The organism is Pirellulaceae bacterium (assembly GCA_029243025.1).
Classification (GTDB): domain Bacteria; phylum Planctomycetota; class Planctomycetia; order Pirellulales; family Pirellulaceae.
The window spans coordinates 1-230,686 of the sequence record JAQWSU010000033.1 but is presented as its reverse complement, the minus strand read 5'-3'; the positions used below and the strand labels follow the sequence as shown (position 1 = coordinate 230,686).

At 52.4% G+C, this 230,686-nt stretch carries 158 protein-coding genes and 1 pseudogene; 70 read left to right on the top strand and 89 right to left on the bottom strand.

The features are described 5' to 3' along the window. Positions 1 to 284: 284 nt before the first annotated feature. From P8N76_16125 to P8N76_16100, 6 genes are all read right to left on the bottom strand, one after another. Positions 285 to 1,094 carry a DUF1571 domain-containing protein gene (locus P8N76_16125; GenBank protein ID MDG2383197.1) on the bottom strand — a complete coding sequence of 270 codons (810 nt, stop codon included), beginning with the start codon at positions 1,092 to 1,094 and terminating at the stop codon, positions 285 to 287. Positions 1,095 to 1,364: 270 nt separating this feature from the next. Then, positions 1,365 to 2,195 (bottom strand): sterol desaturase family protein, encoded by an 831-nt coding sequence (locus tag P8N76_16120; protein MDG2383196.1) that lies wholly within the window; start codon positions 2,193 to 2,195, stop codon positions 1,365 to 1,367. A 142-nt stretch (positions 2,196 to 2,337) separates the two neighbouring features. After that, positions 2,338 to 3,909 carry a glycerol-3-phosphate dehydrogenase/oxidase gene (locus P8N76_16115; protein ID MDG2383195.1) on the bottom strand — a complete coding sequence of 524 codons (1,572 nt, stop codon included), beginning with the start codon at positions 3,907 to 3,909 and terminating at the stop codon, positions 2,338 to 2,340. A gap of 290 nt (positions 3,910 to 4,199) precedes the next feature. After that, positions 4,200 to 4,397, bottom strand: a complete 198-nt coding sequence (locus tag P8N76_16110; protein MDG2383194.1) for a cold shock domain-containing protein — start codon at positions 4,395 to 4,397, stop codon at positions 4,200 to 4,202. A 515-nt stretch (positions 4,398 to 4,912) separates the two neighbouring features. Then, positions 4,913 to 6,991 (bottom strand): DEAD/DEAH box helicase, encoded by a 2,079-nt coding sequence (locus P8N76_16105; GenBank protein ID MDG2383193.1) that lies wholly within the window; start codon positions 6,989 to 6,991, stop codon positions 4,913 to 4,915. 515 nt (positions 6,992 to 7,506) lie between these two features. Then, complete coding sequence (locus tag P8N76_16100; protein MDG2383192.1) at positions 7,507 to 8,847, bottom strand: NAD(P)/FAD-dependent oxidoreductase; 1,341 nt, start codon at positions 8,845 to 8,847, stop codon at positions 7,507 to 7,509. Positions 8,848 to 9,506: 659 nt separating this feature from the next. On the opposite strand from P8N76_16100, the gene P8N76_16095 reads away from it, so the two are divergent. Next, positions 9,507 to 9,989: an AMP-binding protein gene (locus P8N76_16095; protein MDG2383191.1), complete on the top strand. Its 483-nt coding sequence runs from the start codon at positions 9,507 to 9,509 to the stop codon at positions 9,987 to 9,989. A gap of 357 nt (positions 9,990 to 10,346) precedes the next feature. Continuing rightward, a complete protein-coding gene (locus P8N76_16090; GenBank protein MDG2383190.1) occupies positions 10,347 to 10,676 on the top strand; it encodes a hypothetical protein in 330 nt (109 codons plus the stop codon). Between the two features lie 266 nt (positions 10,677 to 10,942). Here the strand turns inward: P8N76_16090 and P8N76_16085 are convergent, their stop codons facing one another. The 9 genes from P8N76_16085 to coxB form a co-directional block, all read right to left on the bottom strand. Beyond that, positions 10,943 to 12,649, bottom strand: a complete 1,707-nt coding sequence (locus P8N76_16085) for an NAD-dependent malic enzyme (protein MDG2383189.1) — start codon at positions 12,647 to 12,649, stop codon at positions 10,943 to 10,945. A gap of 64 nt (positions 12,650 to 12,713) precedes the next feature. After that, a complete protein-coding gene (locus tag P8N76_16080) occupies positions 12,714 to 13,961 on the bottom strand; it encodes a hypothetical protein (protein MDG2383188.1) in 1,248 nt (415 codons plus the stop codon). A 37-nt stretch (positions 13,962 to 13,998) separates the two neighbouring features. Then, positions 13,999 to 15,594 carry an FMN-binding glutamate synthase family protein gene (locus P8N76_16075; GenBank protein ID MDG2383187.1) on the bottom strand — a complete coding sequence of 532 codons (1,596 nt, stop codon included), beginning with the start codon at positions 15,592 to 15,594 and terminating at the stop codon, positions 13,999 to 14,001. 49 nt (positions 15,595 to 15,643) lie between these two features. Continuing rightward, positions 15,644 to 17,071, bottom strand: a complete 1,428-nt coding sequence (locus tag P8N76_16070; GenBank protein ID MDG2383186.1) for a cytochrome b N-terminal domain-containing protein — start codon at positions 17,069 to 17,071, stop codon at positions 15,644 to 15,646. Between the two features lie 9 nt (positions 17,072 to 17,080). Next, positions 17,081 to 17,617: a ubiquinol-cytochrome c reductase iron-sulfur subunit gene (locus P8N76_16065; protein MDG2383185.1), complete on the bottom strand. Its 537-nt coding sequence runs from the start codon at positions 17,615 to 17,617 to the stop codon at positions 17,081 to 17,083. Further along, positions 17,610 to 17,840, bottom strand: coding sequence for a hypothetical protein (locus P8N76_16060; protein MDG2383184.1), 231 nt, complete (start codon positions 17,838 to 17,840; stop codon positions 17,610 to 17,612). Before P8N76_16060 ends, P8N76_16065 begins: the two co-directional genes overlap by 8 nt. Next, the gene (locus P8N76_16055; protein ID MDG2383183.1) at positions 17,837 to 18,649 is read right to left on the bottom strand and encodes a cytochrome c oxidase assembly protein; all 813 of its coding nucleotides are present in this window, start codon (positions 18,647 to 18,649) and stop codon (positions 17,837 to 17,839) included. Before P8N76_16055 ends, P8N76_16060 begins: the two co-directional genes overlap by 4 nt. Continuing rightward, complete coding sequence (ctaD, locus tag P8N76_16050) at positions 18,646 to 20,868, bottom strand: cytochrome c oxidase subunit I (GenBank protein MDG2383182.1); 2,223 nt, start codon at positions 20,866 to 20,868, stop codon at positions 18,646 to 18,648. The genes P8N76_16055 and ctaD overlap by 4 nt, the downstream gene beginning before the upstream one ends. Then, complete coding sequence (coxB, locus tag P8N76_16045; GenBank protein ID MDG2383181.1) at positions 20,865 to 21,809, bottom strand: cytochrome c oxidase subunit II; 945 nt, start codon at positions 21,807 to 21,809, stop codon at positions 20,865 to 20,867. The genes ctaD and coxB overlap by 4 nt, the downstream gene beginning before the upstream one ends. Positions 21,810 to 22,229: 420 nt before the next feature. On the opposite strand from coxB, the gene P8N76_16040 reads away from it, so the two are divergent. The 3 genes from P8N76_16040 to P8N76_16030 are packed head-to-tail and all read left to right on the top strand — an operon-like array spanning position 22,230 to position 30,159. Next, positions 22,230 to 23,588, top strand: a complete 1,359-nt coding sequence (locus P8N76_16040) for an efflux RND transporter periplasmic adaptor subunit (GenBank protein MDG2383180.1) — start codon at positions 22,230 to 22,232, stop codon at positions 23,586 to 23,588. Further along, positions 23,585 to 26,944 (top strand): multidrug efflux RND transporter permease subunit, encoded by a 3,360-nt coding sequence (locus tag P8N76_16035; protein ID MDG2383179.1) that lies wholly within the window; start codon positions 23,585 to 23,587, stop codon positions 26,942 to 26,944. The genes P8N76_16040 and P8N76_16035 overlap by 4 nt, the downstream gene beginning before the upstream one ends. After that, positions 26,941 to 30,159, top strand: coding sequence for a multidrug efflux RND transporter permease subunit (locus P8N76_16030; GenBank protein MDG2383178.1), 3,219 nt, complete (start codon positions 26,941 to 26,943; stop codon positions 30,157 to 30,159). Before P8N76_16035 ends, P8N76_16030 begins: the two co-directional genes overlap by 4 nt. Positions 30,160 to 30,210: 51 nt before the next feature. On the opposite strand, the gene P8N76_16025 is transcribed toward P8N76_16030, so the two are convergent. Continuing rightward, positions 30,211 to 31,836: a TolC family protein gene (locus P8N76_16025; protein ID MDG2383177.1), complete on the bottom strand. Its 1,626-nt coding sequence runs from the start codon at positions 31,834 to 31,836 to the stop codon at positions 30,211 to 30,213. A gap of 152 nt (positions 31,837 to 31,988) precedes the next feature. Continuing rightward, entirely contained in the window at positions 31,989 to 33,782 is a 1,794-nt protein-coding gene (locus P8N76_16020; GenBank protein MDG2383176.1) for an L-lactate permease, read from the bottom strand. A gap of 166 nt (positions 33,783 to 33,948) precedes the next feature. On the opposite strand from P8N76_16020, the gene P8N76_16015 reads away from it, so the two are divergent. Further along, a complete protein-coding gene (locus P8N76_16015; protein ID MDG2383175.1) occupies positions 33,949 to 34,233 on the top strand; it encodes an antibiotic biosynthesis monooxygenase in 285 nt (94 codons plus the stop codon). Here the strand turns inward: P8N76_16015 and P8N76_16010 are convergent. Beyond that, a complete protein-coding gene (locus P8N76_16010; protein ID MDG2383174.1) occupies positions 34,230 to 36,131 on the bottom strand; it encodes a PQQ-dependent sugar dehydrogenase in 1,902 nt (633 codons plus the stop codon). The genes P8N76_16015 and P8N76_16010 overlap by 4 nt on opposite strands. 900 nt (positions 36,132 to 37,031) lie before the next feature. Here P8N76_16010 and P8N76_16005 point away from each other — a divergent pair. Next, positions 37,032 to 38,498 (top strand): sulfatase, encoded by a 1,467-nt coding sequence (locus P8N76_16005; GenBank protein MDG2383173.1) that lies wholly within the window; start codon positions 37,032 to 37,034, stop codon positions 38,496 to 38,498. Positions 38,499 to 38,585: 87 nt separating this feature from the next. On the opposite strand, the gene P8N76_16000 is transcribed toward P8N76_16005, so the two are convergent. The 4 genes from P8N76_16000 to P8N76_15985 all read right to left on the bottom strand — a co-directional run bounded on the left by P8N76_16000 (position 38,586) and on the right by P8N76_15985 (position 45,164). Further along, a complete protein-coding gene (locus P8N76_16000; protein MDG2383172.1) occupies positions 38,586 to 41,201 on the bottom strand; it encodes a hypothetical protein in 2,616 nt (871 codons plus the stop codon). After that, positions 41,182 to 42,243, bottom strand: a complete 1,062-nt coding sequence (locus tag P8N76_15995; GenBank protein MDG2383171.1) for a TIGR03032 family protein — start codon at positions 42,241 to 42,243, stop codon at positions 41,182 to 41,184. Before P8N76_15995 ends, P8N76_16000 begins: the two co-directional genes overlap by 20 nt. A gap of 171 nt (positions 42,244 to 42,414) precedes the next feature. Continuing rightward, positions 42,415 to 42,999, bottom strand: a complete 585-nt coding sequence (locus tag P8N76_15990) for a rhomboid family intramembrane serine protease (protein ID MDG2383170.1) — start codon at positions 42,997 to 42,999, stop codon at positions 42,415 to 42,417. 581 nt (positions 43,000 to 43,580) lie between these two features. Continuing rightward, positions 43,581 to 45,164: a PEP-CTERM sorting domain-containing protein gene (locus P8N76_15985; protein ID MDG2383169.1), complete on the bottom strand. Its 1,584-nt coding sequence runs from the start codon at positions 45,162 to 45,164 to the stop codon at positions 43,581 to 43,583. A 249-nt stretch (positions 45,165 to 45,413) separates the two neighbouring features. Between P8N76_15985 and P8N76_15980 the strand changes: the two genes are divergently transcribed. From P8N76_15980 to P8N76_15950, 7 genes are all read left to right on the top strand, one after another. Continuing rightward, entirely contained in the window at positions 45,414 to 47,087 is a 1,674-nt protein-coding gene (locus P8N76_15980; protein MDG2383168.1) for a VCBS repeat-containing protein, read from the top strand. Positions 47,088 to 47,108: 21 nt separating this feature from the next. Then, entirely contained in the window at positions 47,109 to 48,848 is a 1,740-nt protein-coding gene (locus P8N76_15975; protein MDG2383167.1) for an ASPIC/UnbV domain-containing protein, read from the top strand. A 269-nt stretch (positions 48,849 to 49,117) separates the two neighbouring features. Beyond that, a complete protein-coding gene (locus tag P8N76_15970) occupies positions 49,118 to 49,798 on the top strand; it encodes a hypothetical protein (GenBank protein MDG2383166.1) in 681 nt (226 codons plus the stop codon). A 162-nt stretch (positions 49,799 to 49,960) separates the two neighbouring features. Beyond that, on the top strand, positions 49,961 to 56,806 hold the full coding sequence (locus P8N76_15965; protein MDG2383165.1) for a lamin tail domain-containing protein: 6,846 nt from the start codon (positions 49,961 to 49,963) through the stop codon (positions 56,804 to 56,806). Positions 56,807 to 56,941: 135 nt separating this feature from the next. After that, positions 56,942 to 58,633 carry a CRTAC1 family protein gene (locus P8N76_15960; GenBank protein ID MDG2383164.1) on the top strand — a complete coding sequence of 564 codons (1,692 nt, stop codon included), beginning with the start codon at positions 56,942 to 56,944 and terminating at the stop codon, positions 58,631 to 58,633. Further along, positions 58,630 to 59,991, top strand: a complete 1,362-nt coding sequence (locus P8N76_15955; GenBank protein MDG2383163.1) for a tetratricopeptide repeat protein — start codon at positions 58,630 to 58,632, stop codon at positions 59,989 to 59,991. The genes P8N76_15960 and P8N76_15955 overlap by 4 nt, the downstream gene beginning before the upstream one ends. 26 nt (positions 59,992 to 60,017) lie before the next feature. Continuing rightward, a complete protein-coding gene (locus P8N76_15950) occupies positions 60,018 to 61,685 on the top strand; it encodes a CRTAC1 family protein (GenBank protein MDG2383162.1) in 1,668 nt (555 codons plus the stop codon). Between the two features lie 8 nt (positions 61,686 to 61,693). Here the strand turns inward: P8N76_15950 and P8N76_15945 are convergent, their stop codons facing one another. Together P8N76_15945 and P8N76_15940 are read right to left on the bottom strand one after the other, a co-directional pair. Next, positions 61,694 to 63,733, bottom strand: a complete 2,040-nt coding sequence (locus tag P8N76_15945; GenBank protein ID MDG2383161.1) for a tetratricopeptide repeat protein — start codon at positions 63,731 to 63,733, stop codon at positions 61,694 to 61,696. Between the two features lie 87 nt (positions 63,734 to 63,820). After that, positions 63,821 to 65,698 carry a VCBS repeat-containing protein gene (locus P8N76_15940; GenBank protein MDG2383160.1) on the bottom strand — a complete coding sequence of 626 codons (1,878 nt, stop codon included), beginning with the start codon at positions 65,696 to 65,698 and terminating at the stop codon, positions 63,821 to 63,823. Between the two features lie 423 nt (positions 65,699 to 66,121). On the opposite strand from P8N76_15940, the gene P8N76_15935 reads away from it, so the two are divergent. After that, positions 66,122 to 67,393 (top strand): sugar-binding protein, encoded by a 1,272-nt coding sequence (locus P8N76_15935; protein MDG2383159.1) that lies wholly within the window; start codon positions 66,122 to 66,124, stop codon positions 67,391 to 67,393. A gap of 38 nt (positions 67,394 to 67,431) precedes the next feature. Here the strand turns inward: P8N76_15935 and P8N76_15930 are convergent, their stop codons facing one another. From P8N76_15930 to P8N76_15910, 5 genes are all read right to left on the bottom strand, one after another. After that, entirely contained in the window at positions 67,432 to 68,682 is a 1,251-nt protein-coding gene (locus P8N76_15930; protein MDG2383158.1) for a glycosyltransferase, read from the bottom strand. Between the two features lie 476 nt (positions 68,683 to 69,158). After that, the gene (locus P8N76_15925; protein MDG2383157.1) at positions 69,159 to 74,144 is read right to left on the bottom strand and encodes a PA14 domain-containing protein; all 4,986 of its coding nucleotides are present in this window, start codon (positions 74,142 to 74,144) and stop codon (positions 69,159 to 69,161) included. A gap of 241 nt (positions 74,145 to 74,385) precedes the next feature. Beyond that, complete coding sequence (locus P8N76_15920) at positions 74,386 to 75,276, bottom strand: DUF1571 domain-containing protein (GenBank protein MDG2383156.1); 891 nt, start codon at positions 75,274 to 75,276, stop codon at positions 74,386 to 74,388. Positions 75,277 to 75,424: 148 nt separating this feature from the next. Continuing rightward, the gene (locus P8N76_15915) at positions 75,425 to 76,015 is read right to left on the bottom strand and encodes a DUF4126 domain-containing protein (GenBank protein ID MDG2383155.1); all 591 of its coding nucleotides are present in this window, start codon (positions 76,013 to 76,015) and stop codon (positions 75,425 to 75,427) included. 96 nt (positions 76,016 to 76,111) lie between these two features. Continuing rightward, on the bottom strand, positions 76,112 to 77,635 hold the full coding sequence (locus P8N76_15910) for a CoA-acylating methylmalonate-semialdehyde dehydrogenase (protein MDG2383154.1): 1,524 nt from the start codon (positions 77,633 to 77,635) through the stop codon (positions 76,112 to 76,114). A gap of 212 nt (positions 77,636 to 77,847) precedes the next feature. Between P8N76_15910 and P8N76_15905 the strand changes: the two genes are divergently transcribed. The 4 genes from P8N76_15905 (at position 77,848) to preA (ending at position 82,875) form a co-directional block, all read left to right on the top strand. Beyond that, positions 77,848 to 78,717, top strand: coding sequence for a nitrilase-related carbon-nitrogen hydrolase (locus P8N76_15905; GenBank protein ID MDG2383153.1), 870 nt, complete (start codon positions 77,848 to 77,850; stop codon positions 78,715 to 78,717). A gap of 49 nt (positions 78,718 to 78,766) precedes the next feature. Continuing rightward, positions 78,767 to 80,224: a solute carrier family 23 protein gene (locus P8N76_15900; GenBank protein ID MDG2383152.1), complete on the top strand. Its 1,458-nt coding sequence runs from the start codon at positions 78,767 to 78,769 to the stop codon at positions 80,222 to 80,224. 57 nt (positions 80,225 to 80,281) lie between these two features. After that, positions 80,282 to 81,649, top strand: a complete 1,368-nt coding sequence (locus P8N76_15895; GenBank protein ID MDG2383151.1) for an aspartate aminotransferase family protein — start codon at positions 80,282 to 80,284, stop codon at positions 81,647 to 81,649. 89 nt (positions 81,650 to 81,738) lie between these two features. Next, positions 81,739 to 82,875 (top strand): NAD-dependent dihydropyrimidine dehydrogenase subunit PreA, encoded by a 1,137-nt coding sequence (gene preA / locus P8N76_15890; protein MDG2383150.1) that lies wholly within the window; start codon positions 81,739 to 81,741, stop codon positions 82,873 to 82,875. Between the two features lie 21 nt (positions 82,876 to 82,896). Here preA and hydA read toward each other — a convergent pair whose 3' ends face one another. Continuing rightward, positions 82,897 to 84,279 (bottom strand): dihydropyrimidinase, encoded by a 1,383-nt coding sequence (hydA, locus tag P8N76_15885; protein ID MDG2383149.1) that lies wholly within the window; start codon positions 84,277 to 84,279, stop codon positions 82,897 to 82,899. A gap of 658 nt (positions 84,280 to 84,937) precedes the next feature. Between hydA and P8N76_15880 the strand changes: the two genes are divergently transcribed. The 4 genes from P8N76_15880 (at position 84,938) to P8N76_15865 (ending at position 91,037) form a co-directional block, all read left to right on the top strand. Continuing rightward, positions 84,938 to 86,008, top strand: a complete 1,071-nt coding sequence (locus tag P8N76_15880) for a DUF1080 domain-containing protein (GenBank protein MDG2383148.1) — start codon at positions 84,938 to 84,940, stop codon at positions 86,006 to 86,008. Positions 86,009 to 86,033: 25 nt separating this feature from the next. Beyond that, positions 86,034 to 86,828 carry a formylglycine-generating enzyme family protein gene (locus P8N76_15875; GenBank protein MDG2383147.1) on the top strand — a complete coding sequence of 265 codons (795 nt, stop codon included), beginning with the start codon at positions 86,034 to 86,036 and terminating at the stop codon, positions 86,826 to 86,828. A 175-nt stretch (positions 86,829 to 87,003) separates the two neighbouring features. Then, the gene (locus P8N76_15870) at positions 87,004 to 88,476 is read left to right on the top strand and encodes an SLC13 family permease (GenBank protein MDG2383146.1); all 1,473 of its coding nucleotides are present in this window, start codon (positions 87,004 to 87,006) and stop codon (positions 88,474 to 88,476) included. Between the two features lie 323 nt (positions 88,477 to 88,799). Next, positions 88,800 to 91,037 (top strand): DPP IV N-terminal domain-containing protein, encoded by a 2,238-nt coding sequence (locus tag P8N76_15865; protein ID MDG2383145.1) that lies wholly within the window; start codon positions 88,800 to 88,802, stop codon positions 91,035 to 91,037. Between the two features lie 34 nt (positions 91,038 to 91,071). Here the strand turns inward: P8N76_15865 and P8N76_15860 are convergent, their stop codons facing one another. From P8N76_15860 to P8N76_15835, 6 genes are all read right to left on the bottom strand, one after another. Next, positions 91,072 to 92,142 (bottom strand): Gfo/Idh/MocA family oxidoreductase, encoded by a 1,071-nt coding sequence (locus tag P8N76_15860; GenBank protein ID MDG2383144.1) that lies wholly within the window; start codon positions 92,140 to 92,142, stop codon positions 91,072 to 91,074. A gap of 19 nt (positions 92,143 to 92,161) precedes the next feature. Further along, positions 92,162 to 93,526: an enolase C-terminal domain-like protein gene (locus P8N76_15855; protein MDG2383143.1), complete on the bottom strand. Its 1,365-nt coding sequence runs from the start codon at positions 93,524 to 93,526 to the stop codon at positions 92,162 to 92,164. A gap of 52 nt (positions 93,527 to 93,578) precedes the next feature. Continuing rightward, positions 93,579 to 94,895, bottom strand: coding sequence for a PQQ-binding-like beta-propeller repeat protein (locus P8N76_15850; protein MDG2383142.1), 1,317 nt, complete (start codon positions 94,893 to 94,895; stop codon positions 93,579 to 93,581). A gap of 271 nt (positions 94,896 to 95,166) precedes the next feature. Next, the gene (locus tag P8N76_15845) at positions 95,167 to 96,321 is read right to left on the bottom strand and encodes a glycosyltransferase family 2 protein (protein ID MDG2383141.1); all 1,155 of its coding nucleotides are present in this window, start codon (positions 96,319 to 96,321) and stop codon (positions 95,167 to 95,169) included. Between the two features lie 21 nt (positions 96,322 to 96,342). Beyond that, on the bottom strand, positions 96,343 to 96,612 hold the full coding sequence (locus P8N76_15840) for an OsmC family protein (protein ID MDG2383140.1): 270 nt from the start codon (positions 96,610 to 96,612) through the stop codon (positions 96,343 to 96,345). Continuing rightward, positions 96,613 to 96,819: a hypothetical protein gene (locus tag P8N76_15835; GenBank protein MDG2383139.1), complete on the bottom strand. Its 207-nt coding sequence runs from the start codon at positions 96,817 to 96,819 to the stop codon at positions 96,613 to 96,615. Between the two features lie 589 nt (positions 96,820 to 97,408). Here P8N76_15835 and P8N76_15830 point away from each other — a divergent pair. From P8N76_15830 to P8N76_15800, 7 genes are all read left to right on the top strand, one after another. Continuing rightward, positions 97,409 to 98,515 carry a zinc-binding dehydrogenase gene (locus P8N76_15830; protein ID MDG2383138.1) on the top strand — a complete coding sequence of 369 codons (1,107 nt, stop codon included), beginning with the start codon at positions 97,409 to 97,411 and terminating at the stop codon, positions 98,513 to 98,515. A 32-nt stretch (positions 98,516 to 98,547) separates the two neighbouring features. Further along, positions 98,548 to 99,072 carry a hypothetical protein gene (locus P8N76_15825; protein ID MDG2383137.1) on the top strand — a complete coding sequence of 175 codons (525 nt, stop codon included), beginning with the start codon at positions 98,548 to 98,550 and terminating at the stop codon, positions 99,070 to 99,072. 156 nt (positions 99,073 to 99,228) lie between these two features. Continuing rightward, the gene (locus P8N76_15820) at positions 99,229 to 100,611 is read left to right on the top strand and encodes a glutamate decarboxylase (protein MDG2383136.1); all 1,383 of its coding nucleotides are present in this window, start codon (positions 99,229 to 99,231) and stop codon (positions 100,609 to 100,611) included. A gap of 65 nt (positions 100,612 to 100,676) precedes the next feature. Further along, a complete protein-coding gene (locus P8N76_15815; protein MDG2383135.1) occupies positions 100,677 to 101,834 on the top strand; it encodes a Gfo/Idh/MocA family oxidoreductase in 1,158 nt (385 codons plus the stop codon). Between the two features lie 3 nt (positions 101,835 to 101,837). Continuing rightward, positions 101,838 to 102,761: a sugar phosphate isomerase/epimerase gene (locus P8N76_15810; GenBank protein ID MDG2383134.1), complete on the top strand. Its 924-nt coding sequence runs from the start codon at positions 101,838 to 101,840 to the stop codon at positions 102,759 to 102,761. 70 nt (positions 102,762 to 102,831) lie between these two features. Next, a complete protein-coding gene (locus P8N76_15805; protein MDG2383133.1) occupies positions 102,832 to 103,629 on the top strand; it encodes an SDR family NAD(P)-dependent oxidoreductase in 798 nt (265 codons plus the stop codon). 339 nt (positions 103,630 to 103,968) lie between these two features. Beyond that, positions 103,969 to 104,679 carry an SHD1 domain-containing protein gene (locus tag P8N76_15800; GenBank protein MDG2383132.1) on the top strand — a complete coding sequence of 237 codons (711 nt, stop codon included), beginning with the start codon at positions 103,969 to 103,971 and terminating at the stop codon, positions 104,677 to 104,679. Between the two features lie 95 nt (positions 104,680 to 104,774). Here the strand turns inward: P8N76_15800 and P8N76_15795 are convergent, their stop codons facing one another. From P8N76_15795 to P8N76_15785, 3 genes are all read right to left on the bottom strand, one after another. Next, positions 104,775 to 105,575, bottom strand: coding sequence for an aldolase/citrate lyase family protein (locus tag P8N76_15795; GenBank protein ID MDG2383131.1), 801 nt, complete (start codon positions 105,573 to 105,575; stop codon positions 104,775 to 104,777). 159 nt (positions 105,576 to 105,734) lie between these two features. Then, positions 105,735 to 106,985, bottom strand: a complete 1,251-nt coding sequence (locus tag P8N76_15790; GenBank protein ID MDG2383130.1) for a threonine synthase — start codon at positions 106,983 to 106,985, stop codon at positions 105,735 to 105,737. 118 nt (positions 106,986 to 107,103) lie between these two features. After that, on the bottom strand, positions 107,104 to 108,336 hold the full coding sequence (locus P8N76_15785; GenBank protein MDG2383129.1) for a DNA-binding transcriptional regulator: 1,233 nt from the start codon (positions 108,334 to 108,336) through the stop codon (positions 107,104 to 107,106). A gap of 715 nt (positions 108,337 to 109,051) precedes the next feature. Between P8N76_15785 and P8N76_15780 the strand changes: the two genes are divergently transcribed. The 4 genes from P8N76_15780 (at position 109,052) to P8N76_15765 (ending at position 114,565) form a co-directional block, all read left to right on the top strand. Continuing rightward, positions 109,052 to 110,926: a hypothetical protein gene (locus P8N76_15780; GenBank protein MDG2383128.1), complete on the top strand. Its 1,875-nt coding sequence runs from the start codon at positions 109,052 to 109,054 to the stop codon at positions 110,924 to 110,926. A gap of 224 nt (positions 110,927 to 111,150) precedes the next feature. After that, positions 111,151 to 112,125 carry an L-histidine N(alpha)-methyltransferase gene (gene egtD / locus P8N76_15775; GenBank protein ID MDG2383127.1) on the top strand — a complete coding sequence of 325 codons (975 nt, stop codon included), beginning with the start codon at positions 111,151 to 111,153 and terminating at the stop codon, positions 112,123 to 112,125. A gap of 39 nt (positions 112,126 to 112,164) precedes the next feature. Continuing rightward, entirely contained in the window at positions 112,165 to 113,451 is a 1,287-nt protein-coding gene (gene egtB / locus P8N76_15770; protein MDG2383126.1) for an ergothioneine biosynthesis protein EgtB, read from the top strand. Positions 113,452 to 113,869: 418 nt separating this feature from the next. Continuing rightward, positions 113,870 to 114,565, top strand: a complete 696-nt coding sequence (locus P8N76_15765; protein ID MDG2383125.1) for a DUF1080 domain-containing protein — start codon at positions 113,870 to 113,872, stop codon at positions 114,563 to 114,565. Between the two features lie 75 nt (positions 114,566 to 114,640). Here the strand turns inward: P8N76_15765 and P8N76_15760 are convergent, their stop codons facing one another. From P8N76_15760 to P8N76_15740, 5 genes are all read right to left on the bottom strand, one after another. Then, entirely contained in the window at positions 114,641 to 115,165 is a 525-nt protein-coding gene (locus P8N76_15760; protein MDG2383124.1) for a PQQ-binding-like beta-propeller repeat protein, read from the bottom strand. After that, on the bottom strand, positions 115,144 to 115,614 hold the full coding sequence (locus tag P8N76_15755; GenBank protein ID MDG2383123.1) for a PQQ-binding-like beta-propeller repeat protein: 471 nt from the start codon (positions 115,612 to 115,614) through the stop codon (positions 115,144 to 115,146). The genes P8N76_15760 and P8N76_15755 overlap by 22 nt, the downstream gene beginning before the upstream one ends. A gap of 412 nt (positions 115,615 to 116,026) precedes the next feature. Then, positions 116,027 to 116,737, bottom strand: a complete 711-nt coding sequence (locus P8N76_15750; protein MDG2383122.1) for a hypothetical protein — start codon at positions 116,735 to 116,737, stop codon at positions 116,027 to 116,029. 728 nt (positions 116,738 to 117,465) lie between these two features. Continuing rightward, the gene (locus P8N76_15745; protein ID MDG2383121.1) at positions 117,466 to 118,569 is read right to left on the bottom strand and encodes an alcohol dehydrogenase catalytic domain-containing protein; all 1,104 of its coding nucleotides are present in this window, start codon (positions 118,567 to 118,569) and stop codon (positions 117,466 to 117,468) included. A gap of 159 nt (positions 118,570 to 118,728) precedes the next feature. Continuing rightward, positions 118,729 to 120,042, bottom strand: a complete 1,314-nt coding sequence (locus P8N76_15740; protein MDG2383120.1) for a DUF5690 family protein — start codon at positions 120,040 to 120,042, stop codon at positions 118,729 to 118,731. On the opposite strand from P8N76_15740, the gene P8N76_15735 reads away from it, so the two are divergent. Next, positions 120,041 to 120,250 carry a hypothetical protein gene (locus tag P8N76_15735; GenBank protein MDG2383119.1) on the top strand — a complete coding sequence of 70 codons (210 nt, stop codon included), beginning with the start codon at positions 120,041 to 120,043 and terminating at the stop codon, positions 120,248 to 120,250. The genes P8N76_15740 and P8N76_15735 overlap by 2 nt on opposite strands. A gap of 89 nt (positions 120,251 to 120,339) precedes the next feature. Then, positions 120,340 to 121,794 (top strand): sulfatase-like hydrolase/transferase, encoded by a 1,455-nt coding sequence (locus P8N76_15730; GenBank protein ID MDG2383118.1) that lies wholly within the window; start codon positions 120,340 to 120,342, stop codon positions 121,792 to 121,794. 144 nt (positions 121,795 to 121,938) lie between these two features. On the opposite strand, the gene P8N76_15725 is transcribed toward P8N76_15730, so the two are convergent. Next, a complete protein-coding gene (locus P8N76_15725; GenBank protein MDG2383117.1) occupies positions 121,939 to 126,273 on the bottom strand; it encodes a PQQ-binding-like beta-propeller repeat protein in 4,335 nt (1,444 codons plus the stop codon). 312 nt (positions 126,274 to 126,585) lie between these two features. On the opposite strand from P8N76_15725, the gene P8N76_15720 reads away from it, so the two are divergent. Continuing rightward, the gene (locus P8N76_15720) at positions 126,586 to 127,884 is read left to right on the top strand and encodes a PQQ-binding-like beta-propeller repeat protein (GenBank protein MDG2383116.1); all 1,299 of its coding nucleotides are present in this window, start codon (positions 126,586 to 126,588) and stop codon (positions 127,882 to 127,884) included. A 110-nt stretch (positions 127,885 to 127,994) separates the two neighbouring features. Here the strand turns inward: P8N76_15720 and P8N76_15715 are convergent, their stop codons facing one another. From P8N76_15715 to P8N76_15705, 3 genes are all read right to left on the bottom strand, one after another. Continuing rightward, on the bottom strand, positions 127,995 to 128,585 hold the full coding sequence (locus P8N76_15715; protein MDG2383115.1) for a hypothetical protein: 591 nt from the start codon (positions 128,583 to 128,585) through the stop codon (positions 127,995 to 127,997). 147 nt (positions 128,586 to 128,732) lie between these two features. After that, positions 128,733 to 129,398 carry a hypothetical protein gene (locus P8N76_15710; protein MDG2383114.1) on the bottom strand — a complete coding sequence of 222 codons (666 nt, stop codon included), beginning with the start codon at positions 129,396 to 129,398 and terminating at the stop codon, positions 128,733 to 128,735. Positions 129,399 to 129,467: 69 nt separating this feature from the next. Next, positions 129,468 to 130,442, bottom strand: coding sequence for a polysaccharide deacetylase family protein (locus tag P8N76_15705; protein ID MDG2383113.1), 975 nt, complete (start codon positions 130,440 to 130,442; stop codon positions 129,468 to 129,470). A 417-nt stretch (positions 130,443 to 130,859) separates the two neighbouring features. Between P8N76_15705 and P8N76_15700 the strand changes: the two genes are divergently transcribed. The 3 genes from P8N76_15700 to P8N76_15690 are packed head-to-tail and all read left to right on the top strand — an operon-like array spanning position 130,860 to position 134,565. Continuing rightward, complete coding sequence (locus P8N76_15700) at positions 130,860 to 131,687, top strand: phytanoyl-CoA dioxygenase family protein (GenBank protein MDG2383112.1); 828 nt, start codon at positions 130,860 to 130,862, stop codon at positions 131,685 to 131,687. Between the two features lie 36 nt (positions 131,688 to 131,723). Further along, the gene (locus P8N76_15695) at positions 131,724 to 133,010 is read left to right on the top strand and encodes a hypothetical protein (protein MDG2383111.1); all 1,287 of its coding nucleotides are present in this window, start codon (positions 131,724 to 131,726) and stop codon (positions 133,008 to 133,010) included. A 55-nt stretch (positions 133,011 to 133,065) separates the two neighbouring features. Beyond that, positions 133,066 to 134,565 (top strand): HTTM domain-containing protein, encoded by a 1,500-nt coding sequence (locus tag P8N76_15690; GenBank protein MDG2383110.1) that lies wholly within the window; start codon positions 133,066 to 133,068, stop codon positions 134,563 to 134,565. 538 nt (positions 134,566 to 135,103) lie between these two features. Here P8N76_15690 and P8N76_15685 read toward each other — a convergent pair. Then, positions 135,104 to 136,012, bottom strand: a complete 909-nt coding sequence (locus P8N76_15685) for a sugar phosphate isomerase/epimerase (GenBank protein ID MDG2383109.1) — start codon at positions 136,010 to 136,012, stop codon at positions 135,104 to 135,106. A gap of 218 nt (positions 136,013 to 136,230) precedes the next feature. Here P8N76_15685 and P8N76_15680 point away from each other — a divergent pair, with 218 nt between their 5' ends. Continuing rightward, entirely contained in the window at positions 136,231 to 137,859 is a 1,629-nt protein-coding gene (locus P8N76_15680) for an alkaline phosphatase D family protein (GenBank protein MDG2383108.1), read from the top strand. Here P8N76_15680 and P8N76_15675 read toward each other — a convergent pair. Both P8N76_15675 and P8N76_15670 read right to left on the bottom strand, forming a co-directional pair. Continuing rightward, positions 137,851 to 138,120, bottom strand: a complete 270-nt coding sequence (locus tag P8N76_15675) for a hypothetical protein (GenBank protein MDG2383107.1) — start codon at positions 138,118 to 138,120, stop codon at positions 137,851 to 137,853. The two genes, P8N76_15680 and P8N76_15675, sit on opposite strands and share 9 nt — an antisense overlap. 1,453 nt (positions 138,121 to 139,573) lie before the next feature. Then, a complete protein-coding gene (locus tag P8N76_15670; GenBank protein ID MDG2383106.1) occupies positions 139,574 to 139,909 on the bottom strand; it encodes a Tn3 family transposase in 336 nt (111 codons plus the stop codon). Positions 139,910 to 140,207: 298 nt separating this feature from the next. Here P8N76_15670 and P8N76_15665 point away from each other — a divergent pair, with 298 nt between their 5' ends. The 5 genes from P8N76_15665 (at position 140,208) to P8N76_15645 (ending at position 144,432) form a co-directional block, all read left to right on the top strand. Further along, entirely contained in the window at positions 140,208 to 141,443 is a 1,236-nt protein-coding gene (locus P8N76_15665) for a sugar-binding protein (protein ID MDG2383105.1), read from the top strand. 955 nt (positions 141,444 to 142,398) lie between these two features. Continuing rightward, positions 142,399 to 142,854 carry a Tn3 family transposase gene (locus tag P8N76_15660; protein MDG2383104.1) on the top strand — a complete coding sequence of 152 codons (456 nt, stop codon included), beginning with the start codon at positions 142,399 to 142,401 and terminating at the stop codon, positions 142,852 to 142,854. Positions 142,855 to 142,944: 90 nt separating this feature from the next. After that, a complete protein-coding gene (locus P8N76_15655) occupies positions 142,945 to 143,484 on the top strand; it encodes a Tn3 family transposase (protein ID MDG2383103.1) in 540 nt (179 codons plus the stop codon). A 115-nt stretch (positions 143,485 to 143,599) separates the two neighbouring features. Continuing rightward, complete coding sequence (locus P8N76_15650; protein MDG2383102.1) at positions 143,600 to 144,004, top strand: hypothetical protein; 405 nt, start codon at positions 143,600 to 143,602, stop codon at positions 144,002 to 144,004. Then, complete coding sequence (locus tag P8N76_15645) at positions 143,986 to 144,432, top strand: hypothetical protein (protein MDG2383101.1); 447 nt, start codon at positions 143,986 to 143,988, stop codon at positions 144,430 to 144,432. The genes P8N76_15650 and P8N76_15645 overlap by 19 nt, the downstream gene beginning before the upstream one ends. A 243-nt stretch (positions 144,433 to 144,675) precedes the next feature. Here P8N76_15645 and P8N76_15640 read toward each other — a convergent pair whose 3' ends face one another. The 4 genes from P8N76_15640 to P8N76_15625 form a co-directional block, all read right to left on the bottom strand. Then, entirely contained in the window at positions 144,676 to 145,575 is a 900-nt protein-coding gene (locus P8N76_15640) for a TIM barrel protein (protein MDG2383100.1), read from the bottom strand. A 565-nt stretch (positions 145,576 to 146,140) separates the two neighbouring features. Continuing rightward, positions 146,141 to 147,952 (bottom strand): tetratricopeptide repeat protein, encoded by a 1,812-nt coding sequence (locus tag P8N76_15635; GenBank protein ID MDG2383099.1) that lies wholly within the window; start codon positions 147,950 to 147,952, stop codon positions 146,141 to 146,143. A gap of 11 nt (positions 147,953 to 147,963) precedes the next feature. Then, a complete protein-coding gene (locus P8N76_15630) occupies positions 147,964 to 148,899 on the bottom strand; it encodes an SgcJ/EcaC family oxidoreductase (GenBank protein MDG2383098.1) in 936 nt (311 codons plus the stop codon). 322 nt (positions 148,900 to 149,221) lie between these two features. Beyond that, on the bottom strand, positions 149,222 to 150,340 hold the full coding sequence (locus tag P8N76_15625; protein ID MDG2383097.1) for a SelL-related redox protein: 1,119 nt from the start codon (positions 150,338 to 150,340) through the stop codon (positions 149,222 to 149,224). Between the two features lie 881 nt (positions 150,341 to 151,221). Between P8N76_15625 and P8N76_15620 the strand changes: the two genes are divergently transcribed. Further along, entirely contained in the window at positions 151,222 to 154,815 is a 3,594-nt protein-coding gene (locus P8N76_15620) for a mechanosensitive ion channel (GenBank protein ID MDG2383096.1), read from the top strand. 23 nt (positions 154,816 to 154,838) lie between these two features. Here the strand turns inward: P8N76_15620 and P8N76_15615 are convergent, their stop codons facing one another. From P8N76_15615 to P8N76_15605, 3 genes are all read right to left on the bottom strand, one after another. After that, on the bottom strand, positions 154,839 to 156,944 hold the full coding sequence (locus P8N76_15615) for a diguanylate cyclase (protein MDG2383095.1): 2,106 nt from the start codon (positions 156,942 to 156,944) through the stop codon (positions 154,839 to 154,841). A gap of 205 nt (positions 156,945 to 157,149) precedes the next feature. Further along, complete coding sequence (locus tag P8N76_15610) at positions 157,150 to 158,388, bottom strand: response regulator (protein MDG2383094.1); 1,239 nt, start codon at positions 158,386 to 158,388, stop codon at positions 157,150 to 157,152. Positions 158,389 to 158,605: 217 nt separating this feature from the next. Next, positions 158,606 to 159,700: an NAD(P)-binding domain-containing protein gene (locus P8N76_15605; GenBank protein ID MDG2383093.1), complete on the bottom strand. Its 1,095-nt coding sequence runs from the start codon at positions 159,698 to 159,700 to the stop codon at positions 158,606 to 158,608. 140 nt (positions 159,701 to 159,840) lie between these two features. Between P8N76_15605 and P8N76_15600 the strand changes: the two genes are divergently transcribed. The 3 genes from P8N76_15600 (at position 159,841) to P8N76_15590 (ending at position 161,873) form a co-directional block, all read left to right on the top strand. Next, positions 159,841 to 160,251, top strand: coding sequence for an Hsp20/alpha crystallin family protein (locus P8N76_15600; GenBank protein ID MDG2383092.1), 411 nt, complete (start codon positions 159,841 to 159,843; stop codon positions 160,249 to 160,251). Positions 160,252 to 160,300: 49 nt separating this feature from the next. Then, positions 160,301 to 161,368, top strand: coding sequence for a molecular chaperone DnaJ (gene dnaJ, locus P8N76_15595; protein ID MDG2383091.1), 1,068 nt, complete (start codon positions 160,301 to 160,303; stop codon positions 161,366 to 161,368). Positions 161,369 to 161,444: 76 nt separating this feature from the next. Next, on the top strand, positions 161,445 to 161,873 hold the full coding sequence (locus tag P8N76_15590) for a TM2 domain-containing protein (GenBank protein ID MDG2383090.1): 429 nt from the start codon (positions 161,445 to 161,447) through the stop codon (positions 161,871 to 161,873). Between the two features lie 199 nt (positions 161,874 to 162,072). Here the strand turns inward: P8N76_15590 and P8N76_15585 are convergent, their stop codons facing one another. Further along, entirely contained in the window at positions 162,073 to 163,005 is a 933-nt protein-coding gene (locus P8N76_15585; protein ID MDG2383089.1) for a CHAD domain-containing protein, read from the bottom strand. A 576-nt stretch (positions 163,006 to 163,581) separates the two neighbouring features. Between P8N76_15585 and P8N76_15580 the strand changes: the two genes are divergently transcribed. The 6 genes from P8N76_15580 (at position 163,582) to P8N76_15555 (ending at position 174,255) form a co-directional block, all read left to right on the top strand. Continuing rightward, a complete protein-coding gene (locus P8N76_15580) occupies positions 163,582 to 165,057 on the top strand; it encodes a deoxyribodipyrimidine photolyase (protein MDG2383088.1) in 1,476 nt (491 codons plus the stop codon). Between the two features lie 423 nt (positions 165,058 to 165,480). Continuing rightward, a complete protein-coding gene (locus P8N76_15575; GenBank protein MDG2383087.1) occupies positions 165,481 to 168,669 on the top strand; it encodes a PSD1 and planctomycete cytochrome C domain-containing protein in 3,189 nt (1,062 codons plus the stop codon). Positions 168,670 to 168,678: 9 nt separating this feature from the next. After that, positions 168,679 to 170,139 (top strand): DUF1501 domain-containing protein, encoded by a 1,461-nt coding sequence (locus P8N76_15570; protein ID MDG2383086.1) that lies wholly within the window; start codon positions 168,679 to 168,681, stop codon positions 170,137 to 170,139. A gap of 425 nt (positions 170,140 to 170,564) precedes the next feature. Further along, on the top strand, positions 170,565 to 171,887 hold the full coding sequence (locus tag P8N76_15565; protein MDG2383085.1) for an amidohydrolase family protein: 1,323 nt from the start codon (positions 170,565 to 170,567) through the stop codon (positions 171,885 to 171,887). Further along, the gene (locus P8N76_15560; GenBank protein ID MDG2383084.1) at positions 171,884 to 173,104 is read left to right on the top strand and encodes an amidohydrolase family protein; all 1,221 of its coding nucleotides are present in this window, start codon (positions 171,884 to 171,886) and stop codon (positions 173,102 to 173,104) included. Before P8N76_15565 ends, P8N76_15560 begins: the two co-directional genes overlap by 4 nt. Positions 173,105 to 173,172: 68 nt before the next feature. Then, the gene (locus P8N76_15555) at positions 173,173 to 174,255 is read left to right on the top strand and encodes a DUF1559 domain-containing protein (protein MDG2383083.1); all 1,083 of its coding nucleotides are present in this window, start codon (positions 173,173 to 173,175) and stop codon (positions 174,253 to 174,255) included. A gap of 91 nt (positions 174,256 to 174,346) precedes the next feature. On the opposite strand, the gene P8N76_15550 is transcribed toward P8N76_15555, so the two are convergent. The 5 genes from P8N76_15550 to P8N76_15530 form a co-directional block, all read right to left on the bottom strand. After that, the gene (locus tag P8N76_15550) at positions 174,347 to 174,640 is read right to left on the bottom strand and encodes a linear amide C-N hydrolase (GenBank protein MDG2383082.1); all 294 of its coding nucleotides are present in this window, start codon (positions 174,638 to 174,640) and stop codon (positions 174,347 to 174,349) included. Positions 174,641 to 174,692: 52 nt separating this feature from the next. Next, positions 174,693 to 175,037 carry a linear amide C-N hydrolase gene (locus P8N76_15545; protein ID MDG2383081.1) on the bottom strand — a complete coding sequence of 115 codons (345 nt, stop codon included), beginning with the start codon at positions 175,035 to 175,037 and terminating at the stop codon, positions 174,693 to 174,695. A 615-nt stretch (positions 175,038 to 175,652) separates the two neighbouring features. After that, positions 175,653 to 176,384: a class I SAM-dependent methyltransferase gene (locus P8N76_15540; GenBank protein MDG2383080.1), complete on the bottom strand. Its 732-nt coding sequence runs from the start codon at positions 176,382 to 176,384 to the stop codon at positions 175,653 to 175,655. A gap of 268 nt (positions 176,385 to 176,652) precedes the next feature. Continuing rightward, positions 176,653 to 177,894: a glycosyltransferase family 4 protein gene (locus P8N76_15535; GenBank protein ID MDG2383079.1), complete on the bottom strand. Its 1,242-nt coding sequence runs from the start codon at positions 177,892 to 177,894 to the stop codon at positions 176,653 to 176,655. A gap of 492 nt (positions 177,895 to 178,386) precedes the next feature. Then, positions 178,387 to 179,598, bottom strand: a complete 1,212-nt coding sequence (locus P8N76_15530) for a nucleoside monophosphate kinase (protein ID MDG2383078.1) — start codon at positions 179,596 to 179,598, stop codon at positions 178,387 to 178,389. Positions 179,599 to 179,938: 340 nt separating this feature from the next. On the opposite strand from P8N76_15530, the gene P8N76_15525 reads away from it, so the two are divergent. From P8N76_15525 to P8N76_15500, 6 genes are all read left to right on the top strand, one after another. Further along, complete coding sequence (locus tag P8N76_15525; protein ID MDG2383077.1) at positions 179,939 to 180,142, top strand: PEP-CTERM sorting domain-containing protein; 204 nt, start codon at positions 179,939 to 179,941, stop codon at positions 180,140 to 180,142. 274 nt (positions 180,143 to 180,416) lie between these two features. Next, entirely contained in the window at positions 180,417 to 184,079 is a 3,663-nt protein-coding gene (locus P8N76_15520) for an FG-GAP-like repeat-containing protein (GenBank protein MDG2383076.1), read from the top strand. A 194-nt stretch (positions 184,080 to 184,273) separates the two neighbouring features. After that, the gene (locus tag P8N76_15515) at positions 184,274 to 185,383 is read left to right on the top strand and encodes a PEP-CTERM sorting domain-containing protein (GenBank protein ID MDG2383075.1); all 1,110 of its coding nucleotides are present in this window, start codon (positions 184,274 to 184,276) and stop codon (positions 185,381 to 185,383) included. Positions 185,384 to 185,785: 402 nt separating this feature from the next. Then, entirely contained in the window at positions 185,786 to 188,899 is a 3,114-nt protein-coding gene (locus P8N76_15510) for a PSD1 and planctomycete cytochrome C domain-containing protein (protein MDG2383074.1), read from the top strand. Next, positions 188,892 to 190,361, top strand: a complete 1,470-nt coding sequence (locus tag P8N76_15505; GenBank protein MDG2383073.1) for a DUF1501 domain-containing protein — start codon at positions 188,892 to 188,894, stop codon at positions 190,359 to 190,361. The genes P8N76_15510 and P8N76_15505 overlap by 8 nt, the downstream gene beginning before the upstream one ends. 17 nt (positions 190,362 to 190,378) lie before the next feature. Beyond that, on the top strand, positions 190,379 to 191,260 hold the full coding sequence (locus P8N76_15500) for an alpha/beta hydrolase (GenBank protein ID MDG2383072.1): 882 nt from the start codon (positions 190,379 to 190,381) through the stop codon (positions 191,258 to 191,260). Positions 191,261 to 191,420: 160 nt separating this feature from the next. On the opposite strand, the gene P8N76_15495 is transcribed toward P8N76_15500, so the two are convergent. Then, a complete protein-coding gene (locus P8N76_15495) occupies positions 191,421 to 191,960 on the bottom strand; it encodes a hypothetical protein (GenBank protein MDG2383071.1) in 540 nt (179 codons plus the stop codon). A 396-nt stretch (positions 191,961 to 192,356) separates the two neighbouring features. Between P8N76_15495 and P8N76_15490 the strand changes: the two genes are divergently transcribed. Together P8N76_15490 and P8N76_15485 are read left to right on the top strand one after the other, a co-directional pair. Then, entirely contained in the window at positions 192,357 to 192,974 is a 618-nt protein-coding gene (locus tag P8N76_15490; protein MDG2383070.1) for a leucine-rich repeat domain-containing protein, read from the top strand. Positions 192,975 to 192,998: 24 nt separating this feature from the next. Next, positions 192,999 to 193,298: a hypothetical protein gene (locus P8N76_15485; protein ID MDG2383069.1), complete on the top strand. Its 300-nt coding sequence runs from the start codon at positions 192,999 to 193,001 to the stop codon at positions 193,296 to 193,298. Between the two features lie 75 nt (positions 193,299 to 193,373). Here P8N76_15485 and P8N76_15480 read toward each other — a convergent pair whose 3' ends face one another. Next, entirely contained in the window at positions 193,374 to 194,393 is a 1,020-nt protein-coding gene (locus P8N76_15480) for a sugar phosphate isomerase/epimerase (GenBank protein MDG2383068.1), read from the bottom strand. Positions 194,394 to 194,813: 420 nt separating this feature from the next. Here P8N76_15480 and P8N76_15475 point away from each other — a divergent pair, with 420 nt between their 5' ends. Next, positions 194,814 to 197,999, top strand: a complete 3,186-nt coding sequence (locus P8N76_15475) for a c-type cytochrome (GenBank protein MDG2383067.1) — start codon at positions 194,814 to 194,816, stop codon at positions 197,997 to 197,999. A gap of 105 nt (positions 198,000 to 198,104) precedes the next feature. Here P8N76_15475 and P8N76_15470 read toward each other — a convergent pair whose 3' ends face one another. The 6 genes from P8N76_15470 to P8N76_15445 all read right to left on the bottom strand — a co-directional run bounded on the left by P8N76_15470 (position 198,105) and on the right by P8N76_15445 (position 206,665). Then, on the bottom strand, positions 198,105 to 198,533 hold the full coding sequence (locus tag P8N76_15470) for a hypothetical protein (protein MDG2383066.1): 429 nt from the start codon (positions 198,531 to 198,533) through the stop codon (positions 198,105 to 198,107). Between the two features lie 415 nt (positions 198,534 to 198,948). Next, positions 198,949 to 199,233 carry a hypothetical protein gene (locus tag P8N76_15465; protein ID MDG2383065.1) on the bottom strand — a complete coding sequence of 95 codons (285 nt, stop codon included), beginning with the start codon at positions 199,231 to 199,233 and terminating at the stop codon, positions 198,949 to 198,951. A 737-nt stretch (positions 199,234 to 199,970) separates the two neighbouring features. Further along, entirely contained in the window at positions 199,971 to 200,804 is an 834-nt protein-coding gene (locus P8N76_15460; GenBank protein MDG2383064.1) for a glycoside hydrolase family 16 protein, read from the bottom strand. 49 nt (positions 200,805 to 200,853) lie between these two features. Continuing rightward, positions 200,854 to 202,305: a DUF1501 domain-containing protein gene (locus P8N76_15455; GenBank protein MDG2383063.1), complete on the bottom strand. Its 1,452-nt coding sequence runs from the start codon at positions 202,303 to 202,305 to the stop codon at positions 200,854 to 200,856. Then, positions 202,295 to 205,177, bottom strand: a complete 2,883-nt coding sequence (locus P8N76_15450) for a DUF1553 domain-containing protein (GenBank protein ID MDG2383062.1) — start codon at positions 205,175 to 205,177, stop codon at positions 202,295 to 202,297. Before P8N76_15450 ends, P8N76_15455 begins: the two co-directional genes overlap by 11 nt. Before the next feature lie 72 nt (positions 205,178 to 205,249). Beyond that, complete coding sequence (locus P8N76_15445; protein MDG2383061.1) at positions 205,250 to 206,665, bottom strand: sulfatase; 1,416 nt, start codon at positions 206,663 to 206,665, stop codon at positions 205,250 to 205,252. Between the two features lie 341 nt (positions 206,666 to 207,006). On the opposite strand from P8N76_15445, the gene P8N76_15440 reads away from it, so the two are divergent. After that, positions 207,007 to 207,507, top strand: a complete 501-nt coding sequence (locus tag P8N76_15440) for a fasciclin domain-containing protein (GenBank protein ID MDG2383060.1) — start codon at positions 207,007 to 207,009, stop codon at positions 207,505 to 207,507. Between the two features lie 91 nt (positions 207,508 to 207,598). Continuing rightward, a complete protein-coding gene (locus tag P8N76_15435; protein ID MDG2383059.1) occupies positions 207,599 to 208,357 on the top strand; it encodes a hypothetical protein in 759 nt (252 codons plus the stop codon). Between the two features lie 55 nt (positions 208,358 to 208,412). Here the strand turns inward: P8N76_15435 and P8N76_15430 are convergent, their stop codons facing one another. The 6 genes from P8N76_15430 to P8N76_15405 all read right to left on the bottom strand — a co-directional run bounded on the left by P8N76_15430 (position 208,413) and on the right by P8N76_15405 (position 217,166). Continuing rightward, positions 208,413 to 209,522, bottom strand: a complete 1,110-nt coding sequence (locus tag P8N76_15430; protein MDG2383058.1) for an aromatic ring-hydroxylating dioxygenase subunit alpha — start codon at positions 209,520 to 209,522, stop codon at positions 208,413 to 208,415. Positions 209,523 to 209,529: 7 nt separating this feature from the next. Then, positions 209,530 to 210,462 carry a cation transporter gene (locus tag P8N76_15425; protein MDG2383057.1) on the bottom strand — a complete coding sequence of 311 codons (933 nt, stop codon included), beginning with the start codon at positions 210,460 to 210,462 and terminating at the stop codon, positions 209,530 to 209,532. Between the two features lie 86 nt (positions 210,463 to 210,548). Next, positions 210,549 to 211,472, bottom strand: coding sequence for a dienelactone hydrolase family protein (locus P8N76_15420; GenBank protein ID MDG2383056.1), 924 nt, complete (start codon positions 211,470 to 211,472; stop codon positions 210,549 to 210,551). Positions 211,473 to 211,587: 115 nt separating this feature from the next. Next, on the bottom strand, positions 211,588 to 212,505 hold the full coding sequence (locus P8N76_15415; GenBank protein ID MDG2383055.1) for an alpha/beta hydrolase: 918 nt from the start codon (positions 212,503 to 212,505) through the stop codon (positions 211,588 to 211,590). Positions 212,506 to 212,599: 94 nt separating this feature from the next. Next, the gene (locus P8N76_15410) at positions 212,600 to 214,063 is read right to left on the bottom strand and encodes a DUF1501 domain-containing protein (GenBank protein MDG2383054.1); all 1,464 of its coding nucleotides are present in this window, start codon (positions 214,061 to 214,063) and stop codon (positions 212,600 to 212,602) included. Positions 214,064 to 214,151: 88 nt separating this feature from the next. Further along, positions 214,152 to 217,166 (bottom strand): DUF1549 domain-containing protein, encoded by a 3,015-nt coding sequence (locus P8N76_15405; GenBank protein MDG2383053.1) that lies wholly within the window; start codon positions 217,164 to 217,166, stop codon positions 214,152 to 214,154. A 128-nt stretch (positions 217,167 to 217,294) separates the two neighbouring features. Here P8N76_15405 and P8N76_15400 point away from each other — a divergent pair, with 128 nt between their 5' ends. Continuing rightward, complete coding sequence (locus tag P8N76_15400; GenBank protein ID MDG2383052.1) at positions 217,295 to 218,104, top strand: ThuA domain-containing protein; 810 nt, start codon at positions 217,295 to 217,297, stop codon at positions 218,102 to 218,104. A 70-nt stretch (positions 218,105 to 218,174) separates the two neighbouring features. Here P8N76_15400 and P8N76_15395 read toward each other — a convergent pair. The 8 genes and pseudogenes from P8N76_15395 to P8N76_15360 form a co-directional block, all read right to left on the bottom strand. Beyond that, a pseudogene (locus P8N76_15395) lies at positions 218,175 to 218,447 on the bottom strand (PhoU domain-containing protein). 220 nt (positions 218,448 to 218,667) lie between these two features. Continuing rightward, on the bottom strand, positions 218,668 to 218,853 hold the full coding sequence (locus tag P8N76_15390) for a hypothetical protein (GenBank protein ID MDG2383051.1): 186 nt from the start codon (positions 218,851 to 218,853) through the stop codon (positions 218,668 to 218,670). 82 nt (positions 218,854 to 218,935) lie between these two features. Beyond that, a complete protein-coding gene (locus P8N76_15385; protein ID MDG2383050.1) occupies positions 218,936 to 220,618 on the bottom strand; it encodes a Na/Pi cotransporter family protein in 1,683 nt (560 codons plus the stop codon). A 555-nt stretch (positions 220,619 to 221,173) separates the two neighbouring features. Continuing rightward, positions 221,174 to 222,316: an ABC transporter permease gene (locus P8N76_15380; GenBank protein MDG2383049.1), complete on the bottom strand. Its 1,143-nt coding sequence runs from the start codon at positions 222,314 to 222,316 to the stop codon at positions 221,174 to 221,176. A gap of 1 nt (position 222,317) precedes the next feature. Then, positions 222,318 to 223,025, bottom strand: coding sequence for an ABC transporter ATP-binding protein (locus P8N76_15375; GenBank protein MDG2383048.1), 708 nt, complete (start codon positions 223,023 to 223,025; stop codon positions 222,318 to 222,320). Positions 223,026 to 223,044: 19 nt separating this feature from the next. After that, positions 223,045 to 224,652, bottom strand: coding sequence for an efflux RND transporter periplasmic adaptor subunit (locus tag P8N76_15370; GenBank protein ID MDG2383047.1), 1,608 nt, complete (start codon positions 224,650 to 224,652; stop codon positions 223,045 to 223,047). 32 nt (positions 224,653 to 224,684) lie between these two features. Then, positions 224,685 to 225,854: an ABC transporter permease gene (locus tag P8N76_15365; protein ID MDG2383046.1), complete on the bottom strand. Its 1,170-nt coding sequence runs from the start codon at positions 225,852 to 225,854 to the stop codon at positions 224,685 to 224,687. Between the two features lie 23 nt (positions 225,855 to 225,877). Then, positions 225,878 to 226,516, bottom strand: coding sequence for a hypothetical protein (locus P8N76_15360; GenBank protein MDG2383045.1), 639 nt, complete (start codon positions 226,514 to 226,516; stop codon positions 225,878 to 225,880). Positions 226,517 to 226,915: 399 nt separating this feature from the next. Here P8N76_15360 and P8N76_15355 point away from each other — a divergent pair, with 399 nt between their 5' ends. After that, positions 226,916 to 227,158, top strand: a complete 243-nt coding sequence (locus P8N76_15355; GenBank protein ID MDG2383044.1) for a GlsB/YeaQ/YmgE family stress response membrane protein — start codon at positions 226,916 to 226,918, stop codon at positions 227,156 to 227,158. Positions 227,159 to 227,455: 297 nt separating this feature from the next. Next, the gene (locus P8N76_15350) at positions 227,456 to 228,277 is read left to right on the top strand and encodes a histidinol-phosphatase (GenBank protein ID MDG2383043.1); all 822 of its coding nucleotides are present in this window, start codon (positions 227,456 to 227,458) and stop codon (positions 228,275 to 228,277) included. A 61-nt stretch (positions 228,278 to 228,338) separates the two neighbouring features. Here P8N76_15350 and P8N76_15345 read toward each other — a convergent pair whose 3' ends face one another. The 3 genes from P8N76_15345 to P8N76_15335 form a co-directional block, all read right to left on the bottom strand. Continuing rightward, the gene (locus tag P8N76_15345; GenBank protein MDG2383042.1) at positions 228,339 to 228,536 is read right to left on the bottom strand and encodes a hypothetical protein; all 198 of its coding nucleotides are present in this window, start codon (positions 228,534 to 228,536) and stop codon (positions 228,339 to 228,341) included. A 477-nt stretch (positions 228,537 to 229,013) separates the two neighbouring features. Beyond that, positions 229,014 to 229,163: a hypothetical protein gene (locus P8N76_15340; protein ID MDG2383041.1), complete on the bottom strand. Its 150-nt coding sequence runs from the start codon at positions 229,161 to 229,163 to the stop codon at positions 229,014 to 229,016. A 58-nt stretch (positions 229,164 to 229,221) separates the two neighbouring features. After that, positions 229,222 to 230,556, bottom strand: a complete 1,335-nt coding sequence (locus P8N76_15335) for a Gfo/Idh/MocA family oxidoreductase (protein MDG2383040.1) — start codon at positions 230,554 to 230,556, stop codon at positions 229,222 to 229,224. Between the last annotated feature and the right edge of the window lie 130 nt (positions 230,557 to 230,686).

Below are 230,686 nucleotides of genomic sequence, written 5' to 3'. Positions count from 1 at the left end.
CGTAAAAAGCGGCCCGACTTTGCGAAAGGCTCTGCCATTCTCGGAAAGGTCGATTGGTGGAATGTGGGGCCATTGCCTCCGGTCGGCGGCCGACTCGCACCGTGGCACGTTTGTTGGTAGCTGCTCATTGGAAAAAATACAGCAAGGTAGAGTCAAAAAACGGATGGTTGTTTTTGAACGCGAAGGCTACAGCTTGAAGAGATGTTGTTCTTTCAGTGCGCTGTCGCAAGCTTGCTGCGGATACGACCTACCATGTACTTGGGTCGTATCTCAGCTCGCGGCTGCTATTTGCGCGAGGCGGTCTTCAAGACTTCAGGGTCGAACTCAGCGTCGCTGAGTCCGACATTGATTTTCACCTTCGTGTAGGTGAATTCGGCCATCAGTTTGGGTTTGGCTTCATCTGACTTGGGCCAATCGTAAGCGGCAACACGCACGGGCAAGTGGAATTCGTTGTCAATGAAGAATTGCGCCTTGTGGTAAAGCAGCCCTTTTTCTCGTTGGGGATGCACGATTTCGATCGCCGTACAGGGACGCTTGTTGATGGTGGCTTCCCGTTTAAGGTTGAGGATGGTGTTGTTGCCGGACGGGTCGGCGGCGATATCCTTGCGGATTTGTGAAACGAGTTCCCCGACCATACCATCGAAGCCAAGATGAGTGATCTGCATTAAAGTTTCGTTTCTGGCGATTTCACTGTCGGGATCGACTTTGACCGTGACATTGCTTAGCCGTCGTCCTCCTCGTTTGACGATCATTTTGCCGTCGTTTTCCCCCTCGACAAAAAGAACGGTGCGTCCCACTATTTGTTTGGGGGCTCGAAAGGTCAGTCGAACAGCAAGGGGAGATGTGTGGCCGTTTCGATCCGATTCAGGGCGGACCCTCGCTTCAATAAAACGAGTCTCTTGTAGTTTGCCATCGATGCGTTCGCGTTTGACAATCAAGCAGGTGTAATCTTGGACTGTTTTTCGAATTTCCTGCTCGCGCCGACTGGCAATTTGCAGCAGCTCTTCCATCGAGTGAATTTGAGTCTCATCCGCATTCGCGGTAAGGATCAAACAGGGGGTCAGCGCAAATACAGCTACTAAGAATAAACGCATATTGGGATCTCCTGAATCGTTTGGCTAATGCGATAGCAATGACATTCTTCGCAAAGATAACATCTGTTGGCTCGTAGGCAGATATCACTTTTCAGGAGCTCAGGTGGGATAGAAGCATCAGGCCGCTCTGATCGACGTCGGAGGCTGGTTCCTGGCGAGGAATAGGCGGTTTGTAAGGCACGGGCGACTTGTGAGAATCTCGCCAGTCTCGGCTGACATTCCGATGAGTGGTATTAAGATGCAGATCGGATCGAGCGTACGAGTTGAGCGTTAGAGGTCGGTGGGCTTTGGCTTGTTTCGTCGACGAAATGGCATGAGGAGCAAGCGTGACAACTTGTCGTGGTCGGCCGCGTCGGGGAGACTGTCGATTCCGTAATGAAGTGTTGCCGGATCGACCTCTGCAAACGTTCCGAACAGGCGATCCCAAATTGAAAACACGTTGCCATAGTTCATGTCGGTCAGTGGTTTTTCGTGATGATGATGCACTTTGTGCATATTGGGGGTCACAAACAAATAGGAGAGAAGATGGTCAAGTCTTCGATTGGATCGCAGGTTAGCGTGCGTCCATTGAGTGAAGAAGACGGATGCCATCTGGTAGAGGAATATGACGCCGATGGGAATTCCGCCCACCCAAACCGCGAACAGTTGAGATGATAGCCGGAAGATTGTCTCAGCCGGGTGATGGCGAAGGCCTGTCGTGACGTCGACATGTTTATCCGTGTGATGAATGATATGAAAACGCCATAAAAGAGAAAAATGATGTTCCAGCCGATGAATCGAATATCCACCGCAGAAATCCAGCAGCAAAATTCCCAGCAGAGCATGCAGCCAGAGTGGTAGATTGACAAGATAAAGTAATCCGAAGTGATGCTCGCTTGTATAACTGGCGGCTTGTAAAACGAAAATGCCAAAGGCGAAGGCAAGCACAAGCTGCATTAGCGTTAAGAAAATATTCAAAGCCGCATGATGAAGGCGAGGATAGCCGGCGTTGAACAGGGGCACCGCGCCTTCGACAACCCAAAACAGGACAAGGCCGATAACGAGTGCACCCGAACGATACACACTGGACATCGTCTCGAAAAAATGGATGAAGTCCTGCATGCGCCATTCTTGGTTCTGATGGAAATGAGGCCGGGAAAAGGGGGAAGCTTGTGGATGACCTACGCCGCCCCTCCAAATTATACCGAAAACACTCGTTTTGTGCTGGATTGAACTCGGGGAAGCTTGGTGATCTCCTGAGGGGTCAGTGGACGGCCGAGGGCAGGTAGCCTCGAGTTAGCTCGCGGTAATTCGTGACTTCCGAATCAATCCATTGTTGGTCGTATCCTAGTTCGGCTGCCATCAGAGCGGCCGACCTTTCAGCCGCTTCGGCCGAAGCCTGAGCATCTAGCAGCAGCGAACGAGTCCTTCTTGCTAACACATCTTCGAGCTGACAGGCCATTTCATGCCGAACAGCCCAAACGATCTCCGCACCCGAATAGGGCAACCGCGGGTGAATGGGCTCCTTCAACGCGGGGACGCTATTCGCCAGAGCCACCACTTCGGACGCTTCCCTGCCGTACACATGAAGATGGTCTTGGGATGGCAACTCCTCCCGCGAAAGATAGCCGTGAAGATGCAGGTCTTCTGTGACGCACGGTTGAGGAGTCAGTTGGCCGACCTTGATTGCATGGGTTAGCGTGTCCTCGGCCATTTTTCGATAGGTCGTCCATTTGCCGCCGGAAATGGTGACTAAACCGCTCTCGCTTACATAGACCTCATGGTTACGCGATACCGACTTGCTATTTCCGGATCTTCCACCCGGATGCACGAGCGGACGCTGGCCGGCAAAAACGCTCAGGATATCTTCGAGCCCAGGATCTCGTTCCATGTACCGAGCTGCATTGCGCAAGATAAACTCGAGCTCGTCTGGAAGCGCACGAGGTTCCAATTCCGCTTTTTTCATTGGGGTATCGGTTGTGCCCACAATTACTCGCTCGTGCCACGGAATCACAAACAGAACTCGTCCGTCGTCCGTGTGGGGGACCATGATTGCGTTGTCACCAGGTTGAAACGATCGATCAAGTACCAAATGGACGCCTTGAGCGGGCTCGATCATTTCATTGGCTTGCGGATCATCCAGTTGGCGAATCTGATCCGAGAAAATACCAGTCGCATTAATTATGACTTTACCGCGCAGATCGAATTCAGAGCTACCGAGTTCATCCTGGACATGAACGCCGGTCAAGCGTCCTTGTTCTTTTATGAAGCCGGTCACGCGGAGATAGTTGGCAATTGCGGCGCCGTGGTCGGCGGCTGTGCGGGCGAGGGTGATCGCCATGCGAGCGTCGTCAAATTGACCGTCGTGATACTTGATGCCGCCAATCAAATCTTCCTGTTGGACATTCGGGATGAGTTGAATGGTTTCTTCGCGATCAAGAAAACGACTGTTCTCGATATTCAACTTCCCGGCGAGGGTGTCATAGAGCTTCAAGCCGATCCCATAAAATGGCCCCTCCCACCAATGGTAACGAGGGACAATAAACGCAAGATTGCTGACCAAGTGGGGGGCGTTGCGATACATGATTCCGCGTTCTCGCAACGCTTCAACAACCAGTGAGAAATTCAGCTGCTCAAGGTAGCGGACGCCACCGTGAACCAACTTTGTACTGCGGCTGGACGTCGCCTTGGCAAAGTCATGGGCCTCCAGCAACGCCACGGTGTAACCGCGGCTGGCCGCGTCAACCGCGACGCCTAATCCGGTGGCTCCGCCACCAATCACGATGATGTCAAACGATTCGGAGCTCAATCGTTCAAGCATTTTCGCACGCTTCATCGAGTTGTCCTCGCGCGTCATGGAGCTGGGGGGCAGTTGCTCTAGGGTGTCTCAGAGGATAATGGATCCGAGCGATCAGAGCAGTACTGATTGTCTTGTCGGGCGACGGCAGAAAAGGCCGAAGATAGGCGCGAGAAGCCGGCGCTGGAATCCCACTCCAAGATGCTTTCGTACATCCCGGAGTCTTAATTGGATTCGTAGCGACTTAAGGTCAGAAGTGATTCCGACTGACTCCAATCGAAACCGATTCATCCGATCTTTATTGACCACATCACAAGGTCGCGACCGTTTTAGATCGCGGTGACGTTCTCAGCTCGAGGGCCCTTCGGTCCCATGCCTTCCTGATACTCAACCGCTTGGCCTTCGCGAAGAGATTCAAAGCCTTCACCTTCGACAGCCGAGTGGTGAAAGAAGTATTCACCGTTGTCGCCCGCGATGAATCCGAAACCTTTGTCCGATACGAGCTTTTTGATTACGCCTTGAGGCATTCCTAACTCCTTCAAACCCTTAAAAGTCGTTGCGTTTCGTCCCGCAAAGCTACGCTTATCCGCATGCGGAGCAAGGTGAGGGACGGTTCAGCGCCTGTTGATTACTGGATCAACAAAACACCGGTGAGCAAGCAGTCTAGCCTGTTTAGATGGGTGGGACTAGCCCACGTGCCACTCTGGAAGGCCGGTTTAGTTGATCATTTGAGGGGCAAGTTAAGCGAGGAAACGACCGCAATCGAGATGTCCGAAGATGGGTTCAGCTGCGGCAATCGAGTCGTCATAACAGTCTGGAACACCGGGAAATGATTTCTCGGATCGCCAATTCGGTAACGGGAAACATCGTAGAGTGTCAGATTAGCCGCTCAATACGTCAAGCGGTGATCTAACTCACCGCGGATCCGTTGCAGGAATGGCGCGGCGAGGTGTTGCCGTCTGATGAGGAAAAACAGTTGCTGCTGCAATCCAAATCCCCGACTTTGCCAACACGCTGCCTCCCGAATTAACCGGGCCATTGTCTAGTTGGAGGGCGACCGCTTGCGTTTTTTTGCCTTTGACTTGGCGTTTTTGAACTTGGGGCTTTTCGGCTTCGATCGATAGTGCGATTTTTCTCCACCGTGGAAACGAGTGGGAGGCGCTTCGCTGGAGTCAAAGCGAGCAATTCGTAGTTTACGGCCTGAAACCATGACGGATTGCAACATGCTGAGTGTTTTGCTGGACACGTCGCGGGGGAGATCAACGGTGCTGTACTGGTCGTAGATCTTAATCTTTCCAATCGATTCACTACCGATGCCGGCTTCGTTGGCGATAGCGCCGACAATGTTTCCTGGATTGACTTGATGGTTGCGACCCACGTCGATTCGATAGGTGTTCATCTCCTCAGCGTCACGTCGGGGACCCCGTCGGTCGTGGGAAGAGCCGTTTTTGGGAAATCGTTTTCCACCTTTGTCGCGGCGGGACTCGGCGGCAAGCAGTTCTGGTTTAAGGTCATTTTTAAGTAGGAGCGACGTTTCTCCATTGGCGAGAAAGGCTAGTGACGCTGCGATCAACTCAAGCGGCACATCGTTGTCACGTTGGTAGTGCTCAATAATGGCCTGAAACGTCTCGAGTTCCGCATTTCCAATCGCTTTGGTGATGCGCTCGTGAAAACGTGCGACTCGTTGTTTGTTCACGGCTCGATTGGATGGTAACTCCATCGGTTCGATCGGTTGGCGGGTTGTTTGTTCGAGCCGTTTGAGGAAACGACGTTCTCGCGGGTGAACGAACAAGATGGCTTCGCCGCTGCGTCCAGCTCGGCCTGTTCGTCCGATCCGATGAACGTAGGCTTCGCTATCATGGGGCAAATCATAGTTAATGACGTGGCTGATCCGTTGCACGTCCAATCCGCGGGCAGCAACATCCGTCGCCACAATAATATCCGTACGTCCGCCACGAAGTCCGTCGACAATTCGCTCACGCTGTTTTTGGGCGATGTCGCCATTTAATGCAGCTGTCCGGAAGCCCGCGGCTGCAAGATAGTCGGCGAGCGGCTCGGTGGTGCTGCGCGTCTTAACGAAGACGAGTACCCCGTCGGTTGCTTCTGCTTCGAGGATGCGCACCAATGCCGGTCGCTTCACGTGGGGGGAGGCGACAATGTACCGCTGGTTGATGGTGTCGGCGGTCGTGGTCCGTTGGGCAATCGTGATTTCCGCAGGCGATTTCAAATGATGTTGAGCGATTTGACGAATTTGTTTGGGCATGGTCGCTGAAAAGAGTGCCATTTGTCGATGGTCGGGCGTTTGAGTCAGCACCCATTCCACGTCATCGGCAAATCCCATGCGAAGCATTTCATCGGCTTCGTCGAGAATCAGGCATTGTAATTCGCTGAGATCAAGTGAACCGCGACGCATGTGGTCCATGACGCGACCAGGTGTGCCGACAATGACGTGGACTCCCCGCCGGAGTTGCCCAAATTGGATTTGATAGTCTTGCCCACCATAGATGGGGACTACCCGCAGTCCTTTCATCTGACCGGCGTATTTTTCGAAAGCTTCGGCAACCTGGATTGCGAGTTCTCGAGTGGGCGCTAGGACAAGCACCTGAGGTTTCCGTTTCGACACCGTGATTCGTTGTAGCATCGGTAAAGCGAACGCAGCCGTTTTTCCGGTGCCCGTCTGGGCTTGGCCAAGCACGTCGCGCCCCTTGAGCAGGTGCGGAATCGTCCGTGACTGAATGGGGGTTGGGGTGGTGTATCCTGACTTTTCCACCGCGGCAACCAAATCGTCACGAAGGCCCAGCTTGCGAAATCCGTTCTCCAGCGCTGAAGCGGGCTCTGCCGAAACCTCCTCGGTGGTCGCTTCGAGATTGGGAACGGATGCGGCAGCTTCTTTAGCCTGTGAAGCAGATTTTTCAGCGGCTGGCTGCTTCTCGTCCTGTTGGTCGCTGGAAGCTTCAAGCGACTCTTGAGCCGGAGTAGGCCCAACTGGCTCAGTCACCGGAGCCGAGTCTGTTTCTCCGAGAGGGGGGGATGTCGGATCAGAGGAAGGAAGCGACTCAAGCGGCGCAGAGGCTTTGTCACCTAATTCCTTGGACGTGCTATCAATTTGAGATTGCGTCATAAAGCCTATAAATCCGTAGCGTTTTGGAAAACGTCTCGAAACAACGCCTGCCGCAAGCCGGGCGCCGACAAACGAAAGAAGTCGGACATACCATCCGGCTTTTTCGGCTGCACAAGTGAGCGATTACCTGATTTGTAGATAGCGGACGAACAAAGGTGCAAGCTTCGGGCTATTGTCGGTGACAGGAGCGCTAGCTCTGCAGCGTGGTGCTGCGATAGCCGCTTGCATAGCATGATCGAACGCGTCAGGTGCTGTTCAGGGGTCGAAGGGCAGAGTGTTTGCCCAGCGAGGTGGGAATCTGAAACTGGCCGGAATGGATCCAATCACCCACACAGCTTAGCGGAAAACTAGCTTTTCCCCAAGGGCCTCTTTTTTGAAAGCCCTGAACTCCGGTCGGGAGAAGGTTGAGGGCCCGCATCGGGCGATTAGATCCACGCGCCCATGTTCAAAAGCTTTACGTCTAGAAGGGCAACGACGCGGGTTGGACCGATTAGTAAGACCTAATCCATCGTGCCCTACGGCTTCGCGTCACGCTTTTTGGGGGAATCAAATTTGATGGTTGGCCTTCGCAGTTTTTTGATTTCAACCGGCGGGTCCGCCGTAATCAGCCATGCGCGTCGCGTGCCTAAGACAAAGTTCCAAAACCATTCGGTCATCACGAGCAACTTGTTACCGAACCCGATCAGGAACATGACATGTACGAGCAGCCATGCGAGCCATCCGAAAAAACCGCTGAAATGATGTTTGCCGATCGCCGCAACGGCGTTACCACGGCCGATCATCGCCATGGAGCCTTTGTTGAAATAGCGAAAGGCGGGTCGTGTGGGGCTAGCTGAACTCGACACCTCGTTGCGAATGATCTTCGCAACAAAACGACCGCCTTGGATCGCGCCTTGTGCGAGACCTGGTACAGGATTTCCCGTTTTTGCATCGGGAGCCAACGACGCGTCCCCCACGACAAATACCTCGGGGTGATCGGGAATCGATAGGTCAGATCCAACTACAATGCGTCCGGCGCGATCGAGTTCTACACCAAGCGTCTTCGCGAAGGCTTGGCCCTGAACGCCTGCTGCCCAGAAGACGTTTTCTGCTTCAATTCGCTCATCGCCAAGAACGACCCCTTTCGAGTCAACGTTGGTGACTCGGCTTTCCAATCGAATCTCGATGCCCATTCGTTCCAGGACCTGTTGGGCTCGCTGGCCTAAGTCTTCGGGCATTGCCGCGACTAATCGCTTGCCACCATCCACGATGATCACACGCGCTGTTTTGGGCTTGATTTGGCGAAACTCCTTCCGCAGGGTTTCGGCAGCCACGTCCATGATCGCGCCAGCCAACTCGACCCCGGTGGGCCCACCACCGACAACAACGAAGGTCAGCTTCGCTTTTCTAGCCTGCTCATCGGCCTCCCATTCTGCCTCTTCGAACGCCAGTAGCACGCGCCGACGGATTTCGAGCGCGTCGTCAATCGATTTTAGCCCGGGAGCAGCCGTGCGATATTCATCATGTCCAAAGTAGGACTGTTGCATTCCAGTGGCGATCACTAAATAGTCGTATTTGCATTCACCACCATCGAAGAGTACTACTTTGTCTTCTAAGTTCACCCCGGTGATTTCGCCCAACGCCACATCCACATTCGACTGCTTCGATAGAATTTGGCGGATCGGTGCGGCAATACTGGCAGGTTCTAGTTCCGCTGTTGCCACCTGATAGAGTAGCGGCTGGAATAGATGGTAATTGCGGCGATCGATGAGCACGACCGACACCGGCGCGTGTTTCAATCGTTTCGCCACGTTGATACCGCCAAATCCGCCTCCGATGACCACAACACGGGGAGTTGGTTGGGAACTTACGGCCATATCTGGTTTTCTCCTAGGACCAAGTCTGCCCACATCATGTCCGCCTTCGTGGTCGCTGGCAACTCCCTTGACGGTGACGGATTCCCATCCCCTACGAATTGCTGCGAAAAAAAATGTCGGTTGGCGTCAGAAAACGGACTCTGGGTCGCGCCAAGAATGCGCCAATTGGACGCCTTTGCTATCATCACGTGGTGATCTGCGGCATGAAGCGGCCAAAGTTTTTGTCGGGTCAGTTTTCAGCTCGGGAAGGGCTGCAATCAGTGTGGATCCAATCATTTGGCAAGAAACCCAAGGTCTCGCCACCCGACCCGAAACTGATCGTTGTTGAGTTCAGGGGTAGGAATGAGTGGATTTGCTAAGTTGCAGGGCTTGCTGGACAACGGGGTGTCAGCAGATTCTTGTCAGATTGCGCTTCGCGTCAAAGAGTAGGAGCTGAGTTTCGGTGAACTTGACCGGAAGATGCGGCGGCTTGCTGCGGGGTTAAGAGAACAAGCTGTGAAGAAGGGCGATCGCGTCGTGTGGTTCATGCCAAACTGCTTGGAGGCAGTTTTAACCACTTTGGCTTGTTATCGTATCGAAGCCATCGCGGTTCTCCTCAACGATCGGTATTTCGTAAAAGCGGCTTGCCATGTGGTGCAAGACACACAGCGAGCCTCCTGGTGTATCACGTTGATCACGCCCCAATCGTCTCATACTTGATGACGATGGTTGGTCCGATACCTCTTGTTGCGGTGAGAGATCGTGCACCTGTCGATTCCACGGACAGGACGTTTGATCGTCTGCTCGCAAGCGAACCATCATTTGTTCCCGTCCCCGTGGGGCCGCATGATCCTGCTCTGATCCTTTACACCTTAAGCGGTACAGGGAAACCGAAAGGGGCGGTGCATTCGCATGCCTACCGCGGCATCCATATCTCAGGCCAAATCTTTGACCTTTCCCATGAGTCTCGTGTTCTTGTGGGGAAGCCGACCAGCCACGCGGGTGGGTTGGAAACACAGGTGGTGCCGACTTTGTTGGCTGGTGGAGAAGTCACATTGACGATGAAGCCAATCGTTGCAGATGCCGTGGCTTTGATTCGAAAGTATCAAGTTACGGAATACGCAATGGTGGCCGTGACTTATTGGATTTTGTCGAGTACTTAGAGAAGAATCCAACCAAGCTGCCGAGTTTGCGAACGAGTGTGGGGTCGGGCGACAGCATTCCTGCAGGTCTGGACCAACGTTTTCGAGATCTCTCAGGTTGGGAAGTATTAGAAGCCTGCGGGATGACAGAAATTGGCGGATACTATGCAGCCAATCCTGTGCATGGGTAACGGAAATGGGGTTCGATTGGTTTGCCCGTTCCAGCGACTCAATTGCGGGTGGTCGACGAACTTGAGGCGGATGTTGCCGTAGAAACGATCGGTGAAGTTGGCGTGCACTCACCTTTCGCGGCGAGCGGGTATTGGCGAAATCAGACGGTCACGGAAGCGGCATTTCAAGCCGGTTGGCTGCGCACGAGTGATCTCGCTCGTTGGCATTCTGATGGCTCCTGCGGAAATTGAGAACGTTCCCGGTCGCTTTCCGAAAGTTCATGCTTCCGTTGTTGTGGGCGGCGCTGATGGATTGGATGGCCAAGTACCGGTTGCTTGTGTGGTATCCATCGACGCGTCAAATCCACCCACGGAAGCGGAGTTGCGTGAGTTTGTCAGTCAGCATCTTGCTGTTGGAAAAACCCTGGTGCCTTACCTATTGATGTCTGAGTTACCTCGCAACAGCGCCGGGGAAATTCATCGTCATCGGTTCGAGCAGATGGCGGCGAAGTTGCTGCCAAGCATGCCCCATGAGTGAATGGTTAGCTGTTCACCGGCGTCCGATTGAAGGGGTTCATTCAGCGGGGAACAAATCCGATGAATTCTCAGCTGCACGTAGTGTCGGCAGCTATTCCAGTGACGATTGCATCAGCGAAGCCGCCTCGGGGGGAGCGTGGCAGAGCAGTTGCTGAACGCGTCGACCGGCGGCTTGTGCGATTGTATTACTCGGCCAAACGATGCCTAAATCTGAGGGCGAGTGCGCCGAAATCCTGGCTGTTTGATGATGCGTCGGTCGTGGTCGCCTCACGCATGAGGCGAGCTTGGATTGCCGACAGTTGATGCGGTGTATTCGGGGACCCACATCGTTTGGTCGATCTTTGCTTCGAGTTCCTCTGTCGTGACTTTGGGGGCGACTCCATCGTCGATCGCTTGTTGAGCGACGGTTCGGCCAATCTTTCGCATGACACTGCGAACGTCGCTCAGCGACGGCAGGAGTGACGCGGTGGGGTCCGTAAGTGCCGGTGATGTTTCTTTCAACGCAATCGCCGCCACCATGAACATTTTGTCGGTGACCCGGTTCGCTTGAGAAGCGATGATGCCCAGGCCCATCGCAGGGAAAATATAGCTGTTGTTACATTGCGCAATCGTATGGGTGACACCCTTGTAGACCACTGGGGCGAAGGGGCTGCCGGTCGCAATGACAGCTTGCCCATCGGTCCATTCTAAAAGTTGACTGGGCGTCGCTTCCGCTCGCGAGGTTGGGTTCGATAACGGGAAGATGATCGGATGCTTGGTGTGTTTCGCCATCTCTCGAATGACTGATTCGTTAAAGGCACCTTGTTGCCCCGTGGCCCCCACCAATACCGTGGGTTTGGCATTCTCCACAACCGCAGAAAAGGAGATTGAGCCGCTCGTATCGCAGTTCCAATCTTTGAGGTTGCTTTGCGGTTGAGCAAGTTGTTGATGCAGGTCATCCATGTCGGTGCGAGACTCGTGCAGTAAGCCGTTGCGGTCGAGTACAAAGAATAGCTTGCGAGCGTCAGCTTCACTCATACCCGAGTGCTGTAAGGTCCGGATTAGCTGGCTCGAAATACCGAAGCCGGCAGAGCCGGCGCCTAGCATCACGAAACGTTGATCGGTCAATTCTCCACCCGCGGCTGCTACGGCTGCCAGGATTGTTCCCGTGGTAACCGCCGCCGTTCCTTGGATGTCGTCATTGAAGGTGCAAAGTTGATCTCGATAGCGATCCAGAATGGGAGCCGCGTCGACGGAAGCAAAATCTTCCCATTGGAGTAACACATTGGGGAATCGTCGCCGGATGGCGCAGACAAATTGGTCAATGAACTCATCGTATTCCTTGCCCTTGATGCGCTCATGTCGCCAACCGACGTAGCGAGGGTCGTCGATTCTTTCCTGGTTGTTGGTCCCCAGGTCCAAGGTGATCGGGAGCGTTTGCGCTGGATGGATCCCACCGCACAGCGTGTATAAGGAAAGCTTTCCAATTGGAATTCCCATGCCACCAGCACCCTGGTCGCCCAGTCCAAGGATTCGCTCGCCATCGGTAACCACGATGACGCTGATGTCCCGTTGGATGTTCTGAAGAATTTCGTCGAGCGAATCACGATTCGGATAGGCGATGAACAAGCCTCGGGGCCGGCGGTAGATGTGGCTGAATCTCTGGCAGGCAAGGCCGACTGTCGGCGTGTAGACAATCGGCATCATTTCTTCGACGTGATCGAGCAGAAGCCGATAAAAAAGCGTTTCGTTTTCGTCCTGGAGATTTCGCAGGAAAACATGTTTTTCCAGCGCGTTTTCCTGGTCGCTGAATGCTTCGTAACTCCTGGCGACCTGCGCATCCAAGTTCTCGATATGAGGCGGCAAGAGTCCCATCAATCGGAATTGCCGGCGCTCCTGTTCACTGAAGGCGGTTCCCTTGTTGTGGAGTGGGTTGTCGATCAGCGCAGCACCCGTCAATTCAGTATTCGTGTCGTTTGGGTGATTGGGGCTCACAGTTGCCTCCGTGGGGAATCGGATTCAATTCGTTGGAACGTTGCGCAGGATGTTTCCGTGTGCTCTAATCGAAGACTTGGCCGTGTTCGTAACGTTCATCGTTTCCGGCCGCCGCGGTCAAGGCCGCGACGTTTGTTTTGGTGAAAAATCCATCATAGCCGTGGCATCGCTCAACGTATTCGGTGATGAGAATCGAATACTGGGAATGCTTCGAAAAAATCTGCTTGAGGTTGGGGTCGTCATGGCACTCGCCGACGACGTGAGCCAAGAACGGAATGGCTTTTGTCATCAGGGTATGGACCACGTAGTCAACATTTTTTTCACCAGCAGAATGGTCGCCATCGAGAACTTCATAAGCCATGTGATGCATTCGTCGACCGAAATTTCGTACAAAGTCTTCGGTTGGCATCGGCAGATTTTCAAACGAATTGACAAAAGATGGCGTGTTGTTGGCCGTGAATACTTTTGCTGGAGAGCGTTTATCGTCTTCGACGTTGCCATTGCGGTTCACATTGGTCGATGAATTCATCTCTGAAATGTTGTAGGCGCCCCAGAAGTAATAATTGGACATTGTGAGGAATTCGAGAATTGCGTCTTCACGTTCGCCGGAAAGAATGCGAGTGGCTAAATGGTCGACGCCAATCACCAATTCGTTGAGCTTCGTTTCTTGTGAAAAAGCTTCCGCGGCGGCTAGTTTCGAAAGTTCCTCCGAGGTTAGTTCAAAACGGTGGCCTAACTGCATTCCCTCAAAGTCGTCGATCTCGAGCTGGCAATAGCCGACGCGGTTGAAGGTGAAATCAGACGGGAAGGTGAAACTGATTTGAGCATCGGTGAGAAAGGGGTTTTTGGTTTCGTGGTGATAGTTGAAGCGGATGTTGTGGGATTCGAGAATCTGTTGCGACGCTTTTCGATCTTTGGTGTGGAAAATTTCCCCCACATAACGCGCATTTGGCTTCTTACTCGATAACGGATAGAGGCGATTGAACAGAGTGAGTTCATCGGTGTATTCGCTGGACAAAGGCTCAAGTACAAAAATCCGTGGATATTCGGGCTGCGATTGCATCACGTAAATGTTGTGAGTCGAGTTTGTTAAGCAAGCCTGCAACCGATACGGACCCATTAAATACAGCTCTTGGAGATAGGAGATTGCATCCGCTTTCTCCACCTGGATGACAATGCCAAGCATGTTGCCGAGTAACTCATCCAGTCCACTACTGTGTCGGCGTTCGAAAATCTTGAGGCGGTATTCTTCGAAGAAAGGAGAGTTTTGCTTGTCACCCCGAGGTGTGTAGTTCATGACATCAACGGTCATGTTTCCATCCTTTTCGCGTTATGAAGTGGCGATTGTTTTAATTGTGGATAGGCTGGAACGAATCCGCCGACGCGAGCTGCCAATGACGTTCAATTAAAGGGTGTTCGCTGGTGCCGTCGAGGAGGGCGCCCGGTTCGAGGAAGTGGAATGCTTCGTCGTACGAAAGGCTTTGCGTTTGACTGGTTCGCAAGCAGACATGATGAGGACGTAATTGATTGGCATGTTTGAGACCGGCAGCCGCAACTATTTCCGAGAGTGTTTCCATGGTTTGTTGATGGAAGTGGAAGGTGCGTTCGCTCTTGTCGGGCACATGCAAGGCTCGTTCGCGGCTGGGATCCTGAGTCGCGACGCCGACCGGACACATGTTCGTGTGGCAGGTTTGCGCTTGGATGCAGCCTACCGCCATCATGAAGCCGCGGGCTGCGTTACACCAATCGGCCCCTATGGCCAAGTTGCGGGCAATGCCGAACGCCGAGGTGACTTTGCCTGAGGCAGCAATCCTGATTTGATCACGAAGCCGAGTACCGACAAGAGCGTTGTGAACGAACATCAGTCCACCGCGTAGCGGTACGCCCATACTGTCCGAGAACTCGATCGGAGCCGCACCGGTTCCGCCTTCGCCGCCGTCAACTGTGATGAAGTCCGGTAAGATTCCCGTGTCGATCATCGCTTTGCAGACGCTAAGGAACTCTGCCGGATGTCCGAGGCAGAGCTTGAATCCGATCGGTTTGCCATGGGAAAGTTCACGCAGTTGGGCGACGTATTCGCAGAGGCCGCGGGGAGTTCGGAAAACGCTGTGACTCGGTGGCGAGATGCAATCCTGTCCCATCGGCACCTTGCGAGTTTTGGAAATCTCTGGCGTGATCTTCGCCGCGGGTAATACCCCGCCGTGTCCAGGCTTGGCTCCTTGCGATATCTTGATTTCAATCATCTTCACTGCTTCTTCCTGGGATTGGTCAGCGAAAAGATCTGGGTCGAAACGGCCCTGGTTGTCGCGGCAGCCGAAATAACCTGTACCAATTTGCCAAACGAGGTCACCTCCGTAACGCAGGTGATACGGACTCAATCCACCCTCGCCGGTGCAATGGTAGAAGTTGCCTTTTTTAGCCCCCTGGTTCAGCGCCATGATCGCATTCGGGCTAATCGCACCAAAGCTCATCGCCGACACATTGAGCAGCGAGCATGAATAGGGGTGTTTGCAGTCGGGCCCGCCAACATGAGTTCGAAAAAATTCCTCACTCTTTTGTTCTGGCGCCATCGAGTGATTGAGCCAATCGTATTCGTTGCTGTAGACATCTAACTCGGTGCCAAACGGTTTTATGCCAGCAATGTTTTTGGCTCTCTCGTAGACCAGTGAGCGTTGGTCCCGGTTGAAGGGACGACCATCAATGTCACTCTCAACAAAATATTGCCTGATCTCAGGCCGAATGCCTTCGAAGATGAAACGAAAGTGGGCTGCGATCGGGTAGTTCCGAGTGATGCTGTGTTTGACTTGAGTAACGTCCCATACGCCAATCAGTGTAAGCGGAACGAACAGCAATAAGCCGACAAAAAAAACGGGGTGGATTAAAACCCCCAGTGCGGCAGAGATCGCGGTGAAGAGGACAGCAATAGCAAAAGGAACAAATCGCATTTTCATCTCAGTTGCGGGTTGGGGGAGCTGTGATTGGGGCTAGGGCGGATCAATTCCCGTCCGCTGGGGCAGTGACCGGGTGTTCCGTACGTGTTAACAGAAAGTCTACAATCAGCGTCAACTCATCGGCGGTGACGGAAGCAGCAAAAGAGGGCATGTTGTACCCACCATTGTTGATGCGAATAATGAGATCAGGTCGCGACAAACGGTCGCCAATGTAAGTCAATTCCGGACCTCGGTGGCCGCCTTGTCCGCCAATGTCGTGGCAGTAAAGGCAGCCTTTCTTGTAAACGAGTTGCGCGCCCTGTTCGATTTTCGGATCGGTCGAGGCCACGATGGCCGGAGGCAGCGGCTTTACGCCAAAATCGGGACTCCACGGCTTTCGATAACCGTAGATCGTCAAGACCACCAACGCGGTTGCCCCGAAGATGACAATCCCAACTGCCCAGGGTCGTTTCGACGGAACTCGCTGACCCCGATTCGATACGAGCGGCACTCCCACCATCAGTAAGAAGCCCAACACGGGGAGGCCGAGAATGATCCAAGTTTCGAGTTCCGGAGGCAACATGGAGAGCACAGCAAAGTACCACCAGAAATACCAGTCCGGCATCGGGTTGGCTTGAATGTTGCTCGGATTGGGGGCCGTCGTTAAGGCGGGAGGGCCGATGATGATGGCACAGCCCAGCATGACAGTAACCAGGATCGCCGAAAAAACCATGTCACGCCAGGCCGCGTCGGGCCAGAACGGCACGCCGGTTTTCTTCAGGCGTTTTTCATAATCTTCACGATAGGTTTCTGGTTCGACGGGTTCGGTCGCTTTGGGCATTTCGGAAATGCCATGTCGTAAGACGAGAAAGAGGTGGAGTGCGACACCCGACATGATCACGCCTGGCAAAATGAAAACGTGGATAGCATAGAACCGAGTTAGCGTGGAGCCACCCACTGTTTCGCCGCCGAGAATGAAATGCGCAATCGTGGGGCCGATAAACGGAGCGCGGCCAGCCATTTCTGCCGCCACAGCAACCGACCAGACGCCATTTGCGTCCCAACGTAAAAGTTGCCCTGTGAATGCCATGACGAGGACAACAAATAGCACCACCACCCCGCTCATCCAATTCATCTCACGCGGGTATTTGTAGGCAGCATGCAAATAAACCTGCGTCATGTGGATGACCGCAAGCACTACCATGGCGGTAGCACCGTAATAGTGCATGCCTCGCAATATACTGCCAAAAAAAGCGTCGTGGGTGATGTACTGCAGGCTTTCGTAAGCGACATCCCCACCGGGAACATAAACCATGGCGAGGCAAATGCCAGTCAGCACTTGGACCATGAAAGCCGTCAGCGTCGCACTTCCAAAAACGTAATACCATCGTGCATCAACGGGCACGATATGTTTCATAATGGGGACGATATTGTCGGAAAATCCCGAGCGGTCGTCGATCCATCGCCAAAGATTAATCAGCTGATTCTTCATAGAGACCGGTTAGGTTAGGGACTTCTCAAAAGTCGTCAATGGAATGGGGCCTGTCAAAATCTGGAGTTCCTCGCCTTGGATTCGCCATTCGTAGCGGTCCAAGGGTTGAGGGGGAGGGCCGGCAGCCACCTCGCCATCTGGGTAATAAACACCCCCGTGGCAAGGGCACATGAAAAGGTTCGCGTCCTCCTCCCAACGCACGGGACAGCCCAAATGTCGACAGTTGATCGAAAAGGTGATGAACTGTTTTTCGCCGATGCGTCGCACCCATGATCCCGTTTTGGCAGTCACCCCTGCCCAAATCTCCGGCGAAGGATCTTCGTAGTTTACGAGCATCGTTTTGTTTAAGGGGAAATCGGCCACCTTGCCTACCGATCGCCATTTACGGGGCGGTTGGCGAAAAACGGGAGCTAAAACAAAGCCGATGCCCGGTAACGTGATGACCATACCGATAAAAGCCGATAACCCAACTGAGAGCCAGGTGAAAAAGGAACGCCGGTCATCATCGGAGCCGGAACACGGTGGGGGAACCGTTGAATCATTCATTTTCTCGAACCTCGCTGAGTTGATAAATCCAGGCGTAGAGTGACCAAATCATTACGCTCGCGCCCACTGCAGACATCAGCCAGTGCGTCAGGATGCCCCACATCAGCATGATGATGCCCATCGCCATCCCTGCCGGTGCATAGGAAGGCGCTGGAGCCGATTCAGTCGATTCAGTCGATTCAGCTGCAAGGGGCGCTTTCTTGGTAGGGCCGGACGGATTCATGGTCGGGAGGTCCTTGTCGACGGGCTGACTTCGGAAAGACTCGGTGCTTCGGCATACCAACGCCGAAGCAAGCTGAGTATCGCTGCGATGTATAAGCTGCACGGTGGGACCCACATCAATAGACCGGCTAATTGTTGGTCGACGGAGGGAGTAAACCCTTTGTCATAAAGCATGTTCAGAATGCCAATGCGGTCGATCGGGTTCGCGAAAGCAGGACAGACGCTCAATGGCGTAAAGGTGATATAAATGCCGAGTAAAGTGCAGCCTAAACAGGCGGTAAACAGGTAGACAATTCCCACCGGGGCTGGCAATCGTGTTCGGCGAACGGGTGAGTAGACGGGCCACCAGAACGCCATGCCGGCGGCTAAAAACATGGTGCTGCGGATTACGCCAATGAATGGGGATTCGGTCGCGGCGCTACAGAGCGATGGAACGTGCCAAAACCACATGACTCCCAAGCCGGAGATCCAACCCACCGTCGGTATCGCGAGGATGCGGAACAGTGGGGCAAAACGTTTTTGGTCGAGCCACGGCAGTTCACTCGTATCGGGAAGACTCAGGGTCCAGCATAAGGGGACTATCAGTAAAAGGAGCAAGTGCTGCAGCATGTGAGCACTGAACAGATAGCCGTCAGCCAAGACACCCAAGGGAGAAATAAAGGCAAACACCAAGGCGATGGTTCCGCAAGCAAACCAACAGGTTCTCCAGAAATCCCGCATCAGAAATAAAACGTAAAGCGCGCTCAAAACACCGGCTGTTAACCAGACAGGTGAAGACCAATTCCATAACGTTTCGTTGAGCAGAGTCATTGTTGGAGGAATCCGAGGTAGATGATGCTGAAGACGGCGATCCACACGACATCCACAAAATGCCAATAGACGCCAACGGCGGTAACGACCGAGGAATTCTTCGGTGTGAAGTATGCACGACTTGCCAAAATTAGCAGGATGGAAAGAGCCACGAGACCAGCCAAAACATGCAAACCATGGAAGCCTGTTACGGTGAAGAACGTTGATGCAAACAGGTTTCGATTGATAGTAATTCCATTCATGATCAGCCCGGTGTATTCCCAGGCCTGTCCAAGGATGAAGGTGGCGCCCAACAGGATCGTGATCAGCAGCCACTTGCGAAAGCCGGCCTGCCGATCGGCACGTAGGTTTCGTTCAGCCAACCAAAAGGTCACGCTGCTGGCTAACAAAAAACAGGTGAAGATGCCGGTTCGCATCACGTTCAAGGAGCTCGCAGCCGTCGGGCCGTCAGGCTCACGACTATTAAAGACCACATAGGATACTAGCAGCAGGATGAAAAATACCACTTCGGATGCCACGAACGATCCGGCGCAGAGAATGTAGGAATTCGGTCGCGAACCCTTGTCCTCGGTGGTGGGAGCCGATTTCCAATCAGCTAACTCGGGGTGGTCCCTATCCCAGACCGGGCGACGACTTTTGATCTCGGGTAGCGAGCTGAAATTCTCTGGCGGAGGAGGTGATGTCGTGCCCCACTCGAGCGTGTAACCGCCCCATGGATTGTCGCCGGCGACAGCACCGGAGCGAAGGCTGATGAAGATGTTCCACAGCAGAACGAGAGTGCCGAAAGCCATCAGTACGGCGCCCACCGTCGCTACCGCGTTTAGCAGGGCCCAACCCCAATTGTCTGCGTAGGTATAGACACGTCTTGGCATCCCCATGACGCCGAGAAAATGTTGCACCATGAAGGTGGCGTTGAAGCCGACAACCCAGAGCCAGAATTGAATTTTCCCCAGTCGTTCATTCAACATTCGGCCGGTCATCTTGGGAAACCAGTAGTAGCCTGCCGAAAAAAGACCAAAAACCGTGCCGCCGATCAGCACATAATGAAAGTGAGCAACGACGAAGTAGGTGTCGGTGAGCTGCCAATCGATTGGAACTGCAGCAAACATCACGCCTGTTAAACCGCCGATCACGAACTCGATCAAAAATGCGACGGCAAACATCATGGAGGTTGTCAACTGGATGGAGCCTCCCCACATGGTGGCGGTCCAATTGAAAATCTTAATGCCCGTTGGAAGGGCGATCAGAAGGGTCCCGACAGCGAAAAAGATGTCGGCTCCCATCCCGAGTCCTACCGCGAACATGTGATGCGCCCACACGGTATAGCTGAGGAGCACGATGACGGCTGCCGATCCGGCAACAAACACGTAACCATAAATCGGTTTGCGGGAAAAAACCGGAATGACCTCCGAAATCATCCCAAATGCCGGCAGGATTAAGATGTAGACCTCTGGGTGACCAAACACCCAGAAATAATGTTGCCAAAGAACGGCGGAACCGCCCCGTGCGGGCTCGAAAAACGCAGCCCCTAGCCAGCGATCGATCAAAAGCATGGCTAAAGCCGCATTCAAGGCCGGGATTGCGAGGATGGTCAAGATGGCTGTCATCATCGCCATCCAGACAAACAGCGGCACTCGCTGCACGCTCATGCCCGGTGCTCGACAATTAAGTACCGTGACCAAAATATTGATGGATGTGGCGATCGAGCCGACGCCAAGGCAGGCGAGCCCAATGATCCAGTAGTCCTGTGCCTGCATTAAGTTGTACGGTTTCGTCGACAAGGGTGCATAACTGAACCAGCCAGCATCCGGCGCCTGTCCCGTGAAAAAACTGTAGTACAAGAGTAATCCGCCACTTGGGAACAACCAGTAGCTCATGGCGTTGAGCCGCGGAAAGGCCACATCCCGAGCGCCAATCATTAAGGGCACAAAGTAATTTGCAAAGCCGACCAGCATCGGCATGCCCACGAGAAAGACCATCGTGGTGCCGTGCATCGTGAAGAGCTGGTTGAAAAACTCTGGCGATATGAAGTCATTCTTGGGCACGATTAATTGGAATCGCATCAACAAGGCTTCGAATCCACCCACGCCGAGGAATACCAAAGCCGTCGAAATGTACAAAATACCGATGCGCTTGTGATCAACCGTGCTAAACCATGACAGCATGCGGCCGCTGGAAGCAGGTGATGAAGCGTCGGAGTTCTGGTGGGACGAGCTCACTTACATGTCTCCAGATAGGCGACAAGTTGATCGAGATGTTCGTCCGTCAATTTGAAATTTGGCATTTTGCAACCTGGTTTGTGTGTTTGCGGATCTTTTAACCAGCTCCGCAAATTTTCTGGCGTATTTTTTAGCACACCGCCTCCCAATTCCTTCCGCGAGGCGAGATGGGTTAAATCAGGACCGATCATCGCCTTGGCAGGGGTGCCAGCGATCGTGTGGCACTTATTGCAAGTCAGCGTCAAAAACAAGGTCTTGCCGGCTACCGCTGGCGTTTCCGTTGGGGCGGGCGGGGTCACTTCATGACCCTGTTGCCACTTTTGATAACGTTCGGCCGTGTGCGCGTAGACTTTGAAATTCATCCAAGCATGTTGGTGGCCGCAGAATTCGGCACAACGTCCCTGATAAATGCCCTCTTCATCCGCCTCCAGCCAAATGTAGTTTTCACGTCCAGGAATCGCATCCATCTTCCGCGCAAGGCGCGGTACCCAGAAGCAATGAATCACGTCCGCGGATTGCAATTTGACTCGCAATTTTTTATTGATCGGAATGTGCACTTCATTGGCACCCACAATATTCGTGCCCGAATATTGCACCTCCCACCACCATTGATGTCCAGTCACGATCAGATCCGCTGCACCTTCCGCCGTTGGATGGGCTTTGGGTACGGCATTCAATGTCAAAATCAGTTTTGCGCTGATGGCAGCAATCCAAAGCACAATGATCACGGGGCCGACCAGCCAAGCGATTTCCTTGCGCTCACTACCAAAGTCCTGTTCAGGCAAAGACTTGTTCGTGCGGAAACGCCAAACCGCAATGCAGATTAAGCCCGCCACAATCATGAAGATTCCGGCGCTAATTAATAAAACCTGAACAAAAAGATCATTGATGGCTTGGGCCTGTGGCGAAGCAGGATCAAAGACGGGAACACGAGAGGTCATTGATAGTACCCAAGACATTAGGTTGAGTTAAACGAAATCGCGAATGCAGGATGCACTCAAGCAGTCCACTCAAACCGCGATCGCCAACAGCATACAATAGTTGTCGCAGTGCGAACAGAAGAATCCGGCGACCCATTGCGGCTGATTAGCGGCGTTAGACCTAACCGGATGAATTGCATATCGGCTCGATCGGTGATCCGGAGGGGCGCGTTAAACATTCCACGCGTTGAGCGAATGGGTGATTAATGGAAAGAATTTGCGGCTTTAATTCTCCTGTACTGCTTTACGTCATTAGCGTACCTTGCCAAGCGAATGGGTGACAGGTCCCACACGCCCGTTTCCTGGAGATGGGAATATTCTACAATAGGGTGAGTTTCCTTATCGGTACCTTCTAGCTTTATGTATGAAAAGAGCACGTTGATGAGTTTCCGGTTTCCAACCGCATTGTGTCTGATTCTTTTGATGGGCGTCACCACAGCTTGTCGGAAGAAAGCAGATCCTCCCAAAACGACGAGTCCTCGGACGGTGAATGTCAGTCAACCGGTGAAACGTGATGTGACCGCAGAAGCCGAATTCATTGGCCGAACCGAAGCTGTGGACTCCGTTGACGTCAAAGCACGCGTAACGGGCTATTTACTCAAAACAGCTTTCATCGAAGGGACCGATGTTAAAGCAGGGGATGTTCTGTTCAACATTGATCCTCGGACTTATCAGGCCCAGGTTGACGCGGCTCAGGGTGAAGTTGGTGTGAATGAAGCAAAATTACGGTTGGCAGAAACCGAAAACGAACGTTCCCAATCGCTTTACAAAGAAAATCCGCGAGCGATAAGTCTCAAATCGTTGGACCAACATCAAGCTGAAGTCGATGCGGCCGGTGCCGCTGTGGTGGCTGCCAAATCCAGTATGGAAGTCTACAAACTAAATCTCGGATTCACGAAAGTGACTTCCCCGATCGATGGTCGCGTGGGACGTGATCAGATCGGAATCGGTAATTTGGTTTCGGAAAATGTTACGACTTTGACAACGGTCGTCTCCCAGGATCCCATCTACGCCTACTTTAACATTGACGAACAACGGATGCTGGTCGCCATGCGAAAGCTTTACACGGGCCAACTACCGCCGATTAGATCCCGCAAGATCAAGGTCCGAATGGGACTGCAAGACGAAGACGGTTTTCCGCATGAGGGTGTGATTGAATATGCGAGTAATTCGGTGGATGCGTCCACGGGCACGTTGACGCTTCGTGCCACCTTTGCCAATCCAGCGAGTAAGGATGGTTTGCGATTGTTGATGCCGGGTATGTTTATCCGTGTCAAAATGCCCTTGGGATTACCCGAACCGGCCGTGTTGGTTTTGGAAGCTGCGGTCGGCACCGACCAGGGGCAAAAATATGTCTACCTTGTCGATGATCAGGATCTTGTGGTCAACCGACCGGTGAAGTTGGGGGCTTTGCAAGATGATGGCTTGCGGGTCGTTGTGGAGGGGTTAAAGGGGGGCGAACGAATCATCGTGAGTGGCTTACAGTTAGTGCGGCCCGGTACGAAAGTGGAGGTGCATGAAATCCCCATGCCCACCAGCTTGTCACCGATGCAGGAAGCGGCGAAAGCGTCGGATCAGCAGAAGCCCGCAGAGAAGCCCGCAGAGAAGCCCGCAGAGAGCAAAGAATCCACCGCTTCGAAAAGTAAGCAAGCATCGGCTGTCACGTCGAAGTCTCAGGCGGAGTCGAGTCCGTCACCGGCGAAGGCCGAATCTGACGGTGGGAAGAAGCTTCCGCAGTGATTTCAAATTTCTTCATCGATCGTCCGATTCTGGCTGCGGTGATTTCGATTTTGATCACCCTGGCCGGTCTCATTTCTGTGGCCGTACTGCCTGTTGCGCAGTATCCGGAAATCACTCCGCCGACGGTGCAGGTCTCCTGTTCTTATCCTGGTGCCAATGCGCAAGTCATCGCGGATACGGTTGCGGCACCGATCGAGCAGCAGGTGAACGGTGTAGAAGACATGTTGTACATGTCCTCTCAGTCTGCGAACGACGGTTCCTACGCCTTAACGGTGACCTTTGCACTCGGGACAGATCTGGATGCAGCTATGGTTGCGGTTCAAAATCGGGCCGCGTTGGCGACGCCGCAATTGCCTGCGGTGGTGCAGCGGTTGGGCGTGGATGTCAAAAAGAAATCGACCAACATGCTGCTGGCGATCAATCTCACCTCGCCGGATGGAAAATATGACGATATTTATATGAGCAACTATGCGACGATTCACATCAAGGATGAACTCGCAAGGTTGCCTGGCGTTGGGGATATCAATTTTCTGGGCCAGCGTGACTACAGTATGCGTATCTGGTTGGATCCTGATAAGTTGGCGACGCGCAACATGGCAGCTGAGGATGTTGTTAACGCGATCCAAGATCAGAACCTGCAGGTGTCAGCTGGGCAAATGGGACAGCCACCCAATCGAGAAAAGGTTGAGCTTCAATTGACCGTTTCGGCATTGGGTCGGCTGAAGACGGTTGAGCAATTTGAGCAAATCGTTATTAAATCCGAGTCGGCGGATCGGAGCGAGACCGCAGCGAGACTGGTCCGAGTCCGTGATGTGGCACGCGTGGAGTTAGCGGCAAAAAACTATTCGCAACTTTGCGCCCTTGATGGACTACCTTCGGTCGGCCTGGGTGTTTATCAGCGGCCGGGAGCAAATGCGATCGAGGCAGGCAAAACAATTCGAGCCAAAATGGAGGCGCTGTCTGTCGCCTTTCCACCTGGACTTAAGTACTCGATTGTCTTTGACACCACGCCTTTCGTCGCCGAATCGATCCGGCAAGTGTTCAGCGGGCTACGCGATGCGGTCATTCTTGTTGGCTTGGTCGTCATGCTTTTCCTGCAGAATTGGCGTGCCGCTTTAATCCCGTTGATTGCGGTCCCCGTCGCGATTGTCGGTACGTTCGCCGCGTTGTTCGTTGTTGGCTTTAGTATCAATACACTTTCCCTGTTCGGCTTGGTGCTGGCCATCGGGATTGTGGTGGACGATGCGATCGTTGTTGTTGAGAACGTGCAAAGACAGCTCGATGAGGGACACCTTCCTCGCGAGGCAGCCCGCCGGGCGATGGCGGAAGTGACCGGGCCGGTGATTGCCGTCGCCCTGGTGTTGTCCGCGGTCTTTGTGCCTTGCGCTTTCATTACTGGCATCACGGGCGAATTCTTTCGGCAATTTGCTGTCACCGTGGCCGTGTCCATGGTCATCTCGGCGATCAACTCACTGACACTCAGTCCCGCTTTAGCTGCGTTACTGTTGAAGCCGCAGCATGCCAAGCCAGACTGGTTAGCTCGCTTGTTTAATCTGTTGCTCGGGCGATTTTTTCGGCTGTTCAATCGAATGTTTGGCGCGAGTACCAATCTGTACGTTGGCACAATTGCGAGAATTCTTCGAGTGACGATTCTGGTGATGGTGGTCTACGCCGGATTGCTCTATTTCACCTACTGGAGTTTCTTGAAGGCGCCACAGGGTTTTATTCCGGTGCAAGACAAAGGGTGGCTGTTGGTAAACGTCGAACTGCCACCTTCTTCTTCACTGCAACGCACCAAAGAGGTCATGGATCAGGTGGCTGAAATTGCCGCCAACACAGCGGGAGTTGCGCATACGATCACCGTCTCCGGGCAATCATTTTTGATTGGTGCGAGCGCGTCCAATTACGGTTCGATGTTCATCATTCTGGAACCCTTCGAAGATCGTAAAAGCTTCGATCTGAATGGGCTAGTGATTTTCCTGCAGCTCCGTGAAAAATATCCCGAGTTAATCAGCCAGGCCGACGTGAGCGTTTTTCCACCACCTCCGGTCAATGGCCTGGGCGCGACCGGTGGTTTCGAATTAATGGTCGAAGACAGGTTGAATCTTGGTCCCGATTATTTGCAGAAACAGATCGATTATCTGGTCGATGTGGGTACGTCGAATAAGAAATTGGCAGGGGTGACTACCTTGTATCGTGCAGACACCCCACAGCTCTTCGTTGATATCGATCGGACAAAAGTTCGGACCTTGGGGGTTGCGATTGAGGATGTTTCCGAAGCATTGCAGATTTACCTCGGATCGGTCTATGTCAATAGCTTCAACGAATTTGGACGGACGTGGCAGGTTAACGTGCAGGCGAACCGGCGCTTTCGAAACCAAGATCGAGACATTGGGCGACTTCACGTGCGGAATGTGTTCGGCGATATGGTGCCGCTGAGCGCGGTTACGGACGTACGGAACGCGACCGGACCGGCGATTGTGACTCGTTACAACATGTATTTGGCTGCCCCGATCAATGGACGAACCGAAATGGGGGTCAGTTCCGGCGATGCGATAAAAATCATGGATGCGGCCGTACAGGCTGCGCCAGAGGGAGAATTGGACACTGAGTGGACGGCACTCAGTTACATGCAAATCAAGGCGGGTAATACGGCGGTCTACGTGTTTGGTCTGGCGGTTGTCTTTGTTTTTCTGGTGTTGGCCGCACTTTACGAAAGCTGGTCATTACCGATTGCCATTATTATGGTGGTTCCGTTGGGGCTGCTTTTTTCTGTGTTGGGCGTTTGGGCCGTTCCTTACATGAATGTGGGAATCTTCACCCAAATTGGCTTTGTAGTGTTGGTTGGGCTAGCCAGTAAAAACGCAATCTTGATTGTGGAATTTGCGGAGCAGCAAAGGCGACAAGGAATGAGCCTGCTAGATGCCACCTTGGATGCGTGCCGGTTGCGTTTGCGCCCAATTATCATGACATCGTGCGCGTTTATACTTGGTGTGGTGCCACTCATTATCGAAGGTGGCGCCGGCGCCGAAATGCGACGCTCCCTGGGAATTGCCGTATTTTGCGGGATGTTGGGCGTCACCTTCTTTGGCGTCTTTTTGACCCCCGCTTTCTATTACCTGATTTGTCGATTGGTAAGTTCTGACCGTCCTCGGCGTCGTTGGAATCGGTATCTGAGCACGGGGCTGATTGGGTTCTCGAGTGCTGCGGTTGGCTGGGCGATTGCTCGAGAGCGTAGTTGGGATCCGATCTGGACATCGCTGCTAGGGTTGGTAATTGGAATCTGCGTTGGAATAGTTGTTGTCAGTCTGCGACGTCGCGTGGCGGACCACCAGAACGATGGGAAGTTATCGTGATCTCGCGTTTTTGCATTGACCGACCAATCTTTGCCGCTGTCATGTCGATCGTCATCTCTTTGGCCGGCGCGATCGCGGTAGTGACCTTGCCAATCGCGCAGTATCCCGATGTGACGCCTCCGACCGTCATCGTCACCGCCAGCTATCCGGGGGCGAACGCAGAGATTGTTCGGGATACCGTCGCCGCACCGATTGAACAGCAGGTGAATGGCGTACAGGACATGATGTATATGTCCTCGGAAAGTGGTAACGATGGTTCCTACCAGCTCACGATCACTTTTAATTTGGGTACGGACCTCAAGATGGCACAAGTGCTGGTGCAAAATCGTGTGGCACTGGCTTTGCCGCTGGTGCCCGAGTTGGTGCAAAAGCAAGGTGTTTCCGTCAAGAAGACTTCTCCTAGTAAATTGATGATTGTGAACTTGGTTTCTGAGGTGGATCCGGCAACGGAGAAGCCACGTTACAGCGATTTGTATCTCAGTAATTACGCCACGATCCAAATCCGTGATGAATTGGCTCGGTTGTCCGATGTGGGTGACGTGACTTATATGGGCCAACGGGATTACAGCATGCGGGTGTGGTTGGATCCTGACAAGCTCAGTTCGATGGATGTCACGACGAACGATGTGGTGCGCGCGATTCAACAACAGAATATCCAAATTGCCGCGGGCCAAGTTGGCCAACAGCCCGCACCGGAAGGGCAACAGTTTCAATTGACGATCAACACGTTGGGCCGTTTGGTGACGGTGGAACAGTTCCAGCAAATGATCGTCAAGGTTCGCCAACAGGAGAATCGCCAAACGGCCAGTGTGGTTCGCTTGAGTGATGTGGCGCGTCTGGAACTCGGCGCGCAGCAATACGGCCAAACCTGTACGTTAGATGGACGCCCGTCCGTCGCGCTGTCCATCTTTCAGTTACCCGGGTCCAACGCCATCAAAACGGCCAAGAGCGTCGAGGACACGATGGAGCGACTCAAGGAACGTTTCCCGGAAGGACTCGACTACCGAATCGTTTACGATACGACGCCCTTCATCCAGGAATCGATCGGTGAAGTGTTCAAGGCATTCCGCGATGCGCTGATTTTAGTCGCCATCGTCATGCTTGTCTTTTTGCAGAATTGGCGCGCCGCATTGATTCCCTTGGTGGCTGTTCCCGTCGCCATTTTAGGCACCTTTGCGGTGATGGCGGGTGTCGGTTTTAGTTTGAATAATCTCTCCCTGTTTGGCCTCGTGCTGGCAATCGGAATTGTGGTTGATGACGCGATCGTCGTTGTAGAGAACGTCGAGCGGTGGTTGGAAAAGGGGCTCTCACCTAAGGAGGCTGCGAGGCGGGCGATGGACGAAGTCTCCGGTGCTATTGTGGCGGTGGCCCTTGTGTTGGCCGCAGTCTTTGTGCCTTGCGCATTTATCTCGGGCATCACGGGTGAGTTCTTTCGGCAGTTTGCCATCACCATCGCCGTATCTACCGTCATTTCGGCCTTCAATTCATTGACCCTCAGTCCGGCGTTGGCCGCCTTGTTGCTAAAACCGAAAGGGGCGAAACGCGATCCTTTAACCTGGTTGCTCGACCTGTTGTTGGGGTGGTTTTTCAAATTATTCAATCTGTCTTTTGGGTTCGCGACGAACGCATACACGGGGGTTGTACGAGGCTTTCTGCGTGTCAATCTTATCGTCCTGATTGTCTATGGCGGATTGTTGGTGATGACCTATTGGACGTTTGTTCGCGTCCCCACCGGATTCGTTCCGCAGCAAGACAAGGGGTATTTGTTGGTGAACGTTCAACTTCCGGATGCCGCATCGCTGCAACGAACCGAAGTTGTCATGGATCACGTTCAGCAAATTGCTAGAAAAATTCCTGGTGTGAAGCATACCGTTGGAATTTCCGGACAATCCGTGCTGTTGAATGCGAATGCGCCCAGCTACGGATCGATGTATGTGATGCTCGATGATTTTTCCGAGCGGTTGCAAGCGAGCCGATCGGCGGATGCCATTGGGGAAAAATTGAGAGATGACTGTCGGGTCCAAATCAGCGAGGCACTCGTTTCGGTGTTCGGTGCACCGCCTATCGATGGTCTTGGCGTGACGGCCGGTTATCGAATGATGATCGAAGACAAGGGGGATCTGGGGACGCGAGAGTTGCAAGAAGTTGCCGATACGATTGTCGACTCCGCAAATGAAGATCCCGGGTTGGCCGGAGTGTTTTGCGGCCTCAGCGCTGACGCGCCGTGGGTCTTCCTCGATATCGATCGGACCAAGTGCGAGGCATTGGGAATCTCGACCAACGCCGTCTTTTCAACGCTGCAGGTTAATCTCGGTTCTTACTATGTCAATAATTTCAATGAGTTCGGACGATCCTGGCAAGTGAATGTGATGGCGGATGCTCAGTTTCGTAATCGAGTGAGTGATATTGAGCAGCTTTACGTCCGCAACGTGAAAGCCGAGATGGTACCTTTGGCAACGTTGATGTCGGTTCGCGAGACCAGCGGCCCGGTGGTGATTCGACGGTATAACATGTATCCGTCGGCGGCGATCAATGGGCAAACGGCGTCAGGTACCAGTTCAGGGCAGGCGGTTAAGTTGATGGAAGCCATTGCGACAGAAACGTTGCCCGATTCTATGTCTTATGCCTGGACGGATCTGACTTATATGCAGTTGAAAGCAGGCAACACGGCCATTTTTGTCTTTGGACTCTCGGTGTTGTTCGTATTTCTTGTGCTTGCGGCGCTCTACGAAAGTTGGTTGTTACCGCTGGCAGTGATTTTGGTGGTGCCCATGTGCCTACTCTGCTCGGTGGTGGGCGTTGAGGCCGATTCATTAGACGTAAATATCTTCACGCAAATCGGCTTTGTCGTGTTGGTTGGACTTGCCAGTAAAAATGCGATTCTGATCGTGGAATTCGCTCGACAGCAACAAGCAGAAGGAGCCAGTCGGCGAGACGCGACACTGGAGGCATGTCGTTTACGACTACGGCCAATTTTGATGACCTCGTTTGCCTTTATCTTAGGCGTCGTGCCCCTGATGGTCGCGACGGGTGCAGGGGCGGAAATGCGTTACACGTTAGGAACATCCGTTTTTGCCGGGATGCTCGGGGTGACTATTTTCGGTATCTTCCTGACGCCGGTCTTCTATTACGTCATTATGAATTTCCAGCGAGAACCGTCGCAGCTGGATGTTCAGCCCGAAGATGACGATAAGAGTCAGCCGGCCACGGAATAGTGGGTTCGCCCTTCACGGATCGAAACCCTTTTACCTGCGGTTTAGCCGGAGTTAGTCGGCGGGATCTGCTTCCGGCGGAACGGGCGGCAAGAGATTGATCTCAGGGGCCTGAGGTTGCTCGGGTGGGGCCTCAATTAACTCGTTGGTGGCAAGGGCGATTTCCGAGAAATTACTCAGGCGTATCTGCCAACCCCCGCCCAACGCTTTGTAGATGGAGATGAGGCTTGTCGCCAAAGATTGACGGGCTCGAGCCAAAGCATCCTGCTCTTCAACCAGAAACGCTTGTAGCGTGAAGATTTGGTTGTAATTTCGGTTGCCCGCCCTGTATTGATCGATCGCAATCTTCAAGGCTTGCTGGTTGGCGGCCACAGCCTCGCTGAGTAATTTGACTCGTTCCTGGTCTTGCAAGAATGACACGATCGCTCGCTCAGCGTCTTCGCTGGCTTTTAGCACCGTTTGTTGATAGTTCAAGGCACGTTGTTGGAAGACCGCATCCTGAAGGAGCACCTGGTTGCGGAGCCTACCGTAGTTTAGCAAGTCCCAGGAAAAACCGGGGGTGATTCCGCCTGCTAAACTTTTGGACGCAAACAGTCTGCTCAGCGTTTCTGAGTTGTAGTTGAGCGATCCGCGGATGGCAAAATGGGGCAGCATCTCGGAAGCTGCTACACCAATTTTAGCACTTTGGGCTGCCACCTCACGCTCGGCTCGGCGGATGTCCGGACGCCGTCTCAATAAATCGGCCGGGATACCAACCGTGACCTGATTGGGTACCCCTGGGATCGGGCCTTCGCCCAGATCAGGCAGTAAATTCTGTGGTGGGATTCCCTGTAGAACGCAAAGGCGAATGATCGCTTTCCGTTCAAGCTTTTTGAATTCTGGGATCAATGATTGTGTGTTGCGTACATTGGTCTTCGCCTGGAAGACGTCGAGCTCATCGGAAGTTCCTGAGTTATACCGAGACTCGGCAATTCCGAGGGAACCCAGTTGAGCCTTGACGTTGGCTTCGGCGAGGCGAATGCGTTCCTGTGCGGCTCGCAATTCAACGTAGGTGGCGGCGGTCTCAGCAAGAAGTGTGACCAAAATATCGTCATATTCTTCAACGGATGCATCGAGACTAGCTTCGGCGGATTCGATCGATCGTCGAAATCGTCCCCAAACGTCGAGTTCCCAAGCAGCATCAAAGCCAGTGGACCAGCGACTGAAGGCGCGGGGAATCATCTTGAGGGGACGATTCGTCAAATCGCTGCGACTGATTTGAACACGACTGTAATCACCAACCGCTTCCTGCTGTTGTGGAAACAACGATCCGACGGTAATGCCGAGTTCAGTACGTGACTCCAAGACGCGGAGGCCTGCTTCCCGCAATGGAATGTTTTGCTGATACGACCGCTCAATCAGTACCGTTAGCCTCGGATCATCAAACACTGCCCACCAATCGTTATTTCGGGGCAATTCTTTGAGCAGTCGTTTGTCGTAACCGTCGATCCAGTCTTCTTCGACGGCGACCGCCGGTTTGCGATAATTGGGGCCAACCTTGAAGCCGTTGTGGACGTAGTCACTCACACTGCCCGTGTAGCGACAGCCGACCGAACAGAGAATGAGCAGTGCTAAGCAGCACAAGGTCGAAGACGTGCTGGTGCGAGGCTGAGACAGATGATGACTGCAACTGCTGTCCATGCTTGAATCTGCGTGGTTAATTTCGAGCCAAACCGACGTCACTTAGTGAATACAGTTCGGCTGGGCCGAGCGAGAAACTGTATCAAATATGACGAACTGTCGTGTTTGGTAAATTTTTCCCGCGAGAGCGCAAAATGCAGTCGCCCGAATTATTAGGTGGCCCGATCTTTTCGTAGTTGCATTGCTGCAAATGCCAGCAGGAGGGTCGCGCCAGCTAAGAATAGGAGGCTGCCCAGGTTGATGATTCCCTTCGTGCCACTCCAGACGATTGCATAGCCGAGGCAGCCCGGCATGATGGCGTAATAGAGAAAGGCTGGGAGGGTCTTTCGAATGACAGAGCCTTCGCGTCCGACTAAGCCAACCACGGCTGATGCGGCTACCACGTTATGAACGCAAATGATGTTTCCTGCTGCTCCGCCAACCGCCTGAAGGGCCACAATCCAGGTGGGATCAACGCCAATCCGTTGGCCAACCCCAAATTGGAACAAGGAAAACATCATATTGCTGATCGTGTTGCTGCCTGCAACAAAGGCGCCAAAGCCACCGATCAGCGGAGCGAAAAAGGGCCATGCCGATCCGGTCAGCGATGCGACGCCCTCGGCCAATACTAGTGGCATTTTATCGTAGCCAGCTCCACCGTTCGCTGAATTGATGAATACTTGAACCATCGGTACCGTGAAAATTAAAGCGACTGAGGCAGCGACGATGGTTCGTCCCGCACGATTCCAAGCCTGTGTATATTGGCGAAGTTGAATGCGGTGAAAGAAAAAAGTTGCCAGCGATACCACAATGAAAATTGTACCCGGTAGGTAGAGCGGACTCACCTCGATGTTGATATCAGTCTGAAGGAGGTGAGGGATCTGGATGAAGCCGAGAGTTTTCAGGATCCCCTTGATGCCCAACGCAGGCAGTCTCGTCAGGACCAACAAGATCGCCACCAGTAAATAAGGCAACCAAGCCAAAAAACCGCTCATTGCGACCTCCTTGTCATCCGACTCTGGTGCCAACGTGCCAATCCATTGTGGCTCCCATTGATCGCGGGGAGCAAAGTCCCAGGTTTGATTTTTCGCTGGCATTAACCAGCCGGCTTTTGCTGCTGAGACAACCACCGCTAGGCCGATGAGGCCACCTAAGATCGACGGAAATTCGGGCCCCAGGCTATAGGCCACAATCACGTAGGGAATGGTCATTGCCAGCGATGCGAAAATCGCAAATGGCCAAACTTGAAGGCCTTCCGCAAAAGACCGTTTTGGTCCGAAAAAACGTGTCATTAACGTCACGACAAACAACGGAATTAACAGACCCGTGATGGCATGCACGGTGGCCACCTTACTGGCGATCATCGCCAGGAAACTCGCTGGCAATTGTCCATCTTGAACCACGTATCCCAGGGACTGTGCGTAGCTGAGCACGTCGGGATCTCCTCCAAGCCCCTTGCCGACGCCTTGTAAAATGGGTGTTCCGAGTGCTCCGAAGGAAACGGGCGTGCTCTGAATAATCATGCCTGAGACTACCGCGGCCATCGGCGGAAAGCCAAGGCCCACTAACAGCGGAACGGCCACGGCTGCGGGAGTGCCGAAACCGGCTGAGCCTTCGATGAACGACCCGAAAAGCCAAGCGACGATGATCACTTGGATCCGGCGGTCGGCGGAAATGTTAAAAAAACCTTGTCGTATGACTTGGAGGCCGCCGCTCACACGAAGGGTTTCCAAGAGCAGGATCGCTCCGAAAATGATGTAAAGTAGTGTGAAAGCGATGACTAGCCCCTTGAGGGAAGCCGCCGTGACCTGAAGCAAGGGCACCTTCCAGATGAACAGTGCCAACAAGAGGGCCGTGGCATAGGACAAAGGCATCGCGCGACTTGCAGGCCAGCGTAGCACGACTAAAAATAATGCCACAACAATAATTGGTAAAAAGGCGAGTAAAGCCAGTATAATTGGGGGCATTTGTCGAGCATTTCAGTAGTGAAAGGTCTTAGCCAAAGCCGATAGTTGGCGAGTAGTATACCAAGGCTCGTTTCTGAATTCACGATCAGATGCCAAACGGATTTTTCGTCATCAAGCTTATCTCGCGCTTCCACGGCAGTACCGCGGGAAAGGAAAGAGAGAAAAGATGATTACGGTTGGAATGAATTACCAAGTGATCCCAGGGAAACAGCAAGATTTTGAAGATAAGTTTGCCGCAGTGATTGATGCTCTCCGAGCTGCAGACGGGCATGCTGAATCGACGCTTTGGAAAGATGTTGCCGGCGACGCATCCTACCTGATCACAAGTGAGTGGACGGACGAAGATGCTTTTAAGGCATTTATTCAGAGTGACGCTTTTCGCGAAGTAACGAATTGGGGGCAGGAGCAGATCTTAGCCGGTCGGCCACAGCACAAAGTGTATAAAAACTAAATCGCGAAATGGCCAAGCCTGTTGTTAGCGATCGGTTTCTTGCGATGCTGCTTTCCTCGGAAACCAAACGCAAGTAAGCTGAAAGCAAGAGTGCCTAACCCGTGAGAGGAAGGCTCAGGGACCGCGCGAACTCCCTGTGCGTAGCCGCCGTTCTGAAATGCTGCGACGATATCGGATGAGTTAAAGTCGCCGTCGCCATTCCAGTCCCCGGCCGACCAACTCGAGTTTTGAGGAATCGAATCTTGATATTGGCCGAATCGGAACGCGATAACGAAGTCCGTCGAGTTCCAGCGACCGTCAAGGTTGGAATCGCCCAGGATCGTTCCCTTGAGATCGCCCAGCCAGATTCGACGATCGGTTTCGTCGAGTTGGCCATCATTCGACAGGTCGAATCGCTTGGCTTGAGAGCCTTCCCGCACTGCTGCCGAAAGAAGATCGATGTCGGCGGCATCCAGGTTTCCATTGCCGTTGAAATCACCAGCAATTGTTGGGGTGGCGTGTAACCTGACGATCACGCCGTCAAAGTTGTCATCCTGTCGAGCGATGCCAAGCACGTAGGCGTTTCCGGACAAGTCTTGATTGACGCTGTGGATGTTGAAGGGAAGACTTGCTTCGGACTCATCGAGCAGCATTCGGTATGCTTGCCCTGAGCCGGGATCGCCGTGAAATAGACCTCCCGAAAAATCAGCAAAAATGATCTGCCCCTGCAAGATGGGGATGGCATCGCCCCGATAGGGTAGCGCGCCGACGATTGCCCGCCCCTCGTCACGGTCGTACTCGAGGACCGGATCAGTCAATCCATGTTGCTGAGCAAAATCGCCTCTCCCATCGCCGTCGAAGTCGTTGTCGACGGCGATGATCTTTGTTGTCCGATCGTAAAGATAACTCCCCTCTTTGGTATTCCAGCCAAAATTACCTCCCGAGACGATTCGTTCAACGCTTTCAATCTGCTCCTCGCCCGTTTCCGAAGCATACATCTGCCCTGTCCGTGTATCGAACTCGATGCGATAAGGATTGCGTAGTCCATAGGCATAAATCTCTGCAAGTGGATTGCCAGTGGCCTCGACAAAAGGGTTGTCTGCTGGGATTCCATATCGACCATTACCGCTGTTGTCTCCGAATGGGTTGATTCGCAAAATCTTTCCGAAGATGTTCGTTAGCAACGCCGAGTTATCAGACATCATCGGTGGTTTGCGACCGGCCACGTTTCCATCTGCGGATGCGATGTAAAGCAGACCTTCGGAATCAAACAGTAAGTCGGCCAAGTTGTGGTGCCAGCCTGGTTGCTGGACTCGCAGCAATTCGCGTTTGCTTGCCGCGCAGGCGGATGCGCAGTGGTCGGATTCGACCGATTCAAGCGTGTATTCATAGATCGCTTCTTGATGGTGATCGCCCGCGACGACCGACTGGACGAAATCTGGAACCCCGGATCCGCTTGTTTCAGGTTCGACCGTGTAAAACTTGCGGTAGCCCTGACTCGTCATGTCGCTGAACCCAGGGTGGAAGGCAATCGTCGTTAGCCCATGGGCACCGCCAAATTCAAAAGCCGGGTTGAAACTTGGACTCTCCGGCGAGTTTAAGTCGAGAAATGCTCTTGGAGCCACCACGCCGCTTTGATCGAGTCGGAACGCGACGCCACCATAATTGGTGACAATTAACGCACCGCTTCCATTTGGGATTTCCGCGAGATCCGTGGGGCCGACTCGCTGAGTGAAAACAGGCGTGATGAATTCCTCTTGAACAGGCATGCCTGTGGTAAAGGAACTCAGGTGAATCGAAACATCGCCTCGAGGTAACGATGCGATCGGGTCTTCTATTTGCGATTTCCCCTGGTGCGGAAAGCCAAGCAGCAGGCTCACGGATATCGTGAATAGAAATACAGGGTCGAGTTTTATCACGATGCGGAGAATCCTGCGTTGAGTGCCACGCGTTTAAAAAACGGTGCATGTCAAATCCCATTAAGATCTATCCAGGCTAACACGAAACGACACACTTCACCATTTTTTTGCGACAGTCCTGGCCGGTTGTCCCAGTTCTGGCAATTGTTGGCAAACGGCAGCACTTCATCGCGTGTCGCGGTGGATTTGGCTCCGACGATTGCGAGATGTAACCTGGTACTTTTTCCGAGTTACCGCCGAGAATGTAACGCGTAACATTTTTACTTGAGTCGTGACCCGTTTTCCGCCCCTTGACTTGCTAACTTCCACCGCGTTCAAAGTAAGAAACCCGATTGGTTTCGTTGGACAGCTTGTTTGACTGACTTAACACTTGCCTGACGAACCTGCTTCCGGGGCGCACTTTACAATGCCGATTTCGCCGTTAATTCAATCATGCCTGGCTTTCGGAAAGAAGCTTCTCGTTTTTTTCCCTGTTGCGTGGCGAAGATGATCATCCGCGGGGGCCTGCTTTCTTGGTACTCCCCTTTTTCGACGTTTCGAAAGCTGGGTGTTTTTGTATCGCTTTTGCCACAGCGACTCATTGGTGAGTTCAACGGCCACGTGTCACGACCCGAAATGAACTTCACTGAATGACGTGAATTCGTTCGCTGTACAGAGTTGTTTGGCAGCTGCAGAGAAGATCGCCATCGTTTCAAAATTTCGTAAAATTGGCTCGAAGCGAGTCACTTGGCAGGCCTGAATCATAAGGGATGTCCGGGAAAGTTACCGAGTCTATTTTCGATGCGAGGTAGCGGATTGGTTGCACGGTGACCGGTTGGCAGGCTACGATTGCGTTTCGCGGATGATTGGGTCGCTCTGGCTTGTTGGTGTTGATGGGATTTGTATGGGGGAGTCTTAAAGATGAAGATGGTCACCTTAGTCGAGCCGGAAAGCAAGCGTTTGACGGTCCACCGCGTCCTGGTGTTGGCATGTTTGCTGTGGATGCCATGGTCCAGCAGTTTGCTCGCCAACGAAGAGAATCCGTTCAATGTGGTGCTTATTCTGGTGGATGATTTGGGTTGGATGGATCTGGGGTGCCAGGGTAGCGACTATTTTCGGACGCCGCACATCGATCGGCTTGCCAGCAGTGGGATGCGATTTACTGATGCTTACGCAGCCTGTGCCGTTTGCAGCCCGACGCGAGCGGCTGTCATGACTGGGCGTTCTCCGGCGCGCCTCGGCGTGACCGATTGGATTCGCGCCAGGTTTCAACGGGGCGGTCGGGGGACACCCGACCGTAATCCGACAGCTTATGTAGGCGGGGAAAATCGGGAATTGCTTTGTCCTCCGAATCCCTTTTGGATGGAGCACGAGGAGATTACCCTTGCAGAATTATTGAAACCACGCGGCTATGCGAGCTGCCATATTGGAAAATGGCATTTAGGTGACCCGGACTGGTATCCCACCCGACAGGGATTCGACTTGAACATTGCTGGCTGTGACATCGGGCAACCGCCCTCCTATTTTGATCCGTATGAACACAAACGTTATAGCTTTGATGGACAGATGAAAGCGCGATCGAAGGGTGAGTACTTGACGCATCGCGAGGCAGATGAAGCGCAAGCGTTTATTCAACAACATCGGGATGTACCCTTTTTTCTCTACTATTGCCCCTACGCCGTGCACACGCCCATCCAAGCCAAGGAATCGGTTGCGGCAAGCTATCGACAGGATGGTAAGTCGGAGCAAAATGCCAAGTATGCGGCGATGGTTCAAAGTGTCGACGATGCTGTCGGTGTGATCCTGGCGGCCTTGGAAGCGACGGGCGTGGCGGATCGCACGTTGGTGATTTTCACATCGGACAATGGTGGGTTAGTCGGGCCGACTGATAATACGCCACTCCGATCTGGAAAGGGCTACGCCTACGAAGGTGGAATACGAGTGCCGCTGCTGGTTCGATGGCCCGGGGTGGTAACCCCCGCTTCTGTATGCCGGCAGCCAGTCACAAGCGTCGATTTATTTCCCACGATTGCCGAAGCAACTCGAGTTGCTTTGCCAGCGGACCGTGATTTCGATGGCATTTCCCTTGTACCCGTACTCGCTTCGGGCGGGAAGAAACACTTGGATCGTGAGTCGCTGTATTGGCACTTTCCGCATTATCGCCATGCACGTGGCCCCTATTCGATTGTTCGTAAGGGGGATTGGAAAATGATCAAATGGTACGAAGGGCCGATAGAACTGTATGACCTATCAAATGACCTCTCCGAGACGAACAACTTAGCAAGCGATCAAGCTGAAACGGTAACGCGTTTGGAAGCCGATCTACAGGCAGAATTGAATCGGGTAGACGCGAAGTTGCCCAGGCCAAATGCTCGTTTCATTCGGTGACCTGATATTTCTTGATCGAGTGTAAACGTGCAGAGTCGAAAAGGGGATCGTTGAAATAGACGACTGGAGAATACAGCCTAAGAGGGGTTAGAGAGGGAAGAGGAAATCGCGAGCGTGCTTGAAGCGGACTCGTTTTTTTTCCTCATCCAAATTATCATCCACTTGGTCCCTGAAGAGTGAATGGTCGATCGATTGTTCTCCCACTTCTATGAACAGCCGGTCAATCACCTGGCCAGTGAAAACTGTGGCCTGAGTTGTTTGAGCTGGTTCTACTGGGGTCGCTTGGTGAAAGTGGACCGGGCGCGGGGCCGATGTCTTTACGGCGTGAATCGGCGTGGCGTGACGCGTGTAATTTCCCTCTTGGAAGGCAAGTAAAAGGTCGGTGGAGTTGAAATCGCCGTCTCCATTCCAATCTCCGTCGGCGAAGGTGGAGTTGCCGGGAATGTCGTCCTCGTATTCGGCGATTTGCAGGACTTGAATCAAGTCGGATGAATTGAAAACACCGTCTCGAGTGGAATCACCGATGGGGGGAGTCAACAATGCCCGTGCATGACCCTGGAAATAGGTGACATAGTTTTCATCTGCGGCCGGTAGAATCGTCCAGCCCGTTCCCAGGTTGACGTTGTCATTAGGGCGCGCGTCAATAATCACTTGATTTGACTCGTCACTCAGTTGCAGCACCGTACGATGATTGAGAGTGAGGGTTGTGGCGACCGTTCCCAGTAAGTCGATTCTTTCAATTCCTGAGATGCGGCTGTTAGGTAATGTCGTCAAGTCGGCTGTGGCAAACGAGAAACGTAACGTGTCGATGCCATTGCCCCCCGATATGCGACGAAAGTTGAGGTCTCCGACGCTGATCGAGTCGTTTCCTTCTCCGGCGTAAATGGAATCTAAACCTCCTTGGCCATGAATCGAGTCGTCTGCTTGGCCAGCGACGATCAGGTCGCTCTGCGGTTCGCCGACGAGGTGATCTGAATTGTTGGTTCCCCGCATGGTGATAGTTTTGAGAAAGTCATCGCCCCAGACGAGATAACTTTCGCCCGCATCCCTTCGTGAATTATCCGGTCCGTCGGCAAAAAATGCGCCGATGATTACTTCGTTGAGTCCGTCGCCGTTGATGTCGCCTGCACCGCTGACATAGCGACCACTCGAATCGCCCGTGTCGACGCCTGACAATACAAGAGCAGAGGAGTCAATGTTTGCGAGGTCAATCGAGTCGGCGGTCCAGTCGGAACCCCCAAACAGAACAAATGTTTGGCCCGTCTTCGGTGGCGAATTCGCGTCACTCGTTGAGTTTTGCGAGCCGATAATGAGGTCGTCAAATCCGTCACCATTGACGTCTCCGCTACCTCGGAGCGATTTTCCGCTGCGGGTTTTTTCCTGGTCACCAAAAATGGTCGTGATCAGCGGCGTGGGGATTTGTAGATCGACGATGCCTGATTCTGGCCACGACGTGCGCCCAAGTAAAAGATAACTTTCACCGGCGATCTGGCGTGAGTTTTCGATCGAATCCGCGGAGTAGGCTCCGATCAACAAATCATCGAGGCCGTCTCCATTGATGTCACCTGCTCGACTGATGGCAGCGCCGTGGTCATCGTAAGTGTCACGTCCCAGGATCGTGATACCGTCTTGTCCAAGCTCTCCGAGACGGACGACTTGGGACTGAGACCAGTCGGTCTTGCCGAAGACAACGTACGCCATACCACGAATAGGCGAATCGGTCGGGGCGGCGTTTGGAGCGCCGATCGCCACATCATCGATACCGTCTCCGTTGATGTCGCCTGCGGCGCTGACAGCCCAGCCTGTCTTGTCAAGCATGGAAATTCCATCGAATAAGACAATCCCATCGGTGTCATCCAACGAAAGGGAGTCGGGCCATGATTTGCGACCAAAGATTAGATTGGCACTACCCGTATTGATCGTAGAATCATCCGCTGAGTCACCATAAGGAGCGCCAATTATGACATCGTCCAAACCGTCTCCGTTGACATCACCAGCCGATGCGACCGAAATCCAACCACTTTTATCAAAACGGGCCCCGCCGTAGATAATCACGCCACTGCTGCCGAGTGAATTGAGTTCGATGGATTGTTCGGAGGCCAAGTCAGCGCGACCAAAAATCAAATAGGTCTCCCCGGTACTCCGTTGCGTGTTGTCCTGGCCATCTGCCGAACCAGCCCCGATAAGCAGATCGTCGAGTCCATCGCCGTTGACGTCTCCCGCGCCGCTGACTACCTTGCCGCTATTGTCTTCCGCATCAATTCCATGAATGGCGACTCCATGCTCGCCAAGTGTGGCCAAGTCAATGGATGGCCTGTCGGCAAAGTCAGCCGATCCAAAAAGCAGGTAACTCGTTCCCGCCTCATTGCTGTTGTCGGTCGCGCCATCAGCGAGTTCTGCGCCAATAATTAGATCGTCGAAGCCGTCTCCGTTGACGTCTCCTACATCACTGACCGAACGTCCGCTGCGATCTTGGGTATTTGCGCCATAGATCGTGATTGCCTGACCGGCAGCATCCGCGAGGCGAATTTCCGCGGGAGCGGTGAGGGGATTGGTGGGATCCAGAGGAACCAGGGACGTGGTAGAGCCGGATAGCAGATGTCGCGCCTCAAGCGTTTCATGCCAGAGTCGATGAACAATGCGGTGGTGTTGTCTCTGTGTGTTCAAAACGACGTTCAAGAACCTATTGGGTTTTTGTTTCATCAATGGAGAGTGTTCGCTGGATTTCGCTGGATTCAAATCCCAGTGCCATCGGCCGGGTAATGCGGGGTAAAGCCACGACATCATGGAGTTCGTTGATCAGCCCTTCGAAACGGAGCCAATGAACGATTTCAAATGTTCGTAAATCAATGATCGAAAGCTGGCACTTGCCGCTTTGTGTCTCCACAGGCATATCGACGAGGGTTGACGAATCATTAGGCTGGGAGGTAGTCACAATGGCAAAGTCTTCGAAAAAACTCAGGCCCCTCAGAAGTCCGGGGCAGTGAGTGAGATTCTCGAAGGTTCCCGTCTCCAACGAAACTCGGCCAAAGTCTGCCGAGCCTGCGTTGAGTAACCATAGTGTGTTGCGATAAAGCCGTGGGGCACAGGGTAAGGATAAGCCGGAAGCCACGGTTTCGTCATTCTGACAGTTAATCACGATGCCGCCGTTGACTCGTTGATCATGCCATCCGCGGGCTGTGTCACTGGCGGCGGCGGCGGTGACAAAAATAGGCCGTCCCTCAGCCGTTGTCATGCCGCTGAGGTGACAACGATCTTCCGCCGCGTACTTGCTGATGAAAGAAGGTTTCCAAAGCGGCGTGAAATTGTGACTTTCGGTAGTAGTGGCCAGGCAGCTAAACAAACGGCTGACAAACAAGATCCGTCCGGCTACATCCGTATCCAGTGCCTGAACGTCTAAATTACCCGTGGTAAAACCCACCTGTGGAACAAATAAGGCGTCGAAGCCCGCATGGTCGCGGCCCTCCTTGAGCACATTTTCGAAACGCCAGATTTGATAAAGCGATGCCATCCAGAGCGTCAATCGAACGCCGTCGTGACGGACGCACAGCCCCGTCGCTCGATCAAAAGTTCGCTCGGTGATGCTCAAGCGGCCGTCAGGCTGGAGTCCGACGAAAAAGAGCTTCCCGAGTTGGCGCGTTGAGAATGCCAGGCTCACGTGATGGTCATGGAGCCAAGAGGTGAAACCCTGAGAGCAAGTATACTTAGCTGCCGGGGTTGTTCGTGATTTCGTGCCGAAAGTCATCGATGTGGTTGGCAGGGATCGGGCCGGGTCAGAACAATCTTTTCATGTTAACAGCTCTTGTGTAATCAGGGAGCAGAATATTGGGACGCGGCAACGCTCCCCCCTTTTTCTAAGGGATGAGCATGTCGTAATGTTCATTGTCCGCAACATTTAAATCCGTTGATACGGATTCTACCGGCCGTGTCGATAGGATTGACCGCCAAGAGTGGGCGAAGACTTGGCCGCCAGCCCCTGCGTAAAGGGTTTCGCGAGGATCGCCCCAAATGCGAAGCCGCCAATATGGGCGCCGTACGCGATACCTGTCTCCGACCCAAAGCTGCTGATGATCTGGAAAACAATCCAGATGCCCACCGCGACGAAGCCAGGAACTTGCGTCACGATACGAACCCTAAAAACGGTGACCCGACGATGAGGATGTAAGACCAGATACGCGCCCATCACGCCGGAAATTGCTCCGGATGCTCCGGATGCTCCGAGGCTTGGAATCATCGAATTCGGTCCCGAGCTGTTCAGGAAAACGTGGCTGAGAGATGCCAGTAATCCGGTGAGCAAATAAAACAGGAGATAACGAAAACGCCCCAGGTCATGCTCGATGTTGTCTCCGAAAATCCAAAGAAACCACATGTTGCCGAGCAGGTGCATCAGTCCACCGTGCATGAACATGGAAGTGAATAGGGTCAAGTAAACCGGGATAGGAGTGGTGCCGAGACCTGGCACCGTGACCGTCTGGAGACCGGTCGGGGTCTCCACTTCCATCTGCCGTGGTGCCGTGGTGCCGTGGTGACATCCTGGCCGGATAGGATCTCAGCCGGCACGGTGGAAAACTTATAGGTGAACTCGCTATTGCTACCGCCTCCCTGCAAAACAAAAAAGACGATCGCATTTGCCGCAATTAAAGCAATATTTACCACAGGAGGTGACGTGCGATCGGAGTTGTCATCGGCGATAGGGAATACCATTCCACAGTCTCCTCAAGGAGTAATGTCGCGGTTTGCCCATGGCGGGCGAATTGTTTGCCAACACAAATGGCGAGAATGTGGTCCGGAATCTGAGCGGAAATAACGTCATCGAAGTGTGTTTTTACCGCGTGGGTGATGTGCGTGAGGGAGTAGGTCGCGAGAGGACCTCGAATCTCCGCGCCTCGATTGGACTCGCTCGTGTTCGGCCTCGGTTGGGTGGAACGTCGCAGAGGGCAAATAGTCGTCCTCAGCGATCAGAGACACTGATGCGATCAGAGTCAAAGTGGAGGGGCAAGATTGCGATAAACCTGCCGCCGAAGGCGGCAGGCAATCGTGCGTTCTGGGGAATTCTTGTTCGTAGGACGAACTCGAATTGCTCTAACGCCGTGTGCGGAGAATGAACGACATGGCTACTGCGATTAGCATCAGTAAACTGCTGCTGGGTTCTGGTACGGCGGCAGGTGCACGTGGCCCGATTTCAAAGCCACCCCCCTGGAAAGCAGTCACGAAGTCACTACTGTTGAAATCACCGTCGCCATTCCAGTCACCATCGGCCCAGGTTGCGTTGAAAGGTGCATCGTCTTCGTACTTGCCGCGTTGGAAGACGTAGACAAAGTCGGTTGAATTGAATTCGCCATCCAGATTGGAATCGCCAAAATAGGTGTTTTTCAGTTGTTCCACCCAAATGACGCGGTCGTCGTCGTTGACAAGGTTATCAGCATTAAGGTCGAATTCGATCAGATTCGTGCCAACTCGACTCTCTTCGCTGAGTAAATCAATGTCAAAGGCGGTTAGCAATCCGTCACCGTCAAAGTCGCCTTCGACTGTTACGGTTGCCGAAGCAACACTGACGTTGTCAATGATCAATGTTGAGTCACCGCCAGATTCGGGAAATGTCGAGACTAAGATTTCCAGCGAGTCGCTTTCGGCGATAAAAGACATTTCGAAGTTGTACCAAGGATTGTCGTCACCGACCGGCTCAACAAAGCCATCTTCATTAAACTCGCTGACGATATCGCCGTCGATGAATAATTCTGCGACTGGGGTGTCTCCGCAGCAGTTTCTTGCGTTGTAATCGAGGCTCAGTGTGTACTCTTCGCCAATGGTCAATCCTTCAACGAATTGAGTCAGACTTGCTGATCCCTGGAGAAAAGCGACGGCCGTTTCGTTGTCGCCGTTGTCGCGAAAAGGTGCACTGTTGTCAGCACCACCAAGGTATCCGGGCCACACGACGAACTCCTCGGCATTCGATTCGAAATCGCCGTTGAGGATCAAGTCGGTCGCGTCACCGGCGGCGACTAATTTTACGTTGTCGAGCAAGAGAGTTGCGTCTCCGCCTCCGGCGGACTCACTTGTGAAGTCAAGCGTCAGATCGGAGGAATCCGCGGTGAAATTCAACTCCGCCGAGTACCAAGGCTCAATACCACCGACAGGAAAAATTTCGTCCGTAAAGTCGTCGACGTCGAATTCCGTGCCATTCAGCATCACGCCGCCGATCGGAAAGTCTCCACAGCAATCACGGGAGTTGTATTCCCAGGTTAAGGTGTATTCCGTTCCGATCTGTAAGCCAGAGATTTCCTGGCCAAGCCGAGCAAGTCCTTGCATGAGGGCGACAGGCGTATCATTCTCGCCGTTGTCTTGAAACGGCGCTTCGCCATTCTCGATCGGGTTGATGCCAAGGCCGCCATCGCCATTCCAGTCCGCAATCATTTCGGGGTTTTGCGGTGAGAAGATGGGGTTAATACCTCGTCCGCCGGTGCCTACCCACTCGGGGATCTCATCAGGATTGACGTCACCTTGATCGTTAGTTCCGCCAACATAACCAGGCCACACGATGAACTCTTCGACATCCGTCTCAAAGTCGCCATTGATCACGAATTCCTCTGCCTGATTGATGTTGGGTAGAGCGAGGAAAGCAAAGGCGAGAGAGCATATCAGTGTGTCAAGTCGTGAGAATTTCATCGATTCGATCCGTAATGAAAATGATGAGTTAGTTTGCCGTACTCAATTCCGATAATCGCAAGTTGCCTATTTCGTGCGGATATCTCAAGTTTCAGAGTTTAAGCTAGATGCCGTCGTTTGCCTATTGTAATCGGAAGAAAATGGCCGTTTCGCCGAAGCGATGAAGAAATATAATCGGGGAAGGAAACCAGCCTGTTCTGAGCCGAGATCGAGATGATGAGAATCCGTGCGAGGAAATATTGTTGCTTGATGAGTCTCATCGGTGTCATGTTTGGAAGTCTTGACAGCGGCTGGGCTGTTGAACAATGGCCATCAGAAAAGCTGAGTGAGAAGGCTCATGCTCAACTCGAACAATTGGCACAGGAGATTGTTAACACTGAGGAGAAAAATGAGCAGTCGCTTCTGAATCGCTCAGGGGGCAGCCTGTTTTTGCCTCAGCGAAGCAACGCTGATCGATTAAGGACGGTTGATCCGTTCATCATTAGGTGGTTTACAGACACGCCCAAGCAACCGTCGCCTCTGTCGGATCTTACCGTGCGCTTGGGGCGGCTTTGGCCCCAAGCGCAAGCAAGCGATTGTAAATTTAAGATCGTACGTGTCCGTCTCCAAGATGATCGACTTGAGACGGTTGCCCGCGTGGCGATCTCAGGGGCAGGGCCCCGGGGCCGGTTCGAATGCTTGTCCCGTTGGGCGATCGACTGGCGAGAGGCAGCAGATGAGCAGTTGTCGGTGGAACGCATTTCGATTTCGGAACTTGTGCTCGTTGAGCTGAAGATAGCCAGTGGGAAATCGTTGCTGAATGACCAGACCCAAAAGCTCTTCGCGAAAACGCCCGTGTTCCGACAACAGTTGGCACTCGGACAACCCTATTGGCTTCGTCGGATTGAGTCGATGCACGGCATTTTGAATGTGGGGCAAAACGGTCTGTCCGTCGCGGATGTGAACGGCGACGGACGAGATGATCTTTACGTATGTCAGCCTGGAGGCCTGCCAAATCGCCTCTTTTTGCAAAACTCCCAGGGAATCCTCGAGGATGCTTCTGCACGCTTCGGAGTTGATCTACTCGATAACACGCATAGCAGTTTGTGGCTTGATCTTGATAACGACGGAGATCAGGACCTCGTACTTTCCACCGTTGCGGCGTTGCTCATTTTTGAAAATGAAAACAACAGCACTTGCGTCCTGAAAAAATCGTGGGCTGAGGTTCCCGATGCCTACAGTCTCGCTGCAGCGGATTATGATCAAGATGGCCGGTTAGATTTATTTGCATGTGCCTATTTTCCATCGGGTGCCGATGTTCAATCTTTACCGGTGCCAATCCCCTATTTTGATGCCAAGAATGGTGGTCGCAATCGATTGCTGCGAAATCTGGGAGAGTGGCAGTTCGAGGATGTTACCCGCGCAGTGGGCCTGGAGAGCGACAACCATCGTTTTAGCTATGCAGCGATTTGGGTCGATACGGATAAAGATGGTCGAGAGGATCTTTATGTGGCTAATGATTTTGGGCCAGATAATCTCTATCTCAATGTTGGGGGGCGCTTTGAGGAGCGAAGCGACGCGGCCGGATTAGTACACGGTGCGTTTGGAATGTCTGCCTCGGTCGCAGACTTTGATCGGGATGGAAAGGACGACATCTACGTTGGAAATATGTATTCGTCCGCGGGGAACCGAGTCACGCGTCAAAGTCGCTTTCGGCCCGAGGCAAATTCGACGCAACGTATGCGATTTCAGCGGTTGGCAGCGGGCAACAGCCTGTTTCGAAATCAGGGGAATGGACGCTTTGAGGAAATTGCCACGGACGCTGGTGTCGCGATGGGACGTTGGAGCTGGAGTTCCAACTTCATGGACCTCAATAACGACGGCTGGGAAGATCTGTTAGTCACCAACGGTTACATCACAGGGGAGGATCCGGGAGATTTGTGAAGCCTGTTTTGGCGACAGGTCGTGTCGCAGTCTCCCACAGACGGCAGTCTCGGGCAGGAAACGGGTGGGGCAAATGCCGTCTATCGACGCGAGTTAAAAAAGCTGGATCAGTTGATCAATAGCGGGGGATCATTAAGCGGTAACGAACGAAATTGCGCCTTCTTGAATGTTCCTGGTCCCAACAACGGACGCCAATTTGCCACGGTCTCAAAGCTAACCGGATTTGATTTTTCAGATGATGGACGTGGTTTGGCGATGACAGATTGGGATGACGACGGTGACCTGGACGTTTTTGCGATGAATCGTACCGCACCTCGCATCCGCTATCTAAGTAACGATCAGGTTACGGGTAACCGTTCCTTATCTCTGACTCTGGTGGGGCAGGATTGTAACCGAGATGCGATCGGCGCACGTGTCGTTGTACAACTCCCCGCACAAAGCACACCCAATCAGATTGATAAGGTTCTTCGAGCGGGTGAGGGGTTCCTTTCCCAATCGTCAAAACGACTCGTGCTGGGCTTGGGAGCCGCCGAAAAGATTGAAAGCGTTGCTGTCCATTGGCCGGGAGGACGGGTTGAATACTTTCTTGGGTGCGAACCGAATGGGAAGTATCTCTGTCAACAAGGGACGGGTGTTGCGCGGCCTCTGGTAAGGAATCAGTTCAAGATGCAGGCGAATGAAGTGCACCCGCTGGACCTTCCTGAACCGACAGAAGTGGCCCAGATCTTGCTTGCCAGTCGTCTGCCCGTGCCACGTTTGTCCTACTTCTCGCTCGATGGTAAGCGTTTGAATCTTAAGCATAGCCAGACGCCGTTACTCGTCAATTTTTGGGCGACTTGGTGTGCACCCTGCGTAAACGAACTCGTCGAATTGACCGAGTTTAAGACTCGGACGCGGCTACCGCTCAACGTGCTTGCGCTGGCTGTGGAAGGTCCCGACATTTCGGTGGAGGAGTCCTCACGACGCGTGAAGAGTCTCAAGCAGGCAGTGGAACCATTAAGCGATTCTGTGATCTTGGGTGTCGCTGCGGAAACGATGGTAAACCGATTGCAGTTTTTGGATGAAACTCTGTTTGCACAAAAACGCCAACTTGTGATCCCGACTAGTTTTCTCATCGATGCGGAAGGCCGTTTGGCCGCGATCTATCGGGGAGCTATTGATTTTAATTTGCTCGAACGCCATCTGCGCCAATTAGGCTTGGACGGAAAAGATCGGTATGAGGCCGCGCTGCCGTTTCCCGGTCGATGGTTTCGTGCACGAACACTCAATGCACCGATTCGGCTTGCTGGACTGATGCTGAAGCAGGGGGAACTCGTCGATGCAGCCCACTATGTAACTGCGAATCAAGCTGTGTTGGCAACGCAGCCAGGCTTCGTCACTTTGACCAGTCAATTAGCGAGTCGGTTGTCTCAGGAAGGGAAACGCACCGAATTTGTGGTACCCCTTTACCGTGCCGCTTTGTCACGTGAGCCGGATAACCTTGCGGTGAAGAACAATCTGGCCTGGCAATTGGCAACCAAGCCCGGTGGATCGAAGCAGAGCCACAGTGAAGCCGTAGAGCTGGCGTTAGCCGCAGCAGAACAGACGAGTTATCAATCATTGCCCGTGCTTGACACGCTCGTGACTGCTCAGCTGGCGGCAGGGCGAAAGGCAGATGCTGTCAAAACCGTTCGACGGGCCTACGTGCTCGCCGTCAAGCAAAGGGACCGAAAGTCGGCTGCGAAATGGAAGCAGGCCCTGCAGACAATTCAAAGTCAATGAATGAGGGACGGCTCTGTTAAGAAAGGTTGACTACGCGGGATCAGGGAGAAGCCAGAATTAAATCTTATTTTTCTTGATGAACCAACCTGAGTCTTTTATAATCAGCTCGACAGCAAATTGTTTGTGTTTTATTCCTTGTAAAAATTGGGGCCGCTGCTGATCGAAGCTACATCATTGGACGTTGTCCGAGAGACGCTATTTGTTAGCGTTTCTCGAACAACGTTTTTTTTTTGATCAGCTTCGTTCGATTGCCCCGGGAGATTCCCTCGATGAAACTCATTTTTCAGATGTTCAGGATGGCTCTTGTGTCCGCTATTTTGGTGGCGATGTCGCTTTCATTGTCCGCCGCCCCGATGGTGGTTAATGGTGATTTTGAATCGGAAACAGAAGGTTTCGCCGTCTGGCCCGGTTATGTTGGCGGAGACAATCCGGCCCAGATCCATGGTTGGGTAGGTACCGGCGGCAATGGCATTAACCCAATCTCCAGCGATCACGAAAGTCCGGCGCCGTTCCGAGATAACGGAGGAAACGATACTCACGTGGCATTCTTGCAGGGAGCATCCACGCTCGAGCAGACAGTAAGCGGGTTTGTCGTAGGACAGGATTACATAGTGACTGCCCAATTCAATTCCCGAAATTGCTGCGGTGATTTTCCGATTGCGGAGGTCTACTTCAACGATGAGTTGGCGGGTTCTTCAGTCGATCTATTTCCGCCCCCCGGTGTGGTTCCACCGGTTGGCGATGAAAATCCTTGGTATACGGTGAACATCGCGCTTACCGCAGAGACCACGGATGTTGATTTTCGAGTCCAGGCGGCCGCAGGTGCGGGTGGGGACGCGACGTTGTTGCTCGATAATGTTTCTATCTCGATCGTTCCCGAACCGTGTTCGACATCATTGATCGCAATTGGTTTGCTCGGTCTCGTCTCACTGGCCCGACGACGGTCATAGTTGATTCGGCGCTAAGAATAAAAAAGGCCTGGGAAAATCTCCCGGGCCTTTTCTATTTTGTCTTTCGTGTAGAGCGAATTTCCTGGTGATTTGTTGGGTGTTGGCGTATACATGTCCACTAGCTGACTAAGTCTTGACAAGGTTGTTTTGGGAGTAGTTTCGATGGGGCGTAGGCGACGTAAATTGAACCAGCGAAAGGGCAGAATAGAGCAATTGGAAGACCGGCGAGTATTGGACAGTACTGTCGTATTCAACGAGTTGTTATACCATCCAGCTAACACTGAGAGTCAAACGGAATGGATCGAACTGCACAACCAGATGGCAGTCAATATGGATGTTTCTGGGTGGAAGGTTGAGGGGATCGATTTTCAGTTACCGGCCCGGACGACCATTCCCGGGGGCGGCTATGTCGTGATCGCGAAGGACCCAAGCCGAATGGGAGAAGTCCATCAGGATTCACTCCTGCTGGGGCCGTACGAAGGGCAGCTGAGCAATTCAGGCGAGCGACTAGTGCTCCGCAATATCAGTAATCGTGTCATGGACACGATCGATTTCGACGACGGTGGAGTTTGGCCGGCGGCAGCTGATGGTTCGGGAGCCAGTCTCGCTAAGATCGAGGCACAGGCGGGGAGTGGCGCCGCCGTGAATTGGACGAGCAGTGGCTTTATCGGTGGGACCCCGGGTGCTGAGAACTTTCCCGAATTCGATCCCACGCCAACTTCTACGGTCATCGCCGCCGGTGATGCGATCTGGCGAGTTAACGATGCTGGCCAGTCGCTCCCCGCAAACTGGGTCTCACTGGAATACGGAGATGAAGAGTGGACAACAGGCGAATCGCCTCTTTACGCCGGGGAATTCCCTAGCATCAACCGACCCGGAGGAAACAGCATCGACGGCGAAGCGCAGTCGATCGTCATTCAGAATCCGAGTTTTGAAGCCAATGTACACGGAGATGTTGGCTATGGTGAGATTGATGGATGGACTCATTTGGGGCGAGTTGGCATCAATCCAACAACGACTCAAAGTCGACCCTTTGCGGACAACGGACAGATTCCCGATCAGAAGCAGGTAGGCTTTATCCAGAAGCGGGGATCGCTCTCCCAAGTGCTGGAAGGATTCTCCTTAGATCAAGAATATTGGCTGGAGTTTCATTACAACGCCCGGGCCTGTTGTGGTGCGAATCCGATCTTGTCGGTGAGTTACGCGGGTTCTCTGTTAATGGCTCCGACGCCTGTCGAACCTGTGGGGGGAGTGTCGGAATTTCAGGTCGCGCGTGTGCGGTTCACGCCTACGGCTGAAAGCGGGCAATTGCTGATTCGAAATCTTGCCTCAACAGGTGATAACACTTTGTTGCTCGATGCGATTTCGATTATTCCACGTGACGAAGAGCAGGTCCTGCTTTTCAACTCCAGCTTTGAGGCTTCTGGAGCGATTGATCTCCCGTTGAATGGGAATCAAATCGCGGGTTGGACTCATACCGGTTTCGGGACGCTCGGCGTGTCCACCATGCTGAGCCCTTTGCACGACAATGGAACCATTCCCGATGGACAGGCAGCTGTCTATTTGACGGGGCCAGGCACCCTCAGTCAATCCGTAGATGGGCTAATCCCTGGCGATCGTTACGAGATTCGGCTTCAAGTCAACGCGTCCTTAAGCGGATCGCGACCGAAGGTCGTCGTTGCTTTAAATGGACGGCCCGTGGTACTCGAGACGGTTATTGAGCCGGTCGGACAATCCGGGGCATATCATTTAATAACTCAAGCGTTCACTGCGTCAGCGGAATCCGTTCAACTCGCGATTCAACAAACCGATCAAGACGGCACGGGGACCCTGTTTGTGGATAACGTCATGTTGCGACATGAAGTGTCACCGCTCGCTACGGAGGTTAATGGCGATACCAACACGCATTATTTTCGACGTGAATTCGATTTCTCGGGTAATCCTGCAGAAACTGATCTTGCCATCAGCCATTTTCTCGACGATGGGGCGATCGTTTATCTGAACGGGGTTGAAGTGTTGCGTCATAATCTTGCAGCGGGTGTTGTCGACTTTTCCAGTCTGGCCGAAGCATCAGTGGGTGATCCGAGTTGGTCGGAGCCTCAAGTGATTTCGTCGACACCGTTGCAAAAGGGGAAGAATCTGCTGGCAGTTGAGGTGCATCAAGCGCTGACCGCAGATCCGGATATGGCTTTTGGCTTGGAGCTTGTCGCGGATGAATATCCGGTGAATCCGGATGCACACTCGTGGCCCGTCCGGATCAATGAGCTGAGTGGCAGTGATGCTGAGACCGGCCTGATCGAACTGTTTCATCTTGGCGATTCTCCGGTGGCGTTGAACGAATTGTTGCTGACCGTGGGTGAGCAGCCAATCCCGCTGCCGGATCAGTTGCTTCCTCCACAGGGAATTCAGGTCATCTCTATCCCCACATCGCTGCCGAAAGGCGATTTGGTTTCTTTAGTCCATGCGGGTGCCGGTCTGGTACTGGACGCAGTCCATATTGGCGAGTCCGCCCGCGGCCGTATGCCCGATGGAGAAGGGGCCTTCCTGAACGAAGTCACCTCATCATTTAACGCGAAAAATCAGATTCAGCTTGCCGATTCGATCGTGATAAATGAGGTCATGTATCATCAGATTCCAGAATTTTCTCGCACTGGCATCCCGCCCACCTTTGAGTTGGATCCTATCATCGAATTTGATAGTGAATGGCGTTACTACGATACGGGTGACGTGTTGCCAGAAAACTGGTTCGTTGATGCGCACCCTGTTGGGGGATCATGGAAGCAGGGGCCAGGGTTGTTGGGATTTGAAACCGGGCAGGTGATTGATCCGGGACTGGGAACGGAATTGCACGATGATGATTTTCTCGCATACTACTTCGAAAAAGAGTTCGAAGTCACCGCGGAAATGTTCGATCAATCGGATCGCTTTCAGATCAGGCATGTGATTGATGATGGTGCGGTATTCTATCTGAATGGTGAGGAATTCTTGCGGTTCAATCTGGATAAGGGACCGATCGAGCCAGGAACGAAAGCCTCGGGAGCCGTCAACAACGCCAAGGCGAGCCCCGTTGTCACAATTCCGAGAGAATTATTGTCGGTGGGGGAAAATCGTCTTTCTGTGCAATTGCGGCAACGGGCTCAAACGAGTTCGGACGCTATTTTTGGCTTGGAATTAACCGCAGCATCCATCGTTGAACCGGGAGTGCCAGCAACTCCATTCCAAGAAAACAATGAAGAATGGGTCGAATTGTACAACCGAAGTTTGCAGCCAGTGGATCTGTCCGGCTGGTCGCTAGATGATGCGGTGGAATTTGAATTTCCTGAAGGGACAATCATTCCGGCCGACAATTATTTGGTGGTGGCGAAAGCTCCCGTGCGACTCGCCGAACAATATCCCGCCGCTAACATCATCGGACCCTTTGAAGGGCGGTTGAACAATGGCGATGAGCGGATTGTTTTGCGGGATTCGCTGAACAACCGTTTGGATCAGGTCCACTATTATGACGGGGGGCGTTGGCCGAGTGCGGCGGATGGGGGGGGTGCAAGTTTAGAACTCGAAAGCCCCTTCGCCGATAACTCGATTGCCGAGGCATGGTCGGCGAGTGTGCCAAACCCGGATAGCCAATGGAAATCCTATTCCATCCGAATGACGGGAGCGAATCCGGAGGGGTTGTCGAGTCCCGTGGCCTTTCATGAATTGGTACTCGGTCTGCTGGATGAAGGAGAGGTTCTCCTCGACAACATCCAGCTCACGGAGGATCCGGCGAAGGATGCCGTTCAATTAATGCAGAATGGCGATTTTGAACAGGATTCGATTGGGGAAGCGCCAGCGCATTGGCGATGGGTCGGAAATCACAATCGAACCCAGGTGATCGTCGATCCGAAAGATCAATCGAATCAGGTGATGCAAATTGTTGCCGCCGGTCCCACCGAGCATATGAGTAATCATGGCGAATCGACGTTTGCTAATGGGGTACGGGTCTCATCGTCAAAAGAGTATGAGCTGTCCTTTGACGCGCTCTGGGTGAACGGTTCGCCTCAACTGAATTCGAGACTCTATTTTGCCCGGGGAGGCGCGACGACCGTTCTGGAGACGAATAGTCGGCAGGGTACGCCAGGCGAAAAGAATAGCACTTGGGTAAACAACGCAGGGCCACTCTATTCTGACTTGAGGCATCAACCGGTCGTTCCGCAAGCCGATGAACCGGTGGTCGTCTCGATTCATGCAGTGGATGCGGATGGGATCGGTGACATGACCCTGCATTACGCTGTGAGGAGTGGAGAGTTTCAATCGGTTTCCATGGAAATCAACGCGGATGGCCGTTTTCAGGCGACGATCCCCGGGCAAGCGAAGAGAGCAACGGTGCAGTTTTATGTCACCGGCACGGATCAGCGTGGTGTTCAGACACCATTTCCGGCGGAAGGCGCAGCGTCCCGCGCTTTGTATAAGGTTGATGATCCCCTTGATAATAGTACCGGTCATGGTCTACGCATTCTGATGAATCGAAATGATGTCTCGACACTCCATCGGGCGGATAACGTGATGAGTAACGGCCGCTTGGGGGCGACGGTTATCTATAACGACGAGGAAGTATTTTATGATGTGGGGGTAAGATTGCGTGCCAGCGGATACGGACGTCGTGGACAATTGGCGGGCTTCAATGTTCAATTCGATCCGCAAAAGAAATTTCGGGATGTACATCAAACCATTGCCTTAGATCGGGGAGCCGTCTTTTCGAATGGGAACGGTGGTGGGGTCCGTGGGCAACCTGGAGCCAGTGCCCACGAGTTATTGATCTATCAAGTAATCAATCATGCAGGTGGAATCGCTGGAATGTATGACGATGTCGTGTACGTGGATGCGCCACGTCGCGGAAACACGGGCCTCGCCCTCCTGAAAATGGCACGTTATTCCAGCGATTTTGTCGATACGTTTTTTGAGGACGGTGGGGATGGATCACTCTATAAGTATGAGTTGATCTATCACACGAACAGTACGGTGGACGGTAATCCCGAGTCCGTTAAGCAGGCGCCGAATGCGGTCATGGGTACCGATATTTCAGATCTCGGTGATGATAAAGAGGCTTACCGGCATAATTTCATACTGAAAAACAATCGGGCGCGTGATGACTACGATGGAATTATGGAGCTCGGAAAAGCCTTTTCGAAGAGAGGCGAATCGCTCGATGAAGCGACGCAGGAAATTATGGATATGGATGCCTGGATGCGCACCTTCGCGTTGCAATCGCTCGTCGGTACGGCCGATACTTACAACATGGGACTTGCCCATAACCTTGAACTGTTTGTCCGCCCGGACGGTAAGGTGGTTCCGCTTCCATGGGATGTGGATCATGGGTTCTATTACTCCACGAACGGAAGTCTCCTCGGTCGTGGTGGTAGCAATCTGGCGAGAGTCATCAAGCTGCCTCATAACAAACGGCTGTTCTATAAGCATCTGCTCGACTTAGTCCAAACGACCTACAACACCGAATACCTTACGGCTTGGGCTCAGCATTACGAAGAGATGACGCAACATAAAAATGTCGGTGATTTCTTCGTGGATTATGTCAAGGACCGTTCAGAATTTGTACTTTCTCGACTCGATCGCGATGCTCCCAGGATTCCGTTTGCCATTACTGCAGATCCGAACGGACCACTGCAGGTGAATGACCTTGTGGTTGCGCTGGAAGGAACCGGCTGGATCGATGTCCACGCCATTCGTTTAAAGGGTTCAGAGGAAATTGCGGAGGTCGCCTGGCTTGATGATGAACGATGGCAGATCACTTTCCCGCTGTTGCCTGGTGAGAATCAAATCGAACTCGAAGCGTTCAATTACCAAGGTGAAAAGGTTGGGGCGGATCAAGTCGTCGTGGTCAGCAATGCGGAGCGATCGCCGCTGTTTGATCATTTGCGATTGGTGGAAGTCATGTACCATCCGGCCGAACCAACGGCCGATGAGTTAGCGGTGAACCCAGATTGGCAGCAGGATGATTTTGAGTTTGTAGAGTTCTTGAATACATCGGACTCGATCACACTCGATCTGACCGGTGTCCGTTTTACGGATGGGCCCGCCGAAACCTACGATCTGGGCGCTAAGCAGCCTGCGCTGCAACCCGGTCAACGAGTCGTTGTGGTCAGTAATGCGGAAGCCTTTGCGAGTCGTTATCCTGGCGTTTCGTTTGTCGGCGAGTTTGCCGGCAATCTCCGTAACAGTGGAGAGCGATTGCGAATTGAGGATCAGCAAGGGACTGCCTTGATCGATTTTGTTTATTCAGACGACGCCCCGTGGCCTGAAGAGGCTGATGGGGCGGGGGCCAGTTTGGAATTGGTCGATCCGGTGTCGAACGCCGCTGCCGATCTCAGTAAAGCGGAAGTATGGAAAGCCAGTGCACCGATGGGCGGAAGCCCAGGCGCTAGAGGTGAGCTGGTCGGTGACGTGACGCAAGACGGAAAGGTGGATCTTGCGGATATCGATTTTCTTTGTACCGCCGCAAGTGATGATCTGTCTAGCGATTTGAATCGGGACGGTCTCGTCAATTTGGCCGATCTGACATTTCTCGTGGAGGATGTCCTCAAGACTGGGTTTGGTGATGCGAATCTTGATGGGGTTTTCGATTCCTCTGATTTGGTGATGGTCTTTCAAGCGGGGCAATATGAGGATCAAGTGGCCGGGAATTCGACCTGGGCGACCGGTGATTGGAATTGCGATCGCGAATTCACCACGAGTGATTTGGTCGTCGCCATGCAAGGGGGATCTTTTGTATCCGCGGCGCAGCCCGCGATCCTACCGGGACCGCTGTCATTGCACGAGCCAACGACAGGGCGCCACCGGTTAACATCCCGGGATCATACAGACGAGGATCTTGACCGCTATGCAGGTGCACGTCCGTCCGATTTGATGTTAGAAGCAAGAGACCGTCTCTTTGATGAATGGTCGAATGGTTCGCAAGACTTACGGATAAAACTTGACAGCTTGTCTCTCGCAGATGACGAATTTGACACAATCTGATCGACATCTGACCGGAAATTTCGATTGGAGTAACTGTCGTGTTGATCAGCGCCCGGAAATTTGTCTTCCGGTTTTGACGCCACCCCAGACGCGGAATATCCTGAAGGTAGTCAGTATTTCTTTTCGAGGATTGCGATGCGTCAATCTCTGTGGTGGCTACGTCAACCGATTTTCGGGGTAATTTTTGCTCTCGTCGTGGTGAGTCAAGCCTTTGCGCAATCGATAGAAATGACGGATGTGACGTCGGAGTCAGGCATTACATTTCAACATTCCGACGGTAGTGGCGGTCGCTATTTTATCGTGGAAACGATGAGTGCCGGGGTGGCTTTATTTGACTATGACCTTGATGGCGATATTGATATCTATTTTTTGAACGGGGCTCCGCAGCCAGGATCGTCGACGACAAAACGTCCAACGAATCGGCTCTATCGAAATGATGGTCAATGGCGGTTTACCGATGTGACTGATATGGCTGGCGTCGGTGATCCAGGCCACGGGTTGGGCGTCAGCGTTGGCGACTATGACAACGATGGTGATCCGGACCTTTACATCAATAATTTTGGCCCCAATATTCTGTATCGAAATGATGGGAACGGCAAATTTACCGATGTGACAGAAGTCGCGAACGTCGGGAATGGAAATCGCGTTGGGGCGGGCGTCGTCTTTTTGGACATCGAGGGGGACGGGGATCTTGATTTGTTTGCGGCCAACTACATCCGGTTTGCCCATGACCGTCACATACCACGCACAAAAAAGGGCTATTCGATTTATGGCAGCCCGGCAGATTATCCGGCGGAGACCAATACGCTCTTTCGTAATAATGGGGATGGAACCTTTACTGACATCAGCGACGAATCTGGGATTGGAGCGCATGCTGCGCCAGGTATGGGAGTTGTTTCAGCCGATTATGATTTCGATGGTGACAGTGACATTTTTGTCGCGAACGATGGGCAAATGAATTTTCTTTTTCAAAATGATGGACGGGGTAAATTTAAGGAGGTTGGTTTACTGAGTGGCTTTGCCTACGACGCCTCGGGGAGGACGCACGCCAGCATGGGAGTTGATTGTGCCGACTTCGACAATGATGGATTTCTTGATTTTCATGTCACATCGTTTCAGGGAGAAATGGCTACATTGTATCGGAATGTGGGTGGCAAACTGCTCGAGGATGTTACCAGTCGTTCCGGTGCGGGAATTGGAACTCGCGCTCCAGTAACCTGGGGAAATGGATTTGTTGATTTCGACAATGACGGGGATCGTGATCTGTACATCGCCTGCGGTCATCTTTACGACACGGTCGAAGAATTCGACCAATCTGCGACCTACGAGACGCCAAATTTGCTATTCGAAAATCAAGGTGAGGGGCGATACGCTAACATTAGTCGTCTTGGTGGACAGGGGATGCGCGTCCGGGGAAGTAGTCGGGGCGCTGCCTTCGATGATCTGGACAATGATGGAGATATCGACGCAGTGGTGTTAAATCTGCGAGGTACGCCGACGCTGTTGCGAAATGATAGTCAGGGCAACAACCGTTGGATCGATGTGAAGCTTGAGGGCAAAGTGACAAATCGTGACGGCGTAGGCGCTCGGGTGAAGGTGACGGCGGATGATTTGGTCTTGTACGACGAGTTACACAGCGGACGAGGCTACCAGGGCCATCATGGTTCGCGACTGCATTTTGGTATTGGAAAACGAGATCGGGTAGATCAAATTGAGGTGAACTGGCTTGGTGGAGGGACGACGGTACTGCGGGACTTAGCTCCCGGTCAAGTGATCACGGTTCGCGAGTCGGCAGCCGGGGCTGCGGAGAAGGGGAGTGACCGATGAATGCGATTCGAAGCGACGCTCTCTTGAGACTCATTCTGCAAAGAGTCGTACCCAGGGCCACCATGTTCCTGCTGCTGCTGCCGATCCAGACGGTGAATTGCGCAAAGCATCTTCGTGCTCAGGCTACAGAAGATCCGCAGCCAACCGTTCGTGCGCAGGCGGAAGGGCTAAAAAAAAGACAATACGAAATCGGGACAAAAGTTGTAACTGACTTCCCGGACAATTTTCAGGCCCTGCGATTAATGGGATACGTGCACAGTAGCCATGGGAGACTAGACGAGATGATTGCCTGCTGGCAAAGGTGTAGGGAGCTGGAGCCAGGCCGAGCGGACATTGTTGATCAGCTTGCAAGGCAAGCTCTAAAGGCTGAGGAGTACAAAGAGGCGATCGAGTTGTGGAAGCAGGCGCTGGAAATCGATCCGAATTTGAAAGATGCTTTCCGCCATGTGGGCGAAGCGCTACTCAATTTAGGAAGAGCGGAAGACGCGAAACGGGCGCTAAGACACCAGATCAAATTATCGCCCAATTCCGTAGAGGCCAACTATCTACTCGGTGAATCCTATTTTCAGTTGCAAGAGTTTCCCAAGGCAAAACAGAGTTATCGGAACGTCATCCGGCTGCAGCGAAGTCATTCACACGCTTACTATGGTCTAATCAAATGTTGTGCTCGGCTCGGTCAAGGTGAGGAGCTGGTGAAATATTCGAAGGCCTTTGAGCAATTGGAGCAAGAGGCCATTTCTGCAGATCAGGTAGTGCGATCCGAGTTTGATGACTTGCAGCAGATGCGAAGTCACCTTGCGAATACTTGTGTCCAAGCGGCCGAATTATATCGACGCGCCGATCCAGCGGGGGCGCGGCGTTTGTGGGAAGAAGCGGTCGATGCCGATCCGGCGAACGCGAATGCTCGCCAAGCGTTGGCGGCTTACTACCTCAAGCAACGCAATGCGTCGGCTGCTTTAGAGCAGTACGAAGCTTTGGTGAAACTGGAACCAAAAAACCCTAGTCATTGGCGGCAAATTGCCTTCCTGTACGGCCGAAAAGGTGAGTTGGCGAACGCAGAAAAGGCTTTCAAGAAAATGGTGGAAATTGCACCCAAGCAAGCGGAACCGTACCGGCATTTGGCAAGATTTTATCTGGCCGCCAATCGCGAGAATCGACTGGCTGAAAAACTAGCGGCCCGATCGCTTCAAATTCAACCGGCTGCGGAAGGCTATTTTCTGTTGGGGTGGGCTCAAGTTAAGAACGGAAAAGGGCCGCAGGGTGTCGCTTCGGTTAAAAAAGCCATTGCGTTGAAGCCCGATGATCCAGCCTATCGGCAGTTGTTAAACTCGATAGAAAAAAGCAGGTCGCAAAAGTGATTCATACCGGATCGAATTTATCAACGATGATTCGTCGCAACCTAGGCTTTGTTTTCCTGCTGCTCGGCTGTGGAATGTTGGACGCTGATGAATCACGAATTCGACTTACCGATGTAACATCCGAAACGGGAATTACATTTCAACATTCTGACGGTAGTGATGGTCGCCATTTGATTGTTGAGTACGTCAGCGCTGGCTTAGCGTTGTTTGATTATGACGGCGACGGGGATGTTGATATCTATTTCCTGAATGGTGCCCCCGCTCGAGATCGACCGAGTCGGCCAGTGCGTAATGCGCTCTATCGCAATGATGGAAATTGGAAATTTACCGACGTCACTCAACAAGCAGGTGTCGGTGACGACCAGCATGGGCTCGGTGTGACCGTCGGTGATTTTGATCAGGATGGCGATCCTGATCTTTACGTGAGTAACTTCGGCCCTAATCGACTCTATCGAAACGAAGGAGATGGAACGTTTACTGAGGTTGCCAAGGCGGCTGGCGTCGATGATGGAGACCGAGTTGGGGCGGGCGTCTGCTTTATCGATATCGACCAGGATGGTGACCTCGATCTCTATGTGGCGAACTATTTAAAGTTTTCCTACGACCAACAGATCGATCGTACCCGGCAAGGCTTTTCGGTTTACGCGAGCCCACTCGACTTTGATCCTGAAGCTGATTCGCTTTATCGGAACAACGGTGACGGCACTTTTGTGGATTTCAGTGAGGATAGCGGGATCGCGAGTAAGTTGGGTTATGGGATGGGCATGGTGGCGACTGACTTCGATTTAGATGGCGATAGTGACCTCTTTGTCGGCAACGATGTGGGGGCGAATTTCGTTTTTCAGAATAATGGAAAAGGTCGATTCAAGGAGATCGGTTTGCTAAGCGGTTTTTCGTACGATCGAACCGGAACCATCCAGGGGACAATGGGTGTTGATTGCAGTGATTTTGACAACGATGGGCATTTTGATTTGCATGTGACCTCCTATCAAAATGAACTGGCGACGCTCTACAAAAATGTAAACGGCGTCTTTCTCGAAGACACGACCAATCTGAGCGGCGCGGGTTTAGGAACGAACGCAGAAGTTACCTGGGGCAATGGATTTGTGGATTTTGATAACGACGGAGATCGAGATATTTTTGTTGCCTGTGGGCACTTGTATCCGAACGTTGAGCGATTCGATGATCGCACCTCCTATCGGGCGCGGAATATTTTGTTTGAAAATTCCGGGCAAGGAAAGTTCCGAAATGTGACGGATTCCGCCGGATCGGGAATGCGGGTGAAACTCAGCAGTCGTGGCGCCGGTTTTGACGACCTGGATAATGACGGGGATATCGATGTTGTTATTCTTAACTCTCGCGAAGGACCCACGTTGCTCAGGAATGACAGCCCCGTAAAACATCATTGGCTGGACGTCAGATTGGCTGGCCGTCGTGCAAATCGAGAAGGCGTAGGTGCCCGAGTCGAAGTCATGACTGGCGATAACAAGCAAGTGGACGAAGTTCGCCGTGGACGGGGATACCAAAGCCACTTCGGTTCCGACCTGCATTTTGGTGTTGGGACTAACGCGAAAATTGATGAGATCCGAGTTCACTGGCCGGGGGGAGGTGTGGATGTCGTCAAAGATGTGGCGACGAATCAGCGGATAACGATCGAACAGGGGCAAACATCCGTCCAAATCGATCGTAAATGATTTAAACCCTATGGATATTTGGCGTCGCTGTCACGGAATGGACGGCCATCTTCATAATGACGCAACCGTTGCTCAAAGGCAGTCAGTGCTTTTACGTTCTGCGAGCCAAGCCGCTTAATCGCCTCGAGTTGTGTCTCGCGAGCCTGGGTGAAGTCGCCAGCTTCGGCAAAGGCAGCAGCCAGGATGTCGAGCACGAGCGGATCATTGGTGGTTTGTCCAGAATTCAGCCGCTTTGCCAGCTCTAATGCCCGTTCTCCGTCGCGTACTGAATCTTCGTTACAGGTTGCCAATAGCCAAGTGAGTGCGAGGGTGGACGCAAAGTCTCGCTTTTCCAATTGCAGCGCACTCTCGAACTGTTTGGCGGCTTCTTGGTAGGTACCTGTTTCTAAAAGAACGCGTCCAAAACGTTGGTGAAGCTCCTGGCTTGGTTGTTTCCTTAAAACATAGCGGTAATGTTCAATCGACTCCTGAAACGACTTGCGAGAGCTGAGGGCGGTTGCCAGATTGATTCGGGCTGGTAGCGAATCAGGATTGAATTTGACGGCTTGCTGAAACGATTGGAGGGCCGCTTGCGAATCGCCGGCTTTCGCCAACAGGACTCCCAGGTTAATCAGTGCATCCGTGTGGTCAGCTTGTGCGGCAATGGCGCGGCGGAAATGATCGATTGCTTCTTCGGTTTGGCCCGACGCAGCGAGCGCGACGCCAAGGGTGAAGTTGGCCTGCGCATACTGTGAGTCAATTTGCGCCTTTTGTTCCGGGCTGCTCGCTAGGTCGCGGGCTCGTTTCAGCCGCTCTCGGTCCAGGGACAGATACCGGGCGTAGTCGGCTTGGTAGCCACGTGTGCGGAACTCCCTTGCTAATGCGCTGACCATTAGCTGGCGAGGAGGTGTGTTCCAGCTACCGGACAGAGGTGCGGAAAAATCACGCGGATCCTTGGCAGGCGAGTTCAACTGACGCACATCTTGGATGATTGCGCTCGGCGAAATTGGGCCGCGGTAAATGGCCGCTAATTCACCGTCCTTTGTAATTAGGAGACTTGTTGGAACTGATAACTGGGGTCGGCGGTTGAAAAGCAACTCTTCGAGGAGCAGTATTTTTTCGAGCGACTCCTGCTGAGCAATTCCCCGGGGCCAAGGAAAGCTAATTTTGTCTAAGAAGTGAATCGCGTCTTCGGCTGAGTCCGCATGGTTCTTGTCGAGGCCATTCAAAGAGAGTGCGAGGACGTCGATTCCTGCCTGTTTCAGGGAGTCGGCCTGGTCGGTCAATTGTTCTAGTTCAGCAAGGCAGGGCAAACACCAGCTGGCCCAGAGGGAAACGACTAGCGGGCGATCGTTGGTTGCGGTGAGTGGAGTTTCCGTGCCGGCATCAGCTCTGTATTTGACGATGGGTAATGGAACAGGAGTGGCGAATGCCACGCGTTGCAGTTTTGCAGGGGACGCTGTTTGCTGCTTCGAGGGTTTAAGAACGATATTCCTTGACGACTGATCAACGAGGATCGGTTTGCCAGCACCTTCGATTAATCGATAGCGATTTCCGAGTTGGCAGCCCTTGAAGGTCTCCAGCCTTCCTGAGGGCCAGCGTACGAGTACGCTCTCAATGGAATCGGCCTCTCCCAGGCCAAAATGTAACCACTTACTGGATTGCGACAGAAAAGCGTCTCCTGCAGACAATGTTTGGTGAATCGGTAGCGTCGTGGAGGGCGTTTCCCCGTTCGTGGGGTCTGGCAAGTGGACGGTAACGCGAGCTCCAATCCCATCGCGATTCGATTCAGTACCTTGGAGTTGAAAGGCGACAAATTTGTTCGACTGACTGGACCTCTGATCGCTTTGGTTAATCATTAAGCGCAGGCGAGGCCCCGTGCGGTTGAGAAACCAGAGGTCCAGGTCACCATCCTGATCCCAGTCGCTGACTGCAAGTGCGCGTCCGTCATCATCGTAGTTGAGACCGCTTACTGCCGAAATGTTCGCAAATGCTTGCCCATCGCAATTCATGAAGGCGCAATTACGCTCACGACCGCTGAAAGATCGACCCTCGCGCAGGAGTTTCATGGTTGCCCGCCATGAATCGCGATAGCTTGCCAGGTTGTCTGCCGTGGTCCGTGGTGATCGCGACACAACTTGTCGCCAGACGAAGCTTCATAAATCATCGTGATTGTCATTCGTCAGGTAGCCGTTGGCGACAATCAAATCGGGCCAACCTGTATTGCGAGTGTCGACAAAACGAGAACCCCACGCCCAACGGCCCATGGTGACCCCAAGCGTTTGACTTACATCTTGGAAATGAGGAGCGTTGTCGCTTTCATTGCGAAATAATGTGTTACCACGTGCCATCCTTTGCAGTTGCTTCACAGTGCCGGGCGAAACGCCTGCAGCGAAACGGTCTTGGTGAGTTATTCGGCTTCCAGCCGAGGAAAACATGTTGCCAACATAGAGATCCATTCGGCCATCACGATCATAATCGGCCCAGGAAACGGACATGCCCGACGCGTGGTCCTCCACATTCGCCGATTTGGCTGAATCATGAAATTGACCCTCATCGTTCATGTACAGATTGTTTCGACCGAAGTCGTTCGCCACATAAAGGTCCTGATCGCCATCGTTGTCGACATCTTCCCAGGAGGCGGCCATGCTAAAGCGACTGTTGTTTTGGTCGAGACCCGCGATTTGGGTCACATCCGTGAAATGGAAATCACCGTCGTTGCGAAGTAAGCGATTGGGAGCGCCGTTGTTTGCGTCATGATACGGAAGTGGAAAGGGGAGACCACGATGAGTCGGGTCTTTACGTCGCACGTCGTAACCACAAACGTAGATATCAAGGTCTCCGTCTGAATCATAATCGGCAGCGCAGAGGGAAAACGAATCGGTATCAGTGCTGATGCTGCGATGCAGGACGAAATGACCTGTGCCATCATTTTCGGCAATCTGTAGTACAGGGTCGGTGCCGACGACGAGGTCTTGATCTCCATCGTTATCTAAATCGATTAGAAGGGCTCCCACAGAATCTTCAAGGAAGTTAACTGCAGAACTTGCCGACGCATCGATTGCGGTACCATCCGCTTGTTGAATATAGAGGCGGTTCGGTAGGCCCCCCGCATCACAAACATAGAGATCATCGAGTTGGTCTCCGTTGACGTCGCCGATTGCCAGGCCATGATGCCCAAATTGACTCATGAACTCTCGCGGTATCTGGGGTAACCAGTCGGTGATGCTGGGTAAGATCTGTTGTTGATATGAATCATTCGCTTGCAATGCAGAGGCTGTACAGTCTCCGAAAAGTCGACCGGTCGGCATGACCAATTCCACCTGCTCAAAACTTTCCACATGGAAGCGGGTGATTTGCGGCGGTGAAATCTGACCTGCGGGTAAATTCCATCGACATTTCCAAACGGCTGTTTGTTCGGTCGCTTGTGCGGTCGTTCGGTTGCTGGCCTCGTAACGAATTAGCGTACTAAAGCCGTCGGCTTCGATTTCGATATCAAAAAGCTTGAAAGCGATTTCTAAGTGCGGGCCAACGCCCAAAGAGCGGCTTAATGCCTTGAGGGAGTCGACAATCTCTGATCTGTCGGAAAGCTGTGGCGGAGATGATTTTTTCAGGCGACGAACCACCACCCGATCAGTTTGAAATGCGATTGGCAAATTTAACGGCAGTAAAGGTTCGCCGGTAACCGTATCAGCGATAATACTGGACGATTGTGTCCGCAAGCGTTCCGAATTGAGCATTGCCTCTCGTAGTCGGTAGAGTTGCTGACTGGCAGCTTCGCTTATCGACTCGCTGGGCCAGTTATCTTGTTTGGGGTCCTGCTTATTTTTCAAGTCGGAGATTGGATTGGGCGGGTCGAGAGGGACGGCCGTAGTTGAGCCCAGCGTGATGATGCTGGACTCTTTCGACGCGTTTTCTCGCCCTGAGGCCGGGGGCACTTCGGAGGCCGGGTGGGAAGTCGGTTGCTTGGGTGGGCTTGGGCTGCAACCCCACGTTGCCAAAAACAGCAGGACCAAGAGATAACAGACGGGCACCGGTGTAAACGATCCTTGACGCAGTCGAAACTCGAAAGATTGCGGGCTCAACGCCGGTTTAATCATGAGTTCGGGTCGGATCCTGCGATTTTCTTGAGGAGTCAGAGGGGCGGTCGAAGCGTGCGCTCATAGATCGATACATCTATTTCATTCTAATTGCCAGGTTTCCAGCGGGAAAGTTGTTTCACCGCCCGGGATAACAAATCCGGATCGAGACAAATTCTCACCCTTTTTATTGCCCGTTTTTCACGGTTAATGTTAGACTCCGTGCTAATACAAGTGCCGTCTCGTCTGGGCAACTCTGCCCTGGCGACCACGTCGGGCTTTGCATTTTCGTTGACCGATGCCTGGTAAAACGCTTCGCGTACGGGTGTCGTTCCGCATTTGAAGTCGACATTTAGAAAGTTTACGCGAGGTTTGAACATGAAAGCCATTGGAATGTTTTGTGTGGAGGTTGCTGCGCTTTGCTGCCTGACAGCAACCGTCGCTGCTCAAGATGAGGTCGTCGCGTCCTTTCAAAGAACGGCGACGCCTCCTGTGATTGACGGTCTAGGTAACGATGCCGTTTGGGAGCAAGCGACGGTTCGTACGTTTGACGAATTCTATGAATTGCCCGGTGATGATCCCAATGATGGTGACGACGACATGCAAATCACCTGGCAGGCGCTTTGGGATGCTGACAATCTTTATTTGTTCGTCGATATCAAGGATGACGAGATCGTGAACGAAGATAGTTGCAATTGGCAAGACGATAGTGTTGAGTTTTATATTGATGCACAAAATCTCGATGTTGATGACTATCGGCCTGATGCCAATCCGGGCACACCCGCCTTTCAGTTGACCGCAGTTGCTGGCGATAATGCGGAAGCTTATTGTGGTGAACTCCGAATTCCTGAAGACAGCACTTCTGCGTTTTCGTGGGGCATTAATTCGTACGATGGTGGCGACCCGTTTAATCCGGAAGACGATGAGCTCACCGCGTATCCTCGTGGTACAGACACCAGCGTTGCTCAGATCATTGACGACAACAATTGGACCTTTGAAGTTGCTTTCCCATGGGAGTCATTAGACGAAACGCCCGAGAATATCATCAAGAATGGTGAGATGGGCTTCGGAATGGCCGTTAACGACGACGACATCGGTGGTGGTCGTGATTCGCAATGGATGTGGGAAACGGATAATGGGGACCTGTGGCGACGTTCGGACGTATTTCCCTCAGTCGAGTTGGTGGATGATCTGGCCCCAGGGATTGAAGGCGATTACAACGCCAACGGCGCTCTTGATTCGGGTGACTTGGATCTCAACGCATCCGTAGGCATTGCGAATCAAGATTTGAGCTACGACTTGAATGAAGACGGCGTTGTGAATACGGCGGATCGCATTGCTTGGGTGAACGGATTAAAGAACACCTGGATGGGTGATGCGGACCTTAATGGCGTGTTCGATAGCTCGGACTTGGTCAAAGTGTTCTCCGCCGCTAAATACGAATCGGGACAAGCCGCGACCTGGGACCAAGGCGATTGGGATGGTGACATGACCTTTAATTCGGGTGACTTGGTGGCAGCATTTAGCAATGCTGGATATGACGCGGGCGAGCGACCAGGCGGTCCGAATCCTGCAGTCGTGGTTCCCGAGCCCACTTCCATGGTTTTGATCTTGTTCGGATGTCTTTGTTTCCTCGCTCGCCGCAAGTAGGCTGTGTGGATACTTGTTAAAAAATTTGAATCGCTCGATCAGCTTAATGATCGGGCGATTTTTTTTGTAGCGACGGAAACGCCTCCTGCACGACGATTGGCGGCTGACAAGCGAAGACTGTTTTGGCGGTATCGTTCCTCTTCCAAGACCCTGTGAATTGCCCGCGTCAGTCTTTGCCGATTCACTTGACGGATCGGCACCACTTCACCACAGCCTGTCCAGGCGATTCTGGCGGCGACCGCAGGTTGATCGTTCGTGATCGGTATGGCGACCATGGGCTTGCCTTGGGCGATCGACTCCATGGCGGTGTTCATTCCTGCGTGGGTGATTACAAGGCTGGCGCGACGAATTAATTCGAGTTGGGGAGCAAAGGGAACCACGATCGGATTTCCGGGAAGTGGGCCAAGGTCTTCCGGTGTTCCACCTCCCCCCAGTGAAATGACGAGTTGATAAGACGGATCATCAGCGGCTGCGGCAATCGTTTGGAAGAGCGAATACAAGCGATTTTGGGCGGTGCCCAGAGATGCGTAGATCAAAGGGCGACCGTCCAGACGCTCGTAGGAGAAATCCACGGACGGACGGCTGGAGGTCTGATGGAGCGCTCCGACGTAATGCAGCCATGCGGGTGGATTCGAACGCGGGTAATCGAATTCGCTTGGACACTGAACGATTGTGGCTCGCTCTGAGACATTTTGGTGAAAAAAATCGTAGGCTGGCAAGTTGTGTTGTCGACGAAAATCAAAGATTTGCTTTCGCATCGAACGCATCATCAAACCGCCAAATGATCGACCCAGCGAATTTCGGATTCGGGCGACTCGTGTTTTGCGATATTTCCAAGCGGGCAGCAGAGGCGGATGGTCGGCATCCGGATGCAGACAAAGCGCATTGCTGACGGAGATCCATGGTAGGCCGACCACGTCGGCAAGGTTGCGGCTGGCAAAGACCGTTTCGTCGGTTATCAAAGCGGTTGCGCCGGAATCGCGAATCGCTTGGGGGCAATCTCTCTGGAGCACCTTCATCGCGGAAAGGTAGGCATTCAATGAAAATCGGGCTGCTCGCCAGCCGGAGAGTTGCCCCAGTTGCTCGAGGATCGAGTCCAGTGATCCAATGGGATATTCGCTCTGACCCACTGCAATTGAGTCAATGTTGAGTCGTTTTGCGCGAGCAGTGCCGTCAAGTGTTCCTATCCAGCTGACCTGGTGGCCTTCTGTCTTTAAGGCAGCGATCAGTGTGGTCATCGGGTTGAAATGGCCCGGGGATTCGGGGCAAATAACTGCAAAATGCGCCATGAATGGATTTACCCGTGAATTGAGATTGCCCTCACCCGCGCGGTGAAAGTTTGCGAACGGTCGTTTACCTTCGTCAGGGGAAAAGTGATTGGGGGTCTGGGTTACCCTTTGGTGAGAACATTACGGTGGGTGAAAACTCTGGAAGTCATCCTTCGGTATCCCCCCTTGGTATGAATTGCCGTCTGTTGAGCGTGGGAGGTTACCCGGGCTTCAGCCCTGCAAGTGGAGGTAGATTGGACCGCGCCAGACTGCAGACGGGTTCGAGCCGTTCGTTCGCTCGCGCTCAGCAACCGGTGACTCTCGTGCTTGTTAACGGGGGAGTGATGAAGCTGCACGAAAGGATCTGGATTTAGCGTGTGGCTCCATTTCACCGGCAGCCTGCGGCGCATTCGTAGTGTCGAAGGTTGAGGGTTGGATGGAAAGCTGCGGAGGGGGGGTAGCGGCCCCAACCGCCGCCTGTTGTTGAAACGGATCGTCTAATGTTTATGCACTTCGAACAATTTGCTCTTGGCATCTCCCCGGGCGTAGATGTAGGCGATCAAATCAAGGATCTCTTCGCGTGAAAGCTTATTGATGAGACCAGAGGGCATCGTGGAAGTGGGAAGTTTAGTCCGTTCTTCGATGCTGGATTTAGCGATCCGAGTCGGTTCAGGTTTTGCAATTGGATCGACGATCACTTCGACGTGATCATCATCCTCGGCAACGATAAGCCCCGTGACGACTTTCCCTGAATCGAGTTCAAACGAATAGTTTTCGTATTTTTTGTCGATCTCCTTGCTGGGTTCGACGATCGACCGCAAGATATGCGCGGTATTATGCTTTTCATCGGCCAGTTTGGTGAGATCGGGTCCGAATTCATAACCCTCACCATTCATGCGGTGGCAAGCGACGCAGTTGGCTACTTTGAAGACATTCTTGCCTACTTCGTAATTTCGTGCGAACGGCGTCTGTTTGTCGGCATGGTGTTCACCGTGATGGTCGTTGTGGTCGTGGCCGGTGATTGTCTTAACGGCGTTGGTGAGTGCCGCAAAGGACCACTCAGTGTTACGGTCATTGTATTTCAACAACTCGTCCCGAAGGGGTAAGGGATTGTTTGCCAAGTAGATTGCGGGATCCTGGAGGTATTGTTTCAGGTCAGCAACCACATAAAGAGCACCGTACATGCGACGCCAATGTCCAGGGTAAGTACAGACGTAAGGGTAGATTCCGGGCTTCGTGGGGGCGACAAAGCTAAGTGCCTGGGTATCGCCAGGCTGAAGCAATCGACTGCCCAGTAAGACCTGATCCGATTTAGGAATGTAATGGCGAGCCATCGCATCTGCGTCACGAGCTGTGGCTTCGGCCTGGAGGCCGATTTCCTCCAAGGATCCTGGTGAAACGATTGCGAAGTTGTGAGGCATGTTGTCCGTGTTACTGAAAACAAATTCGACTGGTTTGCCAGCCTGGATTGCCAACCGTTCCTTGTCGTAAATCATTCGATGAGGGACGGTGCCAATTCGGATGACCTGAACTTTCAAGTCGGCAAGTTTTGATTGAAGTTCTCGAGCTTCGGCCTCGGGGAGTTTGGCTGCCAAGGCGTCGGTCAGTTGCATGGCTTCCAGGGCGGCTTTGCCGGTTCGATATTTGGCGGGTATTTCGCTGACATATTCTGCCAAGCTTTGGGCGGTGGCTCCAATTTGGCGATCATTCCAGGCATCTGACGGTACCGTCAGCATGGCGCGAACAGCACTCGTGCGGTGCTGACCTGAATTGATCAGAGCAGCAAGAGCGTCGAACTTTTCCGCATCCCGCCCGGGGATATTAGTGAGGGTACCGATCGCCACATCATGAAGCGTTTCGCCGCCGCCAATGGACAATTGTTTGTCGGAGATCGCTTGTCGACCGAAATTTGGACCTTGCCAGGTAAGTTTCAAACCATCCGCTCCACCGTTGTCGTAATAGGTGACAACAAACGGATGGACTCCCGTTTCCAGGCGAATTTTGGCAGATTTTTCCAGCATGCCATGGTTGCCATCGTTGTTGATCAACAGCTCGTTCCCGATGTAGAGCCGTGAACCATCGTCGGATGCGAGGAAGAATCGGTAGTCACCTGTTTTGTCGATCCGCAGGTTTCCAGTAAAGCGGAGAGCAAATGCGTCACGACGTTTGAGCTGAGGAACATCGATAGCGATTTCGGCAGCGACACCGCTGGCGGCGGGCGTCAACTTTGCCAAAGTTTCGATGGCCACATTGGAGGGATTCGGTTCGAAGTAGTCGACCTGAATTCCAGGTTCATCCAATTGGCCAGAACTCTCCTCACGTGCCAGATTCGAAGGTAACGTTGAAATTAAGGGGCGAACGGTATCGTAGAGGCTCGCGCGGATTTCATCATTGGGGATTTTGGCCACTGCAGCAAGCGCATCCCGCAGGTCAGATTTATCTCGTTGTGCCTGACCAAACGCCGCCTTGGCTTTGCCATCCGCGATGATCCAAGCCGCATAAGCGGCTTGTCGAGTTTCGGGAGATTTGCCATCCGCCGCGAGCGCTATTGTACGTTTCTTAACCTTGGCAAGCTCTTGTTGAGGCAATGTGGGTAGCATCGCGCTCAATTCCTTTAAACTGCTTGCTTGCTGATCAGCGTCGAACTTCTCGATTAGCTGTAGCATGATTTCAATTTTGGCTTTGTCTTGAGCCTCGGCAAGGCCCTCTAACGCCTCGTGAAGATGCTTGGGACTCACTTCTTGCCGTTCCACAATGGCGCGATAGACCGCCGGATTTCGTTCGAGCTTAAGCAGATCATCGATTGATGCGTTTCGCAACAGATAGGATTGTGCGGCATCGGAAATCGGCACGCCCCGTTTGACGGCATCTTGTGCCAGTTTGTCGACTTGGATTTGTTGTCGAGCGTAGTTCAAAACGGTATCGAGACCGGGCTCGAGGGGTTGCCCTGCGACTGAAAAAATGATTTCCGCAGCAGGTAGTCCCTGGAAGGACACGGCAGCTTTGACGGCTTCAGCCCGCACTAAGGCCGACTCGTCTCGGGCCGCATCGTTTAGCAGTTCTTCCCAATTTTCAACTCGAGGCCCCCATTGACCCAAGGTGCGAATTGCTGCGGCGCGAATGCGGACATCTTCAGCACCGCGGTAGATTTTTTCGAGCAACGGTAGGTTGGGAACGCGGTGCTCCTGGAAAACCCACAAGCCTTCGAGCAGGGCCTGGGCTTGATCCGGACTGCTTGGGTCGAGTTTGCTGGCCCATGCTGATACGGCGTTGGTGACTTCCTTGGTATCGCGACCGCTAAGTTCTAATCTTGCCCGATAGCGCGTCCCGTTTTCTTTGGCGAAAAAAGCTGCCAATACGGTCTCGATCGGTTGGCCTTTCAATTTCACCAGTTTCAACAGCGGGCGATCTTTATGGGTGATTCGATAGATGCGCCCGTGGGCGTGATCTCGGTTGGGGTCGCGGATGTTGTGTTGCATATGGCCGATCAGCGCGTTGCTCCAGTCCGAGACGTAGAGAGCCCCATCACCACCGATTTCCACATCCGTTGGACGGAAATTCGGGTCGCTGGAAACAAGAATCGGTTCGATTTCTTCTGCCGTGACGTCGGCCCCATTGTATTTGACCTCATGTTGCAACACTCCCAGGAAACCGATCGTGTTACAGATCAAGAAATTCCCGTTGTTCGCTGCAGGGAAATGGCTGCTTGAGAGGATACCCGTAGCGGATACGGGGCGTACGCGTTTCTTGAACCATTGTTTGTTGCCGACCCCTTTTCCAATGTTTACGTAGCTGCCGGTACCCCCTGTGCCATCGTTGACGAATTGATATCCCCATTGGTCAAACACGTCACCGTGCGGATTCGGGCCGATCGGAAAATGGAAGGAGATCTCGAAAGTACGCGGATCAAAACGATAAACACCCGACTGTGAGGAGCGAAATGTTTTCGTAGGTGTTTCCATGTTCGTCACATGAAAGACGCCCCGAGACCAATAAAGGGCTCCATCCGACCCGATTACCATCGCGTTTGCCGTATGGTGCGTGTCAGCACTGGATACGCCCTGCAGCATGCGTAGTTTGTAATCGGCCTTGTCATCACCGTCGGTGTCCTTCAGGAACCAGATTTCCGGCGGAGCCGATACGAGCATGCCACCGCCCCAAAACTCGAATCCCGTGATACTGTTCAATTCGTCGGCAAACACCACGCACTTGTCAGCGACGCCATCACCGTTTTCATCGGGAAGGCATACGATTCGGTCGGTGCGGGGTTGGGTTGGATTCCAGTGAGGATAAGAGGGCCATACGGAGGCGAACAAACGACCATCGGTGTCCACCGCCATCTGCACGGGATTGACCATCTCGGGAAACATTTCTTCGGAAGCAAATAGGTTGACTTGCATCCCTTCGGCAAGCTTCATTTTGTCGATGGCTTCTTCACCGCCGAGGTAGGCGAATTTTTTTCCTTCGAGAGGTCCGGGCCGGTTTGTTTCGACTTCCAGCAGGGGCGGGACGTTGTGATCGGCAACTTCCAGGTCGCCACCCGCCGCAATCGCCCAGATACGCTGGTCACGATTGTTCGTCATCACATCAAAGATCGCCATTTCTCGTTGCATTACGTCGTAATTTGATTGACCATTCCAATTCAGGCTCGAACGACCACCGTACACGTTATAGCCGTCGACAACTCGATAACGACTGAACCAGTGAAGGTTTTTATCGAGTATCGCCGCGCGAAGCTTTTCTAGTTCCGCCTCGGAGACTCCTTTCGATAGCTGTTGATCAAAGAGCGCCTGAGTGATAATGTCGGCAAGTTCTCGATTTCCTGACTCCAATAGGTGAATGCCGTTCATCGTTAGCGGTTGGGGGGAAGATTTGTATCGCTCTTGGGTCGGGTGGAAGAGGTCAACGAAGAGGACGCCTTTTTGTTGACACACCTCCTTCATGGCGGTGGTGTATTTTGACAGGTTCGCGTTGTTTTCTTGGCCGTCGGGTAGGTTGGGATTCTTGAGGTCTTCATGAGCAATGGGTGAGAAGAACACTAACGTGGGTGTCGTTTGCCCATCATATTTTTGAGCGAGCATCCCATCAATGACTTCGCCAAGGTCCTTACGGAAACCTGCCAATCCGGCTTCACCACGCAATGCCTCGTTGTAACCAAAAAAGCAGAACACTACGTTCGTCTCAGTTTTCGAAAGCCATTCATTGGGCGACCCGAAGCTCTTAGATCTTGGGCGAGTCTTTACTTCATCACCAGCAAATCCAAGGTTTCTTACACTCAACTCGTGGTTGGGATGCATCGCTTGCAAATAAGTTTCCAACCAAGCGTCGTGTTGCATGCGATCAGCCAACGTGTTGCCGATGATGCTGATATGGTCACCCTTACGAAGCTGCAGTGCGGGGTCGTCGCCGAGCGAAGCTGCGGTGGGCAAGATGCAGATCAAGGCGACCAGGACGGATCGAGTGAGAAGATAGGATCGGTTCATGGCATTGAATTTCGTGATAACGGGATAGGTTGGGTACGGTATGAGGGAGGATGGCCGTGAGGCGAGCTTCGGATGATATCATATCCGGAACAGACTCGCAGGGCGACAAAAATGATCGGGTGTACGGCCCCGCTGAAGGGAATCGTTGAAGGGATTCCGCATGCCACAGAGCGATCTGTCAAGCGTCCTAGACGGGAATTAGAACGCTGAGCCGACTCAAGGCCGAACTTCCTTGGATCGTTTATTGGACCTCGCGATCGTCCTGAGATCGGGCCGTTTTCGCCGATTCAGACGATTCAGACGATTTCTTCGGGAGGGAGAGGACGTGAAATATTGAGTTCGGAAGGCCCTCGTTGACTTTCAGATCGACATAGGTGAATTCCGCAGCTAACACGGGTTTGCCGCCTTTTTCTGTTGGCCAACTGAAAATCTCAAATCGTGTTGGAATTTGAAATTCATTGTCGATGAACATTCCCGCAATGTGAAATTCCAGCTCATCTGCTTGCTTGGGGTGAATAATACGAATCGCTGTGGATGGACGACCGTTGATTTTGACATCCTTGATCCGTTTGATCTGCGTGTTAGCACCCGTAGGATCCGCGGCGATGTCACGATCCAGTGCTTCGATCACGGCACCAAGCATTGCTTCAAAGCTCAACGCGGTGATTGGAATACTGCTCTCCTTCATCGCAACCGGATTGTCAAGGTCGACGCGCAGGGTAACACCACGGGGGCGCAGGCGAACCAACATTCCTTCATTGTTTTCGCCGGAGACAAATTCGACAGTGCGGCCCCTGACGCGTTTCGGCCCCTGATAAGTCAGGTGGACCGCAAACGGCCGTTTGATGCCGGCTGAACGGACCTTGGCCAACATAAACTGGTGGGGCTGCAGTTTGCCGTCAATGCGTTCGCGTTTGACGATTTGACAACTGTAATCGCGCACGGTTTTTTTGACCAATTCATGCTTGGAGATCGCATATTCACGCAGGTCATGAAGTGGATGCGTAGCTGCCCGGTTTGCGACGGGTTGGTCGGCGACTGGCTGGTCTGACCCCATTGTTGGTGAGCCGATAAGGGCCAGTAAAACAACCAGAGAACATCTTGTCCGTGATTGGCGCTTTGAATTCCGCATTACTGCTTTCCTTGACTGGGTGCCACGATGACTGCCAATTCAATCTGAATAGTCCGAGTCCGAGTCTAGCGATTAGGAGGAGCTGGGAGAAGTTCACTTTGTCGACTGCTTGAAAAGCGAGTTGAGCGGACGTTGGAAGTAAAGTGGATTAACGAGAATTGCGTCCAGCTTTGTCACGAGGAAGCCGAGTGTAAATTCGGATTGCGACGCGGATGAGAACAGCCAGCAGTGCGATGGTGACTAAGGCGGCCAGCAGAGGGAGGAAAACTGCGAGCAAGGCAAGGCTTACCGAAAGCATCCATTCAATGGTCGCAAACACGGGATTCATGAGTCCGCCGCTGGTCGTCGTCGATCCCAAGCGGATTCCCGACAGGCCGGTTTTAACGGTGCCGGCCGTGCCTCCACCTGCGATAATTGCGAGGCACCACTTCCACAGAGGTGGCATGTCGACCATGCAGGCGGCTAGCACCAAGATGCCTGCAGCAACTGCCGCGGGCATCGCGAAAAGGTCGAGTAGGTTATCGAGCCAGGGAAAGTAATAGGCTCCAATTTCCAGGGTGGTGGCAATACCGAAGGCAACAATCGCCGGGGTGCTTTCGATCCAATGAAAACCGTCACTGATCGGAATCAGGTTCGTTTTTGCCGCCAGGCCGATGACAAACATCGGCACAAAGACACGGAAACCACAGGCGGCGGCCAGTCCGATCCCCAGGGATAACGCGACGATCGTCTCAGGCACGCTCACCTCTCAGGTTGCGAGGAAATTGTTTCATAAGCGTCAGAGTTCATCGGGAGGGTGTGAAAGCGAATAAGTGCTGTTTTGTTTGTTGATTTGTCAGCTGCTTGCGTCGGCATCGGTCTTCCAAACCGGATCTTGAAAGGAATCTTCTGGGGATGCAAACCATCGTGTCAGCGTCATTTTTTGCTTGGTGTAAAAATGGACCCCTTCGGTGCCCTGGATATGAAGGTCCCCAAAAAAAGATTGATTCCACCCCGTAAAGGGTAGCCAAGCCATGGGCGCGGGTACGCCCACGTTAATTCCGATCATGCCCGCGTTGAATCGTTTTTTGAACTCACGGGCCAGGTAACCGTCGCGAGTGAAAATAGTGGCGCCGTTGCCGTATGGACAATCGTCACCGATGGCGATAGCCGAATCAAGATCGTTTGCACGGACCACCGACAAGACAGGGCCGAAAATCTCGTCCCTTGCTAATCGCATTGTCGGCGTTACCTGATCGACGATCGAGGGACCGATCAGGAATCCCGTCGGCTGTTTTTGCTTGCGACCGTCTAGCGTAATACAAGCGCCCTCGTCGTCTGCAATCTGTAAATACTGTTCAACTCGTTCAATAGCTGCTGAGTCAATGAGTGGCCCCATGTCAACTGAATGATCCGGGGCTGTTTGCCCGACACGCAGCTCACGGGAATATTCGCATAGTTGGTTGACGAGCCGGTCACCAATATCGCCGACCGTGATGGCGATACTACCAGCCATGCAGCGTTGACCACCGCAACCATAGGCCGATGCGGCTAACGCTTTCACAGCGAGATCAAGATCAGCGTCTGGCATGATGACTAAGTGATTTTTTGCGCCCCCGGCCGCTTGGACGCGTTTACCATGTTGTGTTGCCGTGACGTAGATGGATCGGGCCACCTGGGTGGATCCCACAAAAGAGATGGCGTCGACGAGCGGATTAGTGATGAGCGTCTCGACACAGGACTTGTCCCCATGAGCGATGTTAAAGACGCCAGCGGGAAGACCGGCCTGCTGCAGTAATTCTCCTAAGCGAATGGCGGACAACGGAACTTTTTCAGACGGTTTGAGGATGAAAGTGTTGCCGCAGGTGAGAGCAATCGGAAACATCCACAACGGGACCATCGAGGGAAAGTTGAAGGGTGTGATGCCAACGCAGACGCCCAGCGGGTGGCGTGCTGTCTCCCCATCTACGCCTTGTGCGATTTCCGGCAAGGTTTGTCCCATGATCAAGCTTGGGATCCCACAGGCAAATTCGACCATTTCCAAGCCGCGTTGCATTTCGGCACGAGCTTCGCCGATTGTCTTACCGTGCTCACGCGTCAGGAGCATCGATAACTCATCGAAATGTTGAGCGATGAGTTCGCGGAAGCGATGCATAAAGCGAGCACGCTCAATGACTGGCGTCTGATTCCAGCTGGGAAAAGCTTCCGCAGCTGATTCGACAATTTGATTCGTCTGATCCACATCGCAATAAACGGTTTTGGCAATCACTTTTCCGGTCGACGGGTTGTGGACCGAGCAGGATCGATCACCGGTGGCAACCTGCCATTCGCCTCCATAGAGCGTCGGAACCGGGGCGAGCGAGTGATTCGTTTTCGACATAGATTCTTCCCCGTTCAGGTGGATGCAGAACAGATCGATGACGCGACTGCCGCGTAACAAGCATCGACCGAGATGGTTAGCTGCGTTACCCTGCAACGCGACAAACGAAACGCAAGTGAATTGATGGTGATCGGTACCCAAGATCGATGTGTTCTTGCCGACGGCGGCATGGTAACATCCTCTCGTGTTAAATGTCCAGCAGGAGCAAGGGTATGACTCGAATTGTTCGTGGAGCTTTGATCCAAGCGACTCTCTGTGAACCCAGTACGTCGCCGGTGGAAAAGATCAAACAAGCGATGATCGACAAGCACGTCGCGATGATTGGCCAAGCGAAAGAGCAGGGAGCCCAAGTGGTTTGCTTGCAAGAGCTTTTTTACGGCCCCTATTTCTGTGCCGAGCAGGATGCGAAATGGTACAACTTGACCGAAAGGGTTCCGGATGGTCCAACGATTCGGCTGATGCAGGAGTTGGCTAAAAAGCATGAGATGGTAATGGTGGTGCCGGTTTACGAAGAAGAATTGACGGGTGTCTATTACAACACGGCGGCAGTGATCGATGCCGACGGATCTTACCTGGGGAAATTTCGCAAAATTCACATCCCCCATTGTGAGCCAGGCTTCTGGGAAAAATTCTACTTTCGTCCCGGCAACCTTGGCTATCCGGTATTTGATACACGTGTTGGCAAGGTGGCTGTCTACATCTGTTACGATCGCCACTTTCCCGAAGGCGCCCGCTGCCTCGGACTCAACGGAGCCGAAATCGTCTTTAACCCATCGGCAACCGTAGCCGGTCTTAGTGAGTATCTCTGGAAATTGGAACAGCCAGCTCACGCCGTTGCGAATCAATATTTTGTGGGTGCTATCAATCGACCTGGTACCGAGGACCCCTGGCGCATTGGCGAGTTCTATGGACAAAGCTACTTCTGCGATCCGCGAGGACAAATCATGGCGGAGGCCGGACGAGTGACTGACGACATTGTTGTCGCTGACCTGGACCTCGATTCGATTCGTGATGTGAGAAATACCTGGCAGTTCTTCCGAGATCGACGACCCGAAACCTATCGCCCAATCACCGATCTTTAGGGCATCGCACATCGCGCGGGTGGGGCTTGAGTTGCAATGAGAAAAACGCATGGCATCTTCGCAGCAGCCAAAATCTACCTTGGTCTACGGCTTGGAGGAGCGGCCTCCCTGGCCTCATGCAATCGTGCTCGCCTTGCAGCACGTATTGACGATGTTTGGCGCTACCGTCTCGGTGCCGTTGCTGCTCGGCCCCAGCATGGGGATGGACAGGCAGCAAATTAGTCTGCTCATCTCGTCTGTGATGTTGTGCAGCGGACTGGCAACGTTGTTGCAAACAACAGTAGGAAGTCGTTTGCCAATTGTGCAGGGGATCTCGTTCAGCTTTCTTGCTGCTTTCTTTGCCGTGATTGACGCGGGCAAGTCAGAAGGTTGGTCTGCCGCGGTGATGATGCAGTATATTGCCGGTGCCATTATGGTGGGTGCGGTGCTCGAAATCGCGGTCGGATTTAGCGGGCTTGTGGGAGCGCTGCGTCGTTATCTCAGTCCCGTTGTTGTCGGCCCCGTGATTATGTTGATTGGGTTGGCATTGTTCAAACATGGGGCACCCAAAGCAGCCGCACACTGGCCAACGGGGTTGCTCACCATTGTGTTAGTCGTTGTTTTTGCTCTCGTGTTGGCACCACGCATTCGGCTATTTCTCATGTTTCCTGTGTTGCTCGCGATGATCGCCGTGGTCACGCTCTGTTGGCTACTTTCGGCGACTGGTGTTTATCACGCTGCTGCCGAACAGGCGGACGGGAAAATGATTGCGGCTCATCCGGCCCGTGTCGATTTGTCTGCCGTGGAAAACAGTCCTTGGGTCCGATGGCGTATCAACGACGTCGTGATGCCGTGGGGTGCACCGCAATTTAGCTTGGGATTCATCGTTGCTGCATTAGCCGGTTATCTCGCCTCCATGGTGGAATCCTTTGGTGATTATCATGCTTGTTCCCGAATGGCGGGAGCCGGAGATCCAACGCCGAAGCAGATTTCGCGAGGAATTGGCTGCGAAGGGATCGGATGTCTACTGACGAGCTTTTTAGGTGGATTCAGCTCCACCAGTTACTCCGAGAATATTGGCGTAGTAGGTTTGACGAAGGTTGGTAGCCGCTTCGTGGTGCAAGTGGCGGCGCTGTTACTCGTGTTTCTAGGCATCTTCGGAAAGTTTGGTGCGATTTCAGCCGCCATTCCAGGTCCGGTTGTGGGGGGACTTTACTGTTCCTTGTTCGGTCTGATAGCCGCCGTAGGTATCCAACAACTCTCCAAGGCAGATCTGCATAGTGATCGAAATCTGTTCATCGCCGGTTTTAGCCTTTTCATGGGGCTAAGTGTCCCAGCCTTCTTCGATGGATCGACAACAGAACTCTATCCCCCGGGGCCTCAGCCGTTGCTTGATGCAATGCCCGCTGTTTTCGCCGAAATTGTGAAGGCAATCGGTAGCACCGGAATGGCGGTCGCCGCACTGTTAGGCATCGTCCTGGACAATCTGATTCCCGGAACCGTGCAAGAACGTGGTTTGGAGCCATAATTGCGGAGGGAAACCTCCCCACGTTATCACTATCCGCGGTAGGAACGGAAGGATAAGATGAGTGCCAAGCGACAAAACCAAGTCAAATTGCCGGTGTCGAATCACCAAGCGACACCTTATCAAGGTCCGACACGGCAGGAGGTGTTAGCGCTGCGTCAGCAGTATGTGTCGCCGGGCGTCGTTCGTTACTATCGCGATCCCCTGATGATCGTCGAAGGGCACATGCAGTATGTCTATGACGAGACGGGGAAACGTTATCTGGATGGCTTTGCGGGCATCGTCACGATCAGTGTGGGCCATTGCCATCCGAAAGTCGTGGAAAAAGTCCAGGAACAGCTGGGGACATTGCAACACACCACGACGATCTATCTGCATCCGTCCATCGGCCTAATGGCAGAGAAACTGGCGGCGAAAATGCCGGCCGGATTGAGCCAGTCTTATTTCACGAACTCAGGAAGTGAAGCCAATGAATTAGCTATTCTCTCGGCTCGCGAATTCACAGGCAATCAGGATGTTGTGGCGCTTTCCAACAGTTATCACGGAGGAACGTCCGTGCCAATGAGTTTAACAGCACACGGAAGTTGGAAGTTTAAGAGCAACCCTTCCCTAAATATTCACCACAGTCAGGCAGGATACTGCTACCGTTGCCCATTCGGCTTGGAGTACCCCAGCTGTGATGTGAAATGCGCGCACGATTTCAAGAATGTAATTCAGTATCAAACGCCGGGTGAAATTGCTTGTTTTATCGGCGAACCGATTCAAGGCGTGGGTGGAGCGGTTACGCCGCCGGCCGAATTCTTCGGCATCATCTATGATTTGGTTCGAGAACATGGCGGATTATGTATTGCTGACGAGGTTCAAGGCGGATTCGGCCGGACCGGTAAGCATTACTGGTCTCATGAAAACTGGGGCGTAACGCCAGACATCGTTACGATGGCCAAAGGGATTGGAAACGGTGTTCCGTTGGCAGCGGTCAGCACTCGCCCCGAAATCGCGAAGATGGCGGCGAATCGGACCCATTTCAATACTTTTGGTGGGAACCCGGTCAGTATGATCCAGGGATTGGCAACGCTCGAAGTGATCGATAGCGAGGGTTTGCAGCACAATGCTTTGCAGGTGGGAAGCCATTTAAAACAAGCACTCATTGCGCTGCAACAAAAACATGAAATGATCGGTGATGTTCGCGGGTTGGGACTGATGCTGGGTGTCGAATTAGTTAGAGATCGATTGAACAAAGAGCCCGCCACAGCAGCTTGTGCGGAGGTGCTTGAACTGACAAAGGAACGTGGCTTACTGTTAGGCAAGGGAGGGCTCCACGGAAATACCTTGCGAATTAAGCCGCCAATGTGCATTAGCAAAGATGATGCGGACTTTATGATTGCTTGTTTGGACGAAGCGCTTGGTATTGTTGCGGTGGCTGATTGAGAGATTGCTTGAAATCACAACGCGCCTGCGGTAACAAGACGATTTTGAAATAGATGTGATGTCGTGCTGTAAGAGGAATGAGGGGAAAAATGGCAAGCCTTAACTGCTCGGTGGATGGTCTTAACCTGCCCAACCCATTTATTATTGGATCGGGACCTCCGGGTACCAACGCGAATGTTATCTGCCGCGCTTTTGACGAGGGATGGGGCGGAGTAATCTGCAAAACGGTCGCTTTGGAGGCGGACAAAGTCCATAACGTCTATCCGCGGTACGCGCGGCTTCGTTCCGAGAAAACGAATGAGATTTATGGATGGGAAAATATCGAGTTGATCAGTGATAGGCCGTTCGAAACCTGGATTGACGAATTCAAACGCATTAAGGATTCACATCCCGATCGGGCATTGATTTGTTCCATCATGGAAGAATACAGAAGGGATGCTTGGATTGAAATTGTGGAAAGGTGTCAGGATGCGGGCGTCGATGCGTTCGAGTTGAATTTCAGTTGTCCGCATGGTTTGCCGGAACGCAAAATGGGCTCCGCCATGGGCGAAGACCCACAGATTCTTCGGGAAGTGTCTGAATGGGTGATGGAGGCCGCCAAGGTTCCCGTTTGGGCGAAGATGACTCCCAACATCACCCGGATTGAGGATCCTGTCGCTGCGGCGTTCGAGGCAGGTTGCCAGGGTGTGAGTGCGATCAACACGATTCGGAGCGTCTTGGGGGTCAACCTCGATACGCTTCGCCCCGAGCCCACCGTGGAAGGTTACACCACCGTGGGAGGCTATTCTTGTAAAGCAGTTCGGCCGATCGCGCTGCGAATGTGCATGGAAATTGCGACCCTGATCCAAACGGAATTTCCAGGTCGTACGCTGAGCGGTATCGGTGGCATCGAAACGGGGCGCGATGCAGCCCAGTTTATCTTGCTAGGTTGCGACACGGTGCAGGTCTGCACCGGTGTGATGAAAATGGGATATGGCTGTATTCAAGGGATGTGCGAGGATTTACTGGCGTTTATGGAGCAACATGGGTTTGACTCCGTTGCCGATTTCAAAGGACAAAGTTTGCCCTTTTTTACCACGCATTCCGATTTGGTCAGGCGACAGCAAGAGGCGAAAGCCGCCGAACGTGCCAAGAAGGGAAAGATGATCACTGCAGACGAACAGTGGACGGGTGACGAGTTTGTCGATCAGACGGACGCGTTGGCACGGGACCAAACATCCGACTAGCAGGGCAAACCACGATTTTGCTTACGAATGTGCGGGAACACGATCGACCATTTGCCCATGGCCCAACTGGCCGACGAACTTCCCATTGACCGCTTGAACTTGGCCGCGAACGGTAACGGCGGCGGGACGACCTTGAATTGCAAACCCTTCAAAAGCGCTGTAATCGACATTGATCGATTGCGTCGCGGCCGAAATAGTTCCTCGGTAATCAGGATCGTAGACCACTAAGTCCGCGTCGCCACTGATCTGGATGGTGCCTTTCTGGGGGAACATGCCAAACACTTTGGCGGCTTGAGTACTCGCCGCATCCACAAACCGATGGAGGTCGATGCGGTCGGTTGCGACACCATGGGTGTAAAATAGATTCACACGATCCTCAAGTGATGGAATACCATTCGGGATGAGCGTGAAGTTGTCGCGTCCCATCTCCTTTTGCTTCTTGAAGTCAAAGGGCGCATGGTCCGTGGCGAGCGTAGAAATGGTGCCGTTTCGCAGCCCATTCCAAAGGTGGTCGTGCTGAGCCTGGTCACGTAAGGGAGGTGACATGACATATTTCGCCCCTTCAAAGTCAGGCAGTTCGCACAGGGATTGATCGAGTAGTAGATACTGAATCAGCGTTTCCACGGTTACGTCGACTCCCCGTTGCCGCGCGTTAACGGCCGCTTCCAGCGCGTCTTGGCAGCTTAAGTGCACAATGTAAGTTTTTGCACCTGTTAATTCTGCAAAGGTCATCAAGTGATGGACACCTTCCGCCTCGACTCGCTTCGGCCGGGAAGGTTCGTGGTATTCGGGACCGGTTTTGCCTGCAGCCAGAAACTGCTGTTGCAAACGAGCGACGAGCGCCGCATTTTCACAATGTGCGGTGACGATCAGCCCTTCTTGTTTGGCGAAACGTAATGTCTCGTACAGTTCGGTGTCATCAATCCCAAAAGCCCCCTGATAGGCAAGGAACACTTTTAAGGAGGTGATGCCTTGAGAGACGATCGTTTTTAATTGCTTGGCGGTCTGTTCGTCGAAGCGGGTGACTCCCATATGGAAGCTGAAATCGCAAGCCGATTCACCGATCGCCTTTGAACGCCATAACTCAAACGCCGCAATAGGATCGTCGTCACGCGCTGGACAGATCATCTCGATCAGTGTGGTCGTTCCGCCGATCAGTGCGGCCTGGCTCGCCGTGCGGTAGGTGTCTTTTGCGTAGGTACCCATGAAGGGCAGGTAAATATGCACGTGGGGATCAATGAAACCAGGGAAAATATATTTCCCGGTTGCATCGATGACCGGGGTGCCAGCCGGGGCGGATAAATTGGGACCGATCGCGGTGATCGTCTCCCCTTCGCACCAAATATCGGCATGATAGCGTTCGCTGGCTGTGACGATTTCGCCATTTCGAATTAACAAAGCCATGTCCGTTTCTCCTTAATCTTCAGCATAGCAGAGCCGTCACTCACCTGCCGGTTGTTACACGCTTGTGAGCATCTGATCATCAGGCCAGCCGAGCGATGGATGATGGGAGCCCCGATCGCATATAATTCGGCCGTTTGTCCGAGGCAAATTAATCAAGGACCCAACCTTTTGTGGAATTTACCTGACTGGAAAAATTTTCCAATACGTGGTCTTCAACGACGACGATCGGCAGGGCGAGCTGTTTTCTATTCATGTTCATCCGTTCAAAGCAAACCGGGCGGATTTCACCTCAAAAAATCTGCGAGCCTGCTAATTCAGAGCGAATAGAGTGACGACGATTGGTAGGCGAGGTGGGTAGTCGTGTATCGGCAAGCGGGAAAAACAACGTCAACAAGTCCGGAGCCTGTTTGGTTCCAGCAATCGCTTTTAAACGAGACGGCGGAATGGGGTGCTTGAGGTTCAAGCCCGGCAGCTTGGTCGCGGTGCTGATCTCAGACCGACTAAATATCGTTTGATTGCTGGGGGCAAGTTGCGTGGAACGCGATGGATTTTGACTTGCCTTGTTGCAACAGCACGCGCAAACTAGTGGCTTGCCAGTGAGAATGCACAGGAATCTCTTGTGACCGTCATCGGTTGAATAGCAGTTTCAGGAGTCTCTATGAGTTTCGTTATTCGATTTGCAGTTCTGTTAGGAACGTTGTTAGCTGTCGATTCGGCAGTGTTCGCACAAGGACAATCCCCATGGCGGGCCCATGACTTGACTCGGCCACGTCCACCCGTGGTGACACCCTCGCCGATCGGAGGAGTTCGAAAGCCACCGTCGGATGCCACGGTTTTGTTTGATGGTTCTGATTTGTCCGAGTGGGAATCGGAGGAAGGTGGCCCCAGCGAATGGGAGCTGAAGAGTGGCGCGATGATGCCCACATCAGAGAGTGGACCGAACCGGTCAAAGAAGGCGTTTGGTGATGTCCAGCTTCATCTTGAATGGGCCGCGCCAAATCCACCGGAAGGAACGAGTCAGGACCGTGGAAACAGTGGTGTTTATTTGATGGGACTCTATGAGGTTCAGGTTCTTGATTCATTTGACAATGAAACGTATGCCGACGGGCAATGTGCTTCGATGTACGGCCAGAATCCTCCACTGGTGAATGCTAATTTGCCACCCGGTCAATGGCAAAGCTACGATATCGTATTTCGCCGACCTCGTTTCGACTCGGATGGGAATTTACGGTCACCCGCTGTCATGACGGTCTTTCAAAATGGTGTGCTCGTGCAGGACCATTTTGAGTTGTGGGGACCGACCAATTGGTTGCGATTTGATCCGTACAAGGCTCATACCAATCGATTACCGATCACACTCCAAGAGCACGGCAATCCGGTTCGATTTCGAAATATTTGGGTGCGAGAATTGGTGGAAACTCCGCGGTACAGTAGTTTGGCCGAGGTGACTTCTAATCGCAAGTTGCCCACGCAACAGCTAAAACGATTCGTGGGAAAGTTTCGACGTAGTAGCGGCGAGCCCTACGAAACGAGGATACACAACGGCGGCTTGCAATTAGGCCTGGAGGGGCGGTTCTTTGACCTCGTCCCCAAGACGAATAACGTCTTCGATTTCAAAAATACTTTCGCGAAAGTGTTTTTTGAGTTTGATGATGATGATTCGCTTGACGGTATTGTCGTAGATGTCATGGGAGAGAAACGGCCGGCAAAGAGTGAATCACCGAGGTGACTTTTAGAGAGGAAAAAAGCTCAAGATGTTGACTCCAATCCTGCTCACAGCAGCGCTAACCGTGACGTGGAACGATAATTCACAAACACAGATTCTGAAAACCTTTCGTGATGAGTTCGTCTTGATCACGCCAGGAATGGGCGACTTTCCTCTTTCGTTTCAACAAGGCAGAGAAACGGGAGGCGGCGACAACGAACGACCTACTCGCATCGTGACCTTTGCGAAGCCTTTTTTGATGGCGAAATATGAGGTGCCCCAAAATCTTTGGGAAGCCGTGATGGGGAATAATCCGAGTCGTTGGAAAGGGCCGCGAAACTCGGTCGAAATGATTTCCTGGAACGAAGCGAAATCATTTTGTGAAAAGGCGACCCAACTCATGCGAGCGGCGAAGCTGATCGAGCCAGGGCAGCAGATTCGATTACCCAGTGAATCGGAGTGGGAATATGCCGCCAGGGCGGGGACTAAATCCGTCTACTCCTTCGGAGACGATCAATCCAAACTGGGGGCGTACGGGTGGTTTACCGGTAACGCAGCCGGGAATGATCCGCCCGTGGGAGCCAAGGCTCCCAATGCATGGGGTTTGTACGACATGCACGGTTACCTCTGGGAGTGGACTGCTGATGGGGCACACGATTCCTATGAGGGGGCACCCGTGGATGGAACAGCTTGGCAGGCAGACCAGGCAACTCCGGGAAAAATCCTCAGGAGTGGCAGCTGGAAGGACGCTGCCGGGCAACTCACCAGCAGTTATCGAAAACCGGCAGCGGCCAATCTTCGTGACGATGCGGTGGGATTACGCTGCGTGTTGTCGCGTGATTAAGGCGATCACCGGCAAACTGGCTCGACGTGGCTTTCCTGGCTACTCCGCCTTCGCAAAAATAGGGCCCGATCTGCATGCTGCTACGCTTTCTTTGCAATCAACCTGTCGGTAAAATCGTGAGCCTCTCGTGAGAGACAAATACAGGTCCATGATTATGCGTCCGTAAGGAGTCGAAATGCATCCACTGCTTGTAATGGCGATTGGTATCGCGTTGGTAATTGGCATGATCATGTGGCTGCGAGTTCACGCATTCATAGCTCTGATCACAGCCGCCATGGTGGTTAGCCTACTGGCGTTTGAGCCGGTCTACGAAGGGATGACGGACGAACAAATTGCGAAGATTTCAGCGGAAGAGTTGCCGGAGCCGTCCGGTTTTCGAGTTGCCGCGGATTCAATCTCACGAGTGGCTACTGCCTTTGGAGATGCCTGCGGTAGCATTGGGATCGTGATCGCGCTGGCAGCTGTGATCGGTACCCTGATGATGGACAGCGGTGCGGCAGATCGAGTGGTACGGGCCTTCATGCGTTTGTTGGGTGAAAAACGCGCGCCGTGGGCGCTCATGGGCAGCGGTTACGTACTGGCGGTTCCGGTCTTTTTCGACACGGTGTTCTACCTGCTGGTGCCGCTCGCGCGATCATTCTATCGGCGCACGGGAAATAATTATTTGAAATGTATTCTAGCAATTACCGCCGGTGGTGCGATTACACACACGCTTGTTCCTCCGACGCCGGGCCCCTTGACGATGGCGGCGACTCTCAATATCGACCTCGGCCAAATGATCTTGGTTGGGGCCATCGTCGCGTTGCCCGCAGCTATCGCCGGGATTGTGACGGCTGGTGTCATGGATCGCATGTATAATATTCCGATGCGAGACATTCCGGGACACGAGGAACCGGAGCCGCTTAGTGATGATGAATTGCCCGGTCTCTTTATGTCTCTGTTGCCGGTCGTCTTGCCTGTGTTCATGATCGCCTGCCACACTGCGACGAGTTCGATATCGAATCTCGAGACCGGCGTCCTGGCGACGCTGGCACCCACTGCAAAGTCACTGAATCATTACACCGCGGTCTTTGGAAATCCGAACTTTGCACTCTTGGTGTCGACCGCAATCGTGATCTGGGTCTACGTGCAACAACGGCGTCCGACGAAAGAAACGCTTGCCCGATTGGTTGAAGTGTCCTTGATGAGTGGTGGCGTGATCATCCTCATCACAGCCGGTGGGTCAGCATTCGGTGCTATGCTCAAAACGGCAAATGTCGGTACGGCTATCAGTGATATCGCCACGAATATGTTTGGGGGGGAGAGCATGTCCGGTGTTCTGATACTGTTTGTTGGATTTGGCATTGCGAGTGTGCTGAAATTTGCTCAAGGTTCAAGCACCGCGGCAATGATTATTACCTCTGCGATGCTGGCGGAGATCGTTACCGAGGTTGAGCTGCCCTTTGCCACCGTCTATTTGGCGACCGCAATTGGTGCGGGTTCCTTGGTCGGTTCCTGGATGAACGATAGTGGTTTTTGGATCTTCACCAAGATGGGTGGTCTGACCGAAGCCGAAGGTCTGAAGACCTGGACACCCATGCTCGTTGTGTTGGGGGTCGTCAGCATGATGGTCACGCTATTGTTGTCGCAGGTGATGCCGCTTAATTAAAACGGTGTGATCTGTTGATGGATATCCGCTATGATGCCCCGCTATGATGCCCCGCTATGGGGTAGCGAGGCGTGAAAGTCAGCTCAAGCATCGGAAGGGGTGCTGTTTCGAAAAACTGTCTGTTCTTGGCGAACAGAGAGGCGATCCGAGCAACCACAAGGTGGTTGCGCTCTAGTGGCCCGTTTTCGCTGCGATTTGACGGTCACTGTCTGACGGGGGAAAGCAATCAGGTAGCGGGAACCGTCTTTCGTATTTGGTTTGCCGGGAAGTGCTGTGTACCATAGCTCTGGGTGTGCATGTGATTTCCCGTGAACGAAACCGAGATGAGTGCAAGCTTGAGCCTTATGAAAATACGACCCCATTTTCTGTTGTTAATTGTTTTCTTTTCGATTCCTGTATTTGCTGAGGAAGATCCGGGCCTGCTGACGTTGGATCGTATCTACGGGGGCGATGAATTTTCCGCTCAGAACGTGTCCGTGCGTTGGCTTGATGAGGCGAGTTACACGGCGATCGAGGATACGGAAAAAGGGCAGGAGATCGCCTTGTACGACGCAGAGTCCGGTGAACGTACAGTTCTCGTGGGCGCGGAACAACTGGTCCCACCGGGTGGGGCGTCCGCACTTGTGGTCGAGGACTACGCGTTTTCAAAAGATCGATCACTGCTGTTGATCTACACCAATTCGCAACGTGTCTGGCGACAAAATACGCGGGGAGATTATTGGCTACTGGATCGGAGTGCGCGGCAATTGTGGCCCTTAGGAGGAGGCGGTCCAGCGGCGTCGATGATGTTTGCGAAGTTATCGCCGGACGGAACGAAAGTCGCCTTTGTGCGCAATAAGAAGATCTTTGTTGAGGACGTCCGCGATCATTCGATTGTCTGTTTGACTCCGACAATCTCAAGTACCCTCATTAACGGGACTTCGGACTGGGTTTACGAAGAGGAGCTGGGGTTGCGTGATGGTTACCGATGGGGCCCGGACAGTAAATCCATTGCCTATTGGCAACTCGATACAGATGGAGTTGAATTACTTCCGCTGATCAATAACACCGATTCGCTCTATCCAACGGTTAACTGGATACCGTATCCCAAAGTGGGGCAACGAAATTCCTCGGGGCGCGTGGGTGTTGTTACTTTGGACAATGCAGAAACGACTTGGATGTCAGTTCCCGGCGATCCGCGGAATCACTATATCGCTTGGATGGAATGGCAGAATGGCCAGCTCGTCTTGCAACAACTCAATCGACTTCAAAATACGAATCGAGTGATGCGAGCCAATCCGTTGACCGGCGACGTGCGAACGATCGCTGTCGACCAGGATGAAGCGTGGGTAGAGGTCAATGATAATTTGGAATGGCTCGATGACGGGCGATTTACTCTGTTAAGCGAGCGAACCGGCTGGCGGCAATTGCATTTGCATACAGAAACTGGAGAAACACGCCTGGTGACGCCAGGAGAGTTTGACGTGATCAAGATGGTCGGCATCAATCAGGAAGATGAATTGGCCTATTTTATCGCCTCGCCTCAGGATGCCACGCAGCGGTTTCTTTACAGTGCACGTTTAGACGGGAGCGAAATTACACGTATTACGCCTGAGAATCTACGAGGCAATCATCAATATCGTATCTCTCCCAACTCCAAATGGGCCTTCCATACGGTGTCGACCTTTGACAAACCTCCAGTGACTCATTTGGTGACGTTGCCCGAGCATCGTAAGGTGCGGGTGTTGGAAGACAATAAAGAGTTGAGTGGAGCCGTCAATCGGTTGCGTCGAACGGCAGGTGAATTTTTGCGAGTGCATGTGGGGGATGGCGTGGTGTTTGATGCCTGGTGCATTAAGCCGCCTGACTTTGACCCCGCAAAAAAGTATCCCCTGTTGTTGTACGTTTATGGGGAACCGGCTGGTACAACCGTCGTCGACCGATGGAATGGAAAGAGTTATTTATGGCATTTGATGTTGGCACAACGCGGCTATGTAGTGGTCAGTATTGATAACCGCGGAACTCGAGTGCCCCGAGGGCGAGCGTGGCGAAAAAGTATTTATAAGCGGGTCGGTGTGCTGCCGCCTCAGGATCAGGCGACTGCGCTTCAACAATTATTCCGGGATCACCCCTATCTGGATTCGCAACGTGTTGGGGTCTGGGGATGGAGTGGAGGAGGTTCAATGAGTCTGAACGCAATCTTTAAATACCCAGAGCTTTACCGAACGGCGATTGCGATCGCCGCTGTGCCTAATCAACGCTATTACGACACGATTTACCAAGAACGCTATATGGGGTTACCGGCGGATAACGTCGATGGTTTTCGTGAAGGATCACCGATTAATTTTGCGCATCAATTGGAGGGTAACCTGTTAGTGATTCATGGCACCGGGGACGACAACTGTCACTATCAGACCTTCGAAATGTTGGTGAACGAGCTGATTCGGCACGAAAAACAGTTCTCAATGATGTCGTATCCGAATCGAACTCACGCGATCCGCGAAGGTGAGAATACAACCCAGCATCTGCGCACGCTGATGACCCGATATTTACTTGAGCATTTGCCTGCCGGAGCAGAATAATGTCTGGCGGCAGGTGGGTCGATTCTTTCCTTCGTCAATCGTCCCAGTCGCGATAGCTGCTGGCGACAAGAATCGCGCGTTGGACGGCGATATCGTGCGCGTGGGAGAACGGAAATCTTGCTTCACCGGAGACTGTATTGGCCATTTCCTTCCAGGAGCCGTGGTAGCGACCTGGCGACGAAGGCAGTTTTACTTGCTGAGTGCCTTTTTTGAAGCTTCCTTGATCTTTCGCCAAAGTCAGTTCTAGACGTGGGGCTTCAAGGGGGCGAATGACAATTGTGCCCTGATCACCACAAACAATGAATTGTCGGCGACGATTGCCCTCGACCTCGATCAGAGCGCTTCGAATGGTAGCGGTGGCTTTGGGATATTCAAACACCGCCAGTGTGTTGTCGAGTAAGCCGTCGTCTCGTGTGGCGCGATTGAAAGCAGTTACTCGGTCGGGTGGCCCCATGAGATGGATCAGTGGATCGATCAGGTGGCAGCCGAGTTCAAACATCGATCCGCCAGGATACTCAGCTAATTCACGGCGCGTCGAGTTGTTGACGGTTTTACTCATGACGCCGTCGACCTCGAAGATCTCACCTAGCCATCCGTTGCGAACCGCCTGAAACAAAAATTGAAAAGCTGGGTTGTATCGATACATGTAACCCATTTGAATGGTTAATGACTTTTCTTTTGCTGTTGAGTGGAGTCGTTGCAGGGCGGAAAACGATTCTCCGGCTGGTTTGTCGAGATGAATGTGCTTGCCGTGGTCGAGGCAACGTTGGGCGGTCGGAAGTAAATCTTTTACTTCCGTTTCGACAGCGACGACCTGTAATCCGGGCGTGTCCAATAGTTCTTGTTCTGATAGCCAGGGTACACCGCGATACGCATTTTGATTTTCAACTTGTTTGCGACGGCTCTCATCCGATTCAACCACACCGACCACTTCGTACCGATCAGGCATTTGGCGACAGGTTCCGATCTGTCCACTTGCGTGAGCGTGCTTGGTGCCAATTTGCCCGACCTTAATACGGCGTTTCGTGGTCGTTTCGGCGTGGAGCGACTGCAGTGCGAAGGCAGCAGAAGCCGCGGTCGTTTGTAGAAACGTTCGACGCTTCATGTTTGTATCCTTTGATCGATTAAGGGCGAACCGCTGTGCCATCTCGGCGACGGACTGGTTCCCAATAACCTGGGTCTTGCGGCAGGGGATATTTCGCAGCCAATGTTTCGTTGATGTCGACGCCGAATCCAGGCGCTTCGTTCACATGCATGTAACCGTTTTTTACTTCCGGGCTGCCAGGGAAGACTTCTTTCATGGCATCCGTGAAGCTCGGAGCCTCTTGGATGCCGAAGTTGTGGACCGTCAAATCTAAGTGTCCGTTGCAAGCGTGCCCAACCGGTGACACATCACCGGGGCCATGCCAGGCAGTTCGCACTCCAAAACACTCGGCAAGTGTTGCAAGTTTACGCGCGGGTGTGAGGCCGCCAATCTGAGAAATGTGGACGCGAATGAAATCGATCAGGCGATCTGTAATCAAGCCAACCCATTCGTGTGGATTGTTGAACAATTCACCCATGGCGATCGGGCATGCGGTTTGCTGCCGTAGTTGAGGGAAATATCCGTTCTGTTCTGGCGCCAATGGGTCTTCGATGAAAAACGGTTTATAAGGCTCTAACTGTTTCAGTAAGCCAATGGCTTCAATCGGCTGAATTCGTTCATGCACGTCGTGCAACAATTCAATCTCGTTTCCAAATTGTTTTCGCATATGTTCGAATATTTTAGGCATTGCCTGAAGGTAGGCCGCGGAGTCCATGTGCGTATCTTGCGGCTGTCCGAATCCAGCCGTACGGAAGTCAGGATTTTTGGATAAGTGCGGAGACCCGTAAGCACCGAGTTGGATGCGAATGTGCCGAAAACCTTTCGCCGCCAACCGCCGTACGCTTTCCTCAAGTTCTTTCTCATTGTCGCCGCTTGCGTGAGCATAGCAGTCAACCGCGAAACGCGACTTGCCACCGAGTAATTGATAGATCGGCATTCCGGCGCGTTTGCCCTTGATGTCCCACAGGGCCATGTCCAGGCCGCTTAAGGCATTGTTTAAGACCGGGCCGTTACGCCAATAGGAGCTTGTGTAGGCGGTTTGCCATAAATCCTCAATGTTGTCGACCGCTCGGTTTTTAGCGAACGGATCGAGATATTTGTTGACGGCCTCAACCACGGCTAGCGGCCGTTGGTTGAAGGTGGCGCATCCGAGGCCGTAGAGGCCCGGTTCGGTGGTTTCAACCTTTACCACGACCAATCGAATCGATTGTGGAGCGGTAGCGATGGCCCGTACTTTGCGAATGCGTATTGGTGCGCTGCCGCGATTTATCTTGCCGTCGATTTGAGATGCGGCCTCCCGTTGACTCGCAAGGGCCGCAGAAACCCCAGCGGCTGCGGCGGCCAGACCTTGAAGCGTTTGTCGACGGGAGATACCGTTTGGGTTCAATGGGTCGATCAGAGTCATCGTCTATCTCCTTTGATAAAAGCAGCTGCGAGAGCCATCGGATCGGTGATGGTCAACGGTTTTCGATTCGATAAAGAGAACGGTCCGTCCGCAGAAAAAGAGCTTCGTCTACGGCTGCTGGTGACGCCATAATCCTGCCATCGAGTTGGGCACGGCCCAGCTCTTCAAAAGTTCTTCCCGGACGGATGACCACCGTTTCACCTTCCTTGCTAAAGAAAAAGATTTTCCCGTCCGCGTATAGCGGCGAAGCCCAATGGCTTCCACCAATCCGGTGTTGCCAAACTTGATTGCCATCGGCAGAGTCAACACAGGTTACGATGCCACCGTCATCGCTGATGAAGTAAAGCAAGTCATCGATCAATAGAGGTGACGGAACCTCGCTTACCTGTTTGTTGAAGGTCCAGGCAATTTGAGGAGACATTGGGTTTGAATGATCAATGGCCAGTAACTTGGATTTCATGAAGCCGGTGCAAATGTAAGATTTTTGACCGTGGAATAAAGGTCTTGCTGAATTGGAAAAACCTAATTCTCCGTATTTTACTTTCCAAAGCTCGCTGCCTGTAGCTGGATCATAACCGTAAACCCAATCTGCCGCTGGCGAAATCAGCACCGGTTGCTCGTCGATGCTGACCACCAGCGGCGTGGCATAGGATTTCTGGAGTTGTGGGTTGGAGTTGAGATCGCCTGATCTTTTCGTTTTCCAGGCCAACTCTCCGTTGCTTTGACGTAAAGCAGCAATGTATTGAACATCGCTCCCGTCACAATGAAACATGATGAGATCATCGAATAAAACAGGAGTGCTACCGGGACCATTCTCGTGGTTCAGACGCAGTTCGCGATTGGTCCAGATGGTGTGCCCGGTTGACGTATCGATGCAAGCAGTCCCATGGGTTCCGAAGTGGCAAAAAAGTCGCCCATCATGGAGCAAGGGGGTTGGAGTTGCGTAACTGTTTTGCGTGTGGATCGCGTCCGGTTGGTCCTCGCCGATCAAAATCACGTTGTGCAACATGCGACCCGTTTCCTGGTCCAAACAAACGGCTCGGAGATCCACATGGTCAGCAATTGTGACAGGCTGCGAGTTGGCAATCGTCTTCAGACGGAGTTTTCGTTCTTCAGGATTCGACTCGTCGATTTCCGCGGTGGTAAGCCAGATCTGACCGTTCCCGATCACAGGCGACGACCAGCCCCTGCCAGGAATGTCGGTTTTCCAGGTGATGTGTTCTGTTTCGCTCCATGACTGAGGGAGATTCGTTGCCTGGGAATGCCCTTGTCCATCCGGGCCTCGCCATTGGGGCCAGTCGGCTGCAAATGTCAGTTGGGAAATTAAAAGCAGCAGAACAGAAGCGAACAACTGCAGGCGGGGTGTCATGGCAGGTCCTTGGTTGGGCAGGCGGATGTCGGATTCAGGTGTCGGACTGGCAAATCGTCCGGCGGTCGTGCTTCGGGCGTGATGTTGACATCGTATTTCTTAGGGACGGCGAACGCAAATCGTGAAGGAAAAAAATGGAATGGTCGTTTGAGGGGGTTCGAATGTTTCCGGGTGGAACCGTATCAGCCGAACCCCGTTTCCTGATTCGAATATAGCTTGTCGACCGACTCGGTCTCGATTACCGGCCAGCCTCCCTACCTGCCTCTGCGTGCTAGTGGGTATCGGAAGCATTTCGTTTCAACACACGCCCCCGCCAAGCAACCGCATCGTCAAACCACCAGTAGTAGAGCGCTGCTGTATAACAACAGAAAATGGGGAGGGCTGCAGTGGGAAAGAAAATCGCCCTGGACCATCGGACTTGGCAGACCGTGGTTGATAGCCAGGTAATCCAGAGTTGAGTGGCGTAAGTGACGATGCCTAACAGAGCAAGTTTCAGCTCTTGATTCCATACTCCCAGGAACAGACATGCGAAGGGGATCGAATAGAACACGATTGGCAAAAACATGGTGGGCAAAGCTAACCATTTTGGGTTAACAATGGCCAGAACGTTTTTCGTGAGTCCCCAAAATGCTCCACGGTTACTTTTGAATAATCGAACCTGAAGTAACGCTGGGGCGAGGGCGAATCGGACGGCATGCCCCGATCGTTTTGTGCTGCGGGCAAATTCAACGTCATCTAGCATTTCATTTCGAACAGATTCGAACCCTCCAATCGCGTCGAAGGTAGCCCGTCGAATCATGATGAATGCACCGGCAGCGACTGCGCGGGACGACTTGGGATCGTTTACGCTTGGCGGCATTAACTGTACCGTCCCCGCGACCATGCATTGAGGAAGCAGGCTGTTCTCCCAAAAAGAGTGGAAAACCCAAAGTGGGCAAAGGCTCAGCAAATCGATACGGTTCTGCTGCAGGTGATGCCACGCAGTGATAAAACAGCGAGGATGGTGTTTTACGTCGGCATCGCAGAAGACAAAAATGGGGCTTGTGCTGCCTTGAACCCCTTGTTGCATTGCGTTGGTTTTTCCAAACCACCCATCGGTGAGCGGGGGGTTATGAACCACGCGCACGCGCGAATCACCACGTGCCAGTTGGTCAGCAATCTTGCCCGTAGCATCTACCGAGTGATCATTCACAATGACGACATTCAAAAGAATGTCTTGCTGGGCCAGGATGGATTCGACCGCAGCCTTGAGATCCTGTTCTTCGTTGCGAGCGGGAACGATCACGGTTAGCTCGGGTGAATCGGCGCGGTTGTCATCGACTCCTAGCCTGGGAAGTGTGCGCACCGTGACGATAAAGCACACACCCACGCTAAGCGTCACGAGAGTAATGACAATGGAGATGGCACCAACGATAAAAGATAACATGCGGTTAGCAAGCTCCGCCGATTAGGGGATCTCCGTGATCACGACAGTCCAGGAGACATCGATGCAATTTTTGACGGACTGATAGGCAGGACATTTGTCTGCGTGTGTCTCCATGGCTCGTGCGGTTTGCTCGCGTTTTCCGGCAGGGATCGATAACTGGTATGCAATGCGAATTGCACGAATTTGAAGCACGTCGTCAATCTCGCTGATGTCGCCTTCGACGGTCGCTGATGCATTTTCTTCCGAAGGTATCTGTCGCACGTCCAGTGCGGCGCTGAGGGTGCCGAGCAGTCAGCCAGCGACTGCGGCGATGAGGTGATCTAAGGTGGCAGGATATTCTGGGCCGGTGAGCTCGCGACCATATTTATCCTGATAAAACTGTTTGATCCCACCGTGGATGCCAAAGTTAATCGGATCAGAAAAACCCTTCAAATGGGCTGTGCGGTGAGGGCCCGCATGTTTTTGAAGCTGCATCCGACTTGTGTGGACAACAGACATCGGCATCTCTCCCAAATAGAACACTCGGATTCTCAACGGTTACCGATAGGTTCGACACGTGGACGTGGAATCCTCAATCGGGACGCTGGTAACTATCCTTTCATAGCCTTGACCGATCTTGGTTTCAAGTCGTTCCCCGCAGGTCGGTTGATGTGAGGGCTGTGATGGCAACTCGCTTCCATGGTAGTTGGACTGCCGATTCCTGCTGAAATGAGTTCGGTGCGAATGTTTGAAGCGACCAAATTCCTGCAGCAATGGGAGCTGGGTGATCGATCGGCCCAATGATGGAAACATCACGCAAAATGATAGGATCCAACGGATGAGAAAGCGGGCCCCTGTTTTTTTCAATGGCATTGGGTCCGAGCCTCGATTTTTGGGGCTTCTTTTGTTATCTCGAATCCGTTCTCGCTCGTGATCAGCAAGGGCAGAAACCGACGGAAGGGCGAATTCTCAAGAGGCAAGCAGCGATCAAACCCGTATCGGTCCAAAATCTCGGTCAAAGATAGGGCTGCCCGTAGGCGGGCTGTGAGGAGAAGCATTCCGGCACGGATTGGCGGGTTGGCAGTCCATGCATTAGGATCTTCTGGCAATGAGTCTGCGAATCCAGGCGGAAGTGATCGCATTGTATTTGCGGTGTACAGAGTTACCGAGAATGGCAAGTTTCAGCCCATTGAGTTGGAGTGTTGACATGAGAGCCGCCGTCCTGAGCGATTTAAAACAACCGCTGCAGATTGAACAACTTGATGATTTAAAGCCAAAGAGCGGTGAGGTGGTCGTTGAATTGCAGGCCGCTGCACTCAATCGTCGTGACTACTGGGTCACGCAGGGGATGTATCCAGGAATTCGAACTCCGGTGACGTTGGGTTCGGACGGAGCGGGCGTGGTTGCCAGTTTGGGAGACGCGGGTAGTCAGTTTGAAGTGGGACAGCCCGTGATCATCAATCCCGGATGGGAGTGGGGCGAAAAACAGGAGGCCCACAGCGAGAAGTTTCATATCTTGGGGATGCCTGAAAATGGGACGTTTGCCACCCAGGTGGTAGTCCCCGCATGCTACTTGCATCGGAAGCCGAACTATTTGAACTGGCACGAGGCCGCGGCGTTGCCGCTGGCGGGTGTCACTGCTTATCGAGCGCTCTTTTCGCAGGGAAGGATTGCTTCGGGTGATCGAGTGCTGATCACCGGTATCGGGGGTGGAGTGGCAACTTTTGCCCTGCAATATGCCGTGGCTGCGGGCGCTGAAGTGGTCGTGACTTCCTCGTCGGTCGCAAAAATTGAACGGGCCGTTCGCTACGGTGCCAAAATGGGCGTTGATTACCGGCTTACGGATTGGCCGGATCAGATTCGGGCTGAAATCGGTGAGGTGGACTTAATCATTGACAGCGCAGGGGGAGACGGATATCAGCAGTTGGTGGATTTAGCGGCCCCCGGTGCTCGAATTGTCAATTATGGTGCGACGACCGGACCGCCGAAGAAATTGGATATTTTCAAAGTCTTTTGGAAACATCTCCATCTGATTGGTAGTTCAATGGGTTCGCCAGATGACTTTCGGCGCATGCTCGAGTTTTCGTCGGAAAACAGTATTAAACCGATCGTCGATGGAGTGTTTCCGTTGATGGCCGTCAACGAGGCGCTTGATCGAATGAAAGACAACCGGCAATTCGGCAAGATTGTTTTAGAGATTGGCGATGGCAGTTAGGCAGTCGTGCTGCGGCAACGAATTGCGGCTGGATGTTAGTTTTTCCAAAATCAAAACCCGGCATCTTGATTGACGAAATGTCAGAAATTGTTGCCTACCACGAAGCGGGTCACGCCTTTCTGGCTACTTATGTGGGTGCGCAGGTCCATTCCGTGACGATTGCCCCCGATTGGGATGATGGACCTGAGCGATTCGGTGATACCCAGATTGGTTGGCATCGCGATCGCTTTTCATCCAGCGAAATACGTCAAAATTCAATTCGTGTGGCCTTGGCCGGTCCAGTGGCTGAAATGTTATATCGTGGTGAACCCCTCCATCCGGGATTTGTGCCGGAATGGTCCAATGATTGGGTAGTCGCCTGGGAGGCTGCCGCGGCCATTTTGGGCGATGAACAGCGACGACTAACCCATTTGGAGGGAGTTGTGGTCGAACTTTATCGATTTCTTGATCAAACCTTGCATTGGGCCGCGTTAGCAGCCATTGCGGATAATCTGCTGGCTCACGATACTTTGGAATCGGAGCAAGTACGGGAAATCCTTTCCAGCTGGTTGGATTAGCTGGGAAACGCCAAGATTTCGATGAATTCCTGAATTTGAGAACTCGCGAGCGAATAATCGATCCCCATGTCAAACAAGTGCGCTTGAGTTGTTCGACGAGAAAAGGTTTGCGAGTTGGAACGCTTTGCAGCAAATTTCACGAAGGTCAATCAAAAGATGTCAGCTAATAAAAGTCGTATCGAAAATGTTCCTGAATACTCGATCCCCGCCTATGGCGCCCGATTAATGTCGGAATCGATTCCGAAAGATTCCATCGCGGACGACTGTTTGCCACCTCGGGTCGTTTATGATTTGATTCGTGATGAACTCATTCTCGATGGTAATTCGAGATTGAATCTAGCCACGTTCGTGACCACGTTTATGGAAGCGGAAGCCAAAACGTTGATGTCCGAAGCGTTCGATAAGAACATGATCGATAAGGATGAATATCCCCAAACGGCGGAGATCGAAAGACGCTGTGTTCGGATGATATCCGAGTTATGGCATAACCCCAATTTGGACACTGTTACCGGCTGCTCGACAATTGGCTCGAGCGAAGCGGCGATGCTAGGTGGTATGGCGCTGAAATGGAGATGGCGGAAACGACAAGAAGCCGCCGGTAAACCGACTGATCGCCCGAACATGGTCATGGGCATCAATGTGCAAGTCTGTTGGGAAAAGTTTTGTCGATACTGGGAGATTGAACCGCGTTTCGTGCCAATGGAAGGTAATCGATTCTGTCTGTCTGCTGAAGAAGCAGTAAAGCTAATCGACGAAAATACCATCGGCGTGGTTGGAATCATGGGTAGTACTTTTGATGGTCGTTATGAGGACATCAAATCGATCAACGATGCACTCGAAACCCTGCAGGCTGAAAAAGGGCTCGACGTGCCATTGCACGTGGATGGGGCAAGTGGAGGGTTTGTGGCGCCGTTTCTACAACCCGATATCGAGTGGGACTTTCGACTGCCCCGAGTTAAATCGATTAATGCTTCAGGCCACAAATACGGTTTGGTCTATCCTGGCGTCGGTTGGGTCGTTTGGCGGGACCGAGAGGACCTACCGGAGGAGTTGGTCTTTCACTGTAATTATCTCGGAGGGGATCTCCCGAATTTCGCCTTGAATTTTTCCAGGCCCGGCAATCAGGTGATTGCCCAGTATTACAACTTCTTGCGACTCGGACGCGAAGGTTATCGACGTATCCATCAGACCAGTCAAGATGTTGCTTTGTACCTTTCAGGCGAAATTGCCAAACTGGGCCCGTTCGACTTGATCTCCGATGGAAGTGATATTCCTGTATTTGCTTTTACGACGAATGACAAAGCAAGTTTCAGTTCCTTCGATATGTCCGATAAGTTACGCGAACGTGGCTGGCTTGTGCCCGCATACACCTTTCCGAAAAATCGAGAAGACGTCGCCGCACTGCGCTGTGTTTGCAAAGAGGGTTTCACCCGTGATATGGCTGAGTCACTCATTACGGATCTGAAAGCGGATATCAAATACTTTGACCAACAGCCCAATCATGTCTCGAAAACAGCCGGGTCGGCTTTCCATCATTAACTCGTTTGGAAGGCTTCGGATAACCTCGTAAGCTTGTTGGAAACGAGAGTTAGAGGTCGATCGCCATGAGTAGGAGCCAGCTTGGCACGGCAATCGTAGGCACCGGATTTATGGGGGGGGTCCATGCCGAATCCCTCAGGAGAATTGGGGTGCCGGTGGTCGGTATCCTGGGGTCAACTCCAGGAAAAGGTCGGCAAGCGGCAGACCGATTAGGTATTCGGCAATCCTATTCGCGGTTCGAAGATATGCTGACTGATTGTGACGTGAAGTCAGTTCATATTGTCACCCCTAATCGTTTGCATCATGAAATGGTCGTTGCTGCGATCACGGCCGGTAAACACGTGATGTGTGAAAAGCCGCTTGCGATGAATGTGAGTGAATCGGCGGAATTGGTTGAGTTAGCAGCCGCGAATCCTCAACTTGCGACAGCGGTTAACTATAACCTTCGCTTTTACCCGCTTTGCATCGAAGCACGAGAACGATTTCATCAGGGGGAGCTTGGTGAATTGTTCCACGTCACGGGGAGTTACGTCCAGGATTGGTTGCTGCGAAATACGGATTACAACTGGCGAGTACTAGCAGATGAAGCCGGTGATCTTCGCGCCATTGCGGACATTGGCACCCATTGGCTTGACTTGATTTACTCGATTACTTCCGCCGAGATCGATTCGGTTTGCGCTGATCTACAGACCGTGCATCCAGCTCGTTTTCGACCCGCTGCTGAGGTGGAAACTTTTGCCAAGGCAGAGGATGCAAACGCCGAACAGGTTGCCATCACAACAGACGATTATGGCTCGGTCCTATTGCGTTTCCGTGGTGGTGCTAGAGCGACCTTTTTCGTTTCGCAAGTTTCTGCTGGGCGAAAAAATTGCCTGCGATTCGAAATTGCGGGATCCGCGCGGTCAGTGGCCTGGAACAGTGAGCTTCCCAACCAGCTGTGGATTGGCCACCGAGATCAGGCGAATGAATTGTTGTCTCGAGATCCGGCCCTCTTGGGACCGGTTGCCCGGCTGGCTGCTAGTTATCCAGGCGGACACAACGAGGGATATGCAGACTCATTCAAACACTGTTTTGAGGCTTTTTACACGGCAATTGAGGGCAGGGCAACCAATGATGCAACTCGCTATCCGACCTTTATCGATGGCGATCGGGAGGTGCGTGTGTGTGAAGCGATCTTGAAGAGTCATCAGACGCAAAAATGGATCAAAGTCCAAGGAGAATAAACGATGAAACTCGGTTTTGTCACAGCAATCTTACCGGAGTTTACTTTGGAGGAAGTATTTGCAACCGCGGCGGATATCGGTTTTGATTGCGTGGAGGTAATGTGCTGGCCTCATGGAAAATCCGATCGCCGCTATGCGGGGGTCACTCACCTCGATGCGGATGCTGATGGATCCGAAACACGCGAACAGGTCGCGGCGCTTACTGAAAAGTATGGCGTCACGATAAGCGGCTTGGGATATTATCCGAATCCGCTGACGCCCAACGCTGCTGAGGCGAATCAGGCTATCGAGCACATCAAGAAATTGATTCGGCTTACGGCAGAACTTGGCTTGAACCGGATGAATTCATTCATTGGTAGGGATTGGACCAAGTCGGTTGATGACAATTGGAATCGCTTCCTGGAAGTTTGGCGGCCGATCATCGAGCTCGCAGGAGAAGTTGAGGTGCGAGTGGGAATTGAGAATTGTCCGATGTTGTTCAGCAGCGATGAGTGGCCTGGAGGAAAGAACCTTGCAGTAAGTCCGACCATTTGGCAACGCATGTTTGAGGATTTACCCAGCAAACACTTTGGTTTGAACTATGATCCATCACATATGATCTGGCAGCAAATGGATTATCTGGCGCCCATGCGGGATTTTTCTGACCGCCTATTTCATATCCATGCGAAAGATGTTCGCTTGGATCGTCACCGCCTCGATCAAGTGGGCATCCTTGCCCATCCCAACGAGTATCATGTGCCGAAGTTACCCGGAATGGGCGATGTTGATTGGGGGAAATTTTTCTCAGTTCTTACCGATGTGGGATATGACGGTCCTGTCTGTGTGGAAGTGGAAGATCGAGCCTATGAACACTCTTTGGAAGCTCGGAAGACCTCTTTAAGGCAAAGCCATACCTACCTGCGAAACTTTGTCCCGAAATCCGGCTGAAACTGGATTGGCTATATTGAAGGCGCTCGATGCTGACTCGAGGCTCTAGATCGCATAGGAAGGGGCATTCATGGCGAAAAGAAATTCTCGACCGCGAGGCACGGTCCAGTACGACAATGCTGGCCGTATCGTGTTGGTTACCGGCGGTGCCAGCGGAATTGGACGCGGGGTAGCGGAGGCTTTTCACCGTAGCGGTGCCAGGGTGGTTTGTCTCGACCTGGTGCCAGGAGAAGATTTGAGTGATGGAATCTTCTTTCGAAAGGGAGATACGTCCCGTCGAAAAGACTGTGAACAAGCGGTCGAATGGGTGCTTTCGCGATTTGGTGGACTTGACGTGCTCGTTAACAACGCTGCGGTTCAGCCTGCTGACTCCTATCGTCCCATCGACGAGTACACGGATGAACTTTGGCAGCGAATGGTTGATGTGAATCTGACCGGGTATATGCAAATGGCACGCGCTGTCCTTCCCCACATGAAAACTCAACAAGAGGGTGTCATCGTGAATTTGGCCAGTGGGCAAGGGCACCGAACGGCCCGGGGAGTTCCCGCCTATGGTCCGATTAAGGCTGCAAATATCATGCAGACCCGCCAGTGGGGCGTCGAGTACGCTCGAGCCGGAATCCGCGTTGTATCAGTTTCTCCGGGAGCCATCGACACACCCTTGGTTCGTCAGACGCTTGAGTCGCAAGGTGGGGCTGAAGCCTTATCGAATCGGCATCCGCTGGGGCGAATCGGAACCACTGCAGAAGTGGCCCACGTGGTGCTCTGGTTATCGAGTGACGCTGCTTCGTTTGTCACAGCAACGGATGTGGAAGTCGATGGTGGATTAGGCGCTTTTGGAGCTTTTGCTGATCCCTACCCTCGGTGAAACGGCTGCCCCGTCGTGATCCACGACAAATCTCCCGGCAATGATCGGTTCTCAAGATCCTTCGGCTCGTTCTCGTGAGTCATCCGGACGTTCTCATTTCGCTTCAAGACTTTGTGGTTTGGCAGCTTGGAAAAATCCTTCTGGTGATTTACTGAGGTACGCTTAGCCTGGATGACGTGCGGACTATAGGATAAATGGATAGGTTCGTACTGGTTGTGTCGATTGCACGGAATGCAAGTGAATAAATCTCGTTTGAGCTGCTGTAAGTGCGGAACTGTTCGCGCCAGAAATTGATAGTCTACTTGTTCATCGAGACTAGAAAACAGTCAGGGATCTTCCATGAATACAGCGTTACAACGTGTTTGCCTAACTTTTGCTGTTCTTTTTGTCGTTGCTGCTCAACTGTCAGCCGGAGAGAACACGCTTACGCTTGAAACCACGATGGTGGAGGGGTTAACGGTTACTCAGCAGGAGAACGAATTGCGTCACGCTCGTGAAATCTTGCAACGATGTGATGAGTTAGTGATGCAAATGAAGGCACGAAAGCAAAGTCAGGCGATTGTTGGGACCGAAGAACACCGCAAATTCATTTCGACCTACAAGCCCACAGTGCTCTCTTTAATTCAATCAGCAAGTGAATTTCGATCATCCTCAGTTGGTCCGGCAGTCCGGCAGATCACCGAGGTGACCAACGTTTTGTTAATTGCCTTGGGTTATGATGAAGCCAACGCCTTTGAAACGATCGTTTCACTCTACCAAAAGGATCGGGAAGCCGCGCTCGCTACCCTCGACGGTCGAGAGCAAAAACTACCGCGACTGTGGAAAAGCCGAACAGGCACAAGTTCGGTAATCGCAGAATTGAAAACGTTGCAACCGGATTCTGTGGTCCTGCATCGGCTCGATGACGGTCGAGAGATCACCGTCCCTCGTGAAAAACTTTCGCTAATTGACCGGCGTTTTCTCAATCGTTGGGATCCAAACGTGAATCTTGAGGGCGAGCCGAAGATGTTGTTGCGAGAGATCGGCGTTCAGCGGCGTGTCAACGACTGATGCCCCTGCCGGGCGAAAAAGTGGGCTTTACCAACACCGACAGGAAGTTCTCGCTTCATCGCAGCAGATTCTTGTTGCAATTTTGAGGGAGAACATCAATAACGCGCCAGATCGCTGCTCTCGCCTTCTGGAAACAATTTGCCCACTACCTCCTGAGCACGAAGAGTTAACATCTGAAGGTCGCTGCCAACCGCAAGAAATTGCATTCCCTGCTCAGCACGATGGGCGGCGTCTTCCGGGCTCATGGCGTGAATCCCAGTGGCGGTTCCGACTTTCTTGCCGATTTCGATCACTCGTTGAATTTTGTCTTCATGTTCAGCGTCCGACGGAAAAGTTCCATCAGCTGCTCGCATCTGGAATCGCAAATCGTTGGGTCCGATAAAGATGGCGTCGCAGCCGGGCAGTGAATAAATGGCTTCTGCATTTTCGACACCCCGAGGACTCTCTGTCTGCAAAACGACTAGAATCTGGTCATTGGCTTGGCGGTAATACTCACCCACCTCCGCATTAAAGTTCATGGAATGCATGCCACCGCCCGCGCTGCGATTACCTTGTGGAGGGTATTTGGCTGCTGAAATTGCGATCTGAGCCTGTTCGACCGTGTCGACCATCGGCACGACAATACCCCAAGCGCCCGCGTCAAGTGCCCGTTTGATGTAATGATGGGTACCTTCGGGAACGCGGGCGAGCGGAATGCAACCCGCATCCGCCACCGCCCCAAAGATTGAGGTGGCCGTTGACCAATCAATGGCAGAATGTTCCAGGTCGAGGGTAAGCCAATCGAATCCCATTCTTGCCAGAACACGAGCGGCATAGAGATCACCGAGTGACAGCCACGTTCCAAAGGTGGGCAAACCGTCGGCCAGTTTTTGCTTTGCTTGGTTAATACGCATCATGATTGGGGGGAGCTCCGGAGCGAAATGATGTTTACGGGGAAACGACGCTTGTTGTTATGGGCTGTGCCTTAAATTGAGTCGACAAGGGATTGCGAAAACCGACCACGTCTTGTGTTGAACACGAAAGGGGTGATTTTCTGTGGGGAAATTGCAGTCAAATCAATCGACGCGGGGATTGTTACCACGATGGAAAATACCGAAGTCGAGTGGCCGGTTCAAGTCGATGCTCGGCACTTCTCCTGCATGATCTTGGAGGATTTCGAGGTATTTCTGAGAGGCTCCCGTATTGAAAACGACTACGCGATCGTTGGAGTTGATCTGTTTCGCCGAGATAAGTGTTTGAAGAGCCCCAATGCATGCTCCCGTTTCGGGGCAGATGGATAGGCCTTCCGCCTTGCAGGCTTGGTGGGTCCAGGCAGTAATAGAAGACTCGTCGACGGCAATCGCTTGACCACCACTTTCTCGGATTGCATCAAGAATCATGAAGTCGCCAACCGCGACCGGAACCCGCAGTCCACTCGCACAGGTCATGGCATTTTGATAGGGTTCGGCGAAGCGTTGATTCGCGTTAAAAGCAGTGGCGATTGGTTGGCAGCCGTCCGACTGAACCGAGATCATCCGAGGCATCTGCTGGGTGGTTAGCCAGCCCAGCTCCTTTAATTCGTGGAAGGCCTTCCACATGCCAATCAAGCCGGTCCCGCCACCTGTCGGGTAGAGAATCACGTCCGGCAAGTCCCAGTCGAATTGTTCGGCAAGTTCTAATCCCATTGTCTTCTTGCCTTCAATACGATAAGGCTCCTTCAACGTTGAAAGATCGAACCATTCAAGTTCGGATTGTCCCTCTCGAACAATACGCGCGCAGTCGTTAATCAGGCCGTTGACGAGGTACACGTGAGCGCCGGCCATTTGAGCTTCATACTGGTTGACGACGGGCGTGTCGTCTGGCATGAAAACGAAGGCTTCTATTCCGGCACGAGCTGCATAGGCTGCCGTGGCCCCACCTGCGTTCCCGGCTGTCGGGATAGCAACTCGTTGAATTCCGAAATGTTTGGCCATTGAAATGGCCATTGCCAACCCACGACTCTTGAAACTGCCTGTGGGCAGTTGGGATTCATCCTTGATCCAGAGATTTTGCAGCCCGAGCTGCTTTCCTAATTGCGAGCATCGCAATAAGGGGCTCATGCCTTCACCAAGAGTCACCTCTTCCCCAGGGGGGACCGGCAGGAGTTCGCGATACCGCCACATCGAATGCTCTCGTGATGCGACAACGTCTTTCGTCATTTGATTGCCGACGGCCGGCAGATCGTATCGTACCCAGAGCGGGCGATTGGCATGGAGTGTCTGGATCTGGTCAGCTGGAAGATGGGTCTGATCGATCGCACTTTCGAGGTGTGTAACGAATGATTTCATGGATCGCCTTTGTGGAGCTACTGAAGGGGGAAGCGCGACAGGAGAAGACCTGCTTACTTCATATGACGTCCGGAGTGATAGAGCCGCAATCCAGTAGGAGTTCGAAGGGTGCTACGGTTTAAACAGTTGATTGAGAACCGTTTTCGCCCGTTTCAGCGCGTAGTACTATTTCATCCGAAATCGATGCTTGCGAGCGCTTCGATTTGCGGTAGTTGCCCGGAGAGATGCCAGTCTTTTCTTTAAAGACCTTACTCATGTACTCATGGTAACGGAATCCGGACATCTGTGCGACCACCGATAGTTTGTGGTCGGTGTCCTCTAGCAACTGCCGAACTCTATCAATTTGAATTCGGCGGAGCTCGGATTGCGGACTACGCTTCAAGGCATTATGAAAACGACGCTCGAGTGCTCGACGGGATAAGGAAACATGTTCGGCGACTTTCGGTACCGTCATGCCCTCGCAGGCGTGTTCGCGAATGAAATGGCACGCTGCCGCCACCTTGATATCGTCAATCGCGATAATGTCGCTGGATTGTCGTGTTACAACCCCCGTGGGCCGGACAAGCGTCAAAGACGGAGCCGTGATGTTCTCGGACATCATATTGCCAAGCAGTTCTGCTGCCTGATATCCAATCTTTTCAAGGGAATGTTCCACACTACTAAGTGGTGGATTTGATAACGCACAAAGTTCCGCATCGTTGTCGACGCCGACTACGGCAACTTGATCTGGTACACTGAGTCCCGCGCGCCGACACGCTTCGAGCACGCGTAAACCCACCACGTCATAGGAGGCCATCAAGCCAATCGGCTTGGGGAGTTGGAGCAGCCATTCGGCGAGCTGATCTTGAATGGCTTCCCACGAATTTTGGTTAACGTTTGGAGATGACGCACCAAAATATTCGCAAGGACTGGGAGCAATGGACTCCATGAAAAATCGATGACGTGAATCTGAGAAGGGAGAGTTGGGTACTCCTACGTAGCCAAAATGACGAAAACCACGCAGCCGTAAATGCTCGGCGGCAATCATTGAGATCGCACGCTCATCCGAGCGAATATGAGCTACGTCAGCTTTCTCGTGCTCACCAAGGTTAATGATTGCAGCCCCCGTTTGAAGGGCAGCGGAAAGTAGCTCGTTGTTGGCATCGCGGATCAAAATCCCATCCCCGTTCCAGTGATGGAGCCAAGGCGGGGGCGGGTCATCTAAAGAACGCTCATCAATGTAAACAGACCAAGGGCCGTGCAGCTTGAGATAGCTTGCAATTCCGCGCAGTAACCCTCGACCGTAGGTCTTCGATGTTTCAATGAGTATCGCGACGCGCAGACGTTCGTGGGGCGGCCATTCGTGGGTCATCGTGAGCCTCGGGTGGGTCTCAAAAGCATGGAGGAACGTATGACTTTGCGACATATATGACAGGCATTCGCGGGGATTGCAAGGAAATAGATGTTTTTTTGCTTGTATCCTGGTGCGCCCCGGCTCAGCAAAGCAGCCGGGGCCGCCTATTGGTTGTCGCGGTCGGCGTTCCTTTTAGCCGGTGCGGGCCGATCACCAAAATTAGCGAATCTCAGCACGGGTCGAGGGAAGAATGGTGACAAATCGTGGCCCCTTTCCTCGTCGCTGGCCAGAGGCGTCCGATGCTGATAGCCATGTTGCCGCACGGGTGGACTGAGACTTCAGCTAAAACAGGGGGGCTTGAGGAAATTGTCTGATTGGCCCAATGGTTCGTTGTCACCTGCGCATCTGCAAATTTCGTCGGTCCGAGATTCCATGTTCCTGATAGGAAGGCAGCGTGGAGGCGGGGGACGTCGTGTGGTGACTTTCTTTTTTCTCCTGCTTCGCATCGGTGTTCCCCTTTTTTTCGAAAAGAACAGGCGGTGAGAAACACGATAATTTGCCGACCTCCAGCTGAAGTAAGGCTAAGCAAGTCGATAAGGGGTGAACGGAACTCTCATTTCCGCCGTGTTGTTCGATGCGATAGAATGCTGGGGTGTGAGGGCTGAATGTTTATGCGGGCTCATACAGATTCGATATGACAACTGGCCGATTGCTTGCTACAGGATGCGACCGAATGAACACCCCGCTGAGATTAACCTTTGTGATATTGATATTTTTCGCTTGTTTAATTTCGAACGGCCGGGCGGCGCCGGAGGTTCAACCTTTCGGCCAGAAATTTCCAAACCTTGATTCTGAGGCAACGGGGGAGTGGTGGAAACCAAAAGAAAATCGCAAGCCCCGATTACTCGTGCCACGCGAAGAGGTGATTGCGTTTGCGGTTTATGCGCAGGATCGATCTGTTTTGAAGTTGACGGCGCAACTTTATCCACTGCTTCCCGACGAATCGCGACAAGTGCGGCTTGAGCTACAGCAAGAGGGGCGATGGCGACTCGTGAAAACGGAAGAGGTGAACGAACTTGGTTGGAGCGCGCATTTTCGTTTGGAGGATTGGGATAATTCAAAGAACGTTCGATACCGATTGCGACATGGTGACAAGGCGGCTTTCGCGGGTTTGATCCGAAAAGATCCAATACAGAAAAATACCATCGTGCTGGGAGCGCTCTCTTGCAATTCGAGTCGTACCCCAGGACCACGCGCAAGGATTGTCGATAATCTTAAGTTGCAAGATCCTGACCTATTGTTCTTTGCCGGTGATCAATCCTACCACCACACGCAACATACATTCGGGTGGCTGGAGTTCGGCGTGCAATTTCGTGATCTGCTGCGCGATCGACCATCCATTTGCATTCCGGATGATCACGATGTAGGACAAGCGAATATCTGGGGAGAGAGCGGGAAGAAAGCGAGCAATTCTGCTGGTGCCGATGGTGGTTTCTTTTATCCGGCGAAATACGTCAATATGGTTCAACGCTGCCAGACGTGGCACTTGCCAGATCCCTATGATGGGACTCCGATCAAACGCGGCATCGGCGTCTATTACACGAATCTGCTGGTTGGTGGCATTGATTTTGCCATTCTCGAGGATCGTAAATTCAAGACGGGACCTGATGGCAAGATTCCGAAGATGGGACCGCGGCCCGATCACATCAACGATCCGAATTATGATCGCAAGGCTGTTGATGTTGCGGGGCTGCAATTATTGGGCGAAAGACAGCTGAACTTTCTTCGTGATTGGAATGAAGATTGGAGAGGCGCTGAAATGAAATGCGTCCTTTCGCAAACCGCCTTTTGTGGTGCGGTGCACTTGCATGGAAAACCGGGCAATCGCCTCTTGGCAGACTTAGATTGTAATGGTTGGCCGCAAACGGGACGTCGCAAGGCTTTGAGGGAGATCCGGAAGAGTTGGGCACCCCATGTCTGCGGTGATCAACATTTGTCCGTGCTGGTTCAACATGGGATTGAGCGACAAGCAGATGGTCCTTTCGGTTTTACCAGTCCCGCAATTGTTAACACGATCTATGGAAGATGGTGGCACCCGATCGATGAGCAACCGGGTGCGAATCCGGTGCCTGATAGTCCCCTGCCATGGACAGGTGAATATGAAGACGGTTTGGGGAACCTAATTCGTATGCTGGCTTATGCAAATCCTCCGAAACGTAGTGCTGAAACGCAGCGGGCTGACGGCTATGGGGTGGTGCGTTTTAATAAAAAGAATCGCACGATTACCTTTGAAAGTTGGCCACGGTTTGCGGATGTGCGAGATGGTGATCAAGCACAATTCCCAGGTTGGCCTGTCACCATTAAAATGCAGGATAACGATGGGAGAACTCCGATCGGCTTTTTGCCAGAGGTAAGCTTCGATCAAGCGGACCATCCAGTTTTTCAAGTGATTGACGAAGCGACGGACGATGTCCTCTACACCATCCGATCGGGAGACGCTTCATTTCGGCTGCCTGTCTATCAACCCGGAAGCTACACCGTCAAAGTCGGCGAAGATCGCCCAGACTCCAAGACGATAAAAGGGTTGCAGCCGGTCTCAGATAAGTAATGCGTGGATTGGTGTTTCACCGCGACGACCTAACCCGTGCGCGAATTGTGTGAGAAGCGAAAGCTGGCCGAATCTCCAACCCCTTGTAGATTGAGGGGGGTTATTGACCGCAATGCCCGTTGTCGAAGTCGCATTTTTACGTAAAATGTTTCATTCTTTCGTGTGTCGACTTCTCAAGCCACCCGTTCTAGTACCCTAGGCCACTCCCACCGAGGATTAATAGTTTGTCTGAACATAACACTGCATTAGTTGAAAAGGCATCGTCAAATGATTTCTTGGTCGATGTTTTGACCGGATTGTCGGCCTCGCCCCGCAATCTGCCCTGTAAGTATCTTTATGATCAACGGGGTTCACAACTTTTTGATGACATTTGCGAACTAGAGGAATATTATCTTACTCGGACTGAATTGGAGATCATGAAGCGGTACGCTTCGGAAATGGCGGAGGAAATCGGTGCTGGTGCGGTGCTAGTTGAATACGGGTCTGGTAGTAGTCTTAAGACACCACTCTTACTGGATCAACTGATCGACCTGGTTGCGTACGTTCCCGTTGATATTTCTTTCGAGCATTTGCACGAATCGGCAGATAAACTCTCTGAAAATTTTGCCAAGCTATCGGTACTCCCCGTCTGTGCGGATTTTCTCGCACGATTTGAACTGCCGCAATTCGAACGCAAGGCAACGAAAACTGCTGTCTATTTCCCCAGTTCCACGATCGGAAATTTTGACCCGGGCATGGCAAAGGAGTTGTTAGAGAATATCACCAGTCAATGCGGACAGGGTGGCAGTCTTTTGATCGGCATTGATTTGCAAAAAGAGATCAGCACAATCGAAGCGGCGTACAACGACGCGAAAGGCCTGACTGCCAGTTTCAGTCTAAATATCTTAAACCGTATCAATTGTGAATTGGCGGGGGATATCAAACCCGAGCAGTTTGAACACGTAGCGAACTACAATGAAATGTATGGTCGAGTTGAAATCGGTCTCCGAAGTCGACAGGCTCAGGTAGTGGAGATCGGAGGCGAGCAGTTTGCGTTCGATCAAGGCGAGGAGATCCACACCGAGTATTCCCACAAATATACCATTGAGGGTTTTGCTGAAATTGCTTCCGAGACAGGTTTGGAGTTTCGCCGGGCGTGGACCGACCCGAATGAGTTTTTTGCTGTACTGCATTTTGTGGTCGGCGATGAATCGCCGTAAAAGCAAATATGTTATCACAGGAAATGTCAGGGGCCATGAATGGAATCTGTGACGGAAACGCGAACACAAAACTATTCTCAGCTAGTTAACCAATACGTAAAGGTGCGCAGTTTTTCAGAACGGCTTTGCGAGACGTTGACAGCTGAAGATTGCGCTGTGCAATCCATGCCGGATGCGAGTCCAACGCGTTGGCACTTGGCTCATACGACTTGGTTTTTTGAACAATTTCTTCTCAGTGAGTGTGCCGGCTATCAGGAATTTAATCGCGACTACATGCTGTTGTTTAATTCCTACTACAACAGTGTCGGTCAACCCTACCCAAGATCACAGCGTGGACTTCTGTCGAGACCCAGTCGAGACGAGGTGTTGGCTTATCGTGCGTATGTCGACGAGGCTTTGGTGAGTTTATTGCCACAAGTGGAGCAGTTGTCTGAACGCTTTTGGGAGATTCTTGAAGTCGGTTTGCATCACGAGCAGCAGCATCAGGAATTGTTGCTGACGGACATCAAGCATGCATTTTCGTTGAATCCCATTGCGCCCGTCTATCGACACGATTCGTGGCCGACGAGTTTGGATGAAGATCCCCTGGAATGGATCAAGGTGGCTGGAGGCGTTTATGCAGTGGGGCATGATGGCAAGGGTTTTGGCTATGACAACGAATTCCCGCGTCACAACGTATTGGTTCCGAGTTTGCATCTCGCACCCCGCTTGGTGACCTGTGAGGAATACCTGCAGTTTATGGAAGAGGGCGGTTACCAAAGATCCGAATTATGGTTGTCTTTAGGCTGGCAGACGGTCAGTGAACAGCAGTGGGCCGCACCCCTGTATTGGCAACAAAAGGGAGGGGAATGGTATCAATTCACCTTGGCAGGTTTGACGCCGATTGATCCAAGATTGCCGGTGTGCCATGTGAGCTTCTTTGAGGCCGATGCGTTTGCCCGCTGGGCAGGGCAGCGCCTGCCCAGCGAAACGGAATGGGAGATTGCAGCCCAAGGAGTCTCCGTTGACGGCAACTTGGCGGATCGTTTGATCGATCTGGGACAGGCGATTCACCCCCATCGCTCCGGAGGGCGATCGACAGGTAATCATCAGTTTTTTGGCGATGTGTGGGAATGGACCGGAAGTCCATATGTCGCGTACCCTGGCTATCGCCCGGTGGATGGGGCCTTAGGGGAGTACAATGGGAAATTTATGTGCAATCAATACGTGCTAAAAGGAGGTTCTTGTGCAACGTCCTCAAGCCATCTGCGCACTTCCTATCGAAACTTTTTTCCGCCGACTGCTCGTTGGCAATTTACGGGGATTCGATTGGCCAGCGATGAGTAGACTCGGCATGAGAGAGAAGTAAAACCTTTGAGCAGTCTGTGACAAAGGTCCTGTCGGATTTACGGGTTAGCTTCTAATTATTAAGCCTTATCCGCATATTACGCGGATTGAAAAAATGGTTCGCTGCCCTGGCAGCTACTTTGTCTGTAGCGGTTCGTCTGGCCGAGCCTGTTTCAGGATTGGAAGTTGAGCCGAATTCGGCAAGATCTTAAGGCGTGAATGAAAACACCCGTTTAGTCGATTCGGGTAGTCTGCCACAATTCCGGATGAGTCTGTATGGCTTTAGGCCGACAGTTGGGTTGAGGGTGAGGAGCATACGGCGGCAGAATATTAGCGGGTCGCTCTCGTATAAACGAGCGGTTATCCTATCCAATCAAACTGAGTTTCCGTAAGTCGCATGTTCTTCGAGAGGTGAATCGTGAAAATCCTTTTCAAATTATTCGTCCTATACGGGCTGATCGTTCCCACTGTTTTGGTCGCTGAAGATGCTGCCCACAACACGCTTTCCGATGCTGAAAAAGCGGCAGGTTGGGAGTTATTGTTCGATGGCCGATCGATGGATCAATGGAGGAATTTCAAGAAGTCGAAGGTAGGTGATGGCTGGAAGGTTGCTAACGGGGAAATCCGCTGGGGACGCAAAGGCGCTGGCGACATTATCACCAAAAATGATTACATGGGATTCGAGCTCAAAGTCGACTACAAGATCCCGCCCGGTGGCAACAGTGGCTTGATGTACCATGTGACGGAAGATGGAAGTACACCCTGGCGGACAGGGCCTGAGATTCAAATCCAGGACAACAAGGATGGAAGCGATCCCCAAAAAGCAGGTTGGCTTTATGGGCTCTATGCGTCTGACGTTGACGCAACGAATCCAGCGGGGGAATGGAATACACTGCACGTCGTAATCACTCCCGAGCAATGCGTCCAATCCATGAACGGTCAAAAGTACTGCGAGTATGTAAAGGGCAGTGATGACTGGGATGCACGGGTGGCGAAGAGTAAATTTGCGAAGATGAAAATGTTTGGCAAAGCAAATAATGGTCACATTTGCCTGCAGGATCACGGTAACGACGTGTCGTTTCGCAATATTAAGGTGCGCCGGATTACACCCTAACGGGCGACAACCGCTTTGATTTGTTGTTCAGTAGTTCCGTCTGGAGCACGATCAACGATCTGGTCTGATCGCCATCTAGCTGGCGGTTTTGATGCAATAGATCGCTCGATCGGAACGAAGGAATGACGCGTCTCCAGTAACAGCTGGAGTTCCATTGAAATCAAATGGATCAGAATTAATTCGATTCTGATGCAAGACTTTGAATTCGGGGCTGGCGGGCAATACGAGAGTGCCATCTCTGCGTGTCACCACAAAAATCCGGTCTCCAATCAGAATTGGAGAAGCATAGACCGGTCTGCCACCGCTTTGCAAATCTTTCACACGCTCCCTGTAAACAAGGCTACCGTCCTCGGCATGGGTGCACCATGCTTGACCTCGGTCATCGATCCAATAGAGGTGGCTGTCGTGTAGTAAAGGAGTGGCGACATAAGAGCTGCTCAGGGAGGTCCATGCGACTCGGGTGTCTGTCACATCCCCTTTGCCACCAGCATGTATCGCGTGACTTCCGGAAGAGCGAAATCCGCCGAAGATGTACACCATGTCGGCATCGATAATCGGACTGGGAGAAATATTGCCCGTTAGTTGGTTTTTGCGTACCAAGCGAGTTTTCCTGTTTCCGCGTTCAACCCCCAGACTTCACCGGGAATGGCCAGGACGACTTCCCTACGATCTGTTCCGTGGACGATTCCGGGTGTTCCATAGCTCAGTTCGGTTAAATCAGCCTCTGCTTTCCAAAGTTGATTTCCCGTTTTTTTGTCGAGTGAGATTACGGAGCGAGCTTCGTCCGATGCGTTGACGATCAACTGGTCACCGAGCAGGATTGGGCTCGCAGCAGAACCCCATTGACGATTACTCGATTCGTCTCCAATCAGCGTATGCCAAAGCTGTTCGCCGCTCAGCGTGTAACAGAAAATCCCTGACTTCGAGAAGAATGCGTATATATTCTTTCCGTCGCTCACCGGAGTGTTGCTTGCGTAGCCGTGTTCGCGGAGGTAGCCGCGATAGGGGTCCTCGGGTTGTGCTGCTGGAACAGAAGCTGACCACTCGATTGCGCCCGATGTCCGATTGATACAGACGGAGATGTCGCATTAGCCTGCGATGTCATTGACGGACTCCTGGCCTCCGTATCCAGAGTAACAGCTGACAAAGACGCGATTGCCAACGACAATTGGGCTCGAGGATCGGGGCCCCGGTAGCGAGCAACTCCAGGCGAGATTCTGTTTCTCATCCCATTTGTGGTTGATTCGCTGATGCTCCTGCCATCTGGCCCGCGAAAACGCAACCAGTCGTCACCCCGAGACTGCTGTGTTTCTGAGAAAATAAGGATGGAAAGAAAAAGGCATAGAATCGGGAGGTAATGAAATATGGGAGAAGTCCTGGGAAAAGGAATTATTGTGTTCTGCCGAAACGAAAGCCGCGTCCGAATACAGCACCTGCGTCTTTGTTTCGTCTAAGGTCGACTCAGAATGTTTGAATGATAGGTTTGCACGAACCCTCTTTGTCATTGCAAGCAAAGTATTTGATAGTAACGAAGAAAGGCGTGTTCGATGTCGAGACATCGAGCAGAAACTCACGCGGGTCAGCGTCAGTGGCGTTATTTAACTTGGGGCCTTTGCCTCGCGATGGAGTGATTGAGACGCCTATCGGTAGTTCCATTGCGAATTCAATTGGCGATACTAAATTGTTCCAGTGCACTTCGTAAATTGGGTCGAGATGGAAACCCAAATAGAGTTTGCCCTGATTGCGGTCCAGTAAATCGGAATCGGCTTCGGCGCGTAATTTCACATAGTAGGGTTGGCCGCCATCATCCTCAGGGTGAACGGTAACAGCGTCTAGTTGTTTTATGTGCTTCAATTTTGGCACGATACCCTTGGGAAGGGTAGATTTCGGCGGCAGAAAACGCAGCGGGACATCGCGGGCAGGCGTGGGGTTTTCGATTTCCCCGACCAGGGTGACCAGATCCTTACGCAATTGCTCCGGATTGCTCCAGTCACGCATGCAAACCACGTTTCCGGCGGGGTCAAAGAGGTATTCAGGATTATTGGCTCCGCCCGTCATTGCATGTTTGAGGGCGTTTTGCATGTTGTCCGCAAGCCAATCAAAGCCGCTGGGAATTCGTTTTTTAGCCTCTTGGACATGTAGCAACCGTTCGTGAAGCGTGTTCGGATTCAAATAGCCATTGGTTTCCGGATGGGCAAGATTCTTGTAGATGAAATGAAACGTACACCTTGGGGCGCCTAGTCACGCCGGATGGCTTCCAGACTGGATGCCTTGCGTAAAAAGGGCGGTCAGGTCAAGCAGCCGAAAACGATTGCCGAATAGTGGCCCTTCAGGCTGGCAAACGAGAGTGGCTGGCCCTCTTCGTCATAAACCTCTGTATCAGGTCGGGGCGATCCAACCGTTAGCCCTGATTTTCAAATGCGATTTGCCCCCGTCGAAAATGAGCCCCTTGCAAGTTTTACCCGGAAATCGTTTTGCCCTAATTCATTTCGGTCCAGTTTCCCATTCTGGTTGCGGTCGAGTGTTTTTAGCCGCTCAACGGCTCGTCCCAGCTCGTCGTCCGACAGGACCCCGTTCCCGTCCTGATCGAGCAGGGCAGGGAGCGGGTCGACGGCTGCGGAGAATCGGGCTCTCTTCCGGCGTGGTCGGCTAGATTGGGCGTAAAGGCTTCCCAGTTGAAAGCTTAATCGCAGTAGAACGAGTATCGTAAATCCACGCATCGGAGTTGCCTCTGAGGAGGAAGTGACCAACGATTCGCTCATCATTGCACACCCATTCGGAGGAAAAGTTTTGCCGCGAATCACTTTCGGCGGTTACGATTCCATCTGGAGATATCGTTTCATCATGAATGCCGGATTTCGCGAGCTATCATCTGTTTCAATGGGGTGCTGGGCGTTTAATCAGATTTGAGGGCGAATGGCGGTTCGAATATGCCTGCCGGCAATCGCAGCCTGAATCGCCTGGTTCACCTCTTTCAATGAATATTCGGTGTCGACAAGTTCCAGAAATGGAAACTGTTTCCAGGTTGCCGCCAGAAAATCTACGGCGTTGACGAGGTCAGAGCCGGTATAGTTGTGCAGCCCTTCGATCCGGATCATTCTGCGCACGATTTGTTCGGCAGGAATCGCCAGATCGCGGGACGGGAAGACGCTTCCTATTAGCAATAAATGGCCACCAATTGCCAAAGCGTCGAATGCCGGTTCGATGGCATCGGGTACGCCCGTCATATCGATGGCAATGTCAAAACCTTCCTGGTGCTGAGGGATGACCCTGTCCATCGTAGCGTCGGCGCCAAACCGCAACGCCCATTCCCGGCGATTGGGTTGAGGATCACAAACTACCACCGTTTTAGCGCGATGGTAGCGTGCTGCAGCGGCGGCCATCAGTCCAAGCATTCCGCCACCCATCACCAGTACCCGTTTCCCTTCACAGGGTCCGATCACTCGAATCGCCGCAAGTACGGTTGCCGCCGCGCAATTCGCCGGACAGGCCACTTGGTCAGGTAACGAATCAGGCAAACGGACAATGGTCGAACCGCGAGGTAACAGGCAGTGAGTCGCTAATCCGCCAGAGATTCGGCCCGATCCGTCTACTGCTTCGTGTCCGAATTTGATGAGTTTTTCACACTTTTGGGTGAGTCCTCGCTTGCACATTCGGCATTGATGACAGGAGGCGACAATGCCCCAGGTAACCCGGTCTCCCAATTGTAAAGCGCGCTCGTCACTAGCCAGCACCGGACCGTTGGGTGGCAATTGGCACACTCGCCCGATTGCCTCATGACCCAAGATGGCCTGACCCGTACAGTGCCGTCGGCCGGTGATGGTGTGCAAATCGCTTCCGCAAAGAGTGCAGCAACTGATTTCGATGACAACCTCGCCTTCCTGCGCGATTGGCATCGGAAAGCCACGAATTTCCAATGATTCGTCCGGTCCGTAAAACACAGCTGCCGTTGCGGGCATAGGTTGATCAGCCGGGGCCGAAGCGTGTTCCGTTTTATGAGACAATCTATCTGACCTCATTGAGCGTTTAGAAGCGTCACCGTTTGCCTCAAGCAGATGATGCAGTTTATCATCCTTTCGTTGCGTCGAGCTGCGCCATTTCGCGGTGTCCCCGATTCCGGCACCGACGGGTGGGGTACCGATTGCAAGTTGTTGTTCTTTCGATCACACAGTTGGGGTTGAATCGAGGCCCGCTTCAAGCGATTCGGACCCGGGTAGTGTCTTTGAGTAATAGATCACCAGCAAGAAAGTCACCAGCAGGCACAGAATGGCAATTCCATAAGAAACGTTGATGAAGAACGCCAGGAAGTCGATTTCAGGGCTGAACCATTCGCGAAACAACATAATGGCAACATATCCAAGATAGCCTGTTGCATCGGCGAGATACATTAAATAACCAATCGTCGCTTTTTCCCGAAAGGCCGCAACAAGTCGTTCCCAGACAGTCGTGTGAAACGCCACATAGGGCACGTAGGCGCCGAAGCCGATCAGTACCATGAATGGAAAAGCCTCGAGTGTCCCACTTTGTTGAAAACCCAATGCGCCGATGATGAGCACAAACCCGGCAACGATCAGGCCCAGCGCGGTCATAAATGCTTTGCGGTTAGATTTGATCTGGATTGCTACGCCGTTTAAAACGACAACACCTATCATGACCCATGTCTCTGATTTCGCGTAGATCGACGGCTCGTCGCCCTCGCCAAGCCCCTCCCAAATTTCTACCGCAAAGTCGTCGCGAATGCTGCGCATCACCGTCAACAAGATGAAGACGATTAATAATCCAATTAGACCAATTGCATGCCGACGAAAAAAGTTCCTGCGCATTCGATGATTCATCGGGACGCGTTCGGTTCGAAGTCGGACATCTTCCTCGGAAGGAGGTGGGATTTGGTTCAGCATCCAAACAAAGGTCAATAACGGAATGACAAAAATCATTCCGGTTAAGAATGGCATCCAAAATTCAGACACCCCATAGTCCTGGATGAGGACGCGACCCACCGACTTTACAACTCCGGAAGAAACGATAAAGCTGGCGCAAAGTCCGGCTGACAAAGCTTCTGTTAATCGTCGTCCCTCCAGAAAACGGAGGACCAAACCAAAAACCATTCCCAATGGTAGCCCGTTGATGAACAACATGATGAAGTTGTACGGCGTTGGTACAACGGCGAACAAAAGTAGAGCCACTTCCGCAATGCCGATTAACAACACGATACCGAGTGCTCGTTTGGATGGTCCCAACTCGGAAACATATTTGATTCCAATGAATTTCGATAACGTATACCCGAACACCTGAGAGGTGATGAGTACCGTTTTATATCCAACGCCAAACAGAAAGAGTCCTTCAAAAGTTCCGGCGGTAAAGGGTTTGCGAAACGCATACATGCAAAAATAGGTGCCGAAGGCAGCGATGATGCAGTAAGTCGAAAACCAGGTTGGTTTCGCTGTTGCTAAACGTTGCTTAATCGAGGGAGAATTCATGCCGGTCGTGCTTGCAAGTGTCTTAGATGGCAATTTGTTGACCTCCCACCATACCTTGTTCGGCTACCCGTCAACAGAGGAACTGGCCTCATTAAATACAACTCCGGCAATTCGAAATATTTGTGAAACATCGATCAATGGGATTGGCAAAGTCATGAAGGGATTCCGGCGAGCGATGCAAGGATTACTGACCTTCATCACTTTGTGAGTGGTTCCCCCGGGAAGACCGGAATAGAATAGCAGTGCAGTCAGGTCGATCGACAAGTAAACCATCAAAGGATTTGGACGGAGTGTGCGATGAATGGTAAGAGTTGTGCGCTGGCCATTTGTGTCCTGTTGCTGTGTTTCGGGGTGAGTCGTAATTCGGCCATTGCCGAGAACGCGAAAACGAAACCGAACATTGTTCTGGTCATGGCGGATGATCAAGGCTGGGGTGATATGGGCTATTCAGGCCATCCGGCCTTGCTGACACCAAATTTCGATCGAGCTGCTGCAGCAGGCGTACGCTTCGAGCGATTCTATGCGGCGGCTCCCGTCTGCTCACCGACGCGAGCGAGCGTGCTTACCGGTCGGCATCCGAATCGGTCAGGCGTCTTCAAGTGGGGACACCCGTTGCGACCGAAGGAAATTACCCTGGCGGAAGTGTTGAAAGGACATGGCTACGCGACGGCCCATTTTGGCAAATGGCACCTGGGTTCTGTACGTCGACAAAGTTTGGTTCACCCAGGAGAGCAGGGATTCGATTTTTGGATCAGCGCACCGAATTTCTTCGACAACGATCCGATTCTTAGTTGGCAAGGGAAGGCAGTGAAGTATCCGGGTGAGAGCTCAAGGGTGACGGTGGATGCCGCGATTGAATGGATCCGGCAGATATCGACCAATGACTTGCCGTTTTTCGCGGTGGTTTGGTTTGGCTCACCGCATGGCCCGCATCAGTCCAGTTCAGAGAATCGTGCACCCTACCTCGATGAAGAAAAAAGGTTGCAGCATTTTTATGGTGAAATCAGTGGGATGGACCGCGCTTTTGGGAAATTGCGACTTGCTTTGGATGACCTCAATCTCCGAGATGACACGATTCTCTGGTATTGCAGCGACAATGGTGCGTTGCCGAAGGTAGGATCAGCGGGCCCTTTTAAGGGGCATAAGGGCCAAGTGTATGAGGGAGGTTTGTTGGTACCTGCTTTCCTTGAATGGCCTTCACGAATAACGAAACCACGGGTCGTGAAGACGCGATCTAATTCGAGCGATATTTTTCCAACCTTGCTCGGCTTAGTGGATCTACCACGACCCAACGAGCGTAAGTTGGATGGGATTAATCTCACTACGTTTGTGGAGGGCGCCGATGAACAGCGTGCCGACGCGATGGGATTTTGGGATTATCCCGTCGGAGGAATCCGAACTCCGTCGGCGGAGCGGATGGCGGCGCTCTTAACAGCCCAAACCACCGGTGCCAGGGACTTGCCGGCCACAGCAGAGAGCCTGAACCCAGAGAAATTGGCTGATGAGCCCTATTCAAGCAAGCTGTTCCCAGGCCACGCCGCGTGGATCGATTCGGATTGGAAACTACACCGAATTACTGATAAACAGGGAAAGGTCAGGTGGGAGTTATACAACCTTGCCACGGACCCGGGTGAAACAATCGATCTCGCTGCAGTGAAACCAAGCGTGGTGCAAGGAATGAATGCGGCTCTTGAATCCTGGTTGCGATCGGTTGTCGCGAGCATGAATGGTGAGGATTACACCGACTCCTAGCATGCGGAAGATAACCGATTACTGCCGCGATGCAAACCGTTTTTCTTTTGCCGGCAAGCGTCTTTGCCGCAAGCAATGGTTGGCGGCGAAAAGAGTTGAATTTCACAGAAGACATTCAGGCGGTGCTTCGTCGACAGCAGGGCATCATTCCTTCACGATTTCAATACCGCTTAGCACCGACTGTCCGACTCGTGGGGGTAAATTGATTTCTAGACTGTCGCCCACCATCACCCCGTTGAATTCACGCACGATTGTGGCACGAGGCGCACCTGCCTCACGGACGATATCAAAGTTCTCGGCGACGATCTTGCCCTGGAGAACGATGTCAAAGACGCGTTGTCCAGGTTTGAGTTCCTCAGGTTCTGCGAAGAATAGTCGTACCAGGTGCGGCTGGGGCTTCGTGGCGACTTTATTTTCCGGCTTGTCTTGGTCGGTGCGAACGAAAAGCTTTGTCGCCACTTTGGGATCTGACTTAAAGGATTTGGCAACACGTTTCCCCTTGCCGCGAATCACAAATCCGATTGCATTGCCGGATTTCCAGCCTTCACGACTCACGATGGATTGAATGAGTTTTGTGATGTCAGGCGTTCTTTCATCCGGTCCGGCGCGGTCCACTTCCGTCCATGGCTTCGGTTCCCATTCTACGCCTGCTGGCAAGATCTTTAGCGATGAGATCGAGTTTTCACCTTCGAAGCTCGGAGCGTCGTCCGCATCGACAATGCCGATGCTCAGTGAAGTGGGGGCATCGCTGATTTCGTCACACACAAACTGCAGGTGTGATTCGGTGATCACTGCCCCTTGGGGAATAATCACATCCTCAAATCGAAGCGCCACGATCTGCTGACCGGATTCGGTGGTCATTTCCAGGTCACTGCTACTGAGGCCGACCTCACCACCCTCTGCTTCTTCTCCGTCGTTATTCGCTTTGGTGATATAGAAAGGGCGACCATCTTGAAAGGTCTCTTTGTAAATCGACATCGGAATCGTCAGGGACTTCGCGTTCAATACGCCTGACGCGCCAATCCAAGGGTAGCCGGGGCCACTAAATGTTGAGGTGTGATTGTGGTAGTAGCTGGGTTTACCGTCGGCCGTAATTTGCACATCGGGTGATTGGCCGCCGACTAAGGGGTAGTCGATCCAAAGAGTGCCCTCGTCATCGACGCGATCTCCAGGGGCTCCTAGGTTGACTCCCAGGTGGAGAATTTTCTGGCCCGGCTTACTCAAGTGGGCCGTGTGATTAACTGTCCACATGTCGATATCGGGCATATGAACGAGCCCGAGTGAGGTTTGGTTTTGATAAGAACAACTGCAAGTTCGAGTGTAATCGGGCGCGTTCAACACGCCATTGGCCACGATAAGGTTTGAGGTGCATCCGGACTTGAATCCTCCCAGGTTCCCCGTCCCACTCATCGTATTGAGGTCGTAATAACCTGCCGCACCGGAACGAAAGGTCAGCATGTTTTCACTGGCAATGATGTTGTTGCAACCGTAAGCACGGCAGACTTGCCAGGGCTGCTCTTCTTTGGTGATTGGATTGACAATGGTGCGTGCCGTGCCGTCGAGAAGATCGAAGGCTCCCGCCGAAAGTTGATAGGAGTTGCTGTTTGTAAGGATGGTGTCGTTGTGCAAAATGCACGGTCCCGAATAGGCTCGGTCCAGATCTTGCCAGCGAATATCGCCCGTCTCGCCGTCGTAGACGGTCATGCCATCGCCAACTTCTGATTTCAGCCGGTCACTGGCCGACGCGCCAGCTAATAACAGGACGTGGTGTAACTTGGAATATCCTAACCAACTGCCGAAAATATCCCCCGTTTGTTCCCAATGAGGCTCGCCCGTGTTGAGATCTACCGCGATGATCCGATAGCTTGCGGGTGACACTTGGCCGCGACGTTTCAGCTTGTCCTCGACTTGTTGGGGGAGTTTATCGAGGCAGTACACCCGACCGTCACCCGCAACGATTCCATTGTGAAGAAAACTGTGTTGGGCATCGACTTGCCACAATTGTTTTCCGGTGTGACGATTGAAGGCAACCAGAGCGCGGCTGGCGGACACATCGAAGCTCTTGGAACCGAAGCCTTTGGAATTAACGGAAAGCTCATCGTCATCTTCTTTGAATGAGATCTTGTGCTTTTTTTTGTAATTCGCGAAGCCCTCGCCACCGAGTAAGATATCGCCGGATACACCAATGAAACCCCAGTCAGCATTTTCAGGTAATTCGATGAACCGGTCGGTTTTGCCAGTTTCGATATTGATGACGTGGCAGCGGTTATCCTCCACCAAATAAACCGCATCTTCTGTCGCGACGTAGTTAGTTCCCCGCCCATTAGCTCCCGGAATGTGAACTTGGTTGTAGGCCGAATCGAGGGGCGTGTCCTTAAAGGTTTCGTCGAAGTAAATGTCGTAAGTGCCCAGGTCTTCGAAATCGCGTTTCCAGAGTACTTGGCCCGTGTAGACATCCCGACAATTCAGGGAATTCATGCCTTGAATGTAGAGTCGACCTCCGATCACTTGTTCCGGCGGGCCGTGCCCGTGTCGGGGCAGCACGTCCATGTTGGAACTGCCACCAAACCAGAGGACACCCAACGGAAGCTTGACTCGGCTATCATCGGATTTAACTGAGTTGTTGATATCACCATATTGATGAGTCCAGTCGCCGGCACCGGTGAGGGCGCCCTTGCGGTTGGCGATATCCCATCGATCGGAATCACTCACTTGAGCATTTTCAAGATTTGCATCGACCAGTGAATCACGGTAGTTCGCCCGATCGACATTCCGTAAGCAGACAAGATTGCCTCCGTAAGGACGAACGCTTTGAAACGCTTTCTTTAGCATGCTTTGGGTGAGAACTGGCGACGAGCTGTCGATCACGATAGTCTTTGCCACGTAGGGTGGAGCCTGGAAGGTGTGTGCGGTCCCATGGTGCAGTGCGACTCGTTTACCCAATAAACCGGCCGCATCAAATTCCTCTCGTAAACGACCTAAACGTCCTTCATCTTCCGAGACGATGACGAGCTGCGCATCCGTAACGCTTGCAAATGTACGGACGCGTGCTTCATCCGTGAGCCCGTACCAGATGACGTAGCCATCACGGATGTTGGCCAGTTCATTCAGGTCGTTTGCGAATTCTAAATGTCGCTCAGAAATGCTCAATTCCCGTTTGGGTGCGGGAATAATCTTCACGGGTAGAACGGGTTCGGATCCAAATACGTGGAGGCGACCGTCTAGAGTTACGGCGACTAATTTGTCATTTGCCGCGATCAACCGCACAATGTCACCAGCCACCGTCTCACCAGCCACCGTTTTTCGCCAAACAACCGTGCCCGAATCTTTTCCTGCATGAATCGCAGTGATCGTGTTGTTGCCGGCAGCGTAGAGGGTTGGTCCGGCTTGAATAAGGTCACCCGTGCCGTCGACATCTTCGACCGTCCAGACAACCTCTTTGTCAGCATTGTACGCCTTGATAATGGGTTTTCCATGACCGCTCTTAGGTTCGGTTACTTCGGCTGCGAAAATTAGCTGTTCGGAGAGGACTGGCTCGTTCGTCATGAAGGCAGTTTTGGTACCGGTTTCTAAATTGAAGGCACGCACCCCTCGCTCGCGAGTATGAACAAAGAATTCTTGATCACGGGCGATAACCAGTGATCCGCCTGTACCTTTGCCACCTTCATTTAAGTGGAAATATCGCAGCTTTCCTGTTGTTCGATCGAAGACGGCCGGTACGCTGCGCCCCCCGGGGACAATGAGATTGTCCCCCGCAATCACGAGTGAGCCCTGAGGAGCGACGCCAGCGAATGATGGCGCACTATGGGGCTGCTTGATGTAACTCGCTGAGGTGCTGTCGTTCGTCCATTGGACTTGTCCCGTCTCAGCATCTAATGCGTAAATAAATGTGCCCATGAAAGGCCAAATACTCGCTGCGAAATAGACCGTCCCGTCTTTGACGACAGGAGCGCCCCGCGCGGGCCATGCTGAAACGATCCGTTCGTTGCCAATTACCTTTTGATTAGAGGGACCACCGCGGAATTTCCAGTTTAAGCTGCCGCTGGTTGCAGATACCGAATACAGATAGCCATCGTCACTGACAAAAAACACGCTGTCGTTGGCCACACACGCCGGAAACCGTACTGGTCCATCCGTATAAAAAGTCCATAGCCGACGTCCATCCTGAAGATCAATCGCGACTACCTTGTCGGATTCGTTGAAAGACAAAAACATCCGCCCGTCTTTTACGACGGGTTCAAAGATGCGGTCGTAGGTCATTAAGTCATGGTTGAGTGGATCGTCCCAGACTTGGTCACGCGGCGGAAATTGACGCGTCCATTGTTGCCAGAGATCCGAGGGGAGTGCTGAGGGCGAAGATGCGGTGCGGCCCGCGTCGTAACGCCACATCGGCCAATCGCCTGCCAGCGTGGTGCTCACGAAGAACTGGACCAGGGCAAGCAAGAAAAAGAAGCAAAAAAACGTTTGGTGTTTTCGCATCAAATAGCCGTTTCGGGTTGGAGCTCAGTTTGAAAAAATACCGTTCGAGGATCGAACAAAGCAGGTCTGATCGGCCTGAGACGAGTCTTCATTTGATTATCGCCAAAAGAAAGACGATATGGTACTGGAATCTGCTTTAACTATAGCGTTTTCTGCCGGAATCGTCGACCGACGCGACGCGTTTTTCCGCGGACAGATGACACGCTGCCCGAGAAGGTTATACTATTCGGCTCGAACGGAAACGCCGGTAAATCCAACCGGCAACTGATCCAGATCCAACTTGTTGCCACAGATTAGAAAAGAGGCACGAAGATGAAAATATGCCTAGTATTGTTAGCGATCATCGCGGGTCACGATGGTTTGAGTTGGCCGGCGTTTTTGGGGGATGGTGGGGGCGGAATTGATCCGGCCAGTTTGCCCGTTGAATGGTCCCCGGACCGGCATATTGCTTGGGCGGCTGATTTGGAAGGTTATGGGCAGTCGAGTCCGGTGATTAAAAATGGGCGTATTTTTGTGACATCCGTGACCGGTGAAATGAAGAACCAGTTTCACGTGTTTGCGTTCAATCTGCGAGATGGAAAACAGATTTGGAAACATTCCGTTGAGAGTTCTGAACTCGTGAAATCAAGCTTCTATGTGAGTCGTGCTGCACCGACGCCAGTCGTCGATTCAGCACGTCTCATCTGCTTCTTCGAGAGCGGCGACTTGGTTTGTTTGGATCATGAAGGCAACCTCCAATGGGAGCGTTCGTTGACCAAAGAATATGGTCCCTTGAAGAATCGCTTTTGTATCGGGTCATCCTTGGCACAGGACGAAAATAATGTTTTTGTGTTAGTGGACCACGACGGGCCATCGTATTTGCTTGCCATTGACAAGAAGACGGGAGAGAACGCTTGGAAGCAGGAACGCACAAGTCGGATTTCTTGGAGTTCGCCTGCACTATTGCCAATCAACGGGAAAGCACAGATCGTTGTCAGTTCTGCCGGCAGCGTGGATGGCTATGATCCCAAGACTGGTGAGCTTCTTTGGAGTACGGACGAAATTGGTGGGAATACGACGCCGACCCCCCGATCTGCTGGCGATGGACAATTTCTAGTGGGTGCGTCAGCCGGTTCAAGAGGTGAGTCGACAGAAATCGCTTCAACGTCCAATTGTTTGATGCGAGTGACCACAGGAGAGGACGGCGGCCCAGTGGTTTCGAAAGTCTGGCTCGCAGAAAAAGCGCTTTCGTCTTTTAGCTCTCCGATTTTCTACAAGGGTTATGGCTATTGGGTTAATCGAGCGGGCGTTGTCTTCTGCTTTGACGGGAAGTCCGGAGAGAAGCAGTATTCCGAACGGTTAGCCGAATCAAATTGGGCCACCCCTCTCGCGGTCGGTGATCGAATTTACTTTTTTGGTCGTAATGGTGAAACCACAGTGATCGAGGCCGGACCAAAATTCAAGAAGCTCGCCACAAATCGACTCTGGGAAAAAGAATCCGAGCAATCTGGTCAGGAACAACGTCGTGGGAATTTTGGGGGTCAAACGCAGTATGGCGTTGCCGCCGTCGCTGGTAGCTTGGTGGTTCGAACAGGTAAAGTGCTCTATTGCGTTCGGAACGAGAAGGAATGAATGGGCTCGGAATGAAAGCTGGCACGTGCGTCGAAGGGAATGACTGCCAATCGGCTTGTCGGTTACTTGATATCGGCCTTGGCCGATTCAGGTTGTTGCCAACGAACCCGTTATGAATCGGGGGGCACCACCGTATAGCCACCATCCCCGTTTGATTGTTGGTAGCTGTGATTTTGATGGGGGCCCGGCCGTTGGAGTTGTGCGGCAGCCTCGGCCTCATCCAGGACAATGCCGACGCACCAATGGTCCATCGGAGTCTCGACCGGTTCGATGCTCCGATCACGAAAAATCCAGGTTTCTGCGCCATTTTTGTCGAGCGATTGAATGGCTACATAGAGTCCAATTTGATCGAATGGCGTCTCGACCTTGGAAGCCGGATTTGCTGGACAGGTCAGGAAGGTCGGTCGAGGTTCTTGCATCGGCATGCCGGACGCCGAATACTTGGGTTGCGATTTCTCAAGCATGGGGAGCAGGTCTAAGGGCCAACTATAAATGTTCGGATTCTTACCCTGAAAGGAGTGATAGGTCACCAAAGCTTCGTCGAGTCGGCGAAGATTTTCCTGACAAAAGAATGCTCGAGCGTTTTCACGGGATATTGCGATTGCGGGGACTAAGAGTGCGAGCAGGAGGATCACCACGGAGATTACGGTGATCACTTCCGTTTTCGAGGGGGGAGTGCGACTCGCAGTTTCCGTGTTCATCCGAGAGCCAATTTGTAGGGAGCTTATTAAAGAAACGCGTGGTCTGCAGATTCTCAATTTTACCGTGTTTCATTGCCGAGGAAAGCTCAAGAAACTCAGGAAAGCAAAACGGGGGTCGAAGCCCCCGTTCCCTTAGCCTCGGGGCAACTACCAGCGATACCAGCCAAGACCGCCCGGTACATAGAGATTTTGACGGTAGGAATTTTTCCGTTGAGCATAGGAACTTCGGACGGGGCCTGAACTGGATGGTCCGAAATAACTTTGTACGTTTCGCGCGCCATATCGCCCCCCGCCTGCGGGGATTTGAGCCGATCGTTGTGCGGATGACAATTCATTTCGAATGTTCATTGCGGCTTTGCGATTTTGTTGCGAAGCTTGCCGCATGGCAATCAACGACTGGTGTTTTCGTTCCAGGCGCCGCATCACTTCCATCAGTTGGTTCGGTGTCATCTTAGCGACGTCGCTGCGGAATTCGTTGATTTCCGCCGGGCTGTAAATCGCTTGGACATTTAGGAAATCCTTGAGCCAAGTGCGAGTTGCTTGCCATTCGGGACTGTCGATCATTTTCCGTAGGTTCTTGGTCTGGCCATACCATTTTTCGAAATCCTGATCCGACATCGTCTTGATTTGGGCGATCAATTTCTGCACGTCTTCCGGTTTGAGCAACAACTCGTCTCCGACATAATTCTTGAGCCATGCGAGCGCTTCGGCTCGTTCTGCAGAAACGTCGGCGGCTTTGGAATTGGAAGTCGTTTGACCAATCGCGGATGTTGGGATCAACAACGCAAGGAAAAAGAGAAAGAGTGTTCGCATCTTGCACATAATCTCACCTGTTTATATCAAAACCGTATTTTTATCGTTGGAATCGACCGCTGTCTGATTTTAGCGACCACGTGTTGAATTGGGATTCACGCCTTTTTCGAAACGTTGCATCACCTCTCGCCAATTGGTTAATCGAACACCTTCTTGTTTTAGCAGTGCCTTCGTCAGGGGGTCGGCCAAGAGCTTTGAATCCCAGACAAGTTGTTGCCATCGTGGGGTGATAGCTTTCAGCGAATCGCTTTCAATCGCCGGTGCAAACATGATTTGCGTCAGCCCCGGTTTGAGTTCGCCAATCGCCTCGGCCAACTCCGCCAACCTCTGCGGGTAGGTGGTGGTATCTTCCAAAAACTTGATGTCATCTAATTTCGGGAGCGGATATCGTTGTAGCAACATTTGCATGTCTTCCGTGATCGGGAACCCTCGACCGGCAAAACGTTCCACGTGATCGGGAGTGAGTTCGACGACAACCGCTGGGATCCAGTACTTCTCAGCCAGATTCAAGTACAAGTCCAAAAGGTCGGGTCGCATAAACATGGTGCCCATCGCTGGGATTATATGAGACGGATGGATGCCGGATTTTCGGGCTCGTTCAATTTGCATCACCAGTTCAGCCTCAACCTGATCTCGATCAACTCGAATAGCAGCTTGATGCGGCGTAGCCCAGAAATAGCCGTGAGCATCGATCAGGGTCGATGACTGGTAGTCACCCGTTAAGGGACGCCAGCGGTAAACCTTACTGGGACTATTGAGAGTGAGTGAAACGCCCACATCCTTGTCGTGATGCGAGCGACTCCACACGGCGAATTGTTCGAACCAAGGGCAGGGCACCTTCACGCTAGTCGAAGTTGCTTGTCCAGCGGACAAGGCATTAATACCAGCGATGTTAGTCTCGTACGACGCACCCATGTGATCGACATACAGAATTACAACTCGATCGCCGGCCTCATAGCCAAGTCGTTGGGCCCATGTTTCCGCAGCGTTTGTGTCGAGAGTCGTTGCGAAAAACAGAAACAGACCAAGGAGCCAAAACCTCATTGCACGAATCTCCAAATGTTCAGAGCTTTACGGAACCTCTGTCTCGTTACCGTAAGTTGGATCGTTTTTGCACGCCCACGCGTGTTCTTCGCTGATATTGTAGCTTCCTATCAACGCCCTACGATGCGTTTGCAAATTTTGCGATGGTTGACTGTGACGGTTATGATGGCCAGCAGGGCGGATCGAGGACCGTCAAGTATGAGGGATGAAATGCAACTTCACCAGGGCCCGGATTCTATACAATTTGGGACGATCACCGACAGTCGGCTGAAGGGTAGAACCGGCAATGGCTGTGAAATCGTCGCCGGAAAATCCTCGTTTTCGGTAGCGAATTTTAGGACAGTGGCTGATCTGCGGGGAATCGGCCCCATTTTACGTGGACCTTATCGCTCGAATTGAGAATCTGGATGTTGTGGTATGGCAAAAGAATTCAAAGTAGTACCGACTCAGCAGGATCTTAATGATTTAGATCGGGATCTGCGTTTTTACCCCGCCACAACGAAACCTGTGGTGTTGGAGCAAGATCAAGTGGATCAATTTAACCGACAAGGGTTTCTCAAGCCGATTGATCTTTTTGGTGCGGAGGACATGATCGAAATCCGCAGCTATTTTGATGAGCTGTTGCGGAGCACGTTGGCGCAGGGTGGTGATAGTTATTCGATTAGCTCGGCTCATCTAAAGCATTCACGTGTCTATGATTTATTGACGGACATGCGAATTGTGGCTCTCGTCGCTGATCTTCTAGGGGAGAATGTGGTGGCTTGGGGATCCCATTTTTTTTGCAAAATGCCGCATGATGGTAAGACCGTCGCATGGCATCAGGATGCAAGCTACTGGCCCTTGACGCCCTCAAAGGCGGTAACCGTCTGGCTCGCCATAGACGATACCGATCGAGAAAACGCTTGCATGCAGTTTATCGCAGGATCTCATCATTTCGGGCACCTGACCTACCGGCCAAGTAAGGCGGATGATAACAACGTGCTGACGCAAACCATTGCCAATCCCGAGCAGTATGGCCCGGTGGTCGACGACGAATTGAAGGCCGGCCAAATATCAATGCATAGTGACCTTCTCTTGCATGGGTCCAAAGCCAATGATTCGTCGCGGAGGCGATGTGGTCTTACCTTGCGATATTGCGCTGCAGACGTTCGTGCGTCGATGGAATGGAACCAAAAAGGCGTCCTGGTGCGAGGGAAAGATTCAGCTGGCCATTGGGCGAATGTGGCTCCACCTGTAGCACTTTGACGTTTTCGAGGTTCGCAGTGAAAGGAGGCTACCGATATGGACTTGGTGTTTGCTCTACTGCTATTTAGTGGATTGGTCGTGTTATGGGTCGTGTATGGTGGCGTGTTGAAACGTCATGATTCGGTCTGGGAATCTGCGAGTCGTGAGTTAGGTCTCTCTTTCGAGCCGGGACATTTATCTGGAAACCGATCCATTCGAGGAAAGATTCTCAGCTTTGAAGTAGTCGTCCAAACGTTCACCACGGGATCGTCTGATAGTCCAGAGACGAACACCCGCTTTGACGTTCTTTATCCCGCCGCATTGGGGTTAGGGCTGCGTTTGAAACCGGAAGGCGTATTTGGAACGGTGACGAAGTTTTTCGGCGCTCAAGATATCGAATCAGGTGATGGAGAATTTGATTCAGCAGTGATGGTAAAGGGGGCCGACCCGATCCGTGTGCGAGCGTTTTTAACACCGGCAAGGCGACTAAGGATACATCGTTTTTTTCAACGTTATGGTCTTCCGGAAATAGATGATCAGGGAGTCTACTGCGTGGTTGCCGGAGTGCCTGATGATAAAGACAAAATCGTACGAACCATTCGCAGCGTGACTCGGCTCGCATGGCACCTTTCCGGTGAACGGAAATGCGATACGCAACTCGATCGGGCGATGCGACTCCAAGACGAAGGTCAACCTGAAGAAGCCATGGAAGTGATTACTGCCACGCTCGTGGATGGAGAGGCGGCCGAGCGAGAGAGTGCAAACGAAACACCTGGTGATTTTCTCGAAGCACTCGTCGAAGAGAAGGAAATGCTGGTGATGTTACAGGATTTTTCCGGTGCTGATGAAGCAGCAAACGATACGGTTGAGGAATTAGGGAAGTCAGAGAGTGGTGAACGGGAAATTGATGACTCGGTCGGACTGGAGGAACCGCAGGATACGCGAGCTGCTAAGGAAGGCCCGGTCGATCTGGAGATGAAATCTTTTTGTGACGATCTGTTTGCCGCTCAAAAGAGTAGTCACGAAATTGGCCAGGTATTCGATAAAAAATATCAGGGCCAACAGGTCAGCTGGGCCGGTGAACTGCAAAAGGTTGATCGTAATTATTCCTCCTTTATTTTCAAAGAAACGGGGGGATTGAAAGCCACATTCAAAATCGACGAACGACCGTCACCTTATTTCGGAACTCACAACGTCCTTGCGGTAGTCCATTTCGACGTGGAAGCGGCTGAAACGCTGAGAGTTCAGATCGACCAGAGACTGAATTTTCAAGGAACCTTGGTGAAAGTGGATGGGCTGATGCGAAATGTCTACTTGGAACAAGGGCAGGTGATCGAGGAATAAAGCCTCCCTTTTTAATGAATTCGCACGATCTAACGGCGGCGAGCTATATTTCACCATGAATCTGCAAAATGCCATGTCGCGAGTGTTCGGCATCGACACGCGGGCCTTGGCCTCGTTTCGAATCGGGATCGGCAGCCTGCTGCTCATCGATTTGGGGATGCGACTGCGGGATCTGGAAGCCCATTACACGGATCAAGGTGTACTGCCGCTCGAAATGCTCCGGAAGAGAATGGGCGATTCGTGGCAATGGTCGATCCATGGCTTTGGCGGCTCGGCTACATTTCAGCTCGTTCTTTTTGCCCTCGCTGCCGTCGTTGCCGTGGCGTTCCTTATTGGCTATCACAGTCGAATCGCGGCAATTATCAGTTGGGTATTGCTTGTTTCACTTCACGCACGCAACCCTTATGTCGTCAACGGTGGTGATGTTCTGCTGCGATTATTGTTGTTTTGGTCCATATTCCTCACGCTTGACCGACATCTGTCGGTCCGCAGTTGGCGAGAGGGGCGACTTGATTCTCGTGTGGAAGTGTCACTCGCCTCAGCAGGAATGTTGATCCAAATTGGATTGCTTTATTGGATGTCCGGCTACTTCAAAATTCAAGGAACCTGGTTGAATGCTGACACTTTGGAAAAAATCCTGCAGTCAGATTCCTATGTGAAACCAATCGCCTATTCCGTGGTGGGATATCCGCAATGGCTGGCAATGATGGGATGGGCCGCGTTGTGGGGCGAGTTGCTTCTTCCGATTCTTATCTTTTCACCGTTTTGGACGAAGCCGATTCGGTTATTCGCCGTGATGTTCTTTTTTGCCTTCCACCTTGGAATCGAACTTACATTGACGGTCGGACTGTTTTCCTTCACGAGTTGGATGGCTTGGCTGTTGTTCGTTCCTAAGGATCTTTGGGACCGAATCTGGCCGCCCAGGCTGGAAGGTCTATCGGCGGAATCATCGGCTCGGAGGAAACGGGCTCTCTGGAAGCAGCGGGGCGTGAATGTGATTGCTGGTAGCGCCTTGGTATTCGTCTGTTGGGCCAACCTGGTGACGTTACGGGAGCCTTGGGTGAAGCAAATCAATTCTAATTTCTTGAGCAGCGTCGGTGATGTTGTTGTTTTACGTCAACGTTGGAACCTATTTCCTCGACCTCTGACGCACGATGGTTGGTTTATCGGTGTTGCTCGACTTGCCGATGGACGAACGGTTGATCTTTTTCGGGATGGTGAAGTCGCGGACTGGACGAGTTACAACAAACCCAAGTACGTGTCGAAGCAATTTCCAAATCACCGCTGGCGAAAGTACTACCGCGGCATTATTTTCTCGAGTCGCACCAACCTGAGGGATCCTTTGAGCTGGTATTTGATTCGGAAATGGAATTCATCACACGGGCTGAACGAACAGATTGAATCGTTCGAACTTCACTACATGGAGGAAATCGGGGAGGATGGTGAGGATGAAGAGCGCTATCGACAGCGCTTCTTGAGCGAAATTGAGGTTCCTTCGGATGAAGCTCGGAAGGAAGAAACCGAAGTCGATTCGAAAGAAGGAAATCAGTCCTAGCCGGTAGGAATCGCTATCGTTCCTGGTCTCGTCGTGAAACATGACGTAATTCGGCGACGGCTCCGATCGCAAATAGTACGAGAATGATCACCGTGGCGATAATGATGAATTGCATGGTCGACAGCTCCCTTTGAAACTCATCGCTGACAGAATTGGGGCGGCTCTCTACGCGTCATTTGGGTCCCAACACCGCCAGGAAAATGAGAGGTGGGGCTTTTTCCTGATTTGCGTGCTGTTTGAACCTCGCAATTGGTTCCGACGATGGGCACTTCGCGGCAAAAGTTAATGTCTGATCAAAGACGGACAGAGGCGGCACGCGGGGGCGACAATCGGGATGAACGAAGACAAACGGCACGATTGTTCGCAGCCTGCTTCTGGTGAAGTTGCCGCCCAGACCGTTCAAGAGAAGCGTCGAGTGGTGACTTGCCAATTCGCTCGTCCGAATAGGAGCAATCTACGGCGCGATCGCTTGCGCGTCGAATAAAGAAGGCGAGCCCCGTAAAGTTAGTCGGGGCTCGCTTATTCCGCGGATGATATTTTAGAGACCGAAGACACGATCCATGTTGTCCGAAACCTCTTTCAGTCTTGTTGCATCGCCGCCTCCCACTTCGGCAGCCACCCAGCCGGTGTAGTCGATGTCCATCAGCGCTTGTCGAACGTCCCCCCATGGGAGATCACCCTCACCGATCTTGGTGAAGCCGTCCTTCTTGCGGGAAAATCCCTTCACATCTAATTTTACGATGCGACGTCCCAACGTTCGGATCCAATCGCCAGGGCTTCCATATTTCCAGTGATTTCCGATGTCAAATTGCATGCCCACCCAGGGCGAGTTAAATTCGTCTACATATTGAACGAACTTGTCCGCCGTTTGGTTGTTCGCTCCACCATGTTCATAAAGGAATTTGTTCCAGACGTTCTCGATGGCAATGTAAATACCGTACTTGGACGCGACCGGTAAAGCTTGCGCGATATTCTCAATCGAGCGAGGCCAGATTTCATCTTCCGGCCCATCATCACCGTGGCCGATGACCAGCAGAACCGTGTTGCCGCCAACCGCATGGGTATTCCGAATTGCATCCGTGAGATGAGTCAGCGCGGTTGCTCTTTGTTTGGCATCGGGGCTCGTGTGGCGAATGGACCAGTGAGTTGAACAGACGGTTCCGTCAACCGGCAGGCCTGAATTTTTAATTGCAGTCTTGGTGTCGTCCACTTTCATGCCGGGAGAATTCATTTCCACACCAGCGAAACCGGCTTTTCGAGCAGCAGTAAATTTTTCGGTTAAGCTGCCGGGGACGCCGACCATTCCGATCTTGAGGGTTTTGTACATGCGCTCACTCAGGGGCGTTGGCGCGACCGGCGCTGCTCCACAAACAAAGGGGCAAGCCGCAACGAGCGCGGCCGTTCCTTGGACAAACTGACGACGTGAAAGTGGCACACGTGTTGCCATCGGGTTACTCCAATTGATAGTGGCACAAGTCGGCATGAAGGATAAACGAGCTACTTTGATACGGCATATCGTGACGAAAGGCAAGGAATCACTGATGAAACATTCAGCCAATGCATTCGGATCGGAGGCTGTCCATCCGACGAAATTCGGATTATGTTGGCGTTAAAGACGCGTGTGCCGCTCGGCTGTTGGAATCCACTTTGTGAGTGTTATATGTCATGAAACGTTTACTAATACTATCGTTTTTCCTCCTCTCTTGGATGGGCGAAGCTGAGGCGCAACGACCGAGGCAATACAAGCGAATTCATCAAGAGGCGTTCAAAAAGATCCTCGATGGTAAAGTAGGAAAAGCGATTGAGCAGCTAGAGGAATTCGTCGAGACCTATCCCGACGACGAAGAATCTCATTACATGCTCGCGCTGGCTCATGCTCGGCGAAACAACCAACTGCAGGCCATTCAGAGCGTTCGGCGCGCGTTGGACGCCGGCCTGCCCGCCGGTAGGATTGTCGGGGGAAGTCTAACGGGCTTGGAGGTGTTGGAATCGGAAGATCTCTACCAGCAGCTGCTATCTCAGTTTGAGGATCGAGTTGTGCACGGTCCGATGCTCGGAAACATCACTGGACAGAGCGTTCAAATTTGGGTTCGCACCGCAAGACAAGCAACCGTCAAGGTTGTGGCAAAACCTGAAGGGCAAGAATCACCGTTGCTGCAGTCGCCACTATATTACACGACTGCCCAAAGTGATTTCACCGCCGTGGTCACGTTAAATGGGTTGAAGCCGCAAACCAATTACAGCTACCAGGTAATCGTCAATGGTCGCTGTGGATCTAATCTTGAACAGTCCTTCCGGACATTCCCACCGCAGTTTCAACCGGCCAAATTCCGCATTGGCTTCGGTGGAGGAGCTGGGTATGTCCCGGAAAATGAAAGAGCATGGGAAACAATTCTGGCCCAGAAGCCCGACGTATTAATGTTGTTGGGCGACAATGTCTATAGCGACGATCCCACCACACAACCGATGCAACATTATTGCTACTATCGCCGCCAGTCTCGCCCTGAATTTCGAAAATTAGTTGGCCTGACGCCAGTCTATTCCATCTGGGATGATCATGACTTCGGAACCAATGATTGTTCGGGAGGGCCGATGATTGATTCGCCTGACTGGAAGCGATCGGTTTATGAAGTGTTTCGCAACAATTGGGTGAATCCCTACTTCGGGGGCGGAGATGGCCAACCCGGCTGTTTCTACGATTTTTACTTGGGGGATGTCCACTTTATCATGCTCGACGGTCGTTTTTATCGCGACCGAACTCCGCAGCGTCCCGCTCGCCCGACCATGCTAGGCCCCGTACAGCGTGCTTGGTTGTTTGATCGAATCAAAAAAACGAAAGGCAAATTTCTTGTGCTCTGTTCGCCAGTTCCTTGGGTCTTTGAGGCGAAAGGCGACAGCCTCGACACATGGAACGGTTTCCAGGAAGAACGGAATTCTATTTTCGATTTACTCACCGAAAAAAAAGTAAATGGCGTGGTACTTATATCTGCGGACCGGCATCGGAGCGATCTTTGGAAAATCGATCGCCCCGGTACCTATCCGCTTTTTGAATTCAATAGTTCAAGATTAACCAATCAACATGTCCACAAAGAGTTACCGCAAGCCGAATTCTCGTTTAATAAAAAGCAGTCATTCGGCCTTGTTGATTTTGACACGACGTTGGAAAACCCCAGTGTTACCTATCGAATCATGACAATCGATGGCAAACAGGTGTTTTCGAAAACGATTGTTCTGAGTGAACTGCAATCGAAATCGATGGTTCCACCCGAGCTGCCCAAGGAGCCGTCACGCTAATTCGGGCATGCTCCGTGCCCCTACTGTCGATCCGAGCGGAGTTCGCAAAGGCGCCGTCGGTCCTCGTGCGTTGCGTTCGACGTTGCAATAGATGAAACGGTATTCATCCGGGTAAGCGACTCCCAATACCTGTTGGTCGCGGGGGCGCATGATAAGTGGGTAAACCTGATAGTCTTGCATGACACAGAAACGAATTCGCTGTAATGTGGCTTGTCGGACAGCTTCGGCTCGTGCCCATCGCATGGGGTCCTTTACCGGCATGGCTTCCTCCTTTTTAGTTTGAAACCAACTGACTGTGCCATAGCTGACGACGAACGGCGGGGGGCCAAGAGCGGCAGGATGGTAAGATGCCGTGAATACTGAAACTGAATAATGTTCCGCCGCGAATTAATTGGGCCACGGACAGATTGAACGTCCGGCCGCTTCCTTTCACGAGGTGGTGGTAGATAGAGTGGGTACTCATCGGGAATGCCTTTCAAGTCAATGGACGCGAGTAACCGCGCGTGCTGCCTTGCTGCGCATCTGCGGATACCATACGTATTGCCCGCACACGCGACGACGGATGATGTGATCTCGCCGCCGCAATCAACCCGAGGAACGGGTTTTGACTCATCCCGTTAAGAGCCAATCAGCCTTCAGATGTGATAAATATTGAAGGCCCTATCTTTGGGATAATGGCATATTGGAATTAAGGCAAGCGTTTTTGAAGGATGGGCGAATTTCAGAGCCTCCTTGCGCCTAGCAGAAAATCGTCAGTAGTCTGTCTTCGCGACTAGCTTCCTACCGTAATGAGTCACATGGCTAACCACGCGAAATCTCACACCCGCAGGATCACGAGAGCCACGCGTCGAGAAATAATAATGCGCAAAAGATAAAGAGACCACCTCCAGAGGATAAGCAGCCGGGTCGTTGATAAAAAAGAAAAGAATTCGTTGTCGAATGACCGCCGAATTTGCAGACTGGTTGTCGAAAACCTAGAACGTAGGCTTTCGACTGTTCGGTCCATCAGGCCGACTGGGCCTGATTAGACTTCGGAATTGCCGCTGCCGATTTGCAGGCTCGATACCGAGAACCCTTTTGACACCCTGATGCTCAAACTGCGGATGAATCATCTGAACGGGAATGACGACTGGATACGGCAAAGAGCATCCCGGTCGGTCCGGCGGAATACTCCTGTCAGGTCAGATGAGGTTGTCCGGGATTTTGCGAGCGGTAATTGCCTGCTCGTTATTTTCTTTCCGTTCCAATGGAATATCAACCAGTCGACGGAACTCGACATTCGGTGGGCTAGACGCCTTGGCATGAGAAACTTGGCACGAAAAACTCCGTCATTTGCAGAGGTCTAATTCCCCGACAGCCATTCGGCCTTGAGCGAACTGCATGAAGTTGCATTAACCGACGCGACCAAACCAAGTTGACCAATCGCACCATTTCACTCGCAGATGGCGGCCGGTTGATGGCCGTTTTTCGGCGGTCTAGCTCCGGTGGCGAGGCTGTGACTTGTGCGAGGCCTCGTGTAGCTTGGCCAACCGCTGCGCGATCTAGGGCAGCTGCTGTGATCGATCCGTTGTCTCGCCGACATCCGAAACCACATTGAACAGCCCTTCAGCGTTTCGATCCTTGACATACTTCCAGTGGCCCTGCCGAATCGCAAATCACTTGCCGATCTGCCAACGGAAAGAGGGTACTGACCCGATTGCTGCGGAAATTTACCCTAAGCGGCCTGAATCAGCCGTCGCTTGATAACGCATTCCCCGTAGAGCAGTGCATTTCCCCACTCGATGGGACTGATGTGCTCCAGCATTGCCAGGTCGATTCCGCGTTCTTCCGGATTGCACGAGGTAACGACACGTTCGATTTCCTTCGCTTGCCAGTAGATTATGCACGCCGGAATCAACGTGAGGCAGCTACAGCTCGTCATCTGCCCCTGCAAGTCGCGAGCACTAATCCGACCCCGCTTTGCATAGAAAACATCCTTTACCAGGGAATGGAAATGTTCACCCTTCAATAGTCCGCGACGCACTCGTCTTCGCATTGGCGGTCGGGACAGGTATTCCAGAAAATTCCGTCTTGAACACTCCGCCTAGCTCTCTATTTGCCCGATAGAACCGGTTCTTCTGGCTGAATGCTGCGAGCCTTCTGAACGCGATTGAGGCAGTAGCGTGTCCGCTCTCCAGCGACGAATAGAAGCGTGCAATTCGGTCTCACTGTTCATCGAGGCTGCCGAGGAAAGGTTGCCCGTCTGGTTCTCATATAATGGAAAGCGGATGAAATAACCCTTACAACAGGCGGCGTTGATTTTATGTATGCAGCGGACAGCTGGGCCTTCATGTGTGGGGAAATTCGCAATGACGCATCTTCGATCGCAATCACTTGGGGCGCTAATGACGATGTTGTTGGCATCTGCCGTTCAGGCGCAGGATCCGGAGCTCTTCTTGATGAGCTACCCAAACGCGAACATTACCGTAGATGGTGACGCGAGCGATTGGAACCTAGATGAGTTTGACACAATTATTTCCGGAGGAGTAGCACCGGGGGGTGATCCATTTGAATGGGAGCGTATGATGGGCACAGGTGACATCGGCGTGCTCGGTTGGGACGACGCGGAAGAAAATGTGTACTACGGGGCAGCGTGGACTAATGAAGTGTTGCCCGAAAATCGGGCCGACAACTCGGTTAAATTCTATGCACGAGACAACGAGACCCATCAGTACTTTCTCGTCGATATTATCGAAGACGAAATTACGACGTTCAATGATGAGGCGTGGGCGAATGACTCGGTGGAGTTTTACTTTGATCCTTCAAACGATCGTGGCGATCTAGCAGGTGGAGATCCCCCTTGGGAATCAGATGTTCAGTTGGTGATCGACGCGGCCAACCGCTTGCAAGTTTGGCTTGCATCCCCTGAGTATAAGGCGCAGCTAGAAGCCGGTATGAATTCAGCCGTAACCATCACGGACAAGGGCTGGTTGCTTGAAGTGGGAATCGACAAAACTGTTTTCGAGACGCCGTTGCCGGCTGTTTTGGGACCAGCAAACGACCCGGCCGGGAATAACTCCAGTTTTGAATGGGATTACCGTGATATCGACAATCCCGACGATAATGGAGACGTTAGGGGATTGGACCCGGCCTTCACTACCCTTTACGTCTGGGCAGACGGGACTCCAGGTCAGGGAAATCCCGCCAAGATTCCGGATACTTGGGGACAAATGATTGCCGGTATACCATCTGACCCGACCCTTCGTATTGACGATGGCTCACTAACGGATGCTACCGAGCGCGTTAATTACGTGCACGATGTTCTCGGCACTTGGATTGGCGACTCAAACTTCGATGGCGAATTCAATTCGACCGACTTCGTTGTCGTCTTTGGGGCGGGCGAATACGAAGATGAACTTGCTGTTAATTCGACTTGGGCCACCGGCGACTGGAATGGTGACGGTGAGTTCAATTCAAGCGATTTTGTCGCAGCCTTCGTAGACGGCGGATACGAAAAGGGCCCTCGCCCGGCAGCGGTCCCAGAACCGAGCAGTGTCGTACTTCTCCTGATGGGTGCCCTGGCGTGTGTCCGTCGTCGACACTAAACGCGTTTTGCCAAAGATCACATCGCCTCGACGAACGGGGCGATGCTCGTTGTTTAGATAGAAGCAAACATTGGGCGGCACGCACCCCGCCTCAAAGACAAGAGTTGATCTAACTCGGTCTGTTGGAATCATGCAATCGACGCGGATTGGCGGCCATAGCGGATCTGAGCAATGATGCGTTGAGCGAACAGGATCTAACGTTCGGCACACGACAGCGACTCTTGCCTACACCGGCTTGATCGCGGAATTGCGCACCAACAACGGAGCCTTCAACAACGGCGAGCAGGCGGCCGTTTTTTGACGAACCGTCATCGCTGTACGATAACCGAATCCCGAAGTCGGTTGCCGACAGCTATCAAATTGATGAAGACAACACGTTTTGGTTTGTCAACCGTGGCAACGGAGTCTTCAAAAATGACACGGATCCCGAGGCCGATACGCTAAAGGCAAAGCTGGTGACTGGGGCCAGTCATGGAGAACTGCCGTTGCGCGAGGACGGGACCATTTTTTTGCCGATTCGCGTTCGTCCAATCGCAAATCGGCTTCGCGATTTTCTTAGTCCGGGCCATGACAGCCGAAACTTTCGTCGTAGCGAAAGTCGCCAAGACTTTCGGAACCACGCACCGCCGACAGACAAGCCAAATAACTCAAGACATTTCAGATAGAAAACTCAATTACCTTATGCCCGCCATTCTCATCTCAGCAATCGCGGTTGACGTATCTGCTCAGCAGCAAGGCAAAGACAAGGACGTCCCGAAGCAAAAGTGGCGCGTTCAGCAACTCCACAAGGACAATACGAAGGCGCCGCCGGGGCAATCGGCGCCGTTCCGTCGTCGATCCTCTCGCCTAGTTTGCGTGTATGAACACCTGCCCACACCGGCGCGTTGGTAGCCCAACCGCAATCCACCGCTGTGTAACACGAAACAGAACGTGACTACGGTCCGATCGCCTCTCTGTGGAAGCGAAGGACCGAAAAATCAACATGCAATCCATTTGTCAGCAATGGGACCGGATGAGGCAATTCTATGCGTCGCTCGAATCTGGCCACACTGCTGCTTCTGTCGCCTTGAAACGGCTCGCGGGCTACAGCAAGAAGAATCATTTCTACAAAGCCCACCGCGAACTTGGGCGCATCTTCAAGACAGAGTTTATTCTGGAATACATGTCGCAGCCTCTTCTTCGTCGCCGTGCCCGTCGCGGCTTACTAAAGACCAAGCAATTGCACTCCCTGGCACGAGACGTGTGCTCCGGCGAACGCGGCCGAATTACGGTTCGCGATCTTCAAGGGCAAATGACAACGTGCTCGTGCCTGACGCTCATCCTAGCGTGCATTATCTACTGGCAAATCAAAGAAATCGAGCGAGTCGTCTGTGAATGCGACCCGAAAAAGATGGTGTCGATGTCGCCTTGATTGAGCACATCAGCCCCATCGAGTGGGATAACTGTTACTCTACGGAGAATACATCATCAATCGACGGCTGATTCAGGCCGCTTAGCGTATATGGCTGCAGTAATGTTCGCGACACCCTTTATCAAAGAACATTGGGACGACATCCTGCGATTCGTAGCGACCATTAAACTCAAGCAAGCCACCGCGTCGCAGCTCTTCAGACGACTCAATTCGTATTCGAATCAACATCCGCTCGACGCTGCGTTAAAGGAATACGGGCGAATAATCAAGTCGGATTTTATCCTCCGCTACATCCACGATTTGGAATTCCGGCAAGCGATTGAGAAGCAATTCAATAAAGGTGAAAACTCAAATAAGTTTTCCAAGGCGGTATCGTTTGGAAACAACCACGAATTCGTCTATCGTGAAAAGTCAGAACAGCAAATTGCTGAGGCGTGCAAACGCTTAATCAAGAATTCCATCGTCTGTTGGAATTACCTCTACGTAACACAACTTATCGCTCGTGAACCCTCCCCTGAGCGACGAAATGAACTGATTGAGCCGGTCAAGAGAACTTCAATGAAGCCATGTAAACATGCACGGAGAATGCGACTTTTCGGATGCCAAAATAGAAGATTCAGTGGGCCTTGAAACGACCCCCAAAATTATCGATCTCCAGCTCGTTTGAAAACGGGAGTCAATAAATCGTCGAAGCAACTGTAATTAAAGAACTTACGAGAATTGTCGCGGCGGATTACGTTCCTTTGTGCAGAAACACCCAAAGTTGAAGCGGGTTGAATTGAGCCACAATCTATTCACCAGTGAGGGATTGCAACGTCTTTCTAAGATGAAGTCCCTAGAGCAACTCATTATTCATAGCAGCAAAACAGGTGACGCAGTAATCAAGAGTATCGCGACGTTACCACGATTAGAGTCGGTCGAGTTCCAAGGAATGGGAATTGGAACACAAGAACTATTACACCTGACCGAAAACGGTCGTGTGACAGTTAGAAGCGAATGGTTGATTGTGCACGACAGTGACATTGGTGAATACAAAAAGTTCGCTCAGATGCGAAAGCCACCTGATTGCGTGGCCTTTGTCGATTTACGTGGGTCGGATAGTTCGATTCAGAGTATCGTGGGTTGGGTAAAATGGAAACACTTCGGCTGACGGATGCTACCGCCACGCAATGGAATATCCTCACTCAGATTAGAAGGCTCCGCTCCATCGACCTTAGTAATAGCTCAGTCACGGGTGAGCTATTGAAAGTGGTCGGACAGATTCCGAGTCTTATGAGCCTCAAACTCGACGGAACCAAAGTCACCACCTCCGGGCTGCAACACCTTGTCGGCTCAAAGAAGTTGCGATTTCTTAGTCTGAAAAACACGTCAATCACAAATCGCGACTTACAGGCGATTGGACAGATTTCAAATCTAGAAACACTGATGCGAGATTCAAATGCAATAACTGATACGGACTTAGAGCACCTTCTTGGTTTGAAAGAGCTAAAAGATGTAACTCTGCGAGATACACAAATCAACGTACATGCCAAGAATCTCCAAGCACTATCAAAGATGTGTCACGTCGAAGGACCATGACGTTTCAGAGCGAACCAGAATTTCTGTGTATTGCAGGTTCGCAAAATCCAGCAGTTAGTTATCGCTTAGGGTACATTTCCGCAGCAATCGGGTCAGTACCCTGAAAGCGCCTTGCGACTGACCGCATTCAGACCAGATTCGAGTCGAAACAGGGATGTCCCATTCGGATTGAGCCTGGAATCGCTCAAGGCGTGTTTCGCGCCGCTGGAATGGAAAAATTAAATGCCGAAGGAAAACTCCAAGTTAGCCGTTGGACAAATTGACAATGGCTTCCTCGATCAGTTTTTTCGATGCCAAAACGCCGGGAATCGGTTTAAGCTTGCTGCCTTCCCATTCAATCGTCAGGAAGCCTCGATAATCTCCTCGGTCAATGATCTTCAGTAGTCGGTTGTAATCGAAGTGAGGCTGTTTTCCGTTGTCATCAAAACTGTGCATTTTGCAACTAATGGTGACGGTATAGGGCATCATTACTTCTGTACCTTTGTAGATATTGTCCACCTGCTTCCCAAAATCTGGCATTAGTCTCAGTGCAGGATGATCCAATTGCTCACAAATTTGCGCCAAGAATGCCCCTCGCTGACTAAGTTTCGATGCACCCGGTTCAATCACGATCATGACATCCTTCTTCGCTGCTGCGTCGGCTAATGGCTTGAGAGCTGCAACACTCGCTTTGACACCCTGTTGTTCATCATCGCCGGGAGCTCTTAAGAACACTCGTAAGTACTGTACGCCTAAGGTGGCAGCACGATCGATTGATGGTAGTAGTTTTTGCCGACTCGCTTCAGCCTTTTGCGGGTTCGCATCGAGGGCACCTGTCATCAGTAGGAAAGTATGTGCTCCAGCGTCTTCACTTCGCTTGCGTAATCTGGTTAGATAATTCTTGTTATCGAGTTTGTCTGCAGGCAAGCCACCTTCCCAGAGGTCAATCGCTTTGATGCCAAATGTGTCGACAGTGTATTGCGGATAGTCGAGAGGGTCGAGGGAACCATCTTTGAACATGCTACGAAGTGAATACTGACTCAAACCGATTTCGTACTTCGGTGTATCCACTGTTGTATGAGCACGTAACAGGCCTGGCAGTGCTAATCCAGCCACTGCTATTTGACTTGTTTGAGCGATGAATTGTCGACGTGTTCCGTTCATGATGCTAGACCTTTGCGATTTTCGGAGATTCCAATTCCAGGATTATGACTCAGGTTATTCTAGATTTCATTTGTGCAATTCCTGATGGAATCAGATGAGTTTGTGGATTCAGAAATAGGGCAATTCGTCTCGTCATCCTGGCTCTGCTTGTTTGGGGTGCCTGGACGGTGGATCGGTCTAGCAACTCAATTTAAGGACCAATGTTGTTTTGTTCCCAATCGCGCCAAACCTGCACCATCTCGGAGTCGTGAGTCTTTCTTTCAGCGTTTTGAAATGGTCGGTGGCCTTCTTCTCGGCCACTACAGTCCTTTGTCGCTCATCGGCCGCTTCACGTCGCAGGGCCGCCTCCTTCTACGCGTTCTTTGTCTGCTCTAGGGGAAACCTCGACTGCTGGACGGAAACTACCGTCCCGCCGATTCCGAACGTCAACAGCAGCGATGCCGTGATGCTAAACAAGCTGGCCGCCGCCGGCTGCGATTGCCCATCTTATCGTCACCTGAAATCGGTTGCGGTGCGATTCGGATGTTGGCTTCAAATCAGCCGGGTGCTATCTGGGCGTTAACTCTTAACGCGATCGCCGAAAGTCGAGACCTGAGTCATTCGCATCACCGCCGATCACTCGATAATTGAAACCGTCTTTTCCATTGAACTGAACCAGAGCCGGCATCGCGCCACCTTCGGTCGGTTCTAAGACCAGAGTTGCTCCTTCGGTGTAGTACTGCCCCGTTACGGTTTGGGGTTTCCCTTGTTCTGTATAGGTCCAGGTGAAAGCCTTGTCTGGTTCGAGCGTCATCACGAATGCACTACTTCCTCGGCTGGCTTTCCAAGTCCCTTGCAATGATTTTGCGTCGAGGGCTGGAGCATCGGAGGCAGGCAGTGGCTCCGGGTCTGATTCGCCGTCCTTTCCTCCAAGCATTTCCAAGAGTTTATTCGCGACAGCATTTTTGCTGTCGAGATCAACGACACGTTGGAACTCATGTCTCGCCTCGGCATCATAACCGGCAGTGAGGTACTGGTATCCGAGTAAAAAATGGGCCGTGGATTGGTTTGGATGTTCATTGCGATACTGTTCCAGTTCTCGCAATTGTGTCGTGTAGTCCGCGGAATCTTTGTAGAGGCTAATCATGGTTGTCCAGTCCCAGCCTGGGCTAACCGAGAGGACCGCATACAAGGTTTCAGCCGCCTCTTCGTAGCTTCCTAACGCGAACAACACTAAAGCTCGGAATTCGTGCATGTTGACATCATCCGGTACACCTCGGATCGCGGCATCAGTATTTTTTAATGCCGCCTGATAATCACCTTCGTAGAAGGCAGAACGGGCCTCGTCAAAATCATCACGAATTTGCGCCGGAACCTCTTCCTGGATGGCATCCCCGTCACCCTCCGGAGGGTAATAAACGAGAGGTTCCGAATAGTTGTAAACCGTCGTGGTTCCCGCGGTGTAGTAGGGGTTGGAGTATCCCGAATAGCCAAACTGATAGCAGAGGCGATCGACGCCCCACCAGGTTAGTCCCAATGTGGCGTAAACCGGGTAGTTCGACCAGCGATAACGCCAGGGACTGTGCCAATGTCCGTGCCAGTATCCGTGATGCCAATTATTGTGCCAGGAACCGTGCCACGGTCGATTACCGTAGTAGGGCGGACGATAGCCCGGTCGGTCGGGTCTGCCCGGTCGGTCGGGTCTGCCCGGTCGATCTCCGCCGTTACCTGGTCGGTCGGGTCTGCCCGGTCGATCTCCGCCGTTACCTGGTCGGTCGGGTCTGCCCGGTCGATCTCCGCCGTTACCCGGTCGGTCGGGTCTGCCCGGTCGATTTCCGCCGTTACCCGGTCGGTCGGGTCTGCCCGGTCGATCTCCGCCGTTACCCGGTCGGTCGGGTCTACTCGGTCGATTACCTCCGTCCCCGATTCCAGGTAAGTTCGTTGGGCGATCACCGCCGGGTCTCCCGATGCCTGGAGTCGGTCGAGTTGAGGGGCGTTCGATCCCACCTGGTCGTGTACCCGGAGTTGGACGGGTCGGAGGGCGTCCGGTCCCACCTGGTCGTGTGCCCGGAGTTGGACGGGTCGGAGGTGGATTGGGGCGCGTTGTAGGGCGCGTTGTAGGGCGACTGAAGGATGGGGATCGATTTACAGAGGGGCGACTGGAAGACGGTCGTGAACGACCACCGCCGGAGTTCCCACCCCGGGGCGCTGATCTCATGCCGCCAGCTCGCGACGTGCCTCCTCGTCCACCGCCTCCTCGTCCACCGCCTCCTCCGCCGCGACCACGAGCAAATACTTCGCCGGTCGCAAGTAGCAGCATGAGCGATCCAATCAACACCAATCGATATCTGCGCCAACTCAACATATTTTGTTGCCCTTCAGAATTCTCTGCAGTCATCACAAACCGGTTTATTTGGGGGAAGTCAACGTCGGAATCGGTGGCTGTTTCACTACCGTGATGGTAAGTTCAGGCTGGATTGAGTCTCCAACCAAACGGTCATGCGACGTCCAGGCAAATGAGTCTTCGTCGATCATCTGGTAGGTGTTTGTTGCAGTGGCGATCAGCCCCCCTGCAGTCACACCCGAAATCTTTACAACCCAACCGCTTCGGACTTGGGTCCAAACTCCTTGGGCAAAGCCGCCTTGGGAGTCAAAGACCCACGAACGATAGTTGTCACGAGCTGCATCCCAGCCAATGCGGTGTGTGCCACGAAGCACCTCAGTGCCTTCTCTGATAACACGGAAGCTCCCCATTAAATAATTTCCACTCTTAGACCATTCCCAGTGCGAGCGAACGATGGAGTCTCGGCTTTCGTCCACCCAGTCGCCAATGAGCCAAGACAAATGTTTCAATTCCTCATGGGCGTTGATTTCATCATCAGCCTCTGAACGCACGCTGGCGAGTAGCCAGTTCGCGTCACGTTGCTTGACGTGTACGGCAGTGTACGAGCTCTCAGTGATCGCTGCCTCCGGTTCGTTCGCAGGGTTGACGATCGCCTTGCCTTGTTCGACTAACACGCCTGGGGCGACATGACGCACGCTCTCCATGTTGATTTTAATCGTGCCTCCAACAGTCTCTTTGAAGAAGGTGGTGTACTCCGCGATGATGGCGGCCCGGCCATGGAAGACATTACCAAAACCGTCAACATATTCGGCGGCCTCTGTGAAGAGCTTACCAATCGCTTCAGAATCCCCTGCGTTGTAAGCTTTGACGAACTTATCTGCGGACTGTTTTATGGCCTTCAAGTCATCGTCTTCGACCGTATCCTGAGCCGTCGCAGGTGCCAGGCCTGCACCAAGCAAAATCAAGCTAGACAAGAGAAAGTATTGGGGTGCGGATGGCATCAAATTAGAACCTTTTGGAGTTGGAGTCCAATACGCAGGTGTTTACCGACTGTTGACATCGTCCAACACACTTCGCGATAAGTCAAACCCCTGGAGGATTTTGGTGAGGGGGCGACCCCGTTTTGACGAGCTCGATCAAGAATTGGCAGAGCCCAGACGGAAGTCACAAGTTGCAAGAAGCACCGTTGATAGTGGCCCGAGATCACGAGCTGTCAAGGGCTTGAGTCGGTAAGATGTTTACGAACCTCGCCGATTTAACGAAATTTGTTTGCCGTTTCGTCTCTCCTGTCCTCCGGCGAGAACGCACGCTCGTTTGCTTGGCCTAACTCGCCACGCCTTGTCGCCGAAGGCTACATGGCTCACCTTTCAGACCCGTATCAGCTAAATCAATGTAGTTGGGTCGGTCAGCAGCTGTTTGAGCCTTGTAGGTCGCCACAATTTCGCCTTCGCTCATCAAAAATGCGCCAGGCATGCGGAATCCGTCTCCCTCCAAAGTGCCCACGCCGTGGCCCCCAACCAATCCAGCCGAAAATCCTCGCAACCAAATACGCAGACCTAACAGTTGCTTTAAAGAACCGCGTTCCAAACCAAACGCCTCGTACAATGCACAATATGGATCGGAAAAACGGTGCACATCATCCAGATCGGCTCGGGAAGTCATCTGCGTGGCCCGCATGGGGTCGCTCATGTGGATGATTGCCAACTGAACCCCCAGAGCTTCAATCCTGCTCCTCTGACGCGATAGATCGTCGACAGCCTCGCGGCAGAAGGTGCATCCTGCATGGCGTAAGAACACGATGAGCGTAGGTCGCTGACATGAGAGTTGAGCCAGGGTGGAGCCGCGTTGACTTCGAATGTTGTGAATTGCTTCGTTGAAATTAAGCTTTTGTCGAAGTCCCTCGGAACTTGTGCTGATGTCACTGTCCGCACGAAACGCCCAAAATAAGATCCCCCCGAATGGCACCCACCACACGAGGTCGTTCGCTACGATCACTGCAAGCCAGTTCCACGGCAAAGCACCCGACAGAGCAGCGCTGGCGAAACCGATCGGACCGAGAATCTTTCCAAGGAGCCCAACAAGAACGATTGGCCAATGGCGGGCGGGATCCGTGGAAGCAATCAAATAACCAATCCCATAGACCCCGACGATCATTCCCACGCATTGCCAAATTTGCGGGTAGTTTGGAGCATCGAGACCGGTCGCTCGGAAGATAAACAGCGGGAAGAGTACGACAGACGCTCCCCAAAGAAGGTTGTAGATCCCTGCTAAGAGAAGGGTGATTTTTCCCCAACCTGGAAAATTCGTCTTGTCGTGGACTGATTCCATCGGTGCGGGCCTCGGGGTGACCGATTGTGTGTGACCAAGAGTGTAGTAGGTAAACCGAGTCGAAACCGCAGCTTTAACAGGTTTCAGCTGAAATGCAGGTAAACTTTCGGTCACAGCGAGCTCATTAGTGAAAATGCGGTGTTTAGGTGGCGAGACTCACTTGTTTTGGGTGGAATTAACACCCCCCGTGGGAACTATCTCTATGCCGCGATCTCTGCATTCCGCATTGACTTTCACTGGATTGGGCGACATTCCTTGGAGTGTTTCCCAAAATTTTGATCAATTTTTCTACTCGGTGGATTGTTTGGTTTCAATTTGTCTCTGTAGTTTCAGCGCAATCTCCGCTGCATCTCGAAAGGCGCAACCCAACCGCGATTGATCGTGGGAGAGCCGATTCGATTTCCTCGCGAATCCTTGCCAGATGGTCACATCGGCAGGTGCCGTGGCAGGCGATTGAGACGTGGCCGTATCGCAGCCGAAACTTTTTCGTCAGTTTGGTGTTGGGTTCCTACCTTCCACGCTACCAAGAGTTTTCATTTCGCAAGTTGCTAGCGAGTTGGATCGGGCTTCGTTTTGAGAAACGCCACGGCAGAACAGTTGCGTCCGCATCAATGGCACTTTGGCCAAATGCAGGGTGGGATGGCCCCATATCGTGTTCCCTATCGTGATACCAGGTTGAACCTTGATATGGTTTGCCACCATTGTCGCAAGAGCGTCCACGGGGGAAGGCAACTCCGAGGGACATGATGGTGCAGGAGGGCAGGCGATTTCTGCAGGAGGCGTCAGCTGTCTGGCCGGCGACAGCACTTCCGCTGCCAGCGTGCCTGCGATGAGCTGTCTGGTTCGGTTCTTCGGTCCGGGAGTTTGCTCCCGATGACCAGGAGGAAAGTTGTTCTGTGACAGGAATATCGAACGGTCTGGACGAGTATGACCCGGTTCGATACTCTCCGCGCAAGCATTCAACCGACAACACTACATTGGTTAGAGCCTGACGCATGATATTTCGTTATTTGGTTTTTGGAATTGTGGCGGTGATCGCCGGTAGCACGAACGGCGGTAAATCACAGGAGCAATCAACAATTCCTCCGAGTTCGACGTCGATTGTCACCGACGGAAATCCACTTCGAGCGTCAGGGACTGCCACTTCAGACCAGCCGCCAGCTTCCGTTTCGGTGAAGTCATCCGCGATACCGCCAGGTGACAGCCAATCGGTGTCGTCCCAAGACGGTCATCCTGAACCGGCAAAGGTTGACCGCGATGCCAATCGGACGGCGATTGGCGAGCAGTCGATCAAGGAGCGGCTTGAAGCGATCTCATCGTCTAAAAGTCTCGACGAAGAAACGAAGTCGAAGGCACTGGAGCGATATAGGACCGCCTTGAAGTGGGCGCACGAGCGTGGCGACGTCTGCAAGAAAATTGACGGTTACCAATCGGATCTGGAACAAGCTTCCGAACGGGTATCCAAAGCCAAGGTGCAATTGGGCGAAACCCATTCCACAATCGACATTGAAATACCGGCTGATGCGGGCCTGTCGCTTCTTGAAGAGCAACTCAATCAGGCGACAACTCAGTTGTCGAAAGCCCAGCAACAACTGGTGCTCCGGGAGGAAGAGGTCAAAGGCGAGCGAAAGGCGGAATTAGCGAAGCTGATCCCCGCAGCGAAGAAGCGTCTCGAGTCTGCCAGGAAACAGTTGGAATCATCGGCGGGATCTGACGAGAGCGCGGAAATGAAAAATGCGCGGTGGGTAGAGCTGCGTACCCGCATCGAATTACTACAGAAACAGATTGAGCTTTATAAGCTTGAGACTCGCCGCACCGACGCGTTGGCGGAATTTTTTCCACTACAGCGTGATCTGGCAAAACGAGAGAAGAATGCGTTCGAAAAGCAGGTAAGCGAGTTGCAAAAACGCGTTGGCCAATATCGCCGCGCGGAATCGCAACGTCTCGCCCAAGAAGCCCGGCTTCAGGTGGAAATGGCGCATCCAGCTCTGAAGAGTTTGGCGGAGCGAAACGCGGAGTTGGCCGAGCAACGTCAAGTCATGGCTGGGAAAATAGCTGCTGCGGAAAGCGAAGTCAGTAACACGCAGAAAAAAGTTGAGGCTTTGAAGCAAGCCTATCGCAAAGCGGATGATAGCGTGAAAAAGGCCAGTCATTCCACGACGGTTGGCCTCCTATTGCAGAAGCAACAGCATGAATTGCCAGACACGGGAGTCTGCCAACAACGGATTCAATTTGTGGAAGCTGAAATGCCCGTCATTCATCTTAGCGAGATGGAATTTAGTGAGGAGCGTTCAGCACTCGCCGACATGGATGTAGCAACCAGTAATGTGATGTCGGAATTGGGTGTGCACAAAGAAGACGTGCAGCGAGCTTTGCTGGAGTCGACCACGCGGGATTTGCTGATGACGAAGCGGGATTTGCTTGACAAACTGGTTGTCGACTCCAAGGCCTATGTGACCGATTTAACGGCCTTGGAAATTAGCAATCGACAATTGACCGATCAGACGGAAGAATTTGCAGCGTTCATTGATGAACATGTTCTTTGGATTCGTTCTGCTGATCGGTTGGGTGTAGCGGATGTCGCGGGCGCGGGGCAGGGATTGCAGGCTCTTTTTTCGGCCCCGGCCTGGTTGGATTTGGTTAAGCAATCGGGACTCGATACGCTTCAACAACCTTGGATGGCCGGTGCCGTGTTGATTGCAGCTTGTCTGCTGATCGTTTTTCACAGGAGACTTCGCGCGACGATTCGGCGTTTGTGTTCGACGAAAATCTATACGGCTGGCTTAAAATTCTGGCCAACTATTTACGCCTTGTTTCTGGCAGCAGTCGTATCGGCGGAATGGCCCGTTTTAGGCTTCTTTTTCGGTTGGCGAATGACTCGCATGGATTATTCACCCCCCTTCTTGCTCGCCGTCGGGCCAGCGTTACAGTATGTCTCGATTATGCTCTTTCTCAGTGAATTTGTACGCGAGTTGTGTCGCCCACAGGGTGTTGCAGAGGTTTACTTTGATTGGACTGCACACGGAACGAAAATTGCCAGACGAGAAACTTGGTGGTTGGCAGCACTTGGATTGCCACTCGCCGGTGTTGTTGTGTTTTCCGGCATTTTCCAGGACGCCGAATGGACCAACTCGCTGGGTCGGATTGCTTTTATGCTGGGTATGTTGGTGTTGGCCGGTTACACCCATTTAATGCTGGGGAGCAGGGATCACGTGCTCCGAGATGCGATTATGCGTAATCCTGACAGTTGGCTTAAGCATGTTCGGCTTGCGTCTTATTTGCTTGGTGTGGGCATGTCACTCTCACTGGCAGTTTTGGCGGCAATTGGGTTTTATTATTCGGCGCAGCATTTGGCTGTTCGACTTCAGGCAACCCTCGGGATGGTATTGGCGACGGTACTTGTGCACTCAATTTTGTCACGTTGGTTTATGATCAAACGGCGAGCGCTGTCGATGGAGCAGGCCCGAGAGCGACAACAACAGCAGGCGGAAAAGGCGGAGTCCGAGGCTGTTGGAGCGCCAATCCCGGTGGATCAAGGGCCCGATTTGGGCCAAATTCAAAATCGACTCCAGTTGCTATTACGACACGCCTTAACCGTCGGTGTATTCGTGGCGAGTTGGTTGATTTGGGCGGATGTGCTGCCAGCTCTGAAAATCTTAGATCGCGTCGAGTTTTGGCGTAAGTCGGTTCAGGTTGTTGAAGAGCGGGAAGATTCAGTGGGGCAGGTGCAAGCCGAAAAAATATGGGTTGAAGTGCCTACCACGCTCCGCCACGGAGTGATTGCCGCGTTGCTGCTGTTGGCGACTTTCGCCTTGGGGAAAAACTTACCCGCGTTGCTTGAAATTACTGTCCTAAAGAGTCTCCCCTTCGATCGAGGCGGGAGGCATGCGATTTCCGTGATTTTGCACTATTTGGTGGCGCTGACCGGCCTCTTTCTGGCCGGCCGCACCCTGAATATTACTTGGTCGAGTATTCAGTGGCTTGCCGCGGGTATGACCGTAGGACTTGGTTTTGGATTGCAGGAAATCTTTGCAAATTGCGTTTCCGGTCTGATACTACTTTTCGAACGGCCAATTCGTGTGGGAGATGTAATCACGTTAGGAGATGTTACCGGAACAGTGACCAACATTCGAATTCGAGCAACTACGGTAACGAACTGGGATCGCAAGGAATTGATCGTGCCGAATCGGGAGTTGATTACCGGAAGATTACTCAATTGGACATTGTCTGACACCACGAACCGCATCGTGATTAATATTGGTTTGGCGTATGCGACCGATGCCGTCGCAGCTCGAGAGGTGATTCTTGCGGCAATCAAGTCACATGAGAACGTGCTTTCCGATCCAGGTCCGAACGTCACATTCGAGGGATTTGGCGACAGTGCACTCAACTTTGTTGTTCGCGCCTATGTTGCCAGCATGGATGTGCGACTTTCTACGGTGAATGATCTGCACGCGGTGATCCACCGAGATTTACAAGTAGCAGGGATTGAGATACCATTCCCGCAGGTAGATATGAACGTCCGCGGTTTGCCCGTCGATAACAAGGAAAGTGTTCGCACAATCGGTCGGCGGTCGGAGGCAGCTTAGGGCAGCCGTGGATCGATTAAAAATCAAAGATCAACATTGATTCCATGCTGCGTCAGCGCATCGAGTTCTACCAGCTGAACTGGCGGTCCATGCGATGTCGCGAGAGGTTGTGGATCCTGGACTGAGCGGATGCCAACCGCTGGCTTATTTCTCATTAGCTGCAAAAATGTGGCCACTAGTTCTTCGTCTAGGTTGCTTTCGTCTTTCAAAGCGGCAAGCGCTTCCTCGTCCGTTTGAATTTGGCCTAATTGACCATGCTTGATCGAGTCAAAACGGTCGGCAAGGCGGAGAATTTTGGCAGCTTGTACGATGGCGACTGTGGGTTCGGGATGGAGGGACGAACGTTCTTGCGTAAATTCTTCCAGCAGTTGATCCAATTCCTGATATCCAAACGTTACTCGCAGCAATTCAAACCCACAACGCTCATGGGCTTCGATTAACTCTTGGTCTGAGTCAGATGCACTAGCTGGCTTTCGGAGGAGGTTATTTGGTAATCGCATTCGCCCGATTCCATGCAAGAGTGCTGCGATTGCAAGCATTTGCCGGATTCTTTCATTCAAGCACGTCGCAGCCAGGACGTCGCTATAGATCGCAACGCGTTGACAATGTTCAGCCACCTCGGGTGCTCGGTTCAGCAAACTGTGAAAGAGCGAATCTGCGATTTCCCTTGCTAGAGTCAATGACAAATCATCTGGGCTGGGGAACGAAGCACTCGGTGGTTCGTTGGTTGCTTGCTCGAGTTCAGGAACGTCATTGTCCGGCATTTCATCCCAACGACAGACGCGATTGCGACCGGATCGCTTGGCTGCATACAACGCTTCGTCTGCCTGTTGAATCAACCGACTCGACGTATCCGCTCCGAAGATAGAAACCGCCACGCCAAAACTGGCGGTGACGGACAGTCCATTGATGTTTGTCGCCTCGACAGCGAGTCGAATCTTGTCGGCGACATGAATGCCTTCGTCGATTTCCTGGCCTGGCAGCGCGATGCAAAACTCTTCGCCACCATAGCGACAAAACAAATCTGATTCGCGGAGGGTATCGCGGATCACTTTAGAAACCGCTTTTAGCACCTCGTCACCTGAGGCGTGTCCGTGAGTGTCGTTGACGGATTTGAAATGATCGATGTCCATCAGGATACAGGTGAGTGACTTGCTGTAGCGTGACGATGCGGCAAAATGTGATTCAAACACTTCAAAGAATGCCCGGCGATTGAGGCAGCCTGTCAGGGGGTCTCGCGTGGCCAGGTGCAGCAGTTCCTGGTTCTGGCGACGGATTTTTTCCCGAGATGTCTCGAGCTTGTCGAGCATTTGGCTGAGCACGGCATTGCGTTGTTGAACTTCCGTAATGTCGTCGAAACTGACCAATACACCAAGACACATTCCGTGATTGTCGCTCACCGGAGCAGCGTTGACGCGGAAGGCCCGACGATGGTTGTTTTCAGACACCAAATCGACCAAAGAGCCCGTTTGGGTTTCGCCAAGCGTCATGGCCCGTTCCCAGGGGAAGTCGTCTTCGTCGCCCTCCTTTTGTGTTTTCCAGGCCAGAGTATTAATGTCTCGTCCTTGAAGGTTGTCAGAACCTTCCGAAACGGTAGTGGAAAAGGATGCGTTCGCCAATACGATTCGACCATCGCGATTCAATACCAAAAGCCCTTCGGCAAACGTATCAAGGGTCGAGCGAACACGCGGTGGTATCACCTTGGATGGATTGAGGTGTTGCAGGACACGACGCAAATACCAGAAATAGACGACGCAATTCAAACAGGTCAGGAAAAGGATCAGCTGGGTGGTCGAGGAAGCAAGGATGCCCCACAACCCGGTCTGTCGAGCAGGAAGAAAAGTAAGTTTAAGTTCTCCTCTACGGCCATTAGTCATCCGAATTGGAACGTTGATCTGTTGCCGTTCTTCCGTTGGTACGTTGGATGAACGCGTGATCGCGACGGTCGCGTGACGGTCATCCCCGGTCAGCTCCAAGGACAGGAGATCCGGGTTTCGCTGAGCAACTAATCGCAGGATCGTTTGGATCTCCGCGCGGTCCTGCTTCACAGCGGCCACCGAACAGGCCACCGCCAGCGATTCGCAGAGTGCAACGCGATTTTGTACTACCTGTTCATATCTGTCGGGCAATACCCGCACAACCCTTGCAACGACCAAGATGCAGATGCTTAGACTGACGAGAGCGATTGAGATTCGAAAGGTGGCAGAAAACCGGTGCAATGCGTGGAAGCCTAGAAAACGGGGACATTGAAATGGCAAGCGACAAAATGTTCGTCAGGGAGACAAGGGGGCAACAATGGCAGGGACTCGAACCCTTGCGCAGTGTAAAACCTGTTTACGGATCAGCGAAATCGTTTTGGACTCGTAGGATCGCTTCGGCACTGCGGAAGAAAGCGTCGAGGATCTCCGGGTCAAAATGTCGACCCCGACCTTCTTCCAGAATTGAAAAACATTTATCTTCGGAAAACGCCGGTTTGTAAGGACGTCGTGTGGACAGTGCATCATAAACGTCAGCCACCGCCGTGATCCGCCCTTCGATCGGTATTTGTTCTCCTTTTAACCCGCGGGGATAGCCAGAACCATTCCAACGCTCGTGGTGCGATTCAGCAATGATGGCCGCAAGTTTCATGATTGGCGAACTCGCAATACCAAATAAGGCCGCGCCAATCTCGGTGTGTCGTCGAATGGCTTTCCAGTCGTCGTCGATCATTGGGCGAATGATCTTTTTGCCAAACGAACAGTGGTTCTTCATTAATTCGAATTCGCTCTCTTCTAGTTTTCCTGGTTTGAGCAAAATCGAATCCGGGATTCCAATTTTCCCGACGTCGTGAAGTTGGGCTGCCTGTTCCAGCATCTCGACCCGTTCGGCGTCGAAGCCCATCTCCTGAGCAATGACAGCAACGTACCTGCCTACACGCAGTACATGGCGGCCGGTATCGTCATCGCGGAACTCGGCAGCGCGAGCCAAGCAGTGCATCACTTCCTGACGAGCGGCGTCGAGTTCGGAGGTTCGTTGCCGTACTTCACCCTCCAATCGGGATGAGTAATTCTGCAAATGATCGCGCAAAGCCTTTGCCGCTAGGGTGTTTCGTAAGCGAAGCAACAATTCACTCGGATCGACGGGCTTTGCAAGAAACTCGTTGACCCCCATCTCCAGTGCCTGAAGTTTCGATTCAGGATTGTTCGAAGCCGTGAGGATGATGACAGGTGTGTGACGAAGGTTTTCGTCATTTCGTATTTCACGAAGGATGTCGAAGCCGTTTACCCGAGGCATCATGAGGTCGAGCAAGATGACGTCTGGTTGCTCGACTCGCACGATTTCCATAGCCACCGTGGAATCTTCCGTGGTGGTGAATTGCTCATAGCCACCCTCTTGCAGGTAGAGCCTGAGCAGGTCGATGTTGATCGGCTCGTCATCAATGATGACAATTCGTGCGTCGCTCGGTGACAACCCTGGAGCATTCTCGGGACCCGTTGCTTGTTCAGCAATGGGCAAGGGAATGTCGACCAACGCGTCGATACCGATGGCGAGTGACTCTAACGGGGCGAGTTCCCCCGTTTCGATAGAGGACATCAGCTTCTTTTGTCTCGGCTGGGGAATGGATCGGTGAACGAACTAGCTGCAGCGTCAGACCGCAAAGAAAGTCTAGCTTTCAATCCTGTGCACCCGGCTCTCGACGCCGATTCTCGGCAAAATCGATGAAATGCTCCATTGGGAGAAGGGCGAGAGCGGTCAGAATCGAGATAGCTGGCGGGAAAAATGACCGATCCCCCCGTAGTCTGCGTCCGAATCAACTTTCTGACATTAATGCTTGTTCTCGAAGCTGCTGGAAGGCAAGCGCGTTGATGTGTTGCGGGTCATTCCCCGTCAGGTGACGCATAATCCTCACAACATGTGCGTGGCAGTTCTCAATAAACAATTTGAAGCGCATTTGCGTGCCGGCCGCTCCAGTCCCTGCCACATAGACGCCCGGTAAATTCGTTTCCATCGTCTTGGAATCATGCTGGGGGGCCTGGCCGCTCCCGGTGAGGGCAATTCCCGCTTCTTGATACAAGGATGAGTCCATCTGGTAGCCAATTAGCGAAAGCACGAAATCAAAAGGCGCGTTCTTGGGAGGCTGATCCGTCAACTTCAATTCCTGATCGACGTGCGACAATTGAACATGGGTGGGCGTGATACGCGAGGGAATGGTCTGCGGAAAAAAATCGATCTCCCCGTGCCGAATCAGCCACTCGATTTCGGGTTTAAGCCAGTACTTGATCGATGAATCCAGCTCCGCCCGTCGGTAGCTGAGGGAAACCTTCGCCCCAACCCGGTAGCAGCGAATGGCCGCCTCCACGGCCGAGTTGCGGCCCCCCACGATCAAGAGTCGCTGGTCAAAAAAAGGATGAGGTTCGTTGAAATATGAACTCACGTGGGGCAGGCTGAATCCCTCAACCAGATCACCGTTCGGTAGCGTCAGTGGGCGAGGATGATGCATATCCCCAATCGTGAAAATCACCCGTTTGGCACGATAGTGCCGATTGCCATCGGACCGTACGGTTTCAATTTCGTAGGGATACTTTTCTTCGGTTTTCCGAACCCGAGTCACTCGCTCGTAGCTTCGAATGGGCAACTTGAACTGTTGGACGATGCCTACTAAGTAAGCCAGATAGTCTTCTCGAGTGGCCTTTGACTGATCCACGGTTTGCAGCGGAACTCCGCAGATTGCAATCCGTTCGGGCGAACTAAAGAACCTCGCCTGCTGCGGGAACCAAGAGACCGTGTTTCCAACCTGTTTGGCTTCCAAATGGACGTATTCCAGCCCGGCATCTCGCAAGGCCACCGCCATTTCGAGACCTATCGGACCAGCGCCAATCAGAACGATTTCTGTTTCAATCATCATTGGGAGTGTACGAGCCAAGCCTGGTTACGCCAAGCCACCTCATCGACGGAAGCGACCTCGGACTTGACGCCAACTGCCGTTCTGCGGGAAAGTATCGAGTCAGCCACGAGCCGAACCCTTGCCTCCGGAAAGTCTGTCAAATGAATTTACGACCATGGAATCCTAATTCGGAATGGGAATCGCTCCAAGGCGAATTGAATCAATTATGGGAGCTTTTCCTCTCTCGACTCAGTTCACAGTCCGAGGAGGCGATTCGTTTCATTCCGCCGACTGATGTGGTTGAAACCTCTCATTCCATTCGCGTTTTCCTGTCACTGCCAGGCATGTTGGAAGAAGATATCGATTTGAGCATCGCAGACGATTCGGTGACCGTGCGAGGGGAACGTGAAACACCGTATGACCACGCCTCAGTATCCAAGCAGGTGGAAGAGCGGTACGGTTTTTTTGAACGGCAGATAAAAATGCCGACAGCTGTCGATATGACCACCTTGAAAGCCCAGTATGATTCCGGGGTATTGGTCATTAGTGTGACGAAGATTGCGCGCTCGTAATTAGCAGTCAGAGAAATCTCCTGCCCTTTTCCGAATGAAGGCGGTAACCGTGTTGAATGATAATCCGTACGAATTATTGGGCGTAGAAAAAGATGCGTCCGTAGACGAAATCAAGCGGGCCTATCGACGACTTGCGCTGAAGTATCATCCCGACAAGAATGCGGGCGATGAAAAAGCTGCCAAACAATTTCGGAAAATCTCCGAGGCCTACGAAATCCTCTCGGATGAGGGTAAACGAGCAGCCTTTGACCAAGGCGGCATGAAAGATGTCGAGACACATGGTCACGAGGGCTTCGACAATGAAGAAGATATCTATTCGCGATTCGGCGACATTTTCGGGGACCGTTTTGGTGACCGTTACTACCAACCACGAGCGACGCCGCGGCGTGGACGCGATTTGCGATTCGCGTTGACGACGCCCTTTCGAGATGCAGCTCTCGGTTCGAATCGCGACATTACCGTTCCGATCGAAAAAAGTTGTGCGGCTTGTTCGGGGTCCGGACTGCGTGAAGGCGAATCCTTGAAGACTTGCCCCAGTTGCCGTGGCACGGGGCATTCGTCACGACAAGGGCAGCGCGAAGGCGGTTTTTTTTCGGTCAGTTCGGAATGTTCCACATGCCATGGCTCCGGCCACTTGCCTGTTAACGGTTGCCCGCAGTGCAACGGAACGGGACGGGTTGCCGAACACTCGGTCATCGGCGTGAAAATCCCCGTAGGTGTTAATTCGGGGCAAGTGCTTCGACTCGCAGGGCAGGGGGAGGCAGGGTTGAATGGGGGTCCCGCTGGGGATCTCCTTGTTGAAATTGAAGTGGAGCCTGATCCGACGTTCACCCGAGAGGGGCTCAATGTTCGATCTGATGTCTCTGTTCCAGTAGGGATCGCCTTGTTGGGTGGAAAGGTTGATTTGCCCACGCTTCGCGGCACCGGCTCACTCACAATTCCTGCCGGAACCTCGTCCGATCGAGTGCTGCGAGTTCGTGGCCAAGGGATTTGGAAAAAAGAGCAAAAGGGCGACCAGTTAGCTCGGGTTGTAGTCACCGTACCCGAACAGTTGTCGAAGGAAGCGCAGGAGGCGGTGAGAACTTATCTTGCATCGGAATCCAAATCCGACAAATAATGGACACTCGAATGCCCCGCTGCTCAGCACTTCGAGGCGGGTATCGGGGGCCATTTCCACCCCAACGGCGGATTTAATGATGATGCAAACCGGTGCTAATCGAGATCAAGATACCCATTACAAAACGGTTGGCTACGCGCTTTGGATTTTTGGCTTTACTGGTTCACATCGTTTCTACTACGGGAAGCCAATCAGCGGTACGCTTTGGTTCTTTACAGGCGGACTGTTATTAATCGGCTGGCTTGTCGATTTCTTTCTGATTCCGTCGATGGACCGGCAAGCAGATTTTCGGTTTCGATCGGGCCCCTTTGATTACAGCATCGCCTGGGTGTTGCTGACCTTCTTGGGACTTTTCGGCATTCATCGCTTCTATCTCGGCAAGTGGGTGACCGGTGTGATCTATCTGTTGACTGGCGGGCTTTTTGCGGTTGGCTTTCTGTATGACATGCTGACGTTGAACGAACAAGTCAGCGAATTAAACGCGAACGCAACCATCAACCGTTAGCTCGCGACGATCGTTTTTCGAATGCATTCAGCCTGTGTGCCTGGAAACGACAATATCCAATCAGTACCGTCGTTCCGATTCGCCAGAGCGATTTCTGTAGCGGCAATGCGCGTGGAAGCTGTTCTGGGCCGACAAGTTCGGCGAACACGAAACACGGAGGCAAATCGATCCGATGAAAAAAATCACCCCTCGACAAAAGTCAAGTTGCGTTGGCTTGGGTTTCTCGTGCGACCAGCCAATATTGATTCCAGCGACGGACCAAATGACGGGGCTTCTCAGCCAGAAGGATGCGGCCCAACTCAAGGGCGTCTGACTGCAATTGAAGTTGGCGGGTTTCGACAAGGATTCGAAGTCGTGCCAAGCATTGGTTGTTCACCGCCGTCGGGCCGCCCGTTGAAAATTGCGTTGAAAACAACGTCGCCTTCAGGACCGCCAAATCGTGGTCCTCGCCCAGGAGAGTTCCGAGTTGCTCCGCGAGTTTCCCATGAGCCCCCAACAGACCGGGAGCGATGCGGGCTAACAAGTCAGCGTGGTATCCGTGGTATTTCACCCTTTTCCGCCATTCGTGTAGCCTTTCCGTTTCCGGCTGTTTCCGAACCTGTCGCATTGCCTTGCACGCGCGGCGATAGGTTTTCTCGAGCCCCGGGGCGACTGCGTTAAAGTCGTTCGAGTCAATTTTCCAATCTTGGACAGACCCTATTGCGTGTTCTAATTGGGAAGTAGTCGTTTCCGTTAACCGAACCAATCTCGCTTTGTTTTCAGTGCATTCATCCCGACGATCGATCAGAAAACTCCGAATTGGGGCAAACTCATCGCGGTCAATCGTCGCTGCAAAGTGGTCGATCGTACGATCAAAACATTCCAACAAGGCTTGTGTATCACGCAGGGAAGATAGGTTACGGGAAAGTTCCCGATAGAAGGCGTTATCGCGCCCAAATGTGTCAGCCAACGACGGACGCACAAGTCGGATGAGGGCTCGCTGTTTTTTGCAACGTTTGCGGATCCGATGCACCACTTCGTGCCGGTCAAGGGCCGGGTCATTTGCATCGTGAATTGCGAGGCTGATCTGTGCTCGAGCGACCCGCTTCACCGCGGCATCGACTGACTCGTTTATCTCAAAACCATATTCCATTCATGGATCTCACTGAATTTTAAGCAGCAATTCATCTGCTCGTGTTTATGGGGTAGGGGGCGCTCCGTTTGTCTGAGAATATCCTAGATTTCCACAGGGGCAGCATCTTGAACCCACTTCAATCAACCAACTCTCAAAAAACCTTATCGGCAATGTATTGGCCGTGGGATCAACGTCAAGGCATAGCCCGATTGAGAAACAAATTGTCTGGTTCTGTCAGCTACTGTTGCCGATCTCCAAGTTCGATCCAAGCCTTGTACTCCTGTAACTCGACCGATTCACGGACTCTGACTGCTATTTTCAGCGGCCCAGCAGCAAGAGACAACTCTTGAGCAACCGGGGAGATGTGTAGGCGGGGGACACTGCCTGGTTTAGAGGACTGAGTGGCTATTGACCGCCTTCCGTTGGACGAGGGCTTGATTATTGGCTGTAGGCGAGCAACAGTGCATCTGTTTTAGATTACTTTCGGCAAGAACGGTGTGACTGAGGCAAAGATCCGCGGGTCGTCGAATTGAGGTTTACCGCCTACACTCGAGCTTAGACAGATCTTTCTCCTCAACCTGACTGCAAGCAATCATGGTCAAAACCTCCCCAGTCCCCCCTGGCAGAATTCGTGTGATTAATGATGTGCCTGTGCGGCCAACGGGCGATTTTGTGCTCTACTGGATGACGGCCATTCGGCGGAGTCAGTGGAATTTTTGCTTGCAGCGAGCGGTCGAGTTGGCAGAGGAATGTGAAAAACCACTGCTCGTCTTTGAGGCCCTCAGAAGCGGTTATTCGTGGGCAAGCGACCGCCTGCATCATTTTGTCATTCAGGGGATGGCGGACAACCAGAGGAGATTGAAGAAGCATGGAATTGCTTATTTTCCGTATTTGGAATCGGAACCTGGGGATGGGACAGGCTTGCTGAAATATTTAGCCGAACGAGCCTGTGCTGTGGTGGGCGACGATTTCCCATGTTTTTTCCTTCCGGCGATGACTCGGGTCGCCGCAAATCAAATTGGCGGGCGATTTGAGCTGGTCGACAGCAACGGAATTCTTCCACTTCGGGCCGCTGATCAGGTGTTCGTGCGCGCTCATTATTTCCGACGCTTTCTTCAAAAGAACCTCAGACCGCATTTGAGGCAGTTTCCGCAGCGAAATCCTCTCGCGGGAAAAAAATTGCCGCAACTCAATCAACTTCCACCCCTGATCGGGAAACGTTGGCCTGTTGCTGACGTGGCCCGTCGGGCCGTTGAACCCGCCAGCCTCGCCGACTTCCCAATCGATCACTGCGTAACGCCCGGGTCAGTCGCTGGTGGTAGCGAAGCGGCTCAAGCACGTTTGCGGCGATTTTTGAAGCAATCTGTGGATGAGTATGAAGAAGAGAGAAACCATCCGGATAGTGATGGAGGCAGTGGTCTATCGCCATACTTACACTTTGGACACATTTCACCCCACCAAATATTTCACGAGCTGATGAAGCGCGACGAATGGTCGATTGAGGATCTTGCTGAGAAGGCGAACGGCAGTCGCGAGGGTTGGTGGAATGCGTCGCCCGCAACGGAAGCTTTTCTAGACGAATTGATCACTTGGCGAGAAGTTGGTTACAACATGTGCTGGCAGCGTCGAGACTACGACCGTTACGAATCGTTGCCGGATTGGGCACAAACAACATTGAGGGATCACGAGCGGGATCCGCGTGAGTATCTCTACGAGTTAGAAGACTTTGAACATTCACGCACGCACGATGAACTCTGGAATGCGGCCCAACGGCAACTCGTTTGCGAAGGGCGAATGCACAACTACTTGCGGATGTTGTGGGGGAAAAAAATCCTTCATTGGACACCCGATGCGCGTACGGCTTTGCAGATCATGATTGAGCTCAACAACAAATACGCGTTGGACGGCCGGAATCCGAATTCCTACAGCGGTATTTTTTGGGTGTTGGGCCGTTACGATCGAGCTTGGGGGCCGGAGCGAAAAATATTCGGGAAGATTCGCTACATGGCTTCAGAAAACACCGCCAAAAAGCTGCGGCTCAAACAGTACCTTGCTCGCTATGGCGATTGATTCGACAACTCCAGCAAAGTTGCACTTCCGATCGAACTCGATACGCATGGCAAGTGAACCGGGCCGTGTGTCCTTGCCGAAGACTCGTCGGGGAGCATTCGGCCGGATCGGACCGGTTGTACGCGAAAATCGGATCAAAAGCCGGGTGCATCAGAGAATTGACCCGTACCTGTTGCCCTGTTCTGAAAAACGCTTCGTCGTTGAGCAGCAGGTTGAAGCCCACCGCCGATTTCTCGTGAAGGGGTCGACTCTCCGGCGTAGAATGAGTGTTTTCATTCATTTTTTTGAAGCGTTAGCTGCCGAAAACGGCCAGAATCTTTGAAATTCGCCCTCCGTTGGCGAACTGAAGGATAACGAACTAGAATGTGGTTCTCGCACTTGTAAATCCAGCTGGACTCCCACCCGATTGAGATGTGTTTCCCAATGACCACTTTTGCTGATCGAACTGTTGCACTCGCGTTGCGGTTTATCGCCTCCTCCCTGTCATACGGCCCCCTTCTCCTGTCCGTTGGAGTCACTTCCGTAATCATCGGTGACGGTACGCCCTCAAGGGCTGACGAAAAGATCGTGTTCAGCCGTGATGTGTTACCCGTGTTGTCGGATAAATGCTTCCAATGTCATGGACCCGATGAGGCAAATCGAGAGGCGGGTTTGCGATTGGATGAGGAGTTGGGAGCTTTCGCCGAACTCGATTCTGGCGAGCGAGCGATCGTACCGAACAATCGTGAAACGAGTGCATTAATCCAACGCATCACGACGGATGATGAAGAGCTGCGGATGCCTCCACCCGAATCTGGTAAATCGCTCACCGCGAAAGAAATTAAAACCTTATCGAATTGGGTCGACCAAGGCGCAGCATGGTCCAAGCATTGGGCATTTCAGCCACCTGTCAGGTCGTTAATTCCCAAGGCGAACTACGATGCGTTGGAGTCACTCAGTGCGTGGAAACCGCTTGGCCCGATTGATCACTTCATTCACGCAAGCCTGCGTAGGGCTGGATTAGTCCCCGAAGAGGTTGCTGATAAGGAAACGTTGATTCGTCGAGTCACCCTGGATCTGACGGGTCTACCGCCAACAATCCAGGATGTTGATAACTTTCTTAACGACAAATCTCCTAACGCCTATGAACGGGTCGTCGACCGGCTCCTTGAGTCGGCCCGATATGGCGAGCACATGGGACGCATTTGGCTCGATGCAGCGCGATTCGCAGACACGCATGGATTGCACTTAGATAATGAACGATCAATTTGGCCCTACCGTGATTGGGTGATTGAAGCATTCAATAATAACATGCCCTTTGATCAGTTTACGATCGAACAACTGGCAGGTGATTTGTTACCGACCCCATCATTATCCCAGCGAGTTGCAACCGGTTTCAATCGTTGTAACGTTACCACGAGCGAAGGTGGATCGATCGATGATGAATATTACGTCCGTTACGCCGTGGACCGAGTTGAAACCACTTCAACGGTTTGGCTGGGCCTAACCGCTGGTTGTGCTGCATGCCACGATCACAAGTTTGACCCGTTGACGCAACGTGAATTCTATCAAATGTTTTCCTACTTTTTCAGCCTGACTGAGAAAGCGATGGACGGCAATGCGTTGCTACCGCCGCCAAGCGTGAAAGTGCCGAGCTTATTGCAGTCGCGCCGAAAGACTGTGCTTAAGGAACAACTTGACGCAGTGAATCAACAGTTGGAAGGCTTGCATCAGGCGGTGAATTACAACGACTCGATGATCGATGCAACTCTCCGTTCGCTCACCGAAGTGGAAGTCACTTGGTTTGACGACAAGTTGCCAGAGGGAGCTGAGGCCGGAGGAGATGGAGAGAAGCCTTGGCAGTTTGTATCGTCCGCGGAACACCCTGTTTTGCGTGGTGAAAAGTCGACTGTAAGGACTGCAGATGGACTAAGCCAGCAATTTTTCACAAAGGCGGCAAAGCCTCTGCAGATTGGGGGATACGACCGATTGTTCGCCTACGTCTATCTTGATGCTGAAAATCCACCCGAGACGGTGCAGTTGCAGTTCAACGATGGCTCTTGGGATCATCGAGCTTACTGGGGGGCAGATAAGGGACACAACGCAGGCAAGAAAGGGCCGAGTAATTACCGAGCAGGTGATTTGCCTGAGGTCGGTAAATGGGTTCGCTTGGAAGTGCCGGCCGGCGCGGTGGGGCTTGGGGATGGAGCGGAGCTAAATGGTTGGTCTTTTGCCCAGTTCAAGGGAACGGTTCACTGGGACCAAGCGGGTGTCGTAGCCGTTTCCCCGCCGTCCGAAGAATTACTCGAATCGCAAATCGTGTGGGAACAGTTTCGGCAACGCACAAAATATCCATCGCTACCTGACGCCATTCAAAAGATTTTGGAGGTCAAGTCGGATGAACGAGATGCGAATCAGCAAAAACAACTACGGCAATATTTTTTATCCGAGATTAATCCAAAGACGCGAATTCCATTTCAAGAGCCGCATCAACAGAGGCAGAATCTGACACAGGAACTGTCTGAACTGGAAAAGGCCATTCCGGCCACCCTCGTGATGGAGGAGCGGAAGGAACCGCGGCAGGCACATGTACTCGAACGAGGTGAATACACGCTCAAGCGAGATGAGGTTGACTCACGACTACCTGAGTGGATGGCGCCGATCGACGCTAGTTGGCCCGCCAATCGGCTTGGATTGTCCCAATGGCTAGTCAGTTCCGAGCATCCGTTGACGGCCCGAGTCACGGTAAATCGTTTTTGGCAGCAGTTTTTCGGGATCGGTTTAGTCAAGACTTCCGAGGATTTTGGGGTCCAGGGCGAACAACCGTCTCATCCCGAGTTGCTGGATTGGCTGGCAATTGATTTCATCGAATCCCAGTGGAATGTGAAACGCTTTGTGAAACAAATTGTAATGTCGGGCACCTATCGCCAGTCGTCGCATGTTACCGCAAAAAATCTCAGTCAAGATCCAGACAACCGGTTGCTTGCCCGAGGTCCACGTTTCCGCCTCGATGCGGAAGTCATTCGTGACCAGGCTCTGGCAATTAGCGGTCTGTTGGTAGATACGATTGGTGGAAAAAGCGTGCGACCGTATCAGCCCGCTGGCTTGTGGAAGCCGGTCGGATTCGGTGGAAGTAACACATCGGTCTTTAAACAAGATGCAGGCTCAAACCTCTATCGTCGCAGTATGTACACGTTTTGGAAACGTACGTCGCCCCCACCTTCTATGACCACCTTTGACGCTCCGGATCGCGAAACCTGCCAAGTTCGTCGAGCTCGAACCAATACGCCACTTCAGGCTTTGGTGCTCATGAACGACGTGCAATTTGTTGAAGCAGCACGCAAGCTTGCCGAGCGCGTCGTCACCGAAGGTGGGCTTAGTGACGAAGATCGAATTGTGTTTGCTTTTCGCGCCGTAACATCTCGCCGTCCGAACGTGACGGAGAAAGCATCGTTACTGCGTCTACTTGCGGAATACCAACGGGAATTCTCCGCGGATTCGGAGGCAGCGAAGCGTTTGATTAGCGTCGGCGAGTCGAGCCCGAACGAATCCCTTGATGCTGTGGAAATCAGTGCGTGGACGATGATTACCCACTTGCTGATGAACCTAAACGAATCTGTCACCAAAGCCTAGGATGACTCAATGAACCCTTTGCGTGAATCAGCGCTTGTTGAGACCAGACGGCATTTTTTCGGTCGAACTGCCACCGGGATTGGTACGGCGGCCCTCGCTTCGCTTGTGAATCCGAGCCTGTTTGCCAATACATCGTCGCCAAATGCTGCAGCCGGATTGGCCGATGTTCCGCATTTTGCACCTCGCGCGAAACGAGTTATCTATTTATTCATGTCCGGTGCGCCATCCCAACTTGATATGTGGGATTACAAGCCGAAAATGAATGAATGGTTCGACAAAGATCTACCAGATTCGGTGCGCAACGGACAGCGAATCACTACGATGACCTCGGGCCAAAAGCGATTTCCCATTGCGCCCTCGAGCTTCAAGTTCCAACAATACGGTGAGCAGGGAACGTGGATTAGTGAGTTGTTGCCGCATACAGCTGGGATGATCGATGAGCTGGCGGTGATTAAGACCGTCAATACCGAAGCGATCAATCACGACCCGGCCATTACTTACATTCAAACCGGTAGCCAACTGCCGGGCCGCCCGTCGACTGGAGCGTGGCTTTCCTACGGCCTCGGCAGCATGAATGAGAATTTGCCCGCTTTTGTGGTCTTGCATTCGACAGTTAATGGTGGCTTCGGTGGCCAAGCCCTCTACGCGCGATTGTGGGGCGCCGGCTTTCTATCAACCCGGTATCAAGGGATTAGCTTGCGATCAAATGGCGATCCCGTGCTCTACCTCTCCAACCCCGATGGGATGAGCCCGGCGATGCGAAGGCGAATGCTGGATCAGTTGGCCAAATTGAATCAGGAACGCTACAACGAAGTAGGCGATCCTGAAATTCAATCGCGTATTGCTCAATATGAAATGGCCTACCGCATGCAGACGTCGGTTCCCGAACTGACGGACATATCAGATGAATCTCAGCATGTTCTGGACATGTACGGGCCTGAAGTCACAAAGCCAGGTACCTTCGCCGCTAACTGTCTCTTAGCCAGGAGACTTGCCGAGCGAAACGTGCGTTTCACCCAAGTCTTTATTCGCCAATGGGATCAACACGGCAACCTCCCCAAAGACATTCGACGCCAATGTGGCATTATCGACCAGCCATGTGCCGCACTACTGCAAGACTTGAAACAGCGCGGGATGCTCGACGATACCCTGGTCATCTGGGGCGGGGAATTTGGCAGGACAATCTATTGTCAGGGCAATCTTTCGAAAACTAACTACGGTCGGGATCACCATCCTCGCTGCTACACCAAGTGGATGGCAGGTGGGGGAATCCGACCTGGAATCGTCTACGGGGAAACGGACGATTTCAGCTATAACGTAATTGATAAACCAGTTCACATACATGATCTGAACGCAACCATCCTCAATCGCTTGGGGATCGATCATGAACGGCTTACCTATCGCCATCAAGGGCGTGATTTCCGTCTCACCGATGTGCATGGAAACGTTATCAGCGATTTGCTGGCTTGATCACGGTCATCTAAATGACACGGAAGCTGCCTCGCATCGAAACTCCGTTTCGTCGCTGGATACGCGTTCATGGTAGAATGAATAGGCCGCCTGACACGTTTGGACTGGACGGCGACTTTGCCACTCAGGCGACAACCTCCCATCAACTCGAACAACCGAACCTGATCAGATCTGCCGTATGGATTGTTGGCATCTCCATGGTTTCAACGTTCGAATAACGAGGAACGTACTTGCCTTGTGACTCAATGCATTAATTAATGGGAATGCCAGATATTCTGCAATGTTTACGCCGAGTGGCGGAACGCATCCGGACAGAATGAAAGTAGGCTCGAATTGAACGCTCCCGTCCGATGTTTTGAATGTCAATCCACCCGCTCCTGTCTCGAATCGAAAGAGATGGGAGATCTTTTTGTACGGAGTATTTGATGAAGATATTTTGCTTTCTTGGCGTCTTGCTGATCGCTCTATCCGCCGAGAGCGCGGAGCACCCGAAAGCCTTTCTTGGTGCCCGGATCATTCCCATTGAAGGTGAGCCGATCGAATGCGGTACCCTTTTGATCGATGGCGACACAATCCTGGCTGTCGGCCCTCAAGACGCCGTAGAGTTGCCGGAGGAAACGGAACAAATCGATGCGACCGGCAAGGTGATTATGCCGGGTCTGATTTGCACACACAGCCATATCGGTGGCCCGTACGCTGCCGACGGTAGTGGCCCCATTCAACCCGGTGTTCGGGTGCTCGATTCGCTTAACGTGCGAGATTCAGGCTTTAAACGCGCCTTGGCAGGGGGGCTGACCAGTTTAAACATCATGCCAGGTTCCGGTCATCTGAGCAGTGGACAGACGGTTTACGTCAAGTTGCGGTTTGGGGGGAAGGGACCAACAAGAATCGAGGATCTTCTTTACCGAGATGAGGCGAATCGGCCGCTTGGCGGTCTCAAGATGGCCAATGGCACCAACTCGATGCGGGACGCTCCTTTTCCTGGGTCTCGCGGGAAGTCCGCATTCCTCGTACGGGAACAGTACATCAAAGCACGCGAATACCATCGGAAAATCATCGATGCTAAGGAGGATCCGGGGGAAATGCCTCCTCGTGATTTGCATCTAGAATCCTTGATTGAAGCAATGCAAGGCAAAAGAATCGTTCACCATCACACGCATCGCCATGATGACATTATCACCGTGCTCAGGCTCTCACGTGAATTTGGTTTTCGAGTTGTCCTGCATCACGTTAGCGAAGGCTGGAAAGTGGCGGATGAAATCGCAGCCGCTAACGTCCCCTGTTCGATGATCATGATTGATTCACCCGGAGGTAAGTTGGAGGCTCGGTATCTCAAATTTGAAACGGGAAGAATCTTGGAAGAGGCTGGGGTGCGAACGGCCTTCCACACAGATGATCCGATTTTGGACTCCCGATATTTTTTGCGAAGCGCAGCGCTGGCCGTGCGAGCGGGTATGTCACGAAAGGCAGCGTTGGCGGGGGTAACCCTTGCAGGTGCCGAAATGTTGGATCTACAGGACCGAATTGGCACGCTCGCACCCGGCAAAGATGCCGACTTCATGCTGTTGGATGGTGACCCCTTGAGCATCTATTCCAAAGTTCAGGAGACGTGGGTGGAGGGAGTTCGGGTTTTCGACCGATCGGATCCCCAAGACCGTCTCTATGCCGTGGGAGGATACGGTGCGGGACACGACCAAACTCCCTATTTCTGTTGCTTTGATCAGGCTAATCAAGGATCTGGGAAATGAAAATACTGCTTCATGTAATCTGCCTGATAGCCTCGTATAGCGTAGTCAGTGCGACGCAAGCGCAGGTTGCAATTCAAGGTGAAACAATCTACACGTCATCCGGCGCACCCATCCTCGATGGAATGATCATCATTCAAAAGGGGAAAATATCAACAATCGGCAAAGCCGCTGAAGTCAATGTTCCGGAAGGCTACCCAATTCTTACCGCCAAAGTGGTCACGCCGGGACTAATCGACGCCCACAGTACCGTGGGATTATCGGGGATTCTCAATTACAAACATGATCAAGATCAATTGGAACATTCGACACCGATTCAACCGGAATTGCGAGCGATTGATGCCTACAATGCTCACGAAGAGCTGATCGCTTGGGTGAGAAGCTTCGGCGTCACCACCATCCATACCGGACACGCACCCGGTGAATTAATTTCGGGGCAAACGTTTGTGGCGAAGACGACTGGAAATACCGTGGATGATGCAATGTTGACGGAATCCACGGCGGTCGCGGTGACCTTGACAGGCAACGCCAGAAAAGCGGGTGGCAAATCGCCAGGCACGCGGGGCAAGATGATTGCCATGTTGCGAGCCGAACTGATTAAAGCACAGGAATATGCCCAACAACAAAGTGGTCGGGGAGAAAAAGAAGAAACACCTCCACGCGATTTGCGACGCGAGGCGTTGGCGAAAGTACTTTCGCAGGAATTGCCATTGTTGGTGACCGCCCACAAAGCGCAAGATATTAACAATGCATTGCGACTGGCCAAGGAATTTGATTTGCGTTTGTGGTTGGATGGAGCAGCGGAGTCCTATTTGCTCATTGAGGAAATCAAGGCAGCCGGCACGCCGGTGATTATTCATCCGACCATGGTGAGACCTAATGGAGAACTGGAAAATTTCAGTTTCGAAACAGCCGCCAAGCTTGTGGATGCGGGGATTTCCGTGTCCATGCAAGCTGGATACGAAGCCTACGTACCAAAAACTCGCGTGGTTTTGTTCGAGGCGGCGATGGCGGCGGCAAATGGGTTGTCGTTTCAACAAGCCTTGGATTCAATCACCATTGTCCCCGCAAAATTGCTTGGTATTGATAAGCGAGTTGGGTCACTCGAAATTGGTAAAGACGGGGATGTCTCGCTATTTGACGGCGACCCATTCGAATACGATTCCCACTGTGTTGGTGTTGTCATCGATGGACAGATTGTGAGTCAAACGAAGCGTTAACTGAAGAGAAATCAGAAATTTATTAAGCATCGCAGAAAATACTTCGATTACGAGATAGAGGTTCGATTATGTTTACACCCACGAGTTCTGGGGAGACGCAAGAGTTCAGCAGCCAGGTTGATTCCCCATTCGCCCCGACAACCGATAAGGTACGTCAACAGGCATTCACACTCATTGAACTGCTCGTTGTGATTGCGATTATTAGCATTCTGATTATGTTGTTGCTCCCTGCGGTCAACTCTGCGAGAGAAGCCGCCAGAAGAGTTCAATGCAAAAACAATATTCGGCAACTCGCTTTGGGTGTCTTGAACTACGAGTCTGCCAGACGTTCGTTACCTCCCAGCGCCGTCGTGAACGTGGAAGCGACGGAAACGGGTAACAATGTTTCGTGGGGCGTCCATGGACGTATCTTGCCTTATTTGGAGGAAGCGAATCTCTACCGACTTGTTGACTTGGAGTCGGCCTGGGATTTCCAAGGGGCGATCGATTCGCTGCGGATTCCGAGTTATCAATGTCCGTCGGATCCGGGGGCAGATCGATTGCGAGATCCTGGCAAAGGCAAAGTCCGTCTTTTCCCAACGAGTTACGGCTTCAATTTCGGCACCTGGTTCGTCTACGACCCAAAAACTGGTAAAAGTGGCAATGGGCCGTTTTATCCCAACAGCCGCCTTCGCCTGGCGAAAGTGCGTGATGGTACGAGCAAAACGATGATGACGGCCGAAGTAAAGGCCTGGCAGCCATATTTACGAAACGGTGGACCTTCCTCGACAGAGATCCCAATAAATGCGGAAGAAGCGGCCCAGATCGCCGCAAGCGGTGCCCAATTCAAATCGACGGGACATACTGAATGGCCAGACGGTCGCGTTCACCACACGGGTTTCACCGCGACGCTGACCCCAAATTCATTCGTCCGTTATGACGACGGTGAAAAGATCCTCGATGTCGACTTCAACTCTTGGCAGGAAGGAAAAAACGGGCGAAACGGATCGCCCTCGTACGCCATTGTCACGTCACGGAGCCACCACGTTGGACTTGTTCAAGTTGCGATGCTCGACGGCGCCGTTCGGACAGTTACCGACGATGTTGAACTTGATGTATGGCGAGCAGCAGCCACAATCCGAGGTCGCGAGCAGGTAAGTTTTTCGGATTGAACGAAACATCTTGGCGGAGGTCAGCAACCAAACGTTGCTTGTTGCCGCTGCCTCGTACCGTGGTCGTCGTATTGGCGCCGACGATGCCACGCTACTTTCTCACCTCGGAGGTGCGGTCCCGCACGAGAAACGAATTGTCCATGGACAAAGTAAACGGAGCTTTCAGCCCTTTTACCGCCGCACGTACTCGGACGCACTCGACGGCTTGTCCCAAGTACGTTTTGTAATAGTAGACCGCATTTCGTGTGTCACTCGCAGATGTCCAAATAGTGTCGTCGGTAAGGTCTGGATTTTCGGATTCACGCACGACGCCCTTGGGAATGTCGAAGCTGTTTAAAATATGAAAAGCTTTGAACACCGTGTCGTCGGCTGTCTTGCTGGGCAAAGAGCCATTCGCAAAGGCGACGGCACGAACAAAACGTGACGGAGAGGAGTAGTCACCAGGTTAGGCTAAATAGGCCTGTTCCCTGGCCAAAGGGACGGAGGGTTTGACGAGCGACCGTCACCAAATCTCGATTGATGGGACGCAGGCCCACGTAATTCCGCAGGTTCGTAATCTGCCAGTCGTAAGTTGGGTTGTTAGCGATAGCATTGACTGTGTTTTCATGGATGGTAAGCCCCGATTCAGTGTACTCAATGACAATCGACCCGCCTGAGGAATCGAAAACGGCGTGATGCAAGGGGGCGACGCCCTGAATTTCTTGATATAAGTGCCCATAACTTCGATTTGCCGAAGTGAGTTTTTTACTTCTTCGACGGTCGCGAATTGAGAAAGGATCCAATTGCCTAGCTCATCACTCGAGACGGCACGGTCTCGGTTGTCAGCGTTTACTTTTCCCAAGACTGCCGCACCCGTAAAATAAAAGCCGCCGAAGTAAAGCCCTTTCTCACTGATGCCGTCGATCACGATCGGCCTGTCGAAACAGTTGGCGCCGGCAAAACCCTACTTAGCTTCATACGTGAAACCGCTTTCTTTTTCATCGAGGCGAGCGTCGCAATCTGGGTTCCCGCTGGAACCAAGGCAAGTTTCGAACGAATGTCGAAACCAAATTCCATCGTCTGAGCGGCTACTGTAACCTCATCCGCACTCTTCAGGACGATCCCGGTACAGGCCTTAGCCGGAGGAGGGCAGGGTGAGTAGAGCGAAAATAATGAGTGTTGTAAGTTGGTCGGATGACTTTTTCATTTGGGCGGCGTCTCTTGCGTGGTGAGCATTGCAAAATCCGTTTTGTTTCATGAACTACGCAAGAGTAGTAAGCGATGCCAAAAGCACAGCCCCTCAAGTCGGCAACGTGTAAAGGTCGCTTTTTGGAAATCCTCGTCCGGGCTTCGGAACGAATCTTGACAACTACTCAGGATTGATGGCCGATCGTTGAACTACGGTGAACCAACGGGTTCTATGACGGTGGTCCGATCTTCCGCACGTGAAAAATCATGACAATGCGAAACGACTCGAAGATCGGTGATAGATTGACGAAACGTTCATAGGCAAGGCCACAGAAATAGGTTGCCGCGGTCAGCCGCATGTACTCTGGCCTTCCCTCGATAATATCAATTTTTACAACATCGAATCCCGAGGCTTTTGCCGTTTTTGCAACCTTGCCTTTGCCATTGCAGGGATAGGTTGTCGGGAAAGTATCTTCCTCTTCGCGGCCACGCAGTTTGTTGTAGAACGCGTGGAACCAGTGAGGGGTAAATCGGGCTACGGTCGGCATGTAATGAAACAGGTTGGGTGTTTTCGCGACGAAGATACCGCCCGGCGTGAGAACCCGATTCACTTCTGCGAAAAAGGCATTTGGATCTCGGATATGCTCGATGACCGAATTACTGACCACTACGTTGAAAGACTCGTCCGGGTAGGGGATCAGATAGTCGGGAGCCTCCTGGACCTTTGCGTCGTGCAGGTGCGGATTGGTCAAAACGGCCGGGTCGGGGTCCACACCCGCAACAAATGCACAATGATCCTTGTAGTTGGTTTGAGGAAGAGCGCCGCGTCCCGCCCCCAAGTCGAGAAGTCGACTCTCGGGTGTGAGCACTTTGAGCATGCAGTCGCGTAATAACTTCTCGTCCCACTTGGACTCGTAGTCGGAATAAAAAGTGCGATCGATCCAGCGGACAAGCGAGCTCATAGTGACAACAGTTAGCGACTCGAGAAAAGAGGTTTCTTGATACAAACATTATGGGTTTTGCACTGGGCGTTCGCCAGACCACGTGCGTTGGTACGGCCATTCGACCAACAGGCAATCCAAGAAACTCAGGCAGAATTGAGCCAAGCTAGGACTTTACTCTTTCGCCAGCGCCGCACAATGGTAGCACAGGCCGAATGGAGGAGCAATTGTTGGGTGACCAACCGTCTTGATCGTCGCAACGTGAGGGTTTGCTCTCGTCCAACCGTTTTTATCGATTCTTTCCAGGTCTCAATATGTCTTCGACAATTTCCAAGTACTCACGAGACAGATTGTCCCAATTAAAGTGCTCACGCACATAAGATTCACCGGCTGCAGCGTATTGTTTGAGTCGAGCGGGATCGTCCAAAAGTTGCTCCAGAATGTCGGCCAACTGTTCGGCATTATCTGGTTCAAAGCAAACACCAGCACCTGCCCGCTCAACAAGTTCCGCGGCCAAGCCCTCCACGCCCAACAGAATCGGTTTTGCCATTGCCATCGCCTCAAAAATCTTCGAAGGAATGACAGTTTGGAAGAGTTCACGTCGTTGTAGATGCGCAAGACAAACGTCGGAAATGGAGAGAAAAGCCGGGACGCGATTTTTATTTTGGCGCCCCGTAAAGATGACATTCTTCAGGCCCATGTGGCCGACCATTTGTTTTAGCTCGTCGCCAATCGCTCCGTCACCAACCAACATGAACACAATATCGTTTCGGTTCCGTTGGTGGAGGATTTGGGCTGCTTTGGGCACAATTTGCAGGCCCGAGCTGAGGCCAAGGGTCCCGATGGAAGCACAAACGAATTTGTCGTGTAATCCATATTCCTGGCGTACTGCCTCATCGGGCGGCAACGGACGAAAGAATTCTGTATCTGCGCCGTTGGTCACAATAGAGATTTTGTTGGCCGGTACATTGCGTTCCAGCAGCTTTTGTCGGTAACCCTTTCCTACGGTCACGATGTGTGTGGCGGCCGCGTACATCCATTTTTCTAGGAGCTCCAAAATCCCTAGCACAAACCGATTTCTCATGGCGCCCACGGCGGAAATCGACTCGGGCCAAATGTCCCGAATTTCGAGGATCAGGGGACGCCATTTCAGCCAACTTACGACCACCCCAGCCCAGCCGCAAAAAAACTGTGGCGAGGTGGCGATAATCACATCAGGTCGGCGTCGCCACAACGAATAAATGATCGCACTTAGCATGAAAGAGATGAAACTGGTCGTGCGGTGAAAGACTCCTTTGTTGGCGGCCAAGTAGGTCCAAACACGACAAACCTCGATCCCCTCAATCTCTTCACGCTGAAAAAGCCGATTTTCATAGCCTGAATAGGGGATGCCGGTTGGGCTATTTGGTGTGCATGTCACAACGGTGACTTGATGGCCTTGGGACACCCAGCGCCGGCAGTTTTCAAGAGTTCGCGATGCGGGGGCATTTCCTTCAGGGGGGAAATAATGAGTAAAAAACAAAACTCGCATCAGGAACTTTCTAAACTGTAAGTCGGCCTTCTCATTACCTTTGCGCTGCGAAGATCGTCGGTGCCAAAAGCTGCGTTTACGCTGTTGAGAGAATGACACAAATTAGAGCAAATGACAACCTTACTCAAAGGAGTTCTCTGGACGTTTCTTCGGCTCTTTCCGCCAGATTGAACCACCTAAACTCAGAGCCCTGCTGCTGACGTCACGTCAGGTTGTGCATAAAAGGGAATCGTGACGAGGTATTCGACGCTCGACATGACAAGTGTCGCTGCAGCCCCCATGTCAAAATCTCTAGAATGAAGTCAGACCAATCGGCGGATTCGAACGCTCAACAAGTGGGTCCGATTGGGAGAAACCGGGACACGTCGGTTTCCGCGAGTTCGAGACTGTAATCAACCGTGGCATGGCGCGACAGCTTTGGGCGATCTTCCGATCGGAGGTCGGACACGTCGAGTCTTGGGCTGTGGATTTCGAAACCCACGCCCCCCCGAATCAGGCCCCACCACGGCGAATTTCTGAACCGGCAAAACGAATTTGGAATCGGTAGACCTTTTTACTGGAACAGGTGATCCTTCCTGTCTGCAGATCCAGGTGTTCTGGGACTTCATCGTAATTGACATTTGCCACAGCGCGATATCCTCGTTCTGCGAAAATGTCGATAACCATCGTCAACGCGAGAGGATTTTGCAGCAGATTGTCTTCTGAGTTTACGATCGCCATGCCTGGTATGGCGTGGCGTTTCACGATCGGCATAAATCGATCTTCGATGAGTTGTATAACGCGGTGAAACAGTTTTCGATTCTCAAGCTCATAACCATCCATGCGCTTGACAAGTTCTTGTCTCGCATGCATTACCAGATCTGAGGCTAGGGGAAGTCGCCGGACCGCATCATAGGTACGCGGGTCGAGCTCTAACGTCGATTGATAATCAAGTTCCTTGCGGATATTCCGCTCAACGTCTTCAATCGTGCCTTGAGCATTCACGAAGTGATAGTGATAAACGGCACGCAGCGACTGTAATGCTTCCCATGTCTTTTCTTTGAAGACTCGATAGCGTTGACGGGCTGCGTCTGGGCTTTGATCGGTGGCCCGCTCCTCTCGCAGTGGAAGACCTTCTCCGTCAGCTCTCAAATTCCATTTGGCGACCTCTCGTCCGCGTTTCAGCTGACGTTCCACGCTGGTTTGTTCGTCAACGAACAAGACCATGACGTGAATCGTTGGTTTGCGAAAGTTGATCGCCAAAGTCGTATCATAATATTCTCGGTAGAGCTGATTCATCTTCTGAACCAACAGTTTCAAACATTCGACTTGAACTCTCGTCCGTGGAAAACCATCGAGAACGCAACCGTCACGGTAATCTTCGTCTAAGAGTTGCTTGAACACGAGTCGAACGACCTCTCGATCACCGACCATTCCCCCCGTTTCTTTGATCTGCTTCGCCTCCGGACTGTTTAGCAGGGAACTCACCACGATCGGCTCGCAGGTCAGATCACGCGCTTTCATAATGAAACCGGTATTCGTGCCTTTTCCCGCTCCAGGAGCTCCTCCGAGCAGAATCAGTTCTTTCGAAAATCGCAGATTTTCGTGGCCGAATTCGGTCTCAAGTTCATTCCAGACACTGGCGAAAATCACCTGTGCATCCTTTACTTCTAGCTTCTCGCTCGATTGCGGAGTTGCTTGAAGTTTCTTGTTGTCGTCGTCCATCACGAGCCCCGGTTTATTCCGCAAAGAATCTTAGACGTTCTACACCCACCGCAAACGCTCCCAATCGTCTACCGCCTCCGAAAGAGGTCGTCTCGGCCTCACCTGCCTTGAGTTGATCCGAAATAAGGCTCTGGGCGGTGAATTTAGCCGTGAATTTAAAAGTCCAGATGTTTTAGCCTTGAATTCGATTATTCGGAATACGAAATCCGGTCCAAGCGACGATCTGCTGCATTCAGGAGCGGATACTCCTCGATCTTAGCCGTTGCGCGGAGGCAAAGTCGGTTGATAAGCTCTTTGAATATAGGGACCGGAAAGCCCCGGCTTCCCCAGGCTTCGCAGATTGACATTGAATTCCGTTTACGTTGAATTTGTGGCCGAAGACAATTTCTTTGTAGCTCCTGGCGATGGCAGTGCCGGAGGGGCGCCGGGTGGCGATCGTGTTGGTTTGGGTGAAATTGCTTTCCAGGTGGTACCCGAACCGAGTTCCGTCTTGTTGTTGATCACGGCGGTCGTCGGCTTACTTGGTTTGCGTCGCCGTAAATAAGAATCTAGCGAAAAGAGGTGAGTATTCAGGGCAAGCCAGGAAACGGCTTGCCCTTTTTTATTCATTCGCCAAGCTAATTCTCCTTTCCACGGGGATCGACGGGACTTTCTCCCCGGAATCAATTCAGCGGTTACAATGGGTGCTGATCCGTCGTTCGTCGCCCGTTTTGGCTCGCGTCCTGCCTGCTGTTTTCGTTATGAATTCAATTCATTCGGTTCTGCCTGACTTCTATAGGTCTGGGACGATCACGCCTAGCACCTTTCGGGTGGCATGGGTGTCACTGGTATTGTTGGCATTTGGATGTCAGCGTGAATCTAGCCCCGCACCCGATCCCCTCACCTCTGCCAGCCGCCTCATGACGCCTGCTGCATCGGCACCCCAAAAGCTGATGGAAAGTTTGGATGCGGCGTCCTTAGGAATCGATTTTCGCCATGAGTGGAAACCAAGCAGTCGCTATGAGCAATTGTTATTGAAAACCGGTTTTACAGGCGGCGGTGTTTGCATGGGTGACTATGACGGTGATGGCCTGACTGACGTCTTGCTGACACGTCCGCATGGTGGCTTGCAGTTGTACCGAAACTTGGGTGATTTTAAATTCGAAAACAGTACGCAATCAGCAGGTCTATCTTGTGAGGATCACTGGACCACTGGAGCTGCTTGGGTGGATTTAAATCAGGACCATCGTTTGGATTTGGTAGTTTGCAGCTATCAGTCACCTAACCTCGTATTTCTTAATGAAGGATCGGGGAAGTTTCGCGAAGTTGCAAAACAAATCGGTCTCGATTTTCGCGGAGCGAGCGTGAAAATGGCTTGGGCTGATTTCGACAATGACGGCGATCTGGATGGATATCTCACGACAAATCGCATCGAGCCTAAAACAGAGAAAGAGGTCAAGTATTTGGGCAGACGTGGTAATTACCGTGTGGCGCCCGACTATCTTGAGGAGGTGGGTGTCCTCACGCTTCCAACTGGTGAGCAGAAGTTTTTCAAGGCAGGCCAAGCGGACCATCTGTTTAAGAATTTGTTGAAGGAGACAGGGGCGTTGCGTTTTGCCGACGTCTCCCGATCGGCGAAGCTTGCCGGATACTATCACGGCTTGGATGTCACTTGGTGGGACGCAAACAGCGACGGCTGGCCCGATTTGTATGTGGCCAATGATTTTACTGACCCCGATCGGTTCTATTTAAATAACGGGGATGGCACCTTTACTGACAACACGCAGTCGGCGTTGCCAAGCACCCCTTGGTTTACCATGGGAGCAGCCTTTGCTGATATCAATCGTGATGGCCGCTTGGACTTGCTCGCGACTGATATGGCGGGTACATCGCATTACCGGCAAAAAATGTCGATGGGGAACATGGATGCCCTTGCATGGTTCCTGGATTGGACCGAGCCGCGTCAGCACATGCGAAATGCGCTCTTTTTGAACACCGGGACAAATCGCTTTCTCGAGATCGCCCAAGCGGCAGGGCTGGCAAATTCTGATTGGACTTGGTCGGTGAAACTGGCCGACTTGGACAATGATGGGTTTGAAGATGCCTTCATGACCAACGGCTTCACACGGGATTATCTCGATAGTGATTTTAATTTAAGGCTCAAACAATCAGGAAGAAAAGATCCTCTTGCTTGGTACAAAGCGCCGATCCTGAAAGAAAAGAATCTCGCGTTCCGCAATCAATCCAGCGAGCGAGATCAAGTCAAATTCAAGAACGTTTCCAAAGAGTGGGGTGTTGATTTATTGGGGATCAGTTTTGGAGCGGCTTTTGGAGACTTGGACAACGATGGCGACCTTGATCTGATTGTGAATAATTTCGACGCGATGCCTTCCGTCTATCGTAATGGGTCACCCGCGTCGGCAAATCGCTTGAAACTAGCTCTTCGAGGTCGTCAAAGTAATTCCCAAGGATATGGTGCAGTCATCCGGTGCGGTCGACAGATGCGATGGTTCAATCCCCACAACGGATACATGTCGTCCAACGACCCTTACGTCTATTTCGGACTTGGTGCGCAAGAGGTCGTTCCCGAAATCACCATCCAATGGCCGAGCGGATCGGTGCAGACGCTTACCGATGTTGCCGCCAATCAGTTGATTACCGTGGTCGAAGAGGATTCTCCCCAAGGCGAACCCCTTGCTAGGAACGATCAAGCGGATGCATTTTCTGAACAGAGTGATACCTTGGCAAAAGCTCAACACGTCGAGCGTCCCTTTGATGATTATGTCCAGCAACCGCTGCTACCCAACAAACTCTCCCAGTTGGGGCCTGGAATGGCCTGGGCGGACGTGAATGGTGACGACCTTGTCGATCTGTTCTTGGGTGGAGCAGCCGGGCAGTCGGGACAATTGCTGCTTGCTGATGGGGCAGGCGGCTTTACGGCGCCCGACACACGCATCTTTGCGGCGGATGCGGCCGCTGAAGATATGGGGTGCCTATTCATCGATGTCGATGCGGATGGTGACCGAGACCTCTTTGTGGTCAGCGGAGGTGTTGAGGCGGGCCAGCAAGACGAACGGTTAAGGGATCGGCTTTATCTCAACCAAGGGCTGGCCGCTGACAACACGGTCGTCTGGAAATTGGCGAACGACCGTTTGCCAGACCTACGTGAGAGTGGTGGGCCTGTCACTGCGAATGACTTTGACCGTGACGGTGATCTGGACTTATTCGTTGGTAGTCGCGTGTTGCCCGGGCAATATCCTTTGAGCTCTCCCAGCCGACTGCTCGTCAATCATCAGGGGAAATTTCAAGACGAAACACAGCAACGGTGTGCCGACTTACTCGAGGCTGGAATGGTTACCTCGGCTCTTTGGTGTGACGTGAATTCAGATGGTTGGTGTGACTTGATCACAGCGAGCGAATACGGCCCGATACAGTTGTACTTAAACCAGCAGGGGACGCTCCAAGATCATAGCCAGGAGGCTGGCTTGGCCAACTTACTGGGCTGGTGGAACGGCTTGGCCGTCTCTGACGTTGACGCGGATGGTGACCTGGATCTAATTGCCAGCAATTTCGGACATAACACGAAGTACCACCCCTCGCCAGATCATCCCCAAATGATCTTCTTTCATGACTTTGATGGAAGCGGTAAAACACGGATCGTAGAGGCCAAGTCCACGGATTCGGCACTTCTGCCAATTCGCGGTCGTAGCTGTTCGAGTAATGCCATGCCGGTTCTTCGCGAGCGGTTCGACTCCTACCATAGCTTCGCGAGTGCGACGCTTGAGGACATTTATTCACAAACGAACCTTGATGACGCACTCCAATTGAAGGTGACAGTGCTGGCGAGTTGCCTTTTGTTGAATGACGGCGATGGTCATTTCGAAACGCGTTCACTTCCTCCAATGGCCCAAACTGCGCCGGCGTTTGGCGCCGTATTCCTGGAAACCGGGAAGTCCTATCCCAGTTTGTTTGTTGCTCAAAACTTCTACAGTCCCCAACGAGAAACGGGACGTATGAATGGTGCCGTTGGAACACTTCTGGAATTTCAATCAACCGAGGGATACACGAGCGTCTGGCCTGATCAGAGCGGAATTGTGATTCCAGAGGACGCTAAGGCCGCGGCAGCAGTCGATATCAATCACGATGGTTGGCAAGATCTGGTCGTGACCCTCAATGACGGTTCACCCCGCTGTTTTGCACAATCGCCGCCCAGCTCAAAGTCACCCTATGTGCTTCAATTACTTGGACCTCGCGGCAATGAAGATGGTATCGGAGCGCATGTCACTGCGATCTACGAGGACGGCGCGCTCGCCATGCGGGTTGTCGGAGCGGGCGAAGGCTATCTCACACAACTTCCATCGCGACTCTATTGGAGCCAACGTCCGAGCCAAGTTCAAATTTGCTGGCCGGATGGAAGGCGATCGACCCATCCCGTTTCTGCTCATGAATCGCACTACCAGCGGCTAGCCCATCCGATGTTAAACGCTGATGTTGTCGATTAGCGGAAAGCGATGGAACGCAAGAATGCCAGGCGTTTTCTCGTTTCAGATACTTTACACCGCCAGGCTGCCCGCCGACGCAAATCCCTTTTTGATCGTTTTTGATGGCCGTCTTCACTTTGCGAATTGACAAATCAAGAAAAACCGGCAAAGTAGGGAGTTATCCAGAAATAATCCCCCCCCCAAGGAGTTTGCCAGTGATACGTCACCTAACGATGTTTTGTGTTTTATGTGCTTTCTGCACGTCGCAGGCCTTCGCTGACGAATTTTACGAGTTCCCAGACGAATTCGAGTCTGTCGAAGTTTTCTATCCCGATGATATTGGCGGCGAGTACTGGCCGGCATCTAATCTCATCCAAGGCCCCGGTTATGGTTTTGAAGAAGAAGAGCCCTATGACAAAATCGGCTCGGGCGCCGAAGGGAATTGGGTCACGACGGCAGATTGTGGTTATCCAGCCGACTACATTGATTGCGTAGGGATGCCCGTAATTCAACTCGATTTAGGTGCTGACGTCCTACTTGATGAGATTAGCACTTGGGGCTACGAAGACGGAAACACAAATGGGACGCGAGAATTCGAGTTACTGTTCGCCACCAGCGCCGAAGGCACTGGTGGTTTTGGCTCGGGTATTACCTACAACCCATCGTTCCTCGTCGAAGAGTTCGACGAATTCCTGGCGATTGAGCGCCGTAGCTTTGAATTCGATCAACAAGTGACGGCTCGCTATGTCCAAATGACGGTCACGGACAACTACTTCGATGATCCAGGCGACGGATCCGGCGAAAACGGATGGGGCCCAGGTGGTGATCGTGTCGGATTAGGTGAAATCGCATTCCGGATTCCCGATGGTCCGGTTGGAAAAGTGGGCGACTACAATAGCAACGGTTTCTTGGATGAAGGTGATCTCGACTTACAGGCCTCTGTAGGCATCGTGAATCAGGACCTGAGCTACGACGCCAATAAAGACGGTGTTGTAAACACAGCCGACCGAGTTGTTTGGGTAAATGATTTTAAGAACACCTGGATGGGCGATGCCAATTTGGATGGTCTTTTCAACAGTTCGGACTTGGTCACCGTATTTTCGTTTGCAAAATACGAAACGGGTGAAGCCGCAACTTGGAAGCAAGGCGATTGGGATGGCGACCAAACGTTTGACTCGGGTGATTTGGTCACAGCGTTTGGTAACGCGGGCTATAACGCCGGAGAGCGACCAGGCGGGCCCAATCCGGCCGTCGCTATTCCCGAACCGTCCTCCTTGGTGCTTTTGCTGATCGGCCTGATTGCCCTGACGCGAAATCGCAAATAACGACAGGGCGACTTGGTTGACCTCAATGGTTGCGAGACAAAGCCTTCTTTCCGGTTCTGGGAAGAAGGCTTTTTATCTTTCAAGCCTGTTTCCACGCCCAGAAAGCATCGGTCGGAATTCTGGGCGAAGTTGCTGTTCGGTCAGATCTCGTCACAACTTCCCGTCGAGTGAGTGCCCAGATTAGCTCCGAGGGCCGTCGCTGCCGATCTCTCCCCCAAATAGCATCGAATGGTTCGCCACGCGAAGCGAAAGCCGCAGGCAGAAAGTGGCTTACCCCGCCTGTGGTCAAATTGTACCAATCTGGGGTCGGTTGGTGCATGACTTGGACGCCCGTTTCGATTAGGGTTGTAGTGTGGCAATCACGGTTGTCTTTTTCGGGGCAACTGTGAATTCCATCGATGAATGACGTTTCTTTCCTCAATACCCACCTGTCGCCGCACCTGCTTGCTCATGTGTATTTCAGCTTATCGCCGAATTGTCCCACTCTTGGCTGTGCTCGGACTGATGACCAACACGTCAGCAGAAGAGCAGATCGATTTCAGCCGTGACGTGCTCCCCGTTCTTTCGGACCGTTGCTTTCATTGTCACGGACCAGACGAAACGCAACGTCAGTCCGATCTTCGGCTTGATCAGGCCGAATCAGCCATCGAACTTGCGGCGATTGTTCCCTCGGATCCTGAAGCAAGTGAAATGATATCGCGCGTGACAAGCAGCGATCCCGACCTTCAGATGCCACCTCCTGATTCAAATCGCAAACCACTTTCGGAGGGTGAAATCGCTACCCTCAGAAAGTGGATTGCGGAAGGCGCCACTTGGGGACGGCATTGGGCATTCGAAAAACCCCGGCGTCCCAACTTGCCGAATGAGGAAGCCCACCCAATTGACTCGTTTGTCGTTGCACGACTTTCAAAAGAAGGGCTGTCTCTTTCGGAGCGAGCACCCAACGAGACGCTTTATCGGAGAGCCTCTTTTGATCTGATCGGTTTGCCTCCTGGCCTCAAAGAACTCAACGCATCGCGGCACGATTCATCTGCTCAGACCTATCAGGAACATATCGAACGGCTACTCAAATCACCGCACTTCGGGGAGCGGATGGCAATGTGGTGGCTCGATGCGGCACGATACTCCGATACCGATGGTTACCAAGCCGATTCAACTCGGACTAACTGGCCGTGGCGCGATTGGGTGATCCAGTCGTTCAACGAGAATCTTCCGTTCGATCAATTCACGATTGAGCAATTTGCCGGCGATTTACTACCTGATTCGACGGCAGAGCAACAATTAGCCACTTGCTTTCACCGAAACCACATGACCAATGGCGAGGGCGGTCGCGATCCGGAGGAATCTCGCGTCGATTACGTACGCGATCGTGTTAACACAACCGGTTCTGTTTGGCTGGGGCTCACCTTAGGTTGCAGCCAATGCCACGCACATAAGTTTGACCCCATTTCACAAAACGACTATTACAGCCTGACTGGTTTTTTTAACAGTATCGATGAGGATGGCAAGGCAGGTGGCGGCGCGAAGCCGTATCTGAAATACAAGTCACCCCACGCGCAACGCATGATTGACGATGCTCAGCAACTTGTGCAGCGCAGAACAGCCGTTGAAGAACGGACGAAAGAACAGGCCCGGCGTGAATTCTCACCTTGGCTCGTCAAACAATGCGAACAGGTGACCTCGGGTTTCCAACCATGGACCATTCTGGATCCTCGCCTTCAGGAATCGACGGAAGGATCGGTGCTAACCCAGGAAGACAATGGAGTGATTCAAGTTCGTGGTCCGAACCCGCGACAGGATGACTATCGAATCATTGCACCAACGACGCTCGCTCGAGTCACAGGAATTAGACTGGAAGTTTTGCCGCACGAATCGCATACCGAAGGCAAGCTATCACGCGGCGTGACAGGTGAATTTGTTCTCACCGATGTCAAATTGCAAGTCCGAATGAAAGGACAATCTCAGATCAGAGATGTGGAACTGGCTTTTGCGGTCGCCGATGTGGAAAAGACGGCCAAAGGTCGAAATTACGGAAACGTTAGAGATACGTTAGACGACGACCCACGCAACGGGTGGACAACGGAGACTCATGACGCTCAACAGTCGCATGTGGCCGTATTCGCCTTAGCTGATCCGTTGCTCCTTCAAGCCGACGAAGAATTGATTTTTGTCATGCTCCACCGTTCCACGCGTGGAGATGCCAATATTGGCAGATTCCGCCTTGCGGTCACCGATCAGCCCGGCAACGCGGTGCGGTCATTGTCCCCCATGCCGTTGCAGGAATTGGCGAAAACAGTCGCGAAGCCAACTTCGATCTCAGATGGGTTGCGAGCTCGATTATTTGAACAATTCCTGACGGATCACCGTGGTTACCAGCTTGCGAAATCGAGCCTTGATCGGGCTCGTAATCAATTGTCGAACTTTCAGCACGCTGCCAAGGAGCTGAATGTTATGGTACTTGCCGAACGAGATAGCCCTCGATCAACACACGTCCTGGAAAGGGGGGTGTGGGATCAAAAAGGTGATAAGGTTCGGCCTCAAGTCTTGGCTTCAGTTTTGCCCTGGCCTCAGGAAGAAGAGCAGACCCGACTCGATCTGGCCCATTGGCTGGTATCACGTGACAATCCGCTTACCGCTCGGGTCGTTGTAAATCAGCTCTGGCAGCTTTGCTTTGGTGCGGGAATCGTCCGAACCCCGGAGGACTTTGGATTGCAGGGCGAGTTGCCCACGCATCCCCAACTGCTCGACTGGCTTGCCGTCGAGCTAATGGACCACGATTGGGATTTGCAGCATATCTTACGGCTCATTGTCACCAGTGACACCTACTGCCAGAGCAGTCATGTGACGCCGGAACTGCTTGAGCTTGATCCGCAAAATAAGTTATTAGGCCGCGCGACGAGGTACCGTTTGCCAAGTTGGATGATCCGTGATGCGGCGTTGCAATCAAGTGGATTGCTTAATCCGGTGTTGGGCGGTCCCCCGGTGATGCCCTACCAACCGGATGGTGTGTGGGCGGAAATGTTCATGGGCCGTTTCCGCTATCAGCCGAGTCAGGGTGTGGCTCAGCACCGGCGATCACTTTACGCCTTTTGGCGACGGTCGGCGGCGCCCACCTTTCTTTTTGACAGCTCACAACGACGTGTGTGTGAGGTCCGACCACGACGAACAAATACTCCGCTGCATGCTTTAACACTGCTGAATGATTTGAGCATCCTGGAGGCTTCTCGCGCGTTAGCGAGAACCGCATTGCTCACACAGCCCGACACCGAGAGTCGCGTTGCTTTTATCTTTACTACGATCGTTTCGCGGAAACCCACTGATAACGAGGAACAGATTCTGACGCGAGAGCTGTCGAGTGCGATTGAGTTCTACCGGGCGGAACCGGAAGAGGCGAAGCGATTCCTGCAGTTTGGCCAGCCAGAACAGCAAACGACCAACATGCCTTCCGAGCTTTCGGCTTACACCGTGTTGACTAGCCTAGTGTTCAATCTTGACGAGGCCATCACCCATGAATGACCCTGCCGGGACGCAGCAGCAGCCCCATGTCGATAAAACGCGGTTGGCTCGGCGACAATTCCTGTCGCGCTGTTCGGGGCTCGGCCTCGGCGCGTTGGCTTTGGGGTTATTGGAAATCGACACGCAAACAGCATCGGCCGGTCCGCTGGCGGCAGGATCCGTATTGCATCATCCTCCACGCGCAAAAAACGTCATTTTCTTGACTCAATCCGGTGGACCCTCGCAGATTGAACTTTTCGATTACAAATCGGGCTTAGAAAAGTGGGCTGGCAAGGAACTTCCCGACAGTGTTCGGCAGGGACAGCGGCTGACTACCATGACCGCTAACCAAAAACAGCTCGTCATGCCAGCGCGAACCCGCTTCCGACAATACGGAGCAAGTGGTGCTACGATCGGTGAATGGCTGCCTCATCATGCGAGAGTCGCTGATGATTTGTGTTTCGTCAAGTCGATGGTGACCGATCAAATTAACCATGCTCCGGCAATGACAAAATTCCTCACCGGCCACGAGATCCCCGGGCGCCCCAGTTTGGGAGCATGGACGAGTTACGGCCTGGGTAGTGAGAATAACAATTTGCCGGATTATTTAGTGTTGATATCAAAAATGAAACGGCCCAGTGATCAACCGCTCTACGACCACTATTGGGGAAGCGGTTTCTTGCCTTCGCGATTCCAGGGCGTCAAGCTGAGGAATTCCAAGGATCCCGTTCTTTATCTTCGCGATCCGGACGGATTACCTCGGTCCGTTCGGCGTGGAATGCTAGATGGGATTGCAGAACTCAACCAATTACGGGCAAATCACACAGGTGACCCGGAGATCGAAACTCGAATTCGTCAGTATGAGATGGCGTGGCGAATGCAAACCAGCATTCCCGAGTTGAATGATTTAAGCGATGAAACGGAAGAGACATTCGACCTGTATGGCCAAGACTCACGGCGACCTGGCAGTTACGCCGCGAACTGCATTCAAGCCCGCCGCCTCATCGAACGCGGCGTACGCTTTGTGCAGTTGTTCCATCCAGATTGGGATCACCACAGTCGATTGAGCTCGTGGTGTGTGGCACGTTGCCGCGACACGGATCAAGCCAGTGCGGCCTTAGTAACCGACCTCAAACGCCGAGGACTCCTCGATGACACGTTGGTAATTTGGGGTGGCGAATTCGGACGAGGTGTGGCGGGGCAGGGCAAGTGGGACAGCCCTGAGGGTGGCCGCGACCACCACCCTCGCTGCTTTACAATCTGGCTTGCTGGCGGCGGAATTGAATCAGGTATAACGTATGGGGCGACCGACGAATTCAGCTACAATGTCGCGGAAAATCCCGTACAGGTGCGTGATCTGCACGCGACAATTCTCCATTTACTGGGTGTCGATCATGAGAAGTTCAGTTACCGATTTCAAGGACTTGATTTTCGCCTAACGGGTGTGGAAGAATCAAAAGTCGTCCATCCGATCATTCGCTAACCGAAAGTAGCTGAACTATGTATCGAACCCTTATTCTGCTGATTGCCTTCGGTGCTACGACATTAAGCGCAGCTGAAAGGCGAGATGTCTGGCCGGGGTTGGCACCTGGAGAAACGACGAAATCTACCGGAGAATTACTTCCGTTTCGCAAACGTGAAATCCCTCCAGTGACACGCGTGGTGAAGATTACGCGCCCTACTTACTCAGTTCACCTCGCTCCTCAACCTAATGGAACCGGTGTGGTCATTCTTCCGGGGGGCGGATTCGGTAAAGTCGTTCCTGACAAGGAAGGTTCCGAGGCCGCAAAATGGCTGAACAAACACGGTATCTCTGCCTTCGTATTAAGCTACCGTACGACAACCGGACCGGCACAGACCGGTTGGGTTGAGCCACTGCAAGATGCCCAACGCCTGCTCTCGCTCGTGCGACATAACGCCCGCGATTGGGGGCTTAAGCCTGACCGAATTGGCCTCGTGGGATTCTCTGCAGGGGGACAAGTTGCTGCTCGATTACTCGGCGATCAGGGCCAATTGGCCTACGATCCCATCGACGATATCGATCAAACATCGCATCGCCCAGATTTTGCCATGCTGATTTACCCCTGGAATATTTACGATGGTGAGCGCGATCAACTGATTCAAGAAGTGGGGCCGCCCGCAAACTGCCCACCTACGTTTCTTGTACATACCCATGATGACAATTCTTCCTCGCTGGGTGCTGTACTCTTTTATGCGAGTTTGAAACGCCACAGCATTCCGGCCGAATTGCACGTTTACGGGAACGGCGGGCATGGCTATGGATTGCGTGATGTGGCGAATTCGCAAATTTCGACCTGGCCAAAACATGGCGGCCATTGGCTCGTGACACAAGGTTACGCCAAACCGACGGACGGAAACTGAAAAGTTAACATCGTTCGCCTGATGCCAACTCAGTAGTGCATCAGTCAGCAAGCCATCATCGCCGATCGCAGGTCCCACGAGTCGATACGACCTCCAGGCCCCCCGTCTTCGAATCGAGCGAGTGAAAAGCCGCTTGGAGATTACCCAATAGAACCGGCAGTTACTTGGGGTTGGCCCCGAGTTGATTTAAACCTTTCTGTGCAATTGGATTGACGATCGCCGAGTCGCGGCGCAATGCCCGATAATAATATTTGGCGGCCAATTTGCGATTGCCTTTTCGCTCAGCTAATTTCGCTTTTCGCAGCAGACCGATTGCTGCGCGCTCTCGGCGTTGATCGCGCACCGCTTGCCTCTCAAAAGCTTTCGCCTCCTCCTCTCGCTGACGAGCTTGTGCGACTGCTTGATTATTTTGTATCGCTCTTTGTTGTGCCCGTTGCCCAGCGGCCGAAGCACCAGGGAAGCTCAACCGTGCACCGGATCCTGGTACGAACCCACCAAACTGAGGCAACGCACGGCTCGAACTGCCTTGTCGTAAGGTGAGGGGAAGCTGCGGTGATATCGTAATCGTTGCCCCAGCACCTGGGGCGTAGCCTCCAAATTGTGGTAACGCCGTGTTGTTCTGTCGGAAACGGAGGGTTTGAGCCGAAGCCGGATCCGTTGACAATCCCAACAAAATCAGCGTCAAGAACAGGATGCGCATCAGGACAATCCTTTTATGGTTGAGTTCTCTTCTCCCTGCCTCACCTGATGCTACCAGGAGGATCTAAGTATCACAAATAAAAGTCGCTTGTTGTGAAGGCGCATGCGGTTTATCTTCTCTCGCTGGGCGTGTAAGGCAAAAGGAAACCGAGACTGATGCCGTTTCCATCACTGCCACCTGACGATAAAACGCGATGCCACTTTGTGAGCATGACGATTTCGCCTGCGGCTTCAAGCATGGCCGAGAACGGACCGTAATCGATCCCAAGCAGGAAATTGCATTAGCCGCGGATTCTTGGTCACACGATCGTGCAATAAAAGCGAAACGTGCGATTGTGGAAAACTTTAACAAAGAAACAGACGTTGACGCAATTTGAAACCAGATGATGACTCGATCGTGAAGTCTCACTTAGTGACCAATCCGTATCCTCTGTCCGAAAATCCACTCGACCGTGATATGGCGGACGACCTTGAGGGGCTTATGCTTTCCGGACCATGGACGGATGATGTTCTTCGATTCATGCGAGACCATCATGTTGAGGGACTTTATCTGAACTCTGCGCGAGGATGGGTCGATCAAGATTATCAATTCTTGCGGGGCCTACCGTGGTTGCGTTTACTCGACTTGGTTACGCCTGCTCCATCAGGGACCGATCTGTCACCCCTTGAAAGTCTTTTGAAGCTGGAGAAGTTAAGAATCAGCACCCACGCCGAGCGTCACATCGATTTCTCAGCTCTCAACTCGTTGCATTCCTGTTTTATTTCCTGGTGGCCTGGAGCGTCAAGCATTCTCGAATGTCACAATCTCCGCCATGCTTACTTCGACAAGATGGACCGATTTGGCATCGCAAATCTTGCGGGATTGCGGGACCTCCAAAAGCTTACCTTAGGTAATTCACCCATCAGGTCGATCGAACCGATTCTTGAATTAGACAAACTTGAAAGACTTGAGCTTCTAAACTGCCGGCAGATCGAAGATTTTCAAGGCATTGGTCGACTGCGCCACCTCCGCTAGTTGTCTATCCGAGGGAGTAATCAGGTGTCTGACTTCAGCTTTATTCGCGAATTACCCGGACTTGAAATCCTGAATCTGGATGATGTGGGAGTGATGGAATCCCTTCAGCCCGTTCGTCAGCTCTCTCGACTCCGTGCCCTGTCTTTCGCAGGACGTACGACGACGATTGCGGATGGGGACTTAGAGCCACTCGAAGGTTGTTCGCAGTTGGCAATGCTCATGTTTGCGGAAAGACGCCATTACAGCCACAAGCGAATAAAACGCTGGAATTGGGTGGATTTCTACGAGCCAGACAGGCTACTCGAACAAAAGTCAAAGCGTTAGAAAAACCTACTGCCGGAAGTACCTCCGTTGACGTCGATTCACATCCTGTAATCTCCCGGCAATATTCAGCGCGGCCTAACTTTTGATACCTAGCATCCGATCGAGCGAATCAGCTGTCTGATAGATCAACGCTTCAGGAAAGTGTTGGTAAGGATGAAAATACTCAAAGGTCAGATAACCTTCGTAGCCAATGTCGTCGAACGCCTCCAGAACGGCCGGCCAATTTGTGGTGCCATCCAACAGGGGTCGAAATGCTTCCAATGAACTGTCAGTGCCATTTTTCGTGAACTCTTTCAGATGAACGTTTTTGATTCGATGATCAAGGATCGGTATCCAATGCTCAGGGAATTGATATTGCATAATATTTCCCGTGTCAAAATGAACATGAACATGATCGCTTGAAAAACTGTCGACAAACTCATTCATTTCTCCAGGCGACATCAGGAATCCATTGAAGAAGATGTTTTCCATGTTAAGATGGACCTTCAGTCGTTCCGCTTGGGGAATCAATTTGGCAATCGCTTCCCGCGCTCTTCGGTCACAAAGATCATTCGGCGTGGGATCGTGGTCTTCTCGCCAAGGCATATGAACTGCGCCAGGCACGACCAAAAGATTTTCTGTACCCAAATCATGGGCTGCCTGCGTCATCTTACCTGCAAGTTCGATTCCACGCGCACGTTCTGCGGGGTCGTTACTAGTCAATGGATAGGGCCAAAATAAGAACGAACACAGACCACTGACTTCGATTCCAATCTCCTCAGCCTGTCGGCGGATGGCATGAAATTGCTTCGTTCCAGAGGAAGGTGAAAGATCGCTTTCCAAATCGTAGTTCAGTTCAATCCCATCAAAGCCTGCATCTTTCGCCAATTGCAAACATTGTCGCAGTGTCATTTTATCCGGGTAGGGAAACGCCCAAAGATTGATCGACTTTTTCATCTTATAGACAGGCCGTTTTATCGTAGGACCTGTTTGTTCTGCCTGTCCCGCTTTCGATCCGGCTACCCATGCAGCGCTTCCAAAAGCGGCGTACGCCAATAATTCGCGGCGGGGCAAACGGGAGTCTAACTGTCGCGATTCATGGTCCTGATCGGTCACAATAATTCTCCTGATCCATTGCGGGCGTCGCTGCACGGCTGATGAGAGATTTCATTCTCCTCAATCGAACGCGCTGTGATTTGAGGTCAAATTAACCTACGGCCTGGTTCTCGTCTAGCAAAAACCAGCGAGTGACGGACCGCGAACCTCGACGAAGCGGGACAGGCTCTGCGCGAATTTGAAACGGTTTGTGTCGCATCTGCAGTAACCACAGAAATGATTTTGAGATCGTCCAAGTGAGACATGTAAACGGCAGATCTCGCGCTGACATCTTATTTGGAAAACCGGCCGCGTAACGCCGGATAGACGATCTCACGAATGGAGACCGGTCGGATTCAGGATGTTACAATAATGGGCTCGAGATCTTGTGTCTTTCCTAGATCCCGGAATCATTTATTAGCAACGCGGAGTTGTCGTATCATGCGATCCTTTTTCTTAGTGAATGTCGCATTGGTGATTGCGCTGATCATTTCGCCCCTTATTTGTTCTGCGCAAATCAAGCGTGCAACGGATGCGCCGATGCCCCTTTCGCCAACCGAAAGTCAAAAGCAGATACGTGTGCCAGCAGGATTTCGGATCGAATTGGTAGCCAGCGAACCCCTCATCCAAGAACCCTCCTGCATTGCTTTTGATGAATACGGGCGTCTCTTTGTGACCGAATTGCATGGTTACAATGTGGAGGGTGAACTCGATGTGACGGAGCTGAACAAGACGGGGGAATTAGACCGGGAAGTTAGGCGACTACGCTGGGAGTTCATAGGAGGCGAGATCGCGGATCGGGCCAAGGAACTTCAGTACGGTAAGTTGAAGGTACTCTCCGATACGGATGGCGATGGCAGGATGGATAGCGCCCAACTGTGGGCCGATGATTTGCCACCCGCCTACGGCGTCATACCCGCCTACGGGGGTGTCGTGGTCGTTGCAGCTCCCGAGATTCTTTTCTTTGCTGATCGAGACGGCGATGGTCGGCCGGAGATACGGAAGACGCTGTATACGGGCTTCAAGAAACGGGAAATGGAACGAGGCATCAACAATCCACGCCGTGGAGTCGACAACTGGATTTATATCGGTGCGGGAGGGCATGGCGGCACCATCCAACGCCCCCAGGCGATTACTGACGCAGCGCAAACAAAAACTCTTCCAGCGGTGGACCTTTCCAACTCTGATTTTCGCATCAACCTTGCCACGCAGGAGATTGAGCCGGTCACCGGTCGTGTGGGAACCTTTGGTCTCGCGATCAACGACGTGGGAGATCGCTTTCCGTGTAGTGGTGGGCAGCCTGCGGTGTATGCGTTACCACTCGACTACACTGCTTTGACGCGAAATCCGTGGGTTCCCACTCCCTCGATGAATCACAGTGCAGCAGACTATGGCAACGGTTTTCGAATTAGCCAGCCACATCCCTGGCGTGTTCGGCGTCGAAAAGATCCCGCGTGGATTAAGTTTTATGGTGACCGCGAAACCAACAGCAATTATTTCACCGGGGGATGCGGTGGCGAAATCTACAACGCGGCTCTTTTCCCCAGAGATTTCCAAGGCGATTTTTTTTATTGTGAGCCATCCTTGAACATCGTTCATCGAAGCGAGTTGACTCGAGATGGTGCTGGTTACCAGGCGCGTCGCGCGGCGAACGAAACTGAATCAGAGTTTCTCGCGTCGACCGACCAATGGTTTCGCCCCATGAATCTCCGCACGGGTCCGGACGGAGCGATTTACATTGTCGATATGTATCGCGAAATCATCGAGGACTATTCCGCAATCCCGAGGTTTCTGCAACAACAATACGGGCTCGATCGGGGACGCGACCGAGGACGGATCTGGCGATTACTTCCCTTGGATGCTCCCCCCGCGATCTCTCATGCATTACTGTCGCTAGACGGCCCAGACCCGCAGCATCTGCCTCGCAGCCAACTCGTGGCGTTGCTGGAACATCCGAATCGATGGCAGCGAAATACGGCACAACGATTGGTGCTTGAAAGGGACGGCGTTTTCGACTTTGATGTCGTCGCAACCTTGAAGCAGCTCATTCGAAGCAGTCCATCTCCGCTTGCCAAGATCCACGCGTCCCACTTGCTGGCATCGCTGGATTCGCTTAGCGATCTTGACCTCTTGGTTCTTTTGTCGGCCAAGGATCACCGGGTGAGACGGCATGCAGCTAAGCTAAGCGGTAACCGCCGTTTGTCCTCTGACGCGTTGGCAAGGCTTCACGGCCTGGTTTTCGATCCCGATCCGGCGGTCCGACTTCAAGTCGCACAAGCATTGGCAGGAAAACCGGGAGCCGATGACGCCCTCATGAAGCTCGCCAACCAGCATGGGGATGACCGCTGGATGAATGCGGCAATCTTAGCGTCCGTCAAGCAGGGCGGTCCGATGTTGTCCGACTTATTGAATGCAAAGGAAATGAATGCTGGAGAGCGAAGCCTGGTGGTTCCGTTGGCGGCGAGCCTGGTAGGCGGTAACGACACGATACGTTTAACTGAGGTGATCAATCGATTACCCACAGTGGATCCCGAACTACAGCTTGATTGTCTTCGCGGAATCGCAACCACCTTGAATCGCTGGGGAGATGATTTGCTAGACGATGGCCAATCTGAACGGCGCGATGCACTCGTGTCCTTAATTCAAACGGACCATGCCGAGGTCCGGCAATTGGCGATCAACGTTGCCGTTCGATTGTTGCCGAAAGATGCATTGCGAGAGACTTTCACTCAAGCATTGAAAACGACACTACACGTCGGAAACGAAGAAGATCGAATTGCGGCAATTAAATTGTTGGGGAATGCTCCATTTGATTTGCTTCGGCAATGTGAAGCCCTGCTGGACAGCCGCCAGTCGCTGCAATTACAGCAGGCAGCGATCGATGCGATCGGAGTATCTGCGTCGCCCGAGGTTGGCGTCGTCCTACTAGATCGCTGGCAGGAGTATACGCCAGAAATCAAAAAACATGCCCTCCAAACAATCCTTGCGAGAGAAAATCGATATCCTGCTCTAGCCGAAGCAATTATTGACGGGCGAATTCGCGTGACTGAACTGAACGCCTCCCAACAAAATCTGCTGCAACGTCTTCCTGCGGACCAGGCGAGACACGTGCATGCGGTGCTCAGCGCCGAAGAAAAAACGGTTGATACCGACGTCGCTGGGCGTATCAAACACTATTCAGACGTACTGGGGAAAGGGAACCGCAGTTTTGAGCAAGGGCGTCGCGTGTTTGAAAAGACATGCCTTAATTGTCACAAGCTTAGAGATGAAGGATATGCGGTCGGTCCCTCTCTCGGAAGCGTTCTGAATAAGCCGAATGAGGCCATCCTTGTCGATATCCTCGACCCCAGTAGCAAAATTGATTCCGAATACATTTCCTACACCGTCATCACCGATCAGGGTAAATCGTTCACGGGCGTGTTAGGTTCCGAATCTCCTACGAGTGTGATTTTGAAGCTGGACAAAGGCAAAACGGCAACCATTTTGCGCAAGGAAATCGATGTCATGCGTGCCTCCCAGGTTTCATTGATGCCATCTAACCTGCACGAACAAATCACGGCTGACCAGATGGCCGATTTGTTAGACTATGTGAGAAAGGCGTTCGGCGATGTGAAACAGGCCCCCTAGTTGGAGAACCTTCCAAGCCGAAGTGCGACTTTGGCACTTACTTTCCATCGCAGATCGAACACGGCCAACGCTCGGGGCCTAGTTACGGACTCTTCGCAAACACTCTCACGGCCCCGGCAGCGTCATATCATATTCTTCGTCAGGAGGAGAGAGTCGACCGCAGACGTCATAGTACGACTTCGGCTGAAATGTGTTGACAGTTGCTTCGTCGTTCGACGCAAAGATGCGGAAGGGGGTTCGGTCAAGCTTTAACGTTTTAAAAACGGACCCAAGCGACTCTGTCATCGTCAAACGTATGCTCGTTTTCGTGCCCCTCGCTTGCACGACTAACAGGGCTTCAATCATTGACGACGAAAGTCGCTTTACATTTTGCAGGTCGATCACCAACGTCGTGGGTTCCAGACGATCAATGATTTGCAAGAGTTCTTGTCTCGCGAAATTTATGTGAATTGCACTATCAAGGTGGAAATCCACGGCGCGAGCTATGACCGCATCATTTCTGTGTTCGATCGCGAAATAGCGATATAAATCCATTTAACCTTCTCATTAAGTTCCTTACTGTTACCTGTCGCATCATGATCGATGCGTATAAAGGCAGCATGTGGGTCCTGTGAAGATTGCAAGAAAACCATCCCTTTCTCTACCGATCCGGAGCGTCCGAGTATCGCAAACCTCAAGAAACGCCGCCCCCAACGATTACGATCGCTGTGGAAATAGGGGGAGATACAAGTCAGTATCTGGTTTGCTGATGAAGTCGCGACGTGATAACTAAAAAGGCCCTTCGGCAAAACCGAAAGCCCTTTTCGTGAAACAATCTGAATCGGGCAAGTAACGATTGCGTCGACGCTTACAGCCAATGGAAGCTAGAATGCGGAGCCAAGCCAGCGCAAGGCTCGAAGGTTGGGGGACCGCAACCGTAGCATTCCGCGTCGTGCCCCAATTGACCTCCTCACAGGCCATGCAACCCGTTGGTTTCACGACTCTGCGGAGTTCGACCTTTTATTTTCTCGTCGTATTGGCTGACGATAAATGCGGTGTATGAGCGTTCGAGAAGGAAGCCATCATCAATAATCATCCCGTCATTTCCTTGCCCATCTAAACGAATAGCGAGTAAGCCGTTCGTGACATCGGTTTGATAGGTTGGCTGCAAGAGGTCCGCTTCCCGACTCGCGTGATATTCGTTTCCGCTTTTGTCCAGCCATCGTGATACCGATTCGCACTCTGCCAAAGACATGTTTTCACCTAAATCCTGAAAGACGGTTTCGGGATCAGTCGCATCTCGTCAAAGAGTGATCCCTCTAGTGGCGGGAAGTTCGGCAAAACGTTGCCTAGCAAAAGCAAGCAGCACCAACAAAGATAAATTTCGTGCGGGATTCATCAAAGAGGTCAAAATACGCAAATGGCGGTGCGTAAGTTCCGCAGGACTCAGTTAAAATAACTGGCAAAAATCTTACCAATTTGAATTTCGCACCCCAACAACTTGCCGCTCGAGTCGTTTTCTTTTACAGGCACAGCAATTCTAGGAACGCGACGTTGGCTCACGATTTCGAGTACGTGTTGACATCAATCACACACTGATTTTTTGCAGTATCGTTTTTTACTTCCTCCTCTGCTGAGAGCGAAACCCATGAAGCGCAGCCTGAGCTTACACGACGCGTTTGCGCCGTCCTCAATGGCGGTCGTTAAACAACGAATACCAAACCTGATTGCAGAAATTATACGGTGCAATTTCTCGGCGAGCCGCTTCGTTGTGTTAGGCCGCTAGAGACAGTCCACACTACAGGGATACTTAGAGACGCTATTCGATTGCAGGGCACCAGATTTCACGATCCACCATCTTGTCTGCAACATGGACTCGCGTTGGCAAAACAATCGTTAGACTTCTCGCGAATCGGTTCGATGCAAGGCGGGGATCAGGCTTTCGTGCGCATCGCCTGCCCGCTTTTTTGTCATCTTCCGCAAATCGCCGCGTCAGGGAATTCGCTGATAGACTCGCACGTATTCAACCAACATGCGGGCGGGAAAGGCGGTCTTTTTATCAGGCTGACCGGGCCAATTGCCACCAACCGCCAGATTCAGAATCAGATGAAAACGCTGATCAAATGGGGAAGGAAAGGGCGACTTGTCACTGAACCAAGCTTTCTGAGTCTGATAATGTTCGCCGTCCACATACCAACGAATTTCGCCTTCGTCCCACTCGAGGGCGAATAGATGGAAGTCATCCGCAAAGTTTCCCGTGGCAAGCTGATAATGATCACCTGACTGTTTGTTCTTTGGCCATTTCCCACCGTAGTGCAAGGTGCCGTGGACTACGGCCGTTTTGTGCCCCAAGACCTCGGCGATATCGATTTCTCCGCTGGCTGCCCACCCGCCATACTTCTGGTCTGTTGGTAACATCCAAATAGCCGGAAGTAATCCACGTCCTTGCGGGAGCTTCGCTTTCACCTCGATGCGTGCGTATTTCCATTCTCCCCGGTGTTTGGTTCGGATACGCGCGGAGGAATAATCGCGTGTGATCCCAAGTGTGCTAAATTTGTCCTTACGTGCTTCAAGAATTAACTGACCGTTGTCGACTCGAACGTTTTCTGGCCGATCCGTGTAGAATTGCAGCTCGTTATTCCCCCCGCCCAACGCGTTGACCTCCACTCCCCACTTCGAATAATCGAGCGCGTCCCCATTGAATTCATCCTGCCAGACGAGCTTCCAGCCTGACTCGGCTGCATTCAGCGCAACAGGGCAAAAGAAACTCGGGCCGCTGCCCAGCAGGAAGATCGTGAGCGTGAGGAAAAATCGCATGATCAGCATAAGAGCATTTCCTGGACCTTCCGAATTGCTGGAAGGAACATTACAGACGTTAACCAATGGGATTGGATAGCACAGCTTCCAGGATTTGGCCGTGGACATCGGTCAATCGACGATCCAGTCCGTTGTGATACCAAGTCAAATTTTCGTGATCGAATCCGAGTAGATGTAACACGGTGGCATAGAAATCCCAGACGGTGGTGGGATTGATTTCTGCGCGACGTCCGAAATCATCCGTCGCGCCATAGCTGACCGCCCCTTTGACCCCCGCTCCCATCATCCAACAGGTAAACCCATCCGGGTTATGATCTCGGCCAGCGGTTCCCTCTTGATGCGTTGGCATACGTCCAAACTCGGTTGTCCAAAGAACAAGGGTGTCATCGAGAAGGCCGCTTTTTTTCAGGTCCGTTAGCAGGGCCGCAGTCGGCTGATCGAAAATCGGGCAGTGCCGCTCGTAATCCGCCTTGAGAGTCTTGTGAGCGTCCCAATTGAGCAGGCCGTCGACCCCCGATGCACGGGAGGCGCAGTAGAGGTTCACATACCGCACATCGCGCTCAAGTAATCGTCGGGCTAACAAACAATTTCTCGCATAACCGGCTTTCAGGGGGTTTTCGTCCATCGTCCCGTACATTTGGTGTGTCAGCGAAGATTCTCGACTTAGATCCGACACTTCGGGTGCAGACAACTGCATTTTGGCGGCCAATTCGTAGGCGGCAACACGGGCCTGAAGATCGCTTTCCGCTTGATTCGAATCTGCAAAACTTTGGTTCAGCCGGGTCAACAACTGGCGAGAGGCCGCGTCCTCTGTAGCCGAAATATCTGCAGGCCGACTGAGGTTGCGAATGGGCTTTTGATCACTCATCATAATTGCCTGATGACGAGCGGGTAGAAATCCATTCGACCAATTGGCCTTCCCGTTAGGCGGCTCCCCTCGTTTATCACAGATTGCTACAAAGGTCGGAAGGTTTTCATTTTCGCTGCCCAAAGCGTAGCTCAACCAAGCTCCCGCACTGGGAAACCCTTCCGTCGGATGGCCCGAATTCATGAAAACGCAACCCGGGCCGTGTGTGTTGGTCTTGCTGTGCATGGCATGTAGGAAAGCAATGTCGTCGACATGTTGGGCCATCTGGGGCAACATGGCCGTGATCCGCTTTCCAGATTCCCCGGCAGGTAGAAACGGCCAAGGACTCTTCATTAGATTTCCGTTCTTTCCCTGAAAGGAAACCATGTTTTCTTCACCGGGAAGTGGCTTTCCGTGATGCTTTTCCAATTCCGGCTTGTGCTCCCACAAATCCATATGCGAGGCCGCGCCGGGACAAAAAATTTGAAGAACCCGTTTGGCTTGTGCAGGATGGTGAGTCCCACCGACTCCCGCTTGCCAATCAGGCTGGCTTGCGGAACTCGTCCCGCCCAGGAGTTGCATCACCGCAATTCCCGCCATCCCCGTAGATAAGTCACCCAGAAAGTGGCGACGTGTCAAATCGCGAAGTCTTTCAACGGACATAAATCAACTCGCTCGTATTTAAAAGGATTCGACACATGGCAGGCAAACCGTAGTTTTCGACAATCTGCAGACAGGGCGCGATTTCGTCCTCAGCGGGCTCGCGTGAAAAACAAAGTTGAAAAGCTCGCTGGAGTTGAGCCTTGGGGCTATCACCTGCGTCGCGGCGCAAACGATTGGCAAAAGCATTTGCCATATCCATCGTAAAAGAATGATTCAGCATGGTCAGCGCTTGCAGTGGCGTTGTCGTTTCAGCTCGTTTTGGTGAGGAGAAGGTGCAATCCGGCTGGTCAAAATCAGTCATCAGATCAACCACGGAGGCTCGTGCGTTTTGATGGTAAACAGCGCGTCGATAGGTTTCAGGACCGTGTTGATCGAGGGGCACGTAGGTGCAGACGTTGTCCTGCATGTAATGATAGAGTCGGAATCCGGGGCCACCGCGTTCCGCATCTAGTTTTCCGCTGACCTGGAGGATCGTATCGCGAATTTCTTCCGCTGACAGACGACGGGGGGGAAATCGCCAGAGGAGCCGTGTGGAAGCGTCAATCTGGGCAGCTTCCGTGCGATGACGGGACGATTGTTGATAAACTCGGGAATTCATAATCAGCCGATGTAAATCCTTCAATCGCCAATCGTTATCTCGCAATTTGACGGCGAGGAAATCAAGCAACTCGGGATGAGAAGGCTTGCTTCCCATGTATCCAAAGTCACTCGGTGTATCAACAATGCCCGTTCCAAAATGATATTGCCATACGCGATTTGCCAGCACACGCAGGGTAAGAGGATTGTCGACATCGACGAGCCAATCAGCGAGCGCAAGTCGCCGCTGGTCTTCTTGGGTATCCGGTTGAAGACGATAACGATTGCCCTTTTCATCTGCCGTTTTATCGTTGCTGAGCACCTGAAGGCTGGCGGGAACTACCTCTTCGCCTCGCTTCTGTGGATTTCCCCCCAAGAACACGTGGAACGGTCCTTTCGCGTCGTCAGCCACACGTTTACCCATCCAGACTGAAGGGAGATTGGGAACTTGTCCAACCTTGACCTTAACTTCTCTAAGCTCATTCTCTAAACGAGATTGTTCGAGTTGATCCTCTATCGTGAGATCCATTTTCAGCAATCGATAATTCAGGTGTGACTCTCGATTGACAGGCTGTCGATCACGCCCGTTGGCTACCTCTTGCCAATTTTGACCATCACCGGAAACTTCAATTCGGTAGTCCGCCACAAAAGCAAACCGCCAGCCATTATTGTCCTGTTTTGATTGAACGTTCGAAAAGACCACCCGATCGATCATGGTCGGTTCGGCAAGTTCGATCGTCAGCTTGTTATCGGCCGCGATAAAGCGAGCTCCCCTTTTCCCATCGATAGCCAATTGGGCGCTATACGCTTCTGGAAAATCTTCATTGGGGCGAGCTTTCCCACTGGCCTGTCCACCATTCATTGCGAGTGCAACATTTTTGGAAGCAACCGCTTGAAGGCCAGGACTCGTTCCGACGGACCAGACTTGAAATTCATCGATGCCAAAACCGGTATCCGTTGCCGGTTTGACATCCTGCGCTTCGCAAGTCAGCCGGACAAACTTGGCTTCAACCGGTGGGAACCGCTCTTCCGTACCCGTTCGATCGACGGGGGGGCGTGTCCATTGTGCCTCCAACTCATCAAGGCGCGATTTTGCCCGTGCCAGTCTCGCCTCACGGTGATCAATCAGGTTCTGGTCGACCGCCTGTTTTTGATCCAGTAGCGGTTTTAGCGTCCTTTCCCGAGCCACTATCTCCTCGGGGGTTGCCAGGGTCTGCTCCCCATGACGAATTCCGGCGAACGTCGCATAAAGTCCGTAATAGTCCTGCTGCGTGATCGGATCGAATTTGTGATCGTGGCAGCGAGCGCACCCAATTGTCAGCCCTAAAAATGCTTCGCTGGTGGCTCGGATCATTTCGTCAAGAGTGTTCGCCCGGATTTGCGCTGCCTGGGCAGCGTCCTGATTGCCCACGTCGTCGTAGGGGCCGGCCACAAGAAAAGCCGAACCAATTGCGACGTCCGGGTCGCCGGGACCGATCACGTCGCCAGCGAGGTGCTCTCGAATGAATTGATGAAACGATTTGTCTTGGTTAATCGAGCGGATCACATAATCTCGAAATGGCCACAAATTATCTACGATTACGTTTCGTTCATAGCCAATGCTTTCGCCAAATCGAATCACGTCCAGCCAATGGCGGCCCCACCGTTCGCCGTAATGCGGTGAATCAAGCAGGCGATCCACCACCACCTCAAAGGCGAGTGGATTTGGATCCTCTACAAAAGCACGCACTTCTTCCGGCGTCGGCGGCAGACCAATCAAATCATAATACGCGCGATGAATAAGTGCTTTTCGGGGGGCAGGCGGGCTGAGAGAGAGCCCAGCTGTCCGCAAGCGTTGCTCGATCAAATCATCAATCGACGTTTCGGACTTCACCGCAATCGATTGCAAAGACCACCAGTCGTCACCCGCTCTTGGCTTCTCCTTCACCACAACCGAATCAGGCCACTCCGCGCCTTCCAAAACCCAACGCCGTAAAACCGCCACTTCATCCTCGTGCAGTCGCTCTCCCTTTTTTGGCATTTCGGGTGGTTCGCCATTCTGGGAAGTAACCAACTCAATGAGGTAGCTTCCATCTGGGTCGCCATCAATGACGTATTCGTTTTCTTCCAAATCTCCAGACGTCGTTAAGGAGATGTCTCCTTTGCGATTACCCGACGAGTGACAACTTACGCAATGTTTCTCAAAGATCGGCGCAATCGATTTCGCAAAGTCGATCTTCTCGTTGGCATCATTTGTCGACACGAAGGAGAAGAACAACAAGCTACTCAGCCAGATTGGTTGTGTAAATTTTCTCATGCACTGTATTTTACCAGTTACGGGCCGCCTCGCCTGCATCGGAATCACTCCAATCCGCCGTGCGGTTCCCGTTTAGGGGGTTTGCCGGACGCTTTGACGCCATTGTTGCCAATTAATTCGTTGCCGTTTCAGTTGATCTGCAAAGGCGGGATCCTGAGCAAGATTCACCGTTTCATCGGGATCACTCGTCAAATCGTAAAGTTCCTCCCAACGCTGCTCGCCTTCGATTTCTTTGCCAAGCTTCAGATACCGCGCATACTTCCAACGCTCGCCTCGTACACCCTCGCAAGGTGCGATTCGTCCACCGGCTGAAAACCAATGCTCGTAAAAGAAACTCTGCCGCCAATCGAGCCGCTTGTCATTGCCGATCAAAGCACGAAGACTTGAGCCTTGCATCGATTCGGGAGCGTCGATCTGGGCATAATCCAGGAGGGTTGGAGCCATATCAATCGACAAGGCCATCTGCTCGTAGCGCTGCCCTCGTTCGGCTGCCGGCGAACGGGGATCATGGATAATAAGAGGGATACGGATCGATACATCGTGAGGCGTCCATTTCCCCGCAAAACCGTACTCCCCAAGGAAAAAACCGTGATCCGATGTGTAAATAATCACCGTGTTGTCGGCAAAGCCAAGCCGTTCTAATTCATGTCGAATCCTGCCGACAACCCGATCAACACCGGAAATAAGTCGGTAATAATCTTTGACCGATTTTTGGTAGCGTTCCGGTGACCGAAACCGAACGGCCCAACGATCGCGATTCATACGATTCTTCAAAAACGGCGGCAGTCGGTCAAAGAACGGGGCCGCCGCGGCAGGCGGGCGCGGAATGACCAAATCTCGATACAGGCTATCAAACGCCCGATCCGCAGGAAATTGGTCCGAATAGATGTCGTCTGAATCCTGGCAGTGAGGCGCTTTAAAACTTACCGATAAATGAAACGGTTCGTCCTCGCTGCAGCCTGCCAAAAAATCGATCGCCTGATCACCCAACTGGGCGGTTAAATGCCGTCCTTGCTTCTGCTTCAGGTCGCCCTGAAAGTAACGACTTTGTCCTGGAAATCCCCGATTGTAGTCCAGCAAATCATTCGCTGATCGAGGGTCACCGACCCCCCATTTACCAATAAACCCTGTGCGATAATTTGCCTGCTTCAGACAACTTAGGTAGGTTTCTGAAAGTTGTTCCTGCGATAATTCCTGGGAAAAGCTCCTAATTCCATGCCGTGCAGCATATTGGCCTGTCAGCACGCAAGCGCGACTTGTCATGCAGATTGCCGTGGTCACAAAGGCATTTTCAAACAGAACGCCATGGGAGGCCATCGCGTCGATATTGGGAGTCTGAATGACACGATTCCCCATACATCCAAGCGAGTCTGCTCGTTGATCATCGGTCATGAGGAAGATCAAATTCGGGCGCTTGTCAGCCTGAAGCGCGATTCCAGATAACGTCCAGACGACAAAGACCTGAATTAAGCAGCGTTTGGTTCGCATCTTGAAGCTCCTAGGCCTTCTTCATTGCGCCAGTCGCGGTGCAGTCATACTCGATCTGGCATTTCTAATGCCTACCACCTTAGCGCCTGAGCATGAAACTTTCAATTTCTGGAGCGATCAAACCTCAGGCTTACCTTGTTATGACCCTCAATCCGGCCAATTTAACGCATCTAATTTGTGGAAAATTCTGAAACGGCGTGAATTACTATTTTCTTCTACGGTTACAGCGGAAACGCGAGATTGGGGACTGGTCGTTTTCCAGCACCCGCCTACTCTTGCTTGAGTATCCAACGAAGGCAGAGTGTCTGCCCGGAACACCTAAACCGTAGAGGAGAGTCGAAATGAAGAAGATCACGACCGTAATGCTGGTTTCCATGGCAGCTTTATTCGTTAGCAGCGACGCGTTCGCAGGTTGCGGAACTTGCGATAAGACCATTGTTGAAAACGCTGTCGAAGGCAAATTCAACACTCTTGTCGCCGCAGCCAAGGCGGCTGGCTTGGTCGAGACTCTCAACGGTAAGGGACCTTACACGGTCTTTGCTCCCACCGATGAAGCTTTCGCCAAATTGCCTAAAGGCACTGTAGAAGCACTTCTGAAACCCGAGAATAAAGAGAAACTCGTCGCGATTTTGATGTATCACGTCGTGCCAGGCAACGTGATGGCCAAGGATGTCGTGAAACTTAAGTCCGCCAAAACCGCCCAGGGTTCGAAGGTGGCCATCAAGGTCTCCGGTGATACCGTGAATGTGGACAATGCGAAGGTTGTCAAGGCAGACGTCAAATGCAAGAACGGAGTGATTCACGTCATCGACGCTGTTATACTTCCCAAAGCGTCGTCGTAGTCACCCACCGAAATATCGGATTATGCAAAGGCTTCGAGTCGATCTCGGAGCCTTTGTGTCGTTTTAGCCCAGCCCGAAAGCAGAGATTCCCATGCGTATCGTAATTGTCCTGATGGTCCTCGCCTGTATCGTCATCGGAATCATAGCTGGGATGGTTGCGTTTATGGCCGGGGAACCCGAAACAAAAGTCTTCCCAACTGCCCGGCCGCTTGTCGTATCGGCAGTGAGCCCGGAAAAGCCGATCAAGCACGGTGTAGAGTGGAGCAGTTTTCTGGATCCAGAGCGGCATGAAAGCATGCTTTCGGGGCCAGATCGGTTTTCCACCGAATTAAATCCGCAATCCGATTCGGGCGAAGCGCTCATTTTCTCTTGGTATCGCATACCGGCTCCCGAAACTCCGGCGGCCTCACGCAACCTTCGCGTGTCTCCCAATGGCGGGGAAAGTGAAATCAGTGTAGAAGTAGGTGCAGCAAGCTACTTCTTGTCGCTTAGTCAACAATTGACAGAGGGAGCGCCTGCGGAGAACCCAGCTGGCATGAGCCAATTCGTCGCCTATCCAATCACCACCAGCAACGCGACAAAACGGAATGTCGAGATTATCTCTGCCGATGGTCCTCAAAGGTTCGACTTCGCAAAGCCAGATTTCGTTTGCTTGCCCGCTCAGGAATGGCATCATGATGAACACTTTGGAGTCACTGATCCGAATTTGTGTTGGCTTGTTTACGCCACATCGGATCTCGGCGGTCAAGAGAAAACGGTTTCAACTCTCGATCAATTTGGTCTCAGCAAGCTGACAGTTCAACCGGCCAAATGGCTTTGCTTGCCGGCAACCAAACTCGGCCCCTCTTAGTGTTCTCAACACCATTCACCTTTGGCGACCTGTTCCGAAACGGCTGATACAAGCGTTACGGTTCATTCTTTAAAGTTTCAAGGTAGTGTTCGTCGAAAGCTGGCAAAACACTTTCGAAGCTCGAGTAGGGTCCCGGTTGGTAGGCAGGCGAGCAGACACCTTGGTACGTTAACTCACAGAGATGCCAATCTTGGCAGTTGGTGAGATCCCAGAATTCAATTGCCCTTGATAGGTCAAAGTCGGTTCGATCTAGTACCGATGGAGGTAAAAGCCATTGGCAAGTGACGCGAGTTTCACCAATCGCTCGCCGCTCGATCCTGTGTGTCAAAAAGTAGTCGGGATGAGGACTGAGAAAGAGATTTGGAAACAAAGTGTAGAAATAGACTCGCCTGCGATCGGCTGGCAACAACTTGGAAAAGCCGTCACCGCAGATTTCCCCACCCATGCTTAGCGTCTGACAGCCATCCGATAACACCATTGGGCCTCCCAGTAGGGGTCCTTTGACAAAATCGTTGGAACACGTCTCGGCCGAGGTCATGGGACTTAGTTGCGGGTGAACCATTGCACAGTGGTAACATTCGCTGTAGTTGTGAAAGACAATTTTCCAATTCGTAGCCAGGTCATAGGTTATCTGATGCGCTACAACGAGCCTTTCAAGCTCCCAGGTATCAAAACGCGATTGAAATGGATCACAGTATCTTTCAAATGGGATGGCTTGTAGATCGAAGTTAATGAAGATAAAACCTCGCCAAATCGCAGTAGTCACCTGAAAGAGCGAATAATCGGATTGATGAAACCCCACCACATGGCTCATGCCGGGCGAGCTCCGAAGTTTTCCGGATAAATCATAGGACCATGCGTGGTAAGGGCACTGGATTCGCTCGCCAAGTTCACCACAGGCTTCCTCTTTGAGTCGGGTTCCACGATGACGACAGAGATTATGAAAGCAATTGATTTGGCCATCCTGATTTCGCACCAGGATCACACTTTCGCCATCCAGCTCGCGAACAATGAAATCGCCCGAATTCGAGATCTCCGACGCTCTCCCAACACATAGCCATTGTTTTTGAAATATCTGGCGTGTTTCGCGATCGTAAATCTGCGGCGAATGAAAATATTCTCCCGGCATGGTGATCTTACGGCTTGTTGGTTTCGGCTCAATCATTCTCACGTCATTTCTCGATGCCAATCGAGGCAGCTACCCACTGGGTATCTTGGGTGAACACAACATCCAAAGCCAGATTATCGAACTCCTTCGCTAATGCGTTTGCAATTTGTTCGCGATATTTATCCAACTCTTTTAGATCGCAATTCATCACGGGTTCACAAATCACGTAGAGCTGTAGGTAGGTTAATCGCCCCCATTGTTGCATTCTGATGTTTGTGTCGACGGTGGCGACATCCGATAGTATCGCAGACACAACCTTATCGGCTCGATCTTGAATTTTTCGATGGGGTGCTTTTCCGACAAGCTGATTCCAATTGTCGCGAATTATCATGATCGGGACTGGCAAACTGATCAATACAAGAACGGCTACAATCAGGGGGTCTGCGTAGGGTAACCAACGGTCATACTTCGTGCCCTCCAAAATGGTCGCGATTAAAAAGGCCAGCGCAACGGCGGCAGAAAACAGGCCATCTACCAGCCAGTTGTTGGCATCCACTTGCAGTAACGGAGATCGAGTGCTTGCGGCTAACACCCGTTGAACGACCGCAATTGCGAAGCACCCCAGAGCGGCCAATACCGCATAAACGGTGGCCCAACCGGCCTCGATAGCTCGCCCACCATGAACCGCAACGGTAATCGACGATACAAATGCAAACAGGGAAACCACTCCCATGAGCAGCCCCTTTGTCAGGTTAAGCATCGGCTCATACGCCGAATATCCAAAATGGAACGTCTCGTCATCGGGTCGGGCAATAAGATGCGCCACCCTCAAAGACACGAATCCAACCGCACATCCGACAAACGAAAAAACACCATCCAAGAGAACGGCATCAGATGATGTTAGGATGGCAAAACCGATACCAAGCGCGGCCATCAGCAATGCGCCTAAAACAGACAGCCAAAGGCCACGTCGTTCAAGTTCTTGTCTCTTCGCCATTCACCCATTGGTCCGTCAGGAAAACTGGACCTTTCTGATTGTATTTCACGAAACCCCAATCGAAACCAAGTATCGATTTCCGTACTTCAGAGCTTTCTCAGAAAAAACTGTTTCGTGTGCCGCCACATTGATTCCGACAATACGTGTCCTGTTTCCGGTTCGATGAAAAAACTGAACTGACCGACTGCATTCTGGCGTTTATAGGCCTGTTGAATGCGAACAATCCCTGCTTTGGCATGGGTGATTGGGCTGCCAGAATCGGTCTCTCCGAGATTTAAATGGAGAGCACGCGGCGCAACCAACGCTGCGATTTCAGGCGTGTCACCATAGGTCATCCATCCGGGAATGAAATTCGGAAAACAATGCAAAAGTCGTTTTTCATGAATACCCTGATAGGTCGGCAAACAACAGTTGCCAACAAGAGCCTTGATGCGGGGCTCATGCGGGCCGACTAACCATGCGTGAGTTGATCCCATCGAATGACCATAACAACCAATCCGTTTCTCATCGACCTCGGGTCGCGATGTGAGCAAGTCAATGGCTCGACGCATATCGAGAATATTTTTCCACGCCAGAGATTTCCCTTCAACGACGTAACGAAGAAACTCGAAACGCTCAAATCGCATACCGTCCAACTTACCCGTTGGATCTTGTCGCTCTTCAAAACAAAGCGTGTCAGGACAAAGAACAACGTATCCCTCCTTTGCGAGAGCGACTCCGGTATGATGCATGGGGTTACCAGCCAATCCGGCTGGTTCGCTTTTGCCGAGATGATATTGTCCGGCATGCTGATGCCAGACGGCGATCGCTGGCGACTGTTCGGTCACTCCGTCGGGAATCAGAAGCAGCGCTGGAACGCGGTCACCAGGCTCAACTTCATAACTGAGCGTCTCAATTCGATACCCGGGCTTCTGAATGATCCGTGCCGTATTTGAATTCAAAGGACAGGGAACCGGCCAGGCCCCGCCCAAGCATTTCACCAGCGCTTGTCGCAGTTGCTCGGGGGGCATATTACCCACCGCTCTCTCCTTGGATTGGATGGCTGGTGCGGGGGCCAAGGCGGCTAGGCTGCCGAGACCAAACCTTCTTAAGAAGCGACGTCGCTGCATCTTGAACTCTCATCAATCATTCAGGGGGCTGTGCCAGCGTTGGCGGACCCTGGAGCCAGCCTAAAGAATTTAGGAACCGGTCCATCTCGATCACCGTTTTTCGGAAATACTTGCCATCGCTGCGGTTTTCATTGAAAAAGCCGTGTTTTTGTTTCTCATAGAGATGCGTCTCACAACGGCTATTGACAGCTTTCATGCGTTTTTCGTATTCGACAGCGGTTACCACGGGGACGAGATCATCTTGGGTGCCAAAAAAGACCACCGTTGGTGGAGCGCCCGCGCGGATATTGTGAAATGGGGAAATCTGCTGGTAGTCGGCTTTCACGCGTTCATAACCGTATCCACCTGGACCATTATCGTACACCGGATTGAAGAGTAGGAGCGCATTGGGGATCGAGCTGATCGCTAAGTGCTCATTTTGATTTTCAAGTCCACGAATATTTCCCGTCGCGGCAGCCACATGTCCTCCGGCTGAACCACCCCCCGCAGCGATCCGCTTCGAGTCGATCCCCAAGCGAGTTGCGTTCGACCGAATCCAGCGAACCGCTGATTTACCATCCTTGACGGCGTCGAATGGCGTGGTCCCGTGCCGAGTCGCCACGCGATAATCGGCTGTTATCGCGACCATCCCGCGAGACGCAAGATAGCGGCAATGGGGCTCGAATTGTTTGGGGGTGCCACCGTTCCAACTTCCCCCAAAAAAGAAAACTGCCGCAGGGCGTCGATCTGTTAGCTGATGTTCTTTCGGGTTGAAGATATAGAGTTTCAGCTCGGCATTGGGAAACTGTTTGTAGGTTTCCTGTCTGGCTCCCGCAAACTCCAATTGACTCTCAGCTTCCGCGCAAGCCTGACCAACGGGCAATAGATTTGCAACCCGACCGCCTAACAAGATCACCAGGACGAAAAGGATTTTACATGCTCCAGATTTGGACACCACCCGCTCCTCTGCCTTGAACTCAGTCAAATGAATCGTCCAATGAGATCAGTTTTTATTCGGGCATTTCCGGTTGCCAGCCCGCATCGCTCAGTCAGACCAGGATATCACCAATCACGCGGCCGCCCACATCGGTCAAACTTTCCTTCCGCCCTTGATGAAACCATGTCAATAATTCATGGTCAAGGCCCATGATATGGAGGATCGTGGCGTGTAAATCATGCAGATGCACTTTATTTTCGACCGCCTCAAAACCCACTTCGTCCGTGCTGCCGTAGTTCATTCCGCCCTTGACTCCACCTCCCGCGAGCCACATCGAAAATCCATACGGATTGTGATTACGGCCTGGGGCACCTTTCCCCTCACTAAAAGGCATCCGCCCAAACTCACCACCCCAGACCACCAGAGTCTCGTCAAGCAGCGAACGACGTTCGAGGTCAGCAAGCAATGCGGCAATGGGTTGGTCGACCTCAGGTGCGTGTTGCCCGTGATTCGATTCAATGCCTGCATGGGCGTCCCAGGTTTCCTCCAGATGGCCACCGCCTGAATAGAGCTGGATGAAACGCACGCCCCGTTCTACGAGACGCCTTGCAATCAAACAATTCCGTCCATATTCGTCGGTAGGCTTTCGGCCAATGCCGTACATATCAAGCGTGTTTTGGGCTTCCTGCGTTAGATCCACCGCTTCGGGCGTTGCTGACTGCATCCGATAGGCTAATTCATAACTATTAATTCGGGACGCCAACTCCCGTCCGCCAGCGCGTTCGTCCAAATGTTTCTCATTGAGTTTTGCCAGAAGATCAAGCTGTTCGCGTTGCACTCTGTCCGAAACATGCGAGGGACCTTTCAAATCAAGAATGGGATCCCCCACGGGCCGAAACAACGTGCCAGAATAGGTTCCCGGCATAAAACCGCTGGCCCAGTTTGGCTGGCCGCTGATCGGCCCACCGCGTTTATCAAGCATCACGACATAGCCGGGTAGATTTTCGTTCTCACTCCCCAAACCATAAACGGCCCAACTTCCCAGCGACGGCCGCCCGACGAGTGTCTTTCCTGTATTCATGGCGACCAGTGCCGATCCGTGGGCATGGCTGTCGGTGTGACACGAATTCAAAACACATAATTTGTCGGCATGCTTCCGAACCTGTGGAAAGTAATCAGACACCAGCAGACCACTTTCACCTCCAGGTCGGAACTTTCTCCACGCCGGCGTGAGATAGCCGATTCTACGCCCACCTGAATTGATAAACTTTTTATCGGCCGGCAATTGTTTCCCCGCAAATTTCTCCAACTCGGGTTTGTAGTCAAAGGTGTCTACCTGCGAGGGAGCTCCGTTCATCATCAAAAATATGCACGCTTTGGCGCGCGGAGCAAAATGAGCCGGTTTTGCTTGAAGCGGATTGAATTGTCGCACTTCGTCTTCGCCTTCGGCCGTTCGAGCGAACCTGGCATCCGTTGCCAAGAGATCGGCGAGGGCGAGGCCAGCAAAACCGTTCCCCATCTGCCAAATGAATTCGCGACGAGACTGTCCACAGGGAAAAGGTGACTTATGACTCATCGATGGAGCCTTCCACACTTCTTAGTTGTGAATAACGGTGTCCGTAGTTATCAACATAACGCTTGGGGAATTCAAAATCAGTTCTCGATCAGTCAATGTAGATAAACTCATTAGAATTCATCAAAACATGACATAACGATGCGACAGCGCGACTCCTTGCCGTGAACCGAACGGCGTTCGTCAAAGGCAGCTGGTAGCGTTCGGCTAAGCCTCGCTCAATTTGGCGACGTTCTGAGGAGGTGAGCGCTCGCCGAAAAACAAGCAGCTCAGCGATCCCACCCTGCCAAAATTCGCCGTTAATATTACCTTGCTGTCCGATTACCCATGCGGTGTCGAGTCGACGATCGCTCAAGGCAGGGCCAGTGGAGAGCAAGCGGCCGTTCTGAAACATTTCGACCTCATCCGATCTGCTTACAGCGGAAAGAATAAATGGCTCCCGCCGAGCCGTGACTACACCGAAATTGGGCAAACGATCAGTGAATCGCACGGTATTTGTCTCGGTCAGTCCCAAGAATAGCGAACTCGTGGCGTTCCCCTTCGCTCCATTCCAATTCGAAAGAATCTCCCGGTGCCCTCGATCTTTCTCGTCGTTGACCACACCGATGATGGTGAAGGTTGTCGAATCGAGGAGTTGGCCATCCAAGCGGAGGAAATCATTTGTTCCGTCAAATTTGACGATCGGATATTTCCCAAATCCATTTTCCACCAAAACAGGCTGAGCATTCGCAGCAGCTTGGTGCGCGTGGTGAGCCGCTGCTGAGAGATCTTCCCATTTGGCGACCTGCGAATTTGAACTCTTCGATACGTTTGCTTGATTGGCCTGCAGGTGTAACACCAGATCGTTCGCCAATAATTGCGAGTGCAAGTCGTTGTTTGATTGTTGATCGTGACTTACCGAATAGATCCGTTGCTGCGTTAACAAGTGCCGTCGTGATAATTTAAATTCGTGATCGGAAGGTTTTCTGGACAAGACGTGGGTCCACGCAAGACCGATCTGGGTATCAACATCGGATGCTTGTTTCGTGATTCGCGATGCCAGGTTTTGACTGCGATCGTGCACAAAACGATTATTAAGCAAAGCCAATGCCTGAGTGGGGACAGTGGTGATATCCCGTTTACCGCACGATTGAGTCGGATCACACAGGTCAAATGTGGTCATCATGGGCGGCAACAGTCCTCGTTTCAGATACAGATAGAGACTGCGACGTTTTTGTTCATGCGGTGCCGAAGCCTGCCAAGCCTTCGACTTCCGAGACAGACCCTCCAGAGCGTTCGAACTTATCGTCGGTTTGAACCCTGGCCCCCCACGAGTCAGATCGAGTTCACCGCTTGACGCCAGCAACGAGTCTCGCAAGGTTTCAGCATCGTGTCTTCGACGGTTGGCCCGCCCATGCCACCGATTGGCCGGATCCCGCTTTTCTAGCTCACGAGCGTTGGGAGGCAGACTCGATTGCTGCCAAGTTGAGGAAGTAAGAATAAGTCGATGGATGGCCTTCATTCGCCCGCCATTTGCCACGAATTCTGCGGCGAGCCAGTCCAGCAACCGTGGGTGAGTGGGGGGATCAGCCAGAAATCCAAAGTTATTCGGGGTCCGTACAATCGCTTGTCCAAAGTGGTGCAACCAGAGACGGTTTACCAATACCCGTGGCGCTAATGGGTGTTCCGGATCGGCAATCCACTGAGCCAGCTGGAGACGCCGCCCCGTCGTGCGGGAAGTCGATTCGGGCGGTAAAAAATGCCGTTCCAAGGAAGGGATCGATGAAAGAGTTGCAGGAATAACTTCTTCCATGGGCTGCAACCGCTCACCGTCTTTTAAGAGATATAACGGAGCAGGGCGGGCGTCCAAATCAGTCCAACCAAGCACATTGGGAAAACCGAGTATTTCCGCGGTTGGCCCACCGAGCTGTTCGCGTTTGCCTCCTGTCTCTAATCCGGGCCAAAACGCGGTGGCCATGCGATAATAATCTTCCTGCTTGATCGCGTCGAACTTATGGGCGTGGCAACGAGCGCATTTAACAGTGAGTGCTAGAAACGCAGACGACGTCGTATGCACCAGATCTTCTAACCGCTCGTAGTGATAGTCAGCGGGATCATTGGGCTCGTCATTCCACGCGCCAAGCCGCAAGAATCCGGTTGCAATAACCGATTGCTCATTTCGCTCTGAAATCTCGTCACCCGCCAACTGCTCGGTAATGAATTGCCGGTAGGGCATATCCGAGTTGAAGGCGTTCACCACCCAGTCACGATAACGCCATGCAAAAAGCTTTTCCTGATCTCGTTCATAGCCACTCGTATCGGCATATCGGGCCAGGTCTAACCAATACCGCCCCCAGCGCTCACCGTATTGTGGCGTAGCGAGCAAACGATCCACCAACCTTTCCCAGGCGGTCGAAGAATTGTCCTCCAGAAAATCGTCCACCTCACGTAATGAGGGAGGCAATCCGATCAGATCAAAGTAGACACGCCGAATCAATGTTCGTCGATCAGCGGAAGGAGCCGGTGAAAAACCTTCTGCTTCCAACCGCGCTAAAATAAAAGCGTCGATCGGGTTTTCGGGTTGCGGATGTTTTTGCAGTTGTGGGACTGGCGGCTTGATAATTGGCTGGAGGGACCACCAATCACGACCCGCACGTTGATCATTCGTGCGTTCGAAGAAATCCAATTCTCGCTCGTCTGGCCAGACGGCACCGCTGCGCAACCAATTCTGCAGAATGCGTATCTCTGTCTCCGACAATTTTTCTGCCCGGCCCTGCTGCTCGGGCGGCATCTCGCCTGCAACAACACGCTGTAACAAGTGACTCTCATCTGCATTCTCGGGGTCGATAACAGCACCTGAATCCCCACCGTTCTTTAATCCCGCCTGAGTCGTCAATGACAGCCCTCCCGCCGGCTCGCGACCCTGATGGCATTCGACGCAGCGTTTTATCAACAAGGGGGCAACTTTCGACTCGAAATTTGTATCGGCTCTGACTGCGACCGTTCCCGAAAAGATCGCCAGCAGGGCAAACGCGCTGCCCCTCAGGGCACGGAGCATCCGACCGGATTGCAACGCTTTCGACCAAAAGCGACTAACTTGAACTTCGACATCAAATGCGGGCATCATAATCACCAAACAGCGGTCGTCCGCTAATTGAAATTGACCATTAGGAATTGTATTCTGTAGTCAAAACAGTTGTCGCAGCATCCATCGTAAGCATACACGGTCAACACAGCCTCGTGTCGGGAGACTTCATGAAATCCTCGAACTCTCTGTTTATCCTTCTTGGAGCCATGCTGGGACTAATCCTCTCGCATCAACTTTCAGCGGCAGAAATCGAAAAAGCAAAAGTGCTCCTGGTGGGCAAGCAGCCTGACCACCCGCATGGCACCCACATGTACATGCACACCTCCAACTTGCTGGCAAAATGCCTCCAAAAGACGGGGCAAATCGAAACCGTCATTTCTCAGGGGTGGCCCCAAGATCCCGAACGATTGAAGGGCATCAAAACAATTGTGCTCTATTCATCACCCGGAGCTGAGTTCCTGCTCGACGGTCCTGGGGCGAATGAGGTCCATCAGATGCTCCGAGATGGAGTCGGTTTGGTGACGATCCATTGGGCATCCTCCGTTTATGAAAAAAACCTCGATCGACTCGGCAAACCTTGGGGGGAATATCTTGGTGGATTCTGGGTTTCCAATTATGGCCTCAGCACCGAATCGTCCCAGCTCAACCAACTGGATGCAAAACACCCGATATGTCGTGGCTGGCAAGACTATGAATTACATGATGAGTTCTATCTGAAACCTGTCATGCGCGGGGCAACCCCGCTACTGCAAGTAACCACGAAAGAAGAAGATGTGATTGTGGGTTGGGCGTATCAGCGGCCCAACGGCGGTCGTTCCTATGGGACCACTCTGGGTCATTTCTATCGCAACTTTCAGATCGAAGCGTTTCGAAAAACGATTGTAAATGCGATTCTCTGGACCTCGCATTTGAAGGTACCTCAACAAGGTGCGAATGTGAGCCTAACAACTGCCGACTTACAACTACCGCCCAAATGATCTTGCCAGTAACGCTTTGACAAAAAGATCACGCCGAAGCGATACCCGATAAAACTGCCTCATGAAAGGCTCAATCAGGCTTTGTCGCATCGCTATCGTTGTGACGAATATCCTCGCCCTTGACAAGGTAGATAACCTCTTCACTGATATTCGTTGCGTGATCAGCAATTCGTTCCAAGGCTCTCGCAACAATCATCTGAATAAACCCTCTGCCGATGCGATTTCCTCCCGCGATCGCATCGCGGACCCGCTCATCACTAAGAAGATCCTGTGTGATCGGATCATTCAGCACATCGACCAGATCATCTAAGGCGATTGTTGCCCTTACCAGCGAAACATGACTCTTGCTAAATGCTTCTCAAGCATCCGACAACATTTCCGCAACGATGCTCGACTTAGGCATCCATGTCGAATACGTTTTTGCTCGCTGCAAATTGAAGAATCTCGCAGCGATTGTTGGCTTGATCGCCAATCCGTTCTAGCTCACTAACGATTCGGGAGCCCGTGATCATAAACCGCTAATCAGAGGCCACGGGACGATGAACCGTAAGCGTGCGAACGGCCTACGAATCGATTGCCAGTTGCATTCGATCTAAAGCAGATTCGGCTTTTAAAACCTCCAGAACTAATTCATATCGATGATTCGAATCACACGCTTCAACAGCCTTATCGACCATTTCGACGGCCAATTTGCCAATCGACAGAATCAAAAACCGAAGATTCGCAACTTCCTTCGAGATCGTACTCACGTGGCGCCACCTAATACGATACAAGGTGCGTCAAGCAGCCACGCCGAGTTGCGTCGGGCAAAGATCTCACCAGACGCAGTACTTATTTTTCGCCACACACAGCCTCTGCGATGTTACTGATGTGGTCGCGCACTCGCGAATACGCGTTCAGGGCCGCTAGAAAAGCAACAGTCAACTGTGGAGAGATCTCTCCGGACGAAATTTGATCCAAGTGTCGCCTTCTCAGTTGCTTCACTTCTTCCTTGATCCGATTGGACAACGACTCCGTCTCCGTAACGACGTTGCGATTATCCTGGGTCAGTGCTGAGTTGATTTTGGCCTGATATTCCATCAACTGTTCATTTATCGCGATCAGGCCTTCACGCTGCTCGCCTGTAAAGCGATGTCCGTCACGTCGAAGCTTCCGATCGAACGTGTCGAGATTCGCAACGTAATCACTTACGGATTCATACTCGTCCGCCATGCGTAATTGTCGTCGGCCTTCGTCCGCGATCGAATGAGGCACATTCGCTGAGAGCAGATTGGTGACAAAGGCGGCAATTTCGTCATGCACTGTGTCCAATTCGTCTTCGCGCTGCTGCAATCGATCTCCCATGGATCGGTCAGGATCGTCATCTCGCAGTAACTGAGCCAGCCAATCTAACATCTCCGCGCAGCTTGCCCCCATTTTTTCTATTTCTCGCCTGGATTGTTCGATCGCCAACGGTGGTGTTTCTAGGATGCGTACATCGAGATCCGTGAGATGGGGTTGCTCCTTGAATTCCTTCGACGGCACCAATCGAGTCAGCAAACGAGTGAAGAAGGGGACGAAAGGTAAAAACAAAAACGTGTTTGAAACATTAAAGATTGTGTGCGTTGCCGCAATCGCCATCGTTGTATTCGGGAATGTCTCTTGACCATTCACCATGACTGCTTTGCTGACATCCTCACCAACAATCCATTGCACTAATTCAATGTAGGGCTGGAAGAGAGCAGTGATCCATAACACACCAATCATGTTGAAGATTACATGGAAATATGCCGCACGACGCGCATTGGTCGTTGCGCCAAGAGAAGCCAGGATTGCAGTGATCGTCGTCCCAATATTTTCACCCAACACCAAGGCCGCTGCCGTTTCGTAGGAGATAATGCCCTGAAACGCGAGGGAAATGGTAATGCCTAATGTGGCGGAAGAGGATTGCACCATCATCGTCAAGATGCAACCTGCCAGCGCACATTGGAGTACACCCAAATAACTGTTGGCTTGAAAACGTTGGAACCACAATTCGAATTCAGGCATGTCTTTGATTAGACCGCAGGCGTCTTTCATTAGCTCAAGACCAAAGAAGACCATACCGACGCCCATAAAAACCATCGCCCAATAACGATAGCGATCGCCTTTTGAGAACAAATAGCCAAAGGCACCAAATCCCAACAAGGGAAGTCCATATTTGCCGATCTTAAGCACTAGGATCCAACCCGTGATCGTCGTGCCAATATTGGCACCCAAAATGACTCCAATGGCCTGGGTTAATTCCATGAGGCCACTGTTCACAAATCCTACGACCATGACGGTCGTGATCGAACTGGATTGAACCACGCAAGTGACAATCACCCCAACGATCGTCGCGAAAAAGCGATTTGTCGTGACAGCGCTGATCAACTTCCGCAAACTTTTTCCCGCGACGGTTTGCATGCCCTCCGACATGTATTTCATGCCGAGCAGAAAAATTCCGAGACCACCCACAAGTTCAAACACAAGCTTTAAAAGGTCTTTCGATTCCAAAGTCTGTATCTCCTGTCGAAGCGAGCACGGCGGGATATGAAGAAAATGTAAATATTCCGAGAATGTAAACCATATCAGCACGTTAGGCTACTCTAGGACCCGTTATATTCAGGGGATAATACGATTGAAATAGCCGAAGCTTCCGGACAAACGGTACAAATCCAACAACAACTCCCATCACCGCCAATCCACTGGAACTTCAGGTTGAACAGGAAAGATGGAAAACTGCTTATTCGAGCCGAACACTCGTTGACCTGGCGGCTGGGACAGGGCGAATAATCCACCTTTCGCCCCTCAACAGACTCCGACCCGCCGCGGATTCTGCAAGGGTGTCTTGCCACCATCGAGGATTGAGATTCCCTCTCGTTTCCTCGCCGGGAGAGACCGCGGTGAATGACTCTCTGCCAGGGTGCAGGAGCGCCCTTTTTCTAATGCTCGCCGTTCCCAAAAAACAGAAGAGGAACAAACGCATTACAACCATTGAATCTGGAGTTGGGCTGGGACAGTCCGTCAGAAGATCGTTCGTACCGGAAGGAAAAGCTTAACGGCCTGACCTTAGGTATGACGTAACGCGGGCACGATTGCTGCATGAGCAGCCTGCCAAGCAGGTGTAATACCGGCAAGCAATCCAACTGCGACGGCGATCAGGAGTCCCTCAGTCGCCAGAAAAATGGATGGCTGGAAAGCGATGGTCACGCCCTCCGCAGCAACTGACATTTGCGAGACGCTTAGCAGGAGCCCGCTCACCAGCACACCGAACAATCCCCCCAAAGTACTCATGAGCATGCTTTCGGCAATAATCAATCGAAATACGCCAGCAGGTCGTACCCCAAGAGTCTGCAACACAGCATGTTCTTTAATTCGATCTTGAACTGACATGACCGTCGTTGTTGCCACCAATGACAACACAAGTCCGACACATGCATATCCCAGCCAATGCACAAAACCAATTAACTCGGCCAAGTCAGCCAGGGTATCCGCTTGAAACATGCCTTTGGTTCGTGTGGAGGTAGCGATCGGGCCACTGTGAAAAAGTACGTCGATTTGTTTGGCTGCCAACTCGGCATCAGCAGATTCATCAAGCCGCACTTCGAATTGTGTCACGGTGCCCGTGTCATTTTCTCCTCGGGCTCGCTGTAAGAAATCGAGGTGCGTGTAGATAACGTTGTTTTCCGCAGCAACGTTGGATTTAGAGATTCCCGCCACAACGACGGACACTTCACCAATGGTAAATTTATCTCCCACGGACAATCCGCGACGGAGAGCGACGGCCTGACCGACCACAGCACCATCCTGGTGCCGGTCGAATTCGCTCCAATCTCCCGCAACTAGATCCAACTCACGCCAACGGCGAAGTTGTTCGGATGCGAGCCCCTGAAAAACAATTGCATCTAAGCTTGCTCGGCAATTATTGGTGAACACTTTAATGGGAATCACTTCAGTGACACCCGCGATTCGCTTTACTTCACTGGAGTAATCTTGCGGTAACCGACTGCTTTGTGGACAGAAGCGATTTTCTTGAAAAACCACTAACGTGCGTCCCGCTTCGCTCCCTTTCGTGAGTGCATTCAACCCTTGTTGAACGGATCCGACGAAACAGAACACGAGCAGTGCGACGGCCGTACCGCTGACCGTAAGCAGCGTGCGCGTGCGATGTCGCCAGAGACCTTTAATGAGGTAGGGTGTGAAACGGAACACGTCAAGCCACTCCCTGTCCAACAACGGTTCGCTTCCCATCTTCGAAGAGTCGCCCACGTTCTAGACGTATCTGACGATCTGCACGTGAGCCGGCCTCACTATCATGGGTCACCAACAACAACGTCATACCCAACTCACGGTTTACTCGTTCAAGCAAAACAAGGATTTGCTCGGTGGTCTCATCGTCCAAACTTCCAGTTGGTTCATCGGCAACCACGATTGTTGGATTGGCGACAATCGCTCTGGCAATACCGACTCGCTGCTCCTGCCCTCCCGACATTTGCCGCGGGTAATGGGAAGCACGGGAGGTTAGATCCACGGCCTGGAGTGCCACGTCGACTCGCTTCCTCCGTTCCGAGTTACTCATCGAAAGCAGCAACAACGGCAACTCGATATTTTCATACGCCGTCAACACGGGAATCAAGTTATGGGTCTGAAAGATATAACCAATGTGCGAGGCCCTCCAATCCGCCAAATCACCTCGAGACAATTCGGTAATATCTGTCCCCTCCACAATAATCTGACCTGAGTTTGCCTGGTCGATACCGGCGATCAAATTGAGCAGCGTGCTTTTTCCGCTTCCGCTAGCCCCCATGAGAGATGCAAAGTCCCCTTTCGCAATCGAAAGCGAAACTCCGTCCAGCGGACGAATCGCCTCGTCGCCATTTGCGTACTCTTTGGTGACGTTAATCACATTCACCAGCGACATCAAAAACTCCCTTTCGTTATCACTTTTTTAACGATGCAGTCGCACGGGCTTGATATGCGACCGCACCACCCGAATTAGCGTTGGCGGATGACACCCGAATGCGTTTCCCATTTACCAGCTTTTGCTGGCCGTTGACGATCAGCTTGTCCGTGGCTGAGAGTCCTTCGGTGACTTCTACAAGGGCACCACCAAAGTCCTGACTCCCCAAAGTGATATTTTTGAGCACCGCCACTTGTTGGGTGATATCCGCAAGCCAAATACTCGTTTGTCCGGCATTCTTGATTACGAGTGGTTGTGGCACATAAACACGTAATGGCGAACTCAGTTGATCTTCCACTTCGAAGGGGGAGGGCGGCGCAAGGAATGTCACTTTGGCCAACATTTCCGGTTTGATCACTTCCGGTGGTGAGCTAATCGCAATCTTGACCTGGAGCGTGTTCTTTTGAATGTCGGCCTTCGTTGTGACTGCTAACACCTCTCCAACAAACCGCTGACTGGCCGCTACGGTTTGGATTGAAACAGGTTGCCCAAGTTGCACCTGTGGCACATCCTCAAGTCGCACGTCAACTCGAACCTGCAAATTATTCGGATCATAAAGACTCGCCACAGCGCTCGAACCTTGGGCGGAATGAGGATTGAGCCCAGACAATCTTTCACCCGGTCGGGATTCGAGACTGAGAACGAAGCCATGAATGGGTGATTTGACGACCATTCGTTCCAGTTGCAAGTTGGCCGCCTCGACCGCCAATTTCTTTTGTCGCAAACGTGCTTGACTGGCTGCCAAACTGGCGTTGGCAATTGCCAAGCTGCGTTGTTCTTCTGTTTTCAACGAAAGCTTTTCGGCAAGCGCGTCGCGGCGATCTCGCACAGAGCTCAACTGCGTTTCGAGTCGCGGTTGACGGGCGACCAGTTCGTTGTACTTACCGAGAGCCGAGAAAAAGAGAGCGTCCGCTTCGCGCAAAGCCCTTCCTGAGATTGCATCACCGGCCTGCCGTTTTCCAGCCAAATTAGCCTCTGCCAGATCACGATTGTTCTTTGCCGTTTGCAGCTGAAAGCCAAGGTCACTTAATTCGGTTTCGGTTTTGGCTAATATTATTTGAGCTTCTGCCAGATCCGCACGCAGGTCGAGTGGATTTGCGTGATTCTGTTGCGCGGCGACCAAAATGGCCTGGGCGCGCAGAACTTCGGCTTTTTGCAGATCGTGATTGGCAATCGCCTCGGAGACAGCCAACTTGGCGTCGGTGTCGATCAACATCGCTAAGGCTTGATCTTTCGTCACACGCTGGCCTTCGACGACCAGAATTTGATCGATGACTCCCGATGCCTGTGCCGACACGATCACGGGGGTGGGGCGAGGTTCGATCCACCCAGCAGCTTGAAAAAGGGTCGCACCCTCCTGCTTTACCTCAACACGACTGACGACGACCGGCACGATGGAAACATCAACGGCGGGCATTAAGGAATGACGAGCCGACCAAAGAAACAATGTTCCGAACGCAAGCAAGACCAACGCAGGTAACACATATCGCGTCCACCAGGTCGGGTTGATGCGCAGCAACTTCTTTCCGTCGGAATCCTTTCGATCGACGATTAGTTGCTTCAAATCAAGCTTCCGTGAGTCATTCATAAATTAAATCTTTGCATCGCCTTCGTTACCAATTAGACGGCTCGAATGGCTTCCACGACAGGTAATCTCATGGCTTTGATCGCCGCAGGCAAAGCCCCCAGCATTCCAAGCAACAAGGCAACGCCACAGGCGATTGCGATGGCCAAACTATCGATTTCAAGCATGAAGGCCCCCATCGTGAACCGTACGGCAAGTCCGTCGATGAAGACCAGCCCAATGGTGCTGGCGGCCAAGGCTCCGGCACAGGCCAGCAACGTGGCCTCTTGGACCAGTGTCAGGAGAATGGCACGACGACGAAAGCCCATCGCCTGTAAGGTAGCTAACTCGCGAACGCGTCCGACGACGGCACCATACATGGTATTTAGCCCAGCAAACACACCCGAGCCCGAAATTAACACGACGACCATCCAGCCTAGCATTCTCACGGGGCGATAGTGAGTTTGCAACGCTGCATAATATTCACTTTCCGCAACCGATTTAAGCTCCAGATCAACCCGTTCTCGACAAAACAGATCAACGTCGGCCAAATCATTCGAATCGCGCATCCTCACTGCAACCAAACTCAAATCCTGCCGTTTAAGCGTCGTCTGCAACTGAGCCAGTGGGGCCCACACTTCCGCTTCGAAAGCGGATCCTGCCGCGACAAAGCGACCACTGATGGTCCAATTCGCTCCGTCGAACTCGATTGATCTACCCACTGCTAAGTCGTCGCGGTCAGCGCCAATTTTCGAGTGGACTAATCGGCCAACGATCACCTCACCAGCTTCCGGCCAGTGGCCTTTGACCAATTGAACTTGGTCCCGCACCAGGGGCGCGTTGATCGTCACGCCTCTGACCAGCCCCATCCCGGGTTTCCTGATATTTTCGGTGGTAATGCGCGTCCCCAAATAGAGCTCGGGGGAGACGTGATCTCTTCCGTAGCTCTGGCCGATGCCACGGACGCTCGCCGTCAACAGCCCTGCGACCCTCGCAGGAATTGCTGAATTTTCAATGTCTTCAGCTGAGGAGAGAGAGTACACCAAGGCTACGTTGGGATTCCCAGTCGCCGCCAGCGAAGCTTCCAGACCGCGTATAAATCCAACCACCACGAGGACCAATAGCAGGACAATCGTCAAGCCAACCAAAGTCAAACCACTACGCGATGGTCGGCGAAAGAGGTTTCGTACGCCGTAATCCCAAGGCAAAAGGCGTCGCTGGACCATGCGTTCATGCCTTACACAAAAAGTTAGCGGCGCACGTAGACCCCGTTGGCCAACATCACAAAATTCCCACTCTCATCCCGTTTGGCAATCCCTTCTACAACGACAAGATCGGAATCATTGAGTCCCAACAAGAGCCGCGAGTCGATCGGCACCAACGCACCCGCTTCATCCACGACTTTTACAAGCGCCGTACAAGCGATTCGTTCCGATGCACAACAGTCAGCCAGACACATCTCGTTTTCTGTCGAATCTTCGCCGTCACCAACTACCGTTACCGCTGCATCCAGTAAGGTGAAGGCCGCGCGTCCGTCAATCCAAGGATCCTTCGATCCGCCGACCCTGCCAACTATCACGAGGGTATCACCGTCTTCAGTGTCTTCTCGAGCAGCAATGATTCCAATCGCACCGGTCGGCTCAGCACTCAATAGGTAGCGTTGACTATCCACCGTCGTTTGGCTCGAAGAGCCGCAGCCCATCGATGACGCCATCGCCATGACCGCCAAAAGATTGATCACTCGCATGTAACCGATTCTCCAGTTTCGCAGACCCGAAACACCGTTCCGCCATGAAAGAGCTGAGTCCGATTGTTGGCAGGTCGCATTGCTTCCATTGCCGGAAGGCAGCAGGCAGTTCGTTTCATCATCACCATGAGGTGATTGCAACGCTGCGATTGCGTAAGACCTCTATCGACCCAGGCACCGAAGGATGCTTAACCGAATCAAACCACTATGCTGATGCTCTATATCCTACCAAACGCGAATCGCTTTCCCAGATAAAACAATCGTTGCAGGTGATCCGATCTCGGGCCAAAATCCACCCGAAGGGCCCGCGTTATTCGAACATCCTTTACCCAGACCTGGATTCCACGTAACAGTTCAATGCTGCTGGCCGTCGAGCCTCTCCGCAGAAGAGGCTCAATCCATCGGTAGAAAATCGAGCGTATTATCCGCGAATCAGCCGAGAAACCAAGCCCTCTTCCCACGGCCTGCCGCCAGACGCCCCAATAAGAGGTATGATAAGAGTAAAGTTACTAAAAAGTGTTGGGTGCAAGGAGCATTTCGATGGAAATTATCTGGTTTTTAATCATTGGTGGACTCGCGGGCTGTTTTGCCGGCATGCTGACTGGCAACGGTGGTTTTGGCATCATCGCGGACATCATCCTCGGCATTATCGGTGCTGTGGTCGGTGGTTACCTTTTGGGTTCCATTGGCATTTTTGAAAGTGGTGTCTTGGGACAATTGATCACAGCAACGGTAGGCGCCGTGGTGATATTATTGATTTTCAGACTGTTCAGCAGACGCTGACCTTGTTTCGGTTAACGTCAACGAATTGAGACAGATGAGCCCCGTTCGTCCAAGTTGAGAGCGGTTTTTTTTTTGCGGTCAACTCGCTTACATTTTGCAATATTTGCGGGCAGAGCAAGATCGGGCGGGAAGAAAACATCCGCGGTAAACCGTAATGCACAGCAAAGCAACCGATTGTTGAGCCCTCCAATCATCGCCGTAAACAACAACTCCCAAACGTTACATCGATCCTCAAACCAACCTGATTAGTATTGGCTTGACCTACCCTGACAGTTGTTTTGCCTCTATGATTGAAGCATGCTTTACGAAACCCATTCGCACACCCCGCTGTGCAAACATGCATCCGGCGAACCGGAAGAGTACGCCGAAGTTGCAGCAGCAAGGGGACTGTCCGGCTTAACAGTCACCTGTCACAACCCGATGCCGGATGGATTTTCTCGACGAGTTCGAATGGCACCGGAAGAATTCGACGAATATGTCGACCTCGTCGCTCGTGCCCGCGAAAGTTGCCAAGATCATGTTGATGTGCGACTGGGGATTGAGGCCGACTACTTTGAGGGCTACGAAAGCTGGCTCGAGCAGCAGATTGCCTCGGCCGACTTCCATTACGTGCTCGGGTCGGTTCATCCGCAGATTGACGAGTTTCGGGAAACTTATTGGCAGGACGATCTGCGCGAGGTCCAACGCACTTATTTCTCCCTGTTAGCCCAGGCGGCGGAAACGAAGTTATTCGACTGCATTTCTCATCCGGATCTGATTAAGAACCATACGCAGCGTTGCTGGGATCCGCAGGCGATTATGTCTGACATCTGCCGTGCTCTGGATCGGATTGCCGCCACCGGTATTGCCATGGAGCTGAACACGTCGGGCGCCAACAAAACGATCCGCCAGATGAATCCCTTTCCAGAAATGCTCAAGGCAATGCGAGACCGAGAAATCCCCGTGGTGATTGGCGCCGATGCCCACATCCCGGCCCGTGTGGGTGACGGCTTCTTGGTGGCCCTCGATTTACTGGCAGGTTGCGGATATGAGCAGGTCAGTTTCTTCCTCGATCGGCAACGACAGGACGTTTCAATTTCAGCAGCTCGAGAAACTCTTTGTGAGAATTCCGTCAGCTGATTATTGCGACATTCGCCTCCAGTTCTTTCAGCCCTGGCGGCCAAATTCGCCACATTGACGTTTATGACGACTGAGTTGTTTCCCAAAACTGCTGTGATTCAACACGGAGGGCTCGGTTGAATTTACTCGAAAAATTCTCCCAAGCGATATGCGCGGTCAGCTCAACAATCTCGTCATCGTTGAAAACCCGCTTAAGACGATCATAGAATTCATCACTCACATCCTGATCCGATCGTGTGATTCGATCGGCGTATTCCAAGGCCAGTTTTTCGTTTTGCTGGAATAGCTCACTCGACTCATATTGGGACAGGGCGATTAGCTTTGCTTCGGAGACTCCGAGCTTACTGCCAATGGCAGCGTTGATATCCTGTCAGAAGACGCAGCCATTTAATTCGGCCACACGGCGATTGACAAGCGCAACCAGTGCGTGATTCACCAAGCCAGCACTCTCGAGCCCCCCCCCCACATTCCAACCACACCACGAAAGATCGAGGGGCACCTCGCGAACAGTTCGTACGGCTTCAGCTGTTGCCCGAACTGCTTGAGTTGGTGGGCGAACGCACGATCAATGTGAGCTTCAGTCGAATCCTGAAGTCCGTCCATTCTAGCCATCAAATACTTCCTTGTTTCCTAGATCTCGTCATCCTCGACAAACTCATGTTGGCGACCACATGGCGATCAGGCAAATTAACGGACTGCTCGCTGAACTGCATTCACCTTCACTGGTGAGCGCCTTTTATCGTGAGGAAAACATCCTCAGCACCAGACTGAGCACCACCGTAATGACGACGCTACCAATGATCGCTATATGCAAATGAAATAAAAATTTCAGCACAACCAATAAGGCAACGAACAGTCCCAATTGAATCAATATATTTTTGCTCATCAACACTCCCATTTGTGTACAACGGTGAGCTCTCCATCTCAAGGATCGCCCCTACCTGTTAACTCACAACTTGGTTTAAGCCATAAGGTTCCCGATAATGCTTGGCCAACATATTATTGGCCTCATCACAGTCAACGAATTGCTGTGCAGCATGGTCAAAATCTAAGCGACCGCGGGTGCGAAAAGCGATTTCGCCGAAGTGCACCAAGGCACAAGAGTTGTGGGCTACCTCTGCCGCCGCCCGCGTCTTGGTATCTCTTGTCCGCACGGAATCCAAGAAGTTGGCCATATGCTCTTCATAGCCTTTTTTGCCACGAAGCTCTTTGCCTTCGGTCGGTCCGGGCGTTCCCTTGGGGCCTTGGAACACACTAAATGCACCACGGCGAGAAAAGACCATATAACCCTCGGTGCCATAGAATACATTTCCGTTGTCAAAGCCATGTATCCCATAAGCAGTAAAGGGATAATTCTCGTAGACGAGCAATCGCCCGTCGGGATATTCATAAGACACCACCATGTTGTCAGGATATTCGCTGGCGTGACCATGTAACATCATACGACTGCCTCGTGCCGTAATCTGACTTGGAACTGTATCGACGCCCAGGCCCCAACAAGCCATGTCAAGATCGTGAATTCCATCATCGCCAATTTCACCATTGCCATAATCTCGATACATACGCCAGGACCCGTGAAAACGGTGCCGATTGAAGGGCCGCTTGGGCGCGGGACCGAGCCATCGATCGTAATCAACACCAGCAGGCGTCTCACTATCAGCGATCGGCTTGGTAACTTGTCGCGTTTCTGCGGTCCACGCCTTCGCAACCTTGACTTCGCCGATTGCACCATCACGCAGCAACTTTTCAGCTTTGGCCGTGACAGGACTGCTTCGCATTTGACTGCCTTGTTGAACGACGCGCCCATACTTTTTGGCCGCCTTAATAATGGCATGCCCTTCGTTATAAACGTGGGAAATCGGTTTCTCGATATAGACATCTTTGCCTTCTGACATCGCATCCAATGCAATCGGCGCATGCCAATGATGGGGCGTGGCAATAATGATTGCATCGACATTCTTATCGCGTATCACATCCTCGTAACGGGACGTTCGCTTTGGCTGTTGAGGCTGGAATCCAGCTACCCTGCCTGACATTCGCTCCATTTGCCCCGGATCAACGTCGCACAGCCAAGCGAAGGAGACATCTTCATTGCGAGAGACGAGTCCTGACACATGGTGGCCCATGATGCCACCACAGCCGACAATCCCCAGAGTTATTTTTTCTTTCTCAGCTGCGGCCGCCGTTTGCACTCCCCCCAAAGTGGATACGGCTGCCGCTACCGCAGCTGTTTCCGTTGACTTACGCAGAAAGTGTCGTCGTGTAGTCTTTTCTTTCATTGTCAGCTCTCCACTGCGAGATTAAAACTGCGAGATTAAAACTGCGAGATTAAAACTGCGAGATTAAAACTGCGAGATTAAAACTGCGAGATTAAAACTGCGAGATTAAAACTGCGAGATTAAAACTGCG

Coding starts and splice junctions, on each gene's coding strand:
- P8N76_15475 (MDG2383067.1), top strand. CDS start 194,814: ATGCGATCCTTTTTCTTAGTGAATGTCGCATTGGTGATTGCGCTGATC.
- P8N76_15570 (MDG2383086.1), top strand. CDS start 168,679: ATGAACCCTTTGCGTGAATCAGCGCTTGTTGAGACCAGACGGCATTTT.
- P8N76_15585 (MDG2383089.1), bottom strand. CDS start 163,005: ATGGAATATGGTTTTGAGATAAACGAGTCAGTCGATGCCGCGGTGAAG.
- P8N76_15850 (MDG2383142.1), bottom strand. CDS start 94,895: ATGACACCCCGCCTGCAGTTGTTCGCTTCTGTTCTGCTGCTTTTAATT.
- P8N76_15645 (MDG2383101.1), top strand. CDS start 143,986: ATGGAAACACTTCGGCTGACGGATGCTACCGCCACGCAATGGAATATC.
- P8N76_15740 (MDG2383120.1), bottom strand. CDS start 120,042: ATGAATTCTCCCTCGATTAAGCAACGTTTAGCAACAGCGAAACCAACC.
- P8N76_16025 (MDG2383177.1), bottom strand. CDS start 31,836: ATGGACAGCAGTTGCAGTCATCATCTGTCTCAGCCTCGCACCAGCACG.
- P8N76_15725 (MDG2383117.1), bottom strand. CDS start 126,273: ATGCGAAAACACCAAACGTTTTTTTGCTTCTTTTTCTTGCTTGCCCTG.
- P8N76_15965 (MDG2383165.1), top strand. CDS start 49,961: ATGGGGCGTAGGCGACGTAAATTGAACCAGCGAAAGGGCAGAATAGAG.
- P8N76_15875 (MDG2383147.1), top strand. CDS start 86,034: ATGTTGACTCCAATCCTGCTCACAGCAGCGCTAACCGTGACGTGGAAC.
- P8N76_15855 (MDG2383143.1), bottom strand. CDS start 93,526: ATGACTCTGATCGACCCATTGAACCCAAACGGTATCTCCCGTCGACAA.
- P8N76_15370 (MDG2383047.1), bottom strand. CDS start 224,652: ATGAATGACTCACGGAAGCTTGATTTGAAGCAACTAATCGTCGATCGA.
- P8N76_15845 (MDG2383141.1), bottom strand. CDS start 96,321: ATGTTATCTTTTATCGTTGGTGCCATCTCCATTGTCATTACTCTCGTG.
- P8N76_15705 (MDG2383113.1), bottom strand. CDS start 130,442: ATGAGGTTTTGGCTCCTTGGTCTGTTTCTGTTTTTCGCAACGACTCTC.
- P8N76_15905 (MDG2383153.1), top strand. CDS start 77,848: ATGACTCGAATTGTTCGTGGAGCTTTGATCCAAGCGACTCTCTGTGAA.
- P8N76_15335 (MDG2383040.1), bottom strand. CDS start 230,556: ATGAAAGAAAAGACTACACGACGACACTTTCTGCGTAAGTCAACGGAA.
- P8N76_16060 (MDG2383184.1), bottom strand. CDS start 17,840: ATGAATCCGTCCGGCCCTACCAAGAAAGCGCCCCTTGCAGCTGAATCG.
- P8N76_15685 (MDG2383109.1), bottom strand. CDS start 136,012: ATGGCAACACGTGTGCCACTTTCACGTCGTCAGTTTGTCCAAGGAACG.
- P8N76_15435 (MDG2383059.1), top strand. CDS start 207,599: ATGCGTATCGTAATTGTCCTGATGGTCCTCGCCTGTATCGTCATCGGA.
- P8N76_16120 (MDG2383196.1), bottom strand. CDS start 2,195: ATGCAGGACTTCATCCATTTTTTCGAGACGATGTCCAGTGTGTATCGT.
- P8N76_15735 (MDG2383119.1), top strand. CDS start 120,041: ATGCCGGTCGTGCTTGCAAGTGTCTTAGATGGCAATTTGTTGACCTCC.
- P8N76_15810 (MDG2383134.1), top strand. CDS start 101,838: ATGAAACTCGGTTTTGTCACAGCAATCTTACCGGAGTTTACTTTGGAG.
- P8N76_15500 (MDG2383072.1), top strand. CDS start 190,379: ATGTATCGAACCCTTATTCTGCTGATTGCCTTCGGTGCTACGACATTA.
- coxB (MDG2383181.1), bottom strand. CDS start 21,809: ATGACCTCTCGTGTTCCCGTCTTTGATCCTGCTTCGCCACAGGCCCAA.
- P8N76_15450 (MDG2383062.1), bottom strand. CDS start 205,177: ATGAGAAAATTTACACAACCAATCTGGCTGAGTAGCTTGTTGTTCTTC.
- P8N76_15865 (MDG2383145.1), top strand. CDS start 88,800: ATGAGTGCAAGCTTGAGCCTTATGAAAATACGACCCCATTTTCTGTTG.
- P8N76_15950 (MDG2383162.1), top strand. CDS start 60,018: ATGATTCGTCGCAACCTAGGCTTTGTTTTCCTGCTGCTCGGCTGTGGA.
- P8N76_16015 (MDG2383175.1), top strand. CDS start 33,949: ATGATTACGGTTGGAATGAATTACCAAGTGATCCCAGGGAAACAGCAA.
- P8N76_15405 (MDG2383053.1), bottom strand. CDS start 217,166: ATGATGCCCGCATTTGATGTCGAAGTTCAAGTTAGTCGCTTTTGGTCG.
- P8N76_15610 (MDG2383094.1), bottom strand. CDS start 158,388: ATGTCCTCTATCGAAACGGGGGAACTCGCCCCGTTAGAGTCACTCGCC.
- P8N76_15350 (MDG2383043.1), top strand. CDS start 227,456: ATGCTTTACGAAACCCATTCGCACACCCCGCTGTGCAAACATGCATCC.
- P8N76_15410 (MDG2383054.1), bottom strand. CDS start 214,063: ATGAGTCATAAGTCACCTTTTCCCTGTGGACAGTCTCGTCGCGAATTC.
- P8N76_15795 (MDG2383131.1), bottom strand. CDS start 105,575: ATGATGCGTATTAACCAAGCAAAGCAAAAACTGGCCGACGGTTTGCCC.
- P8N76_15455 (MDG2383063.1), bottom strand. CDS start 202,305: ATGTCCGTTGAAAGACTTCGCGATTTGACACGTCGCCACTTTCTGGGT.
- P8N76_15815 (MDG2383135.1), top strand. CDS start 100,677: ATGAGTAGGAGCCAGCTTGGCACGGCAATCGTAGGCACCGGATTTATG.
- P8N76_15690 (MDG2383110.1), top strand. CDS start 133,066: ATGAATCTGCAAAATGCCATGTCGCGAGTGTTCGGCATCGACACGCGG.
- P8N76_15365 (MDG2383046.1), bottom strand. CDS start 225,854: ATGGTCCAGCGACGCCTTTTGCCTTGGGATTACGGCGTACGAAACCTC.
- P8N76_15470 (MDG2383066.1), bottom strand. CDS start 198,533: ATGGATTTATATCGCTATTTCGCGATCGAACACAGAAATGATGCGGTC.
- P8N76_15860 (MDG2383144.1), bottom strand. CDS start 92,142: ATGAAGCGTCGAACGTTTCTACAAACGACCGCGGCTTCTGCTGCCTTC.
- P8N76_15530 (MDG2383078.1), bottom strand. CDS start 179,598: ATGGACGACGACAACAAGAAACTTCAAGCAACTCCGCAATCGAGCGAG.
- P8N76_15800 (MDG2383132.1), top strand. CDS start 103,969: ATGAATACAGCGTTACAACGTGTTTGCCTAACTTTTGCTGTTCTTTTT.
- P8N76_15900 (MDG2383152.1), top strand. CDS start 78,767: ATGGCATCTTCGCAGCAGCCAAAATCTACCTTGGTCTACGGCTTGGAG.
- P8N76_15635 (MDG2383099.1), bottom strand. CDS start 147,952: ATGACTGCAGAGAATTCTGAAGGGCAACAAAATATGTTGAGTTGGCGC.
- P8N76_15820 (MDG2383136.1), top strand. CDS start 99,229: ATGTCAGCTAATAAAAGTCGTATCGAAAATGTTCCTGAATACTCGATC.
- P8N76_15995 (MDG2383171.1), bottom strand. CDS start 42,243: ATGACTTTCGGCACGAAATCACGAACAACCCCGGCAGCTAAGTATACT.
- P8N76_15880 (MDG2383148.1), top strand. CDS start 84,938: ATGAGTTTCGTTATTCGATTTGCAGTTCTGTTAGGAACGTTGTTAGCT.
- P8N76_15655 (MDG2383103.1), top strand. CDS start 142,945: ATGGCTGCAGTAATGTTCGCGACACCCTTTATCAAAGAACATTGGGAC.
- P8N76_15985 (MDG2383169.1), bottom strand. CDS start 45,164: ATGAAATTCTCACGACTTGACACACTGATATGCTCTCTCGCCTTTGCT.
- P8N76_15790 (MDG2383130.1), bottom strand. CDS start 106,985: ATGAAATCATTCGTTACACACCTCGAAAGTGCGATCGATCAGACCCAT.
- P8N76_15575 (MDG2383087.1), top strand. CDS start 165,481: ATGACCACTTTTGCTGATCGAACTGTTGCACTCGCGTTGCGGTTTATC.
- P8N76_15425 (MDG2383057.1), bottom strand. CDS start 210,462: ATGGCGAAGAGACAAGAACTTGAACGACGTGGCCTTTGGCTGTCTGTT.
- P8N76_15505 (MDG2383073.1), top strand. CDS start 188,892: ATGAATGACCCTGCCGGGACGCAGCAGCAGCCCCATGTCGATAAAACG.
- P8N76_15695 (MDG2383111.1), top strand. CDS start 131,724: ATGGACTTGGTGTTTGCTCTACTGCTATTTAGTGGATTGGTCGTGTTA.
- P8N76_15720 (MDG2383116.1), top strand. CDS start 126,586: ATGAAAATATGCCTAGTATTGTTAGCGATCATCGCGGGTCACGATGGT.
- P8N76_16040 (MDG2383180.1), top strand. CDS start 22,230: ATGAGTTTCCGGTTTCCAACCGCATTGTGTCTGATTCTTTTGATGGGC.
- P8N76_16020 (MDG2383176.1), bottom strand. CDS start 33,782: ATGCCCCCAATTATACTGGCTTTACTCGCCTTTTTACCAATTATTGTT.
- P8N76_15930 (MDG2383158.1), bottom strand. CDS start 68,682: ATGGCGCATTTTGCAGTTATTTGCCCCGAATCCCCGGGCCATTTCAAC.
- P8N76_15675 (MDG2383107.1), bottom strand. CDS start 138,120: ATGCCGGTAAAGGACCCCATGCGATGGGCACGAGCCGAAGCTGTCCGA.
- P8N76_15355 (MDG2383044.1), top strand. CDS start 226,916: ATGGAAATTATCTGGTTTTTAATCATTGGTGGACTCGCGGGCTGTTTT.
- P8N76_15540 (MDG2383080.1), bottom strand. CDS start 176,384: ATGAGCTCGCTTGTCCGCTGGATCGATCGCACTTTTTATTCCGACTAC.
- P8N76_15460 (MDG2383064.1), bottom strand. CDS start 200,804: ATGCTGATCATGCGATTTTTCCTCACGCTCACGATCTTCCTGCTGGGC.
- P8N76_15910 (MDG2383154.1), bottom strand. CDS start 77,635: ATGTCGAAAACGAATCACTCGCTCGCCCCGGTTCCGACGCTCTATGGA.
- P8N76_15600 (MDG2383092.1), top strand. CDS start 159,841: ATGAATTTACGACCATGGAATCCTAATTCGGAATGGGAATCGCTCCAA.
- P8N76_15465 (MDG2383065.1), bottom strand. CDS start 199,233: ATGTCTTTGGCAGAGTGCGAATCGGTATCACGATGGCTGGACAAAAGC.
- P8N76_15955 (MDG2383163.1), top strand. CDS start 58,630: ATGAATGCGATTCGAAGCGACGCTCTCTTGAGACTCATTCTGCAAAGA.
- P8N76_15375 (MDG2383048.1), bottom strand. CDS start 223,025: ATGTCGCTGGTGAATGTGATTAACGTCACCAAAGAGTACGCAAATGGC.
- P8N76_15970 (MDG2383166.1), top strand. CDS start 49,118: ATGAAACTCATTTTTCAGATGTTCAGGATGGCTCTTGTGTCCGCTATT.
- P8N76_15565 (MDG2383085.1), top strand. CDS start 170,565: ATGAAGATATTTTGCTTTCTTGGCGTCTTGCTGATCGCTCTATCCGCC.
- P8N76_15400 (MDG2383052.1), top strand. CDS start 217,295: ATGAAATCCTCGAACTCTCTGTTTATCCTTCTTGGAGCCATGCTGGGA.
- P8N76_15495 (MDG2383071.1), bottom strand. CDS start 191,960: ATGCGCATCCTGTTCTTGACGCTGATTTTGTTGGGATTGTCAACGGAT.
- P8N76_16065 (MDG2383185.1), bottom strand. CDS start 17,617: ATGAATGATTCAACGGTTCCCCCACCGTGTTCCGGCTCCGATGATGAC.
- P8N76_15925 (MDG2383157.1), bottom strand. CDS start 74,144: ATGAACCGATCCTATCTTCTCACTCGATCCGTCCTGGTCGCCTTGATC.
- P8N76_15935 (MDG2383159.1), top strand. CDS start 66,122: ATGAAAGCCATTGGAATGTTTTGTGTGGAGGTTGCTGCGCTTTGCTGC.
- P8N76_15990 (MDG2383170.1), bottom strand. CDS start 42,999: ATGGAAGTGGAGACCCCGACCGGTCTCCAGACGGTCACGGTGCCAGGT.
- P8N76_15825 (MDG2383137.1), top strand. CDS start 98,548: ATGTTAGTTTTTCCAAAATCAAAACCCGGCATCTTGATTGACGAAATG.
- P8N76_16125 (MDG2383197.1), bottom strand. CDS start 1,094: ATGCGTTTATTCTTAGTAGCTGTATTTGCGCTGACCCCCTGTTTGATC.
- P8N76_16080 (MDG2383188.1), bottom strand. CDS start 13,961: ATGACCGTTGATGTCATGAACTACACACCTCGGGGTGACAAGCAAAAC.
- P8N76_15780 (MDG2383128.1), top strand. CDS start 109,052: ATGAACACCCCGCTGAGATTAACCTTTGTGATATTGATATTTTTCGCT.
- P8N76_15340 (MDG2383041.1), bottom strand. CDS start 229,163: ATGAGCAAAAATATATTGATTCAATTGGGACTGTTCGTTGCCTTATTG.
- P8N76_16055 (MDG2383183.1), bottom strand. CDS start 18,649: ATGACTCTGCTCAACGAAACGTTATGGAATTGGTCTTCACCTGTCTGG.
- P8N76_15620 (MDG2383096.1), top strand. CDS start 151,222: ATGATATTTCGTTATTTGGTTTTTGGAATTGTGGCGGTGATCGCCGGT.
- P8N76_15560 (MDG2383084.1), top strand. CDS start 171,884: ATGAAAATACTGCTTCATGTAATCTGCCTGATAGCCTCGTATAGCGTA.
- preA (MDG2383150.1), top strand. CDS start 81,739: ATGGCAAGCCTTAACTGCTCGGTGGATGGTCTTAACCTGCCCAACCCA.
- P8N76_15445 (MDG2383061.1), bottom strand. CDS start 206,665: ATGCGAACCAAACGCTGCTTAATTCAGGTCTTTGTCGTCTGGACGTTA.
- P8N76_15430 (MDG2383058.1), bottom strand. CDS start 209,522: ATGATTGAGCCGAAACCAACAAGCCGTAAGATCACCATGCCGGGAGAA.
- P8N76_16100 (MDG2383192.1), bottom strand. CDS start 8,847: ATGGCCGTAAGTTCCCAACCAACTCCCCGTGTTGTGGTCATCGGAGGC.
- P8N76_15555 (MDG2383083.1), top strand. CDS start 173,173: ATGTTTACACCCACGAGTTCTGGGGAGACGCAAGAGTTCAGCAGCCAG.
- P8N76_15510 (MDG2383074.1), top strand. CDS start 185,786: ATGACGTTTCTTTCCTCAATACCCACCTGTCGCCGCACCTGCTTGCTC.
- P8N76_16115 (MDG2383195.1), bottom strand. CDS start 3,909: ATGAAGCGTGCGAAAATGCTTGAACGATTGAGCTCCGAATCGTTTGAC.
- P8N76_15830 (MDG2383138.1), top strand. CDS start 97,409: ATGAGTCTGCGAATCCAGGCGGAAGTGATCGCATTGTATTTGCGGTGT.
- P8N76_15710 (MDG2383114.1), bottom strand. CDS start 129,398: ATGCGAACACTCTTTCTCTTTTTCCTTGCGTTGTTGATCCCAACATCC.
- P8N76_15870 (MDG2383146.1), top strand. CDS start 87,004: ATGCATCCACTGCTTGTAATGGCGATTGGTATCGCGTTGGTAATTGGC.
- P8N76_16110 (MDG2383194.1), bottom strand. CDS start 4,397: ATGCCTCAAGGCGTAATCAAAAAGCTCGTATCGGACAAAGGTTTCGGA.
- P8N76_15605 (MDG2383093.1), bottom strand. CDS start 159,700: ATGATGATTGAAACAGAAATCGTTCTGATTGGCGCTGGTCCGATAGGT.
- P8N76_15580 (MDG2383088.1), top strand. CDS start 163,582: ATGGTCAAAACCTCCCCAGTCCCCCCTGGCAGAATTCGTGTGATTAAT.
- P8N76_15980 (MDG2383168.1), top strand. CDS start 45,414: ATGAGTCTCATCGGTGTCATGTTTGGAAGTCTTGACAGCGGCTGGGCT.
- P8N76_15680 (MDG2383108.1), top strand. CDS start 136,231: ATGAAACGTTTACTAATACTATCGTTTTTCCTCCTCTCTTGGATGGGC.
- P8N76_15730 (MDG2383118.1), top strand. CDS start 120,340: ATGAATGGTAAGAGTTGTGCGCTGGCCATTTGTGTCCTGTTGCTGTGT.
- P8N76_15630 (MDG2383098.1), bottom strand. CDS start 148,899: ATGCCATCCGCACCCCAATACTTTCTCTTGTCTAGCTTGATTTTGCTT.
- P8N76_15590 (MDG2383090.1), top strand. CDS start 161,445: ATGATGATGCAAACCGGTGCTAATCGAGATCAAGATACCCATTACAAA.
- P8N76_16000 (MDG2383172.1), bottom strand. CDS start 41,201: ATGAAACAAAAACCCAATAGGTTCTTGAACGTCGTTTTGAACACACAG.
- P8N76_15420 (MDG2383056.1), bottom strand. CDS start 211,472: ATGCCCCCCGAGCAACTGCGACAAGCGCTGGTGAAATGCTTGGGCGGG.
- P8N76_16070 (MDG2383186.1), bottom strand. CDS start 17,071: ATGAAGAATCAGCTGATTAATCTTTGGCGATGGATCGACGACCGCTCG.
- P8N76_15640 (MDG2383100.1), bottom strand. CDS start 145,575: ATGAACGGAACACGTCGACAATTCATCGCTCAAACAAGTCAAATAGCA.
- P8N76_15920 (MDG2383156.1), bottom strand. CDS start 75,276: ATGCGGAATTCAAAGCGCCAATCACGGACAAGATGTTCTCTGGTTGTT.
- P8N76_15665 (MDG2383105.1), top strand. CDS start 140,208: ATGACGCATCTTCGATCGCAATCACTTGGGGCGCTAATGACGATGTTG.
- P8N76_16005 (MDG2383173.1), top strand. CDS start 37,032: ATGAAGATGGTCACCTTAGTCGAGCCGGAAAGCAAGCGTTTGACGGTC.
- P8N76_15535 (MDG2383079.1), bottom strand. CDS start 177,894: ATGCGAGTTTTGTTTTTTACTCATTATTTCCCCCCTGAAGGAAATGCC.
- P8N76_15715 (MDG2383115.1), bottom strand. CDS start 128,585: ATGAACACGGAAACTGCGAGTCGCACTCCCCCCTCGAAAACGGAAGTG.
- P8N76_15835 (MDG2383139.1), bottom strand. CDS start 96,819: ATGTCTGTTGTCCACACAAGTCGGATGCAGCTTCAAAAACATGCGGGC.
- P8N76_15895 (MDG2383151.1), top strand. CDS start 80,282: ATGAGTGCCAAGCGACAAAACCAAGTCAAATTGCCGGTGTCGAATCAC.
- P8N76_15700 (MDG2383112.1), top strand. CDS start 130,860: ATGGCAAAAGAATTCAAAGTAGTACCGACTCAGCAGGATCTTAATGAT.
- P8N76_16075 (MDG2383187.1), bottom strand. CDS start 15,594: ATGCGATTTGTTCCTTTTGCTATTGCTGTCCTCTTCACCGCGATCTCT.
- P8N76_16105 (MDG2383193.1), bottom strand. CDS start 6,991: ATGACGCAATCTCAAATTGATAGCACGTCCAAGGAATTAGGTGACAAA.
- hydA (MDG2383149.1), bottom strand. CDS start 84,279: ATGGCTTTGTTAATTCGAAATGGCGAAATCGTCACAGCCAGCGAACGC.
- P8N76_15440 (MDG2383060.1), top strand. CDS start 207,007: ATGAAGAAGATCACGACCGTAATGCTGGTTTCCATGGCAGCTTTATTC.
- P8N76_15805 (MDG2383133.1), top strand. CDS start 102,832: ATGGCGAAAAGAAATTCTCGACCGCGAGGCACGGTCCAGTACGACAAT.
- P8N76_15785 (MDG2383129.1), bottom strand. CDS start 108,336: ATGACCCACGAATGGCCGCCCCACGAACGTCTGCGCGTCGCGATACTC.
- P8N76_15960 (MDG2383164.1), top strand. CDS start 56,942: ATGCGTCAATCTCTGTGGTGGCTACGTCAACCGATTTTCGGGGTAATT.
- egtB (MDG2383126.1), top strand. CDS start 112,165: ATGGAATCTGTGACGGAAACGCGAACACAAAACTATTCTCAGCTAGTT.
- P8N76_15945 (MDG2383161.1), bottom strand. CDS start 63,733: ATGAAACTCCTGCGCGAGGGTCGATCTTTCAGCGGTCGTGAGCGTAAT.